The organism is Microbacterium maritypicum MF109 (assembly GCF_000455825.1).
GTDB lineage: Bacteria > Actinomycetota > Actinomycetes > Actinomycetales > Microbacteriaceae > Microbacterium > Microbacterium maritypicum_A.
On sequence record NZ_ATAO01000002.1, the window covers coordinates 1 to 173496 of the forward strand.

Annotated in this window: 164 protein-coding genes and 3 tRNA genes; 61 read left to right on the forward strand and 106 right to left on the reverse strand. The window is 67.7% G+C overall.

The features are described 5' to 3' along the window. Positions 1-29: 29 nt before the first annotated feature. Together L687_RS22520 and L687_RS22525 are read right to left on the reverse strand one after the other, a co-directional pair. The gene (locus L687_RS22520) at positions 30-659 is read right to left on the reverse strand and encodes a histidine phosphatase family protein (RefSeq protein WP_021198041.1); all 630 of its coding nucleotides are present in this window, start codon (positions 657-659) and stop codon (positions 30-32) included. Position 660: 1 nt separating this feature from the next. Continuing rightward, entirely contained in the window at positions 661-1041 is a 381-nt protein-coding gene (locus L687_RS22525) for a DUF5684 domain-containing protein (RefSeq protein WP_021198042.1), read from the reverse strand. Positions 1042-1177: 136 nt separating this feature from the next. Here L687_RS22525 and aspS point away from each other — a divergent pair, with 136 nt between their 5' ends. Further along, positions 1178-2959 carry an aspartate--tRNA ligase gene (aspS, locus tag L687_RS22530; protein WP_021198043.1) on the forward strand — a complete coding sequence of 594 codons (1782 nt, stop codon included), beginning with the start codon at positions 1178-1180 and terminating at the stop codon, positions 2957-2959. Between the two features lie 120 nt (positions 2960-3079). Here aspS and L687_RS22535 read toward each other — a convergent pair whose 3' ends face one another. Then, entirely contained in the window at positions 3080-3910 is an 831-nt protein-coding gene (locus tag L687_RS22535) for a sulfite exporter TauE/SafE family protein (protein WP_021198044.1), read from the reverse strand. Between the two features lie 78 nt (positions 3911-3988). On the opposite strand from L687_RS22535, the gene L687_RS22540 reads away from it, so the two are divergent. From L687_RS22540 to L687_RS22570, 7 genes are all read left to right on the forward strand, one after another. After that, a complete protein-coding gene (locus tag L687_RS22540; RefSeq protein WP_021198045.1) occupies positions 3989-4504 on the forward strand; it encodes a GNAT family N-acetyltransferase in 516 nt (171 codons plus the stop codon). Positions 4505-4638: 134 nt separating this feature from the next. Beyond that, the gene (locus tag L687_RS22545) at positions 4639-5778 is read left to right on the forward strand and encodes an ABC transporter substrate-binding protein (protein WP_021198046.1); all 1140 of its coding nucleotides are present in this window, start codon (positions 4639-4641) and stop codon (positions 5776-5778) included. Beyond that, positions 5775-6713 carry an ABC transporter permease gene (locus tag L687_RS22550; RefSeq protein WP_235045202.1) on the forward strand — a complete coding sequence of 313 codons (939 nt, stop codon included), beginning with the start codon at positions 5775-5777 and terminating at the stop codon, positions 6711-6713. Before L687_RS22545 ends, L687_RS22550 begins: the two co-directional genes overlap by 4 nt. Next, on the forward strand, positions 6710-7504 hold the full coding sequence (locus L687_RS22555; RefSeq protein WP_031206636.1) for an ABC transporter permease: 795 nt from the start codon (positions 6710-6712) through the stop codon (positions 7502-7504). Before L687_RS22550 ends, L687_RS22555 begins: the two co-directional genes overlap by 4 nt. Next, positions 7501-8592, forward strand: coding sequence for an ABC transporter ATP-binding protein (locus tag L687_RS22560; RefSeq protein ID WP_021198049.1), 1092 nt, complete (start codon positions 7501-7503; stop codon positions 8590-8592). Before L687_RS22555 ends, L687_RS22560 begins: the two co-directional genes overlap by 4 nt. 98 nt (positions 8593-8690) lie before the next feature. Continuing rightward, on the forward strand, positions 8691-9752 hold the full coding sequence (locus L687_RS22565; RefSeq protein WP_021198050.1) for an STAS-like domain-containing protein: 1062 nt from the start codon (positions 8691-8693) through the stop codon (positions 9750-9752). 52 nt (positions 9753-9804) lie between these two features. Then, the gene (locus L687_RS22570) at positions 9805-9984 is read left to right on the forward strand and encodes a YegP family protein (protein WP_021198051.1); all 180 of its coding nucleotides are present in this window, start codon (positions 9805-9807) and stop codon (positions 9982-9984) included. A gap of 99 nt (positions 9985-10083) precedes the next feature. Here the strand turns inward: L687_RS22570 and L687_RS22575 are convergent, their stop codons facing one another. The 9 genes from L687_RS22575 to L687_RS22610 all read right to left on the reverse strand — a co-directional run bounded on the left by L687_RS22575 (position 10084) and on the right by L687_RS22610 (position 15120). Then, positions 10084-10839: an amino acid ABC transporter ATP-binding protein gene (locus L687_RS22575; protein ID WP_021198052.1), complete on the reverse strand. Its 756-nt coding sequence runs from the start codon at positions 10837-10839 to the stop codon at positions 10084-10086. Continuing rightward, positions 10836-11633 carry an amino acid ABC transporter permease gene (locus L687_RS22580; protein ID WP_021198053.1) on the reverse strand — a complete coding sequence of 266 codons (798 nt, stop codon included), beginning with the start codon at positions 11631-11633 and terminating at the stop codon, positions 10836-10838. Before L687_RS22580 ends, L687_RS22575 begins: the two co-directional genes overlap by 4 nt. A gap of 34 nt (positions 11634-11667) precedes the next feature. Next, on the reverse strand, positions 11668-12486 hold the full coding sequence (locus L687_RS22585; protein ID WP_021198054.1) for a basic amino acid ABC transporter substrate-binding protein: 819 nt from the start codon (positions 12484-12486) through the stop codon (positions 11668-11670). 172 nt (positions 12487-12658) lie between these two features. Then, positions 12659-12961, reverse strand: a complete 303-nt coding sequence (locus L687_RS22590; protein WP_021198055.1) for a Dabb family protein — start codon at positions 12959-12961, stop codon at positions 12659-12661. After that, positions 12958-13254, reverse strand: coding sequence for a glutaredoxin family protein (locus L687_RS22595; RefSeq protein WP_021198056.1), 297 nt, complete (start codon positions 13252-13254; stop codon positions 12958-12960). Before L687_RS22595 ends, L687_RS22590 begins: the two co-directional genes overlap by 4 nt. Continuing rightward, entirely contained in the window at positions 13251-13553 is a 303-nt protein-coding gene (locus L687_RS22600; RefSeq protein ID WP_021198057.1) for a rhodanese-like domain-containing protein, read from the reverse strand. Before L687_RS22600 ends, L687_RS22595 begins: the two co-directional genes overlap by 4 nt. Positions 13554-13631: 78 nt before the next feature. Next, positions 13632-13730 carry a 30S ribosomal protein bS22 gene (locus tag L687_RS42040; RefSeq protein WP_003792170.1) on the reverse strand — a complete coding sequence of 33 codons (99 nt, stop codon included), beginning with the start codon at positions 13728-13730 and terminating at the stop codon, positions 13632-13634. A gap of 156 nt (positions 13731-13886) precedes the next feature. Beyond that, positions 13887-14078, reverse strand: a complete 192-nt coding sequence (locus L687_RS22605) for a helix-turn-helix domain-containing protein (protein WP_017204627.1) — start codon at positions 14076-14078, stop codon at positions 13887-13889. A 109-nt stretch (positions 14079-14187) separates the two neighbouring features. After that, entirely contained in the window at positions 14188-15120 is a 933-nt protein-coding gene (locus tag L687_RS22610) for a TetR/AcrR family transcriptional regulator (RefSeq protein WP_021198058.1), read from the reverse strand. Positions 15121-15222: 102 nt separating this feature from the next. Here L687_RS22610 and L687_RS22615 point away from each other — a divergent pair, with 102 nt between their 5' ends. Both L687_RS22615 and L687_RS22620 read left to right on the forward strand, forming a co-directional pair. Beyond that, the gene (locus tag L687_RS22615) at positions 15223-16116 is read left to right on the forward strand and encodes a daunorubicin resistance protein DrrA family ABC transporter ATP-binding protein (RefSeq protein WP_021198059.1); all 894 of its coding nucleotides are present in this window, start codon (positions 15223-15225) and stop codon (positions 16114-16116) included. Continuing rightward, positions 16113-16940: an ABC transporter permease gene (locus tag L687_RS22620; RefSeq protein WP_021198060.1), complete on the forward strand. Its 828-nt coding sequence runs from the start codon at positions 16113-16115 to the stop codon at positions 16938-16940. The genes L687_RS22615 and L687_RS22620 overlap by 4 nt, the downstream gene beginning before the upstream one ends. A 195-nt stretch (positions 16941-17135) precedes the next feature. Here the strand turns inward: L687_RS22620 and L687_RS22625 are convergent, their stop codons facing one another. Together L687_RS22625 and L687_RS0120565 are read right to left on the reverse strand one after the other, a co-directional pair. Beyond that, positions 17136-17846, reverse strand: coding sequence for a DUF2071 domain-containing protein (locus L687_RS22625; RefSeq protein ID WP_084487205.1), 711 nt, complete (start codon positions 17844-17846; stop codon positions 17136-17138). 70 nt (positions 17847-17916) lie between these two features. Beyond that, on the reverse strand, positions 17917-18327 hold the full coding sequence (locus tag L687_RS0120565) for an ArsR/SmtB family transcription factor (protein ID WP_029259762.1): 411 nt from the start codon (positions 18325-18327) through the stop codon (positions 17917-17919). 106 nt (positions 18328-18433) lie between these two features. Here L687_RS0120565 and L687_RS22630 point away from each other — a divergent pair, with 106 nt between their 5' ends. From L687_RS22630 to L687_RS22645, 4 genes are all read left to right on the forward strand, one after another. Then, entirely contained in the window at positions 18434-19864 is a 1431-nt protein-coding gene (locus tag L687_RS22630; protein ID WP_021198063.1) for a TrkH family potassium uptake protein, read from the forward strand. Further along, positions 19857-20528: a potassium channel family protein gene (locus L687_RS22635; protein ID WP_021198064.1), complete on the forward strand. Its 672-nt coding sequence runs from the start codon at positions 19857-19859 to the stop codon at positions 20526-20528. The genes L687_RS22630 and L687_RS22635 overlap by 8 nt, the downstream gene beginning before the upstream one ends. A 76-nt stretch (positions 20529-20604) precedes the next feature. Further along, the gene (locus L687_RS22640; protein ID WP_021198065.1) at positions 20605-21381 is read left to right on the forward strand and encodes an ABC transporter ATP-binding protein; all 777 of its coding nucleotides are present in this window, start codon (positions 20605-20607) and stop codon (positions 21379-21381) included. After that, a complete protein-coding gene (locus L687_RS22645) occupies positions 21363-22955 on the forward strand; it encodes a hypothetical protein (protein ID WP_021198066.1) in 1593 nt (530 codons plus the stop codon). Before L687_RS22640 ends, L687_RS22645 begins: the two co-directional genes overlap by 19 nt. 16 nt (positions 22956-22971) lie before the next feature. Here the strand turns inward: L687_RS22645 and L687_RS22650 are convergent, their stop codons facing one another. Beyond that, complete coding sequence (locus tag L687_RS22650; RefSeq protein WP_031206638.1) at positions 22972-23259, reverse strand: DUF1905 domain-containing protein; 288 nt, start codon at positions 23257-23259, stop codon at positions 22972-22974. Positions 23260-23262: 3 nt separating this feature from the next. Then, positions 23263-24102 carry a pyrroline-5-carboxylate reductase gene (gene proC / locus L687_RS22655; RefSeq protein WP_021198068.1) on the reverse strand — a complete coding sequence of 280 codons (840 nt, stop codon included), beginning with the start codon at positions 24100-24102 and terminating at the stop codon, positions 23263-23265. Positions 24103-24161: 59 nt separating this feature from the next. Here proC and L687_RS22660 point away from each other — a divergent pair, with 59 nt between their 5' ends. Beyond that, on the forward strand, positions 24162-25133 hold the full coding sequence (locus L687_RS22660; RefSeq protein ID WP_021198069.1) for a cation diffusion facilitator family transporter: 972 nt from the start codon (positions 24162-24164) through the stop codon (positions 25131-25133). 12 nt (positions 25134-25145) lie between these two features. Here the strand turns inward: L687_RS22660 and tadA are convergent, their stop codons facing one another. Continuing rightward, positions 25146-25601, reverse strand: coding sequence for a tRNA adenosine(34) deaminase TadA (gene tadA, locus L687_RS22665; RefSeq protein ID WP_021198070.1), 456 nt, complete (start codon positions 25599-25601; stop codon positions 25146-25148). Between the two features lie 80 nt (positions 25602-25681). Between tadA and upp the strand changes: the two genes are divergently transcribed. Then, positions 25682-26314 carry a uracil phosphoribosyltransferase gene (gene upp, locus L687_RS22670; RefSeq protein ID WP_021198071.1) on the forward strand — a complete coding sequence of 211 codons (633 nt, stop codon included), beginning with the start codon at positions 25682-25684 and terminating at the stop codon, positions 26312-26314. A 21-nt stretch (positions 26315-26335) separates the two neighbouring features. Here the strand turns inward: upp and L687_RS22675 are convergent, their stop codons facing one another. From L687_RS22675 to nadE, 3 genes are all read right to left on the reverse strand, one after another. After that, a complete protein-coding gene (locus tag L687_RS22675; protein WP_021198072.1) occupies positions 26336-27130 on the reverse strand; it encodes a GNAT family N-acetyltransferase in 795 nt (264 codons plus the stop codon). Further along, positions 27127-30597 (reverse strand): TM0106 family RecB-like putative nuclease, encoded by a 3471-nt coding sequence (locus L687_RS22680; RefSeq protein WP_021198073.1) that lies wholly within the window; start codon positions 30595-30597, stop codon positions 27127-27129. Before L687_RS22680 ends, L687_RS22675 begins: the two co-directional genes overlap by 4 nt. Positions 30598-30679: 82 nt before the next feature. Next, complete coding sequence (gene nadE / locus L687_RS22685) at positions 30680-31498, reverse strand: ammonia-dependent NAD(+) synthetase (RefSeq protein WP_021198074.1); 819 nt, start codon at positions 31496-31498, stop codon at positions 30680-30682. Between the two features lie 108 nt (positions 31499-31606). Between nadE and L687_RS22690 the strand changes: the two genes are divergently transcribed. Then, the gene (locus L687_RS22690; RefSeq protein WP_021198075.1) at positions 31607-32164 is read left to right on the forward strand and encodes a phosphorylase family protein; all 558 of its coding nucleotides are present in this window, start codon (positions 31607-31609) and stop codon (positions 32162-32164) included. Positions 32165-32214: 50 nt separating this feature from the next. Here the strand turns inward: L687_RS22690 and L687_RS22695 are convergent, their stop codons facing one another. The 4 genes from L687_RS22695 to L687_RS22710 all read right to left on the reverse strand — a co-directional run bounded on the left by L687_RS22695 (position 32215) and on the right by L687_RS22710 (position 37469). Continuing rightward, entirely contained in the window at positions 32215-35199 is a 2985-nt protein-coding gene (locus L687_RS22695) for an AAA family ATPase (protein WP_021198076.1), read from the reverse strand. Next, positions 35200-36369, reverse strand: coding sequence for an exonuclease SbcCD subunit D (locus L687_RS22700; protein WP_021198077.1), 1170 nt, complete (start codon positions 36367-36369; stop codon positions 35200-35202). Positions 36370-36625: 256 nt separating this feature from the next. Beyond that, the gene (locus L687_RS22705; protein ID WP_021198078.1) at positions 36626-37108 is read right to left on the reverse strand and encodes a DIP1984 family protein; all 483 of its coding nucleotides are present in this window, start codon (positions 37106-37108) and stop codon (positions 36626-36628) included. Positions 37109-37160: 52 nt separating this feature from the next. Continuing rightward, complete coding sequence (locus tag L687_RS22710) at positions 37161-37469, reverse strand: GNAT family N-acetyltransferase (RefSeq protein ID WP_021198079.1); 309 nt, start codon at positions 37467-37469, stop codon at positions 37161-37163. Between the two features lie 333 nt (positions 37470-37802). Here L687_RS22710 and L687_RS22715 point away from each other — a divergent pair, with 333 nt between their 5' ends. Genes L687_RS22715 through L687_RS22725 form a run of 3 tightly spaced genes read left to right on the forward strand, consistent with a single transcriptional unit; the run spans position 37803 to position 39733 of the window. After that, a complete protein-coding gene (locus L687_RS22715) occupies positions 37803-38510 on the forward strand; it encodes a winged helix-turn-helix domain-containing protein (RefSeq protein WP_021198080.1) in 708 nt (235 codons plus the stop codon). A 43-nt stretch (positions 38511-38553) separates the two neighbouring features. Beyond that, positions 38554-39513 carry a DNA-3-methyladenine glycosylase family protein gene (locus L687_RS22720; RefSeq protein ID WP_021198081.1) on the forward strand — a complete coding sequence of 320 codons (960 nt, stop codon included), beginning with the start codon at positions 38554-38556 and terminating at the stop codon, positions 39511-39513. 22 nt (positions 39514-39535) lie between these two features. After that, entirely contained in the window at positions 39536-39733 is a 198-nt protein-coding gene (locus L687_RS22725) for a hypothetical protein (RefSeq protein ID WP_021198082.1), read from the forward strand. A 14-nt stretch (positions 39734-39747) separates the two neighbouring features. Here the strand turns inward: L687_RS22725 and L687_RS22730 are convergent, their stop codons facing one another. Genes L687_RS22730 through L687_RS22745 form a run of 4 tightly spaced genes read right to left on the reverse strand, consistent with a single transcriptional unit; the run spans position 39748 to position 43566 of the window. Next, entirely contained in the window at positions 39748-40503 is a 756-nt protein-coding gene (locus L687_RS22730; protein ID WP_021198083.1) for an iron ABC transporter ATP-binding protein, read from the reverse strand. Further along, a complete protein-coding gene (locus L687_RS22735; RefSeq protein ID WP_197024852.1) occupies positions 40500-41543 on the reverse strand; it encodes an iron chelate uptake ABC transporter family permease subunit in 1044 nt (347 codons plus the stop codon). Before L687_RS22735 ends, L687_RS22730 begins: the two co-directional genes overlap by 4 nt. Next, the gene (locus L687_RS22740; RefSeq protein WP_021198085.1) at positions 41536-42522 is read right to left on the reverse strand and encodes an ABC transporter permease; all 987 of its coding nucleotides are present in this window, start codon (positions 42520-42522) and stop codon (positions 41536-41538) included. The genes L687_RS22735 and L687_RS22740 overlap by 8 nt, the downstream gene beginning before the upstream one ends. Positions 42523-42570: 48 nt before the next feature. Continuing rightward, positions 42571-43566 (reverse strand): siderophore ABC transporter substrate-binding protein, encoded by a 996-nt coding sequence (locus tag L687_RS22745; protein ID WP_021198086.1) that lies wholly within the window; start codon positions 43564-43566, stop codon positions 42571-42573. A gap of 100 nt (positions 43567-43666) precedes the next feature. Between L687_RS22745 and L687_RS22750 the strand changes: the two genes are divergently transcribed. The 5 genes from L687_RS22750 to L687_RS22770 all read left to right on the forward strand — a co-directional run bounded on the left by L687_RS22750 (position 43667) and on the right by L687_RS22770 (position 47608). Beyond that, positions 43667-44434: a siderophore-interacting protein gene (locus L687_RS22750; RefSeq protein ID WP_021198087.1), complete on the forward strand. Its 768-nt coding sequence runs from the start codon at positions 43667-43669 to the stop codon at positions 44432-44434. A 33-nt stretch (positions 44435-44467) separates the two neighbouring features. Beyond that, positions 44468-44872 carry a VOC family protein gene (locus L687_RS22755; protein ID WP_021198088.1) on the forward strand — a complete coding sequence of 135 codons (405 nt, stop codon included), beginning with the start codon at positions 44468-44470 and terminating at the stop codon, positions 44870-44872. A 275-nt stretch (positions 44873-45147) separates the two neighbouring features. Beyond that, positions 45148-46317, forward strand: coding sequence for an RtcB family protein (locus L687_RS22760; protein WP_021198090.1), 1170 nt, complete (start codon positions 45148-45150; stop codon positions 46315-46317). Positions 46318-46523: 206 nt separating this feature from the next. Next, positions 46524-46784: a hypothetical protein gene (locus L687_RS22765; RefSeq protein ID WP_235045203.1), complete on the forward strand. Its 261-nt coding sequence runs from the start codon at positions 46524-46526 to the stop codon at positions 46782-46784. Then, positions 46781-47608, forward strand: a complete 828-nt coding sequence (locus tag L687_RS22770; protein WP_021198092.1) for an acyl-CoA thioester hydrolase/BAAT C-terminal domain-containing protein — start codon at positions 46781-46783, stop codon at positions 47606-47608. Before L687_RS22765 ends, L687_RS22770 begins: the two co-directional genes overlap by 4 nt. 3 nt (positions 47609-47611) lie before the next feature. Here the strand turns inward: L687_RS22770 and L687_RS22775 are convergent, their stop codons facing one another. Continuing rightward, a complete protein-coding gene (locus tag L687_RS22775; RefSeq protein WP_021198093.1) occupies positions 47612-49072 on the reverse strand; it encodes an MFS transporter in 1461 nt (486 codons plus the stop codon). Positions 49073-49127: 55 nt separating this feature from the next. Next, the gene (locus L687_RS22780) at positions 49128-50477 is read right to left on the reverse strand and encodes a M20/M25/M40 family metallo-hydrolase (RefSeq protein WP_031206639.1); all 1350 of its coding nucleotides are present in this window, start codon (positions 50475-50477) and stop codon (positions 49128-49130) included. 106 nt (positions 50478-50583) lie between these two features. Between L687_RS22780 and L687_RS22785 the strand changes: the two genes are divergently transcribed. From L687_RS22785 to L687_RS22800, 4 genes are all read left to right on the forward strand, one after another. Further along, entirely contained in the window at positions 50584-51324 is a 741-nt protein-coding gene (locus L687_RS22785) for an SDR family oxidoreductase (RefSeq protein WP_021198095.1), read from the forward strand. Positions 51325-51448: 124 nt separating this feature from the next. Then, the gene (locus L687_RS22790) at positions 51449-51757 is read left to right on the forward strand and encodes a hypothetical protein (protein ID WP_031206640.1); all 309 of its coding nucleotides are present in this window, start codon (positions 51449-51451) and stop codon (positions 51755-51757) included. A 129-nt stretch (positions 51758-51886) separates the two neighbouring features. Next, on the forward strand, positions 51887-52153 hold the full coding sequence (locus L687_RS22795) for a glutaredoxin family protein (RefSeq protein ID WP_021198097.1): 267 nt from the start codon (positions 51887-51889) through the stop codon (positions 52151-52153). Positions 52154-52258: 105 nt separating this feature from the next. Further along, complete coding sequence (locus tag L687_RS22800) at positions 52259-52672, forward strand: VOC family protein (RefSeq protein ID WP_021198098.1); 414 nt, start codon at positions 52259-52261, stop codon at positions 52670-52672. Positions 52673-52684: 12 nt separating this feature from the next. On the opposite strand, the gene L687_RS22805 is transcribed toward L687_RS22800, so the two are convergent. The 8 genes from L687_RS22805 to L687_RS22840 all read right to left on the reverse strand — a co-directional run bounded on the left by L687_RS22805 (position 52685) and on the right by L687_RS22840 (position 62644). Then, positions 52685-54199, reverse strand: a complete 1515-nt coding sequence (locus L687_RS22805) for a PucR family transcriptional regulator (protein ID WP_021198099.1) — start codon at positions 54197-54199, stop codon at positions 52685-52687. Continuing rightward, the gene (locus tag L687_RS22810) at positions 54196-55224 is read right to left on the reverse strand and encodes an S-methyl thiohydantoin desulfurase domain-containing protein (RefSeq protein WP_021198100.1); all 1029 of its coding nucleotides are present in this window, start codon (positions 55222-55224) and stop codon (positions 54196-54198) included. Before L687_RS22810 ends, L687_RS22805 begins: the two co-directional genes overlap by 4 nt. A 10-nt stretch (positions 55225-55234) precedes the next feature. Beyond that, the gene (locus L687_RS22815) at positions 55235-56353 is read right to left on the reverse strand and encodes a DUF917 domain-containing protein (RefSeq protein WP_021198101.1); all 1119 of its coding nucleotides are present in this window, start codon (positions 56351-56353) and stop codon (positions 55235-55237) included. Next, on the reverse strand, positions 56350-57450 hold the full coding sequence (locus L687_RS22820) for a DUF917 domain-containing protein (protein WP_021198102.1): 1101 nt from the start codon (positions 57448-57450) through the stop codon (positions 56350-56352). The genes L687_RS22815 and L687_RS22820 overlap by 4 nt, the downstream gene beginning before the upstream one ends. Before the next feature lies 1 nt (position 57451). Beyond that, on the reverse strand, positions 57452-58999 hold the full coding sequence (locus L687_RS22825; RefSeq protein ID WP_021198103.1) for a hydantoinase/oxoprolinase N-terminal domain-containing protein: 1548 nt from the start codon (positions 58997-58999) through the stop codon (positions 57452-57454). A gap of 39 nt (positions 59000-59038) precedes the next feature. Beyond that, complete coding sequence (locus tag L687_RS22830) at positions 59039-60376, reverse strand: purine-cytosine permease family protein (RefSeq protein ID WP_021198104.1); 1338 nt, start codon at positions 60374-60376, stop codon at positions 59039-59041. Between the two features lie 238 nt (positions 60377-60614). Further along, the gene (gene thrC, locus L687_RS22835) at positions 60615-62018 is read right to left on the reverse strand and encodes a threonine synthase (protein ID WP_021198105.1); all 1404 of its coding nucleotides are present in this window, start codon (positions 62016-62018) and stop codon (positions 60615-60617) included. A 119-nt stretch (positions 62019-62137) separates the two neighbouring features. Continuing rightward, a complete protein-coding gene (locus L687_RS22840; protein WP_021198106.1) occupies positions 62138-62644 on the reverse strand; it encodes a methylated-DNA--[protein]-cysteine S-methyltransferase in 507 nt (168 codons plus the stop codon). Between the two features lie 151 nt (positions 62645-62795). Here L687_RS22840 and L687_RS22845 point away from each other — a divergent pair, with 151 nt between their 5' ends. Beyond that, positions 62796-63608 carry an alpha/beta fold hydrolase gene (locus tag L687_RS22845; protein ID WP_021198107.1) on the forward strand — a complete coding sequence of 271 codons (813 nt, stop codon included), beginning with the start codon at positions 62796-62798 and terminating at the stop codon, positions 63606-63608. 57 nt (positions 63609-63665) lie between these two features. Here L687_RS22845 and erm read toward each other — a convergent pair whose 3' ends face one another. The 3 genes from erm to L687_RS22860 all read right to left on the reverse strand — a co-directional run bounded on the left by erm (position 63666) and on the right by L687_RS22860 (position 66456). Then, positions 63666-64430: a 23S ribosomal RNA methyltransferase Erm gene (gene erm, locus L687_RS22850; protein ID WP_021198108.1), complete on the reverse strand. Its 765-nt coding sequence runs from the start codon at positions 64428-64430 to the stop codon at positions 63666-63668. Between the two features lie 224 nt (positions 64431-64654). Further along, positions 64655-65257, reverse strand: coding sequence for a response regulator transcription factor (locus tag L687_RS22855; RefSeq protein ID WP_021198109.1), 603 nt, complete (start codon positions 65255-65257; stop codon positions 64655-64657). After that, positions 65254-66456, reverse strand: coding sequence for a sensor histidine kinase (locus L687_RS22860; RefSeq protein WP_021198110.1), 1203 nt, complete (start codon positions 66454-66456; stop codon positions 65254-65256). Before L687_RS22860 ends, L687_RS22855 begins: the two co-directional genes overlap by 4 nt. A gap of 155 nt (positions 66457-66611) precedes the next feature. Here L687_RS22860 and L687_RS22865 point away from each other — a divergent pair, with 155 nt between their 5' ends. The 5 genes from L687_RS22865 (at position 66612) to L687_RS22885 (ending at position 70142) form a co-directional block, all read left to right on the forward strand. Further along, the gene (locus tag L687_RS22865) at positions 66612-67160 is read left to right on the forward strand and encodes a hypothetical protein (protein WP_021198111.1); all 549 of its coding nucleotides are present in this window, start codon (positions 66612-66614) and stop codon (positions 67158-67160) included. A gap of 64 nt (positions 67161-67224) precedes the next feature. Further along, the gene (locus L687_RS22870; protein ID WP_021198112.1) at positions 67225-67560 is read left to right on the forward strand and encodes an ArsR/SmtB family transcription factor; all 336 of its coding nucleotides are present in this window, start codon (positions 67225-67227) and stop codon (positions 67558-67560) included. Then, a complete protein-coding gene (locus tag L687_RS22875; protein WP_021198113.1) occupies positions 67560-68243 on the forward strand; it encodes a cation transporter in 684 nt (227 codons plus the stop codon). Before L687_RS22870 ends, L687_RS22875 begins: the two co-directional genes overlap by 1 nt. Positions 68244-68275: 32 nt before the next feature. Continuing rightward, positions 68276-69196, forward strand: coding sequence for an SDR family NAD(P)-dependent oxidoreductase (locus L687_RS22880; RefSeq protein ID WP_021198114.1), 921 nt, complete (start codon positions 68276-68278; stop codon positions 69194-69196). 40 nt (positions 69197-69236) lie between these two features. Then, positions 69237-70142, forward strand: coding sequence for an arginase family protein (locus L687_RS22885; protein ID WP_021198115.1), 906 nt, complete (start codon positions 69237-69239; stop codon positions 70140-70142). A gap of 106 nt (positions 70143-70248) precedes the next feature. On the opposite strand, the gene L687_RS22890 is transcribed toward L687_RS22885, so the two are convergent. Both L687_RS22890 and L687_RS22895 read right to left on the reverse strand, forming a co-directional pair. Beyond that, positions 70249-71529: a hemolysin family protein gene (locus L687_RS22890; protein ID WP_021198116.1), complete on the reverse strand. Its 1281-nt coding sequence runs from the start codon at positions 71527-71529 to the stop codon at positions 70249-70251. 94 nt (positions 71530-71623) lie between these two features. Further along, the gene (locus L687_RS22895) at positions 71624-72646 is read right to left on the reverse strand and encodes a TerC family protein (protein ID WP_021198117.1); all 1023 of its coding nucleotides are present in this window, start codon (positions 72644-72646) and stop codon (positions 71624-71626) included. Between the two features lie 317 nt (positions 72647-72963). Here L687_RS22895 and L687_RS22900 point away from each other — a divergent pair, with 317 nt between their 5' ends. After that, the gene (locus L687_RS22900; RefSeq protein ID WP_021198118.1) at positions 72964-74520 is read left to right on the forward strand and encodes an amino acid permease; all 1557 of its coding nucleotides are present in this window, start codon (positions 72964-72966) and stop codon (positions 74518-74520) included. Between the two features lie 54 nt (positions 74521-74574). On the opposite strand, the gene L687_RS22905 is transcribed toward L687_RS22900, so the two are convergent. Further along, the gene (locus tag L687_RS22905; RefSeq protein WP_029266035.1) at positions 74575-75264 is read right to left on the reverse strand and encodes a GntR family transcriptional regulator; all 690 of its coding nucleotides are present in this window, start codon (positions 75262-75264) and stop codon (positions 74575-74577) included. A gap of 103 nt (positions 75265-75367) precedes the next feature. Between L687_RS22905 and L687_RS22910 the strand changes: the two genes are divergently transcribed. Further along, on the forward strand, positions 75368-76342 hold the full coding sequence (locus L687_RS22910; protein WP_021198120.1) for an arsenic resistance protein: 975 nt from the start codon (positions 75368-75370) through the stop codon (positions 76340-76342). 255 nt (positions 76343-76597) lie between these two features. Further along, complete coding sequence (locus L687_RS22915) at positions 76598-77704, forward strand: fatty acid desaturase family protein (RefSeq protein WP_021198121.1); 1107 nt, start codon at positions 76598-76600, stop codon at positions 77702-77704. A gap of 10 nt (positions 77705-77714) precedes the next feature. Here L687_RS22915 and L687_RS22920 read toward each other — a convergent pair whose 3' ends face one another. Then, positions 77715-78704: an SDR family oxidoreductase gene (locus L687_RS22920; RefSeq protein WP_021198122.1), complete on the reverse strand. Its 990-nt coding sequence runs from the start codon at positions 78702-78704 to the stop codon at positions 77715-77717. A gap of 139 nt (positions 78705-78843) precedes the next feature. On the opposite strand from L687_RS22920, the gene L687_RS22925 reads away from it, so the two are divergent. Both L687_RS22925 and L687_RS22930 read left to right on the forward strand, forming a co-directional pair. Beyond that, on the forward strand, positions 78844-79365 hold the full coding sequence (locus L687_RS22925; RefSeq protein ID WP_021198123.1) for a hypothetical protein: 522 nt from the start codon (positions 78844-78846) through the stop codon (positions 79363-79365). Then, positions 79362-79964: a hypothetical protein gene (locus L687_RS22930; protein ID WP_021198124.1), complete on the forward strand. Its 603-nt coding sequence runs from the start codon at positions 79362-79364 to the stop codon at positions 79962-79964. Before L687_RS22925 ends, L687_RS22930 begins: the two co-directional genes overlap by 4 nt. Here the strand turns inward: L687_RS22930 and L687_RS22935 are convergent. Beyond that, positions 79961-80485 carry a VOC family protein gene (locus tag L687_RS22935; protein WP_021198125.1) on the reverse strand — a complete coding sequence of 175 codons (525 nt, stop codon included), beginning with the start codon at positions 80483-80485 and terminating at the stop codon, positions 79961-79963. The two genes, L687_RS22930 and L687_RS22935, sit on opposite strands and share 4 nt — an antisense overlap. Positions 80486-80563: 78 nt before the next feature. After that, positions 80564-81226: a DUF6611 family protein gene (locus L687_RS22940; protein WP_323131850.1), complete on the reverse strand. Its 663-nt coding sequence runs from the start codon at positions 81224-81226 to the stop codon at positions 80564-80566. A gap of 50 nt (positions 81227-81276) precedes the next feature. Between L687_RS22940 and L687_RS22945 the strand changes: the two genes are divergently transcribed. Beyond that, positions 81277-82596, forward strand: coding sequence for a DUF418 domain-containing protein (locus tag L687_RS22945; protein ID WP_167540679.1), 1320 nt, complete (start codon positions 81277-81279; stop codon positions 82594-82596). Positions 82597-82713: 117 nt separating this feature from the next. Here L687_RS22945 and L687_RS22950 read toward each other — a convergent pair whose 3' ends face one another. Both L687_RS22950 and L687_RS22955 read right to left on the reverse strand, forming a co-directional pair. Then, positions 82714-83322 (reverse strand): hypothetical protein, encoded by a 609-nt coding sequence (locus tag L687_RS22950; RefSeq protein ID WP_021198128.1) that lies wholly within the window; start codon positions 83320-83322, stop codon positions 82714-82716. A gap of 247 nt (positions 83323-83569) precedes the next feature. Then, positions 83570-85474: a hypothetical protein gene (locus L687_RS22955; protein ID WP_021198129.1), complete on the reverse strand. Its 1905-nt coding sequence runs from the start codon at positions 85472-85474 to the stop codon at positions 83570-83572. Positions 85475-85952: 478 nt separating this feature from the next. Here L687_RS22955 and L687_RS22960 point away from each other — a divergent pair, with 478 nt between their 5' ends. The 4 genes from L687_RS22960 to L687_RS22975 are packed head-to-tail and all read left to right on the forward strand — an operon-like array spanning position 85953 to position 96695. Then, positions 85953-88811 carry a hypothetical protein gene (locus tag L687_RS22960; RefSeq protein WP_021198130.1) on the forward strand — a complete coding sequence of 953 codons (2859 nt, stop codon included), beginning with the start codon at positions 85953-85955 and terminating at the stop codon, positions 88809-88811. Further along, positions 88811-89899, forward strand: a complete 1089-nt coding sequence (locus L687_RS22965; RefSeq protein ID WP_021198131.1) for a hypothetical protein — start codon at positions 88811-88813, stop codon at positions 89897-89899. Before L687_RS22960 ends, L687_RS22965 begins: the two co-directional genes overlap by 1 nt. Further along, entirely contained in the window at positions 89896-95469 is a 5574-nt protein-coding gene (locus tag L687_RS22970) for a DEAD/DEAH box helicase (protein ID WP_021198132.1), read from the forward strand. The genes L687_RS22965 and L687_RS22970 overlap by 4 nt, the downstream gene beginning before the upstream one ends. Further along, positions 95466-96695 (forward strand): RecB family exonuclease, encoded by a 1230-nt coding sequence (locus L687_RS22975; protein WP_152525832.1) that lies wholly within the window; start codon positions 95466-95468, stop codon positions 96693-96695. The genes L687_RS22970 and L687_RS22975 overlap by 4 nt, the downstream gene beginning before the upstream one ends. Here L687_RS22975 and L687_RS22980 read toward each other — a convergent pair. The 3 genes from L687_RS22980 to L687_RS22990 form a co-directional block, all read right to left on the reverse strand. Beyond that, the gene (locus L687_RS22980) at positions 96692-98680 is read right to left on the reverse strand and encodes a Druantia anti-phage system protein DruA (RefSeq protein WP_021198134.1); all 1989 of its coding nucleotides are present in this window, start codon (positions 98678-98680) and stop codon (positions 96692-96694) included. The two genes, L687_RS22975 and L687_RS22980, sit on opposite strands and share 4 nt — an antisense overlap. Further along, positions 98677-100128 (reverse strand): ATP-binding protein, encoded by a 1452-nt coding sequence (locus tag L687_RS22985; protein ID WP_021198135.1) that lies wholly within the window; start codon positions 100126-100128, stop codon positions 98677-98679. Before L687_RS22985 ends, L687_RS22980 begins: the two co-directional genes overlap by 4 nt. A gap of 265 nt (positions 100129-100393) precedes the next feature. After that, positions 100394-100777, reverse strand: coding sequence for a hypothetical protein (locus L687_RS22990; protein ID WP_021198136.1), 384 nt, complete (start codon positions 100775-100777; stop codon positions 100394-100396). A 684-nt stretch (positions 100778-101461) separates the two neighbouring features. Between L687_RS22990 and L687_RS23000 the strand changes: the two genes are divergently transcribed. Beyond that, positions 101462-101746 (forward strand): helix-turn-helix domain-containing protein, encoded by a 285-nt coding sequence (locus L687_RS23000; protein WP_021198138.1) that lies wholly within the window; start codon positions 101462-101464, stop codon positions 101744-101746. Positions 101747-103670: 1924 nt separating this feature from the next. Here the strand turns inward: L687_RS23000 and L687_RS41460 are convergent. The 4 genes from L687_RS41460 to L687_RS41725 are packed head-to-tail and all read right to left on the reverse strand — an operon-like array spanning position 103671 to position 107432. Beyond that, positions 103671-104696, reverse strand: a complete 1026-nt coding sequence (locus L687_RS41460; protein ID WP_021198140.1) for an ATP-binding protein — start codon at positions 104694-104696, stop codon at positions 103671-103673. Further along, a complete protein-coding gene (locus tag L687_RS41720; RefSeq protein WP_021198141.1) occupies positions 104693-104878 on the reverse strand; it encodes a hypothetical protein in 186 nt (61 codons plus the stop codon). Before L687_RS41720 ends, L687_RS41460 begins: the two co-directional genes overlap by 4 nt. After that, positions 104851-106695 (reverse strand): integrase catalytic domain-containing protein, encoded by a 1845-nt coding sequence (locus L687_RS41465; RefSeq protein WP_052514672.1) that lies wholly within the window; start codon positions 106693-106695, stop codon positions 104851-104853. The genes L687_RS41720 and L687_RS41465 overlap by 28 nt, the downstream gene beginning before the upstream one ends. Beyond that, entirely contained in the window at positions 106695-107432 is a 738-nt protein-coding gene (locus L687_RS41725) for a TnsA-like heteromeric transposase endonuclease subunit (protein ID WP_052514674.1), read from the reverse strand. Before L687_RS41725 ends, L687_RS41465 begins: the two co-directional genes overlap by 1 nt. A 449-nt stretch (positions 107433-107881) precedes the next feature. Between L687_RS41725 and L687_RS23015 the strand changes: the two genes are divergently transcribed. The 3 genes from L687_RS23015 to hrpB all read left to right on the forward strand — a co-directional run bounded on the left by L687_RS23015 (position 107882) and on the right by hrpB (position 112903). Continuing rightward, entirely contained in the window at positions 107882-108310 is a 429-nt protein-coding gene (locus tag L687_RS23015; protein WP_021198144.1) for a MarR family winged helix-turn-helix transcriptional regulator, read from the forward strand. A gap of 227 nt (positions 108311-108537) precedes the next feature. Next, entirely contained in the window at positions 108538-110154 is a 1617-nt protein-coding gene (locus L687_RS23020) for an SPFH domain-containing protein (protein ID WP_021198145.1), read from the forward strand. 193 nt (positions 110155-110347) lie between these two features. Beyond that, positions 110348-112903 (forward strand): ATP-dependent helicase HrpB, encoded by a 2556-nt coding sequence (gene hrpB, locus L687_RS23025; protein WP_021198146.1) that lies wholly within the window; start codon positions 110348-110350, stop codon positions 112901-112903. A gap of 19 nt (positions 112904-112922) precedes the next feature. Here the strand turns inward: hrpB and L687_RS23030 are convergent, their stop codons facing one another. The 5 genes from L687_RS23030 to L687_RS23050 all read right to left on the reverse strand — a co-directional run bounded on the left by L687_RS23030 (position 112923) and on the right by L687_RS23050 (position 117467). Further along, positions 112923-113657 (reverse strand): ABC transporter permease, encoded by a 735-nt coding sequence (locus L687_RS23030; RefSeq protein WP_021198147.1) that lies wholly within the window; start codon positions 113655-113657, stop codon positions 112923-112925. Next, a complete protein-coding gene (locus L687_RS23035; RefSeq protein WP_021198148.1) occupies positions 113654-114439 on the reverse strand; it encodes an ABC transporter ATP-binding protein in 786 nt (261 codons plus the stop codon). Before L687_RS23035 ends, L687_RS23030 begins: the two co-directional genes overlap by 4 nt. 71 nt (positions 114440-114510) lie before the next feature. Continuing rightward, positions 114511-115107: a TetR/AcrR family transcriptional regulator gene (locus L687_RS23040; RefSeq protein WP_021198149.1), complete on the reverse strand. Its 597-nt coding sequence runs from the start codon at positions 115105-115107 to the stop codon at positions 114511-114513. A 42-nt stretch (positions 115108-115149) separates the two neighbouring features. Further along, positions 115150-115902, reverse strand: a complete 753-nt coding sequence (locus L687_RS23045) for an AAA family ATPase (protein ID WP_021198150.1) — start codon at positions 115900-115902, stop codon at positions 115150-115152. Between the two features lie 68 nt (positions 115903-115970). Then, entirely contained in the window at positions 115971-117467 is a 1497-nt protein-coding gene (locus L687_RS23050) for an L-serine ammonia-lyase, iron-sulfur-dependent, subunit alpha (protein ID WP_021198151.1), read from the reverse strand. 126 nt (positions 117468-117593) lie between these two features. Here L687_RS23050 and L687_RS23055 point away from each other — a divergent pair, with 126 nt between their 5' ends. Further along, on the forward strand, positions 117594-117890 hold the full coding sequence (locus L687_RS23055) for a hypothetical protein (RefSeq protein WP_021198152.1): 297 nt from the start codon (positions 117594-117596) through the stop codon (positions 117888-117890). A 14-nt stretch (positions 117891-117904) separates the two neighbouring features. Here L687_RS23055 and L687_RS23060 read toward each other — a convergent pair whose 3' ends face one another. Further along, on the reverse strand, positions 117905-118699 hold the full coding sequence (locus L687_RS23060) for an APH(3'') family aminoglycoside O-phosphotransferase (protein ID WP_031206646.1): 795 nt from the start codon (positions 118697-118699) through the stop codon (positions 117905-117907). Positions 118700-118801: 102 nt separating this feature from the next. After that, positions 118802-120532: an L-aspartate oxidase gene (locus L687_RS23065; protein ID WP_021198154.1), complete on the reverse strand. Its 1731-nt coding sequence runs from the start codon at positions 120530-120532 to the stop codon at positions 118802-118804. 71 nt (positions 120533-120603) lie between these two features. Between L687_RS23065 and L687_RS23070 the strand changes: the two genes are divergently transcribed. Then, complete coding sequence (locus L687_RS23070) at positions 120604-121539, forward strand: LysR family transcriptional regulator (RefSeq protein WP_021198155.1); 936 nt, start codon at positions 120604-120606, stop codon at positions 121537-121539. A gap of 96 nt (positions 121540-121635) precedes the next feature. Here the strand turns inward: L687_RS23070 and L687_RS41470 are convergent, their stop codons facing one another. From L687_RS41470 to L687_RS23095, 6 genes are all read right to left on the reverse strand, one after another. After that, on the reverse strand, positions 121636-123423 hold the full coding sequence (locus L687_RS41470; protein ID WP_084487209.1) for an IucA/IucC family protein: 1788 nt from the start codon (positions 123421-123423) through the stop codon (positions 121636-121638). Then, positions 123420-124001, reverse strand: a complete 582-nt coding sequence (locus L687_RS42045) for a GNAT family N-acetyltransferase (RefSeq protein WP_084487211.1) — start codon at positions 123999-124001, stop codon at positions 123420-123422. The genes L687_RS41470 and L687_RS42045 overlap by 4 nt, the downstream gene beginning before the upstream one ends. Continuing rightward, on the reverse strand, positions 123998-125323 hold the full coding sequence (locus tag L687_RS23080; RefSeq protein ID WP_021198156.1) for a lysine N(6)-hydroxylase/L-ornithine N(5)-oxygenase family protein: 1326 nt from the start codon (positions 125321-125323) through the stop codon (positions 123998-124000). Before L687_RS23080 ends, L687_RS42045 begins: the two co-directional genes overlap by 4 nt. Beyond that, positions 125320-126780 (reverse strand): pyridoxal phosphate-dependent decarboxylase family protein, encoded by a 1461-nt coding sequence (locus L687_RS23085; RefSeq protein ID WP_021198157.1) that lies wholly within the window; start codon positions 126778-126780, stop codon positions 125320-125322. The genes L687_RS23080 and L687_RS23085 overlap by 4 nt, the downstream gene beginning before the upstream one ends. A 189-nt stretch (positions 126781-126969) precedes the next feature. Next, positions 126970-127042, reverse strand: a tRNA-Arg gene (locus L687_RS23090). A gap of 64 nt (positions 127043-127106) precedes the next feature. Next, positions 127107-127691, reverse strand: a complete 585-nt coding sequence (locus L687_RS23095; RefSeq protein WP_021198158.1) for a hypothetical protein — start codon at positions 127689-127691, stop codon at positions 127107-127109. 130 nt (positions 127692-127821) lie between these two features. On the opposite strand from L687_RS23095, the gene L687_RS23100 reads away from it, so the two are divergent. Further along, entirely contained in the window at positions 127822-128661 is an 840-nt protein-coding gene (locus L687_RS23100) for an SDR family NAD(P)-dependent oxidoreductase (protein WP_021198159.1), read from the forward strand. 44 nt (positions 128662-128705) lie between these two features. Here L687_RS23100 and L687_RS23105 read toward each other — a convergent pair whose 3' ends face one another. The 8 genes from L687_RS23105 to L687_RS23135 form a co-directional block, all read right to left on the reverse strand. Further along, complete coding sequence (locus tag L687_RS23105; RefSeq protein ID WP_021198160.1) at positions 128706-129569, reverse strand: hypothetical protein; 864 nt, start codon at positions 129567-129569, stop codon at positions 128706-128708. Further along, positions 129566-129811 carry a hypothetical protein gene (locus L687_RS23110; protein ID WP_021198161.1) on the reverse strand — a complete coding sequence of 82 codons (246 nt, stop codon included), beginning with the start codon at positions 129809-129811 and terminating at the stop codon, positions 129566-129568. The genes L687_RS23105 and L687_RS23110 overlap by 4 nt, the downstream gene beginning before the upstream one ends. A gap of 108 nt (positions 129812-129919) precedes the next feature. Beyond that, positions 129920-130585, reverse strand: a complete 666-nt coding sequence (locus tag L687_RS23115) for a GntR family transcriptional regulator (RefSeq protein WP_029266074.1) — start codon at positions 130583-130585, stop codon at positions 129920-129922. A 111-nt stretch (positions 130586-130696) separates the two neighbouring features. Continuing rightward, positions 130697-131338: an NADPH-dependent F420 reductase gene (locus L687_RS23120; RefSeq protein ID WP_021198163.1), complete on the reverse strand. Its 642-nt coding sequence runs from the start codon at positions 131336-131338 to the stop codon at positions 130697-130699. A gap of 59 nt (positions 131339-131397) precedes the next feature. Further along, the gene (locus L687_RS41730; protein ID WP_021198164.1) at positions 131398-132363 is read right to left on the reverse strand and encodes a GNAT family N-acetyltransferase; all 966 of its coding nucleotides are present in this window, start codon (positions 132361-132363) and stop codon (positions 131398-131400) included. A 16-nt stretch (positions 132364-132379) separates the two neighbouring features. After that, the gene (sufU, locus tag L687_RS23125; RefSeq protein WP_021198165.1) at positions 132380-132814 is read right to left on the reverse strand and encodes a Fe-S cluster assembly sulfur transfer protein SufU; all 435 of its coding nucleotides are present in this window, start codon (positions 132812-132814) and stop codon (positions 132380-132382) included. Next, on the reverse strand, positions 132811-134118 hold the full coding sequence (locus tag L687_RS23130) for an aminotransferase class V-fold PLP-dependent enzyme (RefSeq protein ID WP_021198166.1): 1308 nt from the start codon (positions 134116-134118) through the stop codon (positions 132811-132813). Before L687_RS23130 ends, sufU begins: the two co-directional genes overlap by 4 nt. Before the next feature lie 42 nt (positions 134119-134160). Then, positions 134161-134541: a winged helix-turn-helix transcriptional regulator gene (locus tag L687_RS23135; RefSeq protein WP_021198167.1), complete on the reverse strand. Its 381-nt coding sequence runs from the start codon at positions 134539-134541 to the stop codon at positions 134161-134163. Between the two features lie 91 nt (positions 134542-134632). Here L687_RS23135 and L687_RS23140 point away from each other — a divergent pair, with 91 nt between their 5' ends. Together L687_RS23140 and L687_RS23145 are read left to right on the forward strand one after the other, a co-directional pair. Continuing rightward, positions 134633-135025: a nuclear transport factor 2 family protein gene (locus L687_RS23140; protein ID WP_021198168.1), complete on the forward strand. Its 393-nt coding sequence runs from the start codon at positions 134633-134635 to the stop codon at positions 135023-135025. A gap of 156 nt (positions 135026-135181) precedes the next feature. Continuing rightward, positions 135182-135829 carry a LysE family translocator gene (locus tag L687_RS23145; protein ID WP_021198169.1) on the forward strand — a complete coding sequence of 216 codons (648 nt, stop codon included), beginning with the start codon at positions 135182-135184 and terminating at the stop codon, positions 135827-135829. 32 nt (positions 135830-135861) lie between these two features. Here L687_RS23145 and L687_RS23150 read toward each other — a convergent pair whose 3' ends face one another. From L687_RS23150 to L687_RS23175, 7 genes are all read right to left on the reverse strand, one after another. Then, positions 135862-136662, reverse strand: coding sequence for a DUF1206 domain-containing protein (locus L687_RS23150; protein WP_021198170.1), 801 nt, complete (start codon positions 136660-136662; stop codon positions 135862-135864). A gap of 62 nt (positions 136663-136724) precedes the next feature. After that, on the reverse strand, positions 136725-137360 hold the full coding sequence (locus tag L687_RS23155) for a GyrI-like domain-containing protein (RefSeq protein WP_021198171.1): 636 nt from the start codon (positions 137358-137360) through the stop codon (positions 136725-136727). Positions 137361-137466: 106 nt separating this feature from the next. Continuing rightward, positions 137467-138333, reverse strand: coding sequence for an AraC family transcriptional regulator (locus tag L687_RS23160; protein ID WP_021198172.1), 867 nt, complete (start codon positions 138331-138333; stop codon positions 137467-137469). Positions 138334-138461: 128 nt separating this feature from the next. Beyond that, positions 138462-138596, reverse strand: coding sequence for a methionine/alanine import family NSS transporter small subunit (locus L687_RS42050; protein WP_021198173.1), 135 nt, complete (start codon positions 138594-138596; stop codon positions 138462-138464). Continuing rightward, entirely contained in the window at positions 138593-140212 is a 1620-nt protein-coding gene (locus L687_RS23165) for a sodium-dependent transporter (RefSeq protein WP_021198174.1), read from the reverse strand. Before L687_RS23165 ends, L687_RS42050 begins: the two co-directional genes overlap by 4 nt. A 69-nt stretch (positions 140213-140281) precedes the next feature. Next, positions 140282-140956 carry a haloacid dehalogenase type II gene (locus tag L687_RS23170; protein WP_021198175.1) on the reverse strand — a complete coding sequence of 225 codons (675 nt, stop codon included), beginning with the start codon at positions 140954-140956 and terminating at the stop codon, positions 140282-140284. Positions 140957-141031: 75 nt separating this feature from the next. Then, positions 141032-141120: transfer RNA gene (locus tag L687_RS23175), tRNA-Ser, on the reverse strand. Between the two features lie 189 nt (positions 141121-141309). Between L687_RS23175 and L687_RS23180 the strand changes: the two genes are divergently transcribed. From L687_RS23180 to L687_RS23190, 3 genes are all read left to right on the forward strand, one after another. After that, positions 141310-142020 (forward strand): potassium channel family protein, encoded by a 711-nt coding sequence (locus tag L687_RS23180; protein ID WP_021198176.1) that lies wholly within the window; start codon positions 141310-141312, stop codon positions 142018-142020. A gap of 83 nt (positions 142021-142103) precedes the next feature. Beyond that, positions 142104-143756 (forward strand): MFS transporter, encoded by a 1653-nt coding sequence (locus tag L687_RS23185; protein WP_235045204.1) that lies wholly within the window; start codon positions 142104-142106, stop codon positions 143754-143756. Between the two features lie 95 nt (positions 143757-143851). Next, complete coding sequence (locus L687_RS23190; protein ID WP_021198178.1) at positions 143852-146446, forward strand: alpha-L-rhamnosidase; 2595 nt, start codon at positions 143852-143854, stop codon at positions 146444-146446. Positions 146447-146450: 4 nt separating this feature from the next. Here the strand turns inward: L687_RS23190 and L687_RS23195 are convergent, their stop codons facing one another. Beyond that, positions 146451-148736: a glycoside hydrolase family 3 C-terminal domain-containing protein gene (locus tag L687_RS23195; protein ID WP_021198179.1), complete on the reverse strand. Its 2286-nt coding sequence runs from the start codon at positions 148734-148736 to the stop codon at positions 146451-146453. 94 nt (positions 148737-148830) lie between these two features. Here L687_RS23195 and L687_RS23200 point away from each other — a divergent pair, with 94 nt between their 5' ends. Next, positions 148831-149415, forward strand: coding sequence for a TetR/AcrR family transcriptional regulator (locus tag L687_RS23200; RefSeq protein ID WP_021198180.1), 585 nt, complete (start codon positions 148831-148833; stop codon positions 149413-149415). Here L687_RS23200 and L687_RS23205 read toward each other — a convergent pair. The 9 genes from L687_RS23205 to serS all read right to left on the reverse strand — a co-directional run bounded on the left by L687_RS23205 (position 149412) and on the right by serS (position 159202). Continuing rightward, a complete protein-coding gene (locus tag L687_RS23205) occupies positions 149412-150359 on the reverse strand; it encodes a carbohydrate ABC transporter permease (RefSeq protein ID WP_021198181.1) in 948 nt (315 codons plus the stop codon). The two genes, L687_RS23200 and L687_RS23205, sit on opposite strands and share 4 nt — an antisense overlap. Next, positions 150356-151321, reverse strand: a complete 966-nt coding sequence (locus L687_RS23210; RefSeq protein ID WP_021198182.1) for a carbohydrate ABC transporter permease — start codon at positions 151319-151321, stop codon at positions 150356-150358. Before L687_RS23210 ends, L687_RS23205 begins: the two co-directional genes overlap by 4 nt. A gap of 6 nt (positions 151322-151327) precedes the next feature. Then, entirely contained in the window at positions 151328-152698 is a 1371-nt protein-coding gene (locus L687_RS23215; protein ID WP_031206650.1) for an extracellular solute-binding protein, read from the reverse strand. A gap of 40 nt (positions 152699-152738) precedes the next feature. After that, entirely contained in the window at positions 152739-154382 is a 1644-nt protein-coding gene (locus tag L687_RS23220; protein WP_046398840.1) for a glycoside hydrolase family 13 protein, read from the reverse strand. Between the two features lie 186 nt (positions 154383-154568). Further along, positions 154569-155573 carry a LacI family DNA-binding transcriptional regulator gene (locus L687_RS23225; protein ID WP_021198185.1) on the reverse strand — a complete coding sequence of 335 codons (1005 nt, stop codon included), beginning with the start codon at positions 155571-155573 and terminating at the stop codon, positions 154569-154571. Between the two features lie 63 nt (positions 155574-155636). Continuing rightward, positions 155637-156890 (reverse strand): LCP family protein, encoded by a 1254-nt coding sequence (locus tag L687_RS23230; RefSeq protein WP_021198186.1) that lies wholly within the window; start codon positions 156888-156890, stop codon positions 155637-155639. 50 nt (positions 156891-156940) lie between these two features. Further along, a tRNA-Ser gene (locus L687_RS23235) sits at positions 156941-157025 on the reverse strand. Positions 157026-157067: 42 nt separating this feature from the next. After that, complete coding sequence (locus L687_RS23240) at positions 157068-157889, reverse strand: HAD family hydrolase (protein WP_021198187.1); 822 nt, start codon at positions 157887-157889, stop codon at positions 157068-157070. Then, positions 157886-159202, reverse strand: coding sequence for a serine--tRNA ligase (serS, locus tag L687_RS23245; RefSeq protein WP_021198188.1), 1317 nt, complete (start codon positions 159200-159202; stop codon positions 157886-157888). Before serS ends, L687_RS23240 begins: the two co-directional genes overlap by 4 nt. Positions 159203-159307: 105 nt before the next feature. Here serS and L687_RS23250 point away from each other — a divergent pair, with 105 nt between their 5' ends. Next, complete coding sequence (locus L687_RS23250) at positions 159308-160306, forward strand: diacylglycerol/lipid kinase family protein (RefSeq protein ID WP_021198189.1); 999 nt, start codon at positions 159308-159310, stop codon at positions 160304-160306. A 19-nt stretch (positions 160307-160325) separates the two neighbouring features. On the opposite strand, the gene L687_RS23255 is transcribed toward L687_RS23250, so the two are convergent. The 3 genes from L687_RS23255 to L687_RS42640 form a co-directional block, all read right to left on the reverse strand. Beyond that, on the reverse strand, positions 160326-161051 hold the full coding sequence (locus L687_RS23255; RefSeq protein ID WP_021198190.1) for a hypothetical protein: 726 nt from the start codon (positions 161049-161051) through the stop codon (positions 160326-160328). 47 nt (positions 161052-161098) lie between these two features. Beyond that, positions 161099-162559 (reverse strand): cardiolipin synthase, encoded by a 1461-nt coding sequence (cls, locus tag L687_RS23260; protein WP_021198191.1) that lies wholly within the window; start codon positions 162557-162559, stop codon positions 161099-161101. Positions 162560-162645: 86 nt separating this feature from the next. Next, positions 162646-162819, reverse strand: a complete 174-nt coding sequence (locus L687_RS42640; protein ID WP_021198192.1) for a hypothetical protein — start codon at positions 162817-162819, stop codon at positions 162646-162648. 112 nt (positions 162820-162931) lie between these two features. On the opposite strand from L687_RS42640, the gene L687_RS23265 reads away from it, so the two are divergent. Then, complete coding sequence (locus tag L687_RS23265; protein ID WP_021198193.1) at positions 162932-164050, forward strand: DUF4192 family protein; 1119 nt, start codon at positions 162932-162934, stop codon at positions 164048-164050. Positions 164051-164065: 15 nt separating this feature from the next. On the opposite strand, the gene lysS is transcribed toward L687_RS23265, so the two are convergent. Next, a complete protein-coding gene (gene lysS, locus L687_RS23270) occupies positions 164066-165598 on the reverse strand; it encodes a lysine--tRNA ligase (protein WP_021198194.1) in 1533 nt (510 codons plus the stop codon). Between the two features lie 80 nt (positions 165599-165678). On the opposite strand from lysS, the gene L687_RS23275 reads away from it, so the two are divergent. Further along, positions 165679-167556 (forward strand): DUF2207 domain-containing protein, encoded by a 1878-nt coding sequence (locus tag L687_RS23275; protein WP_021198195.1) that lies wholly within the window; start codon positions 165679-165681, stop codon positions 167554-167556. Between the two features lie 41 nt (positions 167557-167597). Here L687_RS23275 and L687_RS23280 read toward each other — a convergent pair whose 3' ends face one another. The 8 genes from L687_RS23280 to folE all read right to left on the reverse strand — a co-directional run. Beyond that, positions 167598-168290, reverse strand: coding sequence for a DUF2520 domain-containing protein (locus L687_RS23280; protein WP_021198196.1), 693 nt, complete (start codon positions 168288-168290; stop codon positions 167598-167600). Further along, positions 168280-170238: a PH domain-containing protein gene (locus tag L687_RS23285; RefSeq protein ID WP_021198197.1), complete on the reverse strand. Its 1959-nt coding sequence runs from the start codon at positions 170236-170238 to the stop codon at positions 168280-168282. Before L687_RS23285 ends, L687_RS23280 begins: the two co-directional genes overlap by 11 nt. A gap of 20 nt (positions 170239-170258) precedes the next feature. After that, positions 170259-170840, reverse strand: a complete 582-nt coding sequence (locus L687_RS23290; RefSeq protein WP_021198198.1) for a PH domain-containing protein — start codon at positions 170838-170840, stop codon at positions 170259-170261. Beyond that, a complete protein-coding gene (locus tag L687_RS23295; RefSeq protein WP_021198199.1) occupies positions 170791-171273 on the reverse strand; it encodes a DUF3180 domain-containing protein in 483 nt (160 codons plus the stop codon). Before L687_RS23295 ends, L687_RS23290 begins: the two co-directional genes overlap by 50 nt. Next, positions 171270-171809: a 2-amino-4-hydroxy-6-hydroxymethyldihydropteridine diphosphokinase gene (gene folK / locus L687_RS23300; protein ID WP_021198200.1), complete on the reverse strand. Its 540-nt coding sequence runs from the start codon at positions 171807-171809 to the stop codon at positions 171270-171272. Before folK ends, L687_RS23295 begins: the two co-directional genes overlap by 4 nt. After that, positions 171806-172201, reverse strand: a complete 396-nt coding sequence (gene folB, locus L687_RS23305; RefSeq protein ID WP_021198201.1) for a dihydroneopterin aldolase — start codon at positions 172199-172201, stop codon at positions 171806-171808. The genes folK and folB overlap by 4 nt, the downstream gene beginning before the upstream one ends. A gap of 33 nt (positions 172202-172234) precedes the next feature. Beyond that, the gene (folP, locus tag L687_RS23310) at positions 172235-173044 is read right to left on the reverse strand and encodes a dihydropteroate synthase (protein WP_021198202.1); all 810 of its coding nucleotides are present in this window, start codon (positions 173042-173044) and stop codon (positions 172235-172237) included. After that, a partial coding sequence (gene folE / locus L687_RS23315; protein WP_021198203.1) for a GTP cyclohydrolase I occupies positions 173044-173496 on the reverse strand: 453 nt, incomplete at its 5' end. The genes folP and folE, both read right to left, overlap by 1 nt.

The following is a 173496-nucleotide window of genomic DNA, read 5'->3' on the forward strand; positions in this document are numbered from 1 at the left end:
GCGCCCTTCGCGCGATTCGAGGACGGGGATCAGACGGCCCCGACATCGACGGCGCCGCCGGTCGCCGCAGGCTCGGCATACGCGACCTCACGCCAGACGTCGCCGACGCGCTCGAACGAGGTGACGCTCGAGAGGGCGCAGCGACGGGTGCGCGGATCGTGCCGGAGCGGAAGCCCCGCGACGCGGAGGTGGGTGATCCAGATCGGCGCCTGGTGCGACACCATCACGACGTCGCCGTCGGGCGCCGCGTCCCAGGCTTCGTCCATGACACCGAGCATCCGCTCCGCGATGGACGAGTAGGGCTCGCCCCAGCTGGGCAGCGAAGGCTGCCGCAGGTGCCACCAGTTCATGGGATTCATCAGCGAGCGACGCATCTGCGTCCCCTCGAACACGTTCGTCGGCTCGATCAGACGGATGTCGATCTCCGGCACGAGGTCGAAGCGCTCGGCGAACGGCTCTGCCGACTCCTGCGCGCGTTCGAGCGGCGACGCATAGAGCGCGGAGACGGGACGGTCGAGCGCCGCCACATGGCCGGCGGCCGCTGCGGCCATCCCCCGGCCCGCGTCGCTCAGGTGGTAGTCGGGAAGACGACCGTAGAGCACGCGGGCCGGATTGTGCACCTCGCCGTGTCGGACGAGGTGCAACCGGGACGCCGTCATCTCACGCCTTGCTGTAGCGCGAATCCCCGAAGCCGAGGATCAGGTACCCGATGTACGGGAAGAGGAACAGCAGGAAGAACGAGAAGACCCCGCCCTTGTTGAAGCGCTCGCCGAGCTTGAACGCGACGATGATCGCAAGGATCAGGTTCGCGATCGGGATGAGGTACAGCAGTGCGAACCAGCCGGACAGGCCGGCGATCTTCACCAGGAAGACGAGGTTCACGATCGGGATGATCGCGAGGATGCCGGGGTATCCGGCCTTCGTGAAGACCTTCCACAGCCCGATGGCGACGAGGATGTAGAAGACGAGCGCGATCAGGCCCGTGGTACCGGAGAAGATCGATGCGTAGAGATCGGAGATGCCGTTGTTGTCCACGTGCACCCTTTCTGTGTAAGAGCTGGGTCGTGGCGATCCTACTGATATGCCGGCCCGGGGGCGGGTGACCGGGCCGAAGACCTCCCGACCGCCCCCGTAGAATGGGCGGGTTCCCCATTTCCCAGATCAGAAGGAATACTCCGTGCTTCGCACCCACTCGGCAGGCTCTCTGCGAGCCGAGCACATCGGTCAGACCGTCACCCTCTCGGGTTGGGTCGATCGCCGTCGTGACCACGGAGGAGTCGCTTTCATCGATCTGCGGGACGCCTCCGGCATCGCCCAGGTCGTCATCCGCGACGAGGAGATCGCCCACCCGCTGCGCAACGAGTTCGTGCTGAAGGTGACCGGCGAGGTCTCGCTGCGCCCCGAGGGCAACGCGAACCCGAACCTGCCCACGGGCGAGATCGAGCTCATCGCGACCGACGTCGAGGTGCTGAACGAGTCCGCGCCTCTGCCCTTCCAGGTCTCCACAGCTCTCGCCGACACCGAGACCGTGGGCGAGGAAGCCCGCCTCAAGTACCGCTACCTCGACCTGCGCCGCCCGGCCCCGGCCGCTGCCCTGCGCCTGCGCTCGAACGTCTACAAGGCGATCCGCGACGTGCTGCACGCCGACGACTTCACCGAGGTCGAGACCCCGACCCTCACCCGCTCGACGCCTGAGGGCGCCCGTGACTTCCTGGTGCCCGCTCGTCTGAGCCCCGGCAGCTGGTACGCCCTGCCGCAGTCCCCCCAGCTGTTCAAGCAGCTGTTGATGGTCGGCGGCGTCGAGAAGTACTTCCAGATCGCGCGCTGCTACCGCGACGAGGACTTCCGCGCCGACCGGCAGCCGGAGTTCACGCAGCTCGACATCGAGATGAGCTTCGTCGACCAGGAAGACGTGATCACCCTCATGGAGTCGCTCATCGTGGCGATGTGGGCGACGATCGGCGTCGAGGTGGCCACGCCCCTGCCGCGCATGACCTACGCCGACGCCATGGCCAAGTACGGCTCCGACAAGCCCGACCTGCGCTTCGGCCTCGAGCTCGTCGACGCGACCGAGTACTTCCAGAACACCCCGTTCCGCGTCTTCCAGGCCGAGTACGTCGGTGCGGTGCGCATGCCCGGCGGCGCCTCGCAGCCGCGCAAGCAGCTCGACGCCTGGCAGGACTGGGCCAAGCAGCGCGGCGCACGCGGCCTCGCCTACGTCCTGTTCAACGAGGACGGCACGCTCGGTGGCCCCGCCGCGAAGAACCTGTCCGAGGCCGAGCAGGCCGGGCTCGCCGAGCTCGTCGGTGCCGAAGCCGGAGACTGCGTCTTCTTCGCCGCCGGTTCGACCAAGGAGAGCCGTGCGCTGCTCGGCGCCGCGCGCGTCGAGATCGGCCGTCGGCTCGGCTACCTGAACCCCGACGAGTTCGCGTTCACCTGGGTCGTCGACGCTCCGATGTTCGAGCCGGCAGCCGACGCCGTGGCCTCCGGCGATGTCGCCGTCGGCGCGGGGGCCTGGACGGCCGTGCACCACGCGTTCACCGGCCCGAAGCCCGAGTTCCAGGACACGTTCGACACCGACCCCGGCTCCGCTCTCGCCTACGCGTATGACATCGTCTGCAACGGCTCGGAGCTCGGTGGCGGCTCGATCCGCATCCACCGCGAAGACGTGCAGAAGCGTGTGTTCGAGGTCATGGGCATCAGCGACGAGCAGGCCGACGAGCAGTTCGGCTTCCTGCTCGACGCGTTCAAGTTCGGCGCACCGCCCCACGGCGGGATCGCACTCGGCATGGACCGCGTGCTGCAGCACCTGACCAAGACCGAGTCGATCCGCGAGGTCATCGCGTTCCCGAAGTCGGGCAACGGCTTCGACCCGCTGACCTCCGCCCCGGCACCGATCACCGACGCGCAGCGCGCCGAGGCCGGTGTCGACTACGAGCCCGAGGACGACGAGGCCTGACGCCCACTGCCTCGCGCGAGCTCAGGCGCACACGCCGGATCAGGCGGTTCTGCGAAGAACCTGCCTGATCCGGCGTTTCTGCCTGATCCCCCAGGCCGCGCGCCGCAGAGCATCTCGAGCCTAGGACGAGAGCGCCGCGAACGCGGGAACGATGTTCTCGTTCCACACGTCGACGCCGAGCTTCGCGATCAGCGCGATGACGACGACGAGGAAGACCACGCGGATGAAGGTGGTCCCGCGCGAGATCGCCATCCGCGAGCCGAGGTAGCTGCCGGCGACGTTCGCGACTGCGAGGATGCCACCGAGCAGCCACAGCACGGCGCCGTGCGGGATGAACAGCATGAGCGCACCCGCGTTCGTCGCGAGGTTGACGATCTTGGCCTTGGCGCTCGCCTGCAGGAAGTCGTAGCCGAGCAGCGCGACCAGGGTGATCACGAGGAAGGTCCCGGTCCCCGGTCCGATCATGCCGTCGTAGAAGCCGATGCCGAGCCCCGCGGCACCCGCCATGATGTGGTGCTTGTGGCCGTGGAACCGCAACTGGGTCGCGGCGCCCATCTGCGGACGGAACGCGGTGAACAGTGCCACCGCGAGCAGCGCGATCACGATGATCGGCTTGAACGCGGCCGGCGGTAGCACCGTCGCGACGGCTGCTCCGCCGAAGGACCCGATCAACGCGATGATCGCCATCGGCACGGCAGTGCGCAGGTCGGGTCTGGCTCGTCGGTAGTAGGTCACACTGCTGGTCGCGGTGCCGAACACCGAGGCGAGCTTGTTGGTGGCGAGCGCCTGCACCGGGGAGATGCCGGGGATCAGCAGCAGCGCCGGCAGCTGCAGCAGCCCTCCCCCGCCGACGACCGCGTCGATCCAGCCGGCGCAGAACGCGGCGATCACCACGAGCAGCAGCACCCCCCACGTGAGCTGCTCGAGTCCGAGCACGGCGCCGATATCCACCTCGCCATGATTCCAGAGAGTCGGCACGCCCCCCGCATCCGCGCTCGCACCGGACGCGGGCGCTGGCAGACTGGAGGCATGCTCGACGCCCTCCCGCTGCCCCAGCCGCTCGAATCGCGTATCGGAACCGCGCTCCTGCGCCGTGCGACGGTCGACGACACGGATGCCGTGATCACACTGCTCGCCGACGACCCGATCAGCGCGGCCCGCGGCGATGTGGCGTCCGACGAGGATCGTCCCGCGTACGAACGCGGGCTCGTCGAGATCCTGGCAGAGCCGTCGAACGATCTGCTCGTGGTCGAGCTCGACGGCGCGATCGTCGGCACGCTGCAGCTCACCTCGATCCCCGGGATGGCGCGCCGCGGCGCGCGGCGGCTGCTCGTCGAGGCCGTGCGCGTGCAGAGCAGTCTGCGCTCGTCGGGCATCGGCTCCGCCGTGATGCGCTGGGTGGGCGAATCCGCGGCTCCCGCGGTCGGCGCGACGATGGTGCAGCTCACCTCCGATGCCGCCCGCACCGACGCGCACCGCTTCTACGAGCGGCTCGGCTACGTCGGCTCGCACCGCGGCTTCAAGTACAGCGTGCCGCAGGGCTGAGCTCCGCGGCCCTGTTCGGCCACCGGCTCGCCACCGTCCGTTCACCAGACCCGCGACGGGCGGCAACCTGCGCCTCATAGTGTCCTCTCGCAACCCGAAACCGGCTCACAGCGCCGGACACCGAGAGGACACTCATGGCTCGCTTCACCCGCCGCGCGCGCATCGGCGCCGGCATCGCCCTGGCCACCACGGCCGCACTCGCACTCACGGCCTGCTCCGGCGCAGCTGACGCGACCGGCGGAGGCAGCTCCGACGTCGACGCCTCCGCCGCGACCTCTGTCACCGACTTCGGCACCTTCGCCGACCTCGAGGCTGCAGCCAAGGCCGAAGGCTCGCTCAACGTCATCGCGCTCCCCCGCGACTGGGCGAACTACGGCGAGATCCTCGACCTGTTCGCCGAGAAGTACCCCGAGATCACCATCAACGAGGCCTCCCCCGACGTCTCGAGCGCCGAGGAGATCCAGGCGGCGAAGACCAACGAGGGCCTCGACACCGCGCCCGACGTGTTCGACATCGGCCTCACGGTCGCCCTGCAGAACACCGACGTCTTCGCGCCCTACAAGGTGCAGACCTGGGACGACATCCCCGAGGAGCTGAAGGAGCCCACCGGCCTCTTCGTCGGCGACTACGGCGGGTACATGTCGATCGGCTACGACTCGTCGAAGTTCGACGCTCCGGCCGAACTCTCCGACCTGCTCTCGGCCGACTACAAGGGCGCCGTCGCGATCAACGGCGACCCGACCCAGGCCGGTGCGGCCTTCGCCGCCGTCGGCCTCGCCACCGTGCAGTCCGACGGCACGCTCGACGACTTCCAGCCGGGCATCGACTTCTTCTCCGAGCTGCAGAAGGCCGGAAACCTGCTCAAGGTCGACGTGACCACCGCGACGATCGCGAGCGGCGAGACCCCCGTCGTGTTCGACTGGGACTACCTGAACGCCTCGCACACGGCCGACAACAAGGACTGGAAGGTCGTCGTGTTCGACGGCACCGGTTACGCCGGGTACTACAACCAGGCCATCAACGCCGACGCCCCGCACCCGGCTGCTGCCCGCCTGTGGCAGGAGTTCCTCTACAGCGACGAAGTGCAGAACCTCTGGCTGAAGGGCGGCGCCCGTCCGGTGCGCATGGAGGCCATGACCGACGCCGGCACGATCGACGCCGACCTCGCTGCGGCACTCCCCGAGGCACCGGAGGAGACGGTCGTCCCGACCGAGGAGCAGTCGACGAACGCCGGCACGCTGCTCGGCGAGAAGTGGGCCTCGGCGGTCCAGTGACCACCCTCACCGCAACGGGGGCGGACGCCGCGGCATCCGCCCCCACCACCTCCGCCGGGTCCTCGCCGCACGCGAGGGCCCGGCGGTCCGCTCCGTCCTTCGCCTGGCTCGGGCTCGTCCCGTTCGCCGCATACGTCGTGCTCTTCCTGGCGGTGCCGACGATCCTGTCGATCGGCTCCGGCTTCTTCACCAAGGACGGCTCCTTCACCTGGTCGAACATGTCGGCCCTCGCCGATCCCGTCGTGCTGAACACCTTCGCGAACTCCGCCGGGCTCTCGCTGCTCACCGCCGTGGTGGGTGCGCTCGTCGGTGCGCTCGTCTGCTACGCCCTGCTCGGCATGGACCCGGAAGGCCGAACGCGCTCGGCTGTGGACGCCGCGGCCGGTGTGCTCGCCCAGTTCGGCGGGGTCATGCTGGCGTTCGCCTTCATCGCGACCATCGGCATCCAGGGTGTCGTCACGGTCTTCTTGAAGGACTCGTTCGGCATCAACATCTTCGAGAACGGCACCTGGCTGTACGAGCTGCCCGGTCTCGTCCTCCCCTACTTCTACTTCCAGATCCCGCTCATGGTCATCACCTTCATGCCCGCCCTCGCCGCGCTCAAGCCGCAGTGGGCCGAGGCCAACCTCACGCTCGGCGGCACCCGCGCGAGCTTCTGGCTGCGCATCGGCATCCCGGTGCTCGCGCCGTCGTTCCTCGCCAGCCTGCTGCTGCTGTTCGCGAACTCGTTCTCGTCGTACGCCACCGCCGCCGCCCTCGCCAGTCAGGGAGCGCAGATCGTGCCGCTGCAGATTCGCACTGCCCTCACGAGCGAGACGGTCCTCGGCCGCGAGAACCTCGCCGGCGCCCTCGCGCTCGGCATGATCGTGATCGTCGGGATCGTCATGGCCCTGTACTCCCTCGTGCAACGACGCGCGGCCAGGTGGCAGTCGTGAACCGGCTCGGTCCCTCCCTCGCGACCCGCGGGGTCATCGGCATCCTCGTCGGTGCGTTCTTCGCCGTTCCCCTGGTGTCGACGTTCCTCTTCACGCTGCGCGACCCCGAGGGCGGGCTGTCGTTCGCCCGCTGGATCGCGCTGTTCGACCCCGCGGCAGCCGCTACCCTGAGGCCGATCTGGGCGGGTCTGGGCAACTCCCTGATCCTGGCCGTCGTCACGGTGGCCATCGTGCTGCTCCTGCTCGCCCCCACCATGATCCTGGTGAACCTGCGCTTCCCCAAGCTCAAGCCCGCCTTCGAGTTCGCGGTGCTGCTGCCCATCTCCATCCCCGCCATCGTGCTCGTGGTCGGCCTCGCTCCCATCTACCTGCAGATCGGTCGCGCCTTCGGCACCGGCACCTGGACGCTCGCCTTCGCCTACGGGATCACCGTGCTGCCGTTCGCGTTCCGCTCGATCCAGGCGTCGATCGATGCCGCCGACCTGCGCACCCTCGCCGAGGCCGCACGGTCGCTCGGCGCCAGCTGGCCGACGGTCGCCCTCCGGGTGCTCGCTCCGAACCTCCGCCAGGGGCTGCTCGCCGCATCGCTCATCTCCATCGCGGTGGTGCTCGGCGAGTTCACGATCGCCTCGCTCCTGAACCGCCAGGTGTTCCAGACCGCCATGGTCGTCGTGAACAAACAGGATCCCTATGCGCCGGCGATCTTCACGCTGCTCGCGCTGGTGTTCGTCTTCCTCCTGCTCCTCGTCATCGGCCGCGTCGCCCGCGGTACCGGAAAGGCCCGCTCATGACCCTCGACCACGCGCTGCCGCGCACCAAGGACAACCTGCTGCTCTCGCAGGCGGGCGAGGGAACGCGCGTCGAGCTGCAGGGCATCGTCAAGAGCTACGGCGGCAACCGGGTGCTGCACGGTGTCGACCTGGACATCGCCCCCGGGGAGTTCGTCTCGCTCCTCGGCCCCTCCGGCTGCGGCAAGACCACGCTGCTGCGTGTGCTCGCCGGTCTCGAGGGTGCGGATGAGGGCGCCGTGCTCCTGGGCGGCGGAGACGTCTCCCGAGTGCCCACGAACAAGCGCGACATCGGGATGGTCTTCCAGTCGTACTCGCTCTTCCCGCACCTGCGGGTCGCCGAGAACACCGCCTTCGGCCTGCGCCGGCGCGGGATCGCGAAGGCGGAGGCCTCGCGCCGCGCCGTCGATGCCCTCGCGCTGGTCGGACTCGCCGACTTCGCCGATCGCTTTCCGCACCAGCTCTCCGGCGGACAGCAGCAGCGGGTGGCGCTCGCCCGTGCGCTGGTGACCGAGCCCAAGGTGCTGCTTCTCGACGAACCGCTCTCCGCGCTCGACGCGAAGGTGCGCGTGCAGCTGCGCGACGAGATCCGCCGCATCCAGCTGCGCCTCGGCATCACGACCGTGTTCGTCACCCACGACCAGGAGGAGGCGCTGGCCGTCTCCGACCGGATCGCCGTGATGAACGACGGTCGCATCGAGCAGATCGGTTCCCCCGAGCAGCTCTACACGATGCCCTCGACCGCCGGAGTCGCGGCTTTCGTCGGCCTGTCCAGCGTCGTATCCGGGGTCGCCGAGGGCGATCATGTGATGGTCTGGGGGCAGCGGCTTCCTCTGCAGTCACGGGCGGACGGGCCGGTCGATGTGTATCTGCGACCGGAAAACGTCTACTTCGCATCCGAGGCCGACGCCGCAGCCGATGCCCTGGTCGAGGAGAGCACCTTCCTCGGCAGCATGCGTCGTACGCTCGTCCGCACCGAATCTGGTGAGCTCGTCCGGGTGCAGCATGCGCCGGGCACCCACCCCGCGTTCGGGGATCGGGTGCGCATCGCGATCGCTCCCGAGCCTGTCGCCGTGCACCCGCGCGGTTGAGGTCGGAATCTTCCGCCTCGGACAGATCGCGTCCCCACTACGCGCAAATTCTGCCCCTTGGGGTAGATTCTAGGAATCCATCTCGATAAAATCTACCCATGAGGGAAGATTCTCCGAACCCTACTTCGTCGACGGTCAGCATCGGCGATGCCGCGCGCGCGCTGAACCTCTCGGAGAAGTCCCTGCGACGCCTTGCTGACCGCGGCGACATCCCCTCGACTCGGACCGCAGGCGGCCACCGTCGGTTCACCCTCCCCGCCGTCCGGGCCGCCCTTGGCACGATCGCTCACACAGGGCTCACCCACCGTGGAGAAGCCGACTGGACCGGCGACGTCGATCTCGTCGATCTCGACGAAGCGATCGTCTGGTCCCGGATCGCCACGGCACTGAGCCTCGACCCGAAATCCGAAGGGACGAGGATCATGAACTACGCATTCACCGAGATGCTGAACAACGCCATCGACCACAGCGGCGGCGGGCAGGCCATGGTCCGCGTGTGGAGCGCCCCTGACCAGCTCGCCTTCGAGATCCAGGATGACGGAGTCGGAGCCTACCTCCGACTCCGAGACGGACTCGGACTCGTATCCGTTCTGGATGCGGCCGCGGAACTCACCAAGGGAAAGCGCACGACCTGGCCCGAGCGGCACACGGGCGAAGGGATCTTCTTCACCTCGAAGGCTGTGACCGAGTTCCGCCTCTCGGCCAATGGCATCCGCCTGACGATCGACAATCAACGCGACGACTACGCCCTGGGCGCCTCAGCGGTCACGGAAGGAACGCGCGTCGAGGCCGCACTCGACCTCCCCCCGACGACGACACTGCGCGAGGTCTTCCAGGAGTTCACAGACGACGATCTCCGATTTTCGCGCAGTCGTCCGCGCATCGAGCTGTTCGGCACAGGGCTCTCTTTCGTCTCGCGGTCCGAAGCGCGGCGTGTGCTCGCGGACATGACCGACTTCGACGACATCGACATCGACTTCACCGGCGTCGACGACGTCGGGCAGGGTTTCGTCGACGAGCTGTTCCGCGTGTGGCCATCGCAGAACACGGGCGTCCAGCTGCATCCCCTCAACATGAACGACGCCGTCGCCTTCATGGTTCGTCGCGGCATCGGGGTCCGGGGGAAGGGCTCTCTTCCCCCGGATGCCGAGTCCGGATAGCGTGAGGCGCGAGGGGCGGGGCTCCCTCCATCCGAGAGAGAAAGGACGCCTCATGGCAGGCAAATTCGAGCTGTACACCGACAAGTCCGGCGAGTACCGGTTCCGCCTGAAGGCCGGCAACGGCGAGGTCATCGCCATAAGCGAGGGCTACTCGTCGAAGTCCGCCGCTCTGAACGGCATCGACTCCGTGCGCCGCAACGCCGCGGACGCCGAGGTCGTCGAAGCCGACTGAGCTCAATACCTACGCTTCACGCCGAGACCCCCTGTCGCAGATGTCTGGGACAGGGGGTCTCGGTGATTTCGATGGGTCTCGGCGACCCGGGATCTCGGATCAGAGGACGCGCGAGAGGAAGTCCTTCGTGCGCTGATGCTGCGGGTTGCCCAGCACCTCGCGCGGGTCGCCTTCCTCGACGATGTGCCCACCGTCCATGAAGATGAGGCGGGATCCGACTTCGCGTGCGAATCCCATCTCGTGCGTGACGACGAGCATCGTCATCCCCTCGTCGGCCAACGATCGCATGACCTGCAGCACCTCGCCGACCAGCTCGGGGTCGAGCGCCGAGGTGGGCTCGTCGAACAGCATCATGTCGGGGTTCATGCACAGTGCACGAGCGATCGCCACGCGCTGCTGCTGCCCTCCCGACAGGTGCCCGGGGTAGGCGTCGGCCTTCTCGGCCAGGCCGACCCGGGTGAGCATGGCGTGCGCGATCAGCTCGGCTTCCTTCTTCGACCGCTTCTTCACGCGCTGCTGGGCGATCGTGAGATTGCCCAGCACATCGAGGTGCGGGAAGAGGTTGAAGCTCTGGAACACCATGCCGATGCGGGTGCGAACGCGGTCGATGTCGACGTCGGGGTCGGTGATGTCGATCCCCTCGATCAGCACCTTGCCGCCGGTCGGCTCCTCGAGCAGGTTCACCGAACGCAGCAGCGTCGACTTGCCCGAGCCCGAGGGTCCGATCACGCACACGACCTCGCCCTTGGTGACGGTGAGGTCGATGCCCTTGAGCACCTCGTTGTCGCCGAACGACTTCACGAGCCCCTGCACGTCGATCGCGGGGGCGTGGACATCAATCAGGTCGGTGATCATCGCTGCCTCGACATCCGTCGCTCCAGCCACGCACTGAAGCGCGTGAGCGGGATCGTCACGATCAGGTACAGGATCGCCGCCATGATCAGCGGCGTTCCGTTCGCGTTCTGCGTGCTCGCATCGCGGGCGAAGGTCGTGAGCTCCTTCGACCAGATGAACGAACCCGCCACGAAGAGCAGCGACGTGTCCTTCAGCAGCAGCACGAACTCGTTGGTCAGAGGCGGGATGATGATCCGGAACCCCTGCGGCACGATGATCCAGAACGTCGTCTTCATGGGCGACATGCCGAGGGAGCGCGCCGCCTCGGTCTGGCCCTTCGGAACGGCCTGGATGCCCGCACGGATCGTCTCGGCCATGTATGCCGAGGCGACGAGGACGAGACCGATGAGACCGAGCACGACCGGTCCGCCCAGCTTCGTGCCGGGCACGCCCAGCGCGATCGGCAGGATGAACGCGATGCCGAAGATCGTGAGGATCGCGGGGAGCCCCCGGAACAACTCGATCCAGCACGTCGCGATCCACCGGAACGGCGCGATGGTCGACAGCTTCATCAGTGCCAGCACGACTCCGAGCAGCAGCCCCCCGGCGAAGGCAACGGCCGTGAACCACAGCGTGTTGACCAACGCGGTCGTGATGATCCCGGGGAACATCTTCGCCGCGACTTCAGGATTGAAGAACAGCGGGCCGATCTTCGCCCAGTCGGTGCTCACGATCGCCCAGACGGCGATCGCGATCAGCACCGCGTAGACCGTGTAGCGATACAGCTTGCTCTTGGTGGTACGCCTCAACGCCATCGTCGAGGACCTCCCGCTCTACCGACCCCGCCGGTCACTTGGCCGCAAGGTACTCGTCGTAGATCTTCTGGTATCCGCCGTCGTCCTGGAGCTCCTTGAGCGCCTTGTTGACCGCGTCGCGCAGCTCGTCCTTCTCGCCCTTGGCGAAGGCGAAGCCGTACGACTCGTCGGTCGGGTACGTCTCGACGATCTTGTAGTCGGGGTCGTCCTGCTCGTGCACGTAGTTGACGGGCTGGTCCTGCAGGATGGCGTCGATCTGACCCGCCTGCATGGCCGGCCACAGCTCACCGTCCGAGGGGTACTGCACCAGCTGCGCACCCGGAGCGTTCTCGCCCGCGTAGGTCTCGCCGGTGGTGCCCTGCTGCACGCCGACGTTCTTGCCGTCGAGGTCGTCGATCGACTTGATGTCCGAGTCGGCGCGCACGAGGAGCGACTGCAGCGAGTCGACGTACGGGTCGGAGAAGTCGATGTTCGCCTTGCGCTCGTCGGTGATGGTCATCGCAGAGGCACCGATGTCGCACGTGCCGGCGGCGAGCGTGGTGCCGGACTGGAGCGCGTCGAAGCCCACGTCCTGCACGGCGAGCTTCAGGTCGATCTTCTCGGCGATCGCACTGAGCAGGTCGATGTCAAAGCCCGAGTAGCCGGTCTCGCTGGAGGGGTCCTCGACCTCGAACGGCGGGTAGGGGACGTCGGAGCACACAGTGAGGGTTCCGGCCTCGACGAGACCGTACTTGTCGTCGGCGGCGGGAGCGTCACTGCTTCCCGCGTCGGATGATCCGGTGGCGCAGCCGGCGAGCGCGAGGGTGGCCGTCGCCACGAGGGCGAGACCGGCGATGAGGTTGCGACGAGGCATGTCGGCTCCTGTGAGTCGAGGGCACGGAGGCCCGCTGACGGGTAGGAGTTCATCTAAACATGCGGCTCGTCGCGTGACCAATGACATCGGCATCCGCGCGCATTACGTTTGTGTTGCAAGTACGCCCCGATCACACGTGGAAACCGAGTTCCTGGGACGGTGCGACGCGGTGTCAGACCTCGAAGTCGACGGCGACGCGCGAGGCGACGACCGATCGGATGTACGCGGCGACCTCGGCGTGCGCGGGGTGCACCTGGTACTCGTCGATCGCCGCGACCGAGGGGAAGTCCGCGACGAGCGTGACGTCCCAGTTCGCCTCCGGATAGGCGACGTTCGCGCCGGCGGAGATAGAGAGGAGTTGCGGGACGACACCGTCGAGAGCGTTCAGCCGGCGAGCGACCTCGGCAGCCTGGGCACCGCGCTCGGCGGCGTCTTCGGCGGCGAGCTTCCAGGTCACGACATGGCGGATCGTCACAGGGCTTCCTTCAGTTCGGTCGGGGATTCACCACGGAGTGCGCCTTCGAGCGCCTCTCGCAGCCGGTCGGGCGAGACGCGCCAATGCGCGTGCAGCTCGCCGTCGATCAGCACGACCGGAATCTTCTCCCACCACAGCTCGTACAGCGCGGGATCGTCCTGGATCGACGCCTCGACGATCTCGATCTGCTCGGCGGCGGCGTCGGGCAGCTCGGCGACGACGGCATCGATGACGTCGGAGGCGACGTCGCACAGATGGCAGTCGGGCTTGCCGATGAGAGTCAGCGTGGTCACGCCGACGGCACCTCGACCGCGCGGCCCTGGGCGATCCACTCGCCGGTGCCGCCCTCGACGTTCGTGGCGTCGTAACCGCGCGACTCCAGAGCCTCGACCACACGAGCCGAGCGCCCGCCTGCCTGGCAGATGACGTCGAACGCCTCGGCAGGCAGCTCTTCCAGCCGGTTGCCGATCTCGGACATCGGGATGTTGACGGCCCCCGGCACATGACCGGCAGCGAACTCGTCCACCTCCCGCACATCGATGAGCGGGGTACCGGTGCGCTCGGCGAGCTCGGTGACGGTGATCGACTTCATGACATCCTCTCGGCGGGACGGAGATGCGGCCGGAGACACAAAGCGCCCGTCCGAAGACAGGCGCTCGTGTCTGGTCGCTTACTTCTTGTTGCGACGCTGGTGGCGAGTCTTACGAAGCAGCTTGCGGTGCTTCTTCTTCGCCATGCGCTTGCGGCGCTTCTTGATGACAGAACCCACGGAAACCTCACTAAGTCAGTGGCTGGGTGTCGCCGAAATCGGACACCCGGGTACGGGCACGGAAAATGCCTCGGGTCAGTCTAGCAAACCCGAAGGCGTCGCCTGTCACACGCATCGACCGCCCGCAGGCGGCGGAGCACGAGAAGGCGATCGACGTCAGCCGACGTCGGCGATCGGGCGCTGCAGCGCATCAGCCACAGCGGACTCGGGTACGCGATAGCTGCGCCCGAAACGGACGGCCGGCAACTCCCCCGCATGGACCAGCCGATACACGGTCATCTTGGACACGCGCATGAGCTCTGCGACCTCAGCAACCGTGAGGAATCGGACGTCAGGAACCTCGGGCATCCCACGTACCCCTTTCTCGATGTGCACACTCTATGTGGTAGCTGGGACGCGTGTAAACCTCTGTGACTCGTGTGATCAGTGAGGTGCGACCGACCGCGAGAGCTCAGGTTCAGCCGGACTTCTTCGCCTTCGCCGACCGCTCCCTGGCCTCCCGCCATGTCTGACGCTCGATCTTGCGGGCCGACCGCAGAGCCTTCTCAGCCTCGCGCACCGCCTTCTGCGCCTCTTTGAGCCGACGATCCCCGGACAACTCGGCCGGGTCGACGTCGATCCACTCCGTCGCCTCGGCGTGCATCTCTCCGCGGTCGAGACCCGTGAGGTACGCCGCGACCCCGTCGAGGGTCCGCTCGACGGCGAACCGGAACGGATCGGCCGTCGAGGTGAACACATCATCTTCGATCGCGCGACGGAGCGCGGGGAACTCCTCGGCCGTGATCACCCGATCGAAGAGAGCGGCTTCGTGCGCGGCCACCTCATCCGGGGTGAGTCCCGTGCCGCGGGACTGCTCGGTGTAGCCGGCCTGCACGATCCCGCACCAGCGGGCATGCCCGGTCACCGCGAGCGCGACGGCCATGCGCTCTTCCGTCGTCAGCGCGGTGCCGTCGAGAGCGGCGAGCCCGGCATCCAGCCAGGCCGAGCTGTTCGGGGTGATCGGCGATCCGGTGATCGGCAGGGACAGCATCCAGGGATGGCGCAGGTAGAGCTTGACCTGCTCTTCATACAGGGCGATCAGTCGTCCGCGCCAGCCGTCCGCCTCGAGGTGGCTCTGCGGCGGCAGCCCTGTCGCCTCTTCCTGCATCAGCAGCAGCAGATCGTCCTTCGCCGTCACGTATCGGTACAGCGACATCGGCGTGAATCCGAGCCGCGCCGCGACCGCGGCCATCGACACGGCGCCGATCCCCTCGGCGTCCGCCAGCTCGACGGCAGCGTCGACGATCTTCTCGACGCTCATCTCGCGCTTGGGACCACGCTGCGGGTTCGCGGCGACACCCCACGCCAGCGCGATCCCGCGTGGCAGCTCCGGCGGCTCCGTCTCAGTCATGCGCTCATCCTACTTCTGTTTATCAGCTAAACAGTGTGTTACGGTCATACACAGTTGCGTTGGTGATACACAGTTTTCTACATACACAGAAAGGAGCGCCTGATGGAGACAGCCATCGAGGTGCAGGGGCTGCGCAAGGCCTTCGGGAACAAGACCGTCGTCGACGGACTGGATTTCGCGGTCGCCCGCGGCGAGGTCTTCGCCCTGCTCGGGCCGAACGGCGCCGGCAAGACCACGACGATCAACATCCTCACCACCCTCACCGCGGCAGACGCCGGCTCGGCGCGGGTCGCCGGCTGGGACATCGGGACGCAGGCGATCGAGGTCCGGCGACGGATCAGCCTCACCGGCCAGGCGGCAGCCGTCGACGATGCACTGAGCGCGACCGAGAACGTCGTCATGTTCGCGCGGCTCGCCGGGCTCGGACGGGCAGCTGCACGACGACGTGCCGCCGACCTGATCGACCAGTTCGACCTCACGGATGCCGCCTCCCGCATGGTGCGCACGTTCTCCGGAGGAATGCGACGTCGCCTCGACCTCGCCCTGAGCTTCGTGGTGACGCCGGAGGTGCTGTTCCTCGACGAGCCCACCACAGGTCTGGACACCCGCAGCCGTCGGGCGTTGTGGGACATCATCCGCATGCTGGCGAAGGCGGGGACGACGGTCTTCCTCACCACCCAGTACCTGGAGGAGGCCGATCAGCTGGCAGACCGCATCGCGGTGCTGCATGACGGCAGGGTCGCCGCCCTCGGCACGCCTGCCGCATTGAAGGCGCGCGTCGGCGGAGACACCGTCGAACTCCACGACAGCCGCGGCGAGCTTCGCCGGCAGATCCCCACCGATGGCACGGTCGCCGATCTCCGGCGAGCGCTCGACGTGCTCGACGAAGACGGAGAGGACGGCACCGTGACCCTGCGCCGCCCCACCCTCGACGACGTGTTCCTCGCCGTCACCGCGCCTTCCCCCATCGACCACCCCGTGAAGGAGCTCGCATGAACATCACCCTCGCCGCCCCTCGCTCCGCGGCACCTGCCCTCCCCGCCCCTTCACCGCGCCCGCGCCTGCGAGGCCTCACCGCCGAGGCGGTGTTCGTCGGTCGCAGCCTGCGCCACTCGCTGAGGGACGGCGAATCGCTGCTCATGGCGATCATGCTGCCCGTCATGCTCATGCTCATGTTCACGTGGGTGTTCGGCGGAGCGATCGATCCGTCCGGCGCCTACGTCGACTACGTGGTGCCCGGCATCATCCTCACCTGCGCGGGGTTCGGAGCCTCCTCCACCGCCGTGTATGTCGCGAACGACATGCGCACCGGCATCATCGACCGGTTCCGCACGATGCCGCTGCGAGCGGGGGCGGTGCTGACCGGGCACGTCGTCGCGAGCGTGCTGCGCAACCTCATCGCCACGGCGATCGTGATCGGCGTAGGAGTGCTCGTCGGCTTCCGTCCAAGCGCGAACGCAGGGGAGTGGGTGGGGCTCGCCGCCCTGATCGCGCTGTACATCCTCGCGATCACGTATCTGTTCGCCGCCATCGGTCTTGCCGCAGGAAGCCCGGAAGGGGCGAACGGCTACGGCTTCGTGCTGCTCTTCCTCCCCTACCTGTCCAGTGCGTTCGTCCCGGTGGCGAGCATGCCGGAGTGGTTGCAGCCGGTTGCCGCGACTCAACCGATCACACCCATCGTGGAGACGATCCGCGGGCTGCTCACTGATGCCCCCGTGCAGGGCGAGGCATGGTGGGCGACCGGCTGGTGCGTCGTCATCCTCGCGATCGCGGTCGCCTGGGGCGCGTGGCTCTTCCGCCGCAAAGCCGGGCGACGCTGAGCGGACCGGCGGCAGCGGGCATCCCCCGCGAAGACATATCCCCGCGGAGCCCACATCCCAGCGGAGACATAGGCGTTCTGCGGCTTTCGCTCATCTGCCGCTGGGACTGTTGACGCAGGGCTCGTGCTGGCACCGCCGAGTCCGCCCCGGGTGTGGGGACCCGCACCTCGCCCCTGACGACAAGCCCCCCTGTCGTCAGGGGCGAGTCGTTGCGGGTCTCCGCCAGCTGACGGGGAGATCGCGCATCACCAGAGCGCTGTCGATCTGCGCGGCGCCCTGCGGAAGCCCGTCGAAGAACGACGACCTGACCTCGTTCACGCGGCCCGCCTCCACGGCCCAGCGCGCCGCGGACAGCTCTACGGCCTCCGCTCCCCTGCCGTCGCGTCGCGGCGACCAGCCGGTGGCGCCGGCCCGGTAGAACCGTGAAGCGTCGCCCACTGTCGGGAAGAGCGAGCTCTCCCATTCCTCCGACACCTCGATGTCTGCGGAGACGCTCGCGTCGGACGCCTGCATCCGGACCTGGATTCGCGAGTCGGTCTCGTCGATGTCGAACCGCGCGCGCCGCTGCACGCCGGGGAAGAACCGACCCCCGCCGATGACGGGCACGATGTCCGAGGAGTGCCGCTCGATCACGTAGACACCCGTGCGCGTGGTCCCGCCCTCGTCCCACTCGACCGCGAACCGGTGCGCGGCGTTCTCCGTGGAGATGCCCCACCGCGGTCGCAGCCAACCGGGACGCAGCTCCGTCAGCGCGATCAGGCACACCCCGCCGACCGCGCTCCCGTCGATGAGCTGCGGGCGGAAGGGGGCGGGGATCATCTCGCCGGCCACCGACGGATCGACCCGATACGTCAGCAGCAGACGGCGCCGCATACGGCCGCGAAGTGTGCGCATGAGGAGGTTCATGCCTAGAATTTAACAGCTTTGCTAAATAGCTACAAGCCTTTGATGCGGTCGTTCGGCGTCGCTCGAACCGTCACGCTCCGAGCCGCTTGAGCGCGTTCGCGACGACGTGCTTCGCGGAGGCGGCCGCCCGTCCGACGACCTCGGCGGCATGCGCCGCGCTTTCGGGAACCGCGTGGTAATCGATGTCGGGTGCGCTGTCGCCGTAGGCGTCGACCAGGAACGGCACCAGCCAGTCGTCCACGACTTCGAGCGGCTCGACCGCGAGGCTGTAGAAACGGCGCTGACCGTCTTCGCGCACGGTGACCAGCTCGGCGTCGCGCAGCACCTTCAGGTGCTTCGACACGGTGGGCTGGCTGATGCCCAGATCGGCGACGATCTGGCTGACGCTGGTGCCGGCCTCCCCTTCGGTCGTGCGCCGCAGCAGGAGCTGGAGGATGTCTCGCCTCGTACCGTCTGCGATCACGTCGAAGATGTCCGTCATGAGTTCAGGGTAGTCGTCCCCGGCACGGAGTACCATGACGAAGGCTCGGCGACAGGCGCCGTGCGGTCGCTCGGCGCGACCGAAGGAGAAACCAGAGGGGGCAGCGATGTCGGGCATCGTTTCGGCGTCGTCCCCGCGGCAGAGCCTGAAGAGTGCGGCCGGATGGGTCAAGCACCTCGTCACCTCGTCGCCGTCGCGCTTCGCGATCGTCGTCTTCGCGCTGCTGATCCTCGTGTTCACGGTTCTCCTCTCCCTGCCGATCGCCTCCGCGAGCGGCACGGTCACGCCGCTGAGCGACGCTCTCTTCACCGCTGTCTCCACCATCTGCGTCACCGGACTCGCAACGGTCGACATGGCCAACTACTGGTCCCCCTTCGGACACGTCGTGGTGTTCCTGGGCGTGAACATCGGCGCCCTGGGTGTCCTCACCCTCGCGTCTCTCATGGGCATGCTGATCTCGAAGCGCCTCGGCCTGCGTGCCAAGCTGATGGCCGCCGGCGACACGAATCCGATGCGCGCGCACGGCGGCGTGGTCAACGAGAGCCAGACCGTGCGGCTCGGCGAAGTCGGCCAGCTGCTGACCACCGTCGCCGTCTCGGCGCTCATCATCGAGGCGTCGCTCGCGATCCTCCTCTACCCCGCGCTCGTGATGGCCGGGGTCGACCCGATCGCGGCGCTCTGGGAGGCGCCCTACTTCGCGGCGATGGCGTTCACGAACACCGGCTTCGCTCCCAACGACGGCGGCGTCGCGGTGTTCGCCGACGACTACCTGGTGCTCTCACTCCTCATGGTGGGCGTCTTCCTCGGCAGCATCGGCTTCCCCGTCATCTACACGCTCGCCAAGCACGTCTGGCACGTGAAGCGCTGGTCTCTGCACACCAAGCTCACCCTCGTCACGACCATCCTCCTGTTCATCCTGGGCGCGGCCGTCTTCGTCATCCTCGAGTTCAACAACCCGAAGACCTTCGGCTCCATGGACGCCACCGACACCACCTTCCAGGCGTTCTTCCTCTCGGCGATGACCAGATCCGGCGGTTTCAACGTGATCGAGATGGACGACCTGAACGGGTCCTCCCTGCTCGCGGCCAGCATGCTGATGTTCGTCGGCGGCGGCTCGGCGTCGACGGCCGGCGGCATCAAGGTGACCACCCTCGCCGTGCTCGCCATCGCCGTGTGGTCCGAGGCCAAGGGCCGTCAGTCCGTCGAGGCGTTCGGCCGCCGCATCCCGAGCGACGTGCAGCGCGTGGCCCTCAGCGTCGTCGCGTGGGGGGCCACGATCGTCGCGCTGTCGACGATCGTCATCGCCCAGATCACCAAGGCCGATATCAGCCACGTGCTGTTCGACGTGATCTCGGCGTTCGGCACGGTCGGCCTGTCGACGGGGCTCACCGCGGAACTTCCCGATTCGGCCTCGTACGTGATGGCCGCGACCATCTTCATGGGCCGCGTTGGTACAGTGACACTCGCCGCGGCGGTCGCCGCGACATCGCGAACGCAGTACTACTCACTGCCCGTGGAAAGGCCGATCGTTGGTTGAAGTCCTGCGGGGCGACGCTCCCGTCCTCGTCATCGGTCTCGGCAGGTTCGGCGCTGCCTGCGCCGGAGAGCTCGATCGCCTCGACCGCGAGGTGCTCGCGATCGACGACAACCTCGAACTCGTGCAGAAGTGGTCCGACCGGGTCACGCACACCGTGCAGGCCGACGCGAAGAACATCGACGCGCTGCGTCAGATCGGCGCCCAGGACTTCCAGGTCGCGGTCGTCGCCGTCGGATCCTCGATCGAGGCGTCGGTGCTGATCACCGCGAACCTCGTCGACCTGAAGGTGCCGCAGATCTGGGCCAAGGCCGTCTCCCAGTCGCACGGCAAGATCCTCGCCCGTGTCGGCGCCAACCACGTCATCTACCCCGAGCGCGAAGCGGGTGAGCGCGTGGCGCACCTCGTGAGCGGACGGATGCTCGACTTCATCCGCTTCGACGACGACTTCGTCCTCGCCAAGATGTACCCGCCGAAGTTCATCCGCGGCGTCGGACTGAACGAGTCCGGCGTGCGATCCAAGTACAAGGTCACCGTCGTCGGGGTGAAGAGTCCGGGCAAGCCGTTCCGCTACGCCGAGGCGAACACGATCGTGACGAACCACGACCTCATCATCGTCTCGGGCACCAACAGCGACATCGAGCGCTTCGCCGGCCTCGACCGCTGACGACGCGTCGTCCGGTCTGCCGACTCCCCCTCGCGGCGGATGTGAGGGTCCCCGTCGTCGTGATGGGATGGGACCCATGACCGACCACACCGCGGCTCCTCCCGTCCTCGCCCTTCGCGGGCTTCGCAAGCAGTTCGGGCAGAAGGTCGCCGTCGACAGTCTCTCCCTCGACGTGCCGGCCGGATCCATGCTGGGGCTGCTCGGCCCGAACGGGGCGGGCAAGACCACCACCCTCGCGATGGCCACGGGCCTGCTGCGTCCCGATGCGGGAACCGCCTGGGTGCTCGGTGCGGACGTGTGGCAGAACCCCGCCGAGGCGAAGGCGCGTATGGGCGTGCTGCCCGACGGCATCCGCATGCTCGACCGACTGACCGGCGCCGAGTTGCTGCGATACACCGGGCTCCTGCGCGGCATGGCCGAGGCGGACGTCGTCTCCCGGACCGTCGACCTGCTCGTGGCCCTCGGGCTCGCCGACGCCCGCGACACGCTCGTCGTCGACTACTCCGCGGGCATGCGCAAGAAGATCGGACTCGCCTGCGCGCTGATCCACGCTCCGCGCCTGCTCATCCTCGACGAGCCGCTCGAGGCCGTGGACCCGGTGTCGGGCGAGACGATCCGGCAGATCCTGCGATCGTTCGTCGACGGCGGCGGCACGGTCGTGCTTTCCAGCCACGTGATGGAACTCGTCGAATCGATGTGCGACAGAGTCGCCATCGTCGCCGAGGGACGCCTGCTCGCGCACGGCCCGCTCGACGAGGTGCGAGCCGGCCTCTCGCTGCAGCAGCGCTTCCTCACGCTCGTGGGCGCGCACGACCTCGGAACGGAGACGCTCGCATGGTTGCGCTCCTCGTAAGTCTGCGCTGGCGGCAGCTCCGCCATCAGTTGTCCCGCAATCCCTGGATGATCGTCACCTTGATCATCACGGGCATGGTCGCGCTCGGGCTCCTCGCCGGACTCACCGCCGGACTCGTCGCGCTGCGCTTCGCCGCGCCCGACGGCGCCGTCACCGCCATCGTGCTCACCGGCTCGGTGATCGTGCTCGGGTGGTGGATCGGGTCGATCCTGGTCAGCGCCGACGACTCGCTCGCTCCCGAGCGCTTCGCTCTGCTGCCCGTGACCGCAACCGCACTGCTGCCGGGTTTCGTCGTCGCCGGCGCCACGACCATCGGTGGCATCGGCACCACGGTCGCCCTGCTGCTGATGCTGCTCGGCTGGTCGGTCAGCATGCCCGCTCTGTTGAGCGCCGTGATCATGATCCCGGTGGCCGTCAGCACCTGTGTGCTCGGTGCCCGCGTGGTGAGCGGCCTCCTCGCCGGCTGGCTGGCGCGCCGCAGCACACGCGACCTGGTGCTGACCCTCGGCGTGCTGCTCGCCGCCTCGTCCGGCCTCATCCTCAACCTGGGGATCGGGGCCTTGACCAGGGTCGGTGACGTCGGAGAGGCGTTCACCACCATCGCCGACATCGCCGCCTGGACACCGGTGGGTGCCGTATTCGGGGTGTCCGCCGCGGCCGCACAGGGTGACATCCTCACCGCCGCGCTCCGACTGCTGATCGCCCTCGCGACGGTGGTCGTGCTGTGGTTCGCGTCGCAGCGGCTGCTGGCCGCGCGACTCGTCTCGCCGATCCAGAGCAGCGGGGGCGGACGGGTGCGTTCCGGCGGTCTGCTCGACCGGGTGCTGCCGGCGAACTCGATGGGGGCGATCGCCGCACGGTCGCTGCGCTACTTCCGTCGTGATCCGCGCCAACTGGTCAACATCGTGATGCTCCTGCTGCTGCCGGCGATCTTCATCGGCATCGCGCTGATGAACGGTCTGCAGGAGGAGGCGATCGGCTTCGCCCCGGCCATCACCCTGATCCCCGCGATCAACGCCCTGCTCGCCGGAACAATCGTGCAGATGGCGATCGCCTACGACAACGATGCCGTCGCCATCCATATCCTCACCGGGGTCAGCGGTGCCGCCGACCGCGCGGGACGCCTGCTCGGCTTCGGGCTGATCGCGGTTCCGGTGACGATCGTGCTGTGCGTGGCGACCTGCCTCCTCGCCGGACGTCCCGACCTGCTGCCGGGCAGTCTCGGCGCCGCTCTCGGCCTGACGGCGATCGCCGGCGGCGCCGGCGCATGGGTGGGGAGCTTCCTCCCCGGACGCGCACCCGCCCCGGGGGCGAATCCCTTCGGACGCGGCTCGTCCGGAGGAGTGCAGTCGTTGCTCGCGATGATCATCATCGGTCCGATCACGCTCGCCCTCGGTGCCCCCGCACTCGGATTCGCGATCGCGGCGATCTGGAACCCCGCCCTCGGCTGGGTCAGCCTCGCATGCGGCATCGCGTTCGGCGGACTGGCGATCTGGGGTGGAACCGTGCTCGGCGGGAGGGTCCTGGATCGTCGCTGGCCCGAGGTGCTCGCCGACGTGTCCAGCGAGAGCTGAGCGAGACCGGAACCCGTCAGGCGTCGATGTCGAGGATGACCTCGATCACGTCATCCACGCCGAGGCCCTCGCGGTCCTGGAGCGCCTTCTTGATCGGCACGATGTATCCGCCGTCCTTCGGCCACAGGGCGGTGGTCACCGTGGTCTCACCGACAGTGACCGATGCGGGGATCATGCCCCACCCGTACGTGACGACGGAAGCGATCTCGTGGATCAGCTCGCTCTCGGCGGCTGGCACCGTGACGAAATGGAACGGCGCGGGACCGCGCCAGTACCAGATCGCGCCCTCGATCCGCAGTCGCATCACTCACGCCCCGGCGGCGAGTTCCCTGGCACGCGCGAGAGCCGCAGCGGCGGCATCGGCGAAGGTGCGCTCGAGATGCGCGTCCTGCAGCACGGCGACCGCACGCTCGGTCGTCCCCTTCGGACTGGTGACCCGACGACGAAGTTCCGTCGGGTCCTCGCCCGAGGCGTCGAGCAGCGCCGTCGCGCCGATGAACGTCTGCTCGACCATCAGGCGGGCATCGGCGTCGTCGAACCCCATGCCGACGGCGGCCTTCGTGAACTCCTCGATCAGCAGGTAGACGTACGCCGGACCGGAACCCGAGATCGTCGACAGCGCATCGATCTGCGACTCGGGCACCTCGACCACGGCTCCGACGGTCTGGAAGAGGCGACGCACCAGAGCCAGGTCGTCGTCCGAGACCGCGGCGCCTGCCGCGATTCCCGTGACCCCCTTGCGGACGGTCGACGGGGTGTTGGGCATCGAGCGGATGACGCGGGCATCCGCACCGAGCACGTCGGCGAAGGTCTGCAGCGTGACGCCGGCGGCGACGCTCACCACGATCGTGTCGGCGGCGAGGTGCGGGGCGATCTCGCGGAGCAGGTCGGGCACCATGGCCGGCTTCACGCCGACCAGCACGATGCGGGCGCCCTCCACCGCCTCGGCATTGCCGTCCGGCCGCTCGGCGAGCGCGATGCTCGTGACGCCGTCGAGTCCGGCGAAGGCCTCCGCCTTCTCCGCGGTGCGGTTCGTCGCGGCGATGCCGCCGTCGATGGGGATACCCGAGGCGACCACCCCACGGAGGATCGCACCACCCATCGAGCCGGCACCGAGGAAAGCGAGCGAAGGAAGCGAGTCAGCCATGTCGTCATCCTACGGCGGGCACTCCGACATCCTCGGGCGGGCGGTTCTAGACTCGTCCCATGAGTGCATCCGGAGGCAACAAGGCCATCGTCGCGGCGTTCCTGGCGAACATGGGCATCGCCCTCGCGAAGTTCATCGCCTGGGCCCTCTCCGGGTCTGCCTCGATGCTCGCGGAGGCGATCCACTCCGTCGCCGACTCCGGAAACCAGCTGCTGCTGATGCTGGGAGGGCGCAAGGCCCGACGCGAGGCCGACCGTGCGCACCCGTTCGGGTACGGGCGAGAGCGCTACGTCTACGCCTTCGTCGTCTCGATCATCCTCTTCTCGGTCGGCGGCCTCTTCGCGATCTACGAAGGCGTCGAGAAGCTCACGAATCCGCACGAGCTCGACAAGACGTGGTGGTGGCTGCCGCTCGTCGTGCTCGTCGTCGCGATCGGGCTCGAATCCTTCTCGCTGCGCACCGCCGTGCGCGAGAGCAACCTCGTGCGGGAGAAGGGCCAGTCGTGGGTGTCGTTCGTGCGTCGTTCGAAGGCACCTGAGCTCCCGGTCGTGCTGCTCGAAGACGTGGGAGCGCTGACCGGCCTCACGTTCGCCCTTCTCGGCGTCGGCCTCACCCTCATCACGGGCAACCCGATGTTCGATGCACTCGGCACCGTGATGATCGGTGTGCTGCTGGTGCTGATCGCGATCGTGCTGGGCGTCGAGACGAAGAGCCTCCTGGTCGGTGAAGGCGCGACGCAGGCGGACCACGACCGTATCGTGGACGCGATCAACGCGGGCGATGAGATCGAGAAGATCATCCACATGAAGACGCTCTACCTCGGCCCGGACGAGCTGATGGTCGCCGCGAAGATCGCGCTGAACGCCGACAAGCCGCTGCGCGAGGCCGCCGACGACATCAACGCGATCGAGGCCCGTATCCGCGAGGCCGTTCCGGTGGCGCGGATCGTCTACATCGAGCCCGACGTGTACCGCCCGGCGATCGACCCCGAGCCCTCGACCGACGTCTTCGTGCTGAAGTCGTCCGACTGAGCGGAGCTCGACTCAGCGACGCTGCTCGAAGAACGAACGCAGCACCGCTGTGGCCGCGTCGGCCTGGACGCCGCCGATGACCTCGGCCCGGTAAGGCAGCCGGCGATCGCGCAGCACGTCGTACATGGACCCGGCCGCGCCGGCCTTGTCGTCCCAGGCTCCGAACACCACACGGCCGACGCGGGACTGCAGGATGGCACCGGCACACATGATGCACGGCTCGAGGGTGACCACGAGCGTGTGCCCGTCGAGGTTCCAGGAACCGACGGACGCCGCCGCGCGCCGCAGCGCCTCGATCTCGGCGTGACCGGTCGGATCGTGGGTCTCCTCGCGGGTGTTGCGCCCTTCGGCGATGATCCGCCCTCCCCCGTCGATCACGACGGCACCGACGGGGATCTCGGATGCCGCGGCCGCCTCGGCGGCGAGCACGAGGGCGCGCTGCATCGCGAGGTCGTCTGCAGCGGTCATGCGTCGAGCCTACGACAGCCGCCGAGCGCGGGCGGAGCTTCGATGTCGTGCCCGACCGCGCGGCGCATTACCCTGTATCCATGCGTGTTCACGTGGCCGACCACCCTCTCATCACTCACAAGCTCTCGGTACTGCGCGATGCGCGCACGCCGTCGCCGGTCTTCCGGCAGCTCACGGAGGAGCTCGTCACGCTGCTCGCGTACGAGGCGACACGCAACGTGAAGGTCAGCCCGATCGAGATCACGACCCCGGTGACCACCACGACGGGCGTGAAGATCTCGGAACCGCGACCGATCGTCGTGCCGATCCTGCGTGCCGGTCTCGGCATGCTCGAAGGCCTCGTGAAGCTGCTCCCGACCGCCGAGGTCGGCTTTCTCGGCATGGTGCGCGACGAGACCACGTTCGAGCCGACGACCTACGCCGAGCGTCTGCCCGATGATCTGAGCGACCGCCAGTGCTTCGCGATCGACCCGATGCTCGCGACCGGGGGTTCGCTGGCCGCCGCGATCCAGTTCCTGTTCGACCGCGGTGCGAAGGACGTCACGGCGATCTGCCTGCTCGGCACCCCGGAGGGCGTCGCCGCGATCGAGGCGATGGCGGGCGACCGCGATGTGACCCTCGTGCTCGGCGCGCTCGACGAGCGCCTCGACGAGAAGGGGTACATCGTGCCCGGACTCGGCGACGCCGGCGATCGGCTCTACGGCACGGTCTGACGCTGACCTGCCCCGACGGAGTCAGGCTTCGAGAGTCAGGCGGTAGGCGCGCTCGTCGCCGAAGTGGGTGAAGCCGGCGCGCGCCAGGATCGGAGCCGACGTCGAGACGCGCCCCTTGACGAGCGCCGTCGTCGCTCCCCAGGCTGCGCTTTCTCGGAGGCGCTCGGCGAGGACCGCGCGGTACGCGCCGCGCCCCCGGTACTCCGGCAGTGTCGAAGCGCCCCAGAGCCGGACGAATCCACCGTCGATCGTGCACCCGCCGGTGCTGACCGCCCGGCCGCCGATCCGCGCGAGAATCCGGAAGCCTTCGCGAGTCTCGAGCGCCGTCGTCACCTCGGCGAGCTCCGCCCGCAGTCCCTGCGGGTCGAGGGGCTCCTGCTGCCACACGGGCACGTTGACCGCGTCGACGTCGCGCACCTGCTCCAGCGTGCGCACGACCTCGACGGTGATGTCGTCCGGCACATCGACTGCTGCGGCGCCATCGACCGGTCGAGCGAACACCGCCACCGTATCGATATGCTCCGCTCCCCGCCGACGAAGCTCCTCCTCGACGTCCGGACGGTCGGAGGGGTTCGTCCAGAAGGTGAATCTCGACGCGCCCCACGCTGTCGTCCGCTCCAGAGCATGGTCGACGATCTCCGTGGACTCGAGGACGGAGCTCACCTGGGAACCGCGGACTCCGCCGCCGAATCTCGACGGATCCCGCACGAGGAGCAACTCACTGCGCTCGTGCTCGCTGTCGCGCGGGAACCACACCCAGGCCGCAGCCGCGCGCAGGATCTCGTCTGTCGAGTGCGCGTGCGTCGGCTCGCTCATTCCGCCGCACCGACCAAGCGGGCGAAGGCGCTGAGCCGAGCCACTCCCTCCGGCGTGTACGGCAGATCGTCGAGCAACGCGGGCGAGTGGATCAGATAGGCGACGGCCTGCGCGCGGGAGATCGCCACGTTGAGCCGATTCTGGAGCAGCAGGAACTCGGGTCCGCGGGGAGCGTCCCGTCCGCTCGAGGCGGCGAGCGACGTGATGGAGACGACAGCCTCCTTGCCTTGGAAGTTATCGACAGTGCCCACCGGAACGTCGGGGAAGCCGGCGTCGGAAAGCGCGTCGAGCACCAGCTGACGCTGCGCGTTGTAAGGCGTGACGACGATGATGTCGGACGGCGTGAGCGGCCTCGTCGAGGCGTCGGGGTCGTTGTCGGTGAACGTTCTCCCGACCAGATCGCGCACGAGTCGTACGACCTCGGCGGCTTCCTCCGGTGACTGCGTCGCGTTGCCGCGGTGGCGCAGCGGCACGACGTGCAGCCCCGGATCGACTCCGTCGAGTGAGCGGCGCTCGGTTCCCGGCGCCGAGGCGAGTTGTCCGGCGTAGGCGAGCTTCGACACCGGCGCAGCCACGAACGGATGCATCCGCCACGACCGTGCGAGGAAGTACCCGTATTCGGGCCGCACCACAGGGTCGCCGTCCATCACCCAGCCGAGGGCCGAGGTGTCGACCGGCTCCGGATGCGCGCCCTGGCTCACCTGCGGGAGCTGTTGCGGATCGCCGAGGAGCAGCAGCCGCTTCGCCCCAGCCGCGACGGCGATCGTCGAGGCGAGCGAGAACTGACCCGCCTCGTCGATCACGAGAAGATCGAGGCCGGCACGATCGACACGCTGGGTGTTGCTGAAATCCCAGGCCGTGCCACCGACGACGGCCCCCTCGCCCGCGTGCTCGGCGAGGAACGATGCCATGCCGTTCTTCGGGATCACGGTGTACGGCGGCTCTGCCTCGGGATCTTTCGGCGCCTTCGCGACCTGCGCCGGCGCGACGCCGTCGGCGACGATGCGCGCGAGAAGGGTCTCGATGATCGCATGCGACTGCGCCACGACGCCGACTTTGAAACCGTGTTCGTTCACCAGGCGCGCGATCACACGCGATCCCGTATAGGTCTTCCCTGTCCCCGGAGGGCCCTGCACCGCCAGGTAGCTGCGGTCGAGGTCGAGCACACCACGCACGATCGCATCGATCGTGTCGTCGCGGGCCGGGGGCAGTGCTTCGCCCGATGTCGTGCGCGGGGGAATTCGACGCAGGATGTCGGTCGCCGCGTCGTGCGGGAAGCCGGGGGCGGCCGCGTGCACGGCATCGGCCCACTCGTCGATCGCTCCCTGCAGTGAGACCACTCGCGGAGGCGCCGCCGGGGTGAGAGCGAGCGGCAGCTCGTCCCAGGTCTGACCCTGCACTGCCGACTCGGAGACGAGGTAGCCGTCGTCGAGCACCTCGACCACCGTGACGGTGTGCGGCACGTGGACGGCGCGTGAAGGCACCTCGGTGTCGAAGGGGGCCGGGACCTCGTAGAGCGCGAACGGCTGCGCACCCGGGCCGAGCGTCGTGCCGGGCGACACCTCGCCGCGGATCTCGATGTCACGCGACATCACACGTCGTCCCTCGCCGATGCTCCACTCGCGGCGCACGACCGACGACGGGCGATCGACCTTCACCACATCACGCGTGCCGTCCCACATCGTCACCGGCTCTCGCAGCCGCTGGAAATGCGACACCCAGAAGCTCTTCGCCTCGCGGGGGAAGTAGTCGATGGCCGCGGCGGCGATACGGTGCACGAGCCCGTCGCCGCCGTCTTCCACGGCGCGTTCCGCATCGGCGAGCAGCGCGACGGAACGGGGGGACGGCTCGTAGATGACCTCGTCGGCATCGTCGGGCGGCGCGGGCGTCACGCCCTTCCGGCGTGCGATGTCGATGAGCCAGTTGCGCAGGCGTCGTGTCGACACGCAGTCATAGCGGTTGTAATCGGCGAGGTCGGCCAGCACTGCGTCGGCCTCGGCTTTCTCCCCCGCCGCCGCGAGCTCACGAGCGGCGACGTACTGCACGATCGAGTCGTCGCCCTTCTGCACGTCGCTGGTGCGCACGTCGTCGCCCATGTAGAGCGGTTCGAGCTTCTTGATCGAGTACGACCGGGAGCCGACCCGGACGGTCCTCAGCACGAGCGGGTAGAGGTCGACGAACACGCCTTCGCGCAGCAGCCGATCGACCTCGCCCTCGCGCACGCCGTGCCGCGCGGCCATCGCCACGAGGTGCGAGGTCTCGTACGGCGCGTAGTGGTAGATGTGCATGCCGGGATGCGCCAGCCTGCGCGCATTGACGAAGTCGAGGAACGTCTCGAGAGCCCGCTTCTCGTCGGCGAAGGTATGAGCCCACAACGCCGAGTACTGGTCAGCGTTGTCGACCCAGCCGAAGAGGTAGTCGATCCCCCACTGCGCCTCGCCGTCGGGAGCGGGTTCGGTGTAGAGCGGGTCGCCCTCGAAGTCGAAGAAGATATCGCCGTGACTGGGCAGCGGGAGTGTGTGGATCGCCTGCGCGTAGTGGACGTCGAATGTCGGTGCTCCCTCGGCGTCAGCACGCAGCTGCAGACGCGCCTGGGCTCGGAGAGTCTCGAACGTGTCGACGTTCATGCCCGCGGGAGCGTCGGGTGCCACGGCCAACTCGTCGATCGTCTCGATGCCGGATGCCCGCAGACGTGCTCGCTGCACCGGACGCATCCGCGCCACCATCAGGAGGTCACGATGCGCGAGCACCTGCTCCTCGCAGGTGGCGCAGCGGCCACAGGCCACGATCTGGAGGTCGCCGCGATCATCGCCCCATGCGAGCGGAGCGCCCGTCGCACCCTCGGCGATGCGTCGATCGGCGATGAGGGCGCGCAGTCGCGCCCGCCGCACCTGGAACAGCGGAAGGAGATCGTCGACGGCGTGCGTACTGAGCGTGCCGTCGCCGAGGATGAGGTCGACCTCGCCGGAGCGCGGGATGCCGAGGCGATCGAGCTGGTCGACATATGCCGCCAGCTGCATGAGCGCCGTGACACGGGCCTTTCGGGCGAGCTTGGAGTCCTGCACCCGCCAGCGGCCGTCGTGATCCTTGCGGAGGAAGTCGGCGAAACCGACGAACTCCTCGGTCGCGAAAGCCGCCTGGAAGACGACCTCCGCATCCGAGCGGAGGGCGGCAATGGTCTCGTCGACCGCATCCGCCAATGCATCGGCATCGACGGAAGAGACCTTCTCGATGCGGTGGACGTTCTCGTCACCGAGGTCGTCGATGTAGCGGGCCAGCACGTTCTGCTCGTGCACATCGCCCAACTCGGCGGCCCGCTTCAGGGTCGAGTCTTCCGGCTCTTCGACCGCCGGCACTCTTCCGAGCTTCGCGTCGATCGCCCGACACCACGCGAACTCGCACTCCGCGGCCGCCTTGAGGTCGCTCGCGCTCCAGATGACGCGCTGCGCCTGAGTGTCGATCCGCACGATGCTCCCGTTCTGTCGGATGCTTCGACACTATCCGCGGCATCCGACACGGGCGAAAGCGTGGACCTCCCGGGAAAGCGGGTCAGCGCCACCAGGTGTCGTCGGGCGTCACCGGAAGATGGCGCTTGTGCTGCGTCGCGAGGTACCTCGCCTCGATGCGGCCGGCGACCTCGGGCTCGACGTCGCGCCCTTCCAGGAAGTCGTCGATCTGCTCGTAGGTGAGACCCAGCTCGTCCTCGTCGGCACGGCCGGGCTGGCCGTCGAGCAGGTCGGCGGTCGGCACCTTGAACGCGAGGCGGTCCGAAGCACCGAGGAACTGCAGCAGCGAACGCCCCTGCCGTTTGCTCAACCCCGACAACGGCAGGACGTCAGCCGCACCGTCGCCGAACTTCGTGTAGAAGCCGGTCACGGCCTCGGCGGCGTGATCGGTGCCGATGACGAGCATCCCGTCGTGGCCGGCGAGTGCGTACTGCGTGACCATGCGGACGCGGGCCTTGATGTTGCCGCGGTTGAAGTCGCTGATGTCGCTCGTGACCGCGAACTCGATGTCCTCCTCGACCCCGTCGACACCGTTCTGGATGTTGACCTCGACCGAGGAGTCGGGTGCGATGAACTCGAGGGCGGCCTCGGCGTCTGCCGCGTCGTGCTGCACGCGGTAGGGCAGACGCACGGCGAGGAACTTCGCCTCGCCTCCCTCGGACCGCACCCGTTCGACCGCGAGCTGTGCGAGGCGTCCGGCCAGCGTGGAGTCCTGCCCACCGGAGATGCCGAGCACGAAGCCCTTCGCGCCGGTCGAGCGAAGGTACTCGACGAGGAACCCGACCCGGCGCTCGACCTCGGCTTCCGGGTCGATCTCCGGCCGGACGCCGAGGTCTTCAGAGATCTGCTGCTGCAACGACATGTCATCCTCCGTCTTGTCCTCGAATCAGTATCGCCCCTCTGTGTTACGCACGGGTGACGCCGCGGCGTTCGCACGTTCCCGCCAGTGAAGTCCTGAGAGAATGGGGCGGTGAAGCTCCTCGTCGCTGCCCTTGATTCCGAACTGTCCGCCTTCCCGGAAGAGCTGGACGGCTTCGACCGACTCGTGACCGGCCCCGGCAAGCTGCCGGCGACGTATGCGCTCACCCGCGCGCTCGATGCCCGGGTCTACGACGAGATCGTGGTCGTGGGCACGGCGGGCGCGATCGACCCCGCTCTCGAGGCGACCGTGCATGAGGTCGGAACCGCATTCCAGCACGACGTGACCGACCTCGACGGCGTCCGTGGCCAGCACGTCTCCCTTCCGGCGCGCGTCAGCACCGGAAGGGAAGGTGTTCTGATCGCCACCGGTGACCACTTCGTGGAGGACGCCGAAGTCACCGCCGTGATCCGTCCGTCGGGGGCTGCCCTGGTCGACATGGAGACGTACGCCTTCATCTGGGTCGCCGCACAGTTCGATGTGCCGATCCGCGTGTTCCGCGCCGTCTCCGATCAGGCCGAGGACGGTGCGCTGACGGATTGGCGCGAGGCCGTCGCACGATGCAGCGTGCAGCTGCGCGACTTCATCCGCAGCGAGTACGGCGTCTGACGAAGGGGGCGCCCTCCCGCGCTCGCGTCAGCCTCGATCTCGGTCTCGGGTCAACGCGCCTCGATGACGCTGGGTCCGTTCGGCAGTGCGCGCACCGTGAGTTGGGCGGGGATCTGCTCCTGCATGGCCTCGACGTGACTGATCACTCCGACGGTGCGGCCCCCCTGCCGCAGTTCGTCGAGAGTGCGCATGGCGACATCGAGCGTGTCGCCGTCGAGGGAACCGAATCCTTCGTCGATGAAGAGCGTGTCGAGACGGATGCCGCCCGCGCGCGCGGTCACGACCTCGGCCAGTCCGAGGGCGAGGGCGAGCGATGTGAGGAACGTCTCGCCCCCTGACAGCGACTGCGGCGGCCTGGTCTGCCCGGTGAAGGCGTCGAAGACCACGATGCCGAGTCCGGATGCCGCCCCGCGGGCAGCGAGCGCATCGGAGTGCTGCAGCTGATACCGACCGGCGGACATGTCGTGCAGTCGACGGTTGGCCGCCTCGACGATCTCCTCGAGCTCCGCGGCCAGCACGAACGTCTCCAGCGTCATCTTGCGGGTGTTGGCACCTCGCCCCGCGATCGTGTCGGCGAGGTTCTGCAGCACCTCGAACTCCGCGGCATCGTCGGCGGTGCGAGCCTGCTCGTCCGAAGCCGAGTCGATCAGCCCTCCGAGCCGCTCTGCGGTTCCCGCGGCTCTGGCGGCTTCGTCGACCGCGCGCGTCCAGACGCTGCGCGCGTCCGCCGATGCCTGCTCGGCCGGCGCGAGGTCTATCGGCTCTTCCGGCAGCGTGCGCAACTCGAGGTCGAACAGGATGGCCCGTTCCTTCTCTCGTTGCACCGCATGCTGCGCGATCCGCGTGTCGAGCGCCTCCTGCTCTGTGGCCGAGCGCAGAGCGTCTTCCGCCGCCGCCTCGTCATCGAACACGGAGTCTGCGAGCGCGGCCTCGCGCTCCGCCTCGGCTTCGGCGAGAGCTTCGACCCTGCGTGCCCGCTCCGAGATCGCATGGATCACGGCGCGGGCCGCGGCGATCTTCGCCTCGGTGTCGGACATCCGCGCGGCAACCGTGTCGAAACCGCCCCGCGCCTCGGCGATCAGCTCGTGTGCCTCCGCGCTGCGCTGGCGGAGGAGCGCATGCCGTTCGCGCAGTTCTGCGAGAGCCCTGGCATCGTCTTCCCGCTCGGCGTCGAGGAGTTCGACACGGGCGACGAGTTCGTCCATGCGACCGTCGAGCGTCTTCAGCGTCTCGGCGGCGGCACGGCTGCTCGAGAGTGCCGCAGCGGCCTCGGCGTACTCGCTCTCGGCCTGTTCGACCTCCCGACCGTCGGCGCGGGCGGTGACGGCGGCGAGTTCGGCGCGCAACGTCGAGGAGCTCGACGCCAGATCACGCTCCTTCTGCGATGCGGCATCTCGCGCGCCCTCTGCGGCGGCGATGTCTTCGGGCGAGACCGGATCCGAATGCGTGGCCGGCGCCGGATGATCGAGCGAGCCGCAGACCGGACAGGGGTGCTCGTCGCGGAGCGTCGAGGCGAGCTCTCCGGCCATGCCGTCGGCTCGTCGCTGACGCAGTCGCGCCAGAGCTGACTGCGTATCCGCGTGCAGCGCGGTGGCCTGCGAGAGCTCGTGCTCGAGGGAGATCTCGGCGATTCGCAGCCGTTCCACCTCGTGCGCCGCCGTGAGGCGTAGCTCTGCCGCCTGCTGCGCGGCCTGCAGGTCTTCCCCCCGATCGGCGAGGCGACGGGTCTCGTCGCGCAGCGTGTGCAACGCGGCGATCTCGTCGGGAAGCGCGGCACGCCTCACGTTCGCAGCTTCGATGCGCGCGGTCGCTGCCACGACCGCCTCCTCCGCTGCGCGGACTTCGGCGTCGAGCGTCGGCGCGCTCTCCTCGAGTTCTCGCGCGCGTTGCCAGGCACCGCTCTCTCTGGTCGCCGCCGCCGTCCAGGCCTCGAGGTCGCCGTCCACGTCGAGACCGAGCGCCTCGCCCGCCGCGTGGGCGTCCTGTTCGTCTCGGGAGGCGACCGCGAGCGCGGAATGCGCGCGCGCCACTGCGGCGATCGTCGACCGCAGCGCCTCCGCGGCTCGGGCCGCAGCGAGCTCTGCGCGGGCATCGTCGATCAGGGGCGCTTCGGCCTCGAGTCGTTCGAGCGCCGACCTCGCGCGGTCGCGCTCGCGCTGCGCCCGCTGCTCGTCCCGCGCCACGGCGAGAGACCCGTCGGCTGCGGCCGACCGCTTCTCCGCGTCGACCTGCTCGGATGCTCGACGCTCTGCGCGGTAGTCAGCGCGGGCCTTCGCACGTCGGAGGGCGTCGAGTCGATCTTCGATCGACGACGGGGCGCGAACCGTCTCGGGCGGGGTCTCATCGCCCTCTCCTGACAGGCCATCGGCGGACACCAGCCGCTCGGCCTCCTCGACGCGGGCCTCGACCGTCGCGAGCCGGGCGCCCAGAGCGTGCTCGGCCACACGACGACGCTCGTCGAACCGCGCCTGCACATCTTCGAACCTCTGGGTGCCGAACAGGCGGCGCAGAAGCGCCTGGCGGTCTCGACTGCCCGCGAGGAGGAACTCCGAGAACCGGTTCTGCGCGAGCAGGATCACCTGCAGGAACTGCTCACGGCTGAGCTGCAGGATCTCGTCGAGCTCTCCGGCGACATCGACGGCCCGTGCCGCACGACCGATCCACCCGACATCCGTCCACTCGTCGAGGGCGACGGCCGAGGCCTGCTTGGTCATCCCTCCCCCGCGCTTGGCCGGGCGCAGGTACTCGGGCGACCGGGTCACCCGGAAGCGGCCGGTCGGCGTGCTGAATTCGACGACGACCTCGGAGGGATCGTCGGGCTCGCAGTGGTCGCTCCGCAGCCGCTTCTCGCCACCGTCGTAGCGCGGCACTCCGCCGTAGAGGCCGAAGCAGACGGCGTCGAGGATGCTGGATTTGCCCGCCCCCGTCCGTCCGGCGATCAGGAAGATGCCGTCGTCGGCGAACGCGTCGAAGTCGACGATCTGACGTAACCGGAAGGGGCCGAACCCTTCGACCTCCAGGCGATGAAGACGCATCTAGACGAGAGCCTCGGCACGAACTCGCTCGTCGAGCACCGCGCGGATCAGCTCGCCCTCCGCCTCCGTCGCTCCGTGCCCCGCCCTGACGTGCTCGAGGAAGGCCTCGATGCGGTCGGCATCGGTGACCGCGGTGCGCAGACGCTGCACATAGGAGCGCTCGTCCGCCTCGGCGGTGACCGAGGGCTGGTGCTGCACCATGGCGCAGTACGGGTAGCTCTCGCGAAGACGCCGCATCGGCTCTGTCTGCGGCACGGCGTCGGTGTAGACGGCGCAGACCCAGTCGCCCGCGTGTTCTGCGACCAGTTCGGTCGACAGGAGATCGTCGAGCGCGCCCGTGAGTGTGACGAGGCGGCGCGGCACCGGCAGCTCCAACCATTCGACTCCGGAGAGCCCGTCGGCATCGATGTCGACGAGCCAGGAACCGCGGGGCTTGTGCTGCTCGCCGAAGCTGTAGTGCAGAGGAGCGCCCGCGTAGCGCACCCGATCGCTGAGCTGCTGACGCCCGTGGATGTGGCCGAGCGCCACGTAGTCAGGACCATCGAAGACGCTCAGCGGCACGACGTCGAGGCCGCCCTGACGCACCTCGCGTTCGAGCCCGGCGGTGGCGTCGACACCGGCGGCGAAGCAGTGCGCGATCGCGACCGAGCGCCCCGGGTGCTGTTCCATGCCGGCGCGGACCAGGTGCATCGCGTGAGCCATGGTCTGCGCTTGCGTGCGCAACGGGCGCCCGGAGCTGTCGCCATCGGGCCAGTGCTGTCGCACGATGGCGGGTTCGAGGTAGGGAATGCCGAAGAAGTGCACGGGCCCGTGCGCATCGTTGACGGTCACAGGCGCTCCCACCGCGAGCGGGTCGGTCAGCACGTGGATGCCCTCGCGGAGCAGCCGCGCCTGAAAGCCGAGGCGCGCGGCCGAATCGTGGTTGCCGCTGGTCACGATCACCCGCGCCCCTGTCTCATGCAGCGCCACCAGCGCATCGCCGAGCAGGGTGTATGCGGTTCCGGAGGGCGTGGCGGAGTCGAAGACGTCTCCCGCGACGACGACGACGTCGACCGCGTTCTCGCGAACCTGCGCGGTGAGCGCCCCGAGCACCTCGGCGAGGGCGTCCATGGTCGAGTTGCCATGGAACGTCCGGCCGATGTGCCAGTCGGAGGTGTGCAGGATGCGCATACTCACACCGTACGAACCCCCTCCGACATTTCATCCGAGGCGTGCCGCAGCACCGCTCTCACGCCCTGCGGAGGAGGAAGCGGAAGGTCCCCTGACCCACCCTCGTCACGATGATCGGCACGCGGTGATGCGAGATGCCGTGTGCACCTTCACCTGTGCGGCGTGCGGGGCTGCGCGATGCGATATCTGGGCTGCCCTCCGCCCGACAGGTGCCGGCTTGCCCCGCCGGCTGAGGGTTGTGCCCGCCTCGTTGTGACTACCGACTTCCGCTCTCCTCCTCGAGGTCGTTCGACCAGTTCGCCTGCTGGATCCGATTGTCGAGCTCGCGCAGCTCCTGAGCCACGGCGTCGGCACGGGAGCGCAGCGGCGCGACGGGCAGCGCGGAGACCTGACGCAGCTCCGACCTCATCTGGCGGAGGAACTGGTCGTTGGCCCCCGAGGCGGCGGTCGCGGCATCGGTCAGCACCGAATGCCGCAGGCGCAGGACATCACGGGCGGCGAGCGCATCGGTCATGGTGCCGTCCGCCCCCAGGTCGAGGCGCGCGTTGGTGGCGTTGATGCGGCGGATGAGATCGCGCAGCTGCGTGAGCGCGGCATCGGCCTCGACGATCAGCGCGGCCGCGTCCTCCGCCGGTTCCTCGCCCTCCTGGTAGCGGGCGTTCGCGACGATACGCGCCCGCAGCTGCTCGATGCGGCGCTGCAGGTCGGCGCGTGCGGTGAGGGCCTCGGCGAGTTTCATGAGCTCATCCTCGCAGGGAGCGACCGTAACAGTTCGTCATATGGCCGGAGAGTCAGCGGGAGCGCAGCAGACCCGAGTGCTCCGGGTGCGCGGTGAACCAGTCGGCCACGTACCAGCACACGGCATCGACCTTGCGATCACCGCGCTCCTCGATGTCGGCCACCGCACCCTCGACGACCTTTCCCGCGTAGCCGTTGCCCCGGAAAGTCGGGATCGTGAAGGCTCGGGTGAGCGCGATGGTGCGCCCGTCGTCCCGGTAGTCCAGAACACTCACGAGCGTCCCGTCGCGCATGAGCGTGTAGCGCGAAGCGTCCTTCTCGTCGGTCAGGATGAAGCCTCCGACGGTGTGCGAGATCGTCATTCGAACCACGTTACGCCCGCCCGGAGCCGCCGGGCGTTTTGACATGGGGCGTCACGATCGGACATAATCCCCCCATGACCACCAACGCACGCCCTTTGTCCGCCCAGGAGGCGAACGGGACTGCCGGGATGATGATGCCCGGTCGCGTTGGCATGTGTTGCCGAATGTGTCGCTGAACGAACAGCCACCCCGCCTGACCTGAACTCCTCGCGATCTGCGAGGTCAGCGTCTCCGAGCATCCACCCTTTGCTCGCTTCCCGGCTCCGCCGGTCATTCATGCAACGCATCAGAGCCCCGCTCGATCCGGGCTCACGTCCTGAGGACTTCATCATCATGTCGAACACCGCACTTCTCGAGCGTCCCGCCACCACCGCCGCGATCCGCACGCAGCACGAAGCCGCCGCGCCCCTGTCCGCCGCAGGAGCCGATCTTCCCGCCGTGCGCTCACCCCGTGGCTTCGCCCTCTACGTCGGGCTGGATGAGATCAAGGCCGCCGAAGCCGGCGTCAGCCTCCCCCTTCTCGTCGACGCGCTGCGCCGCACCCTCGCCGAGCTCGCCCCGGGAGCCGAGACGCACGCCACGGTGGCCCTCGCCCCGCACGGATCGGGCGGCCGCGACCTCGACGTGGTCCGTCTCGCTCTGCAGGAGCCCGGTGCCATCGCGCGCACCAAGGCCGCTGCGGAAGAGGACACCACGGACGAGGAGACGGGCGTCACCGTCGACATCTCCCGCAAGCGCGTGCTGATCGACGGCGAGTCCGCCGCCTTCACATACAAGGAGTTCGAGCTGCTGCAGTACCTCGTGCTCCGCGAGGGGCGCACGATCGAACGCAGCGAGCTGGTCTCCGCGCTCTGGCAGGCCCAGGACGACGAGACGCCCGGTGAGCGCACGATCGACGTGCACGTGCGCCGCCTGCGCGCGAAGCTGGGTCGCTATGAGGACATCGTCCGCACCGTGCGCGGCATCGGCTACCGCTTCGACCGCCACGCCGACGTCGTCATCCGCTACGGCCACGGAACCCCCTCGCCCGACCGCTTCTGAGTCGCCGGGAGCCGGTGTCAGCAGCTGCGCGTAGGGTGGGCGCATGACCCTGACAGCGCGCTCCGCCTCGGCGGACGCCGCCCCCGCGGACACTGCTCAGGAGGCCGTCTACCGCCCGCCGCACGAGCTCGATCTCCACCGAACGGTCGGCATGCTCCGCCGCGGTCGCAACGACCCGACGATGGTCATCGACGGAACCGTCATCTGGCGCGCGTTGCGCACACCCCTCGGACCGACGACCCTCTCTCTGCGCATGCTCGGCGGCGAGGTCCACGCGACCGCGTGGGGCCCCGGATCGGGCATCGCCCTCGATCTGGTGCCCGCGCTCTGCGGTGCCCACGACGACGCCACCGACTTCGATCCTTCCCTGCACCCGCTCATCGCCGACACCGCACGACGCCACCCGGGGCTGCGTCTGACGCGTACCGACGAGGTGTTCGATGCGCTCGCGTGCGCGATCATCGAGCAGAAGGTGACCGGCATGCAGGCTTTCGGCGCGTGGCGCTGGCTGATCTCGCGGTTCGGAGCACCCGCTCCCGGTCCCACCCCGCGGCCGATGTTCGCCGCGCCGTCCCCCGACCAGTGGCATCGCATCCCGTCCTGGGCCTGGCATCGTGCCGGCGTCGAGCCGCCCCAGTCGCGCACCATCGTGCGTGCGGCCGAGCGCGGAGATCGCATCTCCCGAGCCGTCAGAGCCGCCGCCTCGGGAGATGACCGAGACCGCGTGCTCACGAGCCTTCCCGGCGTGGGGGTCTGGACGTCGGCGGAGACGCGCATCCGCGCGCTCGGGGATCCGGACGCGGTCAGTATCGGCGACTACCACCTCGCCCATGAGGTCGGCCACGCGCTGACGGGCGCACGCACCGATGACGCCGGGATGATCGAGCTCCTCGCGCCGTGGGCCGGACAACGACAACGCGTCGTCCGCCTCATCCATGCGAGTGGTGTGCAGGAACCGCGCCGGGGGCCCCGTCTCGCACCCGAAGACCATCGCCGCCGCTGACGTCGGCACCTAAGCTGGTGCCATGTCCCGTTCCATGCTGCGCATCCTCGTCACCGTCGGCCTGCTGATCGTCGGCGTCGTGATCGGGCTGATCTTCCAGAACGTCTGGCTCGGCGTCCTGCTCGCGGCCATCGTGTGGCTCGGCTGGTTCCTCGGATACGAATCGCGCCGAGGGAACAACGCCGGCGTCAACGACGAGGACCACGGCATCGAGCTCTGAGTGGTCGCCCCGACTCAGTAGTAGACGGCGAGCGGGCCCGACGGTCCGTCGACCACGCGCACCGGGGTGTCGAACACCCGCGTGAGCACGTCGTCCGTCATGATCGCCGCCGGCGAGCCGAACTCCACGACCGCACCGTCTTTCATCGCGCAGATGTGGTCCGCGTAGTGCCCGGCGAAGTTGATGTCGTGCAGCACGATCACGATGGTGCGCCCGAGTTCCTCCGCGGCCCGGCGCAGATGCTTCATCATCTGCACGGCGTGCCGCATGTCGAGGTTGTTCAGTGGCTCGTCCAGCAGCACGAACTCGGTGTCCTGGGCGAGGACCATGGCGACATAGGCGCGCTGACGCTGCCCGCCGGAGAGCTCGTCCAGGTAGCGCCCCTCCAGAGCGCCGAGGTCGAGGAAGTCGATCGCCTGACTGATGATCTCCTCGTCGGCCCGGTTCAGCCTGCCCTTCGAGTGCGGGAAGCGCCCGAAACCGACCAGCTGGCGAACGGTGAGGCGGGTGACGAAGTGATTCTCCTGACGGAGGATCGACACCACCTTCGCCAGATCCTTCGATCTCGTCGAGGCCACGTCGAGCCCCGCGATCTCGATGGCACCGGCATCCATCCCGGTCAGACGCCCGATCATCGTGAGCAGCGTCGACTTGCCCGCGCCGTTCGGACCGATCAGGGCGGTGATTCCGCCGGCGGGGATCTCGAGGTCGACGGGGCCGATCGCGACCTCGCTGCTGTATTCGCGGCGGACGCCGTCGAGAGCGATCACAGTCTGCCCTTTCTGAGGATGACGATGAGGAACACGGTGCCCCCGACGAGCTCGATCAGGATCGACACCATCCCCTGCGCGTAGAAGATGTTCTTCATCACGAAGTAGGCCCCGGCCAGGATCGTGAAGGCCGTGAGCACCGCGACGGGGAAGATCAGCCGATGGTCGTGCGTATCGGCGAACTGGTAGGCGAGCGTCGCCACCAGGAAGCCGAGGAACGTCATCGGTCCCACCAGCGCCGTGGAGGTGGCCATCAACACGGCGACGAGGAACAGCACGATGAACAGTTCGCGGCGATGATCGACGCCGAGGGAGCGCGCAGCGTCCGGGCCGAGTGCCATGAGGTTGAGCCGGCGCGAACGGAGCCACAGCAACGCAGACGCCGCGACGACCAGCGGGATCGCCAGCGGGAGGTACGAGGGGTCGGCATTGGACACGTTGCCGAACAGACGCGCGGCGAGCACGTCGAACTCACTGGGTGTGAGCAGGCGCTGCATGAACGTCGCGATCGCCCCGAGGCCGCCTCCGATCACGATGCCCACCAGGAGCATGATCTGCAGATTGCCGTAGCGTCCGGACAACAGCCAACCGTAGAGGGCGACGGCGAGACCGACCATGATCGCGACCTGGATCGCGAACTGCCCGATTCCCTGGATCGCCACGATCCCTGCCACTCCGAACAGGTACACGGTCGAGGTCTGCACGACTCGATAGAGCGATTCGAACCCCATGATCGACGGCGTGATGATGCGGTTGTTGGTGACGGTCTGGAAGCTCACCGTGGCGACGGCCTGAGCGACCGCGACGAGGGCCATCACCGTGACGTCGGTGGCGCGATGCTGCGCGATCCGCCAGAACCCGGTGGAGCCGACCGGCATCGGATTCGCCCAGGCGAGCAGACCGAAGCCCGACCCTGCCGCGAGGACCAGGAGGATCCCGAGCACCACGGCGTAACGCCGGCGCGCACCTGGGGTCGTGAACGAGCCCGCCGACCGGAGCGCACCGGCGGTCGCCACGTCGCCCGTCCCCCCGCTAGCCACGTCGACGCTGCCTGAGCAGGAGAAGGACGAACACCACGGCGCCGACCACCCCGAGGATCAGCGACACCGGCACTTCGAACGGCATGATGATCGTGCGTCCGATGATGTCGCACACGGTGACGATCGCTATGCCGAGCAGGCACACCCACGGAAGATTGCTGCGCAGATCGTCGCCGCGCACCATCGAGACGATGTTCGGCACGATCAGCCCCAGGAAGGGCAGATTGCCGACGACGACGGTGACGACGCCGGTGGTGACCGCGATCAGCACCGTCCCGAGCAGGATGATCCTGTTGTAGTTCACGCCGACGTTGGTGGCCACTTCCTCGCCGAGCCCCGCGATGGTCAGCCGATCGGCGACGATGAAGACGATCACCCCGATGACAGCCACGATCCAGAGCATCTCGTACTGACCTCGCATCACCGAGGTGAAGCTGCCCGCGAACCAGACGCCGATGATCTGCAGCGAGTTGGTGGCCAGCGCGAGGTACGTCGACAATGCGCCGACCACGGCCCCGAGCATGATGCCGACGATCGGGACGATCAGGGACGACTTGAGTGCCACCCGGCGCAGGAACGCGAAGAACACCATCGTGCCGATGAACGCTGCGAGCACCGCGCCGGCCATCCGGAGGGGAAGCGACGGCTGCGGCACGAGGATCATGACCATCAGGAGCCCGAGGCCGGCCCATTCGGTGGTGCCGGTGGTCGTCGGTTCGACGAAGCGGTTCTGGGTGAGCAGCTGCATGACGAGGCCCGCCATGGCCATCGAGGCGCCGGCGAGGACCAGGGCGATCGTGCGGGGCACTCGGGTGATCTGGAACATCTGCGCGCCGTCGTCCGCGCCGGTGACGTCGTACACACCCGTGAAGAGCGAGATCGCGAGCAGGGCGACGACGATGAGCACGCCGATGAGCAGTTTCACGTCGAAGAGCCGCCCGGCGTAACGGGGCGGTGGAGCGATGTCGGTGGAGACCATGATGATGGGGCGACGGCACCCGGATCGTCCGGATGCCGCCGCCGTACCTCAGTTCTTCGCGCTCTTCTCGAGGGCGTCGGCGAGGTCGTCGAGGAACGTCGTGTACGTCTGGATGCTCTCGTTCAGGTACGTGTCGGTGGGCATGTACACGATCTGCTTCTGCTTCACGGCGGTGACGCCGGCGAGCGCCTCGGAGCTCTCCAGGATCTCCGCGGCCTGCACGTAGTCGGGGGTGTCGGCCGCGAAGACGGCGTCACGGTCGAGCACGAGGATCCAGTCGGGGTTCGAGGCGGCGATCGCCTCGACCGAGATGTCATCGCCCTGGTGGTCGTCGGTCGCGTCGTCGACCTCGAGCGCGGGGGTCAGGCCGAGCATGTCGTAGATCGGTCCGAGCGAGCGTCCGACGGTCGGGGCGAGGTAGCCGATCTGTCCGCCGGAGGTGTTCACGGCCATGACGGTGTCGGCATCGTCGTACGCCGCCTTGGCGCGCTCGACAGCGGCGTCGAAGTCGTCCACGAGCTTCTTGGCTTCATCCTGCTTGCCGAAGATCTCGCCGAGGACGGTGACCTGGCGCTTGAGCTCGTCTCCGAAGGGCTCACCTTCGCGCGGCTCGAGGTCGACGATCGTGGCGTCGGGGACCAGATCGGCGATCGCGGCGTTGTGCTGAGTGAACCGCTGGCCGCTGATGATCAGGTCAGGCTCGACGGCGACGACCGCTTCGAGGTCGGGCTCGCTGTGCAGTCCGATGTCGACGATCGCGTCGTCGTTCACGTACGACACGGTCTCCGGCATGAGCGCGACGGCCCCGGCGGAGAGCTCGACGTCCCAGTCGGAAAGCGTCTGGAAGGTGCGGTTGTCGAGCGCGACGACGGATGTGGGAGGCGTCGCGATCTCGTGCGTGCCGGTGTTGTCCTCGATCGTGACGGTCGCTGCTGCGGGTTCGGTCTTCTCCGGTTCCGCCGAGCCGCCGGAGGTGCAGCCGGCGAGGGCGAGGAGGCCGACGAGAGCGGCGCTCGTGGCGGTGAGGGTTCTGGGCACGGACATGGAGAGACTCCTGTTCTGCGGGATCGATGCGCACGCTGCGGCGCCGGAAGCCGAGAGTGGAGGGCGACTCCCCTCGGCACATTTAGGTTAGCCTTACTTTATGAGCGATACGAAATCCGGTTTCTCGATCGAGCGTCGCGGCCTCGAGCTGCGCTTCCGCAACGTCACCTTGAGCGCCCGCGAGTGGCTGGCCCCCGACTTCGTGCGTGTGCGCCTGACGGGCTCCGATCTCGCCGGCTTCGACTCTCCCGGCTCCGACGACCACATGCGCCTGTTCTTCCCCGCGGGCCCCACCGAATCCGTCGAGGAGCTCCGAGCGTCACCCAGCCGCGAATACACACCGCTCGCCTGGGGCGAGGACTGGCTCGACGTCGAGTTCGCCGTGCACGGTGACCAGGGCGTCGCCGCGCCGTGGGCGGCGACGGCACCGCTCGGATCGACGATCGGTGTCGGCGGTCCCCGCGGAGCGGCCGTTCTGTCCGGTGAGCCCGGCTCGTGGCTGCTCGTGGGCGACGAAACCGCTATTCCGGCGATCCGTCGCTTCGCCGCACTGATCCCCGACGGCACGCCCGCACGCATCGTGATCGAGACCGTGAACCCCGGCCGAGAGGTCGACATCGACGCGCCCGTCGACATCGAGTGGCTGCATCGTGGCGAGGCGCCCTCCGGTTCCGCCCTCATCGCCTTCCTCGAGGGGCTGACCGCCGAGCACGCGATCGGTGCCGACCCGTTCGTCTTCATCGCCGCCGAGCAGTCGATCGTGAAGCCCGGCCGAGCGCTGCTCGAGCGCTGGAGCGTCGACACCGCGAAAGCCGTCGTGAAGGGTTACTGGAAGCGCGGCGAAGCCGAATACCACGCCCCGCACTAGTACGACGTCGGCGGTTGCTGGAAGACTCGACCCATGGCTCTTCTGGATCATCTGGGCATCACCGTCGCCGACCTCGAGCGCGGACGGGCGCAGTTCCACCCCGTGCTCACCGCTCTCGGATATCAGAGCGGGGGCGCGAACGATCATTCGATCTCATGGAACAACGGCGACGAGACCGAGATCATCCTCTACACCTGGGATGAGGACTCCGCTCCGCATCAGCATGGCCGCATCGGCTGGCAGCACATCGCCTTCGCGGTACCGACGCGCGAGCAGGTCGACCGCCTGCACGCGGTCGCGGTCGACGCCGGCTGGACAGCCGTCCGCGAGCCCAAGGAGTATCCGCGCTACTCGGAGAGCTACTACGCCGCGTTCGTCGAGGACGCGGACGGCATCCGGGTCGAGTTCATGCACAACCCGCCCCGTGAGACAACTTGACTCCCGGGCGTGTCGCGCCCTAGTGTGGCAAAGCTGTGCCGATCGGCGCAGCACACCAGCCGAGGAGCACGACGGATGACCGCGCAGCGGAACCTTCCCCAGGCAGCGGTGTTGCCGCTTCAGCAGAAGCGCAATGACCGCTACGAGTCGTACCCTCCGGCACGCGCCGTGTGACAGCATCCGCTCTCGCAACGCCCCGTACCGTCAGGTCCGGGGCGTTTTCCGTTGGAGACTCCTCTGACCTGTGGCTGAACATCACCACAAGGAAAGGAATCATGGAGAGGCTCTCCGCACGGCTGCTGTCGTGGGCGTCCCTGATCGACGAGAAGACACTCGCTCAGGCGCACACCACGGCCCGCATGCCGTTCATCCACCCGCACCTGGCACTGATGCCGGACGCGCACCTCGGCAAGGGGGCGACGGTCGGCTCGGTCATCCCGACGCTCGGCGCGATCATCCCCGCCGCCGTCGGCGTCGACATCGGCTGCGGGATGATCGCCGTTCGTACGCCGTTCACGAGGAGCGACGTCGACGGTCGTCGGCTCGCCGACCTCCGGGAGCAGATCGAGCGCGCCATCCCCCTGTCGGCCGGCCGGTACAACCGCAAGGTCGTGGCCACCGCGGAACCGCGCATCACCGAGCTGGAGCAGCTCGCCGAGAAGAACGGCTTCGACCCGGCGCAGTACGCCGGGAACTGGCGTCTGCAGTTGGGCACGCTCGGTTCAGGCAACCACTTCATCGAGGTGTCGGTCGATGAGCTCGATCGGGTCTGGCTGTTCCTGCACTCGGGCTCGCGAGGCGTCGGCAACAAGATCGCCGGGCACCACATCGCCGTCGCCCAGCGGCTGGCGAGGCAGTGGTGGATCGACCTTCCCGACCCCGACCTGGCATACCTGGTCGAGGGCACACCGGAGTTCACCCGCTACATCCGGGAGCTGCGGTGGGCCCAGCACTTCGCGCTGCTGAACCGGGAGGAGATGATGGATCGCGTCATCCGGCAGGTGTCGGAGTTCCTCGGAACCCCGGTCGACGAACAGGAGCGCATCAACTGCCACCACAACTTCACCGAGTCGGAGAAGCACTACGGGAAGCAGGTGTGGGTGTCACGGAAGGGAGCCATCCAGGCGGACGCCGGTCGACCGGGCCTCATCCCCGGGTCGATGGGGACCGCCTCTTACGTGGTGGAAGGGCTCGGCGACCCGCAGTCGCTGAACTCCTCCCCGCACGGTGCCGGACGGGAGTACTCCCGCTCGGCGGCGCGGCGGACCTTCACGCACGACCAGCTGCGAGAGGCGATGACGGGCATCGAGTTCCGTGACACCGATGCCTTCATCGACGAGATCCCGCAGGCGTACAAGCCGATTGACCAGGTGATGGCGGATGCCGCCGGACTCGTATCGATCCGGCACACGCTGCGGCAGATCGTCAACGTGAAGGGCGACTGAGCAGGACCGGGCGGTGGGATCCCACCGCCCGGTCTCCTCTCCACCTCTTCCCCGCGAGTTCCCCGCGAGATCCGCGGGCGGATCGTCTTCTCCTGCTCCGACACGTCAGAGGCCGGGTTATCCCCCTCTCGTGCGCGACCGATATCTTCGGCTCCCGTGCTCTGGCAGGCTTGCCGAATCGATGCGACGATGAGGAAGTGGGATTCATGAATGACGCGCAGATCTGGACGATGATCGGATCGTTCACCGTGCTGATGTTCAGCACGCTCACGGTCGTCTCGACCCTGTTCGTCCGGATCATCCGCAGTGAGATCGGCGGTCTGCGCACCGAGATGAACGGGCAGATCGGCGGTCTGCGCACCGAGATGAACGCACGATTCGATGCCGTGAACAACCGCATCGATGGGCTCGACCGCGACGTGCAGGCGATCGTGAAGCGCACGTTCGGTCTCGACCGCGACGGATGACGACGCTTCGAGACCACGCTTCGGTCGCCCCACCCGACCGGTATGACGCCTATCCGGAAGTACCCAACGGCACCGCGATCCTGCTCCTCGCGGGGTCGAGTGGGCGCGTGGAGGCAGAACGGGCCGACCTGTTCGCACGGCACGGGGCCCGGGTCCGCGCCATCCGCTGGTTCGGGGGTGCGGGTCAGCGCCCCTCACCCCACGAAGTGCCGATCGAGCTGTTCACGGATCAGCTGGACCTCCTGCGGCACGATGCCGACCGCGTCGCGATCTTCGGAACGTCGTTCGGTGCGGAGGCTGCCCTGGTCACCGCGTCCCTTCACCCGGTCGACGCGACGGTCGCGGTCGCACCGTCATCCGTCGTCTGGGCGGGGTTCGCCGACGGGGACTGGTCGTCGCACTGGACCTGGCAGGGGGCTCCGCTCCCGGCTGTCCCGTTCGACTCGTCGTGGTCGCCGTCGACCGAACCGCCCGAGTACCGGTCCCTGTACCAGTCGAGCCTCGATCGCGCTCCTGACGCCACTGCAGCCGCCACGATCCGCTCAGAGAGCATCCGCGGCGTCGTCGTGCTCATCGCGGGAGGCGACGACCGTGTCTGGCCGAGCGACCGGTTCGCCGCCGAGGTCGTCGAGCGCCGCAGAGCGAACGGACGGGAGACGACGCTGATCACGCACTCCCCCGCCGGGCACCGGATGATCCTGCCCGGCGAGTCGATCGCCACCGGTGGAGTGACGATGGCACGAGGAGGCTCACCGTCGGCTGACGCGGAACTCGGTTCCCTCGCGTGGCCGCAGATCGTGCACGCACTCGGGCTGCGCGCCTGAGCGTCAGAGGGCCGAGGCCGCCTCGGTCTCGACAGATCGGTCGGTGAACGCGGTCTTCGGGACGAACACGAGGATCACCGCGGCCACGAGGGCGGTCACCCCGCAGACGATCCACACCGTGAAGTAGCCCGCGAGCGAGCCGGCCGTTCCCTCGGTCGCACCTGCCGTGCTCGCGACCCCATGCAGGAGCGCGATGCCGAACACGCACGAGGCGATCGCGCCGCCGACGGTCTTCACCGAGTTGGTGAGCCCCGTCGCGACACCGGTCTGCGTGGCCGGAGCGGCCGATGCGGCAGCGGCGGGGAGCGCGGCGACCAGCGCTCCCGAGCCGAGTCCGACAACGACCATGTTCGTGATGACCTGCGCGTAGGTGTCGTGGAACGGAAGGAAGAGGAGGAACCCGATGCCGACCAGCACGGACGCACCCATCAGCGTCAGGCGCGGCGTGGCCCGCCGGGCGACGGTCGGGAACAGGAGAGCCCCCGCGATCATGGCGATCAGATACACGCCGATGATCAGCGAGGTCGCGAAGCCGCTCGTGCCGAGACCGTAGCCGTAGACCGTCGGATCGGTACGCGCGAACGTCGACAGCGGAGCCTGCGCGCCGAGCACGCTGACGCCGAAGAGCCCGGCGGTCAGGAAGACGGGGCCGAGCGCCGGCGAACGGAACATCCGCACATCGGTCAGCGGATCGTCGGCGCGGAGCTCCCAGAGGACGAACGGGATCACCAGCAGGACGCCGAGCACCACCACCGCCCAGGACCAGGGGTTGGTCAGGCCGCCCTCCAGCCGAAGCAGACTGAGACCCCCGGTGAAGCAGACGAGGGCGAGGGAGATGAGCACGAGGCCGACCGTGTCGAAGAGACCGCCCGTCGGCTCCGGCGACTCCTTGACCCCGAACAGGATCACGAAGAAGCAGACCACGATCAGCACGGCAGGCACCAGCAGCACCACGGTGAGCGGCAGGACATCGATGAGTGCGCCACCCACGAGCGCGCCGATGATCGCCCCTCCTTCGAGCGCCGCAACGAGGAGGCCCGCTGCCTTCGCCGTGATCGAGGAACGCCCCTCCATGCGCCGCGAGCGCGACCAGATCAGAGCGATCTCCAGCGGAAGCCAGACCACGTAGAACCCCATCAGCGCCCACGCCGCGAGGAACACCGGGAAGGAGTCGGTGAAAGGCAGCACCAGAGCGGCGGCGGCGGTGACAGCGGTCGAGATCAGCAGCATCCGCTTGTGGCCGACCATGTCACCGAGCTTCGCGAACGCCGGGACCACGAGTGCCGACAGCATCAGCTGCGCTCCCTCGAGCCAGTTCACATCGGCGTCGTGGATCCCCAGATGGCGCGCGATGTCGGTGAGCATCGGGGTGTAGTACCCCTGCAGCACACCGCTCGTGAACTCCACGAAGGCGAGGAAGCCCACGACGATGGCGAGGGTGCCCAGGGTGCGGGTGCGCGTCATCGCGTCTCCTGCTTCTGCTTCGGGTTCCCCGGCACACTCCGGGGGAAGGGTGAGATCACCCTAGCCGTTCGAGCAGCGCCCGGTGGAATCGCTCCCCCCGCTCCAGGGCGGCGATCTCGACGCTCTCGTCGACGCCGTGGATCGAGGCACGCTGGGCGTTCGACATGTCCAGCGGTGCGAAGCGGTAGACCGCCGGCGAGAACCGGTGGAAGTGTCGCGAATCGGTGGCGGCCATCATCACATACGGCACCGCGGGCACCCCGGGGAAAGCGACGTCGAGGGCTTCGGCGAGGAGCGCGAACTGGGCGTTGTCCGTCGGTGACTCCGGCGACGGCTCGCTCGCTTCGACGACCTCGACCGTGACGAGCGGGTCACGGATGCGCCGACGTACCCGGAACACCGTCTGCTGCGTCGTCTCGCCGAGCGCGATGCGCAGGTTGACGGTGGCGGATGCCTGAGACGGCAGCACGTTCGCCGCAGTACCGCCCGACTGCATCGTCGGCGCGACCGTGGTGCGCACGAGAGCTGCGGGTTCACCGCCGAGGGCGGCGAAGACCTGCGCGGTGAGCAGCGGAGCAGAACTCAGCAATCGCAGCAGGTGCCGAGCCGGGCCCGGAGTCTGCCTGGCCAGCTGCGACAGCATCCGCAGGATCGCCTTCGACGCCCGCGGGCGGAAGGTGGTGGGTCCGAGTCGGTCCACGGCCGTGGCGATGCGCCGGACGGCGGTCGACGACGGCGGAGCGGAGGCGTGGCCGCCGTCGCCGCGGGCCGTCAGCCGGAGTGTCATCACGCCCTTCTCCCCGACACCGATCATCGCGGCACGGCCGGGAACGAAGGGCAGGGGCGCGTCGACCACGGCACCGCCCTCGTCGACCACGAGCCACGGGACCACCCCGCGTTCGCGCAGCACCCGTGCGATCTCCTCGGCGGCGCGCCCGTACGTCTCCTCGTTGCCCCCGAAGGAGAGGTACACGTCACGGGGCGGCACGAACCCGTCGGCGAGAAGATTCTCGACCGCCTCGAGGACCACGATCAGCGGGCCCTTGTCATCCAGCGCTCCGCGGCCGTACACCGATCCGTCGGCGATCACGCCGGCGAACGGCGGATGGGTCCAGTCGTCGCTCTCGTCGACCGGGACGACGTCGTAGTGGGCCATCAGCACGACGGGCTCGTCGGAAGTCGCGCCGTTCCCCTCCCAGTGGAACAGGAGGCCGAAGTCGGTGTGCCGTTCCAGACCCAGCTTCTCGTGCGTCAGCGGGTAGAGCTCCGCGATCAGCGCGACGAACTCCTCGAAGGGCGCAGGTCCGCGTTCCCCGAGCTCGGCCGAGACCGTCGGTATCCGGATCATCTGCGAAAGTCGCTCGGCGATGCCCGGGCGCACGGTCGGTGTGGTCACAGTCGCCATCGTACCCAGCAGCGGGGCCGCGTTCCGGCGTGATCCGACATCACGCGTTTCGGTCGCCTGCATCGTCGATTCCGGAGAAGATGTACCGAGACGAAGGAGAACACGGATGAGGATCGCCGTCGCAGGAGGAACCGGGACCGTCGGACGGCACACCGTCGAGGCGGTGCGCACAGCGGGACACGACGCGGTCGTCCTCAGCCGGTCGCAGGGAGTCGACCTGGTGACCGGGCAGGGGCTGGACGACGCCCTGGCAGGCGCTGACGCGGTGGTCGACGTCGCGAGCATCGAGACGCTCACGGCGAGCGCGGCCATCGAGTTCTTCACCGCCGCGACCGGAAACCTGGTCTCAGCGGCGTCGAATGCGGGAGTCGGACAGGTCGTGCTGCTGTCGATCGTCGGGATCGACCGCATTCCCTACGACTATTACGCCGGCAAGATCGCCCAGGAGAAGATCGTCGAGGCGTCGCGCGTACCGTGGACGATCCTGCGGGCCACGCAGTTCCATGAGTTCGCGGAGCAGATGTTCGCACGGGCGAAGCTGGGACCCGTGCACATCGCGCCGAACGCGCGCACACAGCCCGTGGCTGCGAGCGAAGTGGGCGCGCGTCTCGCAGCACTCGCCGCTGGCGATCCGCAGGGACGCGTGCGTGACCTCGCCGGCCCTCGGGAAGAGCAGTTGTCTGACATGGTGCGTGCGTTCGCACGGCGGACGGGATTCCGCGGTTGGATACCGAGACTCAACGTGCCGGGGCCGCAGATGGCCGGCATGAGAGCGGGGCATGCTCTCCCCGGTCCTGACGCAGATCTCGGACGTCAGAGCTTCGCCGAATGGCTCGCCGCCCGCTAGCGGTACTCCTGCTCCAGTCCCTCTCCACATATTGCTCCGGAACAGGCTTCTCCCCACTCGCCGCATACAGGTTCGTGGTCTTGGCAGGATGAGATCGTCCGACCAGAATGAGAGCGTGATCACGATGACCGAGCCGCAGATCTGGACCATGATCGGTGCCGTCATCGCGCTGATGTTCGGAATGGTCACGGTGGTCTCGACGCTGTTCATCCGAGTGTTGCGAGCCGAGATCGGCGGCGTGAGGTCAGAGATCGGCGGGCTCCGCACCGAGATGGTCGCGCGGTTCGAGGCCGTCGATGCGCGGTTCGAGGCCGTCGATGCGCGATTCGTCTCGGTGAACACTCGCATCGACGCCGTGGGGAGCCGTATCGAAGGCCTCGACCGTGACGTGCGCGCGCTCGTGAAGCACACCTTCGGCCTCGACCGCGGATGACCTCTCGAGGCTGATCCGACCGAGCGTGCGGCGTTCCGTCGCCTGAGCACCTCCGCCGCCTCTCGGGAACACCACGGAACAGGTGACGGTTGCATCCATGGTGGCGCGCGGCGCCCCCTGGAGGTGCACATGGAACTGACCCTGGTGTCATCGTCGTTCTGCGGCGCCTGTGCGCGGACCCGGGCCGTTCTCGCCGAGGCCGCACGATTCCTCCCCGACGCGACCGTGACCGAGATCGACGTCGCACAGGATCCGGATACTGCCGAGAAGCTGGATATCGGGTTCACACCGACCGTGATCATCCACGATTCCACCGGCACCGAAGTCTTCCGGGCCACCGGTGTGCCGACGGTCCCGCAGGTGCTCACCGCCGCGGTCAAGGCGCTCCCGGCCTAGGGCCGCCGTCGCTCCGGATCCCTCTTGCGGACCCTCTCGATCCGAGCGCAGACTGAGTTCCAGCGGTGCCGGCAATGACACCGTTCACACACTCCTGGAGTCTTCATGCCCGCTCTCAACCCGTATCTCTCGTTCCGCACCGAGGCCCGCACGGCGATGGAGTTCTATCAGAGCGTCCTCGGCGGTGACCTGGTGATCAACACCTTCGGAGAGTTCCCCGACATGGTGCAGGATCCGAGCCAGAAGGACCTCGTCATGCACGCCCAACTCGATGCTCCGGGCGGTCTGGTGCTCATGGCCTCCGACTCCCCCGACGGCATGCCCTACGAGAAGCCGCAGGGGTTCTCGGTGTCACTGAGCGGCAACTCCCAGGACACCACCCGCGCCGTGTGGGAGAAGCTCTCCGACGGCGCGACGATCACGATGCCGCTGGACGTGCCCCCGTGGGGCGGCCTCTTCGGCATGCTCGTCGATCGCTTCGGCATCCCGTGGATGCTGCACGGCGACCCGGAGGAGTGAGACCGCTCCGCGTCAGCGCGGCTGCACCGCCCGACAGGCGAGATGCAGCGCCAAGCGCGCTTCCGGGTCGGTCAGGTCGATGCCGAGGAGTTCCTGCACACGCCGGATCCGCACGGTCACGGTGTTGCGGTGCAGACCGAGCGCCGTCGCGGTCGCAGCGATGCCCGATTCGTGGTCGAGGTACGACGAAAGGGTGGTGAGCAGCTCTCCCCCTCCCTCCCGCAACGGTGCGAGCAGGGATTCCGCAGCGGGGACGAACGTGTCGTTCCCGGTCCAGGCGAGCAGGAGCTGCTCGAGTCCGAGGCTGTCGACGCGCACGAACCACCCTGTCGCCGATCGCGACGCCGCGATGCGCGCCGCATCCCCCGCCTCGTCGAGGGTCGTGGCGAGTCCTTCCGGTCCTCCCTGGAGCGAGCCGATGCCGGTGGCGACGGCGAAATCGCGCAGGGCACTCAGATGGAGCTCTCGCAGAGACGCGACCGCCCGCTCCACCCGATCAGGATCCGGCGACTCCGGAAAGGTCAGCCACCCGCTCAGTCCTCGACCGGCCGTCGTCGCGTGCGCATCGCCGTCGATGGCGCTGAGCCCGGCACTGACCGTCCGCAGCAGCGAGAAGGAATCGAGTCGTCCCCTCGCCACCATCCGGAAGCCGAGGTGATGTCCACCGGTGCGCCAGCCGCGCTCGGCCATGCGCCGCTCGACATCGGCGTCGGCCGTCCCATGCAGATCGACGAAGTCGCGCAGCAGCCCGGAGGACACGGCGACGTCGTTCACCGCCGCCACCTCGTCGATCAAGATGCGTGCGGCGACCGCCGGCATCGCCACCTCGGCGGCGACGGAGAGCGACTGCACCTGTGCCTCCCCGAGTCCTCGACCGAAGAGCACGAGCCGCAACCCGGTGCGACCCGGGCTGTCCACACGCACCGACGCGGCCGCCGCATCGCCGACACCGGCCCGATCGAGCCAGGATTCGAAACCGATCTCGGCGTGCAGTCGCTCGTCGAGATGCGCACCTGCCTCCTGCAGCACTCCCGACGAGTCGATCAGCGCGGCACCGACACCGAGGTTCGCGGCGATATGCCCCAGCAGATCGGCCAGGTCATCGGCGGCATACTCGAACGACTGCGCGACCTTGCGCACCTGGCTGAGCGTCAGCGCATCCCGCGCCTCGATCAGCATCCAGCACGCTTTCGCGAGTTGGATGGGACGTTCGACATCGAGCAGGCACAGACCGATCCGATCCGCGAGGCGGAAAGCACCGGCATCGAACGAGGCCGCTCCCGCGAGCGCCAGGCCCGTGTATCCACGATCACGCAGCCGCCGCAGCAGCGCGTCCTGCTGCCAGGTCGACGTCGGGGCGGTCGCCGTCAGGACCGCGAGCCGATCGGGTCCGCTCGCGCTCAGCTCGGACTCCCCCGCCCCTACCGTCACCGCTTCCCACGCGGTGTCCTCGGGGCCTGCGACTCTCCGAAGCCCGCCGTTCTCGCCGTGGGCGAGCAGCGCGCTCAACCGCAGTCTCTCGTTCACGCCGCGTCCAGATCGTCGAGTCCGTATGCCGAGGGCAGCACTTTCGCCCGCCGATCCGGTCGGGCGTTCCACCATGCCGGCGCGGGGACGGCGAGCACGGCGACGTTCCGCGCGAGTCGGAGCTCGGTGACCTCCAGGATCTCCCGCGAGATCGCATCGATGACCACGATGATCGTCGGCGCGGATGCGACCAGACGGCCGTCGGTCAGCACGGCGAGGGTCTCGGAGCGACTGACCACCCGGTGCACGGCCCCGGCGAGCCCGCTGATCTCCACCGCGTTCACGTGGGGATCGTGCGCAGACGAGGAGACCGAGACGATGCGCCCCTCGGCGAGAAGCTCCGCCCCGAGCGCATCGGCGAGGATCGGGAGCGGAGCGGTCGCGGCGCCGAGATAGGCCCGACCGAGGTCGAGCGCATGGGCGAGGTGGCCGCCGATCGCGTGCTCCCGCAGATCGCCGACCGTGAACCCGCCCAGCACGGCGCAGCCGACCCCGCCGGCCTGGATGATCGCCGATCGGACGACACGCTCGGCATCGATCGCCCGGTGCGCCTCGACGAGCGCGACGCCGTCGAAACCCGTATCGCAGGCGAACACGAGGCCGGGGACGCGATCCACGAACAGCGACATCTGGTCGAGTCCCGGAACGGCCCGGCCGGTGCAGTCCGCATCGACCACGACATGCGACCCGGCCAGCAGCAACGGCGACAGCCCGTTCATGCCGCCGCCTTCGAGGGAACAGACCGCCGGGACCGGATGACCGATCCACCGCTCGACGGCGTCGAGCAGCCGGGTGAACGGCGCCGCACCCGGAAGACGCTCCTCCAGCAGCATGGTCGAGCCGACGAAGGCAACCCCGAGACAGGGCGTGGAGGGGTCGAGCGCCGAGATCGGCGAGACCTCGATCGGCCAGCCCTCGGCACCGGCGAGCATCAGCTCGAGCATGGTCGTCGAGCCGCCGCCGCCGGAGCCGAGCAGCGCATAGCCGCGGGCGAGCGCCGTGAGGTCGTCGCGCTGCAGCATCATGCGCTCCAGCCTAGGGAGAAACGTCCTCAGCCGCGGCCAGCGTCTCGAGCGGAACGAACTCCGCCGTGAGGCCGAACGCGGACGGGCCGAAGGCGGCGAGCGCGTCGGGTGTGCGCATCATCTCCGGTGTGGAGATGCCGAGCACCCGCACGCGCTGCCCGTAGCGGAGGCCCTCCGTCGTGATGGGCTCCGCCGTCTCGTGATCGACCACGCAGATGAGGTCGGGCACGATCGCCACCAGCGTCCCGCTCCGGTGGGCGATGAGGTTCTCGTTCTGGAAGGAGATCTCGAAGGTGTCGCCTTCGTCGGCACCGAGGGGCGCGATGACGGCTCTCCCCTTGGCGAACCCCTCGGTCGTGCGCCGCTCGACGTCGACGACCTTGCCGACGCAGAGTTCGCGCAGGTGCGGGTAGAGCGTGCTCGCCAGGGTCTCGGCGATCGCGTCGAACGGCGAGCGATGCTCCTCACGGGCGATCCGGATGGCGCGGCCCAGCGCGAGGGCCATCGAGATCGTCCGGGGAACGGCCGTCCGGCGCACGTCGGCTCCGGTCATCGCGTACTCGGCGATGTGTCCCACACCGCCGAGTCGGATGGTGATGCCGCGGGCGAGCCACTCCATCTGGCGGTCGTCGTCTCCCGTGTCGATCACGACCTTCTCGCCCCGCTCTCCCGCGAGCGCGAGGGGCGACCCGTGCACGCCGTACACGGCGAAGGTCTCCATCGACAGCTCAGGGAAGGCACGGCCCATGCCGTCGGCGTCGACCACGGGCAGCCCGGTCTCCGCCGCGACGATGAGGGGGATCATCGAGTTGATGCCGCCGCACTCGATCGGCATCGTCGCGTCCGCCTTCCGCCCGAGGTGCTCTTCGAGCGTGCGCAGGGCGAGGGTGGGCTCGGTCCCGGCAGGGATCTTCTCGATCATCACGGTCGGCGCGCCCATCTGGGCCGTCGGGATCACGAACAGGTCGTCGGCGAGCTCGTCCGGGTCGAGGATCGTGATGCTCCCCTCCCCCAGCACGCGCTCGACCAGCATCTTGCCGATGTACGGGTCACCGCCGCCGCCGGTGCCGAGCAGCGTCGCACCGCGGGCGAGATCGGGAAGGTCTGCGGCGGTGAGCTGCCAGCTCATGCCGCGGCTCCCGTCGAGACGAATCCTGCCGAGATGCTGCCGTCGAAGCGGTGCGACGGCATGTCGTACCCGAAGTAGCCGGGGCCGACCATCGCGAGCGCCGCCTCCGAATGCCAGCGCTCGTCGGCGGGGGCCGCGATCACCCGCACCCGCTGCCCGTACCGCAGGGCCTCGGTCGTGATCGGCTCGCCGGATTCCCCGTCGAGCACCATGATCAGATCGGGAGTGGTCGCGAGCACAGTCCCGTCGGCCTCGGCCACGAGATGCTCGTTCTGGAACTGCAGCGTCAGCGTCGCGTCGCCGTCGCCGTCGATGCGTGCACGTCCGCGCGCGAAGCCGGTCGTGGTGGCGCGGTGCACATCGACGACTTTGCCGTCGAACAGCTCGCGCCCGCCGAGAAGCTCGACGACCGCCGCGACGGGATCGGTCTTCTCGTCGCGTGCGGCGGCGATACGCTGCCCGATCTCGATGCAGCGGGACAGCGACCCCGAGACGAGCGACTCCCGCGCAGCAGATCCCGACATCGAGAACCCGGAGATCATGACCGAGCACCCCATCTCGACACAGGCCACGCGGGCGATGCGCTCGGTCCACGAGTTGTCGACCGTCTGCAGCACGCCGGTGTTGCCCTTCTCATCGCTGAACGCGAGCGGCGATGCCGTTACGCCGTACAGCGTCGGGAGCACCATCTGCAGTTCCGGAAATGCTCGCCCCATGCCGTCGGCGTCGAGCAGCGGAAGGCCGAGCGCGGCAGCGGCGGCGATCGGGATGGTCGAGTTGACCCCTCCGACCTCGGCGCACGCGATATGGGTGATCGGACGGCCGAGGTGCACGCTGAGCGCCCTGACCGGTTCGATGACCTCGGCGAGGCTCGGGAGCTTCTCGACCATCACGGTCGGTGCTCCCATCATCGCGACGAACAGCACGAGAGCGTCGTCGGGGACCTCGTCGAGGCCGACGACCGTGACGTCGCCGGAGGTCAGCGCCTGACGAGCGAGCAGCGCTCCGATGTAGGGGTCTCCTCCCCCGCCGGTGCCGAGGACGGCAGCACCGCGGGCGAGACCGTCGATGTGCGCGGGAGTGATCGTCCAGCTCATGTCACGCTCCCATGTCGAGGTCGCCGACGGCCTTCACGCGGATGCGCGTCGCGTTGCCGGGGAGGTACGGGATCGGCACCTCGTCGAAGTCGATGATCGACACGGTCGACGGCTTCGCGCCCGCCGCGATCGCCTTGTCGACGGCTTCGGCGCGCACCTCGGCGATGGTCTCGTCGCGACGCCCCGGTTCGATCGCGTAGACCTTGTCGATCTCGCCGCCGACCTGCGCGATCGACGCGCCGATGGCGTTGGCGACCGCATAGTTCTCCGGGCGGTGCACGGTGCCGAACAGCGGCAGCTCATCGGGGAGCAGGATGGATCCCCCGCCGACAGCGACCACCGCGATGGGCTCGGGCGAGGTGCGCATGCGGTCAACGGCTTCGGACACGCGTTCAGCGATGCGGGCGAGCACCCGCTCGACGAATGCCGGGTCGAGGTGAGCGACCTTGCTCGCATCACCCACCTGTGCGCGACCCGCGGCGACCGCGATGTCGGTGGCGGTCAAGGTGGAACCGCCGAAGACCAGAGCCTCCGTGGTCAGCTTGTATCCGACCGAAGCCGGACCGACCTCGGCGGTCTCCTCGTCGACGATGCTCCCGCCCCCGATGCCGAGCGAGAGCACGTCGGGCATCCGGAAGTTGGTGCGGATGCCCGCGACCTTCACCTCGTTCGCGGTCTCACGCGGGAAGCCGTTGATCAGCAGACCGATGTCGGCCGTGGTGCCGCCCACGTCGATCACGGCGCAGTCGTCGAGTCCGCTCGTGGCAGCAGCCCCGCGCATGGAGTTGGTCGGGCCGGAGGCGAAGGTCGCGACCGGGTAGCGGCGCACGTACTCCTCGTCCATGAGCGTGCCGTCGTTCTGGCTGAGGAAGATCGGCGCCTCGATGCCCTGGGCGCGCACGGCGGAGGTGAGCCCGTCGACGATCTCCGATGCGAGCTCACGCAGCGCCGCATTGATGATGGTCGCGTTCTCGCGCTCCAGCAGCCCGATGCGACCGATCTCGTGGGACAGCGAGATCGCGGCGTCCGTGCCCAGCACCTCCGCGACGATCTCGGCCGCCCGCACCTCGAGGTCGTGGTTGACCGGACTGAACACCGACGAGATCGCGACCGAGCGGATGCCGTGCGCCTTCATGTCCTCCGCGTGCGCCCGGATCTCGTCCGGGTCGAGCGGCGAGATCGGCCGGCCGTCGAACTCGTAACCGCCGTGGGCGAGATAGCTGCGGGCCTGCGTGGCTTCGACCAGAACCTCGGGCCAGTCGATCAGCGGCGGCAGCGCCCGCGTGGCGGGCAGTCCGAGCCGGAGGGCGGCGACCGGTGCCAGGCGGCTGGCCTGCACGAGCGCGTTGATGAAGTGCGTCGTGCCGATCATGACGGCATCGACGTCGGCGCCCTCGAAGGCGTGCCCGGCCCGCAGGTCCTCGATCGCCTGGATGATGCCACCGGTGACATCGGGGGTGGTCGAGTGCTTCACGCCCGCGAGCGTGCGGGTGCCGTCCATGAGGACTGCGTCGGTGTTGGTGCCGCCGACGTCGATGCCGATATGCATGATTCTCGCTTTCCTGTGAGGGGTGTCTGTCTCGGCGGCTCAGGCCGCTGCTGCTGCTTCGACCGAGGTGGCCTGTCGTGTCGTCGCCACACCGACGCCACGGACCCAGCCGAGCTTGCCGGCCACGATGTAGAGCACCATCGAGAGGAAGAGGCTCAGCAGCGACGGGATGCCCCAGGTCACGAAGTAGCCGACCAGCGCGGAGACCAACCACACGACGATCGTCGCGGGGACGATGCGCGGAGCGGTCGTCGGAAGGGTGCCGGCGTCTCGGGTGGCGTCGAGGTCGGGGCGCCAGCGGCGCACGATGTAGTACTCGGCCACCATGATCCCGGCGATGGGCGGGAACGCGACGCTCAGCACGATCAGGAATTCGGTGAACTGTCCGAGGATGCCGACCGCGGCGAGGATCGATCCCACGACGCCCAGCACGATGGTCGTCGTGACGCGGTGCAGGTTCTTGCCGAACGCGGTGGAGATGAAGTTCACCAGGCCCAACGTGGAGGAGTACAGGTTCCAGTCGTTGATCTTCAGGGTGCCGGTGAGCACGATGAACAGGCCGATGAAACCGACCGACGAGGTGACGATCGCGACGATGTCGCCCGTGGCGGCCGCGTGGGCGAGCAGCACGCCGGCGAGACCGATCACGAACTCGCCGAGCGAGACACCGAGGACGGTCTGCTTGATCACGTCGGCGCGCGAGCGGTTGAAGCGGGTCATGTCACCCGTGATGATCGCACCGACGATGAGACCACCGGCGACGATGCCGGTTCCGGCCCAGACGCTCATCGTGGGTCCGGGCGCCGGTCCCGTGAGCAGTTCGCCGATGTCGTGACGGCTCAGCTCGGTGATGACCGACCAGCCGACCAGGATGAGGAACAGCGGAACGGTGATGTTCGCGAGCCACTGCATCCCGACGAAGCCGAAGGCCACGATCGCGGTGACGGCGAGGCCGAAGATGAGGCTCCAGGCCCAGACCGGCAGGGCACCGGGCATGAGAGCGTCGAGTGACTGCGCGGAGATGGCCGACTGGATGCCGAACCAGCCGATGAGGCTGATACCGATCGCGAGGCCGACCAGCGAGGCGCCGATCTCGCCGAAGCCGGTCCAGCGTGCGAGCAGAGCGGTGTTGAGGCCCTCGCGCTGGCCGATGAAGCCGACCACGCACATGATCACCTCGAGGATGAGCGAGCCGAAGAGGAAGGCGAGGACGGCCTCGCCGAAAGTCATGCTGTAACCGAGGGTCGCGCCGAGGAGGAACTGCGAGAGGGCCGAGACCTGCCCGAATCGCTGCACGGCGATTCCGAACCAGGGTCTGCGGGCCTCGGGAGTCACTCGGGAGAGCGCGAAGTCGTCTGCGTGCGCCGTGCGTGCCATGAGGATCCTTCGGGAGGAGGGAACGGGTTGTGCGCCACAGTAGCGACGCTTCCCACACGGCCGACATGTGCATATCGCACGAGAATCACCCATGGATGTGCAGATCGCACACCACTCGCTCCGTCCACGGCCGCCGGTACATCACGACCGACGACGAGACCCACCCCTGCGGACATCGCCAGGGGTGGGTCTCGGCTCGAGGCGTGGTCTCGACCACCTCGCGGGTCGAGGTCGAAGGTCAGTGCAGCGCGTTGGTCTCGATGAAGGCGCGGAGCGCGTGCTCGTCGTCACCCATCTCGGTCACGTGCTGAGGCGCGTCGAGCATCTCCTGCAGCTCCGGCGCGTAGCCGAGCTCCACACCGATGGCCTCATGGATCGTCTCGGCGAACTTCTCCGGCTTGGCCGTCTCGAGCACGAGCATCGGCACACCGGGCTCGACGTACTCGCGTGCGACCTTGACGCCGTCCGCCGTGTGCGGGTCGATGACCTCACCGGTCGTCTCGTACACCGCGCGGATGGTCGCCAGTCGATCCTCGTGCGTCGAGGTACCGCTGACGATGCCGAACTCCTCCAGGAAGCGCTCCTGCTCGGCGGAGAAGTCGAAGTGGCCCTGCGCCTCGAGGTCGTCCCAGGCGCCGACGACGCGGGCCGGGTCGCGACCGACCAGCTCGAAGATGAACCGCTCGAGGTTCGACGCCTTGGAGATGTCCATCGAAGGGCTCGAGGTCGCGAGGGTCTGGGCCGCACTGCGCGGCCGGTAGACGCCGGTGCGGAAGAACTCGTCCAGCACGTTGTTCTCGTTCGCCGCCAGCACGAGGCGCCGGATCGGCAGTCCCATCTGCTTCGCGAAGAACCCAGAGAGGATGTTGCCGAAGTTCCCGGAGGGCACCGTGAACGACAGCTCGGTCCAGCCACCGGCGTCCGTCGCCCGCAGCCACGCCCAGAAGTAGTAGACGGTCTGCGCCGTGATGCGCGCCAGATTGATGGAGTTCACGGCCCCCAAGTGCTGCGAGCGCTTGAAGTCGAGGTCTCCTGCGAGCTTCTTCACGAGGTTCTGGCAGTCGTCGAAGACACCATCGACCGCGATGTTGTGCACATTCGCATCGTCGAGCGAGAACATCTGCGCCCGCTGGAACGCGCTCATGCGTCCCTGCGGCGACAGCATGAACACCGCGACGCGCTCCTTGCCGCGCAGCGCGTGCTCTGCCGCGGATCCGGTGTCTCCCGAAGTGGCGCCGAGGATGTTGAGCACGGAGTCGTTGCGCTCCAGCGTGTACTCGAGCACCTGGCCGAGGAACTGCATGGCCATGTCCTTGAACGCGAGCGTCGGGCCTTCGGAGAGCCCGACCAGGGTGAGCTCGTCATCGATCACCCGCAGCGGCACCACGCCGTCGGGGAAGTCGGCGTAGGCCGCATCCGTCATGCGCGCCAGGTCTGCGCGGGGGATGTCGGTCGCGAACAGACCGAGCACCTCGGTCGCCAGCTGCGGGTACGTCAGCGCGCGCCAGCGCTCGAGCGTCTCGCCGTCGACGGTCGGCATGACCTCGGGCACCGCCAGTCCGCCGTCGGGCGCGAGGCCCTCCAACAGCGTCTCGCTGAACGACTGCGGCTGCATGCCGCCGCGGGTGGAGATGAACTGCACGTTGGCTCCTCGGCTCGGGACTCGGCCCGTCCATTCTCGCAGGGTGTTCCCGTCCGCGATGACGCGATGACACGAGAGGCGGCTTCCGCTCAGAAGAGAGCCGCTCAGAACAGAGCCGCTCAGAACAGAGAGGTCGGCAACGCACCCTCGTGTTCCAGCAGCCAGCGCTTGGTCTCGAGCCCGTGTCCCTCATCGCCGCCCGAGTACCCGCCGAGCCCATCGCCCGCGACGACCCGGTGGCAGGGCACGATCAGCGGGACGGGGTTCGCCCCCATGATCGACCCGATCCCCCGGGCCGGCACATCTGTGCCGCTGCGCGCGGCGAGTCCACCGTAGGTGATCGTCTCACCGTGGCCGACCGTCTCGTGCAGCACCGTGAGGACCGCCCGCGTCGCGACCGTCTGATCCCCGAGATCGACGGGGACGTCGAAGCGATGCAGGGTGCCCGCGAAGTACGCGGCGAGCTGGGCGAGCGCCTCGGCGAGCAGCGGATCGGAGGTGGGGTCCGACGGCGCCAGGCTCCCTTCGGGCGGAGTCGATCGCCACGCGACGCGGGTGATCGCCGCACCGTCGCTGACGACGCCGATGACGCCGACCGAGGTCGCGAGCGTTGCGAAGGCGGGCATGCGTCGAGGGTACCTCTCGACAGCGACAGCGACAGCGATCGTCCGCGGCACTCTGCGGACGGGTATGGCGCCAGGACGCATCGGGGGGCGAACCTGGACCTACCGAAACCGCAGAACACGGGAACGCCACCTCGATGACAAGGAGCACCACATGAGCACCACCACGGCTGCGCTCGACCTGCCCGACGTCCGTCTCCACTACGAACTCCGCGGTGAAGGACCGCTCCTCGTCCTGATCGGCGCCCCCATGGACGCCGATGCCTTCGCCCCGTTCGCCGTCGAACTCGCGACCGATCACACGGTGCTCACATCCGACCCGCGCGGCGCCAAGCGGAGCATCCTCCACGACCGTTCCCGGGGTTCGAGCCCCCAGCAGCGCGCCGACGATCTCGCGGCACTCATCGCCCACGTCGATCGCGGGCCGGCGGTCGTCTTCGGATCGAGCGGCGGCGCGGTGACCAGCCTGGCGCTCGTGCAATCGCATGGAGACCTCGCGTCCACGGTCATCGCCCACGAACCCCCGCTGCTCGAGCTGCTCCCCGACCGCGTCGAGCAGCGTCGTCTCACCGACGAGCTCACCGCGGCAGCCCTCTCGGGCGACCGCGTCGGCGCCTGGCGGCTGTTCTTCGCGCAGGCGAACATCCCGATGCCGGAGGAGATGCTCGTCCAGTGGTTCGGCGGCGAGGTCGATCCGCAGCATCAGGAGGACGAGCAGTTCTGGTTCCAGCACGAGCTGCCGGCCAGCGTGCGCTGGGAGCCCGACGTCGAGACTCTGCGGGCACGGGCGGACGACCTCGTCCTGGGTATCGGCGAGGAGTCGGTCGACCAGCTCTGCGAGCGCACGACGACGGCACTCGGTGCACAGCTCGGCATCGAGCCGACCCGTTTCCCCGGCGACCACACGGGATTCGTCGATCACCCTGCGGAATTCGCGGCCCGCCTGCGCGAGGTCCTCGCGCACTGAGGACGACGTGACGGACGAGGCCGTCGAGCCCCTTCAGCGCTCGACGGCCTCAGCGCGTCATTCCCGCGAGACCTGGCGCCAGAGCGCGGCCCAGTGCTCCGGATGCAGATCACGAGGAAGACTCCGGCCGGTCACCCCGGCAGCCGCCACCACGCGTCGTGCTCGAGACATCGGGATCCGCGCCGCACCCGCGACGACGGCGGGCAGACTGCCTCCCCGCCCCGTGAACATCAACCGAACGAACTCCTCGTACGCTCGCCGATCGGAGACAGGGACGAGCGGAGAACCACGTCGGGTGATCGCGAGGAGGCCGCCGTCCACACTCGGCTGCGGTGCGAAGCCCCACGCCGGCACCCGCCCCTCGAGGGAGAACTCGAACCACGGCGCCGATTGCGCGGTCATCATGGTGCCACCGCCGACGCCTGCCCGCTTGCGCGCCACCTCCCACTGCGTGAGCAGCACCGCCTCGTTCCAGCGGCCTCGGGAGAGCAGCCGTCGCAGGATCGGCGTCGTCACGTGGAAGGGGATGTTGCCGACGACTACCTCGGCATCGAGCGGATGACGTGTGGCGTCGGCGATCTCGATACGGATGCCGGGCAGCGTCGCGCGCAGTCGGTGCACGCGGTGCTCGTCGATGTCGATCGCGGTGAGCGGCCTGCCCAGCTGTGCGAGAGCGCGGGTCAGGGCGCCGTCACCGCAGCCGAGCTCCAGGATCGAACCGGACGTCCGGCGGACGAGGCCGGAGATGCGGGTGAGGGTCGGACGATGGGTGAGGAAGTTCTGGCCGAGTTCGTGACGGCCACCATGGATCGAACGAGGCATGAGTGCGCTCCAGAAGAAGAATCGGAGCACCTCGGAGGAGGGAGGACGCGAAGAGGCGTCGCTGAGGACTGCCCGTCCCGAGGTGCGATGACATCTCGGTGGACGGCGCGCAGATGCGTGCGATGAGCGAGCGCGCCGTCAGGCGCGGCGGTCGCGGAACACGAGGTTGCGCCCCATCACGGGCGCTGCGCATATCGTTCCCATGCGCATCAGCATATCGGCCGTCAGATCCAGCCGCGCTCCTCGGCGACGAGAACTGCCTGCTGACGGGTGCCGACCGCGAGCTTTCCGAGGATGACGGAGATGTGGTTGCGCACCGTCCCCGGGGCGAGAGCGAGCGATCGTGCGATCTGCCCCGTCGTCTCCCCACGCCGACCGGCACGCAGCACGTCGAGTTCACGGTCCGTCAGCGGTGAGCGCTCGTCGCTCAGGGCATCGGCGGCGATCTCGGGATCGACGTAGCGAGCCCCCGCCGCGACCCGGCGGATGACGGCGGCGACCTCGTCGGCCCCACGGGACTTCGGCAGGAAGCCGGAGACACCGGAGGCCAGGGCACGGCGCAGCACGCCTGGACGCGCGTGACGGGTGACGACCACGCACCGCGTCGCGATCGCCCTGTGCAGCTTCTCGGCCACCTGCACGCCGTCGAGCCCGGGCATCTCGAGGTCCAGCAGGCATACATCGGGCTGAAGTCGCAGAGCCTCGACGACCGCCTGCTCGCCGTCCTCGCACTCGGCGATGACCTCGATATCGTCTTCCAGCCGGAGGAGGGCTGCGAGCGCGGAGCGGATCATCGCCTCATCGTCGGCGATCAGCACACGGATCATCGTGTCTCCTCCGACCGCGCCGGGACCGTCACGACCACCACGAACTCGTCCGCGTCCCGACGCACGTCGAGCGTGCCGTCGACCTCTTCGACGCGCCGACGGACGCCGTCCAATCCGGACCCGTCATGCTCGTCGACCGCGCCGGGCACGACGTCGTTGGCGATCTCGTATCGCCACGTGCCCGCGACGCGCGTGAGCACGAGGCGTGCGCGTTCCCCGCCGCCATGGCGCAGCACGTTGGTCGTCGTCTCACGGATGACCGGGCCGAGGGCCGATGCCGGTGCGGAGTCGGCATCCGCACCGATGGCGGCGTCCACCTCGAGCCCGGCCGCGGTCAGCAGGTCGCGGGCGTTGGCGAGTTCATCGCCGAGAGGCACCGAGCGGAAGCGCGTCGCGAGGTCCCTGGTCCCCTGACGCGCCTCGTCGACGCTGACCCGCGCGGCGCGCAGCTGCTCCATGCCGGCATCCGGATCGCTCGGCAGGAGACGCTCGGCGAGTTCGAGCTGCAGCGCGATGACCTGGAGATGGTGACCCTGCAGGTCGTGCACGTCGGTCGCGACCCGCAGCCGCTCCTGGGTCGCGGCGAGCTTCGCCTCCGAGGTGCGGGCGCGGTCGAGGGTGACGAGCACATCCCACCACCACAACGAGCTCACGGTCATCACGGGGAAGAGTGCGGTGTAGATCACGGCCACCCACCACGCGAGCACCGCACCGAAGGCGTGAGCGGAGGAGTCGACGGCGGCCAGCACCAGCAGGAGCAGCGTTCCCGCCACGACGACGCGGATGCGGATGCCTCGCGGCCAGTTCAGGAGCACCACCGACTGGACGATCGGCATCGCCGCGAGCTGCCAGCTCCCGGCAAGCGTCCCGGCGACGGTGCCGTACGCGACGGCGATGAGCAGGGGGACGGCGATGCGCCTCCAGCGGAATCCCGGCACCGCGTCGACACGGTGGCGGTAGTCGAACAGGAGCAACGCCGTCGATGCGCACCACACCAGGCCGCCGACGGCGACCACGAGGATCAGCGGACCGTTCTGACCTTGCGCGGCGAGGATGCCCGTCCACGCGAAGACCAGCATCACCTGGAGGAACATCACGGCGGTCACGGTGTACCACCACGTCGCCGTGATACCGCGAGACAGTTGTCTCGCCCCCGGACTCGGTTCGACGGGGGCGAGGGGCTCGACGCGGCTGCTCACGCTCCCACGATAGGGCCGTGACAGTTGTCACGGATGCGTCGTGCGATCCGCCCGGGAAGCGATGACGGGCCGACACTGCCGCCGAACGGAGCACTCGGCTGGACTGGAGTCATCGCGGCGGAGACTCCGTTCGCACCGACAACCGGGAGCATCCCTTGAACCTCATCGAGACCTTCCAGAACCTGGTCGCCCAGGTCCCCGAGCTCGTGCAGCCGCTCATCGTCGCCCTCGCCGGCGCGATCCCCTTCATCGAGGGCGAAGGGGCGGTGAGCATCGGCATCATCGGCGGCATCTCTCCGGTGATCGCCGCGATCGCCGCGATCGTGGGCAACTTCCTCTGCGTCCTGGTGGTGGTGCTCGTCAGCTCCGGAGCCCGACAGGCCGTCGTGAACCGTTCGCGCGCCAAGACCGCGGCGCTCGCCGGTGCCGGCGGCGGCACGATCGACGAGCCGGCCGCGGATGCGGCCGAGACGGGCCGCGGCACCGCGCGTCGCGAGAAGTTCCAGCGTGCGTTCGAGCGCTACGGCGTTCCCGGGGTCAGCCTGCTCGGACCGCTCCTGCTGCCGACGCAGTTCACCGCGACCATGCTCGCGGCTTCCGGCATCGGCAGGGCGCGCATCCTCTTCTGGCAGGCTCTGGCCATCATCGGCTGGACCACCGTCGTGGCCGTCATCGTCGGAAGCGCGGTGTACGCGATCCGCTGAGACCCTCACAGAAGATCCTGAATTCAGGTGTTCTTGAATTCAGGATTTTCTGTACAGTAGTGGCGTGACCACTGCTCTGGCCTCCCTCACCCACACGGCCGCCGTCGCCCGCCTCGGGCATGCGCTGTCGGACTCCACCCGCGCCGGCGTCCTGCTGGCGCTGCGCGAAGCACCGCGCTACCCCGCCGACCTCGCGGACGTCCTCGGCGTCTCGCGGCAGGCGATGTCGAACCACCTCGCCTGTCTCCGCGGATGCGGGCTCGTCGAGAGCGTTCCGGAGGGACGCCGCAGCAGCTACCGACTCGCGGATCGCCACCTCGCTCCGGCCCTCGACATGCTCATGCGGGTCACCCTCATCGTCGAGCCGGACTGCTGCTCGGGCGAAGGCTGCACCTGCTGATGACCGCCACGGCAACCGCGGCGCGCCGCGACACCCTCCACCGCCGCATCCGCCTGATCGTCGGCATCACGATCGGCTACAACCTGATCGAGGCGGTCATCGCGATCGCCGCCGGCTCCGTCGCCTCATCCGCCGCGCTCATCGGCTTCGGGCTGGACTCGACGATCGAGGTGCTGTCCGCGGCCGCCGTCGCCTGGCAGTTCACCCGCCGCGATCCGGAGCGCTGGGAGAAGCCGACCCTGCGGGTGATCGCCGTCGCCTTCTTCGCGCTCGCGCTCTACGTGACAGCCACCTCCGTGGCCGCGCTCGTCACGACCGAGCGGCCCGAGCACAGCACGATCGGTATCGTCCTGACCGCGGTCAGCGTCGCCGTCATGCCCTTCCTGTCCCTCGCGGAACGACGTGCGGGCAAGGAACTCGGATCGGCCACCGCCGTCGCGGACTCGAAGCAGACGCTCATCTGCACCTATCTCTCCGCCGCCGTGCTGATCGGGCTGATCGCCAACTCGCTGCTCGGATGGTGGTGGGCGGATGCCGTCGCCGGTCTCGTGATCGCCGCCTTCGCGGTGCGCGAGGGCATCGAGGCGTGGAAGGGCGATGCCTGCGCGACCTCGGTGGGGATGCTCCTCGACGACGAGGACGCGCACGACCACGACCACCACCACCACCACCACGACGACTGACCACTGACGCGCACAACGCCTAGGTTGGGGAGATGGATGCCGCTCCCCTCCCGCCCGCAGACCTGCGCGGACGCACAGTGCTGGTCACCGGCGCGAACGCCGGCATCGGATACTGGTGCGCCGAACAGCTCGCCGCCCGGGGCGCACGCGTGCTGTTGGGCTGCCGCTCCCCCGAACGTGCGCAGACCGCGGTCGCCGCGATCCGAAGCCGGGTTCCGGCTGCCGACCTGCGCGTGCGGGGGCTCGACCTCGGCTCCCTCGACAGCATCGCCCTGGCCGCAACGGGGGTGGGCGAGCGACTCGATGCGGTCATCTGCAACGCGGGGGTGAAGGCGGCCGACCGCTCGGCGCGCACGAGCGACGGCCTCGACCTCATGGTGGGCACGAACTTCCTCGGTCATTTCGCACTCGTGGCCCAGCTCGAGCCCCTCCTCGCCCCGGATGCCCGCGTGGTCGCCGTCGGATCGATCGCGCACCGATTCGCACACCTCGATGCCGCCGCCCTCGATGCCGCCAGCCTCGACGCACCGTGGAGCGGCTCCTCGCTTCGACAGTACGGAAGGTCGAAGGCATCGTTGATGGCCTTCGCCTTCGAGCTCGCGCGACGCTGGTCGGGTTCCTCTCGCGCGGCGGTCTGCGCACACCCGGGCTATGCGGTCGATCCCCTCACTCCCCCACGACTGGGCCTCGCCGAGGTCTCCGGCTTCGTCCGTGCCGTGGCCTCCCCGACCCGAGCACTCGTGCAGGGCAAGGACGGCGGGGCCCTCCCGATCGTGCATGCCGCGACCGCCTCGGAGGTCGTCGACGGCGACTACTGGGGTCCGGGCGGACTGCTCGAGTTCCGCGGAACGCCGACACGGGTGACCGCATCGGACGACGTGCGCTCCGCCGCGGTCGGGGCGCAGCTGTGGACCGCGGCAGAGCGCCTCACCGGGGTGCGTTTCCCGACATGATCCGGGCCGCTATGTCCGACCCCCGCGGCAGGATGAGCCCATGATCACACTGCTCTCTGCCCCGTCGAACCTCGGCCTGCGCCCGCCGGAGCGCGGGAGCGTGCCGGGCGCGGCGAAGGCGCCGGAAGCGCTACGCGATGCCGGCCTCTTCGCGCGCTTCGTCGAACGCGGTGCCTCCGACTCCGGCGTCGTCCTCGCCGGCCGCTACGTCGATGACGACGACACCCGGCCGGCCGGCCGCGTGCGCAACGAGAGCGCGATGATCGACCACTCCCAGCGCCTCGCCACGCGCATCGGCGCGGCCATCGACCGCGGCGAGGCTCCCCTTGTGATCGGCGGCGACTGCGCGATCCTCCTCGGAGCGGGTCTCGCGACCGCACGCCGCGGCGGTGTCGGCCTCGTGCACATCGACGGCCATACCGACTTCCGCCACCCGGGCAACAGCGACGAATGCGCGAGCGTGGCCGGGGAGGCCCTCGCCGCCGCGGTCGGCGCACACTGGCCGTCGATCGCCGACATCGACGGGCTCGCGCCCTACTTCCCGTCCGCGCACACCGCGCACATCGGTCACCGCGCCGACGATGAGGATCAGGACGAGGTACGTGGCATCCTCGGCAGCGTCACGCCCGCCGCCGATGTCACCTCTCTCGGAGCCGCTCGCGTGGGTGCAGAGAGCGCCGCCGTCGCCGGTCCCGCGTACTGGCTCCAACTCGACGTCGACGTGCTCGACCCGACCATCATGCCCGCGGTCGACAGCCCCGATGCCGGCGGAATCAGCGCGGCGGAACTCACCGCACTGCTGCGGGAACTCGCGCCTCGCGCGATCGGCGCCTCCATTACGGTCTTCGATCCCGACCTCGACCCGGATGGGCGCTACGCACGCTTGCTCGTCGAGGTGCTCACAGCGGGCCTCGGCGAACTGGGCACTCGGGTGCGGCGCCCCTGACGTCGGCGCCTCTGACATCGGCGCCTCTGACGGCCGGGCTCCTGACGGCCGGACTCCTGACGGCCGGGCTCGTGACGCCCGGACTCGTCAGAGCCACCGCCTGGACTCACGCCTCCGGCTCGACGACGGGTTCGGTCATGACCCGCACGCGGGCGATGCGTCGGCGGTCCACCTCTGCGACCTGGATCGTGGCTCCGGGCACCTCCACGACGTCACCGACGACCGCGAGACGCCCGAGCTGCTCGGTCACGAAACCCGCGATGGTGTCGGATGAACCGCGCGGCATCGCCAGCCCCGTCGCCTCCTCGAAGTCCTGCAGGTTGAGGCGTCCGTCGATGCCGTCGTCCGCAGAGATGAACACCTCGGCGTCGTACTCATCGAAGATCTCGCCGACGACTTCCTCCACGAGGTCTTCCAGGGTGACCAGACCGTCCGTGCCGCCGTACTCGTCGACGACCACCGCGATGTGGTGGCCCTCCGCCCGCATGCGGGTCAGAGTCGGCAGCACGCGCGCAGTCGAGGGGATGTAGGGAATGTCGCGCATCAGCGCGCTCAGCGGACGCTCCGGGTCGTCGGATGCGGCCTCGAACAGATCACGCACGTGCACGAATCCGGTGATGTCGTCGATCGAGGTCTCCGAGACCGGGTAACGCGAGAAGGGAAGGTCGCGCACCTGCGCCATCACCTCGCCGACGCTCGCGGCCTCATCGAGGGCGACGACCTCGGGGCGCGGTCGCATGACCTCGCTGACCTGGCGCCCACGGAGGGAGAGCACATCATCGAGGATGCGCCGTTCGTCATCGGGCAGCCCCTGATGGCTCGCCACGATGTCGCGCACCTCCTCGTCGGTCATCTCGTCGCTCGTCTTGTGCGGATCTCCCCCGAGCACTCGGACGAGGGCGTTCGTCGAGACCGAGAGCAGCCAGATCACCGGCCGCATGACCGTCGCGAACCCGTTGAGGGCAGGCGCGACCGCGTAGGCGAACTGGGCATTTCTCTGGATCGCCAGACGCTTGGGCACGAGTTCGCCGAGCACCAGCGACAGGTAGGCGATCACCAGCGTGAGCACGAGGGTCGCGACGGTGAGGGCGAGAGCGGGGGCGAGACCCCATGACTCGAGCACCGGCGCCAGCGACGGCGCGATCGATGTCGCTCCGTATGCCGCCGAGGCGAACCCGGCCACGGTCACACCGATCTGCACCGCCGAGAGGAACGTGTTGGGGTTGCGGGCGAGGGCGGCGACCTTCGCACCGCGCCGCCCTCGTTGGCCGATCGCATTGATCTGGCTTTCGCGCAGCGTGACCAGCGCCATCTCCGTCGCAGCGAAGACACCGCCGATCAGCACGAACGCGAAGACGAGGGCGATGTTCCAGAGCAGGTCGCCCATCAACGGGCCGCCTCGTCTGTGGTGGGGTGAGCGCCCGGGACGAACCGGGCGCTCGTACTGTCAGAATCCGAAGAGTCAGAACAGCGCTGCGCGCTCAAGAGTGCTCCTTCTTGGTGGTGGTGTCGGCGGATGAGATGTCGTGGGAGGTGTCGCCCGGTGCACGGCGCGTCTTGATGAGGCTCGCCACCGTGGCGACCGCGATGGTCGCGCCGATGAACAGCAGCGAGAACCAGATCGGGATCTCCGGCGCCCACTCGACGCCCTGGCCGCCGTTGATGAACGGCAGCTCGTTGACGTGCAGAGCGTGCAGGACCAGCTTGACGCCGATGAATCCGAGGATGACGGCGAGTCCCTGCGCCAGGTAGACGAGGCGCTCGAGCAGACCGCCGATGAGGAAGTACAGCTGTCGCAGTCCCATGAGCGCGAAGGCGTTCGCCGTGAAGACGATGTAGGCCTGGTCGGTCAGGCCGTAGATGGCGGGGATCGAGTCGACCGCGAACACCAGGTCGATGAAGCCGATCGCGATGATGGTGAGGAGCATCGGCGTGACGAAGCGCTTGCCGTTCTTCACGACCGTGAGCCGGTCGCCGTTGTACTCGTCGCTGACGGGCAGGTGCCGACGGACGAACGTCATGAAGCGCCCGTTCGCGGGGTTGCTCTCGTGGTTGCTGAACGCCTGACGGTAGGCGAGCACCAACAGCAGAGCGCCGAACAGGTAGAAGATCCACGAGAAGTTCTCGATGAGCGTCGCGCCGACGGCGATGAAGATGCCGCGCAGGATCAACGCGATCACGATGCCGATCATCAGCACCTTCTGCTGGTACTTCTTCGGCACGGCGAAACCCGTCATCACGATGAGGAAGACGAACAGGTTGTCGATCGACAGGGCCTTCTCGGTGAGGTATCCGGCGAAGTACTCGCCGCCGAACGTCCACCCGGAGAAGACGCCGATACCCACACCGAACAGCAGCGCGAGGCTGATGTAGAAGATCGACCAGCGCGCCGATTCCGCGATCGTCGGCTCGTGCGGTGTGCGCACGTGAGCGAAGAACTCGTAGACGAAGAAGGCGATCGTGACCGCGATCGTGATGATCCAGATCAGAGGGGTGATATCCAAATGCGGACTCCAGACTCGGGGTACGACAGTACCGCCAAAGTCTTCTCCATTCCATGGAACATGGAACCGGTGGCCCGGGATGCGACGTGCATCCGTAATGACGACCCCACCGTGTCGGAGTACTCCCCTTGGGTGTCTTCAGATTAGGAGAAGACCCTTTGCTCTTCCTGTGGATCTGCCGATAACGTCACGCCCCGAGAGAGAACGGCATATCGGGTTTCGACGCGTGAATCAGTAACATTTCACGTATTACCCGTCTATCCCTTTTCGGTCGCGTCCGATGCTGCGGAGCGTCACCCGACCAGACAGGAGCCGCGATGCCGCACGCCAGCGATGATGCCGCCGAGAAGCCGGGCGCCCGAGACCGGGCCCCTGATCTCGAGAACGACCGCGAGAGGCTCGGCGACGTGTCGACGTCGGTCCAGGACTTCGCACACGAGCAGACCGGGTATCACACCTCTCTCAAGGCGCGGCATCTGCAGATGATCGCCATCGGCGGAGCGATCGGCACCGGCCTCTTCATGGGAGCGGGGGGACGACTGCACACGGCCGGCCCCCTGCTCGCTGTCTCCTACCTGATCTGCGGTGTCTTCGCGTTCTTCATCCTCCGAGCGCTCGGCGAGCTGGTGCTCCACCGGCCGTCATCCGGATCGTTCATCTCCTACGCTCGCGAGTTCTACGGCGAGAAGCTGGCCTTCGCCGCAGGGTGGCTCTACCTGCTGAATTGGGGCATGGTCGCGATCGTCGACTCGACGGCCGTCGCACTGTACGTGCATTACTGGTCGGCGTTCGACGTCGTGCCCCAGTGGCTGCTCGCCCTGGTCGCGCTGGTGGTGGTGGTCGGACTCAACCTCGTCTCGGTCCGCCTGTTCGGCGAGATGGAGTTCTGGTTCTCGATCATCAAGGTCGCCGCTCTCGTCGCCTTCCTCCTCATCGGCATCGTGGTCCTCGCCGCGGGCTGGGAGACAGATCAGGGACCGACGGGATTGCAGATGCTCAGCGAGAACGGAGGCTTCAGTCCCGAAGGCGTGCTTCCCGCGGTCATCGTCATGCAGGGCGTCGTGTTCGCCTACGCCTCGATCGAACTGATCGGTACAGCTGCCGGCGAGACCGAGAATCCGGCCAAGCTCGTACCTCGAGCCGTCAACTCCGTGATCCTGCGGATCGGCGTCTTCTACGTGGGGTCGGTGCTCCTGCTCGCACTCCTGCTCCCGTATACGGTCTACCGAGCCGGGGAGAGTCCTTTCGTGACCTTCTTCACCCACATCAGCGGCCCGGAGATCGGGGCGATCGCCGGGAGCGCCATGAACTTCGTCGTGATCACCGCCGCGATCTCCGGGCTCAACGCAGGCCTGTACTCGACCGGCCGCGTCTTCCATTCCCTCGCCGCCTCCGGTGCGGCCCCGAAGGTCGCCGGGCTGATGAGCAGGCGTGGTGTCCCGGTCGCCGGAATCCTCTTCACCGCAGGGTTCGCCCTGATCGGGGTCCTGCTCAATCTCGCGGTTCCCGACGACGCCTTCGAGATCGTGCTGAACATGTCGGCGCTGGGCATCATCGCCGCGTGGGCGACGATCATCCTGTGCCAACTGCGCCTCCGCTCCTGGGCGTTGCAGGGACGCATCGTGCGGCCGTCGTTCCGACTGTTCGGGGCGCCGTTCACGTCCTACCTCACCCTCGCCTTCCTGGCGTCGGTGATCGTCCTCATGGCGTTCGACTACCCCACCGGAACCTGGACCGTTGGCACGCTGATCGTCATCGTCCCCGCACTGATCGGCGGCTGGTTCCTCGCCCGGCGAAGGATCAGCGAGGTTCAGGCGCTGCGACGGGGTGCGAACTTCACGCCTGAACCGACGGAGACGTCCGACTCGGCCTGAGCGAGCTGCAGTCCGTTAGAAACTGGATGAGTCCGCTGGTCCTGGATGAGCCCGCTAGTCCTGGATATCGGAGCGGATGAGCTCCTGTTCCTGGGCGCGATCGATGATGGCGGGGAGCACCTCGTCGAAGAAGGTGACGAGGACCGCGCGGGTCTTCACCGCATCACGCTCGAGGATCGCCTCCCGAAGGGAGACGACGAAAGCACCGACGACCTCCCAGTCGAATGCATCCCGCGAGTGCTGGCTGAACCTCCGGATCTGAGGCCCGAGACGTTCGATGATCACGGCTCGCGACGCGTTGCCCTCGATGCGCGCGAATCCGGTGGCGGCCGCACGGAGCGCGATACCGAACCCCGCCACATCGCGTGCCTTCACCGCCGCGGACATCTCGTCGGCGAGCTCGGTGAGATAGACGATGTCGTCGTCCTGGATCAGGGGCATCACGTGGCGCACCGAGCCGATCCAGATGTCTCCGAAGAGATCGACGGCGTTGCGGACCTGATCGAGATCGATCGGGGCGACGCGGGTGTAGCGGTTGCGCTGCATCTCGACGAGACCGTGGTCGGCGAGGCGGTCCAGGGCATGCCGGATCGGGGTCTTCGACGTGCCGAGGCGCTCTGCGAGCTCATAGTCTCGCAGACGTTCACCCGGGCGCAGCTCGCCACTGATGATCGCATCCTGCAACCGGTTGTACGCCTCGTCGCTCATCGACCTGCGCTCGAGGGGTCCGCCTGAGAGTGCCACCGCTTTTGTCCTCCACTCGAGCACGGAATCGCTGTAGAGCCTGAAGTTCTACCTACACTGCAATGTATCGCATCCGACGTAACGGGCGAGAGAATACCGGGTCGTGGAGGTGACCGTGCGCGCGTTCACGGCATGGGGAGAACGGCATCAGGTGACGCTGTACCTGGCGTCGATCGCGGTCGGCGCCGTCGTCGGCCTCCTCTCCCCCTCGACGGCACCGGTGTGGGAGTCGGCGGTCACCCCGCTCCTCGGCGTTCTGCTGTTCGCGACGTTCCTGGGCGTGCCGTTCGCGCACATCGGACGGGCATTCGTCGACTGGCGCTTCCTCGGCACGCTTCTGCTCCTGAACTTCGTGGTGGTGCCGGCGCTGGCTTTCGGCGTGAGCAGAGTGGTGGCGGCCGATGAGGCGATCCTGCTGGGGGTGCTTCTCGTGCTGCTCACCCCGTGCGTCGACTACGTGATCGTGTTCACGGGCCTGGCGGGCGGCGACCGCTCCCGGCTTCTGGCCGCGACACCGCTGCTCATGCTGCTGCAGATGCTGCTGCTCCCCGTCTACCTCTCCCTCTTCCTCGGCACCGATGCGATGAGCGTCGTCGACCCGCGCCCGTTCATCGACGCGTTCCTGCTGCTGATCGCACTGCCGCTCGCACTCGCCGCACTGACCCAAGTGCTGACCAGGAGGTTCACCTCGGCCCGCGTGATCGAACGCGGTTCCGCCACGGCGATGGTGCCGCTGATGATGCTCACCCTCGCGGCCGTCGTCGCTTCGCAGGTGTTCGCCGTTGGCGGCGCGTGGGGGCGCCTGTTCCTCACGGTGCCGGTCTTCGCGATCTTCGCCGTGATCGCCGCGCCCCTCGGCGCAGTCCTCGCGCGGGTCGCCGGCCTGGACACGCCGGGCCGCCGCGCGGTCGTCTTCAGCGGTGTCACGCGCAACTCTCTCGTCGTGCTCCCGCTCGCTCTGGCCCTGCCCGACGCGTTCACGCTCACGCCGCTCGTCGTCGTCACCCAGACGATGGTGGAGCTGATCGTCATGGTGGCGATGGTCGCTGTGATCCCACGCCTGATCAGGCAGCGTTGAGCGCCGCGACGATCATCGCCCCGGCGGACCGTCGAGCATTGTCGGGACGTACTCCAACAGCTGCGTACGCTGATCGGGCTTCCGATCATGAGTCGCCGGGCGCCGTCCCGACCCTGAACGCGCACCCAGCTTGGGCGCGTACCGTCAGCACCAGCGAGCACAACTGAAGATCCGAACGCGACGCTCTGAAGGGCCGTTCGCGAAAGAACAACACCTCCGCCGCCCGCTCTGGGCGACGCCGGAGACGAGGTCATCATGGACGTCATCCGTCCGACCGTCCACACCCGTCCGCGCGACAACGCGTCCCGAAGATCGAGCGCCTTCACCGAGTTGGCGCAGCAGGTACGCGAGCGCGGGCTCCTGCACCGGCGCTACGGCTACTACTGGACGAAGCTCATCGCCGCCCCGATCGCTGTGGGCGTGTGCCTGCTCGCGTTCCTCTGGATCGGCGACACCTGGTGGCAGCTGTTCACCGCCGCCGTCCTGGCGATCGTGTTCACCCAGATCGCGTTCCTCGGGCACGATGCGGCGCACCGGCAGATCTTCGTGTCCGGCCGGTGGAACGACTGGATCAGCATCATCCTCGGCGACCTGCTCGTCGGCATGAGCTACGGATGGTGGCAGCACAAGCACACCCGCCACCACGCCAACCCGAACAAGCTGGGCTCCGGTCCCGACATTGAGCTCCCCGTGATCGCCGTCTCCGCCGAGGCTGCGACGAGGCACCAGGGACCGGTCATCACGTGGCTGCGCGGACATCAGGGCGTGCTGTTCTTCCCGATCCTGCTCCTCGAAGGACTCTCGCTGCACGCTTCGAGCGTGCGGCGGATGTTCGCGCGGGGCCGGCTCGAACGCCGGTGGGCCGAGATCACGTTCCTCAGCGTCCGCATGATCGGATACCTGGTACTGGTGTTCATCGTGCTGTCCCCCGGAATCGCCTTCGTCTTCCTGGCGGTGCAACTGGGACTGTTCGGGTTCTACATGGGGATCGCCTTCGCCCCCAACCACAAGGGGATGCCGGTCGTACCTCGGGACATGACCCTGGACTTCCTGCGGCGGCAGGTGCTGATGAGTCGGAACGTGCGCGGCGGCCGCTTCCTCGACGTCGCCATGGGTGGACTGAACTACCAGGTCGAGCATCATCTGTTCCCCTCGATGCCCCGCCCGCATCTGCGTCGCGCCGCCCCGATCATCGCCGCGTACTGCCGGGAGCACGACGTGCAATACACCCAGGTCGGCCTGTTCGCCTCATACGCGATCGTGGTTCGCTACATCAACCGGGTCGGTCTCGGCGAGCGCGACGTGTTCCGTTGCCCGCTCGCGGATCAGCGGCTCGCGATCGGGGTGCCGCTGCGGTCGTGAACCGCCGCCTCTAGCCGCGGACGGTCGCGATCATCCGGTCCAGATCGGCGTCGAGATCGGCGTCGACGACCTGTCGGGCCGGCGTGGCATCGTGATACTCGATGATCTCCTGCGCACCGATCCAGAACGGCACACGGGAGCAGAACTCGGGGACGATACGTCGGATCTTGGCGGTGTCGAACACCATCGGGTGAGCCCTGTCGCCGTGCAGGTCTGCGGCGAACGACGGCCGGATTGCGGCGATCGTGTCGGAGGACACGTGCACCAGCTCGGGACGGACCCCTGCCGCCTCGCCCAGCCAGGTGTAGATCTGATCCCACGTCGGCGCGTGGTCCCCCATGATGTGGAAGACGTCGCCGAGCACGTCACGGCGCCCGAAGAGGCCGACGAAACCCAGCGCGAAATCGTTCGTGTGCGTGATCGTCCACGGTGAGGTACCGTCGCCGTGGACGACGACCGGCCGACCCTCGCGCATCCGAGCGACGTCGTTCCACCCGGCCAGCGTGGGCATGCTGGTGCAGTCGTAGGTGTGCGAAGGGCGGACGATCGTGACCGGGAATCCCTGATCGCGGTACGCGCTCGTCAGGGCATCCTCGCAGGCGATCTTGTCTCGCGCATACCCGGAGAACGGATTGCGGAGCGGGGTCGACTCGGTGATCGGGAAGCGCAACGGCGGCTTCTGGTACGCCGACGCGGAGCTGATGAACACGTACTGCCCGGTCCGGCCGGCGAAACGCGCGATGTCGGCCTGCACGTGGGCGGGGGTGAAGGCGGTGAACTGGGCAACGACGTCGAACTCACGGTCCCCGAGCGCTGCCCGCACCGCGTCCGCGTCACGGATGTCGCCCTGCAGGAGCTCGGCCTCTTCCGGCAGCGCCCTCTCCTCGGAGCGACCGCGATTGAGAACGGTGACTCGATGTCCGAGCTCGACCGCCCGTCGCACCGAAGCCGCGCTGATCACACCGCTGCCGCCGATGAAGAGGATGTCCTGTGTGCCCATGTCCCGATCCTGTCACGCCGGCGTCGCCGGGTCGGCGTCGTTTCGACGAGGTCGGGACGTCGTGAGTGATCGGGATGGACGCGCATGGGTTCCGTGAGACTCCTTCATCGCCACGATCACCCAGGCGTAGGACGGAGTCATGACTCTCACCGACATCCTTCCCACGCTTCGACAGAGCATTCCCACTCCCCTCGACGGATGGAGGTGGCCGGTGCACACGCACCCGACGACCACCGATGTCGTGGCGGGAGGCATCTCGCTCCTGCGGCTGTTCGAGATCAGCGGATCACCCGCGGTCCTCACGGGCGACCTGCCGCTGCCGACCGCGGGAACCGACGTGACCGTGCTGCTGTTCCGGATCACGCTGCGCGTCGACACCCAGGAGGACAAGCGCATCGCGCTCACGGACTGCTCGTTCGACGGTGTGGATGCCGCGTGGGAGGAGTGCCGCCTCATCGGCCGGGCTTCTTCGGCGCGGACGACGAAGATCGAGCTGATCCCCGGCGAGGTGGGCGGCGTGGCCTGGCCGCACCCCATCGCGCCTCTTCCTGCCGACCTCCGGGAAGGCGATCTCGTCGTCGTCCCCTGCGTCGGTGCTGTCACGCTCCGAGACGTGCGTCCGCGCGTCACCGCCGCGCTCTCTGTGGAGGCGTCACGATGACCGTCCTGCACACGGTGCTGCACTCGACCGCATTCGTATGGAACGACCCGCGACGCGATGCACGGCAGCTGTGGCCGAAAGACACCGTGATCGGTGCGCACGACATCGTCGTCGCCGGGCGAGCGCTGTCCGATCTCGCGCGCGAACGACGCACCCCCTGCATACTGATCGCGCCCGTCGCGCCCTCTGCGGCGCACCCCGAAGCGGACCCGCACGTGACGTTGGTGGTGGCACGGATCACCGCCCGCGAAGAGCCTCCGGGGTGGCATCGCGAGGCGTCGGCGACCGTCGACTGCGATCTCCGCGCGATCGTCCCGCTGGTCACCCACGTCGAGCGGCTGCGCACGCCCCGGGCTCGAGACCTGGTGCAGACCGTCCTCCGCACCGACGAAGACGACACGCGGCTGCACGCCCGGCTGCCGAAGGCGCTCTCCCCCGGCGACCTGATCGTGTTCGCGTGCACCGGTGCCCTCGCACTGAGCCAGGTCGCACCGCGCACGCGCACCGCCGCGGCCGCGGTCGTCGACGCCGTCGCGGAAGATGTCGAAGAGACAGGAGGCGTGTGCCGCAAGTATCGGGGTGAGCCGTTCGCCGACTAGCGCGTCGGCGCGCTGCTGCGCCCGTGCGCACGACCGCTCAGCTCGGCGTCGAGCGTCTCCTGCGCGACGCGCATCTGGTCGGCATACTCGGTCTGCTGCAGCCGCTGCCACATCACTTCTTCATCGACGTCTTCCACGCGGCTCACGACCCACCAGATGTTGCCGAACGGATCCTTGATGCGCCGACCGCGCTGGCCGAAGGCGTTGTCGCTGAGGGCGGTCACCACGCTCGCCCCTGCAGCCTCGGCTCTGGTGAAGGCCTCTGCGGCGTCGGGCACCCACACCCGAAGCAGGCTCGGCATCACGGGCCACTCCGGCCGACGATCGAAGGCGAGGACGACGGTGTCGCCGATGCGTATCTCACCGTGTCCGATCAGACCGTCTTCCGTGGCGACCCGCGCCAGTTCCTCCCCGTCGAAGACCTGGGAGATGAAGTCGAGCAGCGCGCCCGTGTCGTCGGTGACGACCCAGGGGGCGACGCTCGTGTAGCCGTTCGGGGCTGCGCTCGTGGCTGCGGTCATGGCTCTTCCCTCTTCCCGGTATGCGGAGTGAGACACACAGTAGAAGGGGCCTCGGACAGTCGCCGAGAAGCCGGGGATTCACCGGGCGGAACCGGTCGCGATGACAGCGGCCTGCGCGTAGGCAGCCGTCCACACCCGGTCGAACCGATCACGACCGATTACTCCCTGACGGCAGGCGAGAGCGGCGTCGCCGAGCGCGTGGGCCAGGGTCTCCAGACGGAGCTGCTGGGCGCGCTCGGCCGCGGTGTCTTCGCTGAGCCCGGACCGACATGCCGATACCGTGACCACGCGCCGACGGATGCTGCGCGAGCGCCGCGACAGGATGATGCCGATCGGAAGCAGAGCAGCGACGAGCAGCATCGCAGCGAGCAACGGAGGAAAACCCGCGGCGCACAGCACCACCCACGCGACGACGCCACCGCCGAGCGACAGCGGAGTGAACCAGCGGTGCGCCTCGGCAATGCGCCGCTCCGCGTCCGTGGAGTCGGGCGGATAGACCGCGAGCACGCACGCGACGGTGCCGTAGTGGCTCACGGTCCTCGACAGATGGCCCCAGCATGGAGGGCACGAAGCGCTCGGCAGTGTCTGCGCGGGGACGTGATGGGGAGGACGGGACACGGACATGCCTCCCACGTTGCTCCGGACGCGTGCCTCTGAGCGCCTGACAGACGGAACCCATACGGCGGCCGGCGTTTTCCATGCGGAATGGCGACGCCTCCGTGGTCGGCATATCGTCCTCATATCGAGAACGGCATACGGCGACGCAACGGCGCGCGCCCTGGACTGGAGGTATGACAGAGACTTCTGCCCGAGCTGCCCTTCCCCGCTATCGCCGTACGGCGAAGCCGCCCCACGGCGACGGCCTCCTCCCGGAGCAGGCAGGGGCCGGGAGGGCCGAGCACGAGGCACCCGAGACGACCGCGATGGCATCGCCTGGCCGCATAGCCTCGCTCGACGTGATCCGCGGCGTCGCCATCATCGGCACTCTCGCCAGCAACGTCTGGCTGTTCCAGGCGTTCTTCGGCGAACGGGTGGTCGACATCTGGTGGCAGGACCTCGTCTCCGCACTTTCGGAAGGGAAGTTCCTGGGCCTGTTGACCATCATGTTCGGCATCGGACTCGAGATCCAGCGCCAGGCAGCGCTCCGGCGCGGCAGCCGGTGGCCCGGCACCTATCTCGTTCGTGCCGGTCTGCTCTTCATCGACGGAATGCTCAACTACATCTTCGTGGTGCAGTTCGACGTACTCCGCGCCTACGCCGTCCTCGGCTTCGTCGTGGCATTCGTCCTGCTGCTCCCGGAGAAACGCCAGTGGGTGTTCATCGGCGTGGCGCTCGTGACGCACGTCACGCTCATCCTTCTCCCCCTCTTCACCGGCAGCGTCATGATGTTCCCAGGCCTCGTGATCCCCGGGGAGTCCCCGACGGTCGGCGGCAGGCCGACATATTGGGAAGAGGTGCAGATGAACACCCTGACCGTGTTCTCCGACCTGACGGTCGGCACCGACACCGGCTCGATCCTCACCCTCGGTCTCGTCGTCTTCACCCTCGGCGCCATGCTCTACCGCCACGGACTGTTCGAGGCCCGCGGCGCGCGACTGCGCAGATGGGTCATGATCGTCGGCTTCGGTGCGGGCATTCCCGGCGAGGTCGTGTTCTTCCTCATGCAAGAGACGTTCGGACTCAACAGGTTCCTCTCCGCGCCGCTGGTCGCGTTCGGCATCCTCGCCCTCATGGCCTCCTTCTATCGAGGACACCGCATCGGATTCGTCGGACGCGGACTCTCCCTTGTCGGCCAGATGGCCCTGAGCTGCTACGTGCTCCAGAACATCCTCGGTCGGGTGGCGCAGTCGATCATCGGTCACTCGCCGCTTGCGGAGACGCTCGACCCGCTGGTCGGAACCCTGGCGATGTTCTTCGTGATCGCCGCTCTGGTGATCCTGTTCGCGAACCCCTGGATGCGCCAATTCCGCAAGGGACCGCTCGAGTACGTCTGGGACGTCAGCTTCCGATTCCTCACCCGGAGCCGCGTGAAGGCGCCGACCGTCTGTCCGATCTCGCGGAAGTTAGCGGTAGGTGAGACGCGCACCCCCGTAATCCCGCGCATCTCATGACCAGGATTGGTCGCACTTTGTCTCACGAAGCCTGTCGGTAACGGATTGATGCGCTGCGATCAGACCTGGCGCAACATCCTCAGTTTCAACCATGAGCGCGAAGCGCGACGACTCGATTCACCCATCCTCGAAGTGGTCGCCAAACGACTTGACCGGCGTGGAGTCAATGTCTCCGGTCAGCATCCAATCGCGCAGTCGTTGGTGTATCTCCGCGACTACGGCGTAATAGGCGACCTCGTACGCCTGAAGTGGCGCGGCAGCCTGCTCATGTTCCCATTCGCTGTCGTAGTCCCGCGGGTCTGGTGGAACATGCTCATCCGACCATGACTGCGCGGCCTGGTACGCCTCACGTTGAGTCTTGGATGTTTCAGCCAGCCAACGAAGCAGAGGCTCCTGCTCAACACCCGTCGCGGCGAAGACGCGCGCGAGCGACTGGAAGGCCGTGAAGTCGCGGAAGTTGTGACGCGTCGCTTCGAGATAGTCGAAGGCCGCGCCGCCCACAGCCGCGCGAGCCTCGTGCGCTTTGCGATGGTCGCTCTCCTCCTTCTCCTGCTTCTGCCGTTTCCGCTCGCGGTTGGCGAGATACCAAGTGAGGCCAACGGCGACGAGAGCAACGATTGTTGACGAAATCGCCGTGAACGTCGGCAGCCCGACCTCGATCCACCAGCCCGGAGGATCGTTGACGATGAGGACCGGGATCGGCGTTGGGTCTACGGCAGGCAACATCTCGCGAGCCTAACGAGAAAACGTGCACGCAGATTCCGACCCACCAGTTCCGGTTGGGTCGCCTCAACCAGATCGAGATCGATCCAACCGGCTACTTGCGTGAGCACGGTTCAATGACCGTGGCGAGATACTGCTTGGGCTGGTCAGGATGCCCTGCCGACTTGCCGCAAGCGCAGGGCGGCGCGAGCGATCACGCACCGCCTGCCGCGTCGCGCTTGTCTGCGGCATCGATGCATCGATGATTAGGTCATTCGTCGGTGCCAGCCGCTACGTGGCCGCGCCAGTAGTCGGCGGCCGTCTGACCGTTTGCGAGAGCCTGCTGAAGGCCGTTGGTCTGGGCGAGCACGGCATGAAAGTCTCCCTGTGAGGTGAAGGCCTCGAGCGCGGTGCCGAGTGCGGTGTTGCCGAGGAACTCGGCGAACTCTCGAACAGAGTCAACGACCGCAAACTGCGTTGGGTTTCCATGCACGAGCGAATTGCGTACACGCGTGCGTCGTTGCCCCAAGTTCTCTCCCTCTTCCTGGAACTCGGCGATGATTTCCTCATAGGTCTGGAGGTCGCGGAGACTCCGCAGCATACGGGTGATCCAGCCCCGCTCATGCTCGACCCGGCACAGGTCGAGAAGTTCCTGTTCGTGGTCGGCGGCGAAGAGCATCCAGGGACGCCGGCTCGTGCTTGCGTAGAACTCGCCAAGTAGCTCGCTGGTGCGTCTACTATTCGGCCCACCACCGAGCAGGCAGCGCAGCACGGCGTTCTGGACGGCGGTGGCCCAGCGAGCATAGGCCCACCTCTCGACGAGCAGGTCGAAGAGAACGCCAGGCTTCATCGCCGCATAGGCCGCGACGTGTTGCACAACACGATCCGCCAGTGGAACCACCGCGCGGCGATCCGCCTCTGAAGGCTTACGCAGGGCAAAGGCGCGGCTGAACGGGAGGTCGGCGGCGGTCTGAGCCTCGATCGCTGCTGAGAGGAACCGTGGCAGGTCGTCCGTCGCGAGCGCGTCGGCGATCTTGGCCGCGTGACGCTCCAGTCCTTCGACGGTGAGCTGCGCTCCATGGCGGTCATCCGGGAAACCGGGTTCGGCCCGTGAAACCATGAAGCTTTGCGTTGTGGGCTCTCCAGACTGCACGACCACGTACTGGGCCAGGTGTGGACGGATGCCGTTGGAATCGTGAACCGCAACAGCGAAGATCGTGTCGATTACTTCGACGGCTCGCTCGAACGCGTTCGCGGCCGTGGTGAGTCCGAGGTCGACGCGGACGAGGAAGTCGACGTCATAGTCTTCGCCTATCCGCTCTTGCCATTTGAAGATGCCGCCGTGCTTCGTGATCTTCGCCAGTTCTGCCTTGTGGGGGAAGTCAGGGCGCCCGGGCGCGGAGTTCGGGATATGCCAGGGTGCGTTGTAGAACTGAACATTGCCCGCGCCGATCTCGGGAACAAATCCACCCTTGAAGCCAAGCCAGACCGCAACTGACTCGATAGTCTCGGGAGCGACGACGAGGTCGCGAGCCTTCGATACGCGAGATCCGACCGCAAGCTCTCGCTCCTCGAACGGGAGATCTTCCGGCTCCCGCCCGTACGCGAGCATGTCGACGGCGTGACGCAGGACGCGCTCCGCTGACTGACCTCGCCGGCCGAGCATATCGAAGAGCAGGTCGGCGACGAGCTGATAGTCAAGAGTCTCTAGAGCACGGTCCTTCGCGATGGCGACCAAATCATCCCAACACGCGCCGACTGCCCTGTCCGTCGCGAGGGCTGCGAGAAGGCTGTCGGCGGCACCTTCCACGTCGGCCCAGCGCTGGTCCGTGCGCAGTCCTGGACCCTGCGACAGCACGGCCTTTCCACTCGCCGCGAGCACTCCAAAGCAGGTCTGCAACGCAGCGACCTCTCGTGCAACTGCGGTGCGCAGCGACGGACCGAGCGAGGCTACCGACTGCGCCAGGTCCGCTTTCAGCGAGTTCTGGTTGTCCTTCCGAACCCAGGCTTCTTCACCACTCGCGAGTTGCACCCAATCTCGGATCTCCTGCGTCGCGACGGTCAGCGGGAGTGCGAACGGAACGTAGCCCTGACGGCTGAGTGACGAAACAAGCGATTTGAGCCAGTCCGGTTCCCCCTCGGGCCAGTCGTCCCTCACGTGATAGTCGATCATCATCCGGCGATCCTCCTTCTCGGGCGTAGCTGAACCTCAGTGTGACGTCCCCTTGGGGTCGTGTCGTTCTCGGCAGGTTGTTCGCGTCGTGCACGTGGGGAAGCCATCGTGCGATGGCCAGTGAGTACCGATCAAAGTCACTCACAAGAAGGACACAAAGCACGATGGGCTCTAGACCAGTCTGCCCTCCTCGAGCTCCTCGGGAAACTGAAACTCACCGATGTCACCGACGGATCCGGGTCGCGACCGACACGCTCTATCAGGAACTGATCGACGCGGAAATGGCCGAGTTCATTGACGTGGGCCGGGTCTGCTGGATGACGAGGTGGCGCCTGATCATTTAGCACGCCCGACTCAACCCGCGTCACACCTTGATAGCTCTGTCGGGGTCGAGCACGAGCAACTGTCGGAGGCCTTCGCCAGACTGTGTGCCAACGGCACGGCCACGATATGGTTCCGATCAACGGCGGAGGGGGACGCGATGACCGAGTTGAGGCCACAGAACTCTCTAGATGCGCTCGAGGTCCTTCACTCGCGTCTCGACGCTCACTTCAGCGAGTTGAAACAGCGGAGGCAGGCGTTCTCCACCGAAGCCCCTGTGTTCGCTCTCGAGCACGGGCTTTCCCTGACCGATATCGATGCGCTGAACGCAAGCGTGCGGTTCGCGGTCACCCACGGATTCAGCGCCCTGTACTGGCGGAAAAACTGGCTGCCCTTCGTTGTCTACGCGGCAGAGTCCGGCTACGACTACGAGGGCAGCGAATTCTGGCCGAGCTTCGAGCAAGCCACACCGGGCTGGGCGGTCCACGGCGATCGGGACCGTATCCGGACGATGTTCCGGAGGTTCGGCACCGATTACGGTGGAGCTATCCCCACCGGCGGCTTCGCACAGAACTTCCCGATCATCGCTTGGCCGATTACGCACGCCGTTCTACCGGTGTATCTGCAGCGTCACCTCGCTCAGCTGCTTTACGAGTTCCGCATGGGCTTGACCACCGAACTGCTCCGGCAGCCGGAAGACCTTGGCAAGCGTTTGTCAGCTCGCGCCTGGGGCTACACCGAGCGGTTCCGCATCTTCTGCTCAAATACGTCACTACTCGGGCATGTCGCGGCGGCGCTGCTCTCCGGTGAGGACGAAGAATCGCCTTACCTGCTGCACTCGACGCTGCTGCGGCTGGTCGAGGGGCTGGAGCAGGAGCGCCAGTCCAAGTTCTGGTTGCAGGGAGCCCGAAACGCTGCGAGTCGAGTCCGCGCCCAAGGATTTCAACCTGGAGCCTCCTGCACCGGAGCAGGCACTCAGCGGGACCGACTACCGAACCCGACAGACCCGCGCCTCGTCCTGCGGGGTAGCGATACGGGCTGGCGGGCATACGCCCAGTTGCCAGATCTCCGCAGTTTGAGCCGCCGACTGACCCACGTCTACGACGAACTGCGTACCCGACGTGCGCGCGTAGCAGGCGCCGAAGACATCGTCTTGGCTCGTGGCCGTCTCGTGACGCCAGGCCAGCAGGTCCGGCTAACTCATTGGCCCGACCCCGAGACATCATTTATCGAGCTTGAGGACGGCAGTAGCGATGTCAACGCCTTGCTTCGCGACCAGGTGGAAATCTCTCGTGGTCCGGTCTGGTTGTTTAAGCGGCGGGCACCTGGCCTGGCTGTCGAGGTCAAGAGCAAAGTGGTCCGCCCCGACAACACCTACTACCTCGTCCACGCTGAGGGCTGGGTAGGTGAGGGCGCTCCTGGACTGGATCCGATCAAGCTTGACGTAGCCGGAGCAGCGGCAAGTCGACTAGTCGTGCCCGAGCAACTCACTGCCGCAGAGTCCAATGCCCTCCTAGCTGCCGGGCTGAGTGTGGTCACCAACGTGGCGATTCGTCCAGTCGGAATCGTGGCAAGTTCGTGGGACGGTGAAGGAGCTGTCGAGTGGATTGCTGGTGAGCCGGGTCTGATCGGCATCCACGCCGAGCAAGTTCCGGCGGGCGGCGCTCTGAGTCTGGACGGCGAGCGATACAACCTTGAGTGGCCCGAGGGCAGCAGCGAACTCTACTTAACCCTGGACGATCTCTCGGTGGGCGACCACGAGTTGCGCGTCACGTTGACCGGCGTCGCCCAGCAAACCTTGGCCGAGGGATCGCTGCTGGTGACGATTCGCGACCCCCAGGTGCGCCGCGACGCTGCCGAGGTCGGCGAGGGAATCCGGTTGCTGGCATCGCCGGCCCGCCCCAATATGAGCGAGATTTGGGCACCTGGAGCGGTCACGATCGCGGGGCCTGATGGCCTGCGAGTCGACCTAGCCATATCGCTCCGAGGTGAGGCCGACCGGGAGCTAACCAAGATCTCGCATCCCATCACCTTGCCGCTTCTCGACTCCGATTGGATCGGCGTCGCCAAGAAAGTCCGCGACGACAGCCGCTTCACCGGGAACTTCGATCAGGCCGAGTCGCTGGAGCTGACGGTGTCTAGCGCAGGGGTCGGCCAAGCCACACTTCGGGCAGATCGCGGCTTCCAGCCCCTGCGGTGGCAGCTACTTCGGGAACGAGAGCAGACCCGTGCCCACCTCATCGATAGGACCGACAGCCCCGGCACACGGGTGCTCTTGTACCGGTTCGAAACACCGGTGGCCCTCGAAGAACTCGACCCGAACTCCGACGTAGTTGCTCCGGCGACTGGCGGTCTCCTGACCGCGAAAGGTGGAGAGGGGATCGACGCTTCCGCCACCATCCTGCTCCCGACACGACCGAACGACCTGCTGGGAATTCGTGTTAGGCCGAACGTCCCGACCGGACCGCGGACTCCGGGGGAACTCCTTCGACTGGTGTTTCACTACCGGCGGTGGGCAGAGGCCGACCTGCCCGGTGACATCTTCGCCCAGCACCATCGGGACGCCGTACTCGAAGCCATCACCCGTGCGCTGGTTTCTCTAGCGTGTGGAAACCGCTGGGCAGCCCTTGAGAATAGACTCGCCAACTCGAACGATCCCCTCGGTCTGATCGACGAGGTGCAGGCTCTCGTTGGAGACAGCGATGATCACACGCGTCTGGCGAAGAAGATCGGACGCAGCCTCTACGCATGGCAAGACCCGGCCTCCCTCTTGACGGGATTTGACGAGGTCATCCAGGGGTCATTGCGAGCCAATGGGGTAATAGGGCATGACTCGGCTCCGCGATTTCTTCTGTCGCTTGCGGGGCGCCCCAGCCAAGTGCTGTCCTGGCAGGAAGTCGAGCGAGGCTATCTGATGCAGCAAGTCATCGCTTCACCAGCGCTGCTGCGTGCCGCCAGATTCGCCGTCGTCGGTACCCGGCTAATGGGTGAAGCCGAGCTAGCGGCTAGGGGGTTCTGATGGGTATCGCCACACGCACCGTAGACGAGGTCGCCATGATCTCGGTCCGAGCCTTAGGCCTGGACGAGGAGTGCTTCGGCCTGGACTACCCGGAGGCGGTTGCCGCTTCGGTGCGACGTGCCGCATCCTTCCTATGCCCGACGACGCCGCGAGCCTTGACGGATGCCGTGCTCGAGGCGTTGACTCCGGTGCTGCCAGAGCCGCCAACCCGCGATGACCTTATGGCCTTGATCGATCAATTAGTCTCAGGAGGCGACCTGCTGGAGATGGCCGATGCCACTTCAGATCGCAAGATTCGCCTGCTGTACCTTGGGCCACCAAGCTTTGTGCCGAAGTCAGCTAACCGCTTTCTCCTGACAGGCATTCGCCCGCACGGAGCAGCGCTGGTTCCGGCCGATGTTGCCGTCAAGGCGGAGGCTCACATTCGGGCGGTTTTGCTCGACGGCGATGACGCGGAAGGCAGACTTCGGGCGGCCGGGCTGCACAAGATCAGTGTTCAACACTGGATCGGCCAGCCCGCAATCGTGGCGGCCCAAGACTTCATCGACCAGTTCCGGCAGCGCCTCGCCAACTCACCGGCAGCTGGGTTCGTCGACGGGCTGACCATCATCAACCCCGGATCTCGGCCGACCTACTACAAGGGACGCTGGCGCGCGCCGGCATCAGGAGACAACGGCGACTACGTCGGGCGGCGCCCGCAGGCGTACGGCGCCGACCGTTGGTGCGTTGTTCGGCTGGTCGACGGGGCACCGGAGAAGTTGCTCGACCTACCACTAGACAACGCTGTGTCTCCTGCGCGTGATGACGCCTGGCGCTTGCAGGCGGCCATCGACGCGGCCCGCCACACGCCGCTTGGCTATCGGGTCCAGCCGATTCCAGGCACGACGCCGATTACCGAGTACATCGTCGACTTCTTCTCGCCGCTGCCCAGTTGGGTAGAGCGGTACCTTGAACTGGCCGGAATCTCCGTGGATAGGTCCCGCGGCGCCTTGTTCTCGTACCGGATTCCGGCATCTGCACTCGCAGAACTCCAGTCAGTGGTGACCGGGACTCTGTGGATGACGACTACCCAGGGGGACAACCAGTGACTGCAGAAGCACCAACCATCGCCGAGACGATCACCAAGATTCAGTCCGCTCTTCGCGATTACATCGAAGCGACCTATCACATCGGCCATCCGACGCTCATCGAGCAGCGCCGCGAGATTCTCGACCAGGAAGGCGTCATCTCTCAAGCGCCGTTTATCGAGAGCACACCTCGCTACCAGACCGGCCGCCGCTTCTCAGACTTGGAGCTCGATCCGTCCGCCCAGAAACTCTTCGCGTCGATAGCCAGCAACGTAGGCGGATCGCGACTGCTCTACGACCCGCCCTATACACATCAGGCCAAAGCACTCGAATGGACTATGCGAGATGGTCTGAGCCTGGCGGTGACCACTGGCACTGGTTCGGGCAAGACCGAGTCCTTCCTTTTGCCAATGCTGGCGAAGCTGGCTCGGGAGGCGGCCAACAGCCCGCAATCCTTTGCACGTCCAGCAGTCAGGGCATTGGTCCTCTATCCGATGAATGCGCTGGTCAACGACCAACTGGGTCGTCTCAGGCTGCTGCTGGGCGACAATCGGGTCACCAACCAGTTCCAGTCGTGGGCAGGACGCCCGGCTCGCTTCGCCCGCTACACCAGCCGCACGCTCTACCCGGGGGTCCGCAAGACGGAGCGCGACCAGACACGCCTCAAGTCAGTCGAGGACTTCTACATCGACCTGCTGGACCGTCAGGACGATCCAAATGCTCGTCACCATGAAGCTGCGTCCAAGCTGGTTGGTCAATTGAGACAGCGCGGCAAGTGGCCTGCCAAGCCCGATCTCCGCACTTGGTACGGGACCAAGGGAAGCCGATGGAAGAACAGCTCTGGTGAATTCGTCCGGGCGATCGTGCAGCCCGACGATTCGGAGCTGCTCACGCGGCATGAGGTTCTCGCGGCCCCGCCGGACGTCCTGATCACCAACTATTCGATGCTCGAATACATGCTGATGCGTCCGCTGGAACGACCGGTGTTTGACGCCACCCGCGCGTGGTTGGCGGACAACCCGAACGAGAAGTTCCTGCTGATCGTCGACGAGGCACACCTCTACCGCGGTGCCGCTGGCGCTGAGGTTGCTCTACTCCTGCGTCGGCTTCGAGCCCGGCTGGGCGTTCCAGCCGACAGACTCCAGGTCATTGCCACAAGCGCGAGCTTCAACGATCAGGCCTACGCCAGTGCCTTCGCCGCGCAGCTTTCTGGCAAAGATCCCGCGGAGTTCCGGACCGTCACCGGAGAACTGAACCTGCGATCGACTGCGGCACCGGGGACGATGAGCGACGCGAGCCTCCTGGCAGGACTACCGCTCGACGACTTCTACGACGGCAATACTGACCCCGAAAGGGTTGCGGCCGTGCAGGAGTTGCTAGACGCCCGCTGCATCTCGGCCAGCCCGGACGACGGGGTCGGTGTTCTGCTGCACCGGGCGTTGTCGGACTACGAGCCGATGGGTCTGCTGGTCAACGAAACTATGCAGGAAGCCCAGCCCGTCGGTGAGCTCGGCGGCAAGATCTTCCCGGATGCCGATCGCGAGACCGCAGATCGAGCCGTCACGGCGCTGGTAGCACTCGGCAGTGTAGCCAGACTTAGCGCCGATGATGCTGGTCTGCTGCCCTGTCGCGTTCACGCCTTTTATCGAGGGTTGCCCGGCCTGTGGGCGTGCGCTGATGCCGACTGCACTGCTGTCGACCGCGACACCGCGGGACCGGTCGGGAAACTCTACGGACAGCCGCGGGAGACGTGTGAGTGCGGGGCGCGGGTGTTCGAGCTCTACACCTGCAGGCACTGTGGGTCGGCCTACCTGCGTGCCTACACAGACGACCCGGCCAGCCCGAAGTCGCTTTGGCATGAACCAGGCAATAGCTTCCAGACCGCCACAGGTCTGGTACCGCAGCTGCAACCGCTCGATCTTTTGGTCGAAGAACCCGACCCCGATCAAGCTGCCGAGATCGCCGATCTGGATCTCATCACTGGGCGGCTCAACCCGGTCAAGCTCGGGTCACGCACTCGAAGCGTCTATCTGCCGGGCAAGCGGAACGGCGAGGTGGTCGATACCGACGATGACGACGAGGACGACGGAGATAGCAAGACCACTGGCAGCGGAGAATTCAAGCCATGCGGAGTTTGTCGCAAGCTGGCTGGATTCGGGCGTTCCTCGGTCCAGGATCACCAGACAAAGGGCGACCAGCCCTTCCAGGCCCTGATCGCCCGGCAGATTGAGGTCCAACCTCCTTCCAGCCCCTACAGCGACTTCGCACCACTTCGCGGACGCAAGGTGCTGGCGTTTTCGGACTCTCGCCAGGTGGCGGCTCGACTTGCTCCGAATTTGCAAAGCTACGCTTTGCGGGACGTTATCCGACCACTGGTCATCCGCGGTTGGGGCGAAATCGCCAGGTTGCCCGGCATGGACAAGCAGATCGGCCTGCACCAGTTGGTGCTGGCGACTCTGGTCGGTGCCAAGAAGCTCAAAGTCCGGCTTAGGCCGGAGCTTCGCCAGGGTGAGTCGATGGCCGTCCTACGGGACGTCGGTCGATTGATCGATGCCGGAGCGCTGTCAGGCGACATTGCGGCACAGATGGAACTGGTGTCGCTGGCGGTATACCCGCCCGAGTCGTTAATGAAGGCGATCTACTCCACGCTGATCGACCGCTACTACGGCATAGCAGCGCTGGGTTTGGCGTCGCTTCGCGAGCGGGAGACCGACAGGGCTGGGCTCTTGGCGGATCTTACGAATCTGCCAGGCGTTGCCGACACCGATGAGAAAAAGCTCGCTCTAGTCCGAGTCTGGCTGGCTCAGTGGGCCACGCCGAGCTACGGCATCTGGTTTCCGAACATGACGATGGACTGGCGGGGGAAGAAAGAAGGCGTCCGACCTCACGCAGGCAAGTTCCGGCCGTTCGAGCGTTGGCTTGACTCGTCGATCCTCGTCAGGCAGTTCAACAAGGAGTGGCTGCCGGTTCTTCAGCAGCGGTTCTGCGAGGTGGCCGGCGGTAACAAACACTACTTGTTGGCCGGCAAAGTCGCGCTGGAGCTCGAAGGCGAGTGGGGCTACTGCGAACGCTGCCGTTTCACCCAGCGGCCGTTCCCAGGATCGTCCAAGTGCGTCAGCTGTGGTGATGACCAGGTGCAAGTCATTGACCCGGACAGCGATCCGGTGTTTAGCGCCCGTAAAGGCTATTACCGAGCCAGCACGGTGCGCGCGCTGCGGGATAACCCCGAAACGCCAATGAGCATCATCGCGGCCGAGCACACCGCACAGCTGAACGCGGCCCAGTCCGAGGCCGTGTTCTCCAAGGCGGAGGAGCACGAGCTGCTGTTCCAGGACATTGACATTGAATTGCCGAATGCCGGCGCCCAGGAGCGGGCAGCCATCGACGTACTGTCCTGCACTACGACGATGGAGGTCGGCATCGACATCGGTGCGTTGTCCGGGGTTGCCCTTCGCAACATGCCACCGTCCCGAGCGAACTACCAACAGCGAGCTGGTCGGGCCGGACGCCGCGGCAATGCCGTCGCAACCGTCGTGGCATTCGGAAGCTCCGATACACATGACGACCACTACTTCCGCGAGCCGGCCGAGATGATCCGGGGCAAGGTCGTCGACCCGGTCCTAACGATGGACAACGACGAAATCGCCAAACGGCATGTCATCGCATACCTATTGCAGCGATACCACCAGGACAAGCTGCCCACCTTCGACCCCGATACTCAGAAGTCGCAGCTCTTCGAAGTGCTTGGCACAGTGCCGGAGTTTGTGGGCACCGCGTCGCTGCTCAACCGAACCGACCTAGAAAAGTGGCTCAACCAGAACGAGGCGTCGCTCCGGGCGGATATCGACGATTGGTTGCCCTCAGAGCTTCCGTCCGCAAGCCGTCAGCAGGTTCTGGATGGCATCGTCTCGAACACGTTGGTTGCGATCGACAGTGCTCTTGATCTGACAGATGCAGGGACGCTGCCCCCTCCAGAGGCCGGCGACTCGATGCCCGAAGCTGAGGAAGCGGAAGCCGAAGGCCCGGCAGAGGACGGAGCCGAGGAGCCCAGTCCGATGCGAAGCCAGACCAATCTGCTAGACCGACTGCTTTACAAGGGCGTGCTGCCGAGATACGCCTTCCCGACCGATGTAGCAACCTTTCACGTTTTCGACGTTGACCGCTCCGAACCCTTCCGAGTTGCCTACCGCTACGCGCCTAGCCAGGGACTTCCCGTCGCCCTCAGCCAGTACGCCCCCGGCAAGGACGTGTGGATTGACAACAAAGAGTGGCACTCCGGGGCGATCTACTCGCCGGTCAAAGCGGAGCGGTACAAGGCATGGCAAGAGCACAAGCTCTACTTCGAATGCCGAGTCTGCCACTACGCCAAGTATTACGACCAGGAGGAAGCGCACCCTGGTGAGATCCGCGAGTGCGAAGCCTGCGGCACCGAAGGTTCGTTTGGAGAGGCGATGGCCTGGATGCGTCCGCCAGGATTCGCGCACCCGGCCGACGAGACCGAGGGAACTAGCCCTGATGACGCCCCGGCCCGTAGCTATGCCACTCGCGCCAAGCTGGTCGCTCCAGGACCAGATGACGAGTCGGCTTGGGATGAGGTGACCGACCGAATCCGACAGACCTATCACCGCGAGACATTGATCGTCACCAACACCGGTCCCGGCAACGAGGGCTACACCTACTGCTTCAAGTGCGGCAAGATCGAGCCGACCGCTCTCCCCACAGGAACGGTAGTGGGGCAGCACAAGAAGCCATTCCCAGACCCGAACGAGCAGGACTGTTCTGGGAACTCGGCGTGGCGGGGTCTGGCACTGGGGACGGACTTCATTACTGATGTTCTACTGGTCCGGCTAAAGGTGGCTTCGCCAGTTCGTTTGGCTCCGCAGTTCTTGTCGACACAGGTGGCGCTTCGCACTATCGCCGAGGCTATGACCATCGCCGCGACTCAACTGCTCGACATCGAGGCGACCGAGCTCCAGGCGGAGTTCCGTCCGGCTCTCACGCCAGGCGGAGCTGCTGGGCTGGAGGCTGAGATCTACCTCTACGACACTTTGGCTGGTGGCGCGGGATTCACCCGTCGCGTCGAGGAACTAGGCATTCAGGTTCTGGAGGAGACCCTCAAGCGCTTGGAGAACTGCCCTGCCGCTTGCGACCAGTCCTGTTATCGATGCATCCGCAGCTTCCGCAACCGCTTCGAGCATGGACTCCTAGACCGCAAGGTTGGGGCAGGTCTGCTGCGGTACCTCCTGTATGGCACCGCCCCGACGCTCGACGAATCGCGACTGGAGTTGTCAATCGGACGGCTCTACGGCGACCTCAAGGGACGCGGCATTTCAGGGGTCGAGTTCGAGCGGGACGTCGAGGTCAGTATCCCCGGCATTGGCACAGTGACCGCGCCGATTCTGGCGACGAAGGGCGACCGGAGGTTCATCTTCGGAGTGCACAGCCCGCTGACGCCGCATTTAGCTTCCGATGACTTGCTAAACGATGCTAAGGAGAACCAGGCGGTTATTCCGGTCCGACTGGTCGATGACATCGAGATCTCACGGAGCTTGCCAAATGCCAGCCTTGCCGTTGAGAAGATTCTGCTTTGACGGAATCGCCGCGCACCTTCGCTACCGGCATCGCTTCCAGCCGAGCGATGTTGGCAGCCCAGCCCGCCCGCTGGAGTTACTCGACGCTGGAAGAAGCAACGGCTTGTCCGCTGCGGTACTGCCTGCAGCGAGCAACCTACCCGGATCTGGGGGACCACAAGGGCTACCCGTCGTTGCCATCGGTTTCGGCGTTGTTCGGCAACGTCGTGCACGGGGTCTTGGAAACTGTAGTCAAGGCGATGGCTGAAGCGGGCGTGGAGTCGCCGCAGGCCGAATCAGCAGCCAACGTAATCCGCGATCTCGGTGGATTCACGTCGGTAGTTGAGAGGGAGGTCGCTAGGCAGCTCGCTCCGCTGAAGGACAATATGCGCCTGTCCAAAGATCGCCAGCGCCGGATTGCAATCGACCTAGAAGCCCAGGTCGCCGATGCTCGGGCACAGGTACAGACGTACCTCAGTCGCACGAGGTTCGTGCCCGGTGCACGGCGTGCTACCTTCAGCTCCGGCAATGTTGAGCCGCGAGCGATTGTGCGCCGCGAACTCGGAGAGGGATCACACGCAGAGGTTGAGCTGGTCGCAGAGCGCCAGCGGCTGTATGGGCGGGTTGATCTGCTGACGCTCTCACGCGATCAGATCAACATCATCGACTACAAGACTGGCGGCGAGTCTGACGGCCACGCGGACCAATTGCGGCTCTATGCCTGGCTTTGGGGAGCAGACGACAAAGTCAATCCGCGAGGACGGGACGTCACCAGTCTCACTGCGGCCTACCGCGACCACGATGTGACTGTCGGCGTTCCGGATCCGGACCAACTGATCGCGCTGTCCCATGAGTTCGCTACCAAGATCGCCGATGCAGACAGGGAGATTGCCTCGGGCGACCCCGTCGCGAAGCCTAGTCAGAAGAACTGCCGCCACTGCGCGGTACGTCACCTTTGCGCCAGCTACTGGATCACTATCGCTCCGAAACTTTCCCACGTCGGGCAAGGGGAGTTTTTCGACTACGAGGGTGTGATTGGCGAGCAGAACGGACAGCGCAGCTGGTGGCTCCTAAACGACGCTGGTCACCCTGACCTGTTACTTCGTACCAGCACATCTACGCCACCGTTCGCGTCGGGAGAACGTTTCCGTTTCCTGGGACTGCGTCGTGATACCGACCCGCAGGTGGCCTGGTCAATCGGGTCTCTGACCGTGGCGACTGAGGCGTTTCGGGTCGAGTCGGCTTAGGAACTGTCGGCGGAGAAGAACATCGATTCCGTGGGAGTGGTGTCGGTCTCATCGGTCGGCAAGGGGACGCGAGCTCCGTGGCTGATCGGGCGAACTAGCCGGTGGCGACGCATGCTCTCAAGCACAGCAGGCTGGACTGCCCGTCGCTGCCCCCACCGTTCGAACCACCAAACGCCAACGGATGTCTCATCCGCTTGCTCCGGATCCAAAAGGTACTCAGGAGCAGGATCAATCCCGAGCGAGTAATCACGGAGGTTCTCAACCAGCTTGATGCCATAGACGATCCGTTCCCGGCCATGCTTCAGCAACTCGCTACTCGGCCACCCAAGGGCAGCCAAGCCGAGACGTACCTTTCGTAGACGCGGGCTGACACCTTCGCCGAACACGCTGTTGACCCGGACGACCGCGCCCTTGACTCGGGACAACCGAACCAACGCATCGACCGTCTCGTCAGTGAAGTGCGACGTTCCGAAGGAGCGGGATCGGCCGAGTTCGGTGAAGCTGATCCATTTATCGTTCGGTCCCCCCATTACGGCGGCCGGCCAACGGAGCCGGTTGTACTGGCTGGAGCCGCTGCCATATAGCGAGGTGGTGCTGATGAAGGAGAGTCGCGACTCGCGTTCGATCGGCCGACCGGCCATCGAAGAAGCGATGTCGCTCGGCCGGGAGTATTTGGCGCGATAGGCAGCGATGACCTTGGGGGATACGGCCAGGGCGCCGACCAACTTGCCTGCGGCCAGAGCGTTGTATGGAGCGACAGCGCCGCAGACGGTTAGGTCGGCAATCACAGTGCCGACTCGTTCGCCACGTGCTCGGCGAATCAAGCGGCGGAGTTGCACTTTCGCTTTGGTGTCACTCAGCGCTTGGCAGAGGCCATCTGCTGCCGGCTTCGGCGAGAAGAATGGCCGGAGGGTACGGGAGGCCTCAAGCGTGTCAGCCAGCATTGCTGCACGCTTACTGCGGAACAGGTGGGAGGTGGCCCGCTGGACCCAGGGATCCTGTTCTATCTGCCGCACTTCACTGAGTGGAGTCCGATGGTGTTTCTGGCGGTGACGCTCGGCATCAGCCCGGAGCATGGCGATCGCCTCGTTGGTCGGGTGATGCAGATCGGTCGGCTGAAGAACGTTGTCGGCTAGAAGATCCTCAAGGTAGATCTCCCCAAGCTGCGCGTCGATTCTGCCAGCGAGCCACGCGGCGATCTCATCAGAAGGAGCCTTACGAACCTCTTCAAGGAACGTGTCGGTGCCCCAGCCGATCCATTCGTCGCGCTCAGCGATTTGAACGACCGGGCTGGAGATCGCTGCCAACCCGATGACCGCATGGTGTGGCGTGGCCGCATCGCGTATCAAGATTGGCATAGAGCGCCCGGGCACCGTGGAGTAGGCGTTCGACCACGTGTGCCGGAAGTACCGCCAGATATCGTGCAGAAGATAGCCGGTGCGCTCACACCTACTTCCATCGACGATCTGGATGTAGGGGCGGATCACCGAACCGGGGTCCGGTGCCGTCGTTAATGAGTCCGCGAGTTCACGACCGTCACGCATCAAGTTGAAGACAGTGACCAGTTTGCCCTTGAACTCGCGGGGCTTCTCCATGCCCTCAACGAAGCGACGGACGCTGGCTTTTCTGAGCTGAGGATCGCGGCGAAGGTGCTCCTGGCGACGAACTCGGGCCTTCTCAACCACCGGATCCGCGTTCGAGGGCGGCGGAGCGAGGAGTGGGCCATGCTTGTACGCGGTTGAGAGAGTCCAGCCTTGCTCTACAAGGTCGATGAGGGTGTTGGCGGCTGCCGCCAAGGTCGGCTTGTTGTACAGGTCTCCCAAACCAGCCTCGGCGAACCACAAGTTGCGGTCAATGGCGTCAGCAGGATCGAGACTCGCGGTCGCCAGTGCTGTACAGAGACGGAGGAAGGCAACACGCTCTGCTTTCGGCGTGCCGGTTGGGAGCGAGATGTTGAGGAACGTCGAATCATCTGCTGCGGTCATGACTTGGCCAGCATTCGCCCATACGTCGCACCCCAGGTCTGGAGTAGTTCCTGGCGCTCCCGCGTAGTGACATCCATGGATGCAATTGATCGGGCGAAGGAAAGCAACATGAGTTCCAGGGCAGTTCGCACGGGGGTACCAGACTCTCCCAGTTCCTGGAGCGGGCGGTAGAGCGCGCTGAATGCGGGATGGTCGGTGTTCAAGGTGACGTCGATGCGGCGCTGCTTCAGCGTCAATTCAAACATCGACTCTCCCGTTAGTTGGTCAGCTCCCAGGCGGTAGCTCAGAGCACCGGTCGCGCGCCCTGCGGTGCGGATCACCGGCAAATCGGCGTCAGCCGCGCCCGCGATGCGACAGGATCCTTGGACGGCCGCCTCGAATTTTACCTCCTCGAATGCCTGACGAACACGAGCGTTGAGGATGCGGGCGATCGATTCAAGCTCGGGTTCTAGTGCCTCTCGCAAGGCGGCTGAGGGGCGAACACCCTGCTTGTTGATCGTGATCCCGAAGTCCTCATCAAGTGCAGGATCGAACTCAATCTCGCATCGCCACCAGTCGTCGTAGTTTTCTTTCCGCTTGCCGCCCATGAGGTACCACCCACTGGCGATCTCTCGCCCCGCTCGCAGGATCGAAACCCCGCCGTGACCGACGACTCCTACCCGCCGCTTCGTAGCGTTGTCGAGGTGATGCCAACGAGCAACTGGGAGCATTGCGAACGTAACAGTGACGCAACTCGTCTCACCGGTGGCGGTGGAGATCTCGTATCGCAGCGGGTCAAACGCGAGGCGAGCGGAGTGACCGCTAACCGTCGTGTTGAGTAGCAATGGGTCAACCGGGTCGACCTCATGTCCGTTGATCCGCATGGTCGTGCCACGATCAAGGAACTTGCGAAACATTCGGCCGAGGTCTCGGTGGAGCGCACGTTCCAGCCACGCCAGACGTCGGTACTCGATCCGGTCGCACTCATTCCACGTGACGCGGCACCCAGATGGCGCGACGCCTCCGTGCCCGTCAACCGCCGACAAGGATGCCTCTTCGCCCTGCGCCACCGCATCAACATCCAGGTGAACCGCGCGCGCCGGGGTGCCCGGTCGCCAGGTTGCCACCTCGATATGTCGAGCCTGGCTTAGCGACGCAGCGGGCAGCCCCATGCCGAACCGCCCGAACGAAGAACGCGAGTCGAAACGAGATGACCCACCAAATCGCAGGCAGGTGATCAGTTCCTCGTCCGACATGCCACGACCGTCGTCCTCAACACTGATCCACGGCAGCGCATCTGGTCCAGATCGACCGATTGCGATGTCGATGACAGCGGCATTCGCTTGGATTGAGTTGTCTACGAGTTCCGCGAGCGCCGTGGAAAGGCTGACGTAGCCCGACTCGCGGATTGCGCGGATGAAGTTGGCTGGCACCAGCAAGTCGACTGTGCTGCCCTGTTTGCGGCCCATTTCGGCTCCCTATGCTGGCGAAAGTCCTAGGTCTAGGGTAGCTCGCCGCACACACCTCGGGCGAGCGCATTCCCACGAGAATCGCAACAACATGGCTCGATCCCAGAGTCGCGTCAGCGGTTGCGACGTGCTCGATCTGTGTCGCGCAGATTTAGCCGCCATTCGGCGCCATCTCGCCGGGGTTCCCATCCGTTCAGCAGACTCGTTCATGAGACCGCCAGCCGAAGCGTTCGCGCGACATCTGCGGGGCCCCTCGGCCTGGAAGTCAAGAGAGGCCAGGATCCGCGTCAATGGCTTCCCAGAGGTGCCTGTCGCAGAGGGTATTCACCCACAGCCGGATCACATACTGCTTCGCGGGCGCCCCGCATACCTCGCAAGTCTCGATGCTTCGCCACTCGGCGGCGCGTATCGCCTCGTGAAACTCCTCGTCGTACTCGTACGGATCCTCGGAGGGTGAAGCGTGGAAACTCAACGATCCGAACTTCGACTTGACCTGGTGCACGATGTAGGCGGGCGCGATCAGCGCGAGGGTTTGATCGAGCCCGACAAGCAACGGATGCCATCCGGCAGCCACTTCCAAGACCGGCGGCCAGCCGGGCGCAAACCGGTCGATGATGCGCTGAAGCTCGGGTGGGAACACCTCAGTCATGGCTAAGCTCGGCCTCCGGTCGCGTGACATCCACATCCCAGCCAACAGCCCCGGGCATCTCGCACCTACTGGCCGTCACTTGCGTGTTCTGTCGCGCCAGGTCTTGCTGGCGCTGACGGGAGCGCCTCCGGAATTCCCTTCCGACGCGCAGACTCCGAGTCATACCCTTGTCGAAGCTCAGCATCCCGCGTCGTCTCCACTCGACGGTTACGTGTCCTCGGAAGCCGGCGATTGCGCGGCGTCGCTCAATGTGCTCAAGCCCCTCGGGGAACCGGGCAGGGAGCCCATCAGTGTCTGGCAGAAGGTGCTTGAACAACTCCGCGAACGTCGGACCGGTTCCGGTCCTCCGCCGTGTCTGCGCGATGAAGATCGCTGCCGCCAATGCCCATTCTCCGGCGGTGTCCTCTCCGGTGAACGCTTCAAACACGTAGGCCCACTCGGCAGGGGGAGGCGTCGCGATTCCACGCCACCAGATCGGGTACGCCTCGGACATTCAGCCATCGCCTTCACGGTCGTACACGCGAGCCGTTTCCGCGACGCGACTGTTCGATGTCGGGATCGGCAGCACACGTGCAGAGGAGAGCGGAGCGATCCGACGGAGTCGATGATTGTTTCGTATGGCCTCCCGAATTATGCCATACGGATTAGGCCATGTGCGGGTGCGACTGTCTCGACTCTTGATAGGTGCGGCAGCGGAACGATGACATCGAAGCAGAATGGGCTTCGTTCGCCCAGCGTTTCGCGACTTCCCTTCGCACCGCTCGCGACAACGCGAATCTGAGCCAGGAAGACGTGGCCTACCGCGCTGGGCTGACCCGATACACCTACCAGAAGTACGAGAAGGGTGAGTCACGCCCGGGCCATCCCGCCAACCCGACGTTGCGGACCCTGCTCGCTCTCACGCAGGTGCTTGGTGTCGCTTTGGTCGACCTGGTCCCCGACGACGCCCCCGATTTCCGAAATCGCTGAGCGCTTACCCGCCAGGTGTTTCATCCACGGGACGTTGTCCGCCCAACCAGGAATAATGCGTTGGGATACGACGCGGGATGCAGGGGCCGCTCGCACGGCTCGCTCCCCGACGTCCACTCGTCGGCCTGAGCGAGTGACATGGCGAAGGAGTACCGCCTTCTCACGGTACGCCGCTTCCGCTATCCCCTTCTCGAAGGGCGCCTTCGATGTCGTCGCCCCACTCGATCTCGGCATCTGGATCGCGGTGCACATTGCGGCGCGATGCACCCTCACCACAGCAATTGCCGTCGTTTCCAACTCTGGTGTCCGGCTTCCTCCGCCAGCGCCGACGACGAGTCCGATCAGTCCTTCGATCTGTCGAGTATCCCTCTCAGCTAGGGCGGTCAGCCCCAGAACAACATCCGCGTCAGTGAGAGTCACCAACAAGTCGACAGCCGGCCCGTACACGCATGCGGCAGTGCGTCGCTCTGCTTCAGGCGGCTCCTGCCAGCTGTCCAGAATCAGGCGAGTCGCGAGATCAAGTTCGCCCGTATGCATCGACACCCCACGACTCCACAGGAGACCCGACAGCGTCTGCTCAGCGCGGCGATATCCCTCTGGAGAGCCGATGAGTTTGTCTTCGCCACGGAAGTGCCATCGACGATGCCGAACGCAGTACCCGCCTCCTCTGCCGAACACCTCGGTGGCGTTTCCCTCGCTGCATACCGAGCATGCGGAGCGGGCTTCGTCAACGACGTCGCATCTCGCACAGCGCCGCAGCTTCCACCCCACGTGGTGGCAGCGCCTGTACATCCGGAAACGAGCACGGTCGTGTGCGAAATGTCCAGGGGGCAGTGCACCAGCACTTTCCGCGGCCGACATCAGAAGGTGGTTCGTTGGGCCTATGGATTTCGTGCCAGCCTCGCGCAGGATGTAGTTCGCGAGAGCCATAGCATCGATGGCGTTGGCAGCCGCAAGTCTGGCGAGAAAACCTGTTGGTGTCTCGCCGGGTAGCGGGATCACCCGGCACGGAAGAGCTCGCACAATTACCTTGGACCCAGTTCGACCCGATGATGCAGCACCCGCGCCCGAATCGTCTTGGCCCTCGGGAGCATGCGCTTGGCAGAGGGCGTAAGCACGCAACCACCCTGCACAGGGACTGCGGATGTTCCGTTCCAGAGCTCACGTCCTTGAATCCTCAACCCGTCGAGGAGGCCCTCGACGGCCCGCCGCCCCGCAGCGTGCGTGGCGACAAGGCGATCGAACAGCATTGCGAGCGCGTACCCTCCGAGGCCATGCGGCATCAGGACGTTTGCGAGACGGGCGTCGGCGAGCACGGCCGTCAGCGAAATCCGCCGCGGAAACAGTTGGATCTCGTTATCCAGCGGGTCCGCTGCGCTCTCAGCCTCAGCGTTGCCCAGTTGCAATAACTCCGTGGCTGCCTCTACTTCAGGTGATCTGTACGGCACGCCGCGAAGGGTGAGAGAGCCGTTGAGTATGCGTTGCGCGACCACCTGTTTAGATCTTCCCGATAGGCCGATGTCACGACCGTTACCGTGCCACCTTCGATGGCGCACGCAGATCGGACCGTGCATGCGCGCCACTGTGATCAACTCGCCTGCTGAGCACCGCCGGCAGAGCGCTACTGCTGCCGGAATCATGCGACAACTCGGACATTCCACTTGGCGCGTTGCTCCTCCGTGATCACAACCGCGACCGCCGGAGTCTCGGAGCAGGGCGCCTTCGGGGAGACGACCCAAGGCCTCAATCTGCCAGAGGGCGCTTCTCGGCGTCACCCGGATAGGAAGTGCGGGGTCATCGTGGCGCAACGCCAACCAGAGGTCCTTCTGGCCGATCGCGTTGGCAGCGCAGAGCCGCGCCCAGTAGCTCACTGGCGTCTCACCCGGGTAGAGGCGAACAGCGATCGGAAGCCCGCGCAGCAAGGTCATGCCGAACCCACGGGTGTTCGCGATCGGCGCGGCTTGGCGTACATCGTCGCGGCCGCTTGACGACGGCGAAGTTCACGCTCGAATCCCGACAGATCAAGCGTCTCCGTTTCGTCCTCCATCGCCCTGAGAGCAGCAAACTGCAGCAGATCCTTGAGCAGACCGATCTCACCGCCGGTCAACGAGTGGAGCGACAATGCCGCGGGAAGGATTGAACCCGGGCGTTGCTCGACCAGACACAGCGAGTTCTCCATCGCGAGAAGGAGGTCGCCCCAGCGAGCCTTCTCATCGGCTGTGTTCAGTGGAAACGGCACAGCTACGTGCACTTCGAATCTCTTCCCGATCTGACCGCCCCGCTCACCATCGAGAAGCCCGGTACCTTCGACGGCGATTCCGGCATAGACGAAGGTGCCTCCGCATCGCTCCGACAGTTGCTTGAGCATGTCCGATGCCTCGATGTTTTGCCGGTACTTGAGGTCAAGGTGATGCACGTCGTCGATCAGAACGAGTTCAGTCGCGCACCGGCGGAGCGCGTTTGCCACAGCGTCCAGCAAATTGCCGTAGGTCACTCGGCCAAGAACGGGAATGCCCAAGAACCGGGCGAACTCGTGCATCAGCGCTTTGGCGGAGCACTGAGCCGGCACCGCGACGTAGACGACCGGAATCTTGCCCGGCCCCGCTGCTGGATGGCCAGTGTCTCGCCGCCGGCGCTCGTGCGCGCGACCGACTTCGACGAGCGAGGTGGTCTTGCCCTGGCCCGGCTCTCCCGAAAGAATCAGGCCTAGCTTGCCAACTCGCCGGTAGGTATTGAGCATGACGCGATCGCGCACGGCATTCTGAAACACCTGGAACTGCGGCGTCCGCACAAACGCGCCGGCCTGGGAGTACCGGGCGCGGGCCTGGTTGTACAACGCGCGGTCTCCGAAGCTCAAGGCCCGAAGATCCTTCAACGTGATCGGCGCCGGCCGTTGGTACACGGTGTCAACGTGCTCGCGCCAACCTTCCTTGGTGGCGATCTCGATCATTCGTCGAGTCTCCCCCGCACCTCATCCAGCATCTCGCCAATGAACGGGAAACCGCCGGTGTTCGGCCACTCGTCGACGGTCGCGCCTTTGACCGTTGACTCGACGACGTCGGTAGACGCGTCCTCGGCCTCGTGACTCTTCACGCTCGTGAGGTTCATCGGGTCGTCAGCGATCGCCGCCATCCGCGCACGCTGTCGCGCACTTCGCTTCTGATTGGTGTTCCGTGGTGCTGGATTCCCTTGCCCGGCGAACGCCTTGATCGCCATGGCAAGCTCCCGACGTTCCTCGTCAAGATCGGCGACACGACTGGAGAACTCGGTGCGGGCGTACCGCCATACATCACCGAGCAGCGGGAGTTCATGGACCTTGTCCGTCCATCGCAGCGGAATGAACTCGCCGTCTCGTTCGAGCCAGACGACGTGCAGGTTGTAGGGGTCCACGCGGATCGGCCATCGACCTTTTTCGCCTTGTCAGGAGACTTGCGCCTCCACAGGCCTTTGAGCCGCTCGGAGTTGTAGATCCGATTGTCGATGCGCACGCCATATCGGTTGAGAACTCGGTGAGCGACAGGTAGCAGCGCGATGTAGTCATCTCGAGTCAGCGGTACATGGAGTTCGGGCACGTACGCACGGAACGCCCGACACATCTCGTTCGGCGACATCTTGATGCGCGGATGCAGCGGGTCGCGCAGTCCGTCATGCGGACGGTTCTGCCACTCCACCGCAATCCAGTCCTCGATGAGCTCCTGGGCCTGAGCGATGGTCAGTAGTTCGGCAGACGCCGTGGCCACGTCACGGCCGCGATGTTCGACGCTACGACCGACGTATCCCTTCACGTGCTGCAGCAGCATTGAGTTGATTGCCCCAAAGGCTCGCTCTACGTACGGCTTGTCCGTCGGCGTGTGCGGCGCCGAGGTGATCAGCGAGATCTTCAACGCTTCGCATGCCGCCCGAAAATGACGCGACAAGTAGTTGCGTCCACGATCCGTCGTGATCGTGTCCGGGAACACGTATGGCTGAGCGAGACGCAGCCGCTCGAAACGTTCCTGACCGATCAGCTGGTCTTCAGACCATGCCGTCGAGATCAGTTGCCTAGTCTCGCGAGCGCCCTCCATGCGGCGGCCGTATGGCACCAGCGCACGTGCAAGAACCGCCACCAGATCGACGCTCTTCGTGCCCTCCGGGCGCAGCATCGCGGCGAGGATCGACCGCGTCGCCACGTCAATGAGAATCGTCAGCTCGGGCCGGCCGACCGTTTCTTCATCGGTCCGCAACATGACATCTATCCGAGTGGAGTCCATCTCGACAAGCTCACCGGGGCGAAGTGCCGTGCGGGTGCCGAACTTCCCGTCGGGCTGCAGAGCCAGCGACTCGCGAGTCTTGGCCGATCCGAAAGTGAATTGCCCACGATCGTCTGCTTCAAGAAGCCGGAAGAACGTCGCACGACTCGGCAGCTTCACCGAATCGCCATGCAGACGTTGGACGCGCCGCGTGATCTGCTCGATCGCGGTCGTTTGGCTCACGGTCGAGGAGCGACTCTTCCCTTCCAGGACGAAGTTGATGGCCTCGATGAGGCGCGGATCCCACTTGCTCTTGCGTGGTGCACGATTACCTGCGTTGGTCGTCCCCCGGGCTCGGAACTCCTTGAGTCGGCGCTCTACGGCGCGCGTGGAGACAGGCTTGCCGAGCCGTGCCTCCAACAATTGACGCTCGGTTTCGACGGCCTTCCCGACCGCGACCTTGTCGCGTGAAGCCTCGATGCGGATGCATGCCTGAAGCCAGGGATCCATATCTGGCACGATGTCCTCCACTCGCAGCGGTAGGTGCCGGAGGCCGGAGGTATCGGTCAGTAGCGGTGTTGCATCACGTCCAAGCTCGTCTAGGGCGACTTGGACCTCGCCGCCGTCATCGTCTCGGAGCGTCGCGGAGTCTCTCTCGATGAAGAGAACCGTGTACTGACGTTGACGCCACATGAGCGACCCGCCGACTGCAATACGCATCACGCTCTCCTTTCCCACACGATCGATTTGGTACTGAGTGCCTCTTCGAGATCCGTCTCGAGGAGCCCCGACCAGAGGTGCGCGTAGCAACGCGCATATCCCTCGGATCCGACGCCGAGCAACGCAGCAGCCTCGGCCAAAGGCAACCCGTCCTCCGGCAGCCCCGGCAGTTCCTCAGTGCTCGCGCTGCCTCGGAACGGCGCGAGGAATCGCAGGTTCGCTTCTCGAATCTGTGATTCGGCGTCATAGACGACATACCGCCATCCGCGCTCAGCGGCGAACTGCCCAGTCATGTCGAACTGCGCCCTGACGTCGTCGTCGATCCGAGCCGCAGGTTTGACGTCCATCAGCACGGCCGTCCCGTCGTCCAGACGCACGAAATAGTCCGGGTAATGCTCGCGCAGGCCGTCGGGAGTGACCCATCGAATCCACATCGGCTGACTCGCGACTGCAACAACACCCGGCGTGCGGTCCAACTCGATGAGACAGCCTCGCTCGGTCAAAGACTCGAAGCCGATCGACGAGCCGAGCGCGCCCATCCAGTGGTAGCCGTCGTGATGCCGTTTGAGTCGCCAACTAGGGAAAGTCCGAGCAGGGTCGCCTCGTTCGAAGGGGACGTCATCGCAATCGACGGCGTCGAGCTCCAGTTGCACGCCATCGAGACGGTACTCGACGCGCGCTCGCGTCACGCCTACTCCGGGAGCGAGAGGGGTCGGCCACTGCAGGGTCAGGTCCATAGGGATCCAATCGACATCGACGGATACGTCCTATTCGGCAGTCAGCCTCTCTCCTGGGGAGCGGTTCTGGCCTATGTCCTGAGCCTTGACAAAGATCACCCGACTGGGGATCTACTCACGAGCAGGGTACGTCTGGTGCCCAACCAGCCTCGTCGACACGCCGCGGCGCCCGACACGTGGGGTGAGATTCCGACACCTTCGTGAGACCCTCCGACAGTTCGCATGAGACTCCGACACTTTTCGTGAGATCGGACACCGTCGCCTGAGATCGAGAACTTTCCGTGATCAAACCGTTGCATTCGTTATCTCGCCGTTATACAGTGATCGCACGGTGAATGTTTGCTGTGGCATCCACCGCATGTGATTGCAGGACACTCTTGGTGCAAGGGACAAGGGCCGGTCGGGAGCCTCTCCGACCGGCCCTTTACTGTTCGCACTATTCTGTGAGGATGACCGATCGCAAGCTCGCCCTGGAGGCCTGGGAGAGCCTGTTCCGCGCGCAGCACGAGCTGTTCACCGAGATGATGAGCGACTTCGAGCACAGCGATATCGCGCAGGCAGAGTACGACGTGCTGCTCACCGTCACCCGCTCCCCCGACATGACCGCGCGGCTGCGCGACATCACCTCGAACATGCTGATCAGCCAGCCCAGCGTCTCGCGCCTGGTCGACCGCATGGTCACACGAGGACTCGTGGCGAAGTGCGCCGACCCCGACGACGGTCGCGGTGCGCTGATCCGGGCGACGGACGAGGGGGCCCGGGCCTTCCGCTCGCTCGCCACCGTGCACGGACGCTCGATCGCCGACCGCATGTCCCGTCTCGACGACGACGAGCTGCGCGCCCTGCGCGACCTCGCGGAGAAGCTCCGCGCTCGCTGATACGCCGCGTCCGCGCAGCTCCACCCCCTCCAGCTCCACCCCCTCGGGAGGAGATCTCCGCGTCGGGCGGATGCGGGGCCACGAGATCTCCTCCCGACGGCGTACTCTCCGCCCATCACGGTGCACCGCGAGAACAGCCTGCTTCCATTTCTGGCAGGGTGGGGGGCGAAGGCGCGCACCACGGCGCGCTCGGGACCGCCCCCTCGGGGGGACCAGGGAGGTCATCCATGGAGATCGCCGGAATCGTCGGCATCCTCGTCATCGTCGGAATCGCGGTCGTCGTCGCCGTCGTTCTGCTGCTCATCCTGCTGCTGTTCGCACGCAGCTGGATCAAGGTCGCTCGAGCCGACGAAGCACTCGTCATCTCGGGCCGCAAGCAGAAGATCCAGCGGGCGGTCATCGCCGCCGACGGCACGACCAGCTCCGAGCTGGCAGAGTCGCCCGTCACGGTCATAGTGAACGGCAAGTCGCTCGTCAATCCGATCACGCAGCGCCACGAGATCATCTCGCTGCGGTCGCGCCAGGTCTCCCTCAACGCCGAGGCCCAGTCGCTCGACAGCGTCACGCTGAACGTCGACGGCGTCGCGATCGTGAAGATCGGCTCCGACCCGCTCTACGTCCGCCGCGCGGCCGAGCGCTTCGCATCGCAAGACAAGGCCATCGAGCAGTTCACCACCGAGCAGCTCGAGGGTGCGCTCCGTGGCATCGTCGCGACGCTCTCGGTCGTGGAGCTGATGCGCGAGCGCAAGAAGTTCTCCGACCAGATCGCCGCCGACGTCTCGCAGGAGCTCGCCGAACAGGGCCTGATCCTCGACTCGTTCCAGATCAAGGGCATCACCGACAAGGTCGGCTACATCCAGTCGCTCGGCGCCCCCGAGATCCAGGCGAAACGTCAGGCCGCCGAGATCTCCCAGACCAACGCCGACCGTGCGATCAACCAGAAGAACATCGCCAACAAGGAAGCCAACCTGATCGAGCAGACCGCGCTCGACACCAACACGGCCAACTCCGACTCCGGGATCGGCCGCGCCCGTGCCGAAGCCGAGCAGGCCGAGGCGCTGGCTCGTGCTCAGGCTGAGCAGGCCGTTCTGCAGCAGCAGGCCGAGAACAAGCAGGCCCAGCTCGACGCCGACGTCAAGCGCGTCGCCGATGCACAGCGGTATGAGGCCGAGACCCGCGCACAGGCCGAGCTCTACACGCGCGAGCGCGCCGCCGAGGCTGCCGCGATCGAGCAGGTCAAGCAGGCCGAGGCCCGCACCCGCATCGCCGAGCAGCAAGCGCAGGCCGACAAGGCTCGTGCCGACGGTGAGGCCGCGGCCGCGATCGCCAAGGCCAGCGGTGAGGCGAACGCGCTGCGTGCTCAGGCCGAAGCCGAGGCCGAAGCCCGCCGTCTGCGCGCCAGCGCCGAGGCCGACGCCATCCGCGCCGAGGGTGATGCCCGCGCCGCCGCTCTCGAGGCGGAGGCGAAGGCCATCGCCTCGAACCAGGACGCGTTCCTCTCGCAGCGTGTGCTCGAGGTGCTGCCGTCGATCATGGCCGAGTTCTCCAAGGGTTATGCGGCGATCGGCAACGTGTCGATCATCGGCAGCTCCGGCGAAGACGGCGCGTCGAACGTCGTCGGCGCCGACAGCGCGAAGGCCCTGCGCTCGGTGTTCGACAGCGTCCACTCGGCAACGGGGCTCGACCTCGCCGGGATCATCCAAGGTCAGGCCGTCGGCCGCGGCTTCGGTGCAGGAGTCGCCGAGGCTACGCCGCCCGCACCCGCACCCCCGCCCCGGGTGTCGACGCCGACCACTCCACCACCGCCCGCTTCCGCAACCCCCGCAGCTCCCGCAGCAGAGTAGGCGGAGCAGCAGAGCACTTCGACCGACCCGGTCGCGGCATCCGCTGTTTCCGGAGCGGGCACCGCCGTCCCCGGTTCACGACTCAGGACACCTGCCCCGTGGACGCGCCGTACTGCCCGCTCCGCCGAATCCCTCGCAGATCTCCTGAGTTCCGAACGGCTCCGGACGTCGCCCGACCGGGCAGACTGGACGGATGACCCCCGCCGCATTCGACCTCGCCGCCATCGGCGCGGGGCTCTCGTTCGCGGCCGCCCTCGACGAGGTCTCGGCCGCGCTCGACACGAGCGGGTCGGTCGTCGTGACCGCGCCCCCGGGCACCGGCAAGACCACACTCGTACCGCCGCTCGTGGCCTCACGGCGCAGCGGTCGGGTGATCGTCACCCAGCCTCGCCGCGTCGCCGCCCGCGCCGCCGCCCGCCGACTCGCCCACCTCGACGGCTCGCCCCTCGGCGCACGCGTCGGCTTCACCGTCCGCGGCGAGCGCGCGGCCGGTCCGGAGACGCGGGTCGAGTTCGTCACCGCCGGCGTGCTGCTTCGACGCATGCTCGACGACCCAGGGCTCGACGGCGTGGATGCCGTGATCATCGACGAGGTGCACGAGCGCGCGCTCGAGACCGATCTGCTGATCGGTCTGCTCTCCGAGGTGCGGGAGCTGCGCGATGACCTCATGGTCATCGCAATGTCCGCCACCCTCGACGCGACACGCCTCGCCTCCGTCATCGCCACGGATGCGACACCGGCGCCAATCGTCGACCACGACGTCCCGGCCTTCCCTCTCGCCGAACGCTGGGCTCCGAGCCCCGTGCCCCGGCTCGACGAGCGCGGTGTCACGTGGGGATTCCTCGACCACGTCGCGGCGGTCACGGTATCGGCGGCACGGGATCTGGTCCGCGAGACGCCCGATGCCGACGTACTGGTCTTCGCCCCTGGTGCCCGCGAGGTGGCGGAGATCGCCCGCCGCGTCCGCGATGCCGGCGACAGGTTCGACGTGCGGGAACTGCACGGCCGCATTCCCCCGGCCGAACAGGACGCCGTGATCCGGGGCCGTACACCGCAAGACCGTCCGCGCATCATCATCACGACGTCGCTCGCCGAATCCTCGCTCACCGTGCCGGGCGTCCGTCTGGTCGTGGACACGTGCCTGTCGCGGTATCCGCAGCGCGACGCCGCCCGCGGCATGACGGGCCTGGTCACCAGCGCTGCGCCTCGCTCGTCGTGCGTGCAGCGGGCCGGACGCGCCACGCGCCAGGGCCCCGGCGCGGTGATCCGCTGCGTCGACGAGCGTTCGTACGCGGCGGCACCCGCCCGTCCGGTGCCGGAGTTGGCCGTGGTCGACCTCGCCGATGCCGCGCTCCTGCTCGCGTGCTGGGGTGCCCCGGGTGGAAACGGCCTGCGGATGATCGACCCGTTGCCCGCCGCCCACCTGGCCGACGCCATCGCTGTTCTGCACGGCCTCGGCGCGATCGAGGACGAGGGCCGCGCCACCGCCGAGGGACGTGCACTGGCGCGCATCCCGACCGATCCCCGGCTGGCCCGTGCTCTGCGCGACGGCAGCCCGACGGTCGGCAGCCGTCTCGCGGCTGAGGTCGTCGCGCTCGTGGGTGGCGATCTGCGAAGCCCCGAGGCCGACATCGCGCGGGCCCTCATCGCCCTCAGAAACGGGCGGACCCCGGACGCCCGCCGATGGCGAGACGACGCGAACCGCCTCGAACGCATGATCGGCCCGGCGCCGGGCGTGCGCGCGGACCTCGACGGGGTCGGCCTCGTGATCGCGCTGGCTTTTCCCGAGCGCATCGCCCACCGCGTCGAGCGCACCGCCACCGGAGCGACGTACCTGCTCGCCTCCGGGACACGCGCAGGGGTGACGGGCCCGCTCGCGGCCGTCGAATGGCTCGCCGTCGCCGACGTGACCCGTGCCTCCGGCCGTGCGGCGGCCGGGTCCGGTGCGATCATCCGCTCCGCTGCGGCGCTCACCGAGCTGCAGATGGAGCAGGCCGCCAGCCACCTGATGACCGACCGCGTCGAGGCAGACTTCGTCGGAGGTCGTGTCCAGGCCCGACGCGAACGCCGGATCGGTGCGATCCTGCGCACATCGGTGCCGGTGCGGGCATCGGCCCAGGAGGGGCGGGATGCCGTGCGTCGTGTGCTCCGGCGCGACGGACTCACGCTGTTCAGCTGGCCCGACGCCGCCGACGGACTGCGCCGCCGTCTGGCGATGCTACGACGCGAGCTCGGCGATCCGTGGCCCGATGTCTCGGACGCCGGACTGATAGAGACCCTCGACACCTGGCTGGCGTCCGAGCTCGACGCCCTGGCATCCGGCACCCCCGTGGATCGCCTGGACCTGACGTCGGCTCTTCGTCGGCTGCTGCCGTGGCCCGAAGCGGTGCGTCTCGACGACCTCGTGCCGGAGCGCCTCGAGGTGCCCAGCGGATCCCGCGTCCGCATCACCTACCCCGAACCCGACGGCGACCCGACGTCACGTCCTGTCGTCGCCGTGAAGCTCCAGGAGTGCTTCGGCTGGGCGGAGACCCCCCGCCTCGTCGACGGACGGGTACCGGTGCTGTTCCACCTGCTGTCCCCCGCAGGGCGTCCGCTCGCGGTCACCGACGACCTCGCCTCGTTCTGGTCCGGCCCCTACGCACAGGTCCGCGCCGAGATGCGGGGGCGCTACCCGAGGCATCCCTGGCCCGAGGATCCGTGGGCCGCCACACCGACCAAGCACACCAAGAACCGCGCCGCGCGCTGAACACCGACCGGGACGGGAGTCAGCGGGTGCGCCGCCGCAGTGTCAGCGAGGCGAGCACGAGAGCGCCGACCGCGAAGGCCACGACGATCAGCAGCGGACCGAAGACATCCCACCCCTCGTCGCCCGCGGCGACCGCGTTGATCGTGTCGATCGCGTAGCTCAGCGGAAGCCAGTCGGAGATCGCGTGCAGCACATCGGGCATCTGATCACGGGGCATGAAGAGCCCGCCGAGGATGATCTGCGGGAACACCAGCAGCGGCATGAACTGCACCGCCTGGAACTCGGTCTGGGCGAACGCGCTCGCGAGCAGACCGAGCGCGGTACCGAGCAGCGCGTCGACCACCGCGACCAGGCCGAGCTGCCAGAGCGGACCTTCGACGTCGAGCCCGCACACCCCGACGGCGAACGACACTGTGATCACCGCCTGCAGCAGAGCCATCAGACCGAACGCGAGCGCGTACCCGAGGATGAAGTCGGCCTTCTCGAGCGGGGTCGTCATCAGGCGTTCGAGGGTGCCCGAACGGCGCTCGCGCAGGGTCGTTATCGAGGTGATGAGGAACATCACGATGAACGGGAACAGCGCCAGGATCGCGCCGCCGAACTGATCGAAGACGCCGTCCTGATCGCTGAACAGCCAGGCGAAGAGGCCCACGAGCAGACTCGGCGCGATGAGCATCAGCGCGATCGACCGCGGGTCGTGCCGCAATTGGGCGAGCACGCGCCCGGCGGTGGCGAACGTCCGGCGGCCGTTCATTCTCCGGCCTCCTCCTGCTGGTCGCGCGCTCCTCGGCGCGATCGCCTCGTGTCGCCGACACCAGCCGCGCGGTCGCGCTCGATCAGCACGAGGAACGCGGCCTCGGCGTCGGTCGTGCCGGTGTCGGCGAGGAGCGAGGTCGGAGTCGTGTCGGCGATGATCCGCCCCTCGCGCATCAGCAGCAGCCGGTCACAGCGCACGGCCTCGTCCATCACATGGCTCGACACGATGAGCGTCACCCCTCGATCCGCGAGACCGCGGAAGAGGGCCCACAGCTCGGCGCGCAGCACGGGATCGAGTCCCACCGTCGGCTCGTCCAACACGACGAGCTCGGGCGCTCCGATCAGGGCCACCGCGAGCGACACCCGCGTGGCCTGGCCGCCGCTCAGGGAGTCCACGAGCTGCCCCGCCTGCGGGCCGAGACCGACCTCGTCGATGACCCGATCGACGTCGCCCCTGGGCGCCTTGAGCAGCGAAGCGAAGTACAAGAGGTTCTGACGCACACTCAGATCGCCGTAGACCGAGGCCCCCTGCGTGCCGTACGCGACCCGGCGCCGCAGCCGTCGCGACCCTCCCGGCTCGCCCAGTACCGTCACCTCGCCCGAGGCGATCCTCTGCACGCCGACGATCGAGCGCATGAGCGTGGTCTTGCCGCATCCGGAAGGGCCCAGCAGGCCCGTGATCTGGCCGCGGGGGATCGCGAGGTCGATCCCGTCGAACACGTGCACCGCCCCGCGACGCACACGCAGCTGCGCGATCTCGACGGCGGAGTTATTCATCATGTGATGAATTATGCGCCCGCCCGTCGTCCGCGTCAACAGGGTCCGCAGACACCCGATGCCGACGTTCGGCGTCAGTCGAAGAGGTAGCGCTGAACGGTCGGGCCGAGACGGGAGACGAGTTCATCGATCGGTGCCGCCGCAAGCGCCGGCAGCCGCAGCACATAGCGTGCGATCAGCAGCCCGGCGATCTGCGAGGCGACGAGCGAGGCGCGCAGATCGGCGTCGTCGACGTCGAGGCGCCGAGCCACCCGGGAGAGAAGTTCGCGCGACAGGAAGCCCGCCAGCAGCGGGGTCGTGAGCCGACTGCCGATCGCAGTGCGCAGCAGCATGACTCCCCGACGGCGCACCTCGGGCTGCTCGAACGCCTCGAGGACGTACCGGATCAGCCGGTCGCCGATCTCGTCACGCGGACCCGCGAGGATCCCCGGCACATCGACATCCGGTCGCAGCGGAATGCCCACGGCTTCTGCGAAGAGATCGGCCTTGGTGCCGAAGTAGTGATGCACGAGGGCAGAATCCACACCGGCCCTGGCGGCGATGGAGCGGATCGTCGCGCCGTCGTATCCCTTTTCACCGAAGTCGTCGACCGCAGCCGCGATGATGCGCGCTCGCGAGTCGGAGACGCCCCGGGGGCGGCCACGCCGCCGCGCGGGCTTCTGCTCGGTCATGTCCGTCAGCCTATGACGCGCGACGAGGGCACGGCGCGTGAGTCAGTCGAGCAGATGGCGGAGGTAGCGGGTCGGATGCTCGAGGAACGAGCGCCAGTGGTTCACGATCTCGAGGTCGTCCCACTCCGCCGGCCGCACACCCCACTCCCCCACTTCGAGGATCTTCGCGCCGGGAAGAGCAGCGAGCACCGGCGAATGCGTCGCGCACAGCACCTGGCCGCCCTCATCGGCGATGCGACGGAGCACGGCGATGAGCGCGAGCGTCGAGTTGAAGGACAGCGCCGCCTCCGGCTCGTCGAGGCAGTAGAAGCCCGGCTCGTCGAATCGGCTCTCCAGCAGGGCGAGGAACGATTCGCCGTGACTCATCTCGTGGAACGGGACGTCGCCGCGGGCCGAGGGGTTCTCCTCCAGGTAGGTGTAGAACGAGTGCATCGTCTCGGCGCGGAGGAAGAAACCCCACCGATTCGCCCCCACGCCCCGCTGCAGCCGCAGCCAGTCCGACAACGGCGACTCGGTCGCGCGCGTGGTGTGTCTGGCCTGGCGGGAACCGCCCTCGGGAGAGAGCCCATAGGCGATCGCGATCCCCTCGACCAGTGTCGACTTGCCGCTGCCGTTCTCGCCGACCAGGAACGTGACGCCGGGGTCGAGGTCGATCCCCTCGCGCAGCACCTGGGCGACGGCGGGGATGCTCGTCGGCCATCCTGCGCCGGGTGCGGGGGCGTCGTCGTTCGGGCGCACCGCCACGACGGGCTGCTGACGTCGACGGCGGGAGGCCGGCTCCCAGAACTCATCCATCGTGATCCTCCGCGTGTCGTCTCGTGGAGGCTACCGGCATCCGGGGACACCCGCGCGACCGAGGACCGTCAGCACTCGATGACGTTGACCGCGAGGCCGCCTTCGCTGGTCTCCTTGTACTTCGTCGACATGTCGGCCCCGGTCTGGCGCATGGTCTCGACGACCGCATCCAGGGAGACGTAATGGCTGCCGTCGCCGCGCAGGGCGAGGCGGGCGGCGGTCACGGCCGTCGACGCGGCGATCGCGTTGCGCTCGATGCACGGAATCTGCACGAGTCCGCCGATGGGGTCGCACGTGAGACCGAGGTGGTGCTCCATCGCGATCTCGGCGGCGTTCTCGATCTGGCGGTTCGTTCCGCCCATCACTGCCGTCAGGCCGCCGGCTGCCATGGCGCAGGCGGAGCCGACCTCGGCCTGGCATCCGCCCTCCGCCCCGGAGATCGACGCGTTGGCCTTGAACAACGACCCGAGGGCCGTCGCGGTCAGCAGGAAGCGGCGGATGCCACGGCGACGGTTCGCCTCGGCGGTCTGCTCTTCGTCGAGGTCGCTCCCGTCGCTCACCGCGCGCACGTCCGACTCGAACCCGAGGAGTGCGCTGCCGACCAGCTCGCCGTAGGGCGTGACCGCGTTGCCCGCCCCGAGTCCGGAGTCGGCGAGGAACCGCCACCAGTACATCGCGACGGCCGGGAGGATTCCGGCGGCACCGTTCGTCGGCGCCGTGACCACGCGGCCACCCGCGGCGTTCTCCTCGTTGACCGCGAGCGCGAAGGCGCCGAGCCACTCACCCGGAAGCTCACGATGGCCGTCGGCCTCGACCTCTTCGAGCTGGCCGCGGATCACTCCGGCCCGCCGCTTGACCTTGAGGATGCCGGGAAGCGTGCCGTCGGCGTGGAGACCCGCATCCACGCACCCCGACATCGCGTCCCAGATCGCGTCGAGGCCGGCCGCGACCTCTTCCTCGCTGCGCAGCGAGGTCTCATTGAGTCGGGCCACCTCGGCGATCGAGAGCCCGTTCTCGTCACAGAGCGCGAGCAGCGACGCGGCATCCGCGTACGAGTACGGGAATCCCGAGGTCGTGAGCTTCGCCTCCTCGCCATCGCGCCGGATGAACCCGCCGCCCACCGAGTAGTAGGTCTCCTCGGCGACGACCTGCTCCGCGGAGTCCCAGGCGGTGATGGTCATGGCGTTCGGGTGACCGGGAAGCCGGGTGCGCGGCGCGAAGACGATGTCGTCCTTCGCGAAGGGCACGTCGTGCGCGCCGTCGATGCGAATCACGGCTTGTGCCGGCAGGTCGGTCCAGGCCGAGCGCACCTCGGCGGGGTCGCAGGTCTCCGGCGCGAGTCCGCGGAGGCCGGCGACGACGGCATCCGGCGTCCCGTGCCCGATTCCCGTCGCGCCGAGCGAGCCGTACAGTGTGCTTCCGATGCGGGTGACCTGCGGCAGGACGCCCGTCGCAGTGAGTCGTCGTGCGAAGTCGAGAGCCGCTCGCATCGGTCCGACCGTATGGGAGCTCGAAGGCCCCACTCCGATGGAGAAGAGGTCGAAGGCCGAGACGTACGCAGTCACCCCTCCAGGCTACGCCGGATCGGCGACTTCGGTTCACCGAGGTTAACTCGCCGTCCCGTCAACCCCCTACAGCCCCATCCGCCGCCGAGGCATCCTGAGCGGACGACATCATCGAAAGGGGTCCCCATGACCGACAGCACTCCCGAGCCCGAGCCCACCGACGAGCTCTCCGCCGAGGCGCAGACTCCGACTCCCACCTCGACCTCCGACACGAGCGACGGCGAGGTCACGACACCGGCACAAGCCGAGTCCCCCGAAGACGCCGACCCGAACGAGGTGCCCCGCACCGAAGACCTCGAAGAGCCGAGCACCGAGAAGGCCCCGGGCGAGGAGCCCAAAGCCCCGAAGCGCGACGAGCCCGAGCCCGATCACGAGGCGGTCGGCATCGGCGTGGTCGACACGGAAGAGCCGCAGGCCGGCTGAGACCCGCGACCGCGCTACCAGGTCAGCGGGTCGAGCCGCAGGTAGAAGTCCTGACGGGCAGAGTCGAGATCGATGCCGTACCGCGCAGCGAAGTCCTCGTCCGCCCGACGGGCGGTGCTCTCGTCGGGCCACGTCTCGCGGGCGTTCGCCAGGAGCAGGGCGATGTCGGCGTAGGGGTCGGCACGCCCGAGCCGGCCGACATCGATGAGTCCGGCGACGTGCGAGCCGTCGGGCGCGATCAGGATGTTCGGCAGGCAGAAGTCGCCGTGGCAGACCACCGCTTCTGCCTGCTCCTGGACGATCCGTCGCGGGAGCTCGCTCTCGAGGTCGGCGAGGATCCGCGACGGCGGCACATCCTGCAGCGCGACGGGCAGGAACTCGGTCTGCACCCGGTCCTCGGCGACCGTCGCTCTGGCTGCCGTCATCATCCCGTCCACTCCCCGGCCGTAGGGGCAGTCGGACACCGGGACGGCGTGGAGACGCCGCAGGATGTCGGCGATCGCCGGCCACGCCGCACGCAGACCGGCCGCATCGAGCCGGTCGGCGGGGACTCCCTCCACCGCCGAGGTCACGAGGGCACCGCCGTGCGCGGTGAGACGCCACTCGATCACCGACGGACCGGGGATGCCGACGCTCGCGAGCCATGCGATCCGGTCGCGCTCGGCCGCCAGTTCGTCCACCTGCGACGAGGGGACCACCTTGACGTATCGCCCACCGGCCTCATCGCGAAGCACGGCCGCGCCCGACTCGCCACTCTCCACGGGCAGCCAGTCCGCACCATCGGGGAGCAGTTCTGCGGGAATGTGCATCTGCTCATCTTCCCGCACCGGACCCGCTCCGGTCGCACCTGATGCTGCCCGATCGTCGACGGGACGACAGCAGGTGCGACCGGAAGCAGCCGCAGTGTGCTCTTACTCGACGAGCTTGCCCGCGGTGTCGACCTCCCGCATGAGCTCCGCGATCTCCGGCGAGATCTCCGGGATCGCCTCGCGGGTCACGCCGTCCTTCGGCGACCACACCAGGTTCACCTGCAACGTGGGATCGGTGTCGGGGAAGTCGCTGCGGTTGTGGCATCCGCGGGTCTCCCGCCGCTCCAGCGCGGCCTCGAGGGTGGCCCGGGCGGCGAGTGCCGATGCCTTGAGGTCGAACGCATGCGCGAGATCCTGGAACCCGGCGATGTCGGGGTGGATGCCGATGTCCTCCATGCGCCCCTCGATCATGTCGAGGTCGGCGAGACCGGCGCGCAGCCCCTCCTCCGAGCGCACCACACCGGCGTACTCGGTCATGAGGTTGCGGATCGCGCGCTGCAATGCACGGACGTTCTCGCGCCCCTCGGCCGCCAGCAGATGGTCGATCTCGGCCCGCGCTTCCGCCACCGCGGTCGCCGACCGGCGCTGCGCGTCGAGCCCCGCCGCATGCTCCATTGCCGCCTGACCGACGATGCGTCCGTAGACGAGGAGTTCGATGAGCGAGTTGCCGCCGAGACGATTCGCGCCGTGCAGACCGCTCGACGCCTCGCCGATCGCATAGAGGCCGTCGACGTCGGTCTGGTGGTCTTCCGGACGCACCCAGACGCCGCCCATCGAGTAGTGCGCGGTCGGCGCGATCTCGATCGGATCGGTCGTGATGTCGAGCATCTGCAGCTCCATCATCGTCTGATAGACGCGCGGCAGACGGGTCATGATCGTCTCGCGCGGCAGGTGCGAGACGTCGAGCCAGACGCCGCCGTTCTCGGTGCCGCGCCCTTCCTGGATCTCGGTGTATGCGGCGAGCGCGACGCGGTCACGGGTCGAGAGCTCCATCCGCTCGGGGTCGTACTTCGCCATGAATCGCTCGCCGAGGGCGTTGCGGAGGATTCCGCCTTCACCGCGTGCAGCCTCGGAGATCAGGGTTCCCGCTGCGCTCTCCGGCTCGATGATGCCCGACGGATGGAACTGCACGAGTTCGGGGTCGCGGAGCCGCGCGCCGGCGTCCACCGCGAGACGGAAGGAGTCGCCGGTGTTCTCGTCGCGGCGGGACGAGGTGCGCCGCCAGATGCGGTTGTGTCCGCCCGCGGCGAGGATCACGGCGTCCGCGTGGATGAGGTAGCGGGTGCCGTCGGCCTGGTCGAAGCCGTAGGCGCCGAACACGACGTTGTCGCGCACGAGCAGGCGCGTGATGTAGACGTGGTCGAGGATCGGGACCTCGAGCTGCTCAGCCTTGCGCACGAGGGTGCGCTGGATCTCGAGGCCCGTGTAGTCGCCGGCGAACGCGGTGCGGCGGAAGGTGTGGGCGCCGAAGAAGCGCTGCGAGATGCGGCCGTCGTCTTCGCGGGCGAAGTCCATGCCCCAGCGCTCGAGGTCGCGGATGCCACGCTCGGCACCCTGCGTCACGATCTCGACGGTGTGCGGGTTGGCGAGCAGGTAGCTCTCCTTGATGGTGTCGGCTGCGTGCTGCTGCCAGCTGTCGTCGGCATCCATCGTGCCGAGCGCCGCGTTGATGCCGCCGGCGGCGAGCGACGTGTGCGCATCCTGCCGCGGTCGTTTCCCCACGGCGAGCACGTCCACGCCGTGTTCGGCGATCTCGATCGCCGCCCGCAGACCCGACCCTCCAGTGCCGATGACGAGGACCGTGGTGGATATCTGTCGTTCGCGCGTAGCCATGCGATCCACGCTAGTTAGGGGATCCTAATAACTCCAATGCATAGTTCGAGTTGAAACGATGCGGGTAGGCTATGGTCATGAACCTCGAGCAACTCCGCGGGTTCGTCGAGGTCGCGCGTCTCGGACACTTCACCCGCGCCTCCGAGCACCTGCATCTGGCGCAGCCGTCGTTGAGCCGGCAGATCTCCACGCTCGAGCGCGAACTGGGCGCGGAACTGTTCCACCGCGCACGCGGCCACATCGCGCTGACAGCCGCCGGCGAGACCCTCCTCCCCCGCGCGCAGCGCATGCTCGCCGAGGCCGACGCCATCCGCGACGAGATGGGCGAGCTGGCCGGACTCCGCCGTGGACGCGTGCGCCTGGGCGCCCCTCCGACGCTCTGCATCAGCCTGGTCGCCGAGGCCATCCGCGCTTTCCATTCCGCGCATCCCGGCATCGATCTGCACCTGACGGAGAGCGGCTCTCGCCGACTCGTCGAGGAGCTCGCGGTCGGCGCCGTCGACATCGCCCTCATCACCGAGTCCGAAGGACCTCCTCCCTCGGGATTCAGCCTGACGCGGACCCCGCTCCTCACCGAGGAGCTGGTCGTCGTCTCGGCCGCGAGCGAGCCACCGGTGTCGAGTTCGGCGTCGATGACGCTTCACCACCTCGCCACCCTCCCCCTGATCGCCCTCGACGAGACCTACGAGCTTCGAGCCACCACCGATGCGGCTTTCCGCGCCGAGGGACTCCGACCCACCCATGTGCTCGAGGGCGCCGAGATGGATGCGGTGCTGCGTTTCGTCGAGCGCGGCGTCGGCGTCGCGGTGGTGCCGGCCATGGTTCTGCTCGATCGCCCCGCTCTTCGTTCGGTGCGGCTGACGCACCCCATGATGACCCGCACGGTGAGCCTCGCCCACCGTGCAGACGTCACTCCGGCCGTTGCCGTCGCCGCGATCCGCCAGGTGATCGTCGCCACCGCCGCGGACGTCGCCGACCGCGACCCGGCGATCACCAGCCTGCTCTGATCGCGCTCCACGAGACCGCACATCCACGGTCCCGCACATCCATCGCCCGGATGCGCGGGATGCCGAGGACGTCGCGAACCACCGCTGGTCATCCGCTCACCCTCCCTGGGTCGACAGCGGAATGGGCGACGAGCTGCGCGCCCGACCGATGGGATTGTCGAGCGTTCCGGCGTACATGAGGGAAGCGGACTGGTCCGCGAGGTCCACCATGCGCAGCGTGTTGCGCAGTTGCAGACGATTCAGGCACGAATGGGCGAATGCATCGGCCCGCAGATCGACGAGTGACTCGAGGTCGGGATGCCCATCGGCATGCTCATCGACCGTCTCTCCGACCAGGCGCCAGAAGTCCCCCTCAGTCAGGGTGCCGTCGATGTGGAGGATGCCCGCCAGGTGCCGGAGCACCCCATCGAAGACGTCGGTGAAGACGGCGAGCGCCTTCTCCTCGTCGCCGACGGGGGCGACGATGCGTCGCACCTCCTCCGGCAGCGTGCGCTCGGACAGGAGCGCCACTTCCTCACCGATGTCCTTCATGAACACACCGGTCGGCACGTTCCCCTCGAGGATGAGGATGAGGTTCTCGCCGTGCGGCATGAACGCGAGATCGTGGGCCAGCAGGCTGTGCACGATCGGCCGGAGATACGCGCGAAGGAACCGGTGGACCCACGCGGTCGCGGGGATACCGGAAGCACGGATGAGCGTGGTGACCACCGAGACGCCCTCGCTGTCGCGATGCAGGAGCGACGCCAGAGTCGCCAGTCGCTCAGCCCCGGCTGCCAACGGCACAGGGCTCTCACGCCAGAGGGCGGCCAGCATCTTGCGGTGGGCGGACGGCTGTGCGGTGCGGTGGTACACGTCGCCCGTGTAGCCGATCGACGCGCGCTCCCGGAGCACTCGGAAGCCGGCATCCGCGAATGTCGGGTCGGCGGCCACGAGCTCGGCCACCCAGTCGTTGATCGCGGGTGTGACGCGCATGTACGCCGGAGAGAGCCCCCGAAGGAACCCCATGTTCTGCACAGCGAGCGCCGTCTTCACGTAGTGCCGATGCGGATGGGAGACGTTGAACATGGTGCGCACCGATTGCTGGGCGCGATAGTCGTCTTCGCTCTCGCCGATGTAGACGAGGTCGCGTCGGGCGAGGTCGGGGGCGAAGGTGATGGTCACGCGGTTCTCCCACTGCCACGGGTGCACCGGCAGCAGGTGGAAGTCGGCCGGCTCCTCGCCGAGGTCGCGAAGACGGGTGGCGAAGCGATCGCGTTCGGTCGGACTCAACTCGCCCGAAAGCAGGGTCTCCTCGGTGAGATCGGCGCCGAGGGCCAGATGCGATGCTGACCGTCGCGCGGCGACCCACACCAGGCGGAACGACCGGGCGGCCTCGGGAGCGAAGGTGGCATGATCCGAGACACCGAAGCCGATGCGCCCGTTGTTCGCGACGAAACCAGGGTGCCCCTCGGTCATCGCCGCCTCGATCGTCTGGAAGTCGGCGCCGGCCAGCTCCCGCGCCGACAGCCCACCCCGCGCGATCTTGAACATCGAGCCGGCGAGCGTGGACGCGATCTCTTCCAGGTACAACGGGAGAAGCTCATCCGACAGGCCGAGGGTCGGCTGCAGCTCGAGGATCAGCTGCTGCGCGTCCAGCACGGCATCTGTACCGTCGATGAGGCGACGGATGCTGCTCTCCTCGATGATCCAGTGCTCCAGCTCGGTACGCATGGCGCGGAACCGGTACTCGACGGCGGTGGAGGGCACACCGACGCGCCAACCATCGCCGGAGGGCTCCGGGGCGATCAGCCGTTCGTGGCTGAACTCCGCGAGAGCCTTGGCCACCAGGTGACGCTGTGCGCGCTCCAGCGAATCGATCGTCAGGTGGGCGGCGGGGGCGATCATGCGCGTCCCTCTCGGTCGAGGCGGATCAGGTCGGACGCCGCGAAGCCGGCGCGGGTGCACACCGAGAGCATCGCGGTCTTGAGGTGCCCGCCCTCGTCGATGACGACGTGGCGCACCTCGTCGAAGCCGGCGCGCACGTTCTTCGCGCGGATGCGCGCGTTGCGCACATCCGGTTCGACGACCACGCGCTCCGCGCCGAGCTCATCGAAGCACCACGACATCACGGCGGCGAACACCGCATCGGTCAGCCCGTGTCGGGGGTCCTCGCCCGGAGGCGACACCAGGACGTGCATGCCGATGTCGCCCGGCACCGCGTCGTGGACCTCTGTCAGCAGCACCTGCGCCGGGTCATAGGTCTCGGCGTAGAACAGCGGGACCTCGTCGACCAGCCCGAGCCACGCCTGCTGGGCGGGATCAGCATCGACAGCGGCGAGATAGGCCGCGACGGCGGGGACATCCAGGTCGGTCATGCCCCAGTACGCCGAATGGGGATCGGCCAGCCAGCGGTGCAGGATAGCCGCGTCCCGAAGGGGGCTGGCGACGGTGAGCGATACTCCGATCCCGGTCGTCGTCGTCATCGCACGACCGCCCCGGGCACGGTGGACTCCCGGAGGGCATCGGCGGGGACACCGAAGTCCTGGAACGCGATGCGGCGCTCGATCGGGTAGACCTCTCGACCGAGGATCGACGAGAGGATCGACGAGTTGCGCCAGGCGCCGAAGCCGAGGTCCGGGGCGGTCAACCCATGGGTGTGCTCTTCACCGTTCTGCACGAAGACCCGCCCGCGTCCGCCGTCGACGCTGTAGTCGCGCGCGACGTCCATCCTGCCCAGAGCATCCCAGTCCAGACGGTCGGCGATGCCCTGCAGGAAAGGCGGCGTCTGGGCAGAGTACCCCGTGGCGAGGATGAGCGAGGCCGTCTCCCTGTCGTGCTGCTCTCCGAGCTGGCCGTGCCGCAACGAGAGCCGGAAGCGCACGCCGTCCCACTCGGCGGCGGTGACCTCGGTATCGGCGAGGAGCGTCGTGGGCACTGGACCTTCGGCGCTGAGCCGATAGAGGGTGTCGTAGATGTCGTCGATGAGGTCGCAGGAGACACCCTTGTAGAGGCTCCGCTGCTCCCGACTCAGGTGCTGCCGCAGTGCGAGGGGAAGGCGATGGAAGTGATCGGTGTACTCCGGTGAGGTCATCTCCAGGGTGAGCTTCGTGTACTCCATGGGGAAGAACCGCGGCGACCGGGTGATCCAGTCGAGACGATAGCCGCCCTCGCGCGCGCCCTCGAGGAGATCGCGGTAGATCTCGGCCGCCGACTGGCCGCTGCCGACCACCGTGATCGAATCCGTCGCGCGAAGCGCATCACGATTCTCCAGGTATGCCGAGCTGTGCACGGCACGGCCGGAGATGTCGCGGAGAGCCGTCGGGATCGTGGGGCTCGTGCCGACCCCGACGACGACGTGTCGGGCGCGCAGTGTGCGCTCCTCGCCGGTGTCGGTGCGCATCGCCTGCACGATGTAGACGTCGTCGACAGGGTCATGCTCGACCCGCACGACCTCGTGATTCCAGTGCAGCTGGTGCAGCTGCTCGGCCGCCCAGCGGCAGTACGCGTCATATTCGGTACGCAGCGCATAGAAGCTCTCACGGATGTAGAACGGGTAGAGCCGCCCCGATTGCTTCAACCAGTTGAGGAAGGAGAAGCGCGAGGTGGGATCGGCCATAGTGACCAGGTCGGCCAGGAACGGCACCTGGATGGTCGAGCCCTCGATCATCATCCCGGGGTGCCATCGGAAGCATTCCGCACGGTCGAGGAACACCGCGTCCACCCCGAGCGGATCCGCGAGACAGGCGAGCCCCAGGTTGAACGGGCCGATGCCGATGCCGACGACGTCGTGCACGTGCGCGGTCATGCCGTCGCCTCCGCGGCGACGAGATCCGGCGATATGCCCGCGAGAGCAGTCGCCGCGTCCTTCACGATGTCCAGGATCGTTCGGACGTCGTCGAGGGTGGCTTCCGGGTTGAGGAGAGTCAGTTTCAGGCAGGGCCGTCCGTCGATCACCGTCTTCGCGACGAGTGCACGGCCGGATTCGAAGAGCACGCGCCGGACCCCCGCGACGAGCTCATCCTGCACTGCGGGCGGCACATCCCCGGGACGCGCGCGGAAGAGCACGGTGCTGAGCTGGGTGCGACCCACCAGCTCGAGTTCGGGATCGGCGTCGACCAGATCGCCGGCGGCCGTGGCGAGATCGATGACCGCGTCGAACAGCTCGCCGACCTGCGCCGTCCCCATCGATCGGAGCGTCGCCCACAGCTTCAGCGCGTCGAAACGGCGCGTGGTCTGCAGCGACTTGTCCACCTGATTGGGTTCGTCGTTCTCCCGCGGGTTGAGGTAATCGGCGTGCCAGGCGCCCGCAACCAGATCCCGGGGGTCGCGCACGAGCAGGGCGCTGGAGGAGACGGGCTGGAAGAAGCTCTTGTGGAAATCGACGGTGACGGACCGTGCCCGTTCGATGCCTGCAAGAAGGTGCCGGCGCCGGGACGAGACCAGGAGTCCTCCTCCGTAGGCAGCGTCGACGTGCAGCCACAGACCGCGGGCGTCGCACACCGCGGCGATGCTCGCGAGCGGGTCGATCACGCCGCGGTCCGTAGTGCCTGCGGTGGCGACGACGGCGATGGGCACCCGTCCCTCCGCCACAGCCGCAGAGACCGCCGCATCGAGGTCAGCCGGAAGCATCCGCCCTGCACTGTCGTCGGCCACCTCGATGACCGCATCGTCGGCGAGGCCGAGCAGCAGCGACGACTTGCCGACGCTGAAATGACTGGATGCCGTGGCGAAGACGACCAAGCGAGACATCGACGTCGTACGCGAGCCGCCGACCGCCGCCAGTGCCGCCTCTCTGGCGAGGAACAGCGCATGGAGGTTCGACTGCGTGCCCCCGGAGGTGAAGATGCCGTCGCCCGAGGCGAACCCCACCCATCCCGTCACGGCCTCGATCAGCCGACGCTCCATCAGCGTGCCCACCGTCGACTGGTCGTAGGTGTCGACCGAGGTGTTGACCGCGGCGAGGATCGTCTCGGCCGCGACGGCGGGGAGCGCCACCGGGCAGTTCAGGTGCGCCGCATACAGGGGGTGGTGAAACCACACGGCGTGGGCGAGGAAGAGATCATCGATCTCACGGATGGCCGACGCGGTGCCGATGCCGGAGCCGGCGAGGTCGACCCGATCGACGAGTTTCTGCAGCTCTGCGAGCGAGGCGCCGGACGTGGGTTGTGTGGTTTCGGTGAACCTTGCGGCCACCCGAGACGCCGTGCGTGCGATCTGGGAGCGGTAGACGTCGACGGTCGAGGAAGTGAGCAGCTCAGTCACGATGGACAACTCCTAAGTTAGGTTTGCCTATCCTACATATGATTTTTGGACTGTATAGAAAAACTCGCGACGTGGGCGGATGCGGACGTGGGCGGATGCGGCAGCATCGAGGACCGATGACAGCGGGCAGAAACGCAGAAACGGCCCCCACCGAAGTGGAAGCCGTTCCTTCACTGTCTCAACACAGTGTGCGCCCGAAGGGACTCGAACCCCTAACCTTCTGATCCGTAGTCAGATGCTCTATCCATTGAGCTACGGGCGCCCAGCCCGCTCAGCGGGCCGTAGAACAGCCTACAACAGTCCCGACGCGAAAGCGAAACGAGGCCTCAGTCCTCCACCGACGCGGCCTTCTGCTGCTTCTTCCGGCGCTTGGCCTTGGCCCTCTGCTCCGACGAGAGCGCCTGCAGATCGACGAGTCGAAGGGCCTGCATCCGCGCTTCGCGCATGCGGTTGTAATCGGGATCCTGATCCGGACGCATGCCCTCGACCCGCAGTCGGCGGTCGAGGTTGTGGCGCACATCCGCCCAGGCGGCGTCACGCGCCTCCTCGACGATCTCGGCGAGCCGATCGCGGTCCTGCATGATCTCTCGCAGGCGCACGGCAACGCCGGTGGACTGCTTGGCACGTCGGCGGAGGTTGCGCACATCGCGGTCGCGGTAGTCGTGCGTCCCCACCGGATCGGAGTGCCGGCCCCTCGCCCTCTTGCGCAACGCGGTGACGGTGGCAGCGGCCTCTTCCGACTCCTCGGCCATGGCACGAAGCGCCTCACGCGCGTCGTCGATGTACTTGTCCATGTCGAAGACGCCGTCTTCGGCGATGGTGCCGATGAGGATGTGGTTCTTCACGGCGAGGCGCGCCGCAGCGGTCGCGATCGCAACGCCCTCGGCGATGGCATCCGCTGTCCGTCCCACCGGTACCTCCTCTCCTTGAGCGTACCGGTATCACTGCAGCCCGGTGTCGGCCAGAATGGTTCGGAATCAGCTTGCCCCACCCATCCGACATCCGCGGGTTCGCACCAGGATCGCGCCGTGCAGGAGAGCAATGAAGCACCTCGAACTCACCGGCAGCACCACCGTGATCACCGGAGCGGCGAACGGGATGGGCGCGGATATCGCACGCCTGCTGGCGGCTCGGGGAGTGCACCTCGCGCTCATCGACCACGACGCCGCGTCACTCGCGACGATCGCGGCCGAACTGCAGGGTGTGCGCGTGACGACGCACGTCGTCGACCTCCGCCACGACGAGGCCGTGTTCGCGACCGCCGCCGACATCACCGAGGCCCACCCGCGCATCAACGCCCTGATCACGTGCGCCGGCTCGTCGATGCTCGGCGACATCGACCAGCTCACCATGGAGGAGATGCGCTGGCTCACCGACGTGAACCTCTGGGGAACGGTCTCGGTCACCAAAGCCCTTCTCCCCGCGCTCCGCGCCGCGCCGGCCGCGCACATCACGCACCTGGCGAGCGTCTACGCACTCGCCGCCCCCGCCGGCCGCATCCCGTACGCGGTCAGCAAGTTCGCGGTGCGCGCGTTCTCCGAGGCTCTGCGGCACGAGCTCGAGGGCACCTCGGTGAGCGTCGGAGCCGTCTACCCTGCGGGGGTGCGCACCGGGATCATCCTGCACGGTCGCTACGCCGCGGCGATCGACCCGGAGGTGGCGGCCCGGGCCGCCGCCGCGCAGGCCGCGATGTACCACACCGAGCCCACCGATGCCGCGGCCCGGATCGTGCGGGCGACCGAACGACGGGCTGCGCGCACGATGGTCGGGCGAGAAGCCCGCCTGATCGACGTGCTCACCCGCATCGCTCCCGCCTCCTACTGGCGAGTGATGCGTCGCCCGCTGCGCGCGGCGATCGACACCACGACGCCGGCGACCTGAGGCGACGCCGGCGACCTGAGGCGACGCCGGCGACAGGCTCCCGCTCAGCGGACGGTGCCCACCCAGATGGCCGAGGCCCACGCCTGCTGGTCGCCGTTGCAGCCGACCGATCCGGGATAGCCCCGCACCACGGCCATGCAGTTCGCGAGGAACTCCGGGTCACCGCCGAACAGCGCCCCGTACGCCCCGGATGAGGTGAGCGCGCCCCATACGCGGAACTGGTAGATGTGCGCGAGCTCATGCGCCATCGCCCAGTTCAACCGACCGGCACTCCAGTTCGCGATGTCGGCGCGGTACTTGATGTATCCGTTGCTGTTCGCGCAGGCCGGGGCGTTCCCGCCCGCACACGACGAGGACTCGTAGAGTCCCACGCCCCCACCACCGACGAGGTCGAGGGCTGCCCGCACCCGCGCGTACCCCTCCGGACCGCTCGACGACCACATCGGCCCTCCGGGACCCGAGCTCTGTGCCGCCTGCCAGGACGCGACCTCTGTGCCCACCTTCTCCGTGAGCGCGTGCAGGGTCGCCGTGGCCGCCGCGACGGTATCGGGGTTCTCCTTCTCGGCGGCGACGGCCTGCTGTGCCGACAGGGCGGCGGCGCGGTGCGCGGCCGTGTCCACCCGACCTTCGGCCCCTTGGAGTGCGGCGGTCAGGGCTTGGACCTCGGCGAGGAAGGCGGGCCGCAGCGCGAGGACGGCGGCGCGATCGGCGGTCTCCTGCTCTGCGCGTTCGACGGCCCCGTCGAGGTAGTCGGTGCGCTGGCCGGCGTCGCGATACTGGCCGTTCAGTGCGACGAGCTGTGCGACAGCGGTCGTTCTCTCGTGCTCGAGGGCGTCAGCTCTGCCGATCATCCCCGAGATGAGTAGCACCGAGGCGGCGAGGGTGACGGCCAGCACCCGGCGGATCACGGCAGGAACCCCGTCGTGTCGGCGATCTGCGCGTCCTGCTCAGCGAGCTTCGACCGCAGGGCGGTGAGCTTCTCGGCGAGTTCCCGGTTCTCGCCGCGCGACGTGTCCAGCGCACCTTCGACGCGTGCGATCTCCGCTTTGACCGCGGCGATCGACGCCATGCGCTCCTGATCCGCGATCGCGACGAGCGTGATCCCGCCGACGAGCAACAGGCATCCGACCGCGACAGCAAGACTCCGCATCTCGCTCCCCAGGACAGCGCAACAGTTCCGGACCGACTCCGATCGCCCCAATATACAACCGGAGCCGACTCTGCGGTCCCCCGACCTGCGTCAGGGCGAACCGGCAGCTCAGGCCGTCAGGTCACTGTTCTCGGCGAGGCGTCGCTCGGCTGCGGACTGACCACTGGCGAGGTGCGCGGGGACGATCCGGCGCAATGCCTCGGTGTCACGCGCAGTCATCGCCTCGAGGATGATGCGATGCTCGTCCGCCATCGCGAGCAGATCGTCGTGCTGACCGAACAACCAGCGCAGACGCGTGAGGAACACGGCGATGAGCTCTCCGAGCATCTCGTTTGCCGCGAGTTCGACGGCGACCTCGTGGAACTCCGCTGCGGCCACCCTCGCAGCCTCGGAATCCTGCGCCTTCGCGGCCGCGAGCTCACGCTCGTAGACCTCGCGGATCCGGGCGATACCGGCCTCGTCGTGCCGCTCGGCGGCGAACACGAAGATCAGCGTCTCGATGGCCTCGCGCACCTCGGCGAAGTCCTGGATGTCCCGATGGGTGAACTCCCGCACGACTGCCCAGGTGCGGGGACGGGCGACGACGATCCCCTCCGCGACGAGCGTGCGGATGGCCTCCCGGACCGGAAGTCGCGACACATTGAGCTCTGCCGCGATGTCGCGCTCCACCAAGCGCGACCCCGGCATCCGCCGCCCGAGGATGATGTCATCGCGAAGGATGCGCGTGACCCTCACCGACTCGAGTTCGCCGCCTCCTGCTATAGCCCCCGCCATCTGGGCATTCTCGCACTCCCGGCGGTGTTCCTCAACTTTTGGTATCCCAAGCCCTCGCAGCGGCGGCGGCCCGGGCGGGGACGAGGGCTCCTCCCTCGCCCCCGACGACGCTCAGGGCAGGCGGTTCGCGATCGCGAGGTTCGCCGTGAGCTCTTCGGCAGTCTGCCGCACCACATACGCCGGGCGGTCGCGCTCGACCCTCCAGGACTCACTGAGCGGACCCACGTTGACGGTGTCGAAGCCGGCCTCGTCGTAGAAGCGCGTCACGAAGGCCACGGCTTCCACGTCATCGCCGGCCGTGGCCAGCGCGCGACGGTCGGGGGTGCCGGCCGGCGTTCCGTCGGACGTGATCTCCGAGGCGAAGATGTGGTTGAACGCCTTCGCGATCTTCGCGCCGGGGAGCGCACGCTGCACCAGCTCCGACGTCGTGGTCTCCCCCTTGTCGAGGGCTTCGATGTGTCCGTCCCGCTCGAAGTAGTAGTTGTTGGTGTCGAGGACGATCTTGCCCGCGAGCTGCTCGGCCGGGAGCTGGTCGATCGCGCCGAGGGGCACAGTGACGACGGCCACGTCTGCGGCAGCGGCCGCGTCCTGCGCCGTCGCGGCCCGAGCCCTGGGCCCGAGCTCGGCGACCAGGTCGGCGAGTGTCTCCGGTCCGCGCGAGTTGGCGATCACCACGTCGTAGCCGTTCGCGATCGCGACGCGTGCGACCTGGCTGCCGATGTGTCCTGCACCGATGATTCCGAGAGTTGTCATGTTGGCCCCAACGCCTCGCGCTCAGGGCTATTCCCGTCGAGTGCTCGCGTGACCGTGGCTCAGACCTCGCGCAGCAGGCTCTCCTCGGTGCGGCGGTAGCCCAGCTGCTCATACAGGTCGACGGCCCCCGTGTTGAAGCCGAAGGCATGCAGCCCGATCGAGTCCGCGCCGAGCCTGCGGGCTTCTCTCTCGGCGGCGTGCATCAACGCGCGTCCGTATCCCTTCCGGCGCTGATCCGCGGCCACCTCGATGTCGAGGATGAACGCCTGCGGACGACCGTCACGCCGCCGCATCCCGAACCACAGGATGCCGACCTCGGTTCCGTCGACAGCAGCGGTGAAGAATTCCTGTCCTTCGGTATCGAGCCCGTCGGGAAGCTCCTCGACCATCTGGCGATGCGACTCGGCGATCGCCTCCTCGGGCGTGTAGCGCCCCGACGCGACGAGGTCGTGCGCGAACCCTTCCTCCGACGCTGCCGCGAAGCGGGGGAAGCGTTCCGCGGTCATCGGCGACACCTCGACGCGGGAAGCGGGGTCGCGCACCGGAAGCGGTTCGAGCACCATCTGGATCGAGGCCACCTCGAATCCGCCCTGTTCGGCGAATACCCGTCCGGCCGTGTCCTGCGGAAAGAGCTGCGCCCCGATCTGGGTGGCGCCCATGTCGCGCGCGATCGGGAGCAGGAGCGCGAGCAGCCCTTCGTTCTGGGCATCGCTCAGTGTCTCGGCACCGCCGAGGCCGACGTCGAGGTCGAGGTCGAGGTCGAGCAGGAGCATCTTCTGTCCGCTCAGGGCCAGCACGAGTGTTCCGAGTTCGCCGTCCGCATCGTCGACGATGCGCATGACCCGCGTCGTCGAGGTCGCACCGTCCTCCGGGAACAGGTCGCCGAACACCTGCTCGACGTGCCCGACAGCGTCCGCGCCGAGGCGTCGCCCCGACTCCCTGTTCCGGTCGATCAGGCGCTGCCGTGCGGTTGTCGCCCACGCCTCGAAGCGGGTGGAGGGGAGGGGCGTCAGGTGCAGGGACATGCGTCCATCCTGCACCTCAGCTGCGCGTGAGCGCGTCTTCCGCGGCGACCCAGGCGAGCATGGCGCACTTGACGCGCGCGACGTACTTCGACACCCCACCGAGGGCAGCGGCATCACCGAGGAGCTCTTCATCCGGTTCGATCGTGCCGCGGGATCGCATCGCCTCGCGGAAGGCCGCGATGCGCACCTCGAGGTCTTCGACGCTGAGTCCTTCCGCGAGCTCCGCCAGCAGAGACGCCGATGCCTGCGAGATCGCGCAGCCGTGCCCCTCCCAGGCGATCGCCTCGACGCTGCCGTCGGCATCGCGGTGCACCTGCAGGGTGATCTCGTCACCGCAGGTCGGGTTCAACTGGTGGGACTGCGCGGGGATCTCGTCGCGGAGTCCATAGCCGTGCGGCGTGCGCGAGTGGTCCAGGATCAGCTCCTGGTACAGGTTCTGCAGGTCGCTCATGCGCCCCTCCGGAAGAAGTCGATCGCTCCGGCGACGCCCTCGATCACGGCGTCCACCTCGGCCTCGGTCGTGTACAGGTAGGTGCTCGCCCTGGTGGAGGAGGTCACACCCAGGCGGCGGTGCAGCGGTTGCGCGCAATGGTGGCCGACGCGAACGGCGATGCCGCGGTCGTCGAGGAACTGACCCACGTCGTGCGAGTGGATGCCCTCGACGTCGAAGCTCGCGAGGCCGACGCGGGGCAGGTCGATACCGGCGCCGAGCACACGCACGCCGTCGATCGCGCTCAGCCCGTCGACGAGACGGCGGCCGAACGCGGCCTCGTGCGCGGCGATGCGCGGCATCCCCACCTCGGTCAGGTATCCCACGGCCGCGGCGAGCGCGATCGCCTGCGAGACGCGCTGCGTTCCCGCTTCGAAGCGCTGGGGCGGCGGCAGATATTCGGCCTCGGTCGTGGTCACCGTGGTGATCATCGAACCGCCCGTCAGGAACGGGGGCATCGCTGCCAGCACCTCGCGCCGACCGTAGAGGGCGCCGATGCCGGTCGGTCCGAGCATCTTGTGACCGGACAGCACGGCGAAGTCGACCCCGAGGGCACGCACGTCGAGCGGGAGGTGGGGTGCCGACTGGCAGGCGTCGAGCAGCGTCAGCGCGCCGACCTCGCGCGCGAGCGAGACGAGCTGATCGACGGGGTTGACGACACCGAGCACATTGGAGACATGGGTGAACGCGACGAGCTTCGTACGGGCGGTGATCAGCTCTGCCGCGACGTCGAGCCGCAGGCCCCCGTGGTCGTCGAGGGGTATGACCTTCAGCGTCGCGCCGGTGCGCGCCGCCAGCTCCTGCCACGGGATGAGGTTCGCGTGGTGCTCCATCTCTGTGGTCACGATCTCGTCGCCTTCGCGGAGACGGAGCCCCTCGGCGGCCGCTCCCCCGCGCCCGAGCGACGCGTTCGACAGCGAGTACGCGACGAGGTTGATCGCCTCGGTCGCGTTCGAGGTCCAGACGATCTCGTCGTCGGCGGCGCCCACGAATCGGGCGACGGCGGCGCGCGCGTCTTCGAAGAGCTCGGTCGCCTCGGCGGCGAGCGTGTGCGCGCCACGGTGCACCGCGGAGTTCATGGAGGTCGCGAAGTCACGCTCGGCGTCGAGCACCGCGGTCGGGCGCTGCGACGTCGCCCCCGAGTCGAGATACACGAGCGGATGCCCGTGCACCTGCGCTCCCAGGATCGGGAAGTCCCCGCGGATGCGCCGCACCTCGGCCTCGTTCAAGGGGGCGATCAGGTCGACACCGGGAGAAACGCTCATCGTTCCAGTTTCCCACCTGTGAGCAGGGGGTGGGCGCAGGCGTCAGCGCCCGTCGAGCGTCTTCGCGTCGGCGGCCTCGTCGTAGCGGTCCTGCGCATCGCGGACATCCTCCACGTGCGACTCCGCCCAGACCTGCAGCGCCTGGAGCGGCTCGTGCAGGGTCCGCCCGAGCGGGGTGAGTCGGTACCGGGGATGACCGTCGTCACCGACCGCCCGCTCGAGCATCCCGTCGCGTTCGAGGGCGCGGAGTGTGTCGACGAGCACCTTCTTCGTGATCCCGTCCATCCGGCTGTGCAGCTCGCCGAAGCGCAGCGGCTGCTCGTGCAGGAGGACGACGATCATCGCGGTCCACTTGTTCGCGATGCGGGCGAGGGACGCGCGCGACGGGCAACTGGCGGAGAACACCGTCCATGTGCGCGACATCCGCCGCTCCTTCCCCGGTGACGTTGAAGTAACCGCGTCCCGGTCGAGACGCTGGATGCTCCACAGTACCGACCCATCCAGGAGGAGCATCATGTCGGCAATCGACGTCGTAGGACAGTATGGTGCGGCCATGGCCGCCGGAGACATGGAGGCGCTGGCCGCGACCTTCCACGCGGACGCCGTCTGGCACCAGCCCGGAGAGAGCCAGGTCTCGGGGGACCATGTCGGTCCCGACGCGATCCTCGCGCACCTCGGCCGGTTCATGCAACTGAGCGGCGGAACCTTCGCCCTCGAGACCGAATCGGCGACCGAGAGCGGCGCACTCGTCTCAGCGACCGTGCGCTTCCGTGCCCAGCGCGAAGGGCGCGACGACCTCGACCAGCACGGCGTCGACGTCTTCCGCGTCGCCGATGACCGCATCGTCGAGGTCTGGTTGATCAGCGAGGACCAGGACGCGGAGGACCGCTTCTGGGGCACGGTCTGATCGAGGGCACCGTCTGATCGAGGGCACCGTCTGATCGAGGGCACGGTCTGATCGAGGGCACCGGATCCGGCAGCACCGTCTCCGGCAGCACCTGATCCGGCAGCGCCGGGTGGCCGGGCCTCGACCGCCCGGCGCCCGCGCCTCTAGGCTCATCCCATGATCGCCCCGGACACGCTGCTCGCCTTCGTCGTCGCCGCGTTCGTCATGGTCGTGATCCCCGGGCCGACGGTGCTGTTCACGATCGGCCGGGCCATGGTGCTGGGGCGCTGGGGCGGGTTCCTCAGCATCCTCGGCACGGCCGTCGGGTCGATCGTCCTCGTCGTGGCCGTCGCGCTCGGCGTCGGCACCGTGATCGCACAGTCGATCGTGCTGTTCACGATCGTCAAGGTGCTCGGCGCCGGTTACCTGATCTTCCTCGGCATCCAGGCGATCAGGCACCGGAAGGATGCGGCGCGGGCCATGATCGCGGCACCGGCACGGCGCTCGGGTTGGCGACTCCTCAGCGAAGGCTTCGTCGTCGGCGTGACCAACCCGAAGTCCATCGCCTTCTTCCTCGCGATCCTGCCCCAGTTCGTCGATCTGCATGCCGGTTCCGTCCCCGCGCAGCTCTTCCTGCTCGGGGCGATCGTCGTCACCATCGGTGTGACGTGCGACGCGGTGTGGGTGCTCCTCGCGAGTGCCGCCCGCGACTGGTTCGGTCGCTCCCCACGACGCATCGAGGCGATGGGCGCGACAGGCGGCGGACTGATGATCGCTCTCGGAGCGTTCCTTCTGGTGTGGAGCGAGAAGCCCGCGACCGCCTGAGTGCGGCCTGAACGCTCACACGTGCCTGGAGGTCACATGCGAGCGAAGCGGGCCCGAGCGATGCAGAAGACGCCGTAGACCGCGAAGCCTGCGCCGACCAGCCCCAGGACGAGTCCTCCCAGGGGCAGCTCGAGCAGGCTGTGCAGAGCAGCGTCGAGCCCTGCGCCCTTCTCCGGGTCCTGTGTCACGGCGGCGACCACGAACAGCACCCCGGTCACGGCCACCGCGATGCCCTTGCCGAAGTAGCCGATCACTCCCAGCGTCACGATGCCCCCGCGAGCGACCCCCGATGGCAGGTCGAGCAGCTTCTCGAAGCCGCGGGTGAAACCGCCGACGACGAACCCGACCCCCACCCCGACGACCGAGAGCCCCACGACGACCAGCAGGGCCACGCCGCCCGGCGCCGAGAGCAGCACCGCGCTCAGGGTCTTCGAGGCCGTCTCCGAGTCGGCGTTGCCACCCACCGCGTAGATCAGGGCCATGCCCCCGACGACGAGGTACGCGGCGGCGATGCCGAAGAGCTTGACGCGCTGACCCCACTTCTTCGTCTCGGCCGGGTCGGCGGCGAGGAAGGCACTGGCGATCTGCCATACGGCAAGCGCGATCAGCCCGGCGGCCACGAGCACGAGCAGCAGGCCTCCGATCGGGCTCTGGCGGATCTGCTCCATCGCTCCGTCCTGGTCGGCGTCGCCGGAGGCGCCCGCCGCGATGGAGATCGCCACCGAGCCGATGATGACGTGGATGAGGCCCAGGACGACGAAACCGGCACGGGCGATCCGTCGGAACGTCGACGACCTCTTGGCGACGCGTGCCGCATTCTTGACCGTGCTCATCGTTGAAGCGTATCCGTCGCACCGGAAGCCGAGGAGGGGCTTGCTTTCCCGGTATCCACCGCTCAGGCGCGCGGCATGACCGGCTGCCGGAGGATCGTGCGCAGCTTCGCCGGATCGACGCGACGCAAATCGCTCAGGTAGATCTCGTGATGGAGTCCTCGCATCTGCAGCCCGTTCTCGGGGATGAAGCGGTGATGCAGATCGTCGAGCACCGGACCTTCGTCGTCGAACGGGCCGACATGCAGCGTCTGCACGCAGGTGGCCTCGTCGAGCGTCTCCAACCGCACGGACTCCAGTGCCGGAATCGACTCCTTCTTCTTCGCTGCCTTCTGCGCGACGGCTTCCACCGCAGCCGCGCACATCGCCCCGGTGATGTGGTCGCCGACCATGATCATCATCGTCCACATCCACGCCGACTTGTCGCGGCGCGAGGTGAACGACTCCATGTCCGGTGCATGCCAGAGTCCTTCGAGCGGCATCACCACCGTGTCGACGCCGAGCTCGTTCCGACTCGCGAACTTCAGCGCATAGGCCACCGGGAACAGGGCGGACACGGCCTCCCGGTACGCGGGTGCGGTGTTCGGGTCGCCTGCCCCGTCGATCATCAGATACTGCAGGGGCGGCACCTCGACGATGCGGAACTCTCCCCTCTTCGCGCGATACGCGTCGAGCGTCTTCTTGGGATCGATCGCCGCCATGACGTGCCCTCCTTGATCGTGCGCCCAGTGTCGCACGGGCGTCGGACACGGTGTGGCGAGGCGAGGGCGGGTGGTGCGCGGACGCCCGCCCGCCCTCGGGCCTGCGTCAGCCGTGCTCGACCGGAAGCCAGAGCTCGCACGACGCGGAGTCACCCCGGAACTCGAGGTAGCGCACGATCGAGGGACCGGGACGCAGCCTCCAGGGGTTCGACGGGAACCACTCGGTCGCTGTGGCGGCCCACAGATCCTGCAGCGTCTCGGGGAACGGGCCCTGGGCCGCGAAGACCGCCCAGGAACCGGCTTCGAGGGGAAGGGAGTCGAGGTCGTCCGGAACGGGAGTGGTGCTCTGCAGGGCGACGCCGTGCAGATACGTGAGCAGCGTGCCCTCCGGTGCGTCCGGTTCGATATCGGCCGTGACGGCCAGGATCCCCGACGGCTCGGCGTCGCCGAGACCCTTGAGGCGCGCGTGTTCCTCGGACGGGATCGCGGCGATGTGCTCCTGGATGTGCGGATTGACGCCCTCGTGGATCAACGGGACCTCGGCGGCATGACCGGCGAGGACGAACGCGGGCCGGGTGGTGATGGTGACGTCCATGGGGATTCTCCCTTCGACGCTCAGGCGGAACCGGAGCGTGGGTTGAGTGCGGAGAGGACCCCCGTCACGGCGCGCATCGGCCGGGCTGATGCCGTGCACAGCCCGGAACGCGCGTCCGAATGCCTCGACCGACCCGTACCCGTGGCGCACGGCCACGTCGAGCAGACTCGCGGCGCCCGCAGCGAGCTCCGCCCCGGCGAGCGTCATCCGACGACGACGCACGTATTCCGACAACGGCATGCCCGCGAGTGCCGAGAACATCCGGCGCAGGTGATACTCGGTGGTGCCGTGCTCATGCGAGAACGAGGCCACGTCGATCTCCTGACCCGGGTCTCCTGCGTCGACCATGTCGATCAAGGCGTTCAGCGTGCCGATCATGAGGTCCTCCTTTCCTCACCATCGTCACCGTCGCCCGCCCCTCGCGACCCGACTTCTGCGGTCCGATGCGATCAGTGCCCGCACTCGATCGGCGCCAGAGTTCGATCGACGTCAGCGCTCGATCGACGTCAGAGTTCGACGGGCGGCGCCGGTTCGGTCTCCGATTCCTCGGGATGACGCGCCAGGTTGACGATCCCGGCGATCAGGCCACCCCACACCGTGACCATGGCGACGATCATCATGACGATCGCGATCGGAGTCATGCGCCGGCTCCCTTCGTCGTGCCGACTGCCGGTATCGCCGAGGTCTCGGTATCCGGTTCGTAGTGCTCCTCGGAGAGGAACTCGTCGTACTCGGGGTCGTCCTTCGCATGCGAGCGCGTGCTCCAGGGCAGCGCCGACAGGATCAGCGCCAGGACGACCAGGGCGATGACCATCCCCCAGCCGAAGATGGCGAGGAACCAGGCGGGATAGCCGCTGTACGGTTCGGAGGTCTTCGCGATGAGCTCGCTGACGAAGAGGTATCCGAGAACGACCGGCGCGAGAACCCCGACGAGCACCTTCCAGACGGTGCCCACCCGGAAACTCGAACGCCGATTGAGGTGCTCGACCAGCACCGGCAGCTTGTGCAGCAGCCAGGCCACGATGATGACCGCCACCAGCGCGACCGCCATGATGCCGAACGAGTTGACGAAGGCGTCGGCCGTGTCGAGCACCGACAGGGCCGTGGTCGTCGAGAAGAGCGCCATCGAGATGATCGCCAACGGGATCGCGACCGTGAGGGTCGTGCGCACGCGCGCCCATCCCAGCTTGTCCTGCAGTGCGGCCACGATCACCTCGAGGATCGAGATGAGGGAGGTGACGCCGGCGAACACCAGGGCTCCGAAGAACAGCACACCGATGATCGACCCTCCCGTGGCCTGCGAGACGATCGTGGGGAAGGCGATGAAGGCGAGGCCGATTCCGGAGGACGCGACACCGGCCACCTCCGTTCCCTGCGCCTGCGCCATGAATCCCAGCGCCGCGAAGACGCCGATGCCGGCGAGGATCTCGAAACCGGAGTTGGCGAAGGCCACCACGAGCCCGGAACCGGTCAGATCGGTCTTCCGCTTCAGGTAGGACGAGTAGGTCACCATGATGCCGAAGGCGACGGAGAGCGAGAAGAAGATGTGTCCGTAGGCGGATGCCCAGACGCCGGGGTCGGCCAGTGCCTCCCAGTTCGGGGTGAAGAAGGCGTTGAGGCCGTCCATGGCTCCCGGGAGGAACAGGGACTGCACCACGAGGATCGCGAACATCACGGTGAGCAGCGGCATCAGGATCATGTTCGCCCGGCCGATGCCGCGCTTGACGCCCAGCGCCATGATGACGATCACGATCAGCCAGACCACGACGAGCGGGATGCCGACCTGTGGGACGAAATCGGTCGATACACCGACCTCGGCGACGTCCGCCGATCGCAGGAAGTCGATGAAGAAGAAGTCGTTCTCGTTGCCCGCGCCCCAGGTGAGCTGGGCCGAGAACCACGTGTACATCGCCGCCCAGGCGATGATCACCGCGTAGTAGACCGCGATCACGACGCAGATGAGCACCTGCCACCAGCCGAGAGGCTCGGCCGCACGGTGCATGCGACGGAACGCCAGCGGCGCCGACCCACGGAATCGGTGACCGATCGCGTAGTCGAAGAACAGCAGCGGGATCCCGGCCGTGAGCAGAGCACACAGGTACGGGATCAGGAAGGCTCCGCCACCGCCCTCGTAGGCGACGTAGGGGAACCGCCAGATGTTCCCGAGGCCGACCGCGGAGCCGATCGCCGAGAGGATGAACACATTGCGCGAGCCGAAGGCTTCACGTTTGTGGGTCTGCGTCGCTGCGGTGGCCATGCGGACGAGGCTACCTGAGGGTCGAGCCGAACGTCGGGTCGGACACAGACACGAGCCGATCCCGCCGCTTCAGTCCAACGCATCCGCCAGCCCGGCCAGGGTGGAGAAGCGACCGTCGAAGGCGTCGGTCTCCGCGGGCGGATCACCCACCGGACGCGGCACGTACGCGGTCCTCATCCCTGCATCTCCGGCGCCTCTGAGGTCCCAGGCGTGAGCGGCGACCATGAGCACTCTCTCCGGGTCGCCCCCTGCCTCCTCCACCGCGAGCCGGTAGACCCGCGGTGAGGGCTTATAGGCCTCGACGGCATCCGCGGAGAGCGCCCCGTGCCATCGCAGTCCGGCGTGCTCCCCCAGCGCGCGCAGCGACTCCGGGTTCGCATTCGACAGCCCGAGAACATGGAAGCGGGCGGCAAGCCGCGCGACGCCCTCGCACGAATCCGGCCAGGCGGGAAGACGCTTCGTCGCGGTGGCGAGGCGATCGATCGTCGCGGCATCCGTGATCCCCGCGGTCTGCGCCACCCGAGTCGCCGCCTCGCGATCAAGGATTCCGGAGTCGACATAGTCGCGCTCACCCCGTGCGATCCGGCGCTGCTCCCCTTCGATATGACGTTGCCAGACGCCGAGGAGTTCATCGGCATCACGGGGAGAGCCGCCCGCCTCCTCGATGGCGATGCGGAGCCCTCCGGGTTCATCGACCAGGGTGCCCAGCACGTCGAAGACGATCGTGGTGATGTCGCGCAGCATGGTTCGAGTCTGCCCCGACGCGGGAGCGCAGGGGCCGGGAACGAGAAAACCCCCGCCTGAGCGGGGGTTCTTCTGCGGAGACGAGGGGATTTGAACCCCTGGTCCCCGTGAGGGGACTCCACCTTAGCAGGGTGGTGCACTCGGCCGGACTATGCGACGTCTCCAGGCATCCGACCCGAAAGCACGGATGCACTTAGCCATCATAACGGGTCGGACGAGCGGTGACGAACCGGCACCCCCGAACTCGCTTCCGACCGACGCGCACGCGGGCTGAGCGGGGATGCGCACTCGCGCTGGGATACTTGCCGCACATCGTGGGCACCCGACGTCCACCGCGCGGAAGAGGACCGATCATGCCCCGCACCGACACCGTGAACGCGGAGAACGCCCACACCCCCTCGCATCGCGAGCGGGACGGCCAGGCGCGCGGTTACGCGATCATCCTCGGTCTGCTCATCGTCTCGTACGGCTTCTGCGCGGCGCAGCCCAGCACCGACCCGAGCCCCTGGGCGTTCCTCGCCATGCTGGCGACAGTGGCGATGGTGTTCTACGTGACCCGTGCACGACATCTCGTGCAGCGTGTGTGGTGGGTGGTGCTCTCGGTCGCCGGTGCCGCCGCCGTCATCGCCGCGCTCTTCGGCGTCGACGGCCCGGTGCTCGCGATCCCGCTGTCGGCCGCATCGATGCTCGCTCTGCTGGTCGCTCCGTGGGCCATCATCGCGCATCAGGTCAACCGGCGGGGCCTCGACCTGGAGGCGCTGCTGGCGGCGATCACGGCCTACATCCTGGTCGGGATGTTCTTCGCCTTCGTCTACAACCTGATCTCGCAGATCTCCCCCACACCGATGTTCGGCGAGGAGAGCCTCGACTCGCTCGGCAACCAGCTGTTCTTCTCGTTCACCGCACTGACCACGACCGGATACGGCAATCTGGTCCCCGTCGGCACCACCGGACAGGGGATCGCCATCGCCGAGGGCATCACCGGGCAGCTGTTCCTGATCACGGCGGTCGCACGGATCATGCGCGGCGCGAGCGCGAAAGGCAGATCGAGCACGCCCGCCTGAGTGCCTTCGGGCGTGCCCGCCGCCCGCCGACCTCATCCGGAAGGGGTGACGCCCGCACGGAGATCACCCCGTCGGATGCCACGATGAACAGGCTCGAAGGAGTCACCATGAAGAGATGGGGCGTCATCGCCGTCCTCGGCTCCGCGCAGTTCGTGATGGTGCTGGACGGCACCGTGATGAACGTGTCGATATCGACGGTGGTGTCCGACCTCGACACCACCGTGGCCGCGATGCAGGGCGCCATCACGTTCTACACCCTCACGATGGCGGCGTTCATGCTGCTCGGGGCGAGGCTGGGTGACGTGTGGGGCCGCCGCAGGGCGTTCGTCATCGGATCGTGCATCTATGCCGTGGGGTCGCTGATCACGGCGGTGAGTCCGAACGTGCAGTTCCTGTTCCTCGGCTGGTCGGTCGTCGAAGGTCTGGGTGCCGTGCTCGTCATCCCGGCGATCGCCGCCCTCGTCGCCGACAACTACCGCGGCCGTGAGCGCATCACGGCGTTCGCTATCATCGGCGCCGTCTCCGGGGCCGCCGTCGCGGCTGGACCACTGATCGGCGGATTCGTCACGACCTACTTCGACTGGCGCTACGTGTTCGCCGCCGAGGTGCTCATCATGATCGGCGTGGTGCTGTGCGCCCGGATCGTCACCGACCCGACGCCACGGCAGAGCGTGCGCATCGACGTCCTCAGCGTCGCGCTCTCGTCGGTCGGGCTGGTCGCCGTGGTGTTCGGGATGCTGCAGAGCAAGACGTGGGGGTGGGTGCTGCCGCTGAACCCGCCCACGATCGGCGGCGTCGTGGTCGCCCCTCTCGGCATCTCTCCCGCCGCCTGGTTCATCGTGCTCGGCGTCGTGCTCCTGGCCCTGTTCTTCTCGCGTCAGCGCCTGCTCGAACGCCTCGGCCGGTCGCCGCTCATCCACGTGGGGATGTTCTCGATCACCTCGCTCCGCAGCGGACTCACCGTCCTCGGGGCGCAGTACACCGTGACCGCCGGGCTCTTCTTCATGGTGCCGGTGTATCTGCAGATGACCCTCGGCCTCGATGCCCTGGAGACCGGGATCCGGATCTTCCCCCTCTCCATCGCTCTCGTGCTGTTCTCGATCGTGGGCACCCGACTCTCGCGCCTCTTGTCTCCGCGGACGATCGTGCGCATCGGACAGCTGACACTCGTCGTCAGCGCCCTCATCCTTCTCGGCTCCGCCACCAGCGACCTGCGCAGCGGCTTCTTCGCGACCGGGATGTTCCTCGCCGGAGCGGCCCTCGGACTCCTCGCCTCGCAGCTCGGGAACGTGAACATGTCGAGCGTGACCGAGAAGGAGACGAGCGAGGTCGGCGGGCTTCAAGGAGTGTTCCAGAACCTCGGCTCGTCGCTCGGAACGGCCCTGATCGGCTCGATCCTCATCGGTGCGCTGTCGACCTCGTTCGCCTCGGGAGTCGCGGCGAGCGACCTGCCCGAGACCACCCAGGCGACCGTGGCGAGCGCCACGCAGCACGGAGTCACCATCGTGCCCGCAGCCGACGTCGCCGCCATCGCGGAGAAGGCCGGGCTGGACGATGCCGACGCCGACACTCTCGCCACGGTCTACCGCGATTCGCAGCTGTCGTCGCTGCGCATCGCGTTCTTCGGGCTCATCCTCATCAGTCTGCTGTCGCTCTTCTTCTCGAAGGGGATACCCCACGCGAACGCCGTCCGCAGACGGCACGGCCAGGAGACGGCCGACCAGGAGGCCGGCTGACCAGCGCGGACCCGGCGGAGACGCCGGTCCGAACGTCGCCATCGCCATCCCCATCGCCATCGCCATCAGGATCGGGATCGGCGAGGATGAGGACCATGACGACCGTCTCCGCACCCCGCATCGAGCACCACCGGGAACCGTTCGGCATCGGCGAGAGCGCACCACGCCTGAGTTGGACCACCACGGATGCACCTGCCGGCTGGCGCCAGGAGCGCTACGCCGTCACGGTGGTGCGCGACGACGCCGAGGAGACCGTCGAGGTCACGTCCGCCGAGCAGGTCCTGGTTCCCTGGCCGACTCGTGCGCTCGACTCCCGCGAGCGGGTCGGTGTGCGTGTGGCGGTGCAGGGCGCCGACGGCCGCTGGTCGAGCGAGAGCCCGCAGACCTGGGTGGAAGCCGGCCTCCTCCACCCCGACGACTGGTCGGCGCGGCCGGTCGGGCTCGACCTCGATGAGGACCCGGAGAGCGACGCCCGCCGCGCCACCCTGGTGCGGCGGAGCTTCCGGCTCGACGGGGAGATCTCCCGCGCCCGGCTCTACGCCACCGCGCACGGCCTGTACGAACCCGAGATCAACGGCGAGCGCGTCGGCTCCGACACGCTGTCGCCGGGATGGACGGTCTATCGCGAACGGCTGCGGTACTACACCTACGACGTGACCGCCCTGCTCGTCGTCGGCGAGAACGCGCTCGGCGCCTGGCTCGGCGACGGCTGGTACCGCGGACGTCTCGGCTGGCGCGGCGGGTACCGCAACGTGTTCGGAAGCGATCTGTCGTTCCTCGGCCAGCTGGAGATCACCTATGTCGACGGACGACGCGAGACGATCGTGACCGACGACTCATGGAAGGGCGCGCTCTCCCCCATCCTCCGCTCCGGCATCTACGACGGCGAGGACTACGACGCACGCGAGGAGCTCCCGGAGTGGACGACCGCCGCCTTCGACGACGCGCAGTGGCTGCCTGTCGCGGTGCGCGATCGCGATCCGCGCACCCTGGTCGCGCCGACGGCGCCACCCGTCCGGGTGATCGAAGAGGTCGCCCCCGTCGCCGTGCTGACGTCACCCGGCGGCGCCCGCATCCTCGACTTCGGGCAGAACCTCGTGGGAAGGGTGCGCATCAGCGTGACCGGTCCGCGCGGCACGACCGTCACGCTGCGCACTGCGGAGGTTCTGCAGGAGGGGGAGATCTACACGCGGCCGCTGCGCAGCGCACGCTCCAGCGACTCCTACACACTCGCCGGACGCACCGGCGGCGAGGAATGGGAGCCGCGGTTCACATTCCACGGCTTCCGATACGCCGAGGTCTCCGGCTGGCCGGGCGACCTCGATGCGGATGTCGCGGCCGGCGCTCTGATCGCCCGTGTGCTGCACACCGACCTCGAGCGCACCGGGTGGTTCACCTGCTCCGATCCCCTGGTCGAGCAGTTGCACCGCAACGTGGTCTGGGGCATGCGCGGCAACTTCGTCGACATCCCCACCGACTGCCCGCAGCGTGATGAGCGCGTGGGGTGGACGGGCGACGTGCAGGTGTTCGGCCCGACCGCATCCACGCTGTTCGACGTCTCGGGGATGCTGTCGGGATGGCTCCGTGACGTGGAGGCCGACCAGCTGCCCGACGGCACGGTCCCGTGGTTCGTGCCCGTGATCCCGTCGCACAAGGTGTGGTCTCCGATCCGCGCCGGCGCCGCCTGGGGAGATGTGGCGACGCTGCTGCCGTGGACCCTGTACCAGCGCTTCGGAGACGAGGGCGTTCTGGCGACGCAGTTCGAGAGCGCACGCCGATGGGTCGACAAGGTGGAATCACTGGCCGGACCCGACCGCCTGTGGAACGAGGGGTTCCAGCTCGGCGACTGGCTCGATCCCGCGGCGCCCCCGCAGGATCCGGGCGATGCCCGCACCGATCGGTATCTCGTCGCCACGGCGTACTTCGCCCGGTCGGCGCGAGCGGTCGCCGATATGGCTCGTGTGCTCGGACGCTCCGCCGACGCGGATCGTTACGGCACGCTCGCCTCCGAGGTCGCTGCCGCTTTCCGGGGTGCGTATGTGAAACCCGACGGCACGATGACCTCCGACGCCCAGACTGCGTACGCCCTGGCCATCGTCTTCGACCTGCTCGCCGACGAGACGCAGCGTGCGATCGCGGGGGCACGCCTCGCCGCGCTCGTGCATGCCGCGGACAACCGCATCGCGACCGGCTTCGTGGGCACGCCGCTCGTCTGCGACGCGCTCACCCTGACCGGCCACGCGGATGCCGCCTACGACCTTCTTCTCGAGCAGGGATGCCCGTCCTGGCTGTACCAGGTCGTGCAGGGCGCGACCACGGTCTGGGAGCGGTGGGATGCGATGCTCCCCGACGGCACCGTGAACCCCGGGACCATGACCTCGTTCAATCACTACGCGCTGGGAGCGGTCGCGGACTGGTTGCACCGCAGCGTCGCCGGGCTCGCACCCGCAGAGCCCGGATACCGCCGCATCCGCTTCGCACCACGTCCCGGTGGCGGGCTCACCCATGCCTCGGCGATGCAGCGCACGCCCTACGGTGACGCCTCGATCGCGTGGCGCGTGGGCGAGGACGAGCTGCATGTCGACCTCGTGGTCCCGGTCGGCGCGACGGCCGAGCTCGACCTGCCCGGCGCGGTCCGTGAGGAGCTCGGGCACGGCGCGCACGCGCGCACCGTGCCCCTGCTTCCGTGACGCGTCAGCCGGCGGCGGGACCGCCTGCGTTCGCCGCGGCGATCAGCTGCTCGATCTGCTCGAAGTCGACCGGGAGCCCGGGGAATCCGGCCAGGCGTCCGATCGGGAAGGAGGCCATCATCTTCTGCATCGCCTCGTCGTTCGGCATCATCGACGCCGCGGCCGCGTCGCCACCGAGCCCGCCCATCAGGCCACCCAGCGCCTGCTGAACGATGGGGCCGGCGATCGGGTGCGAGATCAGGTCGCCGATCGAGGAGTTCATGGTCAGTTCCTGGTGCACCTCGTCACCCGAGACCTCGACCGACGCGGTCGAGCGGATGTCGCGACTGGAGGCGGCCACATCGACGGCATAGGTGCCGCCCTCGACCACCCAGCGGTCGACGCGGATGTCCCAGTAGGCGAGGTCTTCGCGCCGCACGACGAGCTCGACCGTGCGCGTCTCCCCGGCAGCGAGCGCGACCGAGGAGAAGGCCTTGAGCTCACGAGGTGCGCGCTGCACGATCGACGCGGCCGGGGCGACGTAGACCTGCACGACCTCGCGCCCGTCGCGGTCACCGGTGTTGGTGACGTCGACGCGCACGACGATGTCCCCGTCGGCACCGACATCGGCTGTCGCTCGACCGTATTCGAACGTCGTGTACGAGAGTCCGTGGCCGAACGGGAAGGTCACGTCGAGACCCTTCGCGTCGTACCAGCGGTAGCCGACCAGCAGACCCTCGCCGTAGCGCACGTGTCCGAACTCGCCGGGGAAGTTGCCGAATGACGGGTTGTCCTCGAGCCGGGCCGGCACGGTCTCGGTGAGCTTGCCCGAGGGGTTCACGGCACCGTAGAGCACGTCGGCCACCGCGCTGCCGCCGGCCTGACCGAGCAGCCAGCTCTCGACGATGGCCGGCACGCGGTCGGCGAAGGGCAGGGCCACCACGCCGCCGTTGGACAGCACGACCACGACGCGGGGATTGACCTCGAGCACGGCGTCGAGCAGGGCGAGCTGCGGCGCCGGCAGGTCGATGTGATCGCGGTCGAAGCCTTCCGACTCCTCGGCAGCGGGGAGGCCGAGGAAGACCACGGCCACGTCTGCCGCCTCGGCGACGCCGACGGCCTCTGCCCGCAGGTCGTCGGCAGTCCGACCGGATGTCGCGATGGTGCCGCCTTCGACGGCGAAGCCCGCGGCGTAGGAGAAGTTCTCGCCGCCCACGGCACGCAGTTCATCGAGCGCCTTGTCGACGCGGGTGGGGTTGATCAGCGAAGACCCCGCGCCCTGGAACCGCGGCTCGGTCGCGAACGCGCCGATCACGGCGATCTTCTGGTCGACGGCGAGCGGGAGCAGGGCAGCCTCGTTCTTCAGCAGCACGATGGAACGACCGGCCGCCTCGCGGGCGAGTGCGTGGTGGGCATCGACATCGAGCGGGCCTGCCACGGCCGGGCGCTCCCCGGCCTTGCGCACGAGCTCGATGGCGCGGCCCGCGGCGGTGTCGAGCACGCTCTCCTCGAGCGTTCCCGCACGCACGGCGGCGACGAGCTGCGCATCCGTGCGCCCTCCCGACGCCGGCATCTCCAGGTCGAGGCCTGCAGCGACGCCGGCGACGCGGTCATTGACGGCGCCCCAGTCCGACACGACGAGGCCGTCGAAGCCCCAGTCGTCGCGCAGCACGCTGGTGAGCAGCCACGGGTCCTCCGAGGTCCAGACGCCGTTGAGCTTGTTGTACGAGCACATGACGGTCCACGGCGAGGCGTCCTTCACGACGCGTTCGAACCCGCGCAGGTAGATCTCACGCAGCGGGCGGGGGTCGACGTCGGAGCTCGCACGCATGCGGTCGAACTCCTGGTTGTTCGCGGCGAAGTGCTTGAGCGAGGTGCCGACGCCCTTCGACTGGATACCGCGGACCGAGGCGGCGCCGAGGACGCCGGAGACGATCGGGTCCTCCGAGAAGTACTCGAAGTTGCGGCCGCACAGCGGCGAGCGCTTGATGTTGATGCCGGGGCCGAGCACGACGGCGACGTTCTCGATCGCGGCTTCCACGCCGATCGCCGCGCCCACGCGCTCGATGATCTCCGGATCCCATGACGAGCCGATGCCGACGGCGGGTGGGAAGCAGGTGGCGGGGACGCTGCTCGCGAGACCGAGGTGATCGGTGGCACCGGACTGCTTGCGCAGGCCGTGCGGACCGTCGGTCATCATCACCGACGGGATGCCCGCGCGGTCGATGGCCTTCGTGGTCCAGAAGTCCGCACCGCTGGTGAGCGACGCCTTCTCCTCGAGGGTGAGGTCGGAAGCCGAGATCTCGGTCATGGTGTTCCTTTCGCGGGCGACGTCGATGTCCTTGCGAAAACCATATGCCCTTCAGTATTAGATTTCAAACGGCATTCAGGATTAGGGTCGAAGCATGGCACGACGGGGTTCGTATGCGAAAGGCGTGGCGCGACGCGAGGAGATCCTCGAGAGCGCCCTCGACGTGATCGGACGCAAGGGTTACCAGAACGCGTCCCTCAAGGAGATCGCCGAAGTCGTCGGCGTCACCCCCGCTGCTCTCCTGCACTACTTCGGATCGAAGGAAGAGCTCTTCACCGAGGTGCTCCGCAAGCGCGACGAGCACGACGGCCTCGATCCCGCCGGGCTCAGCGACACCGAGGCCAGAGCCGCGTTCATCGGCGTGATCCGCCACAACACCGAGGTCCCGGGTCTCGTCGCCCTGTTCTCACGCCTCTCCGTGGATGCCGCCGACCCGGAACACCCCGCCCACGACTACTTCCTGGACCGCAGCGCGCGCCTGCGCGACTCCATCGCCGACAACTTCGGCGCCGACGACAGACGCTCCACTCTCGACCCGGACACGCTCGCGCGCGTGATCCAGGCGGCATCCGACGGGCTCCAGCTGCAATGGATGATCGACCCGACCGTCGATATGCCCGGCATCATGGGTGCCCTGATCGACGCCCTGCATCCGCCAGTGCCGCCGACCGTCGACTAGCCCTTCACGGCACCCCCGAGTCCGGCCGAGCGCAGGAACACCGACTGGAAGATCAGGAACATCGCGATCGGGATCAGGGTCGCGATCGCCAGCGCCGCCAGGAACACGTCGAGCTCGGTCTGAGACTGCACGGCGGGGAGACGCACCGACAGCGGTTGCACCGCAGGGTCGGGCAGCACGAGCATCGGCCACAGGTAGTCCTTCCACGCGGCGATGATCGCGAACACCGAGACCACGCCGAGGATCGGCTTCGACATCGGCAGCACGATCGACCAGAACAGCCGGAAAGGTCCGGCGCCATCGGTGCGGGCCGCCTCGAACACCTCCCGCGGGAGCGAATCGAAGAACCGCTTCACGAGCAGGATGTTGAACGCGTTCGCGCCCATCGGCAGCCAGACTGCGAGGTAGTTGTTGAGCAGGCTCACGTCCCCGAGCAGCGGCGGATGCACGATCGTCAGGTACAACGGCACAAGCAGCACGATGCCCGGGATGAACAGCGTCGCCAGCACCAGGGCGTTCAGGATCGGCGCGTACTTCGGGCGCAGCACCGACAGCGCGTAGCCCCCGGTCGTCGCGATGAGCAGCTGCACGAACCAGGCGCCGAGGGCGATGATCACCGTGTTGAAGAAGTACTGGTCGATCTGGATGTCGTTCCACGCGGTCGACAGGTTCTCCCAGTCCATGCCGTTCGGCCACAGGGCGAACGGCTGCTGCAGCGTGTCCTGGGTGGGGGTGATCGCCGACTTCGCGAGCCACAGGATCGGCCCGAGCCCGGCGACCACCAGTCCGACGGCGAGGAACACGTGCGTGAGCGACATCCCGATGCGGATGCCGGGCCGCCGACGTTCGGAGTCGGAGATGACGGTGCGGTCCCCGACGCGATCGGCGGCCTTCTCCGCCGCCTTCTCCGCGGCACGGGTCGAGAGGCGGGTGGTGAGGCTCACGTCGTGCTCCAACGGTCGGTCAGCTTGAAGTACAGCCAGGAGAGGAGGGCGAGGACGATCGCGAGCAGCACCGAGACGGCCGTCGCCTCGCCGTAGTCGCCGCCCAGGCTGTTGCGGAAGGCCTTGTCGTAGATGTACAGCAGCACGGTCTTGGTTGCTCCGGCCGGTCCACCGCCGGTGAACAGGAACGGCTCGAGGAAGACCTGCGCGGTGGCGATCACCTGCAGGATCAGCATGATGAAGAGGATGCCGCGCAGCTGGGGCAGCGTGACGTGCCAGATCTTCTTCCAGATGCCGGCGCCGTCGACCTCCGCGGCGTCGTAGAGCTCGGGCGGCACGCCCAGAAGCGCGGCGAGGTAGATGATGATCGACCCACCGGCGCCTGCCCACGTGGCCTCGAGCACGAGCGAGGGCATGGCCTGCACCGCGTCCTGGATCCACGGCTGTGGAGGGATGCCGACGAAGCCGAGCACGGTGTTGAACACCCCGGACGGGTCGGCGCTGTAGAAGAACTTCCACAGCAGCACCGCGACGACCGGCGGGATCACGACGGGCAGGTAGGCGAGCGCCGAGTAGATGCCCTTGCCACGACGCACCTCGCTCATCAGCACGGCCATCAGCAGCGGCAGCGGGAACCCGAAGAGCAGCGCGAGCACGGCGAACCAGAGCGTGTTGATCACGGCGCGGCCGAGCTCGGGGTCGCCGATCACGGCGAGGTAGTTGTCGAATCCGACCCACTCGGAGACGATCAGGTTCGTCTTCTGCAGGCTCATGATCACCGACTGCACGATCGGGGACCACGAGAAGAGCACGAACACGAACAGCATGGGGAGCACGAACAGCAGGTTCGCGAGCCCGCCGCCGCGGAACCAGGTGAGGGGCGAGCGGCGGCGGGAGGGGCGCACAGCGGGCGGCGGAGAGTCCTCCACCGCCGCCCGCTGCTCGGAGAGCGTCATCGTCATGAAGCGTTACTCGTCGAGCTTCGCCTGCGCGTCGGTCTGCACCTGAGCGAGCAGAGCGTCGATGTCGGCGTTCTGGTCGGTCAGGACCTTCTGCACCACGGTGTCGAGGAGGGCATACACCTCCTGCGTCTTCACCTTCGGCTCACCCACCGGCGTCTGGTCCCAGATGCGGTCGCTGAACGGCGCCATCTGCTCGACCGGGACGTTGATGTAGTCGGCGATCCACACCTGCGACTCGTCGTACAGCTCACGGCTGAGCACCGGGAGCAGCGGGGTGCCCACCGCCTGGCCGGACTCGTTCAGGGTCTTCGCATCGAGCACCGCCGCGTCCTCGTCCATCAGCTTCTGCATGTAGTACCAGTCGATCCACGTGACCGCCGCCTCCTTCGTCGCGTCGTCGACCGTGGGGCTGATCACCGCGATGTCACCGCCGCCGAGCGTGCCGGGGTCGTCGCCTTCCATGGGCACGACGGTCATGCCGTAGATGTCCGAGTCCATGCCGAAGTCGCGCACGAGGGCGGTGTAGATGTCGGAACCCGACGTGTACATGCCGATGTTGCCGGCGGCGAACTCCTGGTTGATCGTTCCCCAGTCGAGGTCGACCTTCGACCCGAACGAGCCGTCCTCCCACTTCACATCGTGCAGGAACTGCAGCGAGGCCTTGGTCGCATCGTTGTCGATCGTCGACTCGGCTGTGCCGTCTCCGTTGTCGGTCTGGGTGCGACCGCCGCGGGCGACGGTCTGCGAGGTGAGCTGCCACCCGCCGGTGTTGTTGATCGCCATCTGCGCGTACCCGGCCTTGCCCGTGGCATCCGTGATCTTCTTGGCTGCCTCGCGGATCTCGTCCCACGTCTCCGGCGGGTTGTCGGGGTCGAGCCCGGCCTGCTCGAACAGGTCGCGGTTGTAGTGCAGTGCGGCGGCGTATGCCTGACGCGGGAACCCGTAGATCTTGCCGTCGGCGCCGGTGACACCGTCGAGGATGATCGGGTTGAACTTGTCGGTGTAGCCGAGCTTCTCGATCGCGTCGGTCACGTCCATCAGCTGCCCGTTCTCGAGCAGCGTCTTCGAGTCGGTGAACGGCACGGTGAAGACGTCGGGCAGGCTTCCGCCGGCGAGCTGCACGGCGAAGGTCGGGCCCTCCCACTCGTACTCGACGCCGATGATGTCGATGTCGGGGTGTTCCTTCTCGAACTGCTTCTCCTGCGCGGCGAACGCATCGTAGGCCGCAGCGTCCGCTCCCGGGGGGAACGTCGCGACGCGCAGCTCGAGGCGTCCGTCGCCGCTGTCGCCGTCGCCGCTGGACGTGCAGCCGGCGAGCGCGCCGACTGTCGCGAGCACGGCGATGCCGGCGACCATGGCCTTCGTTGATGACTTCATTGTCTGTCCTTCCATGTGGTGCTGATCGGGTGGTGCAGGGCTACTTCGGCGCCCGGTGCGGGTGCGCGGGGACGGCTCGGAGGGCGAGCCAGGCTGTGGAGTCAGGAGGGAGCGCACCGTCGAGTGGCGCGCTGGCGAGGAGCACCCCGTGGTGCGCCGGCAGCGGCACGGGCGCGGACCCGAGGTTCGTGATGCTGAGCGTGCCGTCCCCTCTGCGGAACGCGAGCACGTCGGCGCCGAGCTCGAGCCACTCGAGGTCGTCTCCGGCGAGGTCGTCGAGTCGACGGCGCAGCGCGATCGTCGCGCGGTACAGGTTGAGGGTCGAGTCGGGGTCCCTGTGCTGCGCGTCGACCGTGAGCGCCTCCCAGTCCTCGGGCTGCGGAAGCCACGGGGCGCCGCCGAAGCCGTACGGCGTGGCCGTTCCGGACCAGGGCAGAGGCACGCGGCATCCGTCGCGCCCCGGGTCGACCCCGCCAGAGCGGAAGTGCATGGGGTCCTCGATCGCGTCGAGGGGCAGTTCCACTTCGGGAAGGCCGAGCTCATCGCCCTGGTAGATGTAGAGACTGCCCGGCAGCGCCGCGACGAGCAGCGCCGCGGCGCGAGCGCGGCTCGCGCCGCGTACGGCATCCGTCGCGGTGCCGAAGCGCTTGCGCTCGAACGCGAAAGAGGAATCGGCCTGTCCGTACCGGGTGACCGGACGCGTGACGTCGTGGTTCGAGAGCACCCAGGTCGCCGGCGCGCCGACCGGCGCGTGTTCGGCGAGCGTGCGGGTGATGGAGTCACGCATCGCCCTGGCGCTCCACGGCTGCGTCATGAATCCGAAGTTGAAAGCCGTGTGCATCTCGCCGGGGCGCAGATAGCGGGCGAAGCGCTCGGCGTCGTCGAGCCACACCTCGCCGACGAGCACCCTTTCGCCGTCGTACTCATCCGCGACGGACCGCCAGTCGCGGTAGATGTCGTGCAGCTCGTCGCGGTCGATGTGCGGGTGGCCGACCGTGGGAGCGGAGCCCGGCGGAAGGTCGGGAAGAGTTGGGTCCTTGACCGGGAGCGCCGCGGAGTCGATGCGGACGCCCGCGACGCCTCGGTCGAACCAGAATCGCAGGACGTCCTCGTGCTCACGCCGCACATCCGGGTGGTTCCAGTTCAGGTCCGGCTGTTCTGGGGTGAACAGGTGCAGATACCACTCGCCGTCGGAGCCGTCGGGGTTCTGCGTGCGCGACCAGGTCTCGCCCTGAAAGCTCGAGACCCAGTTGGTCGGGATGCCGTCACCATGCTCGCCCCGACCGGAGTGGAACCAGAAGCGCTCGCGCTCCGGGCTGCCGGGGCCGGCCGCCAGCGCCTGTCGGAACCACTCGTGCTGATCGGAGATGTGGTTGGGCACGATGTCGACGATCGTGCGGATGCCGAGTTCAAGCGCCTCCGCGATCAGGTGCTCCGCCTCTTCGAGGGTGCCGAAGCGGGGGTCGATGCGGCGGTAGTCCTGTACGTCGTAGCCGCCGTCCGCGAGCGGGCTCAGGTACCAGGGGGTGAACCAGAGCGCGTCGACGCCGAGGCTCTTCAGGTAGGGCAGCCGCGAGCGGACGCCGGCGAGATCTCCGATGCCGTCACCGTTGCCGTCCGCGAAGCTGCGCACGTACACCTGGTAGATGACGGCTGTGCGCCACCACCCCTCGCCCACGGGCATCGTCAAGGTGCGGGCCGGTGCCGCCGTGCGCAGAACGTCAGTGTCCACAGATCTCCTCGTCGTCGATGGCGATGAGTCGAATGTAGCTTTTCCGCGCGTTCCGTGCAAGAACTAAACAGAATGTTGGAAAATTGCGATGGCTTACATGCGCGCACAAGGACGGCTCGGGGCCGTCCGCAGCTCAGATCAGCGCAGCGGGCCCGTCGAGGCTCGCAGCACCAGCTCGGGCTCGAACAGCAGTTCGTCGCTCGGCTGGGCCGTGCCGGCGATCTGCGCGAGCAGCAGGGCGATCACGGCGCGCCCCATGGACTCGATCGGTTGTCGCACCGTCGTCAGCGGAGGTTCGGTGCAACTCATCAGCGCCGAGTCGTCGAACCCGACGATGCTCACGTCCCCCGGCACGGAAAGTCCGGCTCGCCGCGCCGCGCGTACGGCCCCGAGTGCCATCGGGTCGCTCGCGCACACGATCGCGGTCGCGCCGGCAGCGAAGAGGCGCGAGGCCCCTGCCTGCCCGGACTCGAGCGAGTACATGCCGCGCACCACGAGCTCGTCGGACAGCGGTGCCCCGAGCGCATCCAGCAGTCGGCGCGCGGACTCGAGCTTGCGGCGGGAGGGGACGTGGTCCTCCGGCCCCAGGAGCAGTCCGATCCTCCGATGCCCGAGCTGGTGCACATGCAGCACGGCCTGTTCCGCCGCGGCGGCGTCGTCGGTCGACACCGTCGCGAAGTGCAGCTCGGCGACGCGGGCGTTGACGAGCACGGTCGGCAGGTTCACCTGGCGCAGCCGCTCGTAGTGCTCATGTGCGGCGTCCGCCTGCGTGTAATTCCCGCCGAGGAAGATGACGCCCGAGACCTGCTGCGCGAGGAGGAGGTCGACGTAGTCCGACTCGGTCACTCCGCCGGCGTTCTGGGTGCACAGCAGAGGCGTGTAGCCGTTCTGGGTGAGTGCGCCGCCGACGATCTCGGCGAACGCGGGGAAAATCGGGTTCTGCAGTTCGGGGAGCACGAGTCCGACGAGGCGGGCACGCTCGCCCCGGAGCTTGGTCGGCCGCTCGTAGCCGAGCACGTCGAGGGCGGTGAGGACCGCCTGCCGGGTGGCGTCGGAGACCCCCGGCTTCTCGTTGAGCACGCGGCTGACCGTTGCCTCGCTCACACCGACCTTGCGGGCCACCTCTGCCAGTCGCTTCGACATGCAGTCAGTGTACGCAAATCCTTGCAAGAACGCGCAAGCAGTTTGCGCGTTCTCGCGAAGGACTCAGCGGACGTTGCCGTTGGAGCAGGTCTGCTGCGCCGCGGAGTTGCCCTTGATCGAATCGGGCAGCGCCACGACGTTGTCAGGCGTCGCTGCCGGGTCGGGAGTCGCTGCCGGATCCGTTGCCGGCTGCTCGACTGGCGCCGTCGGCTCCTGCACGACCACGCCGTCGTTCTTGTTGTTCTCGTGCGTGATCTGCAGCTGTGCATTCGCATCGAGTGCGTCCCAGAGCGCCGAGGCGGCGGTGTAGTTGGGAACGACCTTGTTGGGGTTGGCCGAGTCCGTCCCGTTCGGGTACTGCACGAAGACGATGTCCTCGAACGGCACCGACTTGACCGCGAGGGCGATCTGCACGAGCGTCATCGGGTTCGTGAGCGACTCACTCGGCTCCAGATTCTGGATCGCGGTGTTCGCGAGCTTCAGCATCACGGGGACGTTGCCGAGCACTTCCCCGCTGATCATCTTGCGTGCCAGGCTCGACATGTACTGCTGCTGGTTGCCGATGCGGCCCAGGTCGCTGCCGTCACCGACACCGTGACGCGTGCGCAGGAACTGCAGCGCCTGCAGACCCTCGACCGTGTGGGTTCCCGCAGCCATGTCCAGTCCGGTGTAGCGGTCCTTGATCGGGTTGGCGAGGCAGACGTCGACGCCGCCGATCGCATTGGTGATCTCGATCACGCCGCCGAAGGTGACGCCGGCCGCGAACTGGATCTCCTGATCGGTGAGCTCGGAGATCGTCTTCACGACGCAGTTCAGGCCGCCGTCGGTGTAGGCGGTGTTGAGCGGCTGCTTGCTCATCGCGGAGGTGGCGTTGCCGTTCTTGTCGGTGCACGAGGGGATCGGCACCATCAGGTCACGAGGGAAACTGACGACCGTGATGCGTCGCGGTTCCTGCGAGACGTGGACGAGCAGGTTCACGTCGTTGAGCGTTCCCTCGGCGTCCGAGCCGGAGCAACGAGCACCGAAGAGGTCCTTGTACTTCTCCTCACAGGTGTCGACGCCTGTGAGGACCATGTTGAAGCCGCCCTCGTACTCGCCGATGTCCGGTGGGATGGGGTCCTGACCCTCGATCTCGACCGCGTTCGCCGAGACCGTGCTCGTGAGATCGTAGAAGACGTAGGCACCGACCCCGAGTCCGCTCACCAGCACCACCGCGAGACCGATCGCGATGAACTTCAACAGCTGGCCGACGGTGCCAGGAGTGCCCAGCTGACCATGGCGCGCGATCGTGTGACGGCGTCGGGTGTTCTGGCTCACTCGGGTCCTTTCGGATCAAGCGCCGGTGCGGGGGGCACCGTGCTCACATGCGGAGGGTGTGGGATTCGAACCCACGAGACATCTCTGCCCACTGGTTTTCAAGACCAGCTCCATCGGCCGCTCGGACAACCCTCCCGACAGATGCTTCTGTCGACCAGGCGTGAGTCTAGCCGAGTTCTATTCTCCTGCGCTGACCTGGGCGGGGGCTGGAAGCGTGTCGAGAGCCCGCGCGAGGCCGCCGTCGACGACATCTGCGGTGACCTCGCCCGCCGCTTCCTTCACCACGTCGGGGGCCTGCCCCATCGCCACCGCTCGTCCGCCGAGCGAGCGGGCCCAGCCGAACATCCCGATGTCGTTGCGTCCGTCGCCGGCGACGAAGATGCGGCCCTCGTCGAGCCCGAGTTCCGTGCGCACCTGTTCCAACGCCGTGCCCTTGTCGACACCCTGCGGTGCGATGTCGAGCCACGCGGTCCACCCGATCGCGTAGGACACCTCGTTGAGACCGGCATCCGCCACCAGACGGTGGAAGTCCTCTTCGTCGTGACCGGGAGAGACGACGACGATACGCGAGACGGGGAGCTCCCCGAGCTCGTCGAAGTCGACCTGCCGGCCGCCGTCGAGAGTCCAGTCGTCGAGCTGCTCGGTGAACAGTCGCTGGCCCGAGGCGAGTTCGACCATGTATCGGGCATCGGGAAGACGCTCGCGCAGCAGACCGAGGACAGGGGTCGGATCGAAGGTCTCGACGTTCCAGCGCTCCCAGTCGTCGCCGGAGCGCCGCATCGTCACCGCGCCGTTGGAGCACACCACGTAGTCGGCGGTCAGGCCGAGCTCCTCGACATAGCGTCGCGTGGCCATCCAACTGCGCCCTGTGGCGATGGTGACGACGTTCCCGCCGTCGCGCACCCTGGCGATGGCTTCCGGAACGCCGGGGCTCATCGTCTCGTCCTGCAGCAGGATCGTCCCGTCGACGTCGAGGCCGACCAGCCAGGGTCCTGTCATCGGGCGGCCCGCCCGGCCGCGAGGGGCTCGATCACTTCGAGGCCGCCGAGATACGGCCGCAGAACCTCCGGCACGCGCACCGAGCCGTCGGCCTGCTGGTGCGTCTCGAGCAGGGCGACGATCCAGCGGGTGGTGGCGAGAGTGCCGTTCAGGGTGGCCACGTGCTGCGTCTTGGCCGTGCCCTGGCCCGCGGGATCGGCCGCGTCGACGGCCGGGCGGTGACGCACGTCGAGCCGTCGCGCCTGATAGGTCGTGCAGTTCGAGGTCGAGGTGAGTTCACGGAACGCGCCCTGCGTGGGGACCCACGCCTCGATGTCGTACTTGCGTGCCGCGCTCGATCCGAGGTCTCCGGCCGCGACGTCGATCACGCGATAGGCGAGGCCGAGCGAGGTCAGCATCTCCTCCTGCAGCGCGACGAGGCGCAGGTGCTCGGCTTCCGCCTCTTCCGCGGTCGTGTAGACGAACATCTCGAGCTTGTTGAACTGGTGCACGCGGATGATGCCGCGGGTGTCCTTGCCATGCGATCCGGCCTCTCGCCGGTAGCAGGTCGACCAGCCGGCATAACGGAGGGCACCATCGGACAGGTCGACGATCTCGTCTTTGTGGTAGCCGGCGAGGGCGACCTCGCTGGTGCCCACCAGGTACAGGTCGTCATCCTTGTCGAGGTGGTAGACCTCGTCGGCGTGCTCGCCGAGGAACCCGGTGCCCTGCATGATCTCCGGACGAACGAGCGTCGGGGTGATCAGCGGCACGAATCCGTTCTGCAGCGCTTTGTCGAGCGCCAGGTTCATCAACGCGATCTCGAGGCGCGCGCCGATGCCGCGCAGGAAGTAGAAACGGGCGCCCGACACTTTGGCGCCGCGTTCCATATCGATCGCACCGAGGAGTTCACCGAGCTCGAGGTGGTCCTTCGGCTCGAAATCGAAAGCCGGCACGTCGCCGACACGACGCAGCTCGACGAAGTCCGCCTCGCCGCCGGCGGGGACACCGTCGATCACCACGTTCTCGATTCGAGCGAGTGCGGCTGCCGCTGCGTCCGCAGCCTCGTTCGCCGCATGCTGAGCCTGCTTGACACGCTCCGCGAGGTCTTTCGCCTGCGCGACCAGCGCCGCCTTCTCCTCCTTGGGGGCCTTCGCGACCTGCTTGCCGAAGGCGTTCTGCTCGGCGCGCAGCTCTTCGAAAGCGGACAGCGCGGACCTGCGCGATCGATCGGCCTCGAGAGCGACGTCGACGGTGCTCTGGTCGTTTCCACGAGCAGTCTGCGAACGGCGGACGATCTCCGGGTTTTCGCGGAGGAGTGCGAGGTCGATCATCCACCAAGTCTACGGTGAACGCCCGGGCGCGCCGGATGCGAGGACCGCCAGGAGTCACCTGCTCCGGATCGACGGGGCGGGTCTTTCCCGGTTTAGAGTAGCGCCATGACATCCAGCGCACCCGTCCAGCGACAGGCGGCGCTCGTCTACAACCCCATCAAGGTCGACGGCAAGCATCTCCGCGCCACAGTGCGCGACCTCTCGCGCGAAGCAGGATGGGCGCATCCGGCGTTCTATCCCACGACGCTCGAGGATGCCGGGCAGCTTGCCACTGCGCAGGCTCTGGAGCGCGGGGTGGACGTCGTGCTGGTCGCCGGAGGCGATGGCACGGTGCGGGCGGTGTCCGAGGCGATCGCGAACAGCGGGGTGCCGTTGGCGATCCTGCCCAGCGGCACCGGAAACCTGCTGGCCCGCAATCTCGGCCTCCCCCTCGGTGACCCGACCGAGATGATCCGCGCCGCGCTCGGCGACTTCCGGCATCCGATCGACATCGGCTGGGCCCGCCTCACACGAGAAGACGGCGAGGAGGCCCAACACGCCTTCGTGGTGCTGGCGGGCATGGGGCTCGACGCCGACATGATCGCGAACACCCGATCCGACCTGAAGAAGTCCGTGGGATGGATCGCGTACGTCGACGGTGCCGCCCGCTCACTGCCGCGCGCGAAGCCGTTCCGGGCCGTCTACCAGGTCGATGACGGACGCCTGCACTCGCACCGCGCGTACAGCCTGCTCTTCGCGAACTGCGGCACTCTCCCCGCCGGCATCTCCCTGATCCCCGACGCATCGATCACCGACGCCGCCCTGGACGTCGCCGTCATCCAGCCGACCGGCATGTTCGGCTGGTTCGGGGTCTGGCGGAAGATCTGGTGGGACAACTCCGTGCTCCGCCGCTTCCGCGCCGGACGCCGGGTACTCGAGCACCGCGGTAAGAACGCCTCGGTGCACTACTTCCACGGTGCCGCCGCCGAAGCCGCAGCACCCGAGCCCATCCCGATCGAACTCGACGGCGACGAGTTCGGTGAAGCGGTGCGCATCACCTGCTGGGCTGATCCTGGGGCTCTGCTCCTGGCACTGCCGTCAGGCCACCCGGTGCACATCCTCTGAGAGCCGCGGCCCCTGACGCTCAGCGGACCTCGACCGTGCCGTCGAGCCCGCCGCCGACGAGGGTCAGAGTGAAGGCCGCCTCGTCGTCGACCGTGTCATCGCCGAAGGAGAGGATGGTCGCACGCGGTCCCATGTCCATCGTGCACACCTGGTTCGCGTCAGTCACGAACGTCGCGGTCCCGGCGTTCCCCGAGCCCTCCAGTGTGTCGACGACCGGCGGGCAGGACGAGGATCCCCAGGTCAGCAGAACGAGGCCGCCGTCGTCGAACCAGCCGGCCGATGGCAGATACTCGGTGGGCGTCCCGGGCGTACCCGTCGCCGCCGGATCGCCGTCGAGGTCCACATCGTCGGTGATGTCACCGTAGGTGACGTTCATGGTGATGTCGGCCTTCGGGTCCACGCCTTCCGGCAGCGTGCCCAGGCTCGCGCGCGGCGCGAGATCCTTCGTGCAGGGCTTCGAAGCCTCGCCCTCCGCGTCGACGAGGGTGACGGTCACGGTCTGTCCTTCCGCGGTGACCTGGTCGACCTGCGGCACGCAGGTGGAGGAGCCCACCGTGATGACGGCGAACATGCGTCCTTCGTCGAGCAGTGCACCCTCGACGTCGTTCTGATCGTCGATGCCGGCGCTCGGGGCTGGAGAGCTGGTCGGCGTCTGCGCGCCCGGACCGGCAGTGCACCCTGCGATGAGGAGCGCAGCGGCGACGACGCCCATGACGGAAACGAGAGGACGAAGTGCGGAGGTCATGGTCACAGGGTAGCCCTCACGAAGTTCGTGCGGATAGCCTGCGTCGCCTACTGCAGCGCGGAGGTGAGGCGGGCGAGGTTGTCGAGCACCGTCGAACGAAGCGGCTGCTGCATCCACTCCTCCAGCGTCAGCTCTCGGCTGAGCGAGCGGTACTTGTCTTCGACCTCGCGCATCTCGGCGACGAACTCCTCGCCTCGCACCAGCATCGAGACCTCGAGGTTCAGACCGAAGGAGCGCATGTCCATGTTGCTCGATCCGATCACGGCGACCTCATCGTCGATGGTCAGCGTCTTGGTGTGCAGGATGTACGGCTTGCGATACATCCAGATGCGGACTCCGGCCTTGAGCAGCACCTCGTAGTAGCTGCGCTGGGCGTGGTACACCATCGCTTGGTCGCCCTCTTCCGACACGAACAGCTCGACGTGCACGCCGCGGTCCACGGCCGCGGTGACCGCGAGCAGCAGCGCCTCGTCCGGGACGAAGTAGGGGCTGACGATCATGATCTTCTTCTTCGCCGCATAGAGCAGGCTGAGGAAGAGCCGGAGGTTGTTCTCGACCTCGAAACCGGGACCGGACGGGACGACCTGGCAGTCGAGGTCACCGGAGCCGATGTTCGCGTGAGCGATGTCGATGCCCTCGAGGACGGTGTCGGTCTCGCTGTACCAGTCCGCGACGAAGATCGCGTTCACGCTCAGCACGACCGGGCCGTCCAGACGCACCATCAGGTCGACCCAGTGCAGACCGCGCTTGATGTTCTTCGGCAGGTTGTAGGTCGAATCGGTGATGTTCTGCGATCCGAGGAACGCGATGTTGCCGTCGACGACGAGGAGCTTGCGGTGGTTGCGCAGATCGGGGCGCTGCATCTTGCCCTTGAGCGGCTGCACCGGGAGCATCAGATGCCAGTCGGCGCCCATCGCATTGAGGCGCGCGATGGTCTGCTTGTAGCGGGGCTTGCCGCGGTTGGCCCAGTGGTCCAGGAGCACGCGGACCTCGACACCACGGGCGCAGACCTCTTCCAGCGCCCGGAAGAAGTTGTCGGTCGACGTGTCGGACTGCAGGATGTAGAACTCGACGTGCACATACTCCTGCGCCGTGCGGATCGCCTGCGCCATCTCATCGAGGGACTCCTGGTAGTCCGAGATGAGGTGGGCGCCGTTGTCGCCCGAGAGCGGGAGGGCGCCGAGCTTCTGATTCATCTGCACGATCGGCCCGAACCACGCGGGTGCGTTCGGGCGGAGCGTGCCGAAATGCAGGTGCTCGCTGGTCTCGGCGATGTACTCGTTGATCTGATCCTGTTTGCGCCGACGCGCGCGGGGAAGGCGCGGGTTGCCGATCACGAGGAACAGGAAGACACCGACGAACGGTATGAAGAACACGGCCAGCAGCCATGCCATCGCCGCCGTGGGACGCCTGTTGCGGGGGATGACGATGATGGCCGTGACACGGATGATGATGTCGAGCACCACGAGGAAGGCGGCGATCCACCATCCCCAGGTCTCCGCAGTCATCGTGCCCCCTCGCCACCGCAGTGACCATCACAGCCGAGGCGCACCCGAACAGGTGCGCTGGCTTCACAGTAGCCGATGGGTCGGACTCAGGCGCGCGGCGGGAGGCCTCGCGCGGCGCGCTCCTCAGCCTCGATCTGCGCGTGCACCTTGCGCTCGGTCCGGTCGAAGCGGAGAATGCCGCGGACCACGAGGAAGAACACGATGCTCACTCCGACGGTCGGCAGAAGCGACCATGCCGCGGCGAGCCAGAAGTTGTCCATCACCCCATGGTACGCGAGCCACTGTTCGTGCACATTTCGGCGTTCACAGGAACTCCGTCCACAGGGTCCTCTTTCGCGCTCGGCGGGCTTCGCCCTCGACGACACTCTCGGGATGACAACAGTTCTCCGAGCCTCCGATTCCGCCGCTTTCCTCGGCATCGTCCCGTCCCTCGCGGGCTTCACGCCCCGTCGGAGCATCGTGCTCCTCCCTTTCCGAGGCAGCCGCACCGACGGAGCCATGCGTCTCGATCTCCCGCAGGAGAAGGCTGACCTCGAGGTCTATGCCGACGCCGCCGTCGGCCTCGTCGCCCGCGTCACAGCGACGGATGCCGTCGCGGTCGTCGTCTACACCGATGAGGAGTCGCACCCGACGCGAGACGGTCTCGTCCTCCCCCACGCGGTCGCCGTCGACGAGCTGTTGGGGTGCGCAGAGGAGGCGGGCCTCCGCATCGTCGACGCTCTCTGCGTGACCCCCTCCGGGTGGTCGAGCTACCTCGACGAGGAGCCCGAGCTGGGGCCGTTGGCGCAGATCCGCACTCCCGCCGATCTACCGCTGTCGACCGACGTGTCCGGAGACCAGAGCGTCGGGGCGGATCTCCCGCACGTCGACCTCGCCGAGAAGGAACGTGTGGGGACCGCGTCGCTCGAGCTCGCGGCGTTCCTCGATCGGAAGGGTCGAGGTCGACTGACGAGTCGGGATGATCCGCGGCTCATCGCCGCGCTCGTCCTGCTCGACGATGTTCCGGCCTTCTACGAGTCGGTGCTGGCGGCACCCGACGCTCTGCCCCCGTTCGCGACGGCCACGCTGCTGTGGTGCCTCGAGCAGCCCCTTTTGCGGGACGTCGCCATCGCTCAGTGGGCGACCGACCTGGCAGGCGGCGTGCGCACCCTCGCTGCACAGACCGCGTTCGAGGCATCCGGGGTGATGATCCCCGACGAGGTGGGTGAGGTGTTCCTCGGGCGCGGCCCCACTCCCGACACCGACCGCCTCCGACGCGCCCTCACCGCCGCACGCGAAGCGGCGGCACGGGCTCCGAGGCTCTCGCGATCCGCACCCCTCACCGTGGCGGCGTGGTTGTCATGGGCTCTGGGACGCGCCAGCCACGCGGGCCGATACCTCGAGATGGTGCGAGAGATCGACCCGCACTATTCACTGGCCGCGCTCCTGGAGACCATGATCGGCGGAGCGATACTCCCGGAGTGGGCGTTCCGTCGCCACTCGGCGCAGTGACCGTCGGTGATCGTGTTACTTGACCAGGGGGAACAGGATGGTCTCACGAATGCCCAGGCCGGTGATCGCCATCAGCAGGCGGTCGATCCCCATGCCCATTCCTCCGGACGGCGGCATGCCGTGCTCGAGGGCCCGCAGGAACTCTTCGTCGACCGGCATCGCCTCGACGTCACCGCGTGCGGCGAGTTTGGCCTGTTCCACGAAGCGCTCGCGTTGGATCACGGGGTCGACCAGTTCGGAGTACCCGGTCGCCAGCTCGAAGCCACGGATGTACAGATCCCACTTCTCCACGACACCCGCGATCGAGCGGTGTTCACGGACCAGGGGCGACGTATCGACGGGGAAATCCATCACGAACGTGGGGCGGACGAGGTCGCCCTTCACGAAATGCTCCCACAGTTCCTCGACGAGCTTGCCGTGAGTGGCCTGCGGAGGCAGATCGACGTCGTTGGCCTCGGCGAACGCGACCAGGTCTTCGACCGAGTCCTGCGGAGTGATGGTGCGCCCGGATGCGGCCGACAGCGACTCGTACATCGAGATGCGATCCCACTCGCCGCCGAGCTCATACTCGGTACCGTCGGCCCAGGTCACGGTCGTGGAGCCGGCGACGGCGATCGCCGCGTTCTGCACGAGCTCCTGTGTGAGGGCGGCCATCTGGTTGTAGTCGCCATACGCCTGGTAGGCCTCGAGCATCGCGAACTCGGGGCTGTGTGTAGAGTCGGCTCCCTCGTTGCGGAAGTTCCGGTTGATCTCGTAGACGCGCTCGATCCCGCCGACGACAGCGCGCTTGAGGTACAGCTCGGGTGCGATGCGCAGGTACAGCTCGGTGTCGAACGCGTTCGAGTGCGTGATGAACGGGCGGGCAGAGGCCCCGCCGTGCTGCACCTGCAGCATCGGGGTCTCCACCTCGAGGTAGTCATGGCTGGTGAACGTCGAACGCAGGCTCGCATTCACGGCGGCGCGCGCGCGGACCGTCGTGCGCGCCTGCTCGCGCACGATCAGGTCGAGGTAGCGGCTGCGTACGCGGCCCTCCTCGCTGAGTTCGGAGTAGGCATTGGGGAGCGGCAGGATCGCCTTCGCCGCGATCGTCCAGTCGTCCGCCATGATCGACAGCTCGCCGCGGCGACTGGAGATGACTTCACCGTGCACGAAGACGTGGTCCCCCAGGTCGACGTACTCCTTCCAGTCGGCCAGCGACTCCTCGCCGACGTTCGCCAGGGAGATCATGGCCTGGATGCGCGAGCCGTCACCCGCCTGCAGAGTGGCGAAGCAGAGCTTGCCGGTGTTGCGACTGAACACCACACGACCCGCGACTCCGACGATGACACCGGTTTCGGCGCCGGCCTCGAGCTCGCCGTACTCGGCGCGCAGCGCGGGAATCGTGTGCGTGACGGGAACGGCGACCGGGAACGCCCCGCCGCCCGCATCCGCCCGCTTCTCGATCAGGCGCTCGCGCTTGGCGAGGCGCACGGCCTTCTGCTCGTGGACGTCCTCTTCGAGGGAAGGGTCGGTCGAGGCCGATTCGGGCGCGGCGGACGCGTCAGTCATGTGGGGGGCTCCTTGGAAGTCCCTCCCAGTTTACCGAGGCGGCATCCCGCTGCTTGGCGCACGCTGGGTAGCCTCGAAGAATGGCCCACACACGGATCCTCCGCGCGTTCGCTGCCCTCTCCCTCGCGATGGTGGCGGTCCTCGCCCCTGCCGCCGCGCAGGCCGCGTCCGACGGGCCCGCGTCGCACCTGGCTGCGCCCCGGCCCGCGGACGTCCCCACCGATGTCGACGATTTCTCCTACAGCTCGTGGGATGCCGTCTACGAGATCGGTCTCGACGACGAGGGCCGCGCCCGCATGCGCGTGACGGAGACCCTCGTTGCCCGCTTCCCCGACGTCGACCAGAATCGCGGCATCGTCCGCGGACTCGCGACTTCATACGAAGGGGCGAGCATCGAGACGACGATCCTGTCCGTGACCGACAGCAACGGGGCGGACGTGCCCTACGAGACGGACGAGGAGGACGGGCTCCTCTACGTGCTGACGGGTAACGACGACGACTTCGTGCGGGGCCTCACCACCTACGTCATCGAGTACGAGATGCGCGACGTGATCCTCGCGACCGATCGGTCCGAGGGTTCGTCCGCTCCCCCGGCAGACGAGTTCTACTGGGACCTGCTCCCCCTCGACAGCACGCAGCCCATCGACCGGTTCCGCGCAGAGATCGTGTTCGATCCTGCGATGAGCAACGCACTCAACGGTGCCACCCGCTGCTACTCCGGCCCTTCCGGCTCGAAGGAGGAGTGCGAGCTGGAGGGTCCGACCACCGACGGCCGCAGCGCGACCTTCCGTGTCGAATCGGGGCCTCGTCCCGCCGGTGACGGGGTGACGGTGGCCATCGGTTTCGAACCGGGCACCGCCACGCAGCCGCTCGCCCGGACACCGGATCCGGTCGCCGACGTCGCACCGATCGTCGCTGCGGTCGGCGCTCTCGGACTCGCCGCCGGCAGCTGGGTGGCGGTGTCGGCCTTCGCGCGCAGACGGCGAGCCGCTACCGGCATCGTGGTCGCCCAGTACGACGTGCCGGACTCGCTGCCCCCGCTGCTCGCCGCTGCCGTCGTTCCCGGGGCCGAAGACGTGATCCCGTCCGAGATCGTGCACCTCGCCGTCCGTGGCATGCTGCGCATCGAAGAGGGGACGGAGGAAGACGAGCCTCGCGTTCGTCGTCTCGGCGAGGCACACAGCCCCGACCAGCTCGACGTCGACGCCCTCGAAGCGCTCTTCCTCGATGCGGACGCCGACGGGGTGGTCGATCTCCCCGCCGCCGACGAAGCCTTCGCCGCTCGGATGACGGCACTCCAGCACCGAGGCACGACCGAGGCGCAGAGCCGCGGACTCACCGAGAAGGCACGCAGTCGAAGTGCTGTGATCCTGCAGTGGTGTGCGATCGGCCTCGCCGTCGTCGGCTTGGCGTTCGGGATCTGGAGCGCCGCCAGCGGACGCCTGTCCGCGATCCCTGCACTCGTCGTGATCTCCATCGGGGCTTTCCTCGTGCTGCTCTCCAGCGTCTATCCGTTCTCGAAGCACACGGTGCTCACCGTCGAAGGCGCACGCACCTACGAGTATCTGCAGGGAGTGAAGGAGTTCATCCGGGTCGCCGACGCCGATCGCCTGCGCATGCTCCAGTCGTACACCGGAGCCGAACGTCGCGCCGACGGCACCGCCGACGTCATCCACGTGTACGAACGGCTTCTCCCCTACGCGATCCTGTTCGGGATGGAACGCGAGTGGGGTGATGTGCTCGAGAAGGCCTACGCGAGCGCGGAGCGCGGCGCATCCTGGATCGGCGACCCGGCATCGTTCGCACTCCGGACGCAGCTCGCCTCGTTCGTGGCATCGTCGCACTCAGCCGCGACGTACTCGGCCCCCTCGGCGGGCTCTTCGTCGAGTGCCGGAGGGGCATTCGGCGGCGGGTTCTCCGGGGGCGGCGGAGGCGGCGGCTTCTCCGGCGGACGGTGAGTCCCACTGGCGCCCGCATCCGGGGTACCGCCGCGGAAGCTTCAGATCAGCGGGGGTGCGTCGGAGGCTTCGCGCAGCGCGCGCTCGACGGTCGACTGCACCAACGCCGAGAGGTAGCCGCCGGGGTTCTCCACGCCGATCTCCCGTAGTCGCGCGGTCGACTGTCCGATGATCGACCGCGAGAACTCGGTGGCTGTCGCGATCGCATCGGCGTAGGCCGGGCGATCCGCCTCCGCGATCACGACGGGCTCGCACCCCATCTCCACGGCGAGGGCCTGGGCGATCGGCAGCACGGCGACCGGAGCGGTCACCGCGGCGAACCCGGCATGCAGCTGCCGAAGGTCGATCGACGTCCCTGTGAAGGTGATCGCGGGATGCACGGCGAGGGGGATCGCCCCGCGTTCGGCTGCCGGGCGCAGCACGTCGATGCCGTAGCCGGGGTCGGTGTGCAGCACGAGCTGGCCGATCTGCCAGCCGCCCACCTCGGCGATGCCCGCGACGAGCGACGGCAGCTGCTCGGTGGGTACCGCGATGATCACGAGCTCGGCGCGACGCACGACCTCCAGGGCATCGAGAACCGGCACGTCCGGCAGCACGGCCGAGGCGCGTTCGTCGTCGGATCCGCTGGTGATCCCGATCACGGCATGTCCTGCACCGCCGAGCGCCGCCCCGACGACCGGCCCTACGCGCCCTGCCCCGATGATGCCGACGCCGAGGCGTCCGTCACGCGCCATCGTCGCGCCTCGTCCGCCGGAGCAGCGGGGGTGCGGGAGGAGCTGCCGGCGGAGCAGCCGGGAAGTTCGGAGGCACCTGCGGACCCTCCGGAGCGTTCTCCGCGGGCGCTGCCGGTACACCCGAAGGCGGTCCCACCGGAGATGCCGGCGGAAGCACCGGAAGCACCGGAGGCGCCGGCGTGTCGACCGGCGGTGCAGGCGGCGATACGGGCGGGGCGGGCGGCCCTGCCTGTCCGGGGACGGGGAAGACCGGCGGCGGGCCGGTGTACGCCGGCGGGGCCGGAGGCGCTGCGACGGGAATCTCCGTCGCGTGCGCACTCCAGCGGTGGGTGGTGTCGCGAGACGCCGCCTCCGCTGCCGCGCGGCTGACCTCGTCGACCAGAGCCAGCGCATCGGCACGTTCGAGACCCGAGAGGTACCCGGTGATCGGGCCGGGGACCGTGTGCACCTGTGCGCCGGAAACCCGCTGGTGCCGGTCGATCGGTCCCTGGCTGAGCGAGACCCCCTGCAGACGTGCCAGCGGGAACACGGCGAGCTTGCGCCAGACGTTTCCGCGGCGCAGCAGCAGACCGAAGTCGGCGACGAGGTAGCCGTGTCGCTTCCAGGAGAACGGACGCCGCCACGCTGCACGCCGTGGCATCGTCCGATACGCGTCGCCATCGGCGGGACCCACGACGCCCTGATCCCAGAGGAACGGGATGCTCTCCCCAGGAACGTCGGGGAGCACCAGCGCGAGCACGCGTTCGACATCGGCGCGTTTGCCGACGGGCAGCACCACGTTGAACTGCTGTCCGCTTCCCGACGACTGCTGGGCTGCGCTCTTGCCGCTCATACGGTTGATCTTGATCGTCCACCACCCGAACGGGCGCCACAGCAGCGACTGCGACACCTCCACCGCGAAGATGCGTCCCGGCGGGAGCGTCTCGGTCACGGTCGTGAGAAGACCGTAGGTGATGCGCACGCCGTCAGGAGTCGGAGCGATCGAGTAGCGCAGCGACTTCGAGATCTGCGCCCAGGTGATACCGACCACGGCGATGACCATGGGGACGCCCATGCCGAGACCCAGCCCGAGGAGGACGAAACCTCCATCCGAGTTGCCATCGGCCAGCATCCCGATCAACGCGCTGCCGATCGCGATCGCGAAGATCGCTCCGAAGAAGACGAACCACAGCAGCCCGGAGATCAGCTGCGAGCCCACAAGCCGGCCGGTCGGGATCTTCACGACGCTCTCGGGGACGACATCGGCGAGGTCGACGCCGGAGATGAGGCCGTTGACACCCGCGTTCATCGAACCGACCAGCTGCGCCCGGGCGGATGTCGGACCGGGCGCGGCCGACGTTGCCGCCGGGTTCAGCGCGGCGTCGCGCGCCGCACGAGCACCCGATGCCAGACGCAGGATGTCGGCACGCACCGACTCTGCGCGGGGCGTCGCGAGGTATTCGAGCTCGACGTTCGCGTCGTTGCCGGCTCCGACCACCTCGAGCTTCGCGAGACCGATGATGCGGGCGGGGAACGGGCGTGTCAGGTTCACGCCCTGCACGCGGTCGAGAGGTGCGCGGCGGTGCGAGCGGAAGATGATTCCCTTGCGGACCTCGACGTGATCGCCGGTGATCCGGAACTGCTGGAAGCGCCAGACGAACCAGAAGATCAGCACCAGCACGACCACGAGCCCGAGCACGCTGAGGAGCGCGACCAGGATCAGGTTGTTCGAGAGCACCCAATCGACAGGATCGGCACCGGCGTAGTCGCCGTAGTGCGCTTCTTCGGGCGTGAAGATGCCCACGGCCCAGGTGATCAGGCGATCCCGCATGTTCGCGATGACGATACCCGCGATGATGATCAGCGCGAGCCCGCCCTTGAAGAGCGGGGTGAGGGGGTGCATGCGGTGCCACTCACCGTTCGCGAGCGTCGTGGAACCCTCCTCGACGGGCAGGGGCGCGCTCGGCATGAAAGGGGGCTGCTGCTCGCTCACAGGCCGGTCCGACGGGTCTCGGCGACCTGGATGAGGGTGTCGCGCAGCGCCTCGGCCGCCCCCTGCGTCAGACCGGGGATCTGCACGCCGGTCGTCGCGGCGGCCGTGACCATCTTGAGTTGGGCGATGCCGAACGCGCGGTCGAGCGGCCCCTGCGTGATGTCGACCAGCTGCATGCGACCGTAGGGGACGGCGATCATGCGCTGCCACAGGATGCCCTTGCGGAAGACGATGTCGTCGGCGCGGAGCATGTAGCCGATCGCCTTCGCCTGGCGCGGGAGGATGATGAGGGCGAACACGGTGATGAGCAGGATGATCCCGGCGGGGATCCACACCCACTGCTGATTCAGCACGACGTTCAGCACGACGGCGGCGATCGCGACGATCGCGATGAAGATCACGTTCTGCACGATCTGCGACACGACATAGCGCGGCGAGATCTGGTGCCACGTGCCGTCGAGTTCGAGGCGGGCCTCGTTGCGTGCCGTGCGCAGCTGGGTGTACGTCCCCCTGTCGAGGGCGTCGAGGTCAGTGCCCTCCGCCGGGTTCAGGGGCGCGGTCTCTGGGTTCTGAGTCATCAGGATCCTTCGGCAGGGTGCAGAACTGCTCGGCGACGAGCGCGGCGATCACGAGGACGATCGCGCTTCCGATCAGGGCCAGCATGGCCACAGTCGACCCTACCTGCGGAATGACGGGACGTGACAGGAGGAACACGAGCAGCCCGGCTCCGAACCCCGCCATGATGGCGCCGAGCAGACTCGAGGCCCGCGCGAGTGTCGCCGCTCTGAGTGCGCGGAAGGGATCGATGCGGATGCCCGACCGCACGCTGCGCCGCACCGGCCAGGCGACCCCGAGGGAGGCTGCGCCGATCAGCAGGAGGAGCACCGGAAGCAGGAGCGAGGGGGTGAACGTGACACGTCCCGATGCCGTCAACAGGTGATCGAGCAGGAACCCGCCCCCGCCGGCGAGCAGTGCGAGGACGACGAGCACGCCCGCAGAGGTGCGTCTCATCCCTCGCTCCGGGCCCGCAGTTCCGCCACGAGGTCGGCGACTCTGCCCCGGCCGAGCATCACCGCGTCCTGGTCGACATCCAGCCACGGTTCGAGCACGAAGAGGCGTTCGGCAGCGCGCGGATGCGGCAGCTGCAGACGCGGTTCGTCGGAGATGATCTCGCCGTACGCGATCAGGTCGAGGTCGAGCGTGCGGTCGCCCCAGCGCTCCCGTCGCTCTCGGCCGTTCTCGTCCTCGATGGCGTGCAGCATCCCGAGAAGGATCTCGGGAGCGAGGCGCGTGGTCACCAGAGCCACGGCGTTGACGTAGCCGGGTGCCTCGGGATCGGGCCCGTCGAGCCGGAGGGCGACGGTCTCGAACAACCGGGAGAGGCGCACCTCGCTGACCAGCGGGAGCCGCGCGATCCTCTCGGCGGCCGCCCTGATCGTGTCGTGGCGGTCGCCGAGGTTCGCGCCGAGGGCGACGACCGCGGTGGTCTCCGGACGTCCGGGACGAGGCGCGGGCATGTCGGGCGGGTTCGCGAGGTTGCGGCTCATACGGTCGTGTCCTCCAGCGCGTCAGGCGTTCGGCGGCGATGCACGGTGACCGCCACATCGGTGAAGTCCAGAGCGATCGGCGCATGCGGCTTGTGCACGGTCACGACGACGTCCTGCACCCGACGGTCTTCGAGACCGACGGCGGCGATCCTCTCGGCGAGCGTCTCGATCAGGTTCACCGGTTCCCCGGCCACGACCGCAGCCACCTTCTCGGCGAGCTCTCCGTAGTGCACGGTGTCCCTCACGTCGTCGGAGACGGCAGCCTGCGCGAGCGACAACCGCAGACGAAGATCGATCGTGAACTCCTGCCCGTCGCGGCGTTCGTGCTCGAAGACACCATGACGACCGAAGACGGTCAGACCGGTGAGGACGATCTCGTCGAGGGACTCCATGCTTCTAGCGTACGGGGCCACCCCGATGCGCCCTCAGCCTTCCCAGGCGTGCGCGATCGCGAGGGCGTCGCGCGTGCTCGCCACATCATGCACACGCACGGCCCAGACTCCGGCCCTGACCGCGAGAGCACTGGTCACAGCGGTAGCGAGGTCGCGTCGAGACTCCGACACGTCACCGTCGCTCTCGGCTTCCCGGCGCAGTGCTTCGGCGAGGAACCGCTTGCGCGATGTGCCGATGAGCACGCGCGGCCCGAGGGCGACGATCTCGTCGAGCCCCCGCAGCACCTCCCAGTTCTGCGCGCCCGCCTTGGCGAACCCGATACCCGGGTCGACGATCAGGCGCGATGGGGCGATTCCGGAGGCCGCCGCCTCGCCGATGCGCTCCTGCAGCTCCCCCGCGACCTCGCGGGCGACGCGACGGTACTCGGCGTTCGCGTACATGTCGGCGGAGAAGCCACGCCAATGACCGATCGCGAAATCGGCCCCGGACTCCGCGACGGCCGCGCGCATCTCGGGATCGGCGAGCCCTCCGGAGACGTCGTTCACGATCCTGGCGCCCGCCCGCACGGCCGCAGCCGCCGTCGATGCGCTGAGCGTGTCGATGCTCACGGGAACACCCGCGGCAGCGAGCTGTTCGATCACGGGGATGACGCGCTGCTGTTCGGCCTCGTCGCCGACGCGGTCGGCGCCCGGCCTGGTCGATTCTCCGCCCACATCGAGCACAGCCGCACCCTCGGCTCGCAGTCGCAGTCCGTGGGCGACCGCGCGATCGACGTCGAGATAGCGTCCGCCATCGCTGAACGAATCGGGCGTCACGTTGACGATGCCCCAGATCCCGGTCATCAGCGCGCCGCACCCCCGAGAGGCACCGACGCGCCGATCAGGGTGATGAGCTCCGCTCGGGCGACGGCGTCCGTGTACTCTCCGCGCGCCGCGATAGTGAGCGTCGATGCCTCGGTCTGCCGCCCGCCGCGCATCGTGACGCACCCGTGTGCCGCATCGAGCACGACCAGCACCCCGCGGGTGTCGAGGTGCTCTGCGATCGTGTCGGCGATCTGCTCCCCGAGGCGCTCCTGCACTTGAGGACGTGCCGCGAGGATCTCGACGACGCGCACCAGCGCTCCGAGCCCCACGACCTGCTCCCCGGGGAGGTAGGCGATATGCGCATGACCGGCGAAGGGCAGCAGATGGTGCTCGCAGACGGAGCGGAAGCGGATGTCGCGCAGCAGCACGGCTCCGGAGGGCAGGGTATCCGGTGCGGGGCCGCGGGAGACGCTGATGGTGCGCGCGAGCGG

Coding starts and splice junctions, on each gene's coding strand:
- L687_RS22520 (WP_021198041.1), bottom strand. CDS start 659: ATGACGGCGTCCCGGTTGCACCTCGTCCGACACGGCGAGGTGCACAAT.
- L687_RS22540 (WP_021198045.1), top strand. CDS start 3,989: ATGCTCGACGCCCTCCCGCTGCCCCAGCCGCTCGAATCGCGTATCGGA.
- L687_RS22545 (WP_021198046.1), top strand. CDS start 4,639: ATGGCTCGCTTCACCCGCCGCGCGCGCATCGGCGCCGGCATCGCCCTG.
- L687_RS22560 (WP_021198049.1), top strand. CDS start 7,501: ATGACCCTCGACCACGCGCTGCCGCGCACCAAGGACAACCTGCTGCTC.
- L687_RS22565 (WP_021198050.1), top strand. CDS start 8,691: ATGAGGGAAGATTCTCCGAACCCTACTTCGTCGACGGTCAGCATCGGC.
- L687_RS22570 (WP_021198051.1), top strand. CDS start 9,805: ATGGCAGGCAAATTCGAGCTGTACACCGACAAGTCCGGCGAGTACCGG.
- L687_RS22575 (WP_021198052.1), bottom strand. CDS start 10,839: ATGATCACCGACCTGATTGATGTCCACGCCCCCGCGATCGACGTGCAG.
- L687_RS22580 (WP_021198053.1), bottom strand. CDS start 11,633: ATGGCGTTGAGGCGTACCACCAAGAGCAAGCTGTATCGCTACACGGTC.
- L687_RS22585 (WP_021198054.1), bottom strand. CDS start 12,486: ATGCCTCGTCGCAACCTCATCGCCGGTCTCGCCCTCGTGGCGACGGCC.
- L687_RS22600 (WP_021198057.1), bottom strand. CDS start 13,553: ATGAAGTCGATCACCGTCACCGAGCTCGCCGAGCGCACCGGTACCCCG.
- L687_RS22605 (WP_017204627.1), bottom strand. CDS start 14,078: ATGCCCGAGGTTCCTGACGTCCGATTCCTCACGGTTGCTGAGGTCGCA.
- L687_RS22610 (WP_021198058.1), bottom strand. CDS start 15,120: ATGACTGAGACGGAGCCGCCGGAGCTGCCACGCGGGATCGCGCTGGCG.
- L687_RS22615 (WP_021198059.1), top strand. CDS start 15,223: ATGGAGACAGCCATCGAGGTGCAGGGGCTGCGCAAGGCCTTCGGGAAC.
- L687_RS22620 (WP_021198060.1), top strand. CDS start 16,113: ATGAACATCACCCTCGCCGCCCCTCGCTCCGCGGCACCTGCCCTCCCC.
- L687_RS22625 (WP_084487205.1), bottom strand. CDS start 17,846: ATGAACCTCCTCATGCGCACACTTCGCGGCCGTATGCGGCGCCGTCTG.
- L687_RS0120565 (WP_029259762.1), bottom strand. CDS start 18,327: ATGACGGACATCTTCGACGTGATCGCAGACGGTACGAGGCGAGACATC.
- L687_RS22630 (WP_021198063.1), top strand. CDS start 18,434: ATGTCGGGCATCGTTTCGGCGTCGTCCCCGCGGCAGAGCCTGAAGAGT.
- L687_RS22640 (WP_021198065.1), top strand. CDS start 20,605: ATGACCGACCACACCGCGGCTCCTCCCGTCCTCGCCCTTCGCGGGCTT.
- L687_RS22645 (WP_021198066.1), top strand. CDS start 21,363: ATGGTTGCGCTCCTCGTAAGTCTGCGCTGGCGGCAGCTCCGCCATCAG.
- L687_RS22650 (WP_031206638.1), bottom strand. CDS start 23,259: ATGCGACTGCGGATCGAGGGCGCGATCTGGTACTGGCGCGGTCCCGCG.
- proC (WP_021198068.1), bottom strand. CDS start 24,102: ATGGCTGACTCGCTTCCTTCGCTCGCTTTCCTCGGTGCCGGCTCGATG.
- L687_RS22660 (WP_021198069.1), top strand. CDS start 24,162: ATGAGTGCATCCGGAGGCAACAAGGCCATCGTCGCGGCGTTCCTGGCG.
- tadA (WP_021198070.1), bottom strand. CDS start 25,601: ATGACCGCTGCAGACGACCTCGCGATGCAGCGCGCCCTCGTGCTCGCC.
- upp (WP_021198071.1), top strand. CDS start 25,682: ATGCGTGTTCACGTGGCCGACCACCCTCTCATCACTCACAAGCTCTCG.
- L687_RS22675 (WP_021198072.1), bottom strand. CDS start 27,130: ATGAGCGAGCCGACGCACGCGCACTCGACAGACGAGATCCTGCGCGCG.
- nadE (WP_021198074.1), bottom strand. CDS start 31,498: ATGTCGTTGCAGCAGCAGATCTCTGAAGACCTCGGCGTCCGGCCGGAG.
- L687_RS22695 (WP_021198076.1), bottom strand. CDS start 35,199: ATGCGTCTTCATCGCCTGGAGGTCGAAGGGTTCGGCCCCTTCCGGTTA.
- L687_RS22700 (WP_021198077.1), bottom strand. CDS start 36,369: ATGCGCATCCTGCACACCTCCGACTGGCACATCGGCCGGACGTTCCAT.
- L687_RS22705 (WP_021198078.1), bottom strand. CDS start 37,108: ATGAAACTCGCCGAGGCCCTCACCGCACGCGCCGACCTGCAGCGCCGC.
- L687_RS22710 (WP_021198079.1), bottom strand. CDS start 37,469: ATGACGATCTCGCACACCGTCGGAGGCTTCATCCTGACCGACGAGAAG.
- L687_RS22715 (WP_021198080.1), top strand. CDS start 37,803: ATGTCGAACACCGCACTTCTCGAGCGTCCCGCCACCACCGCCGCGATC.
- L687_RS22720 (WP_021198081.1), top strand. CDS start 38,554: ATGACCCTGACAGCGCGCTCCGCCTCGGCGGACGCCGCCCCCGCGGAC.
- L687_RS22725 (WP_021198082.1), top strand. CDS start 39,536: ATGTCCCGTTCCATGCTGCGCATCCTCGTCACCGTCGGCCTGCTGATC.
- L687_RS22740 (WP_021198085.1), bottom strand. CDS start 42,522: ATGGTCTCCACCGACATCGCTCCACCGCCCCGTTACGCCGGGCGGCTC.
- L687_RS22745 (WP_021198086.1), bottom strand. CDS start 43,566: ATGTCCGTGCCCAGAACCCTCACCGCCACGAGCGCCGCTCTCGTCGGC.
- L687_RS22750 (WP_021198087.1), top strand. CDS start 43,667: ATGAGCGATACGAAATCCGGTTTCTCGATCGAGCGTCGCGGCCTCGAG.
- L687_RS22755 (WP_021198088.1), top strand. CDS start 44,468: ATGGCTCTTCTGGATCATCTGGGCATCACCGTCGCCGACCTCGAGCGC.
- L687_RS22760 (WP_021198090.1), top strand. CDS start 45,148: ATGGAGAGGCTCTCCGCACGGCTGCTGTCGTGGGCGTCCCTGATCGAC.
- L687_RS22765 (WP_235045203.1), top strand. CDS start 46,524: ATGAATGACGCGCAGATCTGGACGATGATCGGATCGTTCACCGTGCTG.
- L687_RS22770 (WP_021198092.1), top strand. CDS start 46,781: ATGACGACGCTTCGAGACCACGCTTCGGTCGCCCCACCCGACCGGTAT.
- L687_RS22775 (WP_021198093.1), bottom strand. CDS start 49,072: ATGACGCGCACCCGCACCCTGGGCACCCTCGCCATCGTCGTGGGCTTC.
- L687_RS22780 (WP_031206639.1), bottom strand. CDS start 50,477: ATGGCGACTGTGACCACACCGACCGTGCGCCCGGGCATCGCCGAGCGA.
- L687_RS22785 (WP_021198095.1), top strand. CDS start 50,584: ATGAGGATCGCCGTCGCAGGAGGAACCGGGACCGTCGGACGGCACACC.
- L687_RS22790 (WP_031206640.1), top strand. CDS start 51,449: ATGACCGAGCCGCAGATCTGGACCATGATCGGTGCCGTCATCGCGCTG.
- L687_RS22795 (WP_021198097.1), top strand. CDS start 51,887: ATGGAACTGACCCTGGTGTCATCGTCGTTCTGCGGCGCCTGTGCGCGG.
- L687_RS22800 (WP_021198098.1), top strand. CDS start 52,259: ATGCCCGCTCTCAACCCGTATCTCTCGTTCCGCACCGAGGCCCGCACG.
- L687_RS22810 (WP_021198100.1), bottom strand. CDS start 55,224: ATGATGCTGCAGCGCGACGACCTCACGGCGCTCGCCCGCGGCTATGCG.
- L687_RS22815 (WP_021198101.1), bottom strand. CDS start 56,353: ATGAGCTGGCAGCTCACCGCCGCAGACCTTCCCGATCTCGCCCGCGGT.
- L687_RS22820 (WP_021198102.1), bottom strand. CDS start 57,450: ATGAGCTGGACGATCACTCCCGCGCACATCGACGGTCTCGCCCGCGGT.
- L687_RS22825 (WP_021198103.1), bottom strand. CDS start 58,999: ATGCATATCGGCATCGACGTCGGCGGCACCAACACCGACGCAGTCCTC.
- L687_RS22830 (WP_021198104.1), bottom strand. CDS start 60,376: ATGGCACGCACGGCGCACGCAGACGACTTCGCGCTCTCCCGAGTGACT.
- L687_RS22840 (WP_021198106.1), bottom strand. CDS start 62,644: ATGCCCGCCTTCGCAACGCTCGCGACCTCGGTCGGCGTCATCGGCGTC.
- L687_RS22845 (WP_021198107.1), top strand. CDS start 62,796: ATGAGCACCACCACGGCTGCGCTCGACCTGCCCGACGTCCGTCTCCAC.
- erm (WP_021198108.1), bottom strand. CDS start 64,430: ATGCCTCGTTCGATCCATGGTGGCCGTCACGAACTCGGCCAGAACTTC.
- L687_RS22855 (WP_021198109.1), bottom strand. CDS start 65,257: ATGATCCGTGTGCTGATCGCCGACGATGAGGCGATGATCCGCTCCGCG.
- L687_RS22875 (WP_021198113.1), top strand. CDS start 67,560: ATGACCGCCACGGCAACCGCGGCGCGCCGCGACACCCTCCACCGCCGC.
- L687_RS22880 (WP_021198114.1), top strand. CDS start 68,276: ATGGATGCCGCTCCCCTCCCGCCCGCAGACCTGCGCGGACGCACAGTG.
- L687_RS22885 (WP_021198115.1), top strand. CDS start 69,237: ATGATCACACTGCTCTCTGCCCCGTCGAACCTCGGCCTGCGCCCGCCG.
- L687_RS22890 (WP_021198116.1), bottom strand. CDS start 71,529: ATGGGCGACCTGCTCTGGAACATCGCCCTCGTCTTCGCGTTCGTGCTG.
- L687_RS22900 (WP_021198118.1), top strand. CDS start 72,964: ATGCCGCACGCCAGCGATGATGCCGCCGAGAAGCCGGGCGCCCGAGAC.
- L687_RS22915 (WP_021198121.1), top strand. CDS start 76,598: ATGGACGTCATCCGTCCGACCGTCCACACCCGTCCGCGCGACAACGCG.
- L687_RS22920 (WP_021198122.1), bottom strand. CDS start 78,704: ATGGGCACACAGGACATCCTCTTCATCGGCGGCAGCGGTGTGATCAGC.
- L687_RS22925 (WP_021198123.1), top strand. CDS start 78,844: ATGACTCTCACCGACATCCTTCCCACGCTTCGACAGAGCATTCCCACT.
- L687_RS22930 (WP_021198124.1), top strand. CDS start 79,362: ATGACCGTCCTGCACACGGTGCTGCACTCGACCGCATTCGTATGGAAC.
- L687_RS22935 (WP_021198125.1), bottom strand. CDS start 80,485: ATGACCGCAGCCACGAGCGCAGCCCCGAACGGCTACACGAGCGTCGCC.
- L687_RS22940 (WP_323131850.1), bottom strand. CDS start 81,226: ATGAGGACGATATGCCGACCACGGAGGCGTCGCCATTCCGCATGGAAA.
- L687_RS22945 (WP_167540679.1), top strand. CDS start 81,277: ATGACAGAGACTTCTGCCCGAGCTGCCCTTCCCCGCTATCGCCGTACG.
- L687_RS22950 (WP_021198128.1), bottom strand. CDS start 83,322: ATGTTGCCTGCCGTAGACCCAACGCCGATCCCGGTCCTCATCGTCAAC.
- L687_RS22955 (WP_021198129.1), bottom strand. CDS start 85,474: ATGATGATCGACTATCACGTGAGGGACGACTGGCCCGAGGGGGAACCG.
- L687_RS22960 (WP_021198130.1), top strand. CDS start 85,953: ATGACCGAGTTGAGGCCACAGAACTCTCTAGATGCGCTCGAGGTCCTT.
- L687_RS22965 (WP_021198131.1), top strand. CDS start 88,811: ATGGGTATCGCCACACGCACCGTAGACGAGGTCGCCATGATCTCGGTC.
- L687_RS22980 (WP_021198134.1), bottom strand. CDS start 98,680: ATGACCGCAGCAGATGATTCGACGTTCCTCAACATCTCGCTCCCAACC.
- L687_RS22985 (WP_021198135.1), bottom strand. CDS start 100,128: ATGGGCCGCAAACAGGGCAGCACAGTCGACTTGCTGGTGCCAGCCAAC.
- L687_RS22990 (WP_021198136.1), bottom strand. CDS start 100,777: ATGACTGAGGTGTTCCCACCCGAGCTTCAGCGCATCATCGACCGGTTT.
- L687_RS41460 (WP_021198140.1), bottom strand. CDS start 104,696: ATGATCGAGATCGCCACCAAGGAAGGTTGGCGCGAGCACGTTGACACC.
- L687_RS41720 (WP_021198141.1), bottom strand. CDS start 104,878: ATGGCGGCGATCGCTGACGACCCGATGAACCTCACGAGCGTGAAGAGT.
- L687_RS41465 (WP_052514672.1), bottom strand. CDS start 106,695: ATGCGTATTGCAGTCGGCGGGTCGCTCATGTGGCGTCAACGTCAGTAC.
- L687_RS41725 (WP_052514674.1), bottom strand. CDS start 107,432: ATGGACCTGACCCTGCAGTGGCCGACCCCTCTCGCTCCCGGAGTAGGC.
- L687_RS23015 (WP_021198144.1), top strand. CDS start 107,882: ATGACCGATCGCAAGCTCGCCCTGGAGGCCTGGGAGAGCCTGTTCCGC.
- L687_RS23020 (WP_021198145.1), top strand. CDS start 108,538: ATGGAGATCGCCGGAATCGTCGGCATCCTCGTCATCGTCGGAATCGCG.
- hrpB (WP_021198146.1), top strand. CDS start 110,348: ATGACCCCCGCCGCATTCGACCTCGCCGCCATCGGCGCGGGGCTCTCG.
- L687_RS23030 (WP_021198147.1), bottom strand. CDS start 113,657: ATGAACGGCCGCCGGACGTTCGCCACCGCCGGGCGCGTGCTCGCCCAA.
- L687_RS23035 (WP_021198148.1), bottom strand. CDS start 114,439: ATGATGAATAACTCCGCCGTCGAGATCGCGCAGCTGCGTGTGCGTCGC.
- L687_RS23040 (WP_021198149.1), bottom strand. CDS start 115,107: ATGACCGAGCAGAAGCCCGCGCGGCGGCGTGGCCGCCCCCGGGGCGTC.
- L687_RS23045 (WP_021198150.1), bottom strand. CDS start 115,902: ATGGATGAGTTCTGGGAGCCGGCCTCCCGCCGTCGACGTCAGCAGCCC.
- L687_RS23055 (WP_021198152.1), top strand. CDS start 117,594: ATGACCGACAGCACTCCCGAGCCCGAGCCCACCGACGAGCTCTCCGCC.
- L687_RS23060 (WP_031206646.1), bottom strand. CDS start 118,699: ATGCACATTCCCGCAGAACTGCTCCCCGATGGTGCGGACTGGCTGCCC.
- L687_RS23065 (WP_021198154.1), bottom strand. CDS start 120,532: ATGGCTACGCGCGAACGACAGATATCCACCACGGTCCTCGTCATCGGC.
- L687_RS23070 (WP_021198155.1), top strand. CDS start 120,604: ATGGTCATGAACCTCGAGCAACTCCGCGGGTTCGTCGAGGTCGCGCGT.
- L687_RS41470 (WP_084487209.1), bottom strand. CDS start 123,423: ATGATCGCCCCCGCCGCCCACCTGACGATCGATTCGCTGGAGCGCGCA.
- L687_RS42045 (WP_084487211.1), bottom strand. CDS start 124,001: ATGACGACGACGACCGGGATCGGAGTATCGCTCACCGTCGCCAGCCCC.
- L687_RS23080 (WP_021198156.1), bottom strand. CDS start 125,323: ATGACCGCGCACGTGCACGACGTCGTCGGCATCGGCATCGGCCCGTTC.
- L687_RS23100 (WP_021198159.1), top strand. CDS start 127,822: ATGAAGCACCTCGAACTCACCGGCAGCACCACCGTGATCACCGGAGCG.
- L687_RS23110 (WP_021198161.1), bottom strand. CDS start 129,811: ATGCGGAGTCTTGCTGTCGCGGTCGGATGCCTGTTGCTCGTCGGCGGG.
- L687_RS23115 (WP_029266074.1), bottom strand. CDS start 130,585: ATGGCGGGGGCTATAGCAGGAGGCGGCGAACTCGAGTCGGTGAGGGTC.
- L687_RS23120 (WP_021198163.1), bottom strand. CDS start 131,338: ATGACAACTCTCGGAATCATCGGTGCAGGACACATCGGCAGCCAGGTC.
- L687_RS41730 (WP_021198164.1), bottom strand. CDS start 132,363: ATGTCCCTGCACCTGACGCCCCTCCCCTCCACCCGCTTCGAGGCGTGG.
- sufU (WP_021198165.1), bottom strand. CDS start 132,814: ATGAGCGACCTGCAGAACCTGTACCAGGAGCTGATCCTGGACCACTCG.
- L687_RS23130 (WP_021198166.1), bottom strand. CDS start 134,118: ATGAGCGTTTCTCCCGGTGTCGACCTGATCGCCCCCTTGAACGAGGCC.
- L687_RS23135 (WP_021198167.1), bottom strand. CDS start 134,541: ATGTCGCGCACATGGACGGTGTTCTCCGCCAGTTGCCCGTCGCGCGCG.
- L687_RS23140 (WP_021198168.1), top strand. CDS start 134,633: ATGTCGGCAATCGACGTCGTAGGACAGTATGGTGCGGCCATGGCCGCC.
- L687_RS23145 (WP_021198169.1), top strand. CDS start 135,182: ATGATCGCCCCGGACACGCTGCTCGCCTTCGTCGTCGCCGCGTTCGTC.
- L687_RS23150 (WP_021198170.1), bottom strand. CDS start 136,662: ATGAGCACGGTCAAGAATGCGGCACGCGTCGCCAAGAGGTCGTCGACG.
- L687_RS23155 (WP_021198171.1), bottom strand. CDS start 137,360: ATGGCGGCGATCGATCCCAAGAAGACGCTCGACGCGTATCGCGCGAAG.
- L687_RS23160 (WP_021198172.1), bottom strand. CDS start 138,333: ATGATCGGCACGCTGAACGCCTTGATCGACATGGTCGACGCAGGAGAC.
- L687_RS42050 (WP_021198173.1), bottom strand. CDS start 138,596: ATGACTCCGATCGCGATCGTCATGATGATCGTCGCCATGGTCACGGTG.
- L687_RS23165 (WP_021198174.1), bottom strand. CDS start 140,212: ATGGCCACCGCAGCGACGCAGACCCACAAACGTGAAGCCTTCGGCTCG.
- L687_RS23170 (WP_021198175.1), bottom strand. CDS start 140,956: ATGCTGCGCGACATCACCACGATCGTCTTCGACGTGCTGGGCACCCTG.
- L687_RS23180 (WP_021198176.1), top strand. CDS start 141,310: ATGCCCCGCACCGACACCGTGAACGCGGAGAACGCCCACACCCCCTCG.
- L687_RS23185 (WP_235045204.1), top strand. CDS start 142,104: ATGAACAGGCTCGAAGGAGTCACCATGAAGAGATGGGGCGTCATCGCC.
- L687_RS23190 (WP_021198178.1), top strand. CDS start 143,852: ATGACGACCGTCTCCGCACCCCGCATCGAGCACCACCGGGAACCGTTC.
- L687_RS23195 (WP_021198179.1), bottom strand. CDS start 148,736: ATGACCGAGATCTCGGCTTCCGACCTCACCCTCGAGGAGAAGGCGTCG.
- L687_RS23200 (WP_021198180.1), top strand. CDS start 148,831: ATGGCACGACGGGGTTCGTATGCGAAAGGCGTGGCGCGACGCGAGGAG.
- L687_RS23210 (WP_021198182.1), bottom strand. CDS start 151,321: ATGACGATGACGCTCTCCGAGCAGCGGGCGGCGGTGGAGGACTCTCCG.
- L687_RS23215 (WP_031206650.1), bottom strand. CDS start 152,698: ATGAAGTCATCAACGAAGGCCATGGTCGCCGGCATCGCCGTGCTCGCG.
- L687_RS23220 (WP_046398840.1), bottom strand. CDS start 154,382: ATGCCCGTGGGCGAGGGGTGGTGGCGCACAGCCGTCATCTACCAGGTG.
- L687_RS23225 (WP_021198185.1), bottom strand. CDS start 155,573: ATGTCGAAGCGACTGGCAGAGGTGGCCCGCAAGGTCGGTGTGAGCGAG.
- L687_RS23240 (WP_021198187.1), bottom strand. CDS start 157,889: ATGACAGGACCCTGGCTGGTCGGCCTCGACGTCGACGGGACGATCCTG.
- serS (WP_021198188.1), bottom strand. CDS start 159,202: ATGATCGACCTCGCACTCCTCCGCGAAAACCCGGAGATCGTCCGCCGT.
- L687_RS23250 (WP_021198189.1), top strand. CDS start 159,308: ATGACATCCAGCGCACCCGTCCAGCGACAGGCGGCGCTCGTCTACAAC.
- L687_RS23255 (WP_021198190.1), bottom strand. CDS start 161,051: ATGACCTCCGCACTTCGTCCTCTCGTTTCCGTCATGGGCGTCGTCGCC.
- cls (WP_021198191.1), bottom strand. CDS start 162,559: ATGACTGCGGAGACCTGGGGATGGTGGATCGCCGCCTTCCTCGTGGTG.
- L687_RS42640 (WP_021198192.1), bottom strand. CDS start 162,819: ATGGACAACTTCTGGCTCGCCGCGGCATGGTCGCTTCTGCCGACCGTC.
- L687_RS23265 (WP_021198193.1), top strand. CDS start 162,932: ATGACAACAGTTCTCCGAGCCTCCGATTCCGCCGCTTTCCTCGGCATC.
- lysS (WP_021198194.1), bottom strand. CDS start 165,598: ATGACTGACGCGTCCGCCGCGCCCGAATCGGCCTCGACCGACCCTTCC.
- L687_RS23275 (WP_021198195.1), top strand. CDS start 165,679: ATGGCCCACACACGGATCCTCCGCGCGTTCGCTGCCCTCTCCCTCGCG.
- L687_RS23280 (WP_021198196.1), bottom strand. CDS start 168,290: ATGGCGCGTGACGGACGCCTCGGCGTCGGCATCATCGGGGCAGGGCGC.
- L687_RS23285 (WP_021198197.1), bottom strand. CDS start 170,238: ATGCCGAGCGCGCCCCTGCCCGTCGAGGAGGGTTCCACGACGCTCGCG.
- L687_RS23290 (WP_021198198.1), bottom strand. CDS start 170,840: ATGACTCAGAACCCAGAGACCGCGCCCCTGAACCCGGCGGAGGGCACT.
- L687_RS23295 (WP_021198199.1), bottom strand. CDS start 171,273: ATGAGACGCACCTCTGCGGGCGTGCTCGTCGTCCTCGCACTGCTCGCC.
- folK (WP_021198200.1), bottom strand. CDS start 171,809: ATGAGCCGCAACCTCGCGAACCCGCCCGACATGCCCGCGCCTCGTCCC.
- folB (WP_021198201.1), bottom strand. CDS start 172,201: ATGGAGTCCCTCGACGAGATCGTCCTCACCGGTCTGACCGTCTTCGGT.
- folP (WP_021198202.1), bottom strand. CDS start 173,044: ATGACCGGGATCTGGGGCATCGTCAACGTGACGCCCGATTCGTTCAGC.